210 protein-coding genes, 5 tRNA genes, 3 pseudogenes and 1 riboswitch (1 of these 219 cut by a window edge) are annotated in these 230686 nt (G+C 61.2%); of the genes and pseudogenes, 116 read left to right on the top strand and 102 right to left on the bottom strand.

Annotation, left to right across the window (positions count from 1 at the left end; all coding sequences use genetic code 11):
- Window positions 1-103 carry the 3' end of an iron-sulfur-binding ferredoxin reductase gene (locus BLP99_RS12535; protein ID WP_076406353.1) on the top strand. It extends 833 nt beyond the left edge of the window, so only the last 103 of its 936 coding nucleotides appear in the window; its start codon lies off the left edge, out of view; it ends in the stop codon at window positions 101-103.
- 80 nt (window positions 104-183) lie between these two features.
- Here BLP99_RS12535 and pyk read toward each other — a convergent pair whose 3' ends face one another.
- On the bottom strand, window positions 184-1635 hold the full coding sequence (gene pyk, locus BLP99_RS12530) for a pyruvate kinase (protein WP_072395232.1): 1452 nt from the start codon (window positions 1633-1635) through the stop codon (window positions 184-186).
- Between the two features lie 260 nt (window positions 1636-1895).
- Here pyk and BLP99_RS12525 point away from each other — a divergent pair, with 260 nt between their 5' ends.
- Both BLP99_RS12525 and BLP99_RS12520 read left to right on the top strand, forming a co-directional pair.
- Window positions 1896-2270, top strand: a complete 375-nt coding sequence (locus BLP99_RS12525) for a tetratricopeptide repeat protein (protein WP_072395230.1) — start codon at window positions 1896-1898, stop codon at window positions 2268-2270.
- A 295-nt stretch (window positions 2271-2565) separates the two neighbouring features.
- Entirely contained in the window at window positions 2566-2925 is a 360-nt protein-coding gene (locus BLP99_RS12520; RefSeq protein ID WP_092180416.1) for a PilZ domain-containing protein, read from the top strand.
- A 157-nt stretch (window positions 2926-3082) separates the two neighbouring features.
- Here BLP99_RS12520 and BLP99_RS12515 read toward each other — a convergent pair whose 3' ends face one another.
- Window positions 3083-3436 carry a DUF6124 family protein gene (locus BLP99_RS12515; protein ID WP_092180439.1) on the bottom strand — a complete coding sequence of 118 codons (354 nt, stop codon included), beginning with the start codon at window positions 3434-3436 and terminating at the stop codon, window positions 3083-3085.
- Between the two features lie 1980 nt (window positions 3437-5416).
- Here BLP99_RS12515 and BLP99_RS12510 point away from each other — a divergent pair.
- From BLP99_RS12510 to BLP99_RS12495, 4 genes are all read left to right on the top strand, one after another.
- On the top strand, window positions 5417-7156 hold the full coding sequence (locus BLP99_RS12510; RefSeq protein ID WP_143007946.1) for a hypothetical protein: 1740 nt from the start codon (window positions 5417-5419) through the stop codon (window positions 7154-7156).
- Window positions 7157-7170: 14 nt separating this feature from the next.
- On the top strand, window positions 7171-10758 hold the full coding sequence (locus BLP99_RS12505; protein ID WP_092180412.1) for a Tc toxin subunit A: 3588 nt from the start codon (window positions 7171-7173) through the stop codon (window positions 10756-10758).
- A gap of 67 nt (window positions 10759-10825) precedes the next feature.
- A complete protein-coding gene (locus BLP99_RS12500) occupies window positions 10826-14941 on the top strand; it encodes a Tc toxin subunit A-related protein (protein WP_092180410.1) in 4116 nt (1371 codons plus the stop codon).
- Entirely contained in the window at window positions 14938-18996 is a 4059-nt protein-coding gene (locus BLP99_RS12495) for a hypothetical protein (RefSeq protein ID WP_092180408.1), read from the top strand. Before BLP99_RS12500 ends, BLP99_RS12495 begins: the two co-directional genes overlap by 4 nt.
- A 2-nt stretch (window positions 18997-18998) precedes the next feature.
- On the opposite strand, the gene BLP99_RS12490 is transcribed toward BLP99_RS12495, so the two are convergent.
- From BLP99_RS12490 to BLP99_RS12465, 6 genes are all read right to left on the bottom strand, one after another.
- The gene (locus BLP99_RS12490) at window positions 18999-20330 is read right to left on the bottom strand and encodes a DUF58 domain-containing protein (protein ID WP_092180406.1); all 1332 of its coding nucleotides are present in this window, start codon (window positions 20328-20330) and stop codon (window positions 18999-19001) included.
- A 175-nt stretch (window positions 20331-20505) separates the two neighbouring features.
- Window positions 20506-21510 carry an AAA family ATPase gene (locus tag BLP99_RS12485; protein ID WP_072395217.1) on the bottom strand — a complete coding sequence of 335 codons (1005 nt, stop codon included), beginning with the start codon at window positions 21508-21510 and terminating at the stop codon, window positions 20506-20508.
- Window positions 21507-22670, bottom strand: a complete 1164-nt coding sequence (locus tag BLP99_RS12480; RefSeq protein WP_092180404.1) for a DUF4350 domain-containing protein — start codon at window positions 22668-22670, stop codon at window positions 21507-21509. Before BLP99_RS12480 ends, BLP99_RS12485 begins: the two co-directional genes overlap by 4 nt.
- On the bottom strand, window positions 22667-24205 hold the full coding sequence (locus BLP99_RS12475; RefSeq protein ID WP_092180402.1) for a DUF4129 domain-containing protein: 1539 nt from the start codon (window positions 24203-24205) through the stop codon (window positions 22667-22669). Before BLP99_RS12475 ends, BLP99_RS12480 begins: the two co-directional genes overlap by 4 nt.
- Window positions 24192-25163, bottom strand: coding sequence for a stage II sporulation protein M (locus tag BLP99_RS12470; protein ID WP_072395471.1), 972 nt, complete (start codon window positions 25161-25163; stop codon window positions 24192-24194). The genes BLP99_RS12475 and BLP99_RS12470 overlap by 14 nt, the downstream gene beginning before the upstream one ends.
- On the bottom strand, window positions 25160-25885 hold the full coding sequence (locus BLP99_RS12465) for an RDD family protein (protein ID WP_072395211.1): 726 nt from the start codon (window positions 25883-25885) through the stop codon (window positions 25160-25162). The genes BLP99_RS12470 and BLP99_RS12465 overlap by 4 nt, the downstream gene beginning before the upstream one ends.
- A gap of 198 nt (window positions 25886-26083) precedes the next feature.
- Here BLP99_RS12465 and sbcB point away from each other — a divergent pair, with 198 nt between their 5' ends.
- The gene (gene sbcB / locus BLP99_RS12460) at window positions 26084-27511 is read left to right on the top strand and encodes an exodeoxyribonuclease I (RefSeq protein ID WP_072458746.1); all 1428 of its coding nucleotides are present in this window, start codon (window positions 26084-26086) and stop codon (window positions 27509-27511) included.
- A gap of 92 nt (window positions 27512-27603) precedes the next feature.
- On the opposite strand, the gene mvaT is transcribed toward sbcB, so the two are convergent.
- Window positions 27604-27981: a histone-like nucleoid-structuring protein MvaT gene (gene mvaT, locus BLP99_RS12455; protein ID WP_072395207.1), complete on the bottom strand. Its 378-nt coding sequence runs from the start codon at window positions 27979-27981 to the stop codon at window positions 27604-27606.
- Between the two features lie 306 nt (window positions 27982-28287).
- On the opposite strand from mvaT, the gene purU reads away from it, so the two are divergent.
- Both purU and BLP99_RS26410 read left to right on the top strand, forming a co-directional pair.
- Window positions 28288-29136, top strand: a complete 849-nt coding sequence (gene purU, locus BLP99_RS12450; RefSeq protein WP_003178545.1) for a formyltetrahydrofolate deformylase — start codon at window positions 28288-28290, stop codon at window positions 29134-29136.
- 53 nt (window positions 29137-29189) lie between these two features.
- Window positions 29190-29360: a hypothetical protein gene (locus tag BLP99_RS26410; protein ID WP_176776503.1), complete on the top strand. Its 171-nt coding sequence runs from the start codon at window positions 29190-29192 to the stop codon at window positions 29358-29360.
- Window positions 29361-29409: 49 nt separating this feature from the next.
- Here the strand turns inward: BLP99_RS26410 and BLP99_RS12445 are convergent, their stop codons facing one another.
- The 5 genes and pseudogenes from BLP99_RS12445 to BLP99_RS26845 all read right to left on the bottom strand — a co-directional run.
- Window positions 29410-30405 carry a glucosaminyl phosphatidylglycerol flippase gene (locus BLP99_RS12445; RefSeq protein ID WP_072431886.1) on the bottom strand — a complete coding sequence of 332 codons (996 nt, stop codon included), beginning with the start codon at window positions 30403-30405 and terminating at the stop codon, window positions 29410-29412.
- The gene (locus tag BLP99_RS12440; RefSeq protein ID WP_076406373.1) at window positions 30402-31169 is read right to left on the bottom strand and encodes an N-acetylglucosaminyl phosphatidylglycerol deacetylase; all 768 of its coding nucleotides are present in this window, start codon (window positions 31167-31169) and stop codon (window positions 30402-30404) included. The genes BLP99_RS12445 and BLP99_RS12440 overlap by 4 nt, the downstream gene beginning before the upstream one ends.
- 15 nt (window positions 31170-31184) lie before the next feature.
- The gene (locus tag BLP99_RS12435) at window positions 31185-32306 is read right to left on the bottom strand and encodes an N-acetylglucosaminyl phosphatidylglycerol synthase (RefSeq protein WP_072395180.1); all 1122 of its coding nucleotides are present in this window, start codon (window positions 32304-32306) and stop codon (window positions 31185-31187) included.
- Between the two features lie 174 nt (window positions 32307-32480).
- On the bottom strand, window positions 32481-33245 hold the full coding sequence (locus BLP99_RS26850; RefSeq protein ID WP_371128599.1) for a methyl-accepting chemotaxis protein: 765 nt from the start codon (window positions 33243-33245) through the stop codon (window positions 32481-32483).
- A gap of 93 nt (window positions 33246-33338) precedes the next feature.
- Window positions 33339-34313 (bottom strand): annotated as a pseudogene (locus BLP99_RS26845) (cache domain-containing protein); the annotation flags it as partial.
- A gap of 244 nt (window positions 34314-34557) precedes the next feature.
- Here BLP99_RS26845 and BLP99_RS12425 point away from each other — a divergent pair.
- On the top strand, window positions 34558-36045 hold the full coding sequence (locus BLP99_RS12425) for a helicase HerA-like domain-containing protein (RefSeq protein WP_092180400.1): 1488 nt from the start codon (window positions 34558-34560) through the stop codon (window positions 36043-36045).
- Between the two features lie 127 nt (window positions 36046-36172).
- On the opposite strand, the gene BLP99_RS12420 is transcribed toward BLP99_RS12425, so the two are convergent.
- Window positions 36173-36628: a DUF721 domain-containing protein gene (locus tag BLP99_RS12420; RefSeq protein ID WP_072395174.1), complete on the bottom strand. Its 456-nt coding sequence runs from the start codon at window positions 36626-36628 to the stop codon at window positions 36173-36175.
- A 307-nt stretch (window positions 36629-36935) separates the two neighbouring features.
- Between BLP99_RS12420 and secA the strand changes: the two genes are divergently transcribed.
- The 3 genes from secA to BLP99_RS12405 all read left to right on the top strand — a co-directional run bounded on the left by secA (window position 36936) and on the right by BLP99_RS12405 (window position 42138).
- A complete protein-coding gene (gene secA, locus BLP99_RS12415) occupies window positions 36936-39677 on the top strand; it encodes a preprotein translocase subunit SecA (protein WP_092180398.1) in 2742 nt (913 codons plus the stop codon).
- A gap of 114 nt (window positions 39678-39791) precedes the next feature.
- On the top strand, window positions 39792-41009 hold the full coding sequence (gene argJ, locus BLP99_RS12410; protein ID WP_072395170.1) for a bifunctional glutamate N-acetyltransferase/amino-acid acetyltransferase ArgJ: 1218 nt from the start codon (window positions 39792-39794) through the stop codon (window positions 41007-41009).
- Window positions 41010-41193: 184 nt separating this feature from the next.
- Window positions 41194-42138, top strand: a complete 945-nt coding sequence (locus tag BLP99_RS12405; protein ID WP_072431884.1) for a Nudix family hydrolase — start codon at window positions 41194-41196, stop codon at window positions 42136-42138.
- Between the two features lie 62 nt (window positions 42139-42200).
- Here BLP99_RS12405 and BLP99_RS12400 read toward each other — a convergent pair whose 3' ends face one another.
- The 3 genes from BLP99_RS12400 to BLP99_RS12390 are packed head-to-tail and all read right to left on the bottom strand — an operon-like array spanning window position 42201 to window position 45784.
- Window positions 42201-42782, bottom strand: a complete 582-nt coding sequence (locus tag BLP99_RS12400; protein WP_072395166.1) for a cob(I)yrinic acid a,c-diamide adenosyltransferase — start codon at window positions 42780-42782, stop codon at window positions 42201-42203.
- 2 nt (window positions 42783-42784) lie between these two features.
- On the bottom strand, window positions 42785-44821 hold the full coding sequence (locus tag BLP99_RS12395) for a sensor histidine kinase (RefSeq protein WP_092180396.1): 2037 nt from the start codon (window positions 44819-44821) through the stop codon (window positions 42785-42787).
- A 45-nt stretch (window positions 44822-44866) separates the two neighbouring features.
- On the bottom strand, window positions 44867-45784 hold the full coding sequence (locus BLP99_RS12390; RefSeq protein WP_092180394.1) for a putative 2-dehydropantoate 2-reductase: 918 nt from the start codon (window positions 45782-45784) through the stop codon (window positions 44867-44869).
- A gap of 142 nt (window positions 45785-45926) precedes the next feature.
- Here BLP99_RS12390 and BLP99_RS12385 point away from each other — a divergent pair, with 142 nt between their 5' ends.
- Together BLP99_RS12385 and BLP99_RS12380 are read left to right on the top strand one after the other, a co-directional pair.
- On the top strand, window positions 45927-46412 hold the full coding sequence (locus tag BLP99_RS12385) for a YajQ family cyclic di-GMP-binding protein (protein WP_072395160.1): 486 nt from the start codon (window positions 45927-45929) through the stop codon (window positions 46410-46412).
- 71 nt (window positions 46413-46483) lie between these two features.
- The gene (locus BLP99_RS12380; protein ID WP_072395158.1) at window positions 46484-47326 is read left to right on the top strand and encodes a mechanosensitive ion channel family protein; all 843 of its coding nucleotides are present in this window, start codon (window positions 46484-46486) and stop codon (window positions 47324-47326) included.
- Window positions 47327-47466: 140 nt separating this feature from the next.
- Here the strand turns inward: BLP99_RS12380 and BLP99_RS12375 are convergent, their stop codons facing one another.
- Complete coding sequence (locus BLP99_RS12375) at window positions 47467-48795, bottom strand: OprD family porin (protein WP_072395156.1); 1329 nt, start codon at window positions 48793-48795, stop codon at window positions 47467-47469.
- 878 nt (window positions 48796-49673) lie between these two features.
- Here BLP99_RS12375 and BLP99_RS12370 point away from each other — a divergent pair.
- Both BLP99_RS12370 and BLP99_RS12365 read left to right on the top strand, forming a co-directional pair.
- Window positions 49674-50099 carry an HIT domain-containing protein gene (locus BLP99_RS12370; RefSeq protein ID WP_072395459.1) on the top strand — a complete coding sequence of 142 codons (426 nt, stop codon included), beginning with the start codon at window positions 49674-49676 and terminating at the stop codon, window positions 50097-50099.
- 3 nt (window positions 50100-50102) lie between these two features.
- Window positions 50103-50309, top strand: a complete 207-nt coding sequence (locus BLP99_RS12365) for a SlyX family protein (RefSeq protein ID WP_053146960.1) — start codon at window positions 50103-50105, stop codon at window positions 50307-50309.
- Window positions 50310-50379: 70 nt separating this feature from the next.
- Here the strand turns inward: BLP99_RS12365 and BLP99_RS26705 are convergent, their stop codons facing one another.
- On the bottom strand, window positions 50380-50988 hold the full coding sequence (locus BLP99_RS26705) for a cold-shock protein (protein WP_072431881.1): 609 nt from the start codon (window positions 50986-50988) through the stop codon (window positions 50380-50382).
- A gap of 377 nt (window positions 50989-51365) precedes the next feature.
- Here BLP99_RS26705 and BLP99_RS12355 point away from each other — a divergent pair, with 377 nt between their 5' ends.
- The 18 genes from BLP99_RS12355 (at window position 51366) to BLP99_RS12270 (ending at window position 65208) form a co-directional block, all read left to right on the top strand.
- Window positions 51366-51839, top strand: coding sequence for a Dps family protein (locus tag BLP99_RS12355; protein WP_024776472.1), 474 nt, complete (start codon window positions 51366-51368; stop codon window positions 51837-51839).
- A 276-nt stretch (window positions 51840-52115) separates the two neighbouring features.
- Complete coding sequence (locus BLP99_RS12350; protein WP_072395152.1) at window positions 52116-52487, top strand: ribbon-helix-helix domain-containing protein; 372 nt, start codon at window positions 52116-52118, stop codon at window positions 52485-52487.
- A 174-nt stretch (window positions 52488-52661) separates the two neighbouring features.
- Window positions 52662-52883: an FmdB family zinc ribbon protein gene (locus BLP99_RS12345; RefSeq protein WP_042728755.1), complete on the top strand. Its 222-nt coding sequence runs from the start codon at window positions 52662-52664 to the stop codon at window positions 52881-52883.
- 75 nt (window positions 52884-52958) lie between these two features.
- Window positions 52959-54734, top strand: coding sequence for an aspartate--tRNA ligase (gene aspS, locus BLP99_RS12340; protein ID WP_092180392.1), 1776 nt, complete (start codon window positions 52959-52961; stop codon window positions 54732-54734).
- Window positions 54735-54854: 120 nt separating this feature from the next.
- Complete coding sequence (locus BLP99_RS12335) at window positions 54855-55601, top strand: YebC/PmpR family DNA-binding transcriptional regulator (protein WP_072395148.1); 747 nt, start codon at window positions 54855-54857, stop codon at window positions 55599-55601.
- Between the two features lie 152 nt (window positions 55602-55753).
- The gene (gene ruvC / locus BLP99_RS12330) at window positions 55754-56278 is read left to right on the top strand and encodes a crossover junction endodeoxyribonuclease RuvC (RefSeq protein WP_024776477.1); all 525 of its coding nucleotides are present in this window, start codon (window positions 55754-55756) and stop codon (window positions 56276-56278) included.
- Between the two features lie 113 nt (window positions 56279-56391).
- Complete coding sequence (gene ruvA / locus BLP99_RS12325; protein ID WP_072395144.1) at window positions 56392-57000, top strand: Holliday junction branch migration protein RuvA; 609 nt, start codon at window positions 56392-56394, stop codon at window positions 56998-57000.
- Window positions 57001-58062 (top strand): Holliday junction branch migration DNA helicase RuvB, encoded by a 1062-nt coding sequence (ruvB, locus tag BLP99_RS12320; RefSeq protein WP_072395127.1) that lies wholly within the window; start codon window positions 57001-57003, stop codon window positions 58060-58062.
- A 128-nt stretch (window positions 58063-58190) separates the two neighbouring features.
- Window positions 58191-58658 carry a tol-pal system-associated acyl-CoA thioesterase gene (ybgC, locus tag BLP99_RS12315; protein WP_072395125.1) on the top strand — a complete coding sequence of 156 codons (468 nt, stop codon included), beginning with the start codon at window positions 58191-58193 and terminating at the stop codon, window positions 58656-58658.
- Window positions 58648-59343 (top strand): protein TolQ, encoded by a 696-nt coding sequence (tolQ, locus tag BLP99_RS12310; protein ID WP_072395123.1) that lies wholly within the window; start codon window positions 58648-58650, stop codon window positions 59341-59343. The genes ybgC and tolQ overlap by 11 nt, the downstream gene beginning before the upstream one ends.
- A gap of 23 nt (window positions 59344-59366) precedes the next feature.
- Entirely contained in the window at window positions 59367-59819 is a 453-nt protein-coding gene (gene tolR / locus BLP99_RS12305; RefSeq protein ID WP_161796096.1) for a protein TolR, read from the top strand.
- Window positions 59819-60880 (top strand): cell envelope integrity protein TolA, encoded by a 1062-nt coding sequence (gene tolA, locus BLP99_RS12300; RefSeq protein WP_072395121.1) that lies wholly within the window; start codon window positions 59819-59821, stop codon window positions 60878-60880. Before tolR ends, tolA begins: the two co-directional genes overlap by 1 nt.
- The gene (tolB, locus tag BLP99_RS12295; RefSeq protein ID WP_092180389.1) at window positions 60877-62178 is read left to right on the top strand and encodes a Tol-Pal system beta propeller repeat protein TolB; all 1302 of its coding nucleotides are present in this window, start codon (window positions 60877-60879) and stop codon (window positions 62176-62178) included. The genes tolA and tolB overlap by 4 nt, the downstream gene beginning before the upstream one ends.
- Before the next feature lie 52 nt (window positions 62179-62230).
- Entirely contained in the window at window positions 62231-62728 is a 498-nt protein-coding gene (pal, locus tag BLP99_RS12290; protein WP_072395117.1) for a peptidoglycan-associated lipoprotein Pal, read from the top strand.
- 6 nt (window positions 62729-62734) lie between these two features.
- Window positions 62735-63565: a tol-pal system protein YbgF gene (gene ybgF, locus BLP99_RS12285; RefSeq protein ID WP_072395116.1), complete on the top strand. Its 831-nt coding sequence runs from the start codon at window positions 62735-62737 to the stop codon at window positions 63563-63565.
- A gap of 162 nt (window positions 63566-63727) precedes the next feature.
- The gene (gene queE / locus BLP99_RS12280) at window positions 63728-64375 is read left to right on the top strand and encodes a 7-carboxy-7-deazaguanine synthase QueE (protein ID WP_072395115.1); all 648 of its coding nucleotides are present in this window, start codon (window positions 63728-63730) and stop codon (window positions 64373-64375) included.
- Window position 64376: 1 nt separating this feature from the next.
- Entirely contained in the window at window positions 64377-65069 is a 693-nt protein-coding gene (gene queC / locus BLP99_RS12275) for a 7-cyano-7-deazaguanine synthase QueC (RefSeq protein ID WP_072431879.1), read from the top strand.
- A 63-nt stretch (window positions 65070-65132) separates the two neighbouring features.
- Window positions 65133-65208: transfer RNA gene (locus BLP99_RS12270), tRNA-Lys, on the top strand.
- A 119-nt stretch (window positions 65209-65327) separates the two neighbouring features.
- Here BLP99_RS12270 and BLP99_RS12265 read toward each other — a convergent pair.
- Complete coding sequence (locus tag BLP99_RS12265) at window positions 65328-66263, bottom strand: LysR family transcriptional regulator (protein ID WP_072431878.1); 936 nt, start codon at window positions 66261-66263, stop codon at window positions 65328-65330.
- 171 nt (window positions 66264-66434) lie between these two features.
- On the opposite strand from BLP99_RS12265, the gene BLP99_RS12260 reads away from it, so the two are divergent.
- Genes BLP99_RS12260 through BLP99_RS12235 form a run of 6 tightly spaced genes read left to right on the top strand, consistent with a single transcriptional unit; the run spans window position 66435 to window position 73330 of the window.
- Window positions 66435-67052, top strand: coding sequence for a thermostable hemolysin (locus tag BLP99_RS12260; protein ID WP_072395101.1), 618 nt, complete (start codon window positions 66435-66437; stop codon window positions 67050-67052).
- Window positions 67049-68611, top strand: a complete 1563-nt coding sequence (locus BLP99_RS12255; RefSeq protein WP_072395099.1) for an AMP-binding protein — start codon at window positions 67049-67051, stop codon at window positions 68609-68611. The genes BLP99_RS12260 and BLP99_RS12255 overlap by 4 nt, the downstream gene beginning before the upstream one ends.
- On the top strand, window positions 68586-69467 hold the full coding sequence (locus tag BLP99_RS12250) for a TauD/TfdA family dioxygenase (RefSeq protein WP_072395097.1): 882 nt from the start codon (window positions 68586-68588) through the stop codon (window positions 69465-69467). The genes BLP99_RS12255 and BLP99_RS12250 overlap by 26 nt, the downstream gene beginning before the upstream one ends.
- 8 nt (window positions 69468-69475) lie before the next feature.
- The gene (locus BLP99_RS12245; RefSeq protein ID WP_072395095.1) at window positions 69476-70600 is read left to right on the top strand and encodes an aminotransferase class III-fold pyridoxal phosphate-dependent enzyme; all 1125 of its coding nucleotides are present in this window, start codon (window positions 69476-69478) and stop codon (window positions 70598-70600) included.
- The gene (locus tag BLP99_RS12240; RefSeq protein ID WP_072395093.1) at window positions 70578-71918 is read left to right on the top strand and encodes an aspartate aminotransferase family protein; all 1341 of its coding nucleotides are present in this window, start codon (window positions 70578-70580) and stop codon (window positions 71916-71918) included. Before BLP99_RS12245 ends, BLP99_RS12240 begins: the two co-directional genes overlap by 23 nt.
- Before the next feature lie 2 nt (window positions 71919-71920).
- On the top strand, window positions 71921-73330 hold the full coding sequence (locus BLP99_RS12235) for an amidase (protein WP_072395091.1): 1410 nt from the start codon (window positions 71921-71923) through the stop codon (window positions 73328-73330).
- Window positions 73331-73351: 21 nt separating this feature from the next.
- On the opposite strand, the gene BLP99_RS12230 is transcribed toward BLP99_RS12235, so the two are convergent.
- The 6 genes from BLP99_RS12230 to BLP99_RS12205 form a co-directional block, all read right to left on the bottom strand.
- Entirely contained in the window at window positions 73352-74263 is a 912-nt protein-coding gene (locus BLP99_RS12230; protein ID WP_072395089.1) for a DMT family transporter, read from the bottom strand.
- Between the two features lie 136 nt (window positions 74264-74399).
- Complete coding sequence (locus BLP99_RS12225) at window positions 74400-75587, bottom strand: cyanate transporter (protein ID WP_072431875.1); 1188 nt, start codon at window positions 75585-75587, stop codon at window positions 74400-74402.
- 299 nt (window positions 75588-75886) lie between these two features.
- Window positions 75887-76816 carry a copper homeostasis membrane protein CopD gene (copD, locus tag BLP99_RS12220; RefSeq protein ID WP_072431874.1) on the bottom strand — a complete coding sequence of 310 codons (930 nt, stop codon included), beginning with the start codon at window positions 76814-76816 and terminating at the stop codon, window positions 75887-75889.
- Window positions 76817-76818: 2 nt separating this feature from the next.
- Window positions 76819-77205 (bottom strand): copper homeostasis periplasmic binding protein CopC, encoded by a 387-nt coding sequence (gene copC, locus BLP99_RS12215; RefSeq protein ID WP_072395083.1) that lies wholly within the window; start codon window positions 77203-77205, stop codon window positions 76819-76821.
- Window positions 77206-77264: 59 nt separating this feature from the next.
- A complete protein-coding gene (locus BLP99_RS12210; protein ID WP_371128598.1) occupies window positions 77265-78116 on the bottom strand; it encodes a copper resistance protein B in 852 nt (283 codons plus the stop codon).
- Window positions 78117-78160: 44 nt separating this feature from the next.
- On the bottom strand, window positions 78161-79966 hold the full coding sequence (locus BLP99_RS12205; RefSeq protein ID WP_072395079.1) for a copper resistance system multicopper oxidase: 1806 nt from the start codon (window positions 79964-79966) through the stop codon (window positions 78161-78163).
- 339 nt (window positions 79967-80305) lie between these two features.
- Between BLP99_RS12205 and nadA the strand changes: the two genes are divergently transcribed.
- Entirely contained in the window at window positions 80306-81364 is a 1059-nt protein-coding gene (nadA, locus tag BLP99_RS12200; protein WP_072431872.1) for a quinolinate synthase NadA, read from the top strand.
- A 189-nt stretch (window positions 81365-81553) separates the two neighbouring features.
- On the opposite strand, the gene BLP99_RS12195 is transcribed toward nadA, so the two are convergent.
- From BLP99_RS12195 to BLP99_RS12160, 8 genes are all read right to left on the bottom strand, one after another.
- The gene (locus BLP99_RS12195) at window positions 81554-82042 is read right to left on the bottom strand and encodes an RDD family protein (protein WP_072395075.1); all 489 of its coding nucleotides are present in this window, start codon (window positions 82040-82042) and stop codon (window positions 81554-81556) included.
- A gap of 94 nt (window positions 82043-82136) precedes the next feature.
- On the bottom strand, window positions 82137-82349 hold the full coding sequence (locus BLP99_RS12190; protein WP_011335634.1) for a cold-shock protein: 213 nt from the start codon (window positions 82347-82349) through the stop codon (window positions 82137-82139).
- 394 nt (window positions 82350-82743) lie between these two features.
- Window positions 82744-83868 (bottom strand): glycine cleavage system aminomethyltransferase GcvT, encoded by a 1125-nt coding sequence (gene gcvT, locus BLP99_RS12185; RefSeq protein WP_072395073.1) that lies wholly within the window; start codon window positions 83866-83868, stop codon window positions 82744-82746.
- 41 nt (window positions 83869-83909) lie between these two features.
- Window positions 83910-85286: an L-serine ammonia-lyase gene (locus BLP99_RS12180; RefSeq protein WP_092180385.1), complete on the bottom strand. Its 1377-nt coding sequence runs from the start codon at window positions 85284-85286 to the stop codon at window positions 83910-83912.
- Window positions 85287-85459: 173 nt separating this feature from the next.
- The gene (gene gcvP / locus BLP99_RS12175) at window positions 85460-88309 is read right to left on the bottom strand and encodes an aminomethyl-transferring glycine dehydrogenase (protein ID WP_072395069.1); all 2850 of its coding nucleotides are present in this window, start codon (window positions 88307-88309) and stop codon (window positions 85460-85462) included.
- 11 nt (window positions 88310-88320) lie between these two features.
- Window positions 88321-88704, bottom strand: a complete 384-nt coding sequence (gene gcvH, locus BLP99_RS12170; protein WP_072395067.1) for a glycine cleavage system protein GcvH — start codon at window positions 88702-88704, stop codon at window positions 88321-88323.
- 467 nt (window positions 88705-89171) lie between these two features.
- Window positions 89172-90680: a sigma-54-dependent transcriptional regulator gene (locus BLP99_RS12165; protein WP_072395066.1), complete on the bottom strand. Its 1509-nt coding sequence runs from the start codon at window positions 90678-90680 to the stop codon at window positions 89172-89174.
- A 211-nt stretch (window positions 90681-90891) separates the two neighbouring features.
- Window positions 90892-91797, bottom strand: coding sequence for a LysR family transcriptional regulator (locus tag BLP99_RS12160; RefSeq protein ID WP_072458740.1), 906 nt, complete (start codon window positions 91795-91797; stop codon window positions 90892-90894).
- A gap of 112 nt (window positions 91798-91909) precedes the next feature.
- On the opposite strand from BLP99_RS12160, the gene BLP99_RS12155 reads away from it, so the two are divergent.
- Both BLP99_RS12155 and BLP99_RS12150 read left to right on the top strand, forming a co-directional pair.
- Window positions 91910-92788 carry an MBL fold metallo-hydrolase gene (locus tag BLP99_RS12155; protein ID WP_072458739.1) on the top strand — a complete coding sequence of 293 codons (879 nt, stop codon included), beginning with the start codon at window positions 91910-91912 and terminating at the stop codon, window positions 92786-92788.
- 95 nt (window positions 92789-92883) lie between these two features.
- Window positions 92884-93498 carry an NAD(P)-dependent oxidoreductase gene (locus BLP99_RS12150; protein ID WP_072431868.1) on the top strand — a complete coding sequence of 205 codons (615 nt, stop codon included), beginning with the start codon at window positions 92884-92886 and terminating at the stop codon, window positions 93496-93498.
- A gap of 52 nt (window positions 93499-93550) precedes the next feature.
- On the opposite strand, the gene BLP99_RS12145 is transcribed toward BLP99_RS12150, so the two are convergent.
- The 11 genes from BLP99_RS12145 to BLP99_RS12095 all read right to left on the bottom strand — a co-directional run bounded on the left by BLP99_RS12145 (window position 93551) and on the right by BLP99_RS12095 (window position 106141).
- A complete protein-coding gene (locus tag BLP99_RS12145; protein WP_165887865.1) occupies window positions 93551-93880 on the bottom strand; it encodes a GlpM family protein in 330 nt (109 codons plus the stop codon).
- 26 nt (window positions 93881-93906) lie between these two features.
- Window positions 93907-95184 carry a two-component response regulator AauR gene (locus BLP99_RS12140; protein WP_231991131.1) on the bottom strand — a complete coding sequence of 426 codons (1278 nt, stop codon included), beginning with the start codon at window positions 95182-95184 and terminating at the stop codon, window positions 93907-93909.
- 44 nt (window positions 95185-95228) lie between these two features.
- Window positions 95229-97130, bottom strand: a complete 1902-nt coding sequence (locus BLP99_RS12135; RefSeq protein WP_072395060.1) for a two-component sensor histidine kinase AauS — start codon at window positions 97128-97130, stop codon at window positions 95229-95231.
- A gap of 161 nt (window positions 97131-97291) precedes the next feature.
- Entirely contained in the window at window positions 97292-98026 is a 735-nt protein-coding gene (locus BLP99_RS12130) for an amino acid ABC transporter ATP-binding protein (protein ID WP_072395058.1), read from the bottom strand.
- A complete protein-coding gene (locus BLP99_RS12125) occupies window positions 98023-98694 on the bottom strand; it encodes an amino acid ABC transporter permease (protein WP_072395056.1) in 672 nt (223 codons plus the stop codon). The genes BLP99_RS12130 and BLP99_RS12125 overlap by 4 nt, the downstream gene beginning before the upstream one ends.
- A complete protein-coding gene (locus tag BLP99_RS12120; protein ID WP_092180383.1) occupies window positions 98694-99440 on the bottom strand; it encodes an amino acid ABC transporter permease in 747 nt (248 codons plus the stop codon). The genes BLP99_RS12125 and BLP99_RS12120 overlap by 1 nt, the downstream gene beginning before the upstream one ends.
- A 193-nt stretch (window positions 99441-99633) precedes the next feature.
- Window positions 99634-100548 (bottom strand): glutamate/aspartate ABC transporter substrate-binding protein, encoded by a 915-nt coding sequence (locus BLP99_RS12115; protein WP_072395052.1) that lies wholly within the window; start codon window positions 100546-100548, stop codon window positions 99634-99636.
- Window positions 100549-100995: 447 nt separating this feature from the next.
- Window positions 100996-102534: a glycerol-3-phosphate dehydrogenase gene (glpD, locus tag BLP99_RS12110; RefSeq protein WP_072431894.1), complete on the bottom strand. Its 1539-nt coding sequence runs from the start codon at window positions 102532-102534 to the stop codon at window positions 100996-100998.
- Window positions 102535-102874: 340 nt separating this feature from the next.
- Complete coding sequence (locus BLP99_RS12105) at window positions 102875-103630, bottom strand: DeoR/GlpR family transcriptional regulator (RefSeq protein WP_072395051.1); 756 nt, start codon at window positions 103628-103630, stop codon at window positions 102875-102877.
- Window positions 103631-103713: 83 nt separating this feature from the next.
- A complete protein-coding gene (gene glpK, locus BLP99_RS12100; protein ID WP_072395049.1) occupies window positions 103714-105219 on the bottom strand; it encodes a glycerol kinase GlpK in 1506 nt (501 codons plus the stop codon).
- A 70-nt stretch (window positions 105220-105289) separates the two neighbouring features.
- Entirely contained in the window at window positions 105290-106141 is an 852-nt protein-coding gene (locus BLP99_RS12095) for an MIP/aquaporin family protein (protein ID WP_072395047.1), read from the bottom strand.
- A gap of 319 nt (window positions 106142-106460) precedes the next feature.
- On the opposite strand from BLP99_RS12095, the gene ybaK reads away from it, so the two are divergent.
- Complete coding sequence (gene ybaK, locus BLP99_RS12090) at window positions 106461-106931, top strand: Cys-tRNA(Pro) deacylase (RefSeq protein WP_072395045.1); 471 nt, start codon at window positions 106461-106463, stop codon at window positions 106929-106931.
- 163 nt (window positions 106932-107094) lie between these two features.
- Window positions 107095-107877, top strand: a complete 783-nt coding sequence (locus BLP99_RS12085; protein WP_092180381.1) for a PhzF family phenazine biosynthesis protein — start codon at window positions 107095-107097, stop codon at window positions 107875-107877.
- Between the two features lie 64 nt (window positions 107878-107941).
- On the opposite strand, the gene BLP99_RS12080 is transcribed toward BLP99_RS12085, so the two are convergent.
- A complete protein-coding gene (locus tag BLP99_RS12080; RefSeq protein WP_072431866.1) occupies window positions 107942-109051 on the bottom strand; it encodes an ABC transporter ATP-binding protein in 1110 nt (369 codons plus the stop codon).
- A complete protein-coding gene (argF, locus tag BLP99_RS12075; RefSeq protein ID WP_072431865.1) occupies window positions 109048-109968 on the bottom strand; it encodes an ornithine carbamoyltransferase in 921 nt (306 codons plus the stop codon). The genes BLP99_RS12080 and argF overlap by 4 nt, the downstream gene beginning before the upstream one ends.
- Before the next feature lie 400 nt (window positions 109969-110368).
- Here argF and BLP99_RS12070 point away from each other — a divergent pair, with 400 nt between their 5' ends.
- The 3 genes from BLP99_RS12070 to grxD all read left to right on the top strand — a co-directional run bounded on the left by BLP99_RS12070 (window position 110369) and on the right by grxD (window position 113335).
- On the top strand, window positions 110369-110656 hold the full coding sequence (locus BLP99_RS12070; RefSeq protein ID WP_072395037.1) for a hypothetical protein: 288 nt from the start codon (window positions 110369-110371) through the stop codon (window positions 110654-110656).
- Window positions 110657-110788: 132 nt separating this feature from the next.
- Window positions 110789-112897 (top strand): molybdopterin oxidoreductase family protein, encoded by a 2109-nt coding sequence (locus BLP99_RS12065; protein WP_072395035.1) that lies wholly within the window; start codon window positions 110789-110791, stop codon window positions 112895-112897.
- A 99-nt stretch (window positions 112898-112996) separates the two neighbouring features.
- Complete coding sequence (gene grxD, locus BLP99_RS12060) at window positions 112997-113335, top strand: Grx4 family monothiol glutaredoxin (RefSeq protein WP_072395033.1); 339 nt, start codon at window positions 112997-112999, stop codon at window positions 113333-113335.
- Between the two features lie 165 nt (window positions 113336-113500).
- Here the strand turns inward: grxD and bfr are convergent, their stop codons facing one another.
- Window positions 113501-113974 (bottom strand): bacterioferritin, encoded by a 474-nt coding sequence (gene bfr / locus BLP99_RS12055; RefSeq protein ID WP_072395031.1) that lies wholly within the window; start codon window positions 113972-113974, stop codon window positions 113501-113503.
- Between the two features lie 199 nt (window positions 113975-114173).
- A complete protein-coding gene (locus BLP99_RS12050) occupies window positions 114174-114392 on the bottom strand; it encodes a bacterioferritin-associated ferredoxin (RefSeq protein ID WP_003178704.1) in 219 nt (72 codons plus the stop codon).
- Between the two features lie 296 nt (window positions 114393-114688).
- Between BLP99_RS12050 and BLP99_RS12045 the strand changes: the two genes are divergently transcribed.
- Complete coding sequence (locus BLP99_RS12045; protein WP_072395029.1) at window positions 114689-115291, top strand: peroxiredoxin; 603 nt, start codon at window positions 114689-114691, stop codon at window positions 115289-115291.
- A 103-nt stretch (window positions 115292-115394) separates the two neighbouring features.
- Here BLP99_RS12045 and rnt read toward each other — a convergent pair whose 3' ends face one another.
- Window positions 115395-116072 carry a ribonuclease T gene (gene rnt, locus BLP99_RS12040; protein ID WP_072395027.1) on the bottom strand — a complete coding sequence of 226 codons (678 nt, stop codon included), beginning with the start codon at window positions 116070-116072 and terminating at the stop codon, window positions 115395-115397.
- Window positions 116069-117115, bottom strand: a complete 1047-nt coding sequence (gene pyrC / locus BLP99_RS12035; RefSeq protein WP_076406394.1) for a dihydroorotase — start codon at window positions 117113-117115, stop codon at window positions 116069-116071. Before pyrC ends, rnt begins: the two co-directional genes overlap by 4 nt.
- Window positions 117116-117305: 190 nt before the next feature.
- On the opposite strand from pyrC, the gene BLP99_RS12030 reads away from it, so the two are divergent.
- Both BLP99_RS12030 and BLP99_RS12025 read left to right on the top strand, forming a co-directional pair.
- The gene (locus BLP99_RS12030) at window positions 117306-118301 is read left to right on the top strand and encodes a flagellar protein MotY (protein ID WP_072395022.1); all 996 of its coding nucleotides are present in this window, start codon (window positions 117306-117308) and stop codon (window positions 118299-118301) included.
- A 125-nt stretch (window positions 118302-118426) separates the two neighbouring features.
- Window positions 118427-119644, top strand: coding sequence for an argininosuccinate synthase (locus BLP99_RS12025; RefSeq protein WP_072395020.1), 1218 nt, complete (start codon window positions 118427-118429; stop codon window positions 119642-119644).
- Window positions 119645-119970: 326 nt separating this feature from the next.
- On the opposite strand, the pseudogene BLP99_RS26405 reads toward BLP99_RS12025, so the two are convergent.
- Window positions 119971-120244: pseudogene (locus tag BLP99_RS26405) on the bottom strand (hypothetical protein); the annotation flags it as partial.
- A 475-nt stretch (window positions 120245-120719) separates the two neighbouring features.
- On the opposite strand from BLP99_RS26405, the gene BLP99_RS12015 reads away from it, so the two are divergent.
- Complete coding sequence (locus tag BLP99_RS12015) at window positions 120720-121346, top strand: response regulator transcription factor (protein WP_072395016.1); 627 nt, start codon at window positions 120720-120722, stop codon at window positions 121344-121346.
- Window positions 121347-121401: 55 nt separating this feature from the next.
- Here BLP99_RS12015 and BLP99_RS12010 read toward each other — a convergent pair whose 3' ends face one another.
- From BLP99_RS12010 to metG, 8 genes are all read right to left on the bottom strand, one after another.
- Window positions 121402-121584: a PA3496 family putative envelope integrity protein gene (locus tag BLP99_RS12010; RefSeq protein ID WP_072395014.1), complete on the bottom strand. Its 183-nt coding sequence runs from the start codon at window positions 121582-121584 to the stop codon at window positions 121402-121404.
- Between the two features lie 107 nt (window positions 121585-121691).
- Window positions 121692-122330: an endonuclease III gene (gene nth / locus BLP99_RS12005; RefSeq protein ID WP_072431862.1), complete on the bottom strand. Its 639-nt coding sequence runs from the start codon at window positions 122328-122330 to the stop codon at window positions 121692-121694.
- Complete coding sequence (locus BLP99_RS12000; RefSeq protein WP_072458734.1) at window positions 122327-122860, bottom strand: Rnf-Nqr domain containing protein; 534 nt, start codon at window positions 122858-122860, stop codon at window positions 122327-122329. The genes nth and BLP99_RS12000 overlap by 4 nt, the downstream gene beginning before the upstream one ends.
- Window positions 122857-123465, bottom strand: coding sequence for an RnfABCDGE type electron transport complex subunit G (locus BLP99_RS11995; RefSeq protein WP_092180379.1), 609 nt, complete (start codon window positions 123463-123465; stop codon window positions 122857-122859). Before BLP99_RS11995 ends, BLP99_RS12000 begins: the two co-directional genes overlap by 4 nt.
- The gene (locus BLP99_RS11990; RefSeq protein ID WP_072395004.1) at window positions 123462-124448 is read right to left on the bottom strand and encodes an RnfABCDGE type electron transport complex subunit D; all 987 of its coding nucleotides are present in this window, start codon (window positions 124446-124448) and stop codon (window positions 123462-123464) included. The genes BLP99_RS11995 and BLP99_RS11990 overlap by 4 nt, the downstream gene beginning before the upstream one ends.
- Window positions 124435-125451, bottom strand: coding sequence for an electron transport complex subunit RsxB (rsxB, locus tag BLP99_RS11985; protein WP_092180377.1), 1017 nt, complete (start codon window positions 125449-125451; stop codon window positions 124435-124437). The genes BLP99_RS11990 and rsxB overlap by 14 nt, the downstream gene beginning before the upstream one ends.
- Window positions 125448-126020 (bottom strand): Rnf-Nqr domain containing protein, encoded by a 573-nt coding sequence (locus tag BLP99_RS11980; RefSeq protein ID WP_072395000.1) that lies wholly within the window; start codon window positions 126018-126020, stop codon window positions 125448-125450. The genes rsxB and BLP99_RS11980 overlap by 4 nt, the downstream gene beginning before the upstream one ends.
- Window positions 126021-126140: 120 nt before the next feature.
- Window positions 126141-128186, bottom strand: coding sequence for a methionine--tRNA ligase (metG, locus tag BLP99_RS11975; RefSeq protein ID WP_092180375.1), 2046 nt, complete (start codon window positions 128184-128186; stop codon window positions 126141-126143).
- Between the two features lie 354 nt (window positions 128187-128540).
- On the opposite strand from metG, the gene apbC reads away from it, so the two are divergent.
- Window positions 128541-129635 carry an iron-sulfur cluster carrier protein ApbC gene (gene apbC / locus BLP99_RS11970; RefSeq protein ID WP_076406404.1) on the top strand — a complete coding sequence of 365 codons (1095 nt, stop codon included), beginning with the start codon at window positions 128541-128543 and terminating at the stop codon, window positions 129633-129635.
- Window positions 129636-129694: 59 nt separating this feature from the next.
- Here the strand turns inward: apbC and BLP99_RS11965 are convergent, their stop codons facing one another.
- Window positions 129695-130453, bottom strand: coding sequence for an SDR family oxidoreductase (locus tag BLP99_RS11965; RefSeq protein WP_072394994.1), 759 nt, complete (start codon window positions 130451-130453; stop codon window positions 129695-129697).
- 158 nt (window positions 130454-130611) lie between these two features.
- On the opposite strand from BLP99_RS11965, the gene BLP99_RS11960 reads away from it, so the two are divergent.
- From BLP99_RS11960 to groL, 4 genes are all read left to right on the top strand, one after another.
- Window positions 130612-131343 (top strand): HugZ family pyridoxamine 5'-phosphate oxidase, encoded by a 732-nt coding sequence (locus BLP99_RS11960; protein ID WP_072394992.1) that lies wholly within the window; start codon window positions 130612-130614, stop codon window positions 131341-131343.
- 101 nt (window positions 131344-131444) lie between these two features.
- Entirely contained in the window at window positions 131445-131921 is a 477-nt protein-coding gene (locus BLP99_RS11955; RefSeq protein ID WP_072394990.1) for an FxsA family protein, read from the top strand.
- A 243-nt stretch (window positions 131922-132164) separates the two neighbouring features.
- Window positions 132165-132458, top strand: a complete 294-nt coding sequence (locus BLP99_RS11950) for a co-chaperone GroES (RefSeq protein ID WP_072394988.1) — start codon at window positions 132165-132167, stop codon at window positions 132456-132458.
- A 52-nt stretch (window positions 132459-132510) separates the two neighbouring features.
- On the top strand, window positions 132511-134157 hold the full coding sequence (groL, locus tag BLP99_RS11945; RefSeq protein WP_072394986.1) for a chaperonin GroEL: 1647 nt from the start codon (window positions 132511-132513) through the stop codon (window positions 134155-134157).
- 103 nt (window positions 134158-134260) lie between these two features.
- On the opposite strand, the gene BLP99_RS11940 is transcribed toward groL, so the two are convergent.
- The gene (locus tag BLP99_RS11940; RefSeq protein ID WP_072395455.1) at window positions 134261-135004 is read right to left on the bottom strand and encodes a phosphatase PAP2 family protein; all 744 of its coding nucleotides are present in this window, start codon (window positions 135002-135004) and stop codon (window positions 134261-134263) included.
- Window positions 135005-135233: 229 nt separating this feature from the next.
- Between BLP99_RS11940 and colR the strand changes: the two genes are divergently transcribed.
- The 5 genes from colR to BLP99_RS11915 all read left to right on the top strand — a co-directional run bounded on the left by colR (window position 135234) and on the right by BLP99_RS11915 (window position 138940).
- Complete coding sequence (colR, locus tag BLP99_RS11935; RefSeq protein ID WP_072394984.1) at window positions 135234-135917, top strand: two-component system response regulator ColR; 684 nt, start codon at window positions 135234-135236, stop codon at window positions 135915-135917.
- Window positions 135907-137184 carry a sensor histidine kinase gene (locus BLP99_RS11930; RefSeq protein ID WP_072394982.1) on the top strand — a complete coding sequence of 426 codons (1278 nt, stop codon included), beginning with the start codon at window positions 135907-135909 and terminating at the stop codon, window positions 137182-137184. The genes colR and BLP99_RS11930 overlap by 11 nt, the downstream gene beginning before the upstream one ends.
- A gap of 142 nt (window positions 137185-137326) precedes the next feature.
- On the top strand, window positions 137327-137995 hold the full coding sequence (locus BLP99_RS11925) for a class I SAM-dependent methyltransferase (RefSeq protein WP_072394980.1): 669 nt from the start codon (window positions 137327-137329) through the stop codon (window positions 137993-137995).
- 4 nt (window positions 137996-137999) lie between these two features.
- Complete coding sequence (locus BLP99_RS11920) at window positions 138000-138710, top strand: lipopolysaccharide kinase InaA family protein (protein WP_072432008.1); 711 nt, start codon at window positions 138000-138002, stop codon at window positions 138708-138710.
- 2 nt (window positions 138711-138712) lie between these two features.
- Window positions 138713-138940, top strand: a complete 228-nt coding sequence (locus BLP99_RS11915) for a hypothetical protein (RefSeq protein ID WP_072394976.1) — start codon at window positions 138713-138715, stop codon at window positions 138938-138940.
- Window positions 138941-138991: 51 nt separating this feature from the next.
- On the opposite strand, the gene BLP99_RS11910 is transcribed toward BLP99_RS11915, so the two are convergent.
- The 11 genes from BLP99_RS11910 to BLP99_RS11860 all read right to left on the bottom strand — a co-directional run bounded on the left by BLP99_RS11910 (window position 138992) and on the right by BLP99_RS11860 (window position 151494).
- Window positions 138992-142021 (bottom strand): multidrug efflux RND transporter permease subunit, encoded by a 3030-nt coding sequence (locus tag BLP99_RS11910; protein WP_072394974.1) that lies wholly within the window; start codon window positions 142019-142021, stop codon window positions 138992-138994.
- A gap of 13 nt (window positions 142022-142034) precedes the next feature.
- A complete protein-coding gene (locus BLP99_RS11905; RefSeq protein ID WP_072394972.1) occupies window positions 142035-143183 on the bottom strand; it encodes an efflux RND transporter periplasmic adaptor subunit in 1149 nt (382 codons plus the stop codon).
- A gap of 153 nt (window positions 143184-143336) precedes the next feature.
- Window positions 143337-144434: a DUF1513 domain-containing protein gene (locus BLP99_RS11900; protein WP_072394970.1), complete on the bottom strand. Its 1098-nt coding sequence runs from the start codon at window positions 144432-144434 to the stop codon at window positions 143337-143339.
- Between the two features lie 2 nt (window positions 144435-144436).
- Entirely contained in the window at window positions 144437-145501 is a 1065-nt protein-coding gene (locus tag BLP99_RS11895; protein ID WP_072432009.1) for an imelysin family protein, read from the bottom strand.
- A 30-nt stretch (window positions 145502-145531) separates the two neighbouring features.
- Window positions 145532-146959: a di-heme oxidoreductase family protein gene (locus BLP99_RS11890; protein WP_092180373.1), complete on the bottom strand. Its 1428-nt coding sequence runs from the start codon at window positions 146957-146959 to the stop codon at window positions 145532-145534.
- Between the two features lie 153 nt (window positions 146960-147112).
- Window positions 147113-148453: a sensor histidine kinase gene (locus BLP99_RS11885; RefSeq protein WP_072394967.1), complete on the bottom strand. Its 1341-nt coding sequence runs from the start codon at window positions 148451-148453 to the stop codon at window positions 147113-147115.
- A gap of 66 nt (window positions 148454-148519) precedes the next feature.
- A complete protein-coding gene (locus tag BLP99_RS11880) occupies window positions 148520-148963 on the bottom strand; it encodes a Spy/CpxP family protein refolding chaperone (protein WP_072458727.1) in 444 nt (147 codons plus the stop codon).
- A 326-nt stretch (window positions 148964-149289) separates the two neighbouring features.
- Entirely contained in the window at window positions 149290-149967 is a 678-nt protein-coding gene (locus BLP99_RS11875) for a response regulator transcription factor (RefSeq protein ID WP_072394964.1), read from the bottom strand.
- Between the two features lie 7 nt (window positions 149968-149974).
- Entirely contained in the window at window positions 149975-150385 is a 411-nt protein-coding gene (locus BLP99_RS11870) for an SH3 domain-containing protein (RefSeq protein WP_076406408.1), read from the bottom strand.
- 211 nt (window positions 150386-150596) lie between these two features.
- A complete protein-coding gene (locus BLP99_RS11865; RefSeq protein WP_072394959.1) occupies window positions 150597-150896 on the bottom strand; it encodes a YciI family protein in 300 nt (99 codons plus the stop codon).
- A gap of 1 nt (window position 150897) precedes the next feature.
- Window positions 150898-151494, bottom strand: coding sequence for a septation protein A (locus BLP99_RS11860; RefSeq protein ID WP_072394957.1), 597 nt, complete (start codon window positions 151492-151494; stop codon window positions 150898-150900).
- An 87-nt stretch (window positions 151495-151581) separates the two neighbouring features.
- Between BLP99_RS11860 and BLP99_RS11855 the strand changes: the two genes are divergently transcribed.
- The 6 genes from BLP99_RS11855 to rluB all read left to right on the top strand — a co-directional run bounded on the left by BLP99_RS11855 (window position 151582) and on the right by rluB (window position 156455).
- Entirely contained in the window at window positions 151582-152439 is an 858-nt protein-coding gene (locus tag BLP99_RS11855) for a PHP domain-containing protein (protein WP_072394955.1), read from the top strand.
- A gap of 13 nt (window positions 152440-152452) precedes the next feature.
- Window positions 152453-153082 (top strand): L-threonylcarbamoyladenylate synthase, encoded by a 630-nt coding sequence (locus BLP99_RS11850; RefSeq protein WP_092180437.1) that lies wholly within the window; start codon window positions 152453-152455, stop codon window positions 153080-153082.
- Between the two features lie 132 nt (window positions 153083-153214).
- The gene (locus tag BLP99_RS11845) at window positions 153215-153913 is read left to right on the top strand and encodes a segregation and condensation protein A (protein ID WP_172834660.1); all 699 of its coding nucleotides are present in this window, start codon (window positions 153215-153217) and stop codon (window positions 153911-153913) included.
- An 11-nt stretch (window positions 153914-153924) separates the two neighbouring features.
- Window positions 153925-154860 carry an SMC-Scp complex subunit ScpB gene (gene scpB / locus BLP99_RS11840; RefSeq protein WP_072432010.1) on the top strand — a complete coding sequence of 312 codons (936 nt, stop codon included), beginning with the start codon at window positions 153925-153927 and terminating at the stop codon, window positions 154858-154860.
- A 45-nt stretch (window positions 154861-154905) separates the two neighbouring features.
- Window positions 154906-155097 carry a DUF1289 domain-containing protein gene (locus BLP99_RS11835; RefSeq protein WP_072394949.1) on the top strand — a complete coding sequence of 64 codons (192 nt, stop codon included), beginning with the start codon at window positions 154906-154908 and terminating at the stop codon, window positions 155095-155097.
- Between the two features lie 143 nt (window positions 155098-155240).
- On the top strand, window positions 155241-156455 hold the full coding sequence (gene rluB, locus BLP99_RS11830; RefSeq protein ID WP_072394947.1) for a 23S rRNA pseudouridine(2605) synthase RluB: 1215 nt from the start codon (window positions 155241-155243) through the stop codon (window positions 156453-156455).
- An 82-nt stretch (window positions 156456-156537) separates the two neighbouring features.
- Here the strand turns inward: rluB and BLP99_RS11825 are convergent, their stop codons facing one another.
- A complete protein-coding gene (locus BLP99_RS11825; RefSeq protein ID WP_072394945.1) occupies window positions 156538-157503 on the bottom strand; it encodes a CgnE/CgnB domain-containing protein in 966 nt (321 codons plus the stop codon).
- Window positions 157504-157593: 90 nt separating this feature from the next.
- The gene (locus tag BLP99_RS26400; RefSeq protein ID WP_003178782.1) at window positions 157594-157731 is read right to left on the bottom strand and encodes a hypothetical protein; all 138 of its coding nucleotides are present in this window, start codon (window positions 157729-157731) and stop codon (window positions 157594-157596) included.
- 938 nt (window positions 157732-158669) lie between these two features.
- Between BLP99_RS26400 and BLP99_RS11815 the strand changes: the two genes are divergently transcribed.
- Window positions 158670-160085, top strand: a complete 1416-nt coding sequence (locus tag BLP99_RS11815) for an amino acid permease (RefSeq protein ID WP_072394941.1) — start codon at window positions 158670-158672, stop codon at window positions 160083-160085.
- 159 nt (window positions 160086-160244) lie between these two features.
- On the top strand, window positions 160245-160658 hold the full coding sequence (gene arfB, locus BLP99_RS11810; protein WP_072394939.1) for an alternative ribosome rescue aminoacyl-tRNA hydrolase ArfB: 414 nt from the start codon (window positions 160245-160247) through the stop codon (window positions 160656-160658).
- Between the two features lie 21 nt (window positions 160659-160679).
- Here the strand turns inward: arfB and BLP99_RS11805 are convergent, their stop codons facing one another.
- The 3 genes from BLP99_RS11805 to BLP99_RS26215 all read right to left on the bottom strand — a co-directional run bounded on the left by BLP99_RS11805 (window position 160680) and on the right by BLP99_RS26215 (window position 162519).
- The gene (locus BLP99_RS11805; protein WP_072432013.1) at window positions 160680-161879 is read right to left on the bottom strand and encodes an MFS transporter; all 1200 of its coding nucleotides are present in this window, start codon (window positions 161877-161879) and stop codon (window positions 160680-160682) included.
- An 83-nt stretch (window positions 161880-161962) separates the two neighbouring features.
- Window positions 161963-162211 carry a hypothetical protein gene (locus tag BLP99_RS11800; protein WP_072394935.1) on the bottom strand — a complete coding sequence of 83 codons (249 nt, stop codon included), beginning with the start codon at window positions 162209-162211 and terminating at the stop codon, window positions 161963-161965.
- Between the two features lie 47 nt (window positions 162212-162258).
- Window positions 162259-162519 carry a hypothetical protein gene (locus BLP99_RS26215; protein WP_143007945.1) on the bottom strand — a complete coding sequence of 87 codons (261 nt, stop codon included), beginning with the start codon at window positions 162517-162519 and terminating at the stop codon, window positions 162259-162261.
- Between the two features lie 98 nt (window positions 162520-162617).
- On the opposite strand from BLP99_RS26215, the pseudogene BLP99_RS26840 reads away from it, so the two are divergent.
- Window positions 162618-163421 (top strand): annotated as a pseudogene (locus BLP99_RS26840) (hypothetical protein); the annotation flags it as partial.
- A 165-nt stretch (window positions 163422-163586) separates the two neighbouring features.
- The gene (locus tag BLP99_RS26835) at window positions 163587-164354 is read left to right on the top strand and encodes a methyl-accepting chemotaxis protein (RefSeq protein ID WP_371128597.1); all 768 of its coding nucleotides are present in this window, start codon (window positions 163587-163589) and stop codon (window positions 164352-164354) included.
- Between the two features lie 105 nt (window positions 164355-164459).
- Here the strand turns inward: BLP99_RS26835 and BLP99_RS11790 are convergent, their stop codons facing one another.
- The 3 genes from BLP99_RS11790 to BLP99_RS11780 all read right to left on the bottom strand — a co-directional run bounded on the left by BLP99_RS11790 (window position 164460) and on the right by BLP99_RS11780 (window position 167280).
- On the bottom strand, window positions 164460-165482 hold the full coding sequence (locus tag BLP99_RS11790) for a transporter (RefSeq protein ID WP_072395429.1): 1023 nt from the start codon (window positions 165480-165482) through the stop codon (window positions 164460-164462).
- Window positions 165483-165692: 210 nt separating this feature from the next.
- Window positions 165693-165998, bottom strand: a complete 306-nt coding sequence (locus BLP99_RS11785; RefSeq protein ID WP_072394931.1) for a PepSY domain-containing protein — start codon at window positions 165996-165998, stop codon at window positions 165693-165695.
- A gap of 154 nt (window positions 165999-166152) precedes the next feature.
- Window positions 166153-167280, bottom strand: coding sequence for a glycerophosphodiester phosphodiesterase (locus tag BLP99_RS11780; protein ID WP_072394929.1), 1128 nt, complete (start codon window positions 167278-167280; stop codon window positions 166153-166155).
- Between the two features lie 240 nt (window positions 167281-167520).
- Between BLP99_RS11780 and BLP99_RS11775 the strand changes: the two genes are divergently transcribed.
- Window positions 167521-167847, top strand: coding sequence for a DUF2025 family protein (locus BLP99_RS11775; protein WP_072394927.1), 327 nt, complete (start codon window positions 167521-167523; stop codon window positions 167845-167847).
- A gap of 66 nt (window positions 167848-167913) precedes the next feature.
- Here the strand turns inward: BLP99_RS11775 and BLP99_RS11770 are convergent, their stop codons facing one another.
- Together BLP99_RS11770 and BLP99_RS11765 are read right to left on the bottom strand one after the other, a co-directional pair.
- Window positions 167914-168228: an antibiotic biosynthesis monooxygenase family protein gene (locus tag BLP99_RS11770; protein ID WP_092180371.1), complete on the bottom strand. Its 315-nt coding sequence runs from the start codon at window positions 168226-168228 to the stop codon at window positions 167914-167916.
- Window positions 168225-168935, bottom strand: coding sequence for a CTP synthase C-terminal region-related (seleno)protein (locus BLP99_RS11765; protein WP_076406415.1), 711 nt, complete (start codon window positions 168933-168935; stop codon window positions 168225-168227). The genes BLP99_RS11770 and BLP99_RS11765 overlap by 4 nt, the downstream gene beginning before the upstream one ends.
- A gap of 15 nt (window positions 168936-168950) precedes the next feature.
- Between BLP99_RS11765 and BLP99_RS11760 the strand changes: the two genes are divergently transcribed.
- The gene (locus tag BLP99_RS11760; RefSeq protein ID WP_072394921.1) at window positions 168951-169898 is read left to right on the top strand and encodes a LysR family transcriptional regulator; all 948 of its coding nucleotides are present in this window, start codon (window positions 168951-168953) and stop codon (window positions 169896-169898) included.
- A gap of 3 nt (window positions 169899-169901) precedes the next feature.
- Here BLP99_RS11760 and BLP99_RS11755 read toward each other — a convergent pair whose 3' ends face one another.
- Entirely contained in the window at window positions 169902-170510 is a 609-nt protein-coding gene (locus tag BLP99_RS11755) for a TetR/AcrR family transcriptional regulator (RefSeq protein WP_072394919.1), read from the bottom strand.
- Window positions 170511-170702: 192 nt separating this feature from the next.
- Here BLP99_RS11755 and BLP99_RS11750 point away from each other — a divergent pair, with 192 nt between their 5' ends.
- Entirely contained in the window at window positions 170703-171761 is a 1059-nt protein-coding gene (locus BLP99_RS11750; RefSeq protein ID WP_072432016.1) for an MBL fold metallo-hydrolase, read from the top strand.
- A gap of 21 nt (window positions 171762-171782) precedes the next feature.
- Here BLP99_RS11750 and BLP99_RS11745 read toward each other — a convergent pair whose 3' ends face one another.
- Window positions 171783-172100 carry a helix-turn-helix domain-containing protein gene (locus BLP99_RS11745; RefSeq protein ID WP_072394915.1) on the bottom strand — a complete coding sequence of 106 codons (318 nt, stop codon included), beginning with the start codon at window positions 172098-172100 and terminating at the stop codon, window positions 171783-171785.
- A gap of 71 nt (window positions 172101-172171) precedes the next feature.
- Complete coding sequence (locus tag BLP99_RS11740; protein ID WP_092180369.1) at window positions 172172-172960, bottom strand: AraC family transcriptional regulator; 789 nt, start codon at window positions 172958-172960, stop codon at window positions 172172-172174.
- Window positions 172961-173069: 109 nt separating this feature from the next.
- Between BLP99_RS11740 and BLP99_RS11735 the strand changes: the two genes are divergently transcribed.
- Window positions 173070-173882 (top strand): sulfite exporter TauE/SafE family protein, encoded by an 813-nt coding sequence (locus BLP99_RS11735; protein ID WP_072458722.1) that lies wholly within the window; start codon window positions 173070-173072, stop codon window positions 173880-173882.
- 4 nt (window positions 173883-173886) lie between these two features.
- On the opposite strand, the gene BLP99_RS11730 is transcribed toward BLP99_RS11735, so the two are convergent.
- The 4 genes from BLP99_RS11730 to BLP99_RS11715 all read right to left on the bottom strand — a co-directional run bounded on the left by BLP99_RS11730 (window position 173887) and on the right by BLP99_RS11715 (window position 177398).
- Window positions 173887-174873: a hypothetical protein gene (locus BLP99_RS11730; protein WP_072394909.1), complete on the bottom strand. Its 987-nt coding sequence runs from the start codon at window positions 174871-174873 to the stop codon at window positions 173887-173889.
- A gap of 265 nt (window positions 174874-175138) precedes the next feature.
- On the bottom strand, window positions 175139-176386 hold the full coding sequence (locus tag BLP99_RS11725) for a ribonucleotide-diphosphate reductase subunit beta (RefSeq protein WP_072394906.1): 1248 nt from the start codon (window positions 176384-176386) through the stop codon (window positions 175139-175141).
- Between the two features lie 501 nt (window positions 176387-176887).
- On the bottom strand, window positions 176888-177103 hold the full coding sequence (locus BLP99_RS11720) for a hypothetical protein (RefSeq protein WP_072394904.1): 216 nt from the start codon (window positions 177101-177103) through the stop codon (window positions 176888-176890).
- Window positions 177104-177134: 31 nt separating this feature from the next.
- On the bottom strand, window positions 177135-177398 hold the full coding sequence (locus BLP99_RS11715; RefSeq protein ID WP_072394902.1) for a DUF2790 domain-containing protein: 264 nt from the start codon (window positions 177396-177398) through the stop codon (window positions 177135-177137).
- Between the two features lie 427 nt (window positions 177399-177825).
- Between BLP99_RS11715 and acs the strand changes: the two genes are divergently transcribed.
- From acs to astE, 13 genes are all read left to right on the top strand, one after another.
- Window positions 177826-179781: an acetate--CoA ligase gene (gene acs, locus BLP99_RS11710; protein WP_072394900.1), complete on the top strand. Its 1956-nt coding sequence runs from the start codon at window positions 177826-177828 to the stop codon at window positions 179779-179781.
- Between the two features lie 642 nt (window positions 179782-180423).
- On the top strand, window positions 180424-181197 hold the full coding sequence (locus tag BLP99_RS11705) for an ABC transporter substrate-binding protein (RefSeq protein WP_072394898.1): 774 nt from the start codon (window positions 180424-180426) through the stop codon (window positions 181195-181197).
- Window positions 181198-181288: 91 nt separating this feature from the next.
- Window positions 181289-181978 (top strand): ABC transporter permease, encoded by a 690-nt coding sequence (locus BLP99_RS11700; RefSeq protein ID WP_072394896.1) that lies wholly within the window; start codon window positions 181289-181291, stop codon window positions 181976-181978.
- Complete coding sequence (locus tag BLP99_RS11695) at window positions 181975-182673, top strand: ABC transporter permease (RefSeq protein ID WP_072394894.1); 699 nt, start codon at window positions 181975-181977, stop codon at window positions 182671-182673. The genes BLP99_RS11700 and BLP99_RS11695 overlap by 4 nt, the downstream gene beginning before the upstream one ends.
- Window positions 182674-182729: 56 nt before the next feature.
- The gene (locus BLP99_RS11690; RefSeq protein WP_072394892.1) at window positions 182730-183494 is read left to right on the top strand and encodes an ABC transporter ATP-binding protein; all 765 of its coding nucleotides are present in this window, start codon (window positions 182730-182732) and stop codon (window positions 183492-183494) included.
- A gap of 113 nt (window positions 183495-183607) precedes the next feature.
- Window positions 183608-184588: a GlxA family transcriptional regulator gene (locus BLP99_RS11685; RefSeq protein ID WP_072394890.1), complete on the top strand. Its 981-nt coding sequence runs from the start codon at window positions 183608-183610 to the stop codon at window positions 184586-184588.
- A gap of 334 nt (window positions 184589-184922) precedes the next feature.
- Window positions 184923-186143: an aspartate aminotransferase family protein gene (locus BLP99_RS11680; protein ID WP_072458721.1), complete on the top strand. Its 1221-nt coding sequence runs from the start codon at window positions 184923-184925 to the stop codon at window positions 186141-186143.
- A gap of 216 nt (window positions 186144-186359) precedes the next feature.
- Window positions 186360-187379: an arginine/ornithine succinyltransferase subunit alpha gene (gene aruF / locus BLP99_RS11675; RefSeq protein WP_072394886.1), complete on the top strand. Its 1020-nt coding sequence runs from the start codon at window positions 186360-186362 to the stop codon at window positions 187377-187379.
- A 43-nt stretch (window positions 187380-187422) separates the two neighbouring features.
- Entirely contained in the window at window positions 187423-188448 is a 1026-nt protein-coding gene (astA, locus tag BLP99_RS11670) for an arginine N-succinyltransferase (protein ID WP_072394884.1), read from the top strand.
- On the top strand, window positions 188445-189914 hold the full coding sequence (gene astD / locus BLP99_RS11665) for a succinylglutamate-semialdehyde dehydrogenase (RefSeq protein ID WP_176776505.1): 1470 nt from the start codon (window positions 188445-188447) through the stop codon (window positions 189912-189914). The genes astA and astD overlap by 4 nt, the downstream gene beginning before the upstream one ends.
- A 130-nt stretch (window positions 189915-190044) precedes the next feature.
- A complete protein-coding gene (astB, locus tag BLP99_RS11660; protein WP_072394880.1) occupies window positions 190045-191391 on the top strand; it encodes an N-succinylarginine dihydrolase in 1347 nt (448 codons plus the stop codon).
- 70 nt (window positions 191392-191461) lie between these two features.
- Window positions 191462-191749 carry a hypothetical protein gene (locus tag BLP99_RS11655; RefSeq protein WP_053147236.1) on the top strand — a complete coding sequence of 96 codons (288 nt, stop codon included), beginning with the start codon at window positions 191462-191464 and terminating at the stop codon, window positions 191747-191749.
- Window positions 191750-191761: 12 nt separating this feature from the next.
- Window positions 191762-192769, top strand: a complete 1008-nt coding sequence (gene astE, locus BLP99_RS11650) for a succinylglutamate desuccinylase (RefSeq protein WP_072394878.1) — start codon at window positions 191762-191764, stop codon at window positions 192767-192769.
- A 123-nt stretch (window positions 192770-192892) separates the two neighbouring features.
- Here astE and BLP99_RS11645 read toward each other — a convergent pair whose 3' ends face one another.
- Window positions 192893-193402, bottom strand: coding sequence for a 6,7-dimethyl-8-ribityllumazine synthase (locus tag BLP99_RS11645; protein ID WP_072432020.1), 510 nt, complete (start codon window positions 193400-193402; stop codon window positions 192893-192895).
- Between the two features lie 100 nt (window positions 193403-193502).
- Window positions 193503-193673, bottom strand: a riboswitch (FMN riboswitch).
- Window positions 193674-193938: 265 nt separating this feature from the next.
- Between BLP99_RS11645 and ltaE the strand changes: the two genes are divergently transcribed.
- The 7 genes from ltaE to BLP99_RS11610 all read left to right on the top strand — a co-directional run bounded on the left by ltaE (window position 193939) and on the right by BLP99_RS11610 (window position 199899).
- Entirely contained in the window at window positions 193939-194943 is a 1005-nt protein-coding gene (gene ltaE / locus BLP99_RS11640; RefSeq protein WP_072394874.1) for a low-specificity L-threonine aldolase, read from the top strand.
- Between the two features lie 146 nt (window positions 194944-195089).
- A complete protein-coding gene (gene alaS / locus BLP99_RS11635) occupies window positions 195090-197711 on the top strand; it encodes an alanine--tRNA ligase (protein WP_072458719.1) in 2622 nt (873 codons plus the stop codon).
- Window positions 197712-197798: 87 nt separating this feature from the next.
- Complete coding sequence (locus BLP99_RS11630) at window positions 197799-199040, top strand: aspartate kinase (protein ID WP_072394869.1); 1242 nt, start codon at window positions 197799-197801, stop codon at window positions 199038-199040.
- A gap of 184 nt (window positions 199041-199224) precedes the next feature.
- Window positions 199225-199413, top strand: a complete 189-nt coding sequence (csrA, locus tag BLP99_RS11625) for a carbon storage regulator CsrA (RefSeq protein WP_003178872.1) — start codon at window positions 199225-199227, stop codon at window positions 199411-199413.
- 62 nt (window positions 199414-199475) lie between these two features.
- A tRNA-Ser gene (locus BLP99_RS11620) sits at window positions 199476-199566 on the top strand.
- 107 nt (window positions 199567-199673) lie between these two features.
- Window positions 199674-199750: transfer RNA gene (locus tag BLP99_RS11615), tRNA-Arg, on the top strand.
- A 72-nt stretch (window positions 199751-199822) separates the two neighbouring features.
- Window positions 199823-199899: transfer RNA gene (locus tag BLP99_RS11610), tRNA-Arg, on the top strand.
- Between the two features lie 40 nt (window positions 199900-199939).
- Here BLP99_RS11610 and BLP99_RS11605 read toward each other — a convergent pair.
- Window positions 199940-200422, bottom strand: a complete 483-nt coding sequence (locus BLP99_RS11605; RefSeq protein WP_092180365.1) for a cell envelope protein SmpA — start codon at window positions 200420-200422, stop codon at window positions 199940-199942.
- Between the two features lie 320 nt (window positions 200423-200742).
- On the opposite strand from BLP99_RS11605, the gene mgtE reads away from it, so the two are divergent.
- A complete protein-coding gene (gene mgtE, locus BLP99_RS11600) occupies window positions 200743-202185 on the top strand; it encodes a magnesium transporter (protein WP_053147250.1) in 1443 nt (480 codons plus the stop codon).
- Window positions 202186-202368: 183 nt separating this feature from the next.
- Here mgtE and BLP99_RS11595 read toward each other — a convergent pair whose 3' ends face one another.
- Window positions 202369-202695, bottom strand: a complete 327-nt coding sequence (locus BLP99_RS11595) for an Arc family DNA-binding protein (protein WP_003178899.1) — start codon at window positions 202693-202695, stop codon at window positions 202369-202371.
- 528 nt (window positions 202696-203223) lie between these two features.
- Here BLP99_RS11595 and BLP99_RS11590 point away from each other — a divergent pair.
- From BLP99_RS11590 to BLP99_RS11570, 5 genes are all read left to right on the top strand, one after another.
- Window positions 203224-203300, top strand: a tRNA-Arg gene (locus tag BLP99_RS11590).
- 563 nt (window positions 203301-203863) lie between these two features.
- Window positions 203864-205471 carry a tetratricopeptide repeat-containing response regulator gene (locus tag BLP99_RS11585; RefSeq protein ID WP_072394865.1) on the top strand — a complete coding sequence of 536 codons (1608 nt, stop codon included), beginning with the start codon at window positions 203864-203866 and terminating at the stop codon, window positions 205469-205471.
- Window positions 205464-206156: a sensor histidine kinase gene (locus BLP99_RS11580; protein ID WP_092180363.1), complete on the top strand. Its 693-nt coding sequence runs from the start codon at window positions 205464-205466 to the stop codon at window positions 206154-206156. The genes BLP99_RS11585 and BLP99_RS11580 overlap by 8 nt, the downstream gene beginning before the upstream one ends.
- Before the next feature lie 256 nt (window positions 206157-206412).
- On the top strand, window positions 206413-207654 hold the full coding sequence (locus BLP99_RS11575; RefSeq protein ID WP_172834661.1) for a glutamine synthetase family protein: 1242 nt from the start codon (window positions 206413-206415) through the stop codon (window positions 207652-207654).
- 69 nt (window positions 207655-207723) lie between these two features.
- On the top strand, window positions 207724-209040 hold the full coding sequence (locus tag BLP99_RS11570) for an MFS transporter (protein WP_072394859.1): 1317 nt from the start codon (window positions 207724-207726) through the stop codon (window positions 209038-209040).
- 175 nt (window positions 209041-209215) lie between these two features.
- On the opposite strand, the gene BLP99_RS11565 is transcribed toward BLP99_RS11570, so the two are convergent.
- The 4 genes from BLP99_RS11565 to flgA form a co-directional block, all read right to left on the bottom strand.
- On the bottom strand, window positions 209216-209962 hold the full coding sequence (locus tag BLP99_RS11565; RefSeq protein WP_092180361.1) for a flagellar brake protein: 747 nt from the start codon (window positions 209960-209962) through the stop codon (window positions 209216-209218).
- 91 nt (window positions 209963-210053) lie between these two features.
- On the bottom strand, window positions 210054-210521 hold the full coding sequence (locus BLP99_RS11560; RefSeq protein WP_072394854.1) for a flagella synthesis protein FlgN: 468 nt from the start codon (window positions 210519-210521) through the stop codon (window positions 210054-210056).
- Window positions 210522-210569: 48 nt separating this feature from the next.
- Window positions 210570-210875 (bottom strand): flagellar biosynthesis anti-sigma factor FlgM, encoded by a 306-nt coding sequence (gene flgM, locus BLP99_RS11555; protein ID WP_072394852.1) that lies wholly within the window; start codon window positions 210873-210875, stop codon window positions 210570-210572.
- A 173-nt stretch (window positions 210876-211048) separates the two neighbouring features.
- Window positions 211049-211813 carry a flagellar basal body P-ring formation chaperone FlgA gene (flgA, locus tag BLP99_RS11550; RefSeq protein WP_072394850.1) on the bottom strand — a complete coding sequence of 255 codons (765 nt, stop codon included), beginning with the start codon at window positions 211811-211813 and terminating at the stop codon, window positions 211049-211051.
- A 78-nt stretch (window positions 211814-211891) separates the two neighbouring features.
- Between flgA and BLP99_RS11545 the strand changes: the two genes are divergently transcribed.
- The 6 genes from BLP99_RS11545 to flgE all read left to right on the top strand — a co-directional run bounded on the left by BLP99_RS11545 (window position 211892) and on the right by flgE (window position 216912).
- A complete protein-coding gene (locus tag BLP99_RS11545) occupies window positions 211892-212818 on the top strand; it encodes a chemotaxis protein CheV (protein WP_072394848.1) in 927 nt (308 codons plus the stop codon).
- A 53-nt stretch (window positions 212819-212871) separates the two neighbouring features.
- Window positions 212872-213699 carry a protein-glutamate O-methyltransferase CheR gene (cheR, locus tag BLP99_RS11540; RefSeq protein ID WP_072394846.1) on the top strand — a complete coding sequence of 276 codons (828 nt, stop codon included), beginning with the start codon at window positions 212872-212874 and terminating at the stop codon, window positions 213697-213699.
- A gap of 287 nt (window positions 213700-213986) precedes the next feature.
- Window positions 213987-214394, top strand: coding sequence for a flagellar basal body rod protein FlgB (gene flgB, locus BLP99_RS11535; protein WP_072394844.1), 408 nt, complete (start codon window positions 213987-213989; stop codon window positions 214392-214394).
- A 3-nt stretch (window positions 214395-214397) separates the two neighbouring features.
- A complete protein-coding gene (gene flgC, locus BLP99_RS11530) occupies window positions 214398-214841 on the top strand; it encodes a flagellar basal body rod protein FlgC (protein ID WP_053124368.1) in 444 nt (147 codons plus the stop codon).
- A gap of 15 nt (window positions 214842-214856) precedes the next feature.
- A complete protein-coding gene (gene flgD, locus BLP99_RS11525; protein ID WP_072394842.1) occupies window positions 214857-215579 on the top strand; it encodes a flagellar hook assembly protein FlgD in 723 nt (240 codons plus the stop codon).
- A 28-nt stretch (window positions 215580-215607) separates the two neighbouring features.
- Window positions 215608-216912 (top strand): flagellar hook protein FlgE, encoded by a 1305-nt coding sequence (gene flgE / locus BLP99_RS11520; protein WP_072394840.1) that lies wholly within the window; start codon window positions 215608-215610, stop codon window positions 216910-216912.
- 378 nt (window positions 216913-217290) lie between these two features.
- On the opposite strand, the gene BLP99_RS11515 is transcribed toward flgE, so the two are convergent.
- Window positions 217291-220182, bottom strand: a complete 2892-nt coding sequence (locus BLP99_RS11515) for a ribonucleoside-diphosphate reductase subunit alpha (RefSeq protein WP_072394838.1) — start codon at window positions 220180-220182, stop codon at window positions 217291-217293.
- A 785-nt stretch (window positions 220183-220967) separates the two neighbouring features.
- On the opposite strand from BLP99_RS11515, the gene BLP99_RS11510 reads away from it, so the two are divergent.
- Both BLP99_RS11510 and BLP99_RS11505 read left to right on the top strand, forming a co-directional pair.
- Window positions 220968-221690 carry a response regulator gene (locus tag BLP99_RS11510; RefSeq protein ID WP_072394836.1) on the top strand — a complete coding sequence of 241 codons (723 nt, stop codon included), beginning with the start codon at window positions 220968-220970 and terminating at the stop codon, window positions 221688-221690.
- Window positions 221687-223297: an ATP-binding protein gene (locus BLP99_RS11505; RefSeq protein ID WP_072394834.1), complete on the top strand. Its 1611-nt coding sequence runs from the start codon at window positions 221687-221689 to the stop codon at window positions 223295-223297. The genes BLP99_RS11510 and BLP99_RS11505 overlap by 4 nt, the downstream gene beginning before the upstream one ends.
- A gap of 45 nt (window positions 223298-223342) precedes the next feature.
- Here the strand turns inward: BLP99_RS11505 and BLP99_RS11500 are convergent, their stop codons facing one another.
- A complete protein-coding gene (locus tag BLP99_RS11500; RefSeq protein ID WP_092180359.1) occupies window positions 223343-224068 on the bottom strand; it encodes a 4'-phosphopantetheinyl transferase family protein in 726 nt (241 codons plus the stop codon).
- A 114-nt stretch (window positions 224069-224182) separates the two neighbouring features.
- A complete protein-coding gene (locus BLP99_RS11495; protein ID WP_072394830.1) occupies window positions 224183-224974 on the bottom strand; it encodes a dienelactone hydrolase family protein in 792 nt (263 codons plus the stop codon).
- 159 nt (window positions 224975-225133) lie between these two features.
- Here BLP99_RS11495 and BLP99_RS11490 point away from each other — a divergent pair, with 159 nt between their 5' ends.
- The 3 genes from BLP99_RS11490 (at window position 225134) to BLP99_RS11480 (ending at window position 227855) form a co-directional block, all read left to right on the top strand.
- Complete coding sequence (locus BLP99_RS11490) at window positions 225134-225733, top strand: hypothetical protein (RefSeq protein WP_092180357.1); 600 nt, start codon at window positions 225134-225136, stop codon at window positions 225731-225733.
- 101 nt (window positions 225734-225834) lie between these two features.
- Window positions 225835-226512, top strand: a complete 678-nt coding sequence (locus BLP99_RS11485) for a response regulator (RefSeq protein ID WP_072394828.1) — start codon at window positions 225835-225837, stop codon at window positions 226510-226512.
- A complete protein-coding gene (locus tag BLP99_RS11480; protein ID WP_092180355.1) occupies window positions 226509-227855 on the top strand; it encodes an ATP-binding protein in 1347 nt (448 codons plus the stop codon). The genes BLP99_RS11485 and BLP99_RS11480 overlap by 4 nt, the downstream gene beginning before the upstream one ends.
- Window positions 227856-227897: 42 nt before the next feature.
- Here the strand turns inward: BLP99_RS11480 and BLP99_RS11475 are convergent, their stop codons facing one another.
- Complete coding sequence (locus BLP99_RS11475; RefSeq protein ID WP_072395410.1) at window positions 227898-228896, bottom strand: AraC family transcriptional regulator; 999 nt, start codon at window positions 228894-228896, stop codon at window positions 227898-227900.
- A gap of 333 nt (window positions 228897-229229) precedes the next feature.
- On the opposite strand from BLP99_RS11475, the gene BLP99_RS11470 reads away from it, so the two are divergent.
- Complete coding sequence (locus BLP99_RS11470; RefSeq protein ID WP_072394824.1) at window positions 229230-230582, top strand: dicarboxylate/amino acid:cation symporter; 1353 nt, start codon at window positions 229230-229232, stop codon at window positions 230580-230582.
- Window positions 230583-230686 lie beyond the last annotated feature (104 nt).

Raw genomic sequence — 230686 nt, 5'->3', positions numbered from 1 at the left:
CTGTGGTCATCCCGAGCGGGTCGAGGCCTTCGCCAAGCGCTTGTACCTGGCGGGGTTGCCGCGTAATCAACTGCTGGTGGATGTGTTCCTTCCCCGGGCTTGAGTCTGTGCTCACCCACCTCCAGGCAGAAAGCAAAAAGCCCCGCCATTCACATGGCAGGGCTTTTTTCAGCGGCCGGTCACTCAGACCATCGGGTCGCCCACATGCAGGATCTTCATGCCGTTGGTGCCACCGATGGTGTGGTAGCTGTCACCTTTGGTCAGGATGACCCAGTCACCGGTCTGCACCACGCCGCGCTTGACCAGCTCATCCACCGCCGCCTGGCTGACTTCGCCCGGTTGCAGGGCGGCCGGGTCGAACGGCACGGTGTAGACGCCGCGGAACAGCGCCGCGCGGGCCTGGGTTTCGCGGTGCGGGGAGAACGCGTAGATCGGCACCGAGGAACGAATGCGCGACATGATCAGAGGCGTGTAGCCACTCTCGGTCAGGGCGATGATCGCCTTCACACCGGGGAAATGGTTGGCGGTGTACATCGTTGCCAGGGCGATGCTCTCGTCGCAACGCTCGAAGGTCTTGCCGATGCGGTGGCTGGAGGTCTTGCTGGTCGGGTGCTTTTCAGCGCCGATGCAAATGCGCGCCATGGCCTGCACCGCTTCGAGCGGGTAGAGGCCGGCGGCGCTTTCGGCCGAGAGCATCACGGCGTCGGTGTAGTCGAGCACGGCGTTGGCTACGTCGGACACCTCGGCGCGGGTCGGCATCGGGTTCTGGATCATCGACTCCATCATCTGGGTCGCGACGATCACCGCTTTGTTATGACGGCGTGCGTGCAGGATGATCTTCTTCTGGATACCCACCAGCTCGGCATCGCCGATTTCCACGCCCAGGTCGCCACGGGCCACCATCACGGCGTCGGAGGCCTTGATGAGGCCGTCGAGGGTCTCGTCGTCCGCCACGGCTTCGGCGCGCTCGATCTTGGCCACCAGCCAGGCGGTGCCGCCAGCCTCGTCGCGCAGTTGGCGGGCGTATTCCATGTCGGCGGCGTCACGGGGGAAAGACACGGCCAGGTAATCGACTTCCATTTCCGCGGCCAGCTTGATGTCGGCCTTGTCCTTGTCGGTCAGGGCCGGTGCCGTGAGGCCGCCGCCGCGGCGGTTGATGCCTTTGTGGTCCGACAGCGGGCCGCCGATGGTCACGGTGCACACCAGTTCGGTGGCGGTGGCGGTGTCGACGCGCATCACCACGCGGCCGTCGTCCAGCAGCAGCTCGTCGCCCACGCCGCAGTCCTTGACCAGGTCCGGGTAATCGATGCCCACCACCTGCTGGTTGCCTTCGGTCAGCGGATGACTGGTGGAGAAGGTGAAGGTGTCACCGATCTTCAGTTCGATGCGCTTGTTGGCGAATTTGGCGATACGGATCTTCGGGCCTTGCAGGTCGCCCAGCAAGGCGACGAAGCGACCATGCTTGGCCGCGAGGTCGCGCACCAGCTTGGCGCGGGCCTTGTGTTCTTCTGGCGTGCCATGGGAAAAGTTCAGGCGGGCGACGTCCAGGCCAGCCAGAATCAGCTGTTCAAGAACTTCCGGCGAGTGACTGGCCGGGCCTAGGGTAGCGACGATTTTGGTGCGACGGACGGACATGCAAGACTCCTCAAGTTCAAGCGCCAGCGAAGGCTACTATGGTCTTTGGGTGTAGTCATTGTTCATGTGCACTACTTATTCGTTTCTTTTTCGAAATGAACATTCCCGAATATTTTCACACCTGTTAAGCCCGAAAGCCGAACATCGCTTTTGTGGCTAGGGGATAAATCCCCTCGCCACAAGCGCAAGCCCGGCTCCATTTTCAGGCTGAAGATTTTGCCGGCCAGGTCGATACAGGACTCAAGACAGGAGAACCTCCCATGCGATTCGTGCTTTTTGTTGCCCTGGCCCTGAGCATCACGGGCTGCACCCGTTGGTCGATGAACCATCATATGAACCTGGCCTACAAGGCCTATGACCGTGGCAACTGCGAGCAGGTGATGCTCGAACTGTCCCAGGTCGACCGCGCCAGCCGGGCCCGCCGCTACATGCAGCCGGAGGTCTCGATGCTGCGTGGCCAGTGCCTGGAGCGGCAGAAACTGTTCATCGATGCGGCACAGACCTACCAGTTCATCATCACTCAATACCCCACCAGCGAATACGCTTTCCGCGCCCGCGCCCGCCTGGAAACCCTGCAGAGCCTGGGGCATTACCCGACCCGCAGCGCCTCCGCAATCCGCCCGACGGCATTCTGACCGTTCGTCAACAGAAATGGCCATGTGAAACGCATGGCCATTCTTCGTCTATACCATTGCGCCAGATGAAACTTACGACACCTGGCTGGTCGTCGCTGAATCGTCAGCTATATTTGTACAAGTCGTGATTAGAGCCGGGTCTCTAATTTCGAGGCGTCACCTGTGACTGGCAGAATTATGGCCAAGAGGCTTGGAAGCGTCTGGCACCGGGATCGGGGAGAGCGGGCAGGCTTTGGCCCGTTCCGAAGTATTCGGTAGGCACCCTGTTGGGTGGCTGGGAAAAGCGATACAGGACATGTACAAAAAGCGTCGGATAGAGCGGCAGGACTTGCCGTACTTCCTGAAAGTGTTCAATGGTGTCAATGACAAGCTCATCGGCTACCTGGGCAATGTTTCCGCAGACGGGCTGATGCTGATCAGCCAGTTGCCGTTGATGGTCGGTGCGGATTTCGACCTGCACCTCAAGATTCCCGCCGATGAAGGGCCGCAGATGAACATCAAGCTGAAGGCCACTTGCCTGTGGTGCCACGAGGACGTGACGCCGCAGCACTTCGACGCTGGCTTCAGTCTGCAGGTGATTCCACCGGAGTACGGGCAACTGGTCAGTGCGCTGCAGCAGTACTTCAGTTTTCGCTCGATGTCGGAATCGGCTTGAGAATGCTTCCATAGGGCCAGGCCTTCTGTGGGAGTGGGCTTGCTCGCGAAGGCGTCGGCACATTCAGCATTGATGCCAGCTGATCCACCGTCATCGCGAGCAAGCTCGCTCCCACAGGGTCTTCATACATTCTTTACTTCTAGAGGTCGTTCGACCTTCAGCGCTGGACCTTCGCTTCGTTATCCAGCAACCGCTCCAGCAACAACACCCCCATCTCGCCCATCTGATGAATCGCCAGCGCCAGGTTGCGCGTGGCACCTTCCAGATCTTCGGACAAATCCAGAATCAACGTGCTCACCGAGCAGAAGGTTTCATAACTGTGCACCAGTAGCCCTTCGGGGTCGGCATCGGGCGCGACGATGAAGTAGTCCAGGTGCCTTTCGGGTTTGGCCGGCGTGTCGGGCTTGAGGTAATGGTCCAGGGCCTTTTTGGCGGCTTTGTCGAGTTTTCTTGCGTCGAGGGGGGCGGACGGCGGGTTGGTTTTCGGGGGATTGGGTGTGGGTTTGATCATCATCGTTTTTCCATGATTGGGCTGCCACCCGGTTCGCGACTAAACGAGGGGTGGCGGCTGGACGCAGGTTAGTCGACCGGTGGAAAAACGAAACCCGGCGCGCCCGAGGGCGCCCTGCGAACAGCCACCATCAAGTGCGGGGATAGGGTTACCCGGCTTGATGACACTTGTGCACATCGTTCTTCACACCGGGCGACTAAACCCGGACGCTGATTATCAGCGACGCGAATCAAGTTACGGGGCAAGGCCAAGGCGCACAAGCCGGCGGATTCTGGCGGATATGTAGTCCGTTGCGCAAGGCGGTGTAGCCAGTTGGGCATTAGGCCTACACCGCCGATCCCTGCCGCTCGTCAGCACTGTCAGAACTAACAGGTGATCAAGCAAGCTGTTTTGTCATTCACTGAGCCCAAGCGGACTTCCGGTGATACGTCGGCCGCAATGAGCCTCTATGCACGAGTGACGATTAAGGGGTAAGTCATGGAAACTGGCGATGATCCTGAGAAAAATAAGTTCGCCTCCTCACCGGGGGCGGCGAGCGAGATTGCTCATGTCACTGAGGGTGATAGTGATACGCTTGGCCAAGAGCCGGAATCTAATCCAAACTCTTTAACCGGGGAAGTTTTTTTACAAGCGGTCAACGGTTCTCTTTGGGCAAATTTCACGGCTTTATATGCATGGTCTTCGGATGGAAAGTCATTTGAGTTGAGAAGGCCGAAATACAGTGCAAAGAGTAATGGGCGAAGAAGCGGAAATGTTTACATAAGTCTTAAATCGGCCGTAGAGACTGGATATCAGGAGCTTACAGATGATGATGGGATTCAGGATGGGAACTGGCACGAAATAAATCAAACGATTGCGGTGCGAGGGAATTCTGATTTTGTCGAGGTGTACTATAAATATACGTACGATATTTACCTTGAAGATGACCCTTTTCTATATGCAAGTCAAAAATATTATTATCGACCTCTCCCGCCCACCCCAACCATTGACCCCATTCGAAACGTTAATAGCAGGACATTTACTGTCTCGGGGGCAGGAGGGGTGCCTGGCAGTGGTACGGTTATTCTGTACAACGAAGACAACGACGCTACGTTGGGGCCAGCAACAATGCAGTCGAATGGAAAGTGGGCTGCCAGTGTAGAACTGAGCCCGACATCTGGTTCGATTTCCATTTACGCCAAGCAGAAAGTTGGCGATATATATTCCTTAAAGTCTGCTAGCACATCGAGAATATACTTGGTGACCTTGGCAGCGCCTGCTTCTAATTCTTTTCTGGAAACTGGTGTGGGTTTTAGTGGAGCCGCTGCTCCTGGAACGTTGATTAGGGTGGTGAAGGCTAACGACAGTCTCTTTGCTCTGGCGCCTGAGGTAACCGCAACGGGCGGCATTTGGTCAACGACTTTCAATGCCACCCTACCGAGCGGTTCCGTACCTGTGGTGGCACAGTTCAGTCTGGCTGGTTATCCATCAGGTAAAACCGCTGCTGTCACCTACCGAGTCCTGGGAATTCTGGCTATTACTTCCCCCTCCGCTAATAGCCATCAGATGCAAACATTCACCCTTTCAGGTAACCAGGGTCTGGAAGGGGCCTCCGTGCAGGTTTATATCGAATGGTCGTCAACTATGGTCGGAACAGGTTCCGTAGGCGCCAATGGTGTCTGGAGTGCGAGCGTTACAACAGCCGCTGGGCCTGTTTCACTTGTGGCGATGCAAACATTGAGTGGGAAGGGGTCTGGGCGAAGCGTCTCCCGGGCTTTCAAAATAAAACCGCCGAAATTGATAGATTCCCAGGTGTCCTACCCCAGTCCCAATACCGTGAGGTTTTCAGGTGTTGGCTACAGCAGCGGTGCAAGGGTAGAGATTTTCAATATAGAGGGTGATCTTCAGATATATACCAATGTGAATACAGACCGCAGTTGGAGAGTGGATTGGAACGATCGGCCTCCTTCCTCACCTCATCAGATGAATGCCCGGCAAGGTGTGTCCGATGGGGCTGGCGGCTGGATTTACTCCGACTTCGAATATGGGCTCAGTATCACTGTGCCGGTCCCGGTCCCGACCCTCACGGTTAGCGTAGGCGCCGACCGCAAACCGGTGTTCTCCGGCACCGGCCATAGCTGGACGGGCCAGCCCGCCGCGCGGGTCGAGGTGCGGCGGGTCGGGGAGTCGACGCCTGCCGCGCCGATTGCCAACGTGGCGATTAACGCCTGGTCCAGCATCGCCGCCGAAGCCTGGAACCCAGGGACCTACTTCGTCGAAGCCAGGCAATTATTCAAGCCGGCCGGGGAGAGCAGTGACCTGCGGTCTGAGCCGACCCCCTCGCGGGAATTCACCATCAGGGCCCCGGTGCCCACCGTGGAGTTTCGCCACGACGGCCTGACGCCGCGTTTTTCCGGCACCTGCCTGGCCGGTGGGCAGGTGCAGCTGTGGTTCGACGGCGACCCGGATTCGCCCTATGACGCAGTGGTGAGCGGTACCACCTGGAGCTTCACCCGAGACGAACCTTTCATGCCCGGCGCGTATACCGCCAGGGTGAAACAGTCCTTCGGCGGCCAGACTTCCGACGAGGTGCCCCAGCCGTTCGATATCGTCGTGTTGAAACCGGTCATCACTTCACCCATCGATGAAGAGGTGGATCACAACCCGGTCATCCGGGGCACCGGTGGCATTCCGGGGGCGACGATGCGGGTGCATGAGTTCGTCTCGGAAGGGCTTCTCGACGAAACCCCAGTCACGGGAAACGAATGGTCGGTTCCCATTCTGGAAGACCTTTCGTTCGGCGATCACCAGGTCTACGCCGTCCAGCAGTACGATCGCTGGCCATCGGAGAAGAGCGAGCCGGTGTCCTTCACGGTGATCCTGTTCCCGCCCACCATCGAGTATCCCCAGCCGGGGGATGCCATGGCCCGCGTCTCGATCATCGACGGCTATGCCCGCAAGGCGTCCGGGGTGGACACGGCGACGGTCGAGTTGTGGCTCGACGGCGCGGATGAACCGCTGGCCACGGTGCGGGCCAGAGGTGTCGATGGCTACTGGTCCTATGAAACCCATTTGCCGGTGGGCACTTACACGCTGCGGGCCAAACAGTTTTTTCAGGGCAAACCCTCCGATTTCGGTCCTGAACATGAATTCACCGCCGTGCCGGCCATCCCGCTCATCGAGTCCCCGGCGCTGCAACAGCACCTCGGCGCGACAGCGACGATTTCCGGCCATGGCTATGTCGGCGATTGGGTGGAAGTGGCCTGGAGCGACGCGCCCGACACGCTGTTGGGCAGGGCGCAGGTGCAGGCGAACCGCACCTGGTCGATTCCCCTCGCTATCACGTGTGCGGCCGGCACTCATTCATTGATGGTGCAGCAGGAATGCGAAGGTTATCGCTCCGGCTGGAGCGCGGCGCACGAGGTACTGCTGTTATCCCCGGCCCCGACGTTCACCTCGCCCGAGGCCGGTCACTGGTTTGCCGGGCAGGTGTTTTTCGAAGGCACCGGCGCGGCCGGCCAGGGCGTCGATGTGTCGTACTGGTTCGATGCCCGGCAGTTGATCGCCCAGGATCGCCCGGTGGCCGACGGTGCCTGGACGGGCTCGCCCGAAGCACCGTTGGCCCCCGGCTCGCACTGGGCGAAGGCGCGGCAGAGTGGAACGGACTGGGGTGATAGCCCGCGTTTTGAAGTGGCTCAGGTAGAGGAAAACCCCACGGCTCGCGCCGTCCTCAATCATTAAAGCGGAGCTCTGCGATGAAAGATTCTCCGGCTCGAATCGCCAGCCGTTTTTGCGAACAACTCTTGGCTGAGCGACAGTCCGAACAACTGTCCGACCTTGAGCAGTATTTTGCTGCGGGCGGCTCGGTGTGTGCGTTGGCACGCAAAGGAGTGGCCGGGCTGGTGAACGAGTACGGGTTGGAAAGCGAGGATGCCCAGGCGCTTGCATTTCGTCTCAACGGGCTGGCGACGAGGGTGCTCAGGGGCTTCATCGAGGACCAGTTGACCCGCCACGAGTCGCTGCCCTCGCACCTGCGTCAAGGCTTGTTGGCGTTGGTCGACGGCCCCACTTACGAAGGGCTGTTCAAACCCAATTTCGGTAATAAATGCCCATCGGATGCAATCGAAGCCATTCATTCACCCGTGGCCTATGCGGTGTGGCTCAAGCACTGGTCGCAACGGCGCCTCGTGCCTTCCGAAGCCAGCGACGCTTATGCGCTGACCTTGCGACGCAAGGACTTGGACCTGCTGCGCATCGATCCGGTAACGACCCATCGCGTGGTGTCATCGGTCGAGGTGATCAGCGCCGTGCTGGAGAAGTCCATCGCGGATTCCTTGGGCGGGGGCGGCAACCTGGACGAGAAACTGAGCCGGCGACGCTACCCCAACGGGCTGCCTTACCATCATCCCTGGACCACGCTGGACGAACTGACCCGGGACCTGGGGCTTTCCGTGGGCACTGTGGTGCGCTGGTGCGATCCGGCGTTTCCTTATTTCCTGCGTGCGCTGCCCTGGGGAGACACCAGCGGTCATGCACTCACCCAAGCGGCCCGGCTGAGTCCGGCCTTACGACAGCTCATGCTGGAGGCGTCGCCTTTCCCCGACGGGGATCAAGACAGCTATTTCAAGGAAAACTTCGCGGCGCGCTCGAACATCGAATCGCAGAACCTGAACCAGACGTTCTTTTTCAACCAGCGGACCCAGCTGACTCAATCCGGACTTGAAGCCCTGCTCTCGGTTGAATTGTTTGCCCCGACGCTGTCCGAGCATGCGTTGATGCTCGATGCCCGGGTCACGCCCGGGCATTCGGGCTCGGTGTTCGTCAACAACGGGCTGGCAGAGCCGTCGATGTTCATCAGATATGGCGGCGACGAAAAGACCAACAAGATCATCGAGCTTATTTCCGAAGACGGTATCTTCACGACCGACAGGATCGACCGTCTCAATCGCAAGATCCGTCTGGACAACGCCCTTGAGTTGCCCAGCCATGAAACCGATGCGCTGCTGAGCGCGATCATCGGCGCTGAATCGAATTCCGCTGCAACGGCGAACGCCTCGTCGCAGGCGCAACCGCCCGATTACTGGATGACGAGCAGTACCGTCCGGGCATTGGGGTTGTTCCGGATGCTCCAGGAGGACTATCGGTGTTCGGCGCAAGAATTTGCGGTATTCGTGGGGGATATCTCTGTTTTCGGTCGTGGCAGCGAGCTGTCGCAATTCGACCGTGTCTTCAACCGGGACACGCTGTCGACACCCGCGTTGTTGATGGACGACGGTACGTTCGAGTTGATACCGGAAACGGAAGCCGATGCATTGACGGTCGCGCAGATTTGCGGCGGGCTGAACATCGACCTGGCTACCTATTTCAACCTGGCTCCATTGATCGCCGATGCCCTGGGCCTTACCGCGCTGCAACGCAGCCTGCCGGTACTGTCCAGTTTCTACCGCATAGCCAGGTTAGCGCAGCTACTGGGAATCGCGCCGAATGTGGCGGTGGAGATTCTCAGGCGGTTGAGTGGAGAGTCCGGGCTCGTTGCGTTGCTCGGTCGGCCGGTCATCGGCGCGGACGGCCAGGCAGCGGATGTCTTGGCGTCGATCCAGCGCCTGGAGGGGTGGGTCCGCTGGTGCGCCGACAATAACCTGGACGTGGCCTGGACCGTGGAGCGCGTCCAACCCGTGGCCGCTCCCACCGAGCCTTCGCCGGCACAGAACCGGCTCTTCGATCTGCTCCGCTCGCAGCTCGCGCCTGCGTTGTTCACCGAGGCCGCGTTGCGCATGGCTGGTGTCCCGCCGTTGTCCAACGACCGGCAATGGACTCAGCAGTTGCTCGAACTGGCCGACACGCACGGGCTGGTGATCCATCGCAGCGAGTCCGCCGACCTGCCTTACGAGGACTATGCCCGGGCGATGGTCGAGCGCATCGTGCGCCAAGTGCTCGGCCGGGACGATCCCCAGACCGTCGAGCAGATCGTCGGCGTGTTGCTGAGCAGCCGAGCCGGCCAGCGCAGCGTGGTCCAGGAGAGCCTCGGGGTGTATGGCGAACTGTCCGCGTCCCTGGCATTGCCGGTGCTGGCCTGGGCGGGAAGTACGGTATATGAGGTGCTTTCCTACGTATCGGGACGTCCGGCCGCGGGCGTGTCGTCGCGCAACCATCGGCGCGATGACGAACCTGGCGACCCTTTCCTGGGCATGCTGGTGGGGTTTACGCACCGCAGCGACGTCGTGAAAACCCTCAAGCTGAGCGAGGCGTTCCTGGCGCTTTACCTCCGCGTCGGTGACGGTGTCGAGCCCGCACCCGCCACGGCCCCCTTCACCCCACGCGCGCTGTATTACCTGACGGTCTACAACCGTGCCGTAACGCTCAGCCAGAAACCCGAATCACCACTGCTCGATTACCTGGAACTGGTCAACGGGCTGCCCAACGACCTGTCCGGAGACGGGCTGAGACTGGTGCAGGCCCATGCCGCCGAGCTGCTGGCCGAACTCTTCGACTGGAGCGCCGAGGAAGTGCGCGCCTGCGCCGACCGGGTCAATCCCGGCCAGGGCTACATCCGTAGCCTGGGGCACCTGGATCTGTTCACGCGCCTGCGTGGGTTTTCGCTCCAGAGCACGCTGGATGCATCGACCACGCTGAAACTGGGCATGTTGCCGCCCGATGCGTCCTTCAGTGCCTACCAGGCCGTGGCCGATCAGGTCACGGCCCAATTGGCGGACCCCCACAGGACTTCACCCTTGTACGGTCTTCATGCCGGCGGTGATCGGGTGGAGGTCCAAAGCACGGTAGATCGCAGCGAAATGATCGCCAACAGCAATCAAACGGCGGAACTGACCCTCACGGTTACCCTCGCAGGGGAGCCGCAGAAAAACGTCAACGTGTACTGGACGTCCAAGTCGTGCCGTATCGATCCGCCAAAGTCCGTCACCAACCAATATGGCAAGGTCACGGCCACCGTGCATGCCGGTACGACGATGGGGCGTGACCTGATCAGCTATCGGCTCGATGCCCGCGAGCCACAGCCGGCGGTGACGATCACCCTGGGGAACGATCCTTCTACGTTCGAGTTTGCCCGCGTGGAGGGCGATTTCGTTGTCACCAAGGAAAAAGCCGGCACCGACGTTACCTTGCGGGCGCACTTGCACGACCGCTACGGCAACCCGGTTGCCCATGAGCCGGTGAGTTGGGAGCTCAAACCGCTTTACAACATCCCTGTCCTGGGTACCACCAACGCCGAGGGCATGGCCGACGTGACGTTCACCAGCACGGCACCGCTTAAAGTTGACGAACCGATAATCAGGAGGGATGACCTGAGCCTGCTGTTTATGCCCGTCGAATTCATCTCATGAAGCACGCTTCTCCAGCACCACGGTACTCGTCGCCTTGACGAGTGCCCCCCACTCACAGGAGAGGGCAATGGCCACGCAAGACATCACCCGGGCGACCGCCCTGCGCCGAGACGCGTTGATCGAATGTGCCTTGGGCATCAAGCAGATCGAAGACAAGGATGACAACAAGGGATACCCGACGATCCAAACGGCGGACGACCTGCTGGAGTGGCTGCGCACCGATCCCCTGGATAACCATCAGGTCAAGACGACCTGGGTCGCCGAGGCGGTCAGTTGTTTGCAGCAGTACATCCATGCCGTCTATCAGAAGCTCGAACCGGGCTATACCCAACGGGAATTCGACAGCAAGGACCTGAAGGATTGGGACATCGCCAGCCAATACCCACTGTGGGCCGCCAGCCAATTGCTCAAATGCATGCCCGAGGACTACATCACTCCATATGCGCGCATTCGTAAGACCAGCCTGTTCAGGGCGCTGGAAAGCAATCTCAACCAGACCCGGCTGACGACCGATTCGGTGCAGTCGGGCGTCCAGCAATATCTGCGCGCCTTTGAAGAGGTGTGCAACCTGGATGTGCTCAACGGCTATGTCGACGGCGCCGATGCCCGCCGTGCCGACTATTACCTGGTGGGCCGGGAGCGAATCGCGCCCTATCGCTATTTCTGGCGCAAGGCCGACGTCCAGCTGGATGTCGACAGCCGGGCGATCAACCCGGCGGCCTGGAGCGAATGGCAACCGGTCGACATTCCCAGCGATGTGCAGGTGCTCGACAGCCGGCTGGTCTTTTGGGGAGGGCGCTTGTGCCTGGTCTGGGCCGAATGGCGCCAGGCGTTGTTCGATGGCGACGGCGGCTTGCAAAAGCCCTATGAGCTTGAGCTGAAGGTGGCGTTCATCACGCTGGACGGCAAGTGGTCGCCGCCGATACGGCTGAACCTGTCGGAGTTCGATAAGGACGTCAGCCCGAACTGCCGGCTGGTGGCGGTGATGCTGCGCGACGATGTGGACCCGTTGTATCCCAAAGGGCGACTGGCGGTGCATTTGACCAATGCGGTGACCCCACCGGTGTTCTTGGGGTCACGATCCGGTCCGGTGGACATCTATGAAACGCGCGACGCGCTGTTTCGCAAAGTGGGCGACGAAAAGCCGATCATGGATCACTTGGCCATGGTTCGCTTCTCCAATCCATCGACGCTTCAGCAGCGAGTCGGGACTGCGCAATTTTCCAGAATGACAGAAACGGTATCGGTGGGCGCGAATTCGCTGGTAGAAAAATTCACGCTCAAAACAGTGGTGACAACGAGCGCAGGCAAACAACAACTGCGTTTCCAACCGCACTGTGCCCTTCTGGTGCCCGGGAGGGAAGGCGAATCGAAGGCTTTCACGATATCGGTGCAATTTCCCTCGGGCGGTGACCCGCCGTCCGCTACCGAATCGCATTCCGACAATGGCGGCTGGTCATTCGCTTGGAATAAATATGAGCGCGATAGCTTTGCCGGTTTGACCGCCACATTCATCCTGGAGGGGCCGGGTAACTTTGGCAGCAAGACCTTCGTGCTGGAGCTCAAGGGCCTGCCTGTCGAACCTCGCCTGCCCTCCCTGCACAAGAGCAATGCGCGCGGAGCCCAATTCCTGCACCTCAACGACCCGGCCCTGACGCTCAAGTACGCGCGCCTGAATACCCTGATCGGTGCGGAACTGGTGACGCGCGCCAACGTGTCGACCGATGCCGTGCTCGATTGGGATACCCAGTTTCCCGACGAGCCCGCGCTGCCCGACGGGGCAGCCGAGCCCAACGGGCCGTTCGACGGGGCCAACGGGCTGTTTTTCTGGGAACTGTTTTTTCATCTGCCCCACTTGGTGGCAACGCGGCTCAAGGACGAAGAGCGTTTTGTCGAAGCCCAGCAATGGCTGCATTACATTTTCGATCCCCAGGCGCCCGCCGACGCCGCTCGAGCGAATCCGAAACCGCGCTATTGGCGTTGCCGACCGTTGAATGTGCCCAGCGCCGAGGGTGACGTGGGCTGCGAAGCCGACAACCCCACCGATCCCGACGCGATTGCTTACTCGACGCCGCGGCATTACCAGATGCTGATTTTCCTCGACTACGTCGCCAACCTGGTGGCGTGGGGGGACTGGCTGTATCGGCAATTGACCCGTGACAGCCTGGCGGCGGCCAAGCTGCAATACCTGCGAGCCAAGAACCTGATGGGCGCTGCCCCGGACGTGCAGACCCTCAGCCAGTGGACGCCCGCCACGCTGGCGGAGCTGGTCGAGGAGCTGGAGGACAGTGCCGAGCTCAAGGCATTCGAGCAGGCGTTGCTGCTGGATTCGGGTTCGTTGCCGGTCAGGACCCGTTTTTTCGAAGACCCCGGCGTCATCGGGGCCGGTCGTTTCCGGCTGCCGGTGAGCCAGCGAGTGATGCAGCTTTATGAATTACCGGCCCAGCGCATGTACAACCTGCGCAACAACCTGACCATCGACGGCAAACCCCTCTCCATCGAACTGTTCAGCACGATCAACCCTTCGGATCTGCTCAACAATCTGGCGGCCGGCGTTGGCGGGCCCGTACGTCCCATGGGCGGTCCCTTGCGGGTCGCGGCGTTTCGCTGGCGCCCGCTGTTCGATACCGCCATCCGGGCCGCCCAGTATCTGCAGGATTGCGGCAACCAGGTGATGCGCCTGTTGGAGCAGCAGGACCAAGGCGAGCAGGAACTGTTGCAGCAGCGCCATCTGACCGAGCTGAGTACCTTCGTCAGGACGGTGCAGGAAGAAAACCTCGCCCAGCTGCGAGAGACGCTGGCGGCCCTGCACAGCAGCCGTACCTTGACCGAGGAGCGGCAAACCCATTACGCGAGGCTGTATGTCGAGCACATTTCCAATAGCGAATACAAGGTCATGGGGGCGTTCGACACCGCTAAATGGCTGACGTCGCTGAGCACGTCGATGCAAGTGGCCGGTGCTGTCATCGACGCCTTCCCCAATGTGTTCGGCCTGGCCAACGGCGGGCACCAGCCGGGTAGCCTGCCAAGAGCCGTCGGCTATGGATTCCAGGTTGCGGCCGAGGTGGTGCGCACCGATGCCGAGAAGGATGCCACCTCCGAAAGCTATCGGCGGCGGCGTCAGGACTGGGGGCTGGCACGGGATCAGGCCACGGCGGAGCTGGCGATGATCAATGAGCAGATCAAGGCCCAGGAGCACGCGGTCTACGCCGCCGAGGCCAGTCTGGAGCAGATTCTCAAGATGAATGCACAGACCCAGGCACTCTATGATTTCCTGCTGACCCGCGCCACCCGCGTCGAGCTGTACCGCTGGTACCTGGGGCAGTGCAAGACCTTGCATTACCAGGCCTACGACCAGGTCGTCAGCCTGTGCCTGAGCGCCCAGAGCGCATTGCAGCTGGAAACCGCCGAGTTCGGTCTCTCTCACATACGCACCGATGCGTGGCTCGACAATTATTACGGCCTGACCGCCGGAGACGCGTTGCGGCTCGATCTGCTGCGCATGGAAGCCGATTACCTGCTGCGGTACGAGCGACGACTGGAGATCGTCAAGACCGTATCCCTGCGTCAGTTGTTCGATGACGGCATCGATCCAGAGCCGGACTACGCAAGCTGGGATGAAGCGCGAAACTATTTGACAAAAAACGGCGTCCTGAATTTTCGACTTTCCCAATTGCTGTTCGACCGTGACTACCACGACCACTACTGCCGGCAGATCAGCGCCGTGGATGTCACCTTGCCGACGTTGCTTGGCCCTTTTGAAAACGTCTGCGCAACATTGACGCAGGTCGGCAGTGCCACCGCGATCAAGCCCTCCCTCGAGTCGCTGGACTACCTGTACGGGGCCAGTTCCCTGCCACCGGCCGATGTGCTGCTCAATATCAGCAGCGGTGAACAGATGGCCATTTCCATCGGCCTGGACGATTTTGGCGTGGCGGCGCTGAAACCTGATGAAGGCTTGCGAAATACCTTCGAGAACACTGGCGCGGTGTCTCGTTGGACCCTGTCCTTCCCCTGGTTCGATAGCGAGCAGCACCGTCAGAAGAAGCAACTGGAGGCCCTGAACGACGTCATCGTGAAGGTGCGCTACACGGCCAAGGTGGGAGGCCCGGCGTTTTCCCGGTATGTCCAGGACAAAGTGCGAACAGCCGGCAGCACAGCGCTCAAGGGGTCGCAACGATGAACAGAGAACCTGTCAACACCCGGACCAATATCCTCCTCAACGGGCATTTCGACCTGGGCTTTGCCCACTGGGAAAGCGCCGGTGCGCCAGGATACAACTACGCCCGCAAGGAAGGCACATGGGAAGGGCTGCCCATCTTCTACATGTCTCTTTACAAAGGTACGGGGATTACCCAGACAGTGCCTGCGCCGGCACCGCAATCAGCCGGGGGGCGCTACCGTTTGAGTTTCCTCTACGACAACCGCCATGCAGATCCGGGGGTTTTCATCCTGCGCCGGCGTGGCACCGAAGACCAGCTGGAAATACCGTTGCCTGCAACGGGGAACAGGGGGGACGCCCCTGAAACCCTGGCATTGAGCCTGACACCCATCACGGCGTCGATCGAGTTCGATGTCGAGGGCGAGGATCTTTTCGAGTTCGTCATCCTCAGCCCGGCTCAAGCCTCGACGACCGTGGACCTCATCGTCGCCCGGATCGATTTGCACCTTGAGCTTGAGCCGCTGGTGCTGGCGCGCATCGTCAATGATGGCCAGGCGTTCACCCCGACCGGGGAGCCCTTGCTCTACCTGTGTCACGGTGCCACCGGCAGCAAGCGCCACCAGGTCACCTTCCAGCCGGCGCCGGACAGCCCCTGGGCCGGCACCGAAGCCTTGCTGTGGAGCCAGGACAACCCCCTGGAGGCGGTGGTGATCTCGCCCGAATGGGGGGAGAACCAAACGATCGAAACGGCCTGGCAGGTGGATTGTCCTGAACCGGTCTCGGATGACACTCAACGGTTCAACCTGTCCATCTACAGCAAGTACCACGCCGATATCTACCCGATTGCCGTTTCGCTCGGGCATCATCGGCTGGTGGTCGAGACTATCCTGGACCCGGCCTATCAACCGGTGATCGAATATGCTCAATCGGTCAAGCTGGGCGTTCGGGTGAAGTCCTATTACCTGGACCTGCCGATGCGCGGTTATGAAGTCACCTGGCTGCTGGGCAATGACATGATTTCAGTCGGCACGACCGATGACGGTGGCGAGGCGTGGCTTGATTTCACCCCTGCCCGCGACGGCGCGCTCGCCGTGAAAGCCCGGGTCGAGAGCCCCTTTTATGCACAGGGCAACACGGCACACACCTTCAACGTCCAGGCCCATGCCACGGACCCGCTGAAGACTGTGCAAGTCAAGTTCCCGAATATGGACGCCGCGCCCTGGGGGGAGAAAACCGGCTACCCCGACCGCGGTGCGTCGTATCGCTTGGAAGTCTCCTTTGCCGCCGACAGCCCGCTGCTCAACCGTCATGTCTGGTTGGCCTGGGAGGGCAAGCCCCCCGAGGACTTGGGCGTGACGGTTCAGCCGGCCTTGATGCAGCCGGTTCCGGTCACCAGCACCCCTCTGGTCTGGCGCCTTGATTGTCAGGACCTGAACGATGGCCAGTTCAACTTGCGGTTGGGCAGCGCCGACCTGTTGAGGCCGACCGTGGTAAACCCCATGTCGCTGGCCCGGCACAGCCTGAAGATTGGCGAGGTGCGCGGGCCCAACCGGGCTCCGGTGGTGGACGAGGGGGATTATGCCTGGTGTATGTTGCGGGTGGTGACCCAGGCAGGTGACCAGCCGGTTGCCGGGGTTGCGGTGGAGTGGGACGCCTCCGGGGGACTCCAGCGCACCTTCACCGGCGTCGACGGCTGGGCCAGCGTGATCGATCGGCCCGCGGTGCATAGGGCCTACACCCTGGCAGCGCGGGTCAACCCCCGAGAAGGCGCGCCGGCGCTCAAGCACGACTTCGAGATCCAGACCTTGGCCACCAGCGCCTGGAAGACGGCCAGTTTCACTCTGGATGAGACTGCGGTCGACCGGGTGGGGGCGGGGGCGGTGTGCCGCATGGGGCAGACGTATGCGTTTCGCCTCGCGGTGGAGTCCGGCAGCCCGCTGATCGGCAAGGAGATTTCCCTGCGCTGGCGCGATCCGGCTGCCGTCCGTTCAATCGTCATCGCCAATATGGAAGCTCCGGTCACCGTCACCGCCAGCGGCGTGCAATGGAGCGTCGATGCGTTGGTGGTCGACACCAGCGGCGTGTTCGACCTGCAAGTGATCTCGAACGGGATGGAGGCACGCGACCTGGCGTTTCGCTCGCTTCCCCGGGACCTGTCCACCGAGGTCGGGCTGGTCTTCGATCAAGTGCCGAAGACCTGGACGGACGACGTCGACTTGTACCCGTGCATCGGCGCCACGCACGAACTGACCGTCCAGCCGACGAATAACCTGGGCGGCCTGCATGGCCTGCTGCTAGAGACCGCCATGGCACCGGACCTGCCGCCGGGGTGGGTCATCGTCCCGTCCTTGGCGCAACCGGCTCCCATGACCGCCGGTGGCATTCGTTATCGTTGTGACCTGACAGCCACGACTGAAACAGCGGAGCGTCGATGCAGTGCCACTGTTCTGGGTATCGACGGTTTTACCCAACCAGCCGCTTTCGGATTCAAGCTGGCCCACAATAAGGTAGTGATCGGTACCCCGTACGACGTGGCGACCGACCCGGTGCTGAGCAAGGGCGAAAGCGCACGGTTGGCCGTACGGTACCTGTCGGCATTCACGGGCAGGCCGGCAAACGATGTCAGCGTCGAGTGGGGCGACGGGCAAGTGTCGTTGAGCGCCGCAGACGGTATCGCCCAGCGCAGTTACCAGCCGACCAGCGCGGGAAGCCAGGAGGTCCTGGCTTGCGTCAGCAACCCCTATGATGCGACCCAGGTCGAGCATGCGTTTTACGTTTACGCGTATCAGGAAGACCCCTGGCTCGACCTGCGCGTCAGTGTCGGGTCCGGCGCAGAACAGCGGTGGGGCGAAGGTACTTTTTTCCCTCGACGCGAAGGGCGGTTGGACTTGACGCTCACCGCCCGGCCGGACAGTCCTTTACTCAACCAGGCGCTGACGCTGGGACTCGAAGGCGCCTATGAATTGGACACGGGCTTGTCTTTCGGACCGGTAGGGCTGGGCGTGTCGCGTCCCCTGGGCACTGCCGGCCTGCCGCTCAGTATGTTGGCCGCTGACCGGACCGATGCGGCGTTTTACCTGCAACTGTCCGCCTCGAGATTGTTGGCCCGCTCACCACTGAATGCGTTTTCCCTGGGCAGCCACCTGCCTGTGGATGTCATGGCCGCAACGAACCAGGAGCCGACAGTGGTTGACTGGGGCGAGACGTTGTTTTTTGAGATCACCTTGACCAATTCATTGTCCGGACAACCTGCCCGAAATGTTCAGGTGTCCTGGAGCGGTACTGACCAGGCCATGGAGGACGTCGCGACATTCACCGATTTCTATGGCGTCGCGCGTTTCAGTTTCACGGCGACGGCGTCCGGGCCGGGCACCGTGACTGCCCGTGCCGTCGGTGGCATCGAGGTCGTTGAGTTTACCTATTTCGTACATGAAGCCTGTGTGATACAGGAGCTGACCGGTTCGGGCCTGGAGAACGCGCCGGGCGAAGAAATCAGCGCCGAGGCCACGGTGGTCAGTGCCGCCAGCGGCGAGCCGGTAGGGGGGGTACGGGTGCACTGGTTCTACAAGGGCGTTGTGCTCGAGCCGGTCGTCACCGATGCGGCTGGCAAGGCGCGGATCACATTCGAATTACCGCCGAGGATAGGGCGTTATGTCCTGAGTGCATCCGTCAGGGGCGTGCTGGGGTGGGAGGCAGCCCGGTTGGAGTCCAGGGTCACGGGGACACAGGATTCCTGGGTGCGGGAATTCACGCTTCGGCTGAACGAGCGGCCGATCGACATGGACGATCTGGTCAACTGGAAAATGATCCTCAAGGATACGCTGCCCAGTACGCTGGAATTGAAGGTCAGGAAAGACAGTAACCTGATTCACGAAACCAGTGTTTCGTTGTATGGCTTCCCTCCGGAAGCCCTCGGGCTGCGGTTTGACCCGCAGTTGCGTGTCCTGCGGCCCGTCACCACGGTGCCCTTGTCCTGGTCGATCATTCCACGGGAAGGCGCTTTCGGCGAATTCGAGCTGGAGTTTCGAAGCCCTGACCTGCCGCCTCGCTGGCTACCGTTCAAGGTGGAGCATTGATCCTATAGATTCCCGGCTTTTTTCCACCCCAGGTACAACGTCACCAGCTCGGCCCCCAGCTCCCCGGGCCGGGCTTGCAACACCACCACGCCATGGGCGTTCAGGCGCTCGTGCAGTTCGTTGCGTGCATTCAAATACTCGACGGCCCCGCAATAGGCCAGGGCCTCGGGCAAGGACTGCACCGGGGTTTCCCGCAGGCGGTCCAGCGCTTCTTCCCGCAGGCTGGCCACCAGTACCCGATGCTGTTGGCCGAGCCGCTTGACGGCGGCCAGCAGGTCCTCGTCGTCTTCATCCCGCAGGTTGGTCACCAGCACCACCAGGGCCCGGCGTTTCTGCCGGACCAGCAGTTCGTTGGCGGCGGCCTGGTAGTCGGCGGGGCGCGAGGTGCTGTCGAGGTCGTACACGGTATTGAGCAGTACATTGAGCTGGCCGGCGCCCTTGACCGGGGCGAGGTAGCGCGGCTGTTCGCTGGCGAATGCGCTCAGGCCCACGGCGTCGCCCTGGCGCAGCGCGGTGTAGCTGAGCAGCAGGCAGGCGTTGAGGGCGTGATCGAAATGCGACAGCTCGCCGTCCTGGCTGCGCATGCGCCGGCCGCAATCGAGCATGAAGATGATCTGCTGGTCGCGCTCGTCTTCGTAATCCCGGGCTATCGGCGTGCGGTGGCGGGCGGTGGCCTTCCAGTCGATCTGACGCAGGCTGTCGCCTTCGCGAAACTCACGCAACTGATGGAATTCCTGCCCCTGGCCCCGTCGCTGGCGCTGACGCACGCCAAGCTGGCTGAGCCAGTTGTCCACCGCCAGCAACTGGCCGTCGTAGAGCCTGGCGAAGTCGGGATAGACCCGGATCTCGTCGGCCGCGGCCAGCAGGCGCTTGTCGGACCACAGGCCCAAGGGGCTTGGCAGGTTGACCTCGCAGTATTGGAAGATGAAGTGGCCGCGCTTGAGCGGGCGCAGGCGATAGCCGGCCTGGCTGGGTTGGCCCGGTTGAAGCGCCACTGTCAGCGGAAGGTGTTCGAAGGCCAGGCCGTCGGGGACATGATCGAAGACCAGGATGTCCAGCGGCTGGGGGAAATCGTGGGTGATGCCCAGGTGGACTTCGCTCCAGCGACCCAGCGCCAGACTCCCGGGCATCTGCCGTTGCACCCGGGGCGAGGGCAAGCCCTTGAGGCGCACCGCATCGAGAGTCGCCAGGGCCAGCAAGGCCAGCAGCAAGCCCCAGTTGATCGACTGCGCCGACGGCGGCAACGCAATCCCCAGGGCTCGCAGCGCACCCAGCACGATACCAAGGGCCAGCAGTACCGCGAGCCAGATCAAGAGCAGGCGCGAGGGTTTCATCGATGCATTCCCCTTGGAAGAGATGCAGAGCGAGCTTTTCTGGCGAGGGGATTTATCCCCGCCGGGCCGCGCAGCGGCCCCCCGGATATGACTGAAACACCGCAAGGGGTCGCTGCGCGGCCCACGGGGATAAATCCCCTCGCCACGCAAGGTATCCTCGGCATATTGGTACTGCTCACAACCGTGGCGCCGGCACTTGGTCGAGCAGTTGTCCCAGTACCTGGTCCACCGACAGCCCCTCGATATCCAGCTCCGGCGCCAGTCGTACCCGGTGGCGCAGCACGGCCAGGGCGCAGCCCTTGATGTCGTCCGGCACCACGAACTCACCGCCGCGCAACAAGGCCCGCGCCCGGGCGCAGCGCACCAGGGCGATGGAGGCACGGGGGCCGGCCCCCAGGGTCAGGCCCGGCCAGCTGCGGGTGGTACGGGCCAGGCGTACGGCGTAGTCGAGCACCTGGTCGTCCATCGGCAGGTCGCTGGCGATGCGTTGCAGCGCTTGCACGTCCTTGGCCTGCAGCACGGTGCGCAAGGGCTGGACATCGAGCATGTCGGCCCGCGTGGAGCGGCTGACCTGACGCACCATGTTCAATTCCTGGTCGGCGTCCGGGTAGTCCATGCGCACCTTGAGCATGAAGCGGTCGAGCTCGGCTTCCGGCAGCGGGTAGGTGCCTTCCTGTTCGATGGGGTTCTGGGTGGCGAGCACCATGAATGGCTGGGCGATGGGCAAGGCGCGGCCTTCGAGGGTGACCTGGCGTTCCTGCATGGCTTCGAGCAGCGCGGCCTGGGTCTTGGCCGGGGCGCGGTTGATCTCGTCGGCCAGCAGCAGGTTGGTGAATACCGGCCCCTTGCGCAGCTTGAACTGCTCGGTCTGCAGGTCGTACACCGCATGCCCGGTGACATCGCTGGGCATCAGGTCGGGCGTGAACTGGATGCGGGCGAACTCGCCGTTGAAGCAACGGGCCATGGCGCGCACCAGCAGCGTCTTGCCCAGCCCGGGAACGCCCTCGAGCAGCACGTGGCCGCCGGCGATCAATGCCGTCAGCACGTCATCGATCACCGCGGCCTGGCCGACCACCGCCTTGTGCAGCTCGGTACGGATGGCCTGGGCCAGCTGACTGGCGCGCTGGCGCTGTTGGGCGGCGTGGGCCTGGCCGTCGACAGGTTCGTTCTGTTCAGTCATAAGGCATTCCTGAGGGTTTGCAGATGGGCGACCTGGCGGCAGAACTCAGCGCTGGACAGGCGCTGTTTCGGCCGGGGGCTGAGGGCCTGGCTGATGGCCTTGGTGGGTTGGCGGGTCAAGCGGGAAAGCACTTGCCATTGCTCGGCCACGGCCAGTTGTTCGAAGCCTGGGTGACGATGGCGGGCCCGGCGCAGTACGTCCTGCTGCAAGCCGCGCAGCAAGTGCTGCCGGCCATTATGGCGCAGATGGAACACGGCGCTGGCCTGCACATGCTCCTCCAGCTGGCGCCGTGCCTTGGGGGCCGGCGGCTGCAGCGGGCCATGACGCACGGCCGAGTGCCACAGCCAGAGGGCGATCAAGGCCGCCAGTGCGACGAGTGCCTGGGGAAAGTAGCGCAGCAGCAGGGTCAGCAGGCTGTCGTGGTCGATGTTGTACAGCAGCGTGACGTCCGAGTCGGCGCTCAGGTACCAGAGCAGCCAGGCGTTGTCGTACTGATCGATCTGGTCGTTCTTCCACAGCTCGGCGTCGGTGATCACGGTGATGGAACCCTGGCCGTGGTTCAGCTGCATCATGTGGGTGGCCTGGGCGCTGTTGGCCCAGGACTGGGCCAGGTTGTGCGGGTCTTCGAGGTGGAAGTCGGTGTCGAAGCCGACATAGGCCGGTGCTTCCTCGTCTTCCAGGTACAACTTGGTCAATTCGGGGTAGCGGTCCTTGATGAGCTCCGGCGCCGGCTCCTTGAGGTCCTCGCTCAAGAACTGGCGCAGGCGCACGCGGTCCAGCAGCAGGTCGCCGCTGCTGCCGGTGCTGTCGTCCCACAGCGCCTCGGCGACGAAGAGCAGGCGCCCGCCGGCCCGGGTCCAGTTCATCAACTGGTCGACTTCCCGCGGTGTCATGTCGCTTCGCTCTCCCAGCAACAGCAGGCTGCGTTGGCGTGGCTCCAGAGTCGGCAGCATGTTCAGGTCATTGGCGTGTTCGACCTTGATGCCGTGCTGGCGCAGGAAATGCTCGGCGGCCAGGTAAGGGTTGGCCTGGGCCTCGGGCGAAGGGCCGTGGTCGAGGATTTCCTGGTAAGGCACCGCCTTGGAGCCCAGGTAGGCGACCATTGCCCCCAGCAGGACGATCGCCAGGACGGCGAGCAGCAACCCCGCGCGCCGGCTCATCGCGCCCTTCCCGGACCGAACAGCCCGCGCCAGCCGTCGCACAGTTCCTGTTGCAGGTCGGGCGATGGCGGGCGGTGCCCATAGGCGACGTTCTGCCAGTGCAGGGTCAGGAGCCTGCTGAACGCCAGCAGGTGTTCCTGCTGCAGCTGTTCGACGCGATGCAGCACCTGGCCCTCGGTATCGGCCGCTTTCAGGGCAACGCCGAACTCGTGATGCAAGCGACTGAGCAAGGCCCGGTACAGCAGGCCCAGGGCCTCACGGGGGGCTGTGCTCCAGAGCTGCTCGGCGCTGGCCGCCACATCTTCGGGCAGGCTTTCTTCACGGATATCCAGGCCGAACATTTGAACCGGTGCCGGTCGTTCTGGTGGCGGGCGTTTCGTCGCCCGGCGACTGGGCAGGGCCTGGAAGCGATCACGGTAGTGCCAGACCAGCCAGACGATCGCCCCGGCCAGGCAAGCCCAGAGCAGGACCTGGATCAGCGCGGCGGCGGTCTCGAAGCGCTGGCCGCCGAGCCACTGGAACAACGCCTTGAGCCAACCCGAGGGTTCGCCGTCCTCGTCGGGTTCTTCGGTTTCCTCGCCAAAGCGATAACGGGTCACGGTCTCGGTGTTCTTGAATGGCGGGGCCTGGAGGATCGCTTCGATGCTGTCCCGGGATGCCTCGCTGGTGAGGGGCTGATTGAGCAGCCGGGGGCTGTCAGGCGCGGTGTTGTCTTCGGCGGCCCAGGTCTTGGGCCCCAGGGGCAACAGCACCAGGGCCAGCAGCATGAGGACGGGCGCTACGCCGCTCAGGCGTTGGCGCAGGCGCCGGAACACCAGCTCGAGGTCCCAGGCCTCCAGGATCGTGCGTCGATTCAGGTAGAGGCTGAAACCGCAGGCGACATATACCGGCTCCCAGAGGATCAGCAACAGGGGATACAGGAAGTTGATCAGGTGTTCGAACCACAACCAGTCGTTCTCGGCGACGGCGATCAAGGCCTGCCAGTCCCATTCCAGCTCAACCTGCTGCGGCACGAACAGGTAGAACAGGGCCATCAGGCCGAACCACAGGACCGTCTCCAGGTGCACGCCGATCACGGTCAGCCACTGCGCTGCGCCGCCGTTGCGTTGCAGCAGAACCCGCAAGCGCTGTTCCCGTGCTTGCCCGCAAAGGCCTTCGAGCTGCACCACCGGCATCAGGAAGCTGCGGCTCAGGCTCAGCCGGCGCCAGGTCAGGCTGGCGAGCAGTTGGGGCTTGAGCAGGGCGGGCCACTGGCGCAAGGCCTGCTTCAAGGTGGGTGTTTCGCCAAACAATGCCTTGGACAGGATATACAGCGGCAAGCGGTCGAAGGCCGGCTTCAACCACCAGAACACCACTATCACCAGGGACGGCGAATCCCATAGCAACAGCGACAACAGCGCATAGACCGGAAGCGTGATGATGGCCCAGCTGGTCATCAGCAGGCGGCGATGCCGCTGGCTCATCAGGATGCCCAGGTCCATGGCTTCCCAGGTGGTGCGCGGGCGGATGGCTACGCTGGCGTCACTCAGCCGCATGGCGTACCCGTCCGGCCAACAGCAGGTAGCTCAACACCAGCAGCCACAACAGGGCGCCGACCGTGTACTTGGTGGCGGGCGTCACGGCGCTGGAGGACCAGTAGGCTTCGATGAAGGCGGCGATGAGCAGCAACAGTATCACCCCGGCGATCATCGACACGCTTTTGCGAGCGGCGAGCCGCAAGGCTTCGCCCCGGGTGAGGCGTCCCGGCGCAATCAACGCCCAGCCCAGCTGCAAGCCGGCGGCACCGGCCAGGGTGATGGCGGTGAGTTCGAAGGCGCCGTGACCGATCACGAACGACCAGAATGTCCCGCCTGAGCCGATCTGGGTCAGGTGCCCGGCCACCGCCCCGATGGTCAGGCCGTTGAAGAACAGGAAGAACGCGCTGCCCAGGCCGAACATCATGCCGCTGGCGAAGGTCTGAAAGGCGATGCCGATGTTGTGCATGATGTAGTAGCCGAACATGACCCAGTCCTCGCTGGCCGCCCGTTCCACCGAGCGCCCCAGGTGACCGGCGGCGGGGTCGTACATGCTGCGTATCTGGCTGACTTCCTCGGCGCCCAGCACGCTGTAGACCAGCTCCGGGAACAGATAGACCAGCAGCCCGATGCCGGCCAGGCTGCCGAGGAACATCACGCAGGCAGCCAGCACGAACCGCCATTGCTCACGAACCAGTCGAGGGAAACCCACCAGGATGAATGCCGTAAGGCCCGAAGGCCTGCCGCGGTCCCGGTAGAGTTGCTGGTGACCACGCAGTGCCAGTTGTTGCAGCGTGTCGACCAGCAGGCTGCTGTAGCCTCGCGCCTGGGCCAGTGCCAGGTGTTGGCAGAGCCGGCGGTAGGCGTGGGGAAACTCGTTGCTCTGGGGCACGTTGCGGCTGCGCTCCAGTTGATCGAGCAGCCGGGACAGCTGCTCCCATTCCTGCTGGTGACGGTTTTCGAATAGGCTTTGCTTCATGTCGGCCCCAACAGGCCGCGGGCGATGCCATTGAGTTCGGCCACGGCGCGGGGAGGTTGCACGTTCAGCGGTGCGGCAAGGATGGTTGCCAGTTCGTTGACCCTGGCCTGGGAAAGTTCGGCCTGGCGTTCGGCGAAACCGAGCACGGCGCGCTGTTCGTTGAGGCTCAGGGCAAACGGAGGTCGCAAGGGGGGCGCCTGGGGCAGGGCGGGGCGCTTGACCGGCTGTTCGCGATACACCACCAGGGTGCCGGCCGCCAGGTCCCCCAGGCGCTTGAAGGCCGGATGCTGCAGGCAACAGACTGCGCCGAAGGCATAGCCAAAGGGCAGCATGTCGACGAAGCGCAACAGATTGCGGATCAGCGAGGCCGACCAGCCGACGGGCCGGCCGTCGTCCTGCACCACGCGCAACCCCATCATCTGCTTGCCGGGGGAGCGCCCCTGCCTCAGCACCTCGAACAGCACCATGTACCACCAGCTGACCACGAACAGCAGGATAGAACCCAGGCCGATCCCCAGTTCGCCGAAGAACGCCAGGATGAAGAAGAGGACACCCAGGACCAGGCCCCGTATGCCCAGGTCGATGGCGAAGGCCAGTGCGCGGGGCATCAACCCCGCCGGCCGCAGTGGCAGGTCGATGCCTTCTGGCGTTTCGACCTGATACCGCGTGTCCAGTGGCGGGGGCAGCGGCGCGTTCCTTTGCAGTGCTGGTCTCTCGAGCATGGGCAACCTGAATGATAGGCCGGTTCGAACATTCGATCTGGCCACAGATGCTAACAGTGTTCGTGCGCGCAAACGATACGAGGCGATACCAGACTTTGTGTCATTCAATAGCTCGCAACAGGATTGAATCCAGACAACACTGGCCGCAGCCGGGGTCCAGCGCCTAGACTTCGCCAGTCTTCAACTCAGGAACAGGCCGTGACTTCCATCTTCTGGTACGACTACGAAACCACCGGCATCGACCCCAGGAGCGATCGCCCCTTGCAGATGGCGGGTATCCGTACCGATTTCGAACTCAATGAAATCGACGAACCGGTGAACCTGTATTGCCGGCCCAGTGATGACATCCTGCCGCATCCCGCTGCGTGTGCGATCACCGGCATCACGCCGGCGCGCCTGGTCGAGCAAGGGCTGAGCGAAGCCGATTTCATGACCCGTGTCCACGCGCAACTTGCCGCGCCGGGTACCTGTGGCGCCGGCTATAACACGCTGCGTTTCGATGACGAGATGACTCGCTACAGCCTGTATCGGAATTTCTTCGACCCCTACGCCCGCGAGTGGCAGGGCGGTAACAGTCGCTGGGATCTCATCGACCTGGTACGCGCCGCCTATGCGTTGCGCCCGCAAGGCATCGTCTGGCCGCAGGAGGATGGTCGCGTCAGCCTCAAGCTCGAGCGCCTCACCGCCGCCAATGGCATCGACCATGGCCAGGCCCATGACGCGTTGTCGGATGTGCGTGCGACCATTGCCCTGGCTCGCCTGATCCGGCAGAAGCAGCCGCGGCTCTACGATTGGCTGTTCCAGCTGCGAGGCAAACAGAAGGTCCTGGATCAGGTCCGTCTGTTACAACCATTGGTACATGTTTCCGGGCGTTTTTCCGCTGCGCGAAACTATATCGGCGTCGTCCTGCCGCTGGCCTGGCATCCGAAAAACCGCAATGCCTTGATCGTCTGCGACCTGCACCTGGACCCCCAGGGGTTGCTGGAGCATGACGCGCAAATCCTGCGCCAGCGCTTGTATACCCGTCGCGAAGAGTTGCTTGAAGGTGAGTTACCGGTGCCTCTCAAACTTATCCATATCAACAAGTGCCCGGTGGTCGCGCCACTTTCGGTGCTGCGTGCCGAAGACCTGGAGCGACTGCAACTGGATATGGATGGCCTGCAGCAACGGGCGCTGCGGCTAAGTGACGCACAGCAGGTCTGGCAGGAGAAACTTCAGGCTATTTACGGTGGTGAGGACTTCGCCGCCAGTGAAGATCCCGAACAACAGTTGTACGCAGGTTTTCTCGGTGATCGTGATCGTCGCTTATGCGAACAAGTCCGTTTGGCGGACCCGGCGCAACTGGCACGGGAACGCTGGCTGTTCGATGATGAGCGTCTGCCGGAATTACTGTTTCGATATCGTGCACGCAACTTCCCGGATACGTTGAGTGCTGAAGAACAGGAGCGCTGGAGACTGTTCTGTCAGCAGCGCCTGTCATCCCCACAATGGGGCGCACCGAATACCCTGGAAACTTTTGATGAGGCGATGCAAGAGTGGATGGCCCTGGCTACACCCATGCAGCGAGAGGTCCTTGTGCAATGGCAGGGTTACAGCCAGCAATTGCGCCAGCGTTTAAGCCTGTGAACGTCGATAAGTGAAAAGTTGACCGCATAAAAAAACGCCAGCGATCGCTGGCGTTGTTTTTGCTCGTGAAGAGCGGCTCGAAGCGGCAGGATTCAGCCCAGCAGCTTGGCCCAGCTTTCAACCACGTCACCGCCCCACTTGGCTTTCCACTCTTTCAGGGTCTTGTGGTTGCCACCTTTGGTTTCGATGACTTCACCGTTGTGCGGGTTTTTGTATTGCTTAACTTTGCGAGCGCGTTTGGTGCCGGTAGTTTTGACGGCGCCACGGGGGGCTTTGCCCGACTTGGCTTCTGGATCCAACAGGGCAATGATGTCGCGCAGGGACTTGGAATATTCGCCCATCAGAGTGCGCAATTTGCCTTCGAATTCCAGTTCTTTTTGCAGTTTGTCGTCCTGGGACAGATTTTTCAGGCGCTCTTGCAGCTCTTTGATAGCTTCTTCAGTAGCGCGGTATTCATTGATCAAGGACATGGGGACTACCTTATGTAGGACGCTGATGACAAGGAGACAGTGTGGCAATAGTAATCAGACAGTTTCATCAAGTAAACATTTAAGCCGGCTTTTATTTAATTAATTAGTGCCGCGCCACAAAAAAGGGGATTGCAGTTAAATACTGTGAGAGGCTCTTCACATCTGTTCACATTTATAGCAAGCAGTCCCGGGCCAGCCTCAGCGCTGCCGGCATGAGGTTAGAGAGGCCCGGCGCGTCATCGATACTGCAGTTTTGCTGCGCAATGGCTAGAATAGCCGCCTTTGCGAAGTTCTGGAGTTTCCCTAATGCGCACTTTTCGGCTGGTGATCGCTTGCCCGGACCGCGTCGGTATCGTTGCTAAAGTCAGTAACTTTCTGGCGTCCCATAACGGCTGGATCACTGAAGCAAGCCATCATTCGGACAATCAGAGCGGTTGGTTCTTCATGCGTCATGAGATCCGTGCCGACTCGCTGCCCTTCGGCATCGAAGCCTTTCGCGAGGCCTTTGCACCGATTGCCGAAGAGTTCTCGATGGACTGGCGCATCACCGACACTGCGCAGAAAAAACGCGTGGTGCTGATGGCCAGCCGTGAGTCCCATTGCCTGGCTGACCTGTTGCATCGCTGGCACAGCGATGAGCTCGACTGCGACATCGCCTGTGTCATTTCCAACCATGACGATCTGCGCAGCATGGTGGAGTGGCACGGCATCCCGTACTACCACGTACCGGTCAATCCGCAGGACAAGCAACCGGCGTTCGCCGAAGTCTCGCGGCTGGTCAAGCAGCACGACGCCGAGGTGGTGGTGCTGGCTCGCTACATGCAGATCCTGCCGCCGGCCCTGTGCAGCGAATATGCCCACAAGGTCATCAATATCCATCACAGTTTCCTGCCATCGTTCGTCGGGGCCAAGCCGTACCACCAGGCCTCGATGCGCGGCGTGAAGCTGATTGGCGCCACTTGCCACTACGTGACCGAAGAGCTGGACGCCGGCCCGATCATCGAGCAGGACGTGGTGCGCGTCAGCCACAGCGACAGCATCGAAGACATGGTGCGCTTCGGCCGTGATGTGGAGAAAATGGTGCTGGCCCGAGGCTTGCGCTATCACCTCGAGGACCGGGTGCTGGTGCACGGCAACAAGACCGTGGTGTTCTGAATCCAAAGGCCTGCACGAGTAATCGCCAGGCCTTTTTTCATGAGGTTGCCCTGATGACCGATCCATTGGACAAAGCCACCTCCAGGGCGCCAGCGACCCTGGGAGAGGGCTGCCTGAGCCGCTACGATCCCGAGGAGTTGGGCCCGGAGGATGGCACGGAATTTCCCGATGCCGCCCAGCTGTGGGAGCAACTGCACCCGCAGGACACTCCCGAAGCCTCCTAGACTCGTCTCAAGACTTTTCGTACAGAGCCTGGGCCCTGGGCCGTCTGGCTCAGGCCTGCCGCAGCCTCATCAGTTTCTTGATCAGCGGCCGCCCCACCATCAGGAAGAACACCGGCCCGCCGGCGACCAGATAGAAGTAGTAAGTCACCGCTCGCCAGATCAGGATGGCCGCCGCCGCTGTGGATTTGCCCACCATGGGGGCCAGCAGCGCCGCCGAGGTCAGCTCTGCCGCCCCGGCGCCGCCCGGCAGCAGGCTGAATTGCCCCGCGCTCAAGGACAGCATCTGGATCAGGAAGCTCCATGCCCATTGCAGGTCCGCCCCCAGCCCTTTCAATGCCAGGTACAGGACGCTGTAGCGCAGCCCCCAGTGCAGGCAGGTCAGGCCGAAGACCTGAAGGAGCGTTTGTCGCGGCAACTTCAGGGTGTCGGTAAACGCCGCGAGAAAATTCAGGATCTTGCGTCCCCAACGTCGACGGGTATGCGCCTTGACCCGCAGGTGGCGCAGCAATCGGGCACCCAGCAGGATCAGCCGACGATGGTAGCGAGCCACCAGGACACAGCCGAACAGCCCGCCAAGCAGGGAGATCGCACTCAACGCCAGCATCCATTCCATGCGCTGGCTGAGGTTCTGGAACAGGGCGTACAGCAGGATGCCCACCAAGGCGCAGAGAAAGAACAGCAGGTCGCTCAACTGATCCATGGCAAACACCGCGCTGGCATGGGCCGGACGCACGCCGTTGCGTGCCAGCAAGGCCATCAATGTCAGCGGCCCGCCACTGCCGCCAGGCGTGGCGCACATGGCGAACTCGGTGGACATCACTACGCCAATGCTGTTCAGCCCGCCCAGGCGGGCACGGTGTTCACCCAGCAGCAGACGCAGGCGCAGGGCGTTCAGGCACCAGCAAAGCCCGATCATGCCGAGCATGGCCAGCAGCAGCGACAAGGGGAAACGCTGCACCCGCGACCACATCTCCCCGCCGCCCACCAGCAACGGCACCAGCAATGCCGTGACGAGCGCGGCGCCCAGCCAGATCAACTTTTTCATGCGGCGCTGCTGACCCGCAGCCCTTGGGTCGCCAGCCAGCCAGCCTTGGTCATCGGCACGCGACCCTCGTCGAGCAGGCGTTGCAAGGTCCGCAGCCAGTAATCCCGGGAGTAGCCGTGGCGCATGTCCACCGGATGCAGGCCCAGGCGGATCACCGGCGCCTGGCGCCAGCGCTGTTCCCGTTGATCGCTGACGATCTTCGACAACCCTCGGCGCCAGGCGCTGCGGGCACTCCAGACCAGTCCAGGGGCGTCGATGGCCGAAAAGTCCGGCAGGCGGTAGAGATGACGGGTATCGCTGGTGTAGCTCAGGGGCAACTGGCGCAGGGCCTGGCGGGTGCCTTCGCTCATCAGCCAGGCCGGGGCGACAAAACCTTCCAGGGGCCATTGATGGCGTTCGAAGAGCTCGATGCCGGCTCGCAGCCGGGCAAGGGCCGCCTCCTCGGACAATTGGTAGAACTCGCCTTCATGGGTATAGACCCGGCGCATGAACCAGTCCTTGGGATGAAGGGCCGGCGGTCCGTCGTCGCAATGGTAGTAACCGTGCAGCACCAGTTCGTCGCCGCGCTCGACCCGTCTGTCGAGCAGGCGCCTGAACGCTGGATGATGGTCCAGGGCATTGGTGTGATGGAAATCCGGCACCACCAGCCAGGTCATCGGCACCTGGCCGAGGGCGTCGACGGCTTCGACGAAGGGTTTGTAATCGGGCCAGGTTTGCGGCGCCACGTCGTGCAGGACCAGCAGCAGGCTGGGAGTTTGATTCATGGACACAACCTCGCCTCAGCCATTGGCCAGCAACGGCATCTGCTCGCCCAGCACGGCGTAGTAATGCCCCAGCAAGCTATCGACCACGCAATCCCAGGCGTAGTGACGCTCCACATGACGCCGCGCCAGCGCGCCGCGGCGCTGGCAGCCTTCGCTGAAAAGCTGCCGTACGGCATTGGCCATCGCTTGTGGATTGTTGGGCATGCACAGCAGGCCACAGTCTTCGTGGACGATTTCGGTGAAGGCCCCGGCCGCTACCGCCACGACCGGGATACCGCTGGCCATGGCTTCGAGGATCACCAGGCCGAAGGTCTCCTGGTCGCCGGCATGGAGCAGGGCATCGGCGCTGGCCATCAGCCGTGCCACCTGCGGCGCCGGGCAGAACTCATCGATGACGGTGACGTTCTCCGGCACGGCGGCGGGCATCGATGAGCCCACCAGCAATAGGTGGTAGCGCTCGCCCAGGCGCTTCATGCACTTGAGCAGCACCGGCAGGTTCTTTTCCTTGGAACCGCGGCCGGCGAAGATCAACAGGCGTGCGTCTTCGGCAATCCCCAGTTCGGCGCGCAGTTCCGGGTCCCTGGCGGCGGGGTTGAAGGTTTGCAGGTCGACCCCCAGGGGTTGCACGAAGACATTCCTGACACCCAGGCCGGTCAGCTTGTCGGCCATGACCTGGCTGGGCGCCAGGACCCGGTCGAAATTGCCATACAACTTGCTGACATAGGCTTCGATATTGGGGGTGAACCAGTTGCCCATGCGGTTGCTCACCAGCAGTGGCAGGTCGGAGTGATAGAAGCCGATGACGGGCACGTCCAGCTGGCGCCGCGCATCCAGGGCGGCCCAGGCGGTGAGGTAGGGGTCGCCGACCTCGATCAGGTCCGGTTGCAGATCGCGCAGCGCATTGCGCCAGGGCGCCAGGCGAAGGGGAAAGCGGTAGCCCTTGCCAAAAGGGAGAGGAGGGGCCGGTACCTTGTAGATCCCGTCCTGCTCGCTCAAGTGCGCACCGGGTATCAACAGGCTGTGGCGAATTCCGGGCCGGTTCGCCAGCCGCCGGTGCTTGGCATCCAGGTAAGTGCGCACGCCGCCGCTGGCGGGGGCGTAGAACATGGTTATGTCCGCTATATGCACGATGAACATCCCTCCGGTCTGAGTTCTCCTGTGTTGACCTTTATGAAGAATAGATGTTCGGTTGGGGTTGTGTGGTGGATGGCGTGTCTTGGCTGTTGCTTGTGTGACAGGCCCCCTTTGCGAGCCTGCTCGCAAAGGGGGCCGTACAGGCGCTAGTGGTCGTTCGGCTAACCGTACCGGCCACTAGATGCGGAAACTGCCCACCAATTGCTTGAGCCGCGACGCCTGCCGCTCCAGGTCGGAACAGGCCCGCAAGGTGGCTTGCAGGTTTTCCACGCCTTCCTGGTTCAGGGTGTTGATCTCGTTGATGTCCACGTTGATGGATTCCACCACGGCGGTCTGTTCCTCCGTGGCCGTGGCCACCGACTGGTTCATGCCGTCGATCTCGCCAATGCGTTGGGTCACGCTGTTCAGGCGCTCGCCGGCCAGGTTGGCGATTTCCACGCTTTCCTGGCTATGACGCTGGCTGTCGTTCATGGTGGTGACCGAGTCCCGGGCACCGACCTGCAGTTCCTCGATCATGGTCTGCACCTGCTGCGCCGATTCCTGGGTGCGATGGGCCAGGTTGCGCACTTCATCGGCCACCACGGCGAACCCGCGCCCGGCCTCGCCGGCCCGGGCGGCCTCGATGGCCGCGTTCAGGGCGAGCAGGTTGGTCTGCTGGGAGATACTGGTGATCACTTCCAGGATCTGCCCGATGTTCACGGTCTTGCTGTTGAGCGTTTCGACGTTGGTACTCGAAGCGCTCAACAGGTCGGACAAGCGATTCATCGCGGCAATGCTGCGCTCCACCACTTGCTGGCCGTCCTCGGCCAGGCCACGGGCGTCGCTGGCCTGGTGGGACGCCTGGGCAGCGTTGCGGGCGATTTCCTGGGCGGCGGCGCCCAATTGGTTGATGGCCGCGGCGACGCTGTTGGTGCGGCTGGATTGCTCGTCGGAATTGACCATCGACGAATTCGATGCGCTCACCACCCGCAGGGCGACTTCGTTGACATGCTCGGTGGCGGAGGACACTTCGCGGATCGAACCATGGATCCGCTCCACGAAACGGTTGAACGCGGTGCCCAGGATGCCGAATTCATCCTGGTTGTGGATCGCCAGGCGCTTGGTCAGGTCGCCTTCGCCGTCGGCGATGTCTTCCATGGCCCGGGTCATGACGTGCAATGGCTGGATCAGCAGGCGGATCAGCATGCTCAGCAGCGCGATGATGAACACCACGGCGATGACCGTCGCCACCACGGCCGAGGTACGGAAATCGCTGAGCATGGAATAGGCCATGTCCTTGTCCACCGATACCCCGACATACCAGTTCACCGACGGCAGGCCCTTGATGGGGGTGAAGGTGACGATGCGCGTGTGGCCATCCACTTCGACTTCGCTGATCCGGTCGCTGATCGCCGGGGTGTTTTTCGGGAAGGCCTCGGCCAGGGTCTTCATGACCAGGTTCTTGTCGGGGTGCACCAGGATCTTGCCATCGGCGCTGACCAGGTAGGCGTAGCCCATGCCGTCGAAGTCCACGGTCTTGAGGTTGTCCACGATGGCCTGCAGGCTGAGGTCGCCTCCTACCACGCCGACACTTTGCCCGCCGTTGCGGGAGGCGCTGGCGATGGAAATGATCAGCCCGCCGCTGGCGGCATCGATATAGGGTTCGGTCAGCGTCGAGGTGCTGCTGCTCTGGGCGCCTTTGTACCAGGGCCGCACGCGAGGGTCGAAACCTTCGGGCATCTTCGCATCGGGGCGAATGACGAAACTGCCCTGGGCATCGCCCAGGTAGGACGCCATGAAGGTGGAGGTCAGGGCTTTCTGCTCCAGCAGGCGGGCGACGCTGGCCGGGTCCGGGGTGCCGGCGATGTTCTGGGCCAGGTTCTCGATGAGCAGGATCCGGCCGCTCAGCCAGGTCTGGATATTGCTCGCGGTGACATCGCTCATCTCATGCAGGTAGCTGTCGAGGTCGTCGCGAATGGCGTTGCGTTGCAAGTAATCGTTATAGGCCGTGAACGAAGCGAAGGCAGCCATCACGATAAGGGCGGCGGCAATCAGGATCTTGTGGCTGAAACGCAGGGTTTTATTCATGGAGTAGGGTCCGCTAAGGTCTTAATGCTCTGAGCGTGCTTTGATATAAGCGAGCAAAATGGCGTCATCTTGAAAAAAAGACGATATTTCCAACTTTCCCTAGGGAATTATCCGACCTTGTTTTCAGTCTGGTCTGTCGCTTTATTTATCGGCCATACAAGGCCAAGGATTAATCACAGGTGACCAAATGCCTGACTCATCGCAACTCGTAATCGGGGCCGACCTTGCCGGCCAGCCCATCGCCCAGGCCATGCGTCTGGCCAACCGTCACGGCTTGGTCGCAGGCGCCACCGGCACTGGCAAGACGGTCACCTTGCAACGCCTGGCCGAAGCGTTCAGCGATGCCGGGGTCGCGGTGTTCGCCGCGGACATCAAGGGCGACCTGTGCGGCCTCGGTGCCGCCGGCATGCCCCAGGGCAAGATTGCCGAGCGCATTGCCGGGATGCCGTGGCTCGAGCATAAGCCCCAGGCTTATCCGGTGACCTTGTGGGACATCCATGGCCAGTCCGGTCATCCGTTGCGTACCACCCTGAGCGAAATGGGGCCGTTGTTGCTCGGCAGCCTGCTGGAGCTGACGGACAGCCAGCAATCGGCGTTGTACGCGGCGTTCAAGGTAGCCGACCGTGAAGGCCTGTTGCTGCTGGATCTCAAGGACCTCAAGGCACTGCTCAATCACCTCAAGGACAACCCCGAACTGCTGGGGGACGATGCGGCCCTGATGACCACCGGTTCCAGCCAGGCACTGTTGCGGCGCCTGTCGACGCTGGAGCAGCAGGGCGCGGATGCGTTGTTCGGCGAGCCGGCCTTGCAACTCGAGGACATCCTGCAACCGGGCAGCGATGGCCGTGGCCGCATCCATCTGCTGGACGCCAGTCGCCTGGTACACGAAGCCCCCAAGGTCTACGCCACATTCCTGCTGTGGCTGCTGGCCGAGCTGTTCGAGCAACTGCCCGAGCGCGGCGACGCGGACAAGCCGCTGCTGGCCCTGTTCTTCGATGAAGCGCACCTGCTGTTCGCCGGCACGCCCAAGGCGTTGCAGGAACGATTGGAACAGGTGGTGCGGCTGATCCGTTCCAAAGGCGTGGGGGTGTACTTCGTGACCCAGTCGCCGGGGGACTTGCCGGACGACGTACTGGCGCAGTTGGGGTTGCGTATCCAGCATGGCCTGCGGGCCTTTACCGCCAAGGAGCAGAAATCCCTGCGGGCGGTGGCGGACGGTTTCCGGCCGAACCCGCAATTCGATGCCCTGACGGTGCTCACCGAACTGGGTATCGGTGAAGCGCTGGTGGGCACCTTGCAGGAGAAAGGCACGCCGGAAATGGTGCGGCGTGTGTTGGTGGCGCCGCCGCAGTCGCGTATCGGACCGTTGACGGAAGCCGAACGCGCCAGCCTGATCGCCGCTTCACCCTTGCAGGGGCGCTACGACAAGCCCATCGACCGCGAGTCGGCCTACGAGGTGCTGATGGGACGCAAGGGGCTTGAGCCGCAGGTCCAGGAGGCCCCAGGCAAGCCGGCGGCCGAACAGCCGAGCTTCACCGAACAGGCCGGGGAATTTCTCGGCACCGCGGCCGGCCAGGCGTTGAGGTCGGCGATGCGCCAGGCGGCCAACCAGTTGGGACGGCAATTGGTGCGCGGGTTGATGGGGTCGCTGCTGGGGGGCAGTAAGCGCCGCTAGCCGGGGGACCGAGTCGTCGCCATCACGAGCAGGCTCGTTCCCACAAGAGGTTGCGTGCCTGGGATGCAACGCGATCGCTGTGGGGACGAGCCTGCTCGCGATGGCGATGCAACAGGCAACGGCAATCTCAGGGCTTGGTCCTGGCATGCGCCGCCAACCGCTCCAGCGCGGCACGCAGCTTGGGATCGCTGATGCCGTCCGCCGTGGCCTGGATCGTCGCGGCTGCATCGCTGGACAGGTCCAGCGTATGCCCCTTGGCGATGGCCTGTACCGTGGGTGGCTGGACCTTGAACAGTACCCGCGTCAGGCCGGCAAACTCCTCGAATGCCTGCAATTGGCGCAGCAGGCGCTTTTGCTGGTAGCGCAGGCGCGTGGCCCAGTGGCCGTCGGTGACGATCAGCAGCAGGCAGCCTTCGCGCCAGGACGCCACATGGCAATGTTCCCGTGCGGCCGGCTGCAACTGGCTGTCCAGCAGCCGCTGCAGGTGACCCAGGCGCCTGGCGTGGCCAAAGATGGCTTTCAGCGGCTTGGCTTCGCGCAGCAGAACGGCGGGAGCCTTGGCTGGAAGAGGGCGAAAGGCCATGGATGCAATTACCGCAAATGACAGAGGCGCCATGGTAGCAGAAAGCGTGCGCCGCGCCGCGACCCTGTCGCCCGAGGCCCCTACAGGCACAAACCCTGGTAACTTCTGCGTTTTTCGGGTTGAACTTCGCGTAAAAGCCCTTATTTTAGGAAAGCCCCGTCACAGCGCTGTGCCAGCATCGTGGAATAACGCCACTTTCCTCACCATCGTTTCCGGGTAGAATGCTCGTTCGCATGCGGCCATGAGGGCTGCACGGGCGACTCACGGGGCCGCCCTCCATCCCTTTAGTGTGGAAGATCCTGCCGATATGTTTGCGCCTTTGTTAAAGAAACTCTTTGGAAGCAAGAACGAGCGTGAAGTCAAGCGCATGCTCAAGACGGTACAGATCGTCAATGCCTTCGAAGAGCAGATGGTGGCCCTTTCGGACGATCAGTTACGCGCCAAGACTGCCGAATTCAAGGACCGCATCGCCAAGGGGGAAACCCTCGACCAGCTCCTGCCCGAAGCCTTCGCGGTCGCTCGCGAAGCCGGCAAGCGGGTCATGGGCATGCGTCACTTCGACGTCCAATTGATTGGCGGCATGACCTTGCACGAAGGCAAGATCGCCGAAATGCGCACCGGCGAGGGCAAGACCCTCGTGGCGACCCTGGCGGTCTACCTCAACGCGCTGTCCGGCAAGGGCGTGCATGTGGTGACGGTCAACGACTACCTGGCCCGCCGCGACGCCAACTGGATGCGCCCGCTTTATGAATTCCTCGGGCTGAGCGTCGGCGTGGTCACGCCGTTCCAGCCGCCGGAAGAGAAGCGCGCTTCCTACGCCGCCGATATCACCTACGGCACCAACAACGAATTCGGTTTCGACTACCTGCGCGACAACATGGCGTTCAGCCTGGATGAAAAATTCCAGCGTGAACTCAATTTCGCCGTGATCGACGAAGTCGACTCCATCCTCATCGACGAAGCCCGTACGCCCCTGATCATTTCCGGCCAGGCCGAGGACAGCTCGAAGCTGTATACCGAGATCAACAAACTGATCCCGCAGCTCAAGTTGCACGTCGAGGAAGTCGAGGGCGAAGTGACCCAGGCCGGTCACTACACGGTCGACGAGAAGACCCGCCAGGTCGAACTCAACGAAGCCGGTCACCAGTTCATCGAGGAAATGCTCACCCGTGTCGGCCTGCTGGCCGAAGGCGAGAGCCTGTACTCGGCCCATAACCTGGGCCTGCTGACCCACGTCTACGCCGGCCTGCGTGCCCACAAGCTGTTCCATCGCAACGTCGAATACATCGTCCAGGACGGCCAGGTCGTGCTGGTGGACGAGCACACCGGCCGTACCATGCCGGGCCGTCGCTTGTCCGAGGGCCTGCACCAGGCCATCGAAGCCAAGGAAGGCCTGAACATCCAGGCCGAGAGCCAGACGCTGGCCTCGACCACCTTCCAGAACTATTTCCGCTTGTACAACAAGCTGTCCGGCATGACCGGTACCGCCGACACCGAGGCCTTCGAGTTCCATCAGATCTACGGCCTGCAAGTGGTGGTGATCCCGACCAACAAGCCCCTGGCGCGTAAAGACTACAACGACCTGGTGTTCCTGACCGCCGAGGAGAAATACGCGGCGATCATCAATGACATCAAGGAAGGCATGGCCCAGGGCCGTCCGATCCTGGTGGGTACCGCCACCATCGAGACTTCCGAGCACATGTCTGCCTTGTTGACCAAGGAAGGCATCGAGCACAAGGTCCTCAACGCCAAGTTCCACGAGAAGGAAGCCGAGATCATCGCCCAGGCCGGTCGCCCGGGGGCGCTGACCATTGCCACCAACATGGCCGGCCGGGGTACCGACATCCTGCTGGGCGGCAACTGGGAAGTGGAAGTGGCTTCCCTGGAAAACCCGACCCCCGAGCAGATCGCGCAGATCAAGGCCGACTGGCAGAAGCGTCACCAGCAGGTGCTGGAGTCCGGTGGTCTGCAGGTGATCGCCTCCGAGCGTCACGAGTCGCGCCGTATCGACAACCAGCTGCGTGGCCGTGCCGGTCGCCAGGGCGACGCCGGTTCCAGCCGTTTCTACCTGTCGCTGGAAGACAGCCTGATGCGCATCTTCGCCTCCGACCGGGTGAAGAACTTCATGAAAGCCTTGGGCATGCAACCCGGCGAGGCGATCGAGCACCGCATGGTGACCAATGCCATCGAGAAAGCGCAGCGCAAGGTCGAAGGCCGCAACTTCGATATCCGCAAGCAACTGCTGGAGTTCGACGACGTCAACAACGAACAGCGTAAAGTGATCTATCACATGCGCAACAGCTTGTTGGCGGCCGACGACATCGGTGAAACCATCGCCGATTTCCGCCAGGAAGTGCTCAACGCCACCGTCAGTGCGCACATTCCACCGCAGTCGTTGCCCGAGCAGTGGGACATCGCCGGCCTCGAAGCGGCCTTGCGCAGCGACTTCGGCGTGTCGCTGCCGATCCAGCAGTGGCTCGACGAAGACGACCACCTGTACGAAGAGACCCTGCGCGAGAAACTGCTGGCCGAACTGATCGCCGCGTACAACGAGAAGGAAGACCAGGCGGGCGCCGAAGCACTGCGTTCCTTCGAGAAGCAGATCGTGCTGCGGGTGCTGGACGATCTCTGGAAAGATCACCTGTCCACCATGGATCACCTGCGTCACGGTATCCACCTGCGTGGTTATGCCCAGAAGAACCCCAAGCAGGAGTACAAGCGCGAGTCCTACACGCTGTTCTCCGAACTGCTGGATTCCATCAAGCGCGATTCGATCCGTGTGCTGTCCCACGTCCAGGTTCGCCGCGAAGACCCGGCCGAGGAAGAGGCCCGTCTGCGTCAGGAAGCCGAGGCTCTGGCCGCGCGCATGCAGTTCGAGCATGCCGAGGCACCGGGACTGGGCGCGACCCAGGCCCATGAAGAAGGTGTCGACGTGGACGTCGCGGTAGCGACCGCGCCGGTACGCAACGAGCAGAAACTGGGCCGTAACGAGCTGTGCTACTGCGGTTCGGGCAAGAAATACAAGCATTGCCACGGGCAGATCCAGTAACCCCGTCTCAACGCTGAACCACCCGCGCCGCGACTCACCATCGCGGCGTTTTGCCATTTGATCCATCGCTCCGCTGGGGGCGGTGCTGATTTACATTTTTTAAGGAGCGCATTCATGGCTGTTGGTCTTGGTCCGTTGCCAACGTTGCACCCGGTCGCCGGTTTCGAACTCGGTATCGCCTCGGCGGGCATCAAGCGTCCGGGGCGCAAGGACGTGGTGGTCATGCGTTGCGCCGAAGGCTCGACGGTGGCCGGCGTCTTCACCCTCAACGCCTTCTGTGCCGCTCCGGTCATCCTGGCCAGGCAGCGCGTGCAAGGGCCGGTGCGTTATCTGTTGACCAATACCGGTAACGCCAACGCCGGTACCGGCGCGCCGGGCCTGGCCGCCGCCGAGCGTACCTGCGCCAGGCTCGCCGAACTGACCGGCGTCGACGCTGCCCAGGTGCTGCCGTACTCCACCGGTGTGATCGGCGAGCCGCTGCCGGTAGAAAAAATCGAAGGCGCGTTGCAGGCGGCCCTCGATGACCTGTCGGAAAACAACTGGGCTGCCGCCGCCACCGGCATCATGACCACCGACACCCTGCCCAAGGGTGCGAGCCGCCAGTTCCAGCACGATGGCGTGACCGTTACCGTCACGGGCATCAGCAAGGGGGCGGGCATGATCCGCCCGAACATGGCGACCATGCTCGGCTACATCGCCACCGACGCCAAGGTGTCCCGCCAGGTACTGCAGGACCTGATGCTCGATGGCGCCAACAAGTCGTTCAACCGCATCACCATCGACGGTGATACCTCCACCAACGACTGCTGCATGCTGATCGCCACCGGCAAGGCCAACCTGCCAGAAATCACCGAAGCCAGCGGCCCACTGTTCACGGCCCTGAAGCAGGCCGTGTTCGAGGTATGCATGGAAGTGGCCCAGGCCATCGTGCGCGACGGTGAAGGCGCGACCAAGTTCGTGACCGTACAGGTCAACGGCGGTGGCAACCACCAGGAATGCCTGGACGTCGGCTACACCGTGGCGCATTCGCCGCTGATCAAGACTGCGCTGTTCGCCTCCGACCCGAACTGGGGCCGGATCCTCGCGGCTGTCGGGCGTGCCGGCGTGCCGGACCTGGACGTGAGCAAGATCGACGTGTTCCTGGGTGACGTCTGCATCGCCAGCCAGGGTGCCCGTGCCGCCACCTACACCGAGGCCCAGGGGGCGGCGGTGATGCAGCAGGAAGAAATCACCATCCGTATCGAACTGGGACGTGGCGAGTGCAGTGAAACCATCTGGACCACCGACCTGTCCCACGAATACGTGAAGATCAACGCCGAATATCGGACCTGACAAGGGCTGGGGTCGAGCCGCTCCTGCCGCGAGTGGCTCGCTCCCGCCGTCGAGGCGATCTTCGTGCTTGCGAGAGCGGCATGGCAGATAGCAAGAAGCCGCTGGTCTGTGGTCCATGTCCAGGGCATCCACCAATGGCCGGCACTGTAAAGTCGCATCCCGCCGGCCAAGAGGAAACAGTACGGTGAAACGAATCCACGTCGCCGCGGCCGTCATTCGAGACGCCGCCGGCAAAATCCTGATCGCCCGCCGGGCCGATACCCAGCACCAGGGTGGCCTGTGGGAGTTTCCCGGAGGCAAGGTCGAGGCTGATGAGTCTGTCGAAGCGGCCCTGGCCCGGGAACTTCACGAAGAGCTGGGCATTGTCGTCGGTGCCGCCCGGCCCTTGATCAAGGTGCGCCACGACTACCCGGACAAGCAGGTTCTGCTGGATGTCTGGGAGGTTTCGGCGTTTACCGGCGAGCCCCATGGCGCCGAGGGGCAGCCGTTGGCCTGGGTCACGGCCCGCGAGTTGTCGGATTACGAGTTTCCGGCGGCCAATCAGCCGATCGTCGCGGCGGCGCGTCTGCCGGGCGAATACCTGATCACGCCCGAAGGCCTCGAAACACCGGCCTTGCTGCGCGGCATGCAGAAGGCTATCGCCGGCGGGATCAGGTTGCTCCAGCTACGCGCCCCCAATGGCTATGACCCGCAATACCGCGACCTGGCGGTGGATGCGGCGGGGCTGTGCGCCGGCAAGGCCCAACTGATGCTCAAGGGGCCGTTCGAATGGCTGGGGGATTTCCCTTCCGCTGGCTGGCACATCACTGCCGCACAGTTGCGCAAGCATGCGGCGGCGGGTCGACCGTTCGGCAAGGACCGCTGGCTGGCGGCCTCCTGTCATAACGCCGAGGAGTTGTCCCTGGCGCAGCAGATGGACGTGGATTTTGTGACGCTCTCGCCTGTTCGACCGACCCAGACCCATCCCGAGGCCCAGCCGTTGGGATGGGAAGAGGCCGCGCGGTTGATCGAGGGCTTCGACCGGCCGGTTTATCTGTTGGGTGGGGTCGGCCCTGGCGAACGGCAACAAGCCTGGGCAGCCGGGGCGCAGGGTGTGGCGGGGATCCGGGCGTTCTGGCCTGGGACATGATTCTGTGGTGTGGCTGCTGACGCCATCGCGAGCAAGCTCGCGATGGCGGCCTCAAGAACGATTCAGCCCCCAGGCTTGGCCGCCGCCTCCCAAAGCACTTCGGCAACCCCCTGGCGCCGGGCGATCACCCTGGCTGCCACGAACAACAGGTCCGATAACCGATTGATGTAGGCCAGCCCTGGCCCGGTCAACGGTTCCACGGCGTTCAAATGCTGGCAGCGACGCTCGGCACTACGTGCCAGGCTGCGGCAGACATGGGCCTGGGCCACCAGGGTCGAGCCACCGGGCAGGATGAAGTTCTCCAGCGGCCCCAATTCCTCATTCCATTCGTCGATCGCGGCTTCCAGTCGCTGGATTTGCGCAATGTTCAGGGCCTGGTAGGCCGGCATGGCCAGTTCACCGCCCAGGTCGAACAAGCGGTGCTGACAAGGCGCCAGTACCTCGATCACCCCTGCCAGCTGCGGGTGTCGCGAGGTTTCAGCAGCGAGACCGGCCAGCAATAACCCCAACTGGCTGTTGAGCGTATCCACTTCGCCGATGGCCTCGATCCGTGGATGGTCCTTGGCCACGCGGCGACCGTCTCCCAGCCCGGTTTCACCCTTGTCGCCGGTGCGGGTGTAAATCTTCGACAGGCGAAAGCCCATGTTCAACGCTCCAATTGCTTGTTTTCCTGCGGCGCCATCGAAGCGCCCGCCAAAGGCAGGCGCAGGGTGAAGCAAGTGCCCTGGCCTGGCGCCGACTGCACTTCCATCTGGCCCTTGTGGTTGTTGGTGATGATGAAATACGACACGGACAGGCCCAGGCCTGTGCCCTGGCCGACTTCCTTGGTGGTGAAGAAGGGCTCGAAGGTACGTTTGCGTACGTTTTCGCTCATGCCGATCCCGTTGTCCTCGACCTGGATTTCCGCCCAGGGCGGATTGAGCCGGGTGCGCAGGATGATGCGCCCCGGTTCGCTGTTGTCCTGGCGTTGGTGGATCGCTTGGGCAGCATTCTTCAACAGGTTGAGCAGTACCTGTTCGAGTTCGTTGGCGGTGCCGGGTACCGGGCCCAGGTTGGGGTCGAACTGGCGGATGATCGCCTGGCCCTTGAAGTCGAAGCCGATTGCCAGGTCGAAGTCGTTACCGGCGATCTCCACCGCCTGGTCGATCAGCGCCGGCAGGTCGCAGGGTGCCATCTGCCGGGTGCTGCGCCGGCTGAAACTGAGCATGTGGGTGACGATCTTCGCCGCCCGGGCACCGGCCTGCTGGATGCCGTCCAGCAGCTGCGGGATATCCCGCCCTTCGAGGTAGCGGTTGACCACCTGCAGCTCGATGCCCAGTTGTTCGGCCTGTTCGAGATTCTTGGGCAGTTCCGGCGACAGGCGCCGGCGAATGTTCTGCACGTTGTGCAGGATCGCCCCCAGGGGGTTGTTGATCTCATGGGCCATGCCAGCGGCGAGGCCGCCAACGGAGAGCATTTTTTCCGATTGCACCATCATCTCTTCCAGCGACAGGCGCTGGGTGATGTCATCGATCCGGATCACCACTCCTCGCCCGGCGCCACCCATCAGCGGGTAGAAGGTCAGGGCGTAGTGCCGCGCTTCATCGTCCTTGGTCCAGGTGACGCGTTCGATCTTGGCAACCGTATGCTGTTCGACCGTCTGCTTGAGTTGCGGCAGGTAGGGCTTGAGGGGCTCGAAGGCGAGGAAGATCGGCTGGTTCAGGGCTTCGTCCAGCCGGGTCCCGGAGAGGGCGCTGGCCTCCTGGTTCCATTGGGTCACGTAAAGTTGTTCATCCAGGGCGATCAGTGCCGACGGCATGGAGTCGATGATGCTGTTGAGGTAGTTCTGGAAGCCCGTGAGCTTTTTCTCGATCTTGCTGCGAACCTGGACTTCCAGCTCCAGCTTGCGATTGGTGTGCCGGGTTTCTTCCGCCAGGCCCTGGGCCTGGTCATAGGCGGCCTGGGAGTCGTCCCGGGCGCGCTTGAGTTGCTGCTCCCGGGCCTCGATGCGTGACAGCATGGTGTTGAACGCTTCGGCCAGGCTGCCGATTTCATCGTGGTTGCCCCGGGCGGCCCGCAGGGAGTAGTTCTCCTCGCGAGTGACCTGGCGCGACAGTTCTTCGAGCTGATGAATCGGCTGGGTGATCAGGCGCTTGATCTGTTGGGCGATGACGAGCCACAGCAACACGCTGAAAATCAGGATGCCGAGGCTTGCCGTCAGAGTGCCGGTGTAGAACGCGGTGGGCAGTTCGCTGCTGGCGACCAGTAGCAGGTGTCCCGGGGACTGGCCGGGGCGGGGCAGGGTGATGACCTGGTTGCTGCGGAATTCGCCAGCCTGCCAGGCCTGCATGGTGCGGAAATGCTCTGGCAGCTTGAGCTTCTCGCCCTGCTGCAACTGCGCCAGGCGCTCCCCGTCGCCGTCATACAGGGCCGCCGCTCGCAGGGGCGCATAATTGTTGAGCTCATCGAGCAGGCGCCTGGCGTTTTGCGGCGATTTCAGGGCATCGGAGATCAGGCTCGGGTTGGCGATCAGCCGGCCGATGGTCTGCAGGGCCTGGGGGGCCATGCTCTCCTGGGAAATGTAGTAGGCGGCACTGATAAAGGTCAGGTTGGCCACCAGCAGGACGGTGGTCAATAACACCAACAGGGCGGCCAGCAGCTTCTGGCCGACCGGCAGGTTTTCAAGGCGCTGGCGCAATGGCATCAGACTCGTCGCAAAAAGGGAACACGAGGCCAGCGTAGCCGCTGCTCAGTCGCTGGGCAATCCGAGGTTGTCCAGGTAAGCGATCAGCCGCTGGCGCAGTTGCTCCAGGTGCGGGACTGCCAGCTCATGGCGTTGGGCGACCTTGCAGGCATGGCCGAGCAGGTAGCTGATTTCGGTGCGACGCCGATGGGCTACGTCCTGGTGCATGGAGGAGTAGTTGGCGGCGGTGGCCTGGATCACCCGTTCGACTTCCGAATGCAGATCCTCGGCAGCGGCCGGCTGTCCGCAGCGTTCGAGCAGATCGGTGAGTTCCGCGCACAGGGTCGCGACTTCGCAGCGATGGTCTTGCAAGCCGCCATTGCTGCATTGATGCAGCACGGTGAGCGGGTTGATCGCACAGTTGAGCGCCAGTTTGCGCCAGAGCCGGGTGAGGATGTCGGCGCTCCATTCGTGGGGAATGCCGGCGGCGCTCAGGTCATCCAGCCAGATCGGCGCCACGGGGTGGGCGGGGTCACCCAGCCACGTATAGCCGTGACCGGCGAACACCACGCGCCAATCGCCATCGCGAAAGGCGCCCTCGGTGCTGGAGGCGCTGATACAGCGGGCCTGGGGAACGCGGTTCGCCACCGCATCCTGGCTACCGAGGCCGTTCTGCAGCAGGATCAGCTCCGAGTCGGCGCCGAGGCGCCGGGCCACCGAGGCCACGGCCGCCTCTGCGTCATAGGCCTTGCAGGCCAGCAACAGGCGTTTGATCGGTTCGGGACTGTTCGCCGTTTCGCCCGCCACCTTGTAGCACTGCGAATGGCCCTGCTCCACCAGCGTCAGGCCGCCGGCAGCCTGGTATGCCTGCAACCGTTCTTCGTTGCGCAGGATCAGTCGCACCGGCAGGCCGGCCCGGGCCAGGCGCGTCGCCCATAATGTGCCGAGACTGCCGGCCCCCAGGACATGCCAGGTGGTGGACATCAGTTTTTCACTCGGTTTGGCGCAGGCATCTTGGGGGCTCGCGGTATGGGGTGGAAAGACTCGTTATAATGAGCGCGATTTTAACCACAAGCCAAGCGCGCGCCTTCGTTACTGGCGCGTCTTTTTTATTGGAGAACACTACATGCCGTCATTCGACGTGGTATCCGAACTCGACAAACATGAAGTCACCAACGCGGTTGAAAATGCCGTCAAGGAACTCGACCGTCGTTATGACCTCAAGGGCAAGGGCAGCTTCGAGTTCAAGGAAAAGGAACTGACCGTCAACCTTACCGCCGAAGCCGACTTCCAGCTCGAGGCGATGATCGAGATCCTCAAGCTTGCGCTGGTCAAGCGCAAGATCGATGTGCAGTGCCTGGAGGTCAAGGACGCCTACGCTTCGGGCAAGCTGATGAAGCAGGAGGCCGTGCTCAAGGAAGGCATCGACAAGGAGCTGGCGAAGAAGATTGTCGCCCATATCAAGGACGCCAAGCTCAAGGTGCAGGCCGCCATCCAGGGCGAGCAGGTGCGCGTGACCGGCAAGAAGCGTGACGACTTGCAGGAAGCCATCGCGGCCCTGCGCGCCAAGTCATTCGACATGCCGCTGCAATTCAACAACTTCCGCGACTGATATCAGGTTGTTCGCATGACGGTGGCGAGGGCGCTTGTCCCCTCGCCACGAACGGGAAAAAGGAGAACACGATGGACTTGAACGCAGAAGTGGACCACTTGATCAAGGCTTCCCAGGCCTGGATTCCGATGATCATGGAGTACGGCAGCCGCGTGCTGCTGGCGATCGTGACCCTGGCCATAGGCTGGTGGCTGATCAACAAGGTCACGCAGAAACTCGGTGCGCTGCTGGCCCTGCGTAATGCTGACCTGGCACTGCAGGGGTTCATCAGTACCCTGGCGAACATCATCCTGAAGATACTGCTGGCCATCAGCGTCGCTTCGATGATCGGTGTGGAAACCACCTCGTTCGTCGCCGCCATCGGTGCCGCGAGCCTGGCGATTGGCCTGGCATTGCAGGGCAGCCTGGCGAACTTCGCCGGTGGCGTGCTGATCCTGCTGTTCCGTCCGTTTCGCATTGGCGACTGGATCGAGGCCCAGGGCGTCGCCGGTACGGTCGACAGCATCCAGATCTTCCACACCGTGCTGCGTACCGGTGACAACAAGACGGTGATCGTGCCCAACGGCAACCTGTCTAACGGCATCATCACCAACACCAACCGTCAGCCGACCCGCAAGGTCGTGTTCGATGTCGGCGTGGACTACCAGGCTGATCTGCAAAAGGCTCGGGAAGTATTGCTGGAGCTGGCCAAGGATGAACGCGTGCTGAGCGATCCGGCGCCTGAAGCGGTGATTTCCACCCTGGGTGACAGTTCCATCACCGTGTCGTTGCGGATTTGGGTCAAGACCGCGGACTACTGGAACGTGATGTTCATGCTCAATGAGCAGGCCCGGGATCGTCTGAAGGATGCGGGCATCGATATTCCGTTCCCACAGCGGGTGATCCGGGTGGTTCAGGAAGGCGCGCAGGCGTAGATTTTCCTGAAGGTAGGCTGGCTTGCCAACGATGCTTCCGTTTGAGTGACTCGTTGGTAAGTGCCCTGGATATAAGCAATAAAAAAGGCCCATCCGAAGATGGGCCTCTTTTTTGATTACCGCGAACAGACTTTCGGCAATTACAGAACCGAAATCGGGTAGTCGACGATCAGGCGGAACTCTTTGATATCGCCTTCACCTTCGTCGGCGTTGGCGTGGTGCCAGGCTTGACGAACGCGGAAGGAGAGATCCTTGGCTGGGCCAGACTGAACAACGTACTTGGCTTCCAGGTTGGTTTCGTTGTGCTTGCCGTCTTCGCCATACAGACCAGCGTAGGCGCTGCCAGTTGGAGTGTTGGTGCCGTCGATGTCCCAGCCTTTCACGTAACGGGTCATGAAGCTCAGACCAGGAACGCCATACTCGGCCATCTTCAGGTCGTAACGGATCTGGGCAGATTTCTCGTTAGGACCGTTGAAGTCGGAGTACTGGATGGAGTTGGCGAGGAAGATCGAGTCGCCGCCGCGGTTGTTGGTACCCACGCCGATGTAGTCGAACGGAGTATCACCGTTGATCTTCTGGAAGGCGACCGTAACGGTGTGTGCTTTCAGGAACGAGTAAGCAGCAGCCAGGGAGAAGGCGGTGTTGCTGATGTCGCCGGCTTTGGCGCTACCTGCGTCGGTGGTGCGGTAGATGTTACCGTCCAGGTTCAGGGACTGATCGCCACCCATTGGAATGGTGTAGTTCAGGTTACCGTAGTACTGGTTCCAGATGTCTTCCAGCTTGGCGCCGTAGACCGATGCGCTCAGGTTGTCAGTGAACGCGTATTTGCCACCAGCGTAGTCGATGGTGTTGGCTTCGACGCCGGCGTAGGTCGCCCACAGGCCGCCGTCGCGAGCGTTACGGTCCTGGCTGGTGCCCGAATAGAAGTGACCGGCTTCGAGGTCAAGATTCTTGACTTCGCTGCTCTGCAGTTGGAAACCGCTGGCAGTTTGAGGCAGGACGCGGGAGCCGCCAATTGCAAACACTGGAGCAGTGCTTGGCTGCATGTCGCCGACTTTCAGCTCGGTTTTGGAAACACGGAACTTGATGGCCGCGCCGGCTTTACCTTGGCTGTCGTTGACTTCGCCATCGGCGTCGCGGCTCATGTTGCCTGTGCCGCCAGTACCGTCGCCGCCGTCCAGCTTGAGTGCCAGGTAACCGAACGCATCAACGCCGACACCTACAGTACCCTGGGTGTAACCGGAGCTGAAGTTGCCCCAGATACCTTGGGTCCAGTCTTTCTGATCGGTTGCACCATCTTTCCGATCGCGGTTGAAGTAATAGTTGCGCAGCAGTAAATCGAGCTTGGCGTCTTCAACAAAGCCCTTGGCTTCAGCCTGGTCACTTACGAACGGTGCGGCCGTAGCCATTTGTGTACTGGCTGCTGCAGCAACGGCCAGTGCGATCATGCTCCACTTCATCACGCGCATCGTGATTTGCTCCTTTGGTTTTAGAAGAGTACTGCCGTCCCACCTGTTTTTTTATCTGGGCGGCTCTTTCTTTTTTGTGTCGGCGCAAACTTATATCACGCTGACCCTATTGGCGATACTTGCCCATTCAACCTTGCAGCTTCTTTACGACCATGTCGCCAATGGCTCGATCCATGTCGCAATGAGGCTGTTCCGACGCAATCGGACTTGCAACTTGAATGCTGCTTATTTTTTTTCAGCGTCGGTGTAAAGAGTCCTTTATTACTGCGCCTGAAGCTCCCTGAGGGCAACCTTGCCACTTTATTTATAGGCCTGCAGGTTTCGCGTCCGGCGGTGCCCTGTAGGCGATGTCAGAATGAATGCAACAAGCATGCACAAATTCGAATTTTCGTTCACGTTTTTTTCACATTCTGCCTTCGGGTGCGGTGAAACCTCATGAAACCGGGCTCCAAAGGCCTTGTTTTAAATAGGGTTGACTGTCGGGGCGCTCTCGTGTTTGAAGCATGGAAATGCCGCGAGACAACCAAAAACGTTACCGGTTCACCCTGTCGAGTGAGTAAATCCCGGATGTTACGTGCTCTGAGCGTAGACGCATTGTGCGGTTTTGGTGCAAAAAACTTCGAGAAAAACACTGGGGCCCGATCTACCGCCGTTTTCCGACGCGCTCCTCCTGCCCGTTTCTGTATTCGGGTGCGCTGTGTTGGTGCGATCGGTTCCGGCTCGGGGTCGATCTGCTCTGAAAAATGACGTGGGCGTCCAACTATGGATGTCACGCCGTGAACGTTCAGTCATTCGCGAGTATGCTGCCGGTCTATGTCCGAGTCATGCCCCTGGATGGCTTGAACCGGCTGTTTTCATCACGAACGAGGAGTACCGCAGTGTTTGCCTTAGATCCACGACTGCAACAAGACACGTTGCCCATTGGCGATTTCCCACTGTGTCGGCTGCTCTTGTCCAACGATTCGAATTACCCGTGGTTCATCCTCGTGCCGCGACGGGAAAATATCAGTGAATTGTTTCAGTTGGATGACACGGATCAACATCGGTTATGGAAAGAGACCACGATGCTGGCTGAAGTCCTCAAGGATTGCTTTGATGCCGATAAACTGAATGTCGCGACCCTGGGTAATGTCGTCAGTCAATTGCATATGCATGTCATCGTGCGAAAACAGGACGATGCGGCCTGGCCGGCACCGGTCTGGGGCAAACACCCGGCCCGGCCCTATACTGCAGAACAGGTAAGGGCTATTCGTGAGCGCTTGCGGGTAGCCTTGACCGATGATTTCAAGTTTATGGAGGGCTGAACCATGAATCTTGAAGAGCGTGTGACCGATCTGGAAACGCGCCTGGCGTTTCAGGATGACACCATCCAGGCATTGAACGATGTGTTGGTGGAGCAGCAGCGGGTGGTCGAGCGGCTGCAGTTGCAAATGGCGGCCTTGCTCAAGCGACAGGAGGAAATGGCCGGGCAATTCGAGTCCGTCGAAGAAGAGGCGCCGCCTCCCCACTATTGATACGCCCGTACGGCAGGCCATAAAAAAACCGCGAGCAGCCTGGCTGCATCGCGGTTTTTTTACGCTGAAGTCAGCGGCGCGGTAGCGCTGCGATCACATCTTCGGCCTGCAGGCCCTTGTCGCGGTGCATCACGGAGAACTCCACCCGCTGGCCTTCGACCAGTACACGGTGGCCTTCGCCACGAATGGCTCGGAAGTGCACGAAGATATCATCGCCGGAGTCGCGGGAGATGAAGCCGAACCCCTTGGAGGTGTTGAACCATTTCACCGTGCCGGTATCACGGTTGGACATGTCGTAGTTCTGCGGTGCCGCGGCCGGCGAGGACTTCTTGTTGTAGAAGCTGACGGCCAGGTGCAGGGCTACGGCGAGCAGCGCAGCGGTCAGGCTGAACAGAACGGCCGGATGACCGGCGATTTCCGGCAGGGGAGCCAGCAGGCTGAGGGTTTGCAGGGCAACGGCCAGGACCAGCAGTGCGCTGACCAGGTTTTGCAGTTGATGACGTGGACCTTTGTGCCAGTAAGGGATGACAGGCGCGAGGATCAGGTTGAGCAGGCCGAAAAAGGCCAGGTACAGCGCATCGGGATGTTGCAGGTAAGGTGTGGCTTCGGAACCCAGGCTAGGGATGAAGGACAGCAGCAGGGCAGCTGCGCCCATTAGCAAGTGGACGATTTTCAACATTTTGATTGGCTCACGGTTAAGACAGATCACAAGGAAGAGCTGCTCGAGGACGGTTCGCTTCGGAACGATGAGAGGCGTTGGACACGTACTCGAATCAGCCTATGCGCCACGCCCGGAAAATAAGCGTAGCGACACACTGTCTATTTAACAGTAAAGCCCGGGCCTTCTCAAACGGGTTACGGGCGAGTGCCGCGCTGTTCGTCGGCGGGAAAACCGGGCGGGTCCTTGAAGGTCTTCACCAAAGGGCGTTGAATTTCCTGGCGCCCTGCCTTGTCAGTTCAGGGAGTGCAGGCGATTTGTCGCAGGGTGCGAGCGGTAACACCCGCTAGAGTGAAAGGACCGCCGTTGAATTCATCACCGTCAGGAGACCCACCAACATGGCAATAGATATCGGTATCAGTGAAGAAGATCGCAAGTCCATCGTCGATGGGCTGTCACGTCTGCTGTCGGACACCTATGTGTTGTACCTCAAGACCCACAATTTCCACTGGAATGTCACCGGTCCCATGTTCCGGACCCTGCACCTGATGTTCGAGGAGCAGTACAACGAGCTGGCGCTCGCGGTGGATCTGATCGCCGAGCGCATCCGTGCCCTTGGCTTTCCCGCGCCGGGTGCCTACTCGGTGTATGCGCGCCTGTCCTCCATCAAGGAGGAAGAGGGTGTGCCCAGTGCCGAGGACATGATCCGGCAACTGGTGGATGGCCAGGAGGCGGTGACACGCACGGCGCGTGGTATTTTCCCGCTGCTGGACAAGGTCAGCGACGAGCCCACCGCCGATCTGCTGACCCAGCGCATGCAGGTGCACGAAAAGACCGCCTGGATGCTGCGTTCACTGCTGGACGAACGGTAAGGCCGGGGCGGGCGGTGATGTGTTGCCCGACATCGCCGTCCGTTTGGGGTTACCGTTGCTGCTCTTTGTATCGGCCTTTTCGATCAGTCCACAGGCTTCCTCTGGGATAACCCATCGTGTGTAGGACGGCGTAATTCGTCGCCGGCTTGCTGTTGGCTTGTCCTACGTTGATGGTCATAAAGTCATCTGGATCTGGGCACCCCCGTTGAGCTTCCATGGGGTCACAGATTGGTTGTCCTGACTGAGAGGTTCGTATGGCAAAGGAGTGTCAACGGTATGATTCAAGGAAAAGAAGCCAGGGAGGGTGCGCAGGGGCGCTATCAGGTCATCCCCGTGGACCCGTTCGTCAGTGGGTTCGACATGCAGTTGGCCCGGCCCCTGTCCCGCTCCATCCGCCTGAACGGGTTCGCCACCTGCCTGCGGCTGGAACAGGTCTACTGGGACATCCTCGGCGACATGGCGCAGCTCAACAATTGTTCCATCAGCACCCTGTTGTCCCATGTGGACAGGGAGGTGCACCTGCGCCATGGCGGGGTGCGCAACTTCAGCGGGCTGGTGCGTGTGGTCTGCGTGGTGCATAGCCTGAAGGAGGCCGGCATGGAAGTTGTGGAACGCCACTGGCGTGGTACGCCGCGTGGTGGTGATTGAGCGGGACCGCAGGTGGATGCTCCCGGGGTGTTCCCGATTCGTTTGCCCTTTCCGGGAAAACGAGTCGGGAACGGTCCCTACGGCTGCACAGGCAGCATTTAATGGATATAATCCCGCTCTTTGCCGCAAAGCCCAGCTTTTGCGTGAGTAACCTGATCGCCGAGACAACCTCCCATGCCGATGTACGACTATCAATGTGCTTCCTGTGGTCATCAGATGGAAGTCATTCAAAAGATCAGCGAGGCACCGCTGGTCGACTGCCCTGCCTGCCAGGCGCCGGAACTGAAAAAGATGCTGTCCATGCCGGGATTCCGCCTTGGTGGCACAGGCTGGTATGAAACCGACTTCAAGACCGGCGCCAAGAAGAACCTGGCCGGTGGCGACAAAGCTGACTGAGTTGAATACGCGCGGGTTCCTGCACGGGCAGGGTCCCCAACCGAATGTCGAATTACGAGAAGTGAAACCACTACCATGATGCGCAGCCATTATTGCGGCCAACTGAACGAAAGCCTGGAAGGTCAGGAAGTTACTCTTTGCGGATGGGTCCATCGTCGCCGTGACCATGGCGGGGTGATTTTCCTCGATATCCGTGATCGTGAAGGCCTGGCCCAGGTAGTGTTCGACCCGGACCGCGCTGAAACCTTCGCCACGGCCGACCGCGTGCGCAGTGAGTACGTCGTCAAGCTCACCGGCAAGGTGCGCCTGCGTCCGGCTGGCGCCGGCAACGCCAACATGGCGTCTGGCATGATCGAAGTGCTGGGCTATGAGCTGGAAGTGCTCAACGAAGCGGAAACCCCGCCGTTCCCGCTCAACGAATACTCCGATGTGGGCGAAGAAACCCGTCTGCGCTATCGCTTCATCGACCTGCGTCGTCCCGAGATGGCCGAGAAGCTGCGTCTGCGTTCGCGCATGACCACCAGCATCCGTCGCTACCTGGACGAGAACGGCTTCATCGACGTCGAGACGCCGATCCTGACCCGTGCCACCCCCGAGGGCGCTCGCGACTACCTGGTGCCGAGCCGTACCCACCCCGGTAGCTTCTTCGCCTTGCCGCAATCGCCACAGCTGTTCAAGCAACTGCTGATGGTGGCCGGGTTCGACCGTTACTATCAGATCGCCAAATGCTTCCGCGACGAAGACCTGCGTGCCGATCGTCAGCCTGAGTTCACTCAGATCGACATCGAGACCAGCTTCCTCGACGAAAAAGACATCATGGGCCTGACCGAGGGCATGATCCGCAACCTGTTCAAGGAAGTGCTGGGCCTGGAATTCGGTGAGTTCCCGCACATGACCTTCGAAGAGGCCATGCGCCGCTATGGCTCCGACAAGCCGGACCTGCGTATCCCGCTGGAACTGGTGGACGTTGCCGACCAGCTCAAGGAAGTGGAGTTCAAGGTCTTCAGTGGCCCGGCCAACGATCCGAAGAGCCGCGTAGCCGCCTTGCGCGTACCGGGCGGGGCGAGCATGCCGCGCAGCAAGATCGATGACTACACCAAGTTCGTCGGCATCTACGGTGCCAAGGGCCTGGCGTATATCAAGGTCAACGAGCGCGCCAAAGGCGTCGAGGGCCTGCAGTCGCCGATCGTCAAGAACATCCCCGAAGCCAACCTGAACGTGATCCTCGATCGCGTCGGCGCGGTCGATGGCGACATCGTGTTCTTTGGTGCCGACAAGGCCAAGATCGTCAGCGAGGCCCTGGGCGCGCTGCGGATCAAGGTAGGTCACGACCTGGAACTGCTTACCTGTGAGTGGGCGCCGATGTGGGTGGTCGACTTCCCGATGTTCGAGGAGAACGATGACGGCAGCTTCACCGCGCTGCACCACCCGTTCACCGCACCCAAGTGCACGCCGCAGGAGCTGGAAGCCAGCCCGGCGACCGCGCTGTCCCGTGCCTATGACATGGTGCTCAACGGCACTGAACTGGGTGGCGGTTCCATCCGTATCCATCGCAAGGAAATGCAGCAGTCGGTCTTCCGCCTGCTGGGCATCGACGAAGCGGAACAGGAAGAGAAGTTCGGCTTCCTGCTGGACGCCCTGAAGTATGGTGCACCACCCCATGGCGGCCTGGCTTTCGGCCTGGATCGCCTGGTGATGCTGATGACCGGCGCCCAGTCGATCCGTGAAGTGATCGCGTTCCCGAAAACCCAGAGCGCGGCCGACGTCATGACCCAGGCGCCTGGGGAAGTGGATGCCAAGGCTCTGCGCGAACTGCATATCCGTCTGCGCGAACAGCCAAAGGCTGAGTAAGGCTGGCACCTGAGGGCGCATCTTCGGATGCGCCTTTTCGTTGGTGTCGATATTTCTGATTGCCGGCGGCTGCATCCGTGCAGGGCGGGCGATGTTTCAAGAGAGAAACCGGAGCGAGTTATGGCAGGTCATTCCAAGTGGGCGAACATCAAGCACCGCAAAGAACGTCAGGATGCCAAGAGAGGCAAGATCTTCACCAAGTGGATCCGTGAACTGACGGTCGCGGCCCGCCAGGGTGGCGGTGATCCAGGTTCCAACCCGCGTTTGCGCCTGGCCCTGGACAAGGCACTGGGTGCGAACATGAGCCGCGACATCATCGATCGGGCGATCGCCCGCGGCGCCGGTGCGACCGAGGCCGATAACGTCGAAGAGCTGACCTATGAAGGTTACGGTCCGGGCGGCGTGGCGGTGATGGTCGAGTGCATGACCGACAACCGCAATCGTACCGCCGCTGCCGTGCGCCACGCCTTCAGCAAGTGCGGTGGCAACCTGGGAACCGATGGTTCGGTGGCCTATCTGTTCGAGCGCAAGGGCCAGATCAGCTTTGCGCCGGGGCTCGATGAGGACGCCCTGACGGAGGCGGCGCTGGAAGCCGATGCCGACGACGTGGTCGGCCATGATGACGGCTCGTTCGACGTGTTCACGTCGTTCTCCAGCTTCTACGCGGTGCGCAACGCCTTGGAGGCTGCCGGTTTCAAGCCAGCCGACGCGGAAATCGTCATGCAACCGACCACCAGCGCCGAGCTCGACCTGGAGGGCGCCGAGAAAGTCCTCAAGCTGATCGACATGCTCGAAGACCTGGATGACGTGCAGAACGTCTACTCCAACGCCGACATTCCGGAGTCGGTGGCTGAACAGCTGGGCTGATGGCTTCCTTTTAACTGCACGAATGCCGATGTGGGAGCGAGCTTGCTCGCGATAGCGATACTTCAGTCAGCACTGTGCTTGCTGACCCGACGCCATCGCGAGCAAGCTCGCTCCCATAGGTCTGGTCAAATTCTCTTCGAACCGCAGGCGTTATGACTTTAATCCTTGGTATCGACCCTGGTTCGCGTATCACCGGCTACGGTGTGGTTCGCGACACCGGGCGTGGCTGCGTGTATGTGGCTTCCGGCTGCATCCGTACCGGGGCGGGCGAGCTGCATGAGCGTCTGCAGATCGTTTATCGCGGGGTGCGCGAGGTCATCCAGACCTACGGCCCGGTCACCATGGGGATCGAAAAGGTGTTCATGGCGCGCAATGCCGATTCTGCATTGAAGCTGGGACAGGCCCGGGGCGCGGCGATCGTTGCCGGGGCCGAGGAAAGCCTGGAGATCGCCGAATACACGGCGACCCAGGTCAAGCAGGCCGTGGTCGGAACGGGGGCGGCGAACAAGGAGCAGGTGCAGATGATGGTGATGCATTTGCTGAAGTTGGTCAGCAAGCCGCAGATCGACGCCTCCGATGCCCTGGCCATAGCCATCTGTCATGCCCATACCCGTTCCAGTCTCTTGCCTCATGGGCTGGGAACCGCACGCAGTCGTGGCGGCCGCCTGCGTCTCTGATAGCATCTGCGCAATCATTCATGAGCCTGAGCATCGAGTGCCTGTGTCGTCGGCCTCATGCCCCGGTTGTTACCTGCCAGCCAGCGGCTGGCCAACGCCCAAGGATCTGAAACGTGATTGGACGCTTGCGCGGCACCCTGGCTGAAAAACAGCCACCGCACCTGATTCTGGATGTAAATGGCCTGGGCTATGAGCTGGAAGTGCCCATGACCACGCTGTATCGCTTGCCGTCGGTCGGCGAGCCCCTGACATTGCATACCCATTTGGTCGTGCGCGAGGACGCGCAGTTACTCTATGGCTTTGTCGGCAAGCGCGAGCGGGATTTCTTCCGCGAGTTGATCCGCCTCAATGGCGTCGGTCCGAAACTGGCCCTGGCCTTGATGTCGAGCCTGGAAGTCGACGAGCTGATTCGTTGCGTGCAGTCCCAGGACACTTCCGCACTGACCAAGGTGCCAGGCGTGGGCAAGAAAACCGCCGAACGCCTGCTGGTCGAGCTCAAGGACCGGTTCAAGGCCTGGGAAACGGTGCCGGCCATGTTCGCCCTGGTGCCGAACCAGCCGGACGCGCCGATGCCGGCGGCCAGCGCCGAAAACGATGCGGTCACGGCGCTGATCTCCCTGGGCTACAAGCCGCAGGAAGCCAGCAAGGCGATTTCCGCCATCAAGGAAAAAGGCCTGAGTACCGAAGATATGATCCGCCGTGCCCTGAAGGGAATGATTTAAGTGATTGAAGCCGATCGTCTGATCGCCGCCACGGGCGCGCCCCGTGACCGCGAGGAAATCCAGGACCGTGCGATTCGCCCGGTCAGCCTGGCCGACTACATCGGCCAACCGACCGTGCGCGAGCAGATGGAGTTGTTCATCCAGGCCGCCCGCGGGCGCAGCGAGTCCCTGGACCACACCTTGATCTTCGGGCCGCCGGGGCTGGGCAAGACCACCCTGGCCAACATCATCGCCCAGGAAATGGGCGTGTCGATCAAAAGCACGTCGGGGCCGGTTCTTGAGCGGCCGGGAGACCTGGCGGCGCTGTTGACCAACCTCGAGCCTCATGACGTGCTGTTCATCGACGAGATCCATCGGCTGTCGCCCATCGTCGAGGAGGTGCTGTACCCGGCCATGGAGGATTTCCAGCTGGACATCATGATCGGCGAAGGGCCGGCGGCGCGCTCCATCAAGCTGGACCTGCCACCGTTCACCCTGGTGGGGGCCACCACCCGCGCCGGCATGCTGACCAATCCCTTGCGCGACCGGTTCGGCATTGTCCAGCGCCTGGAGTTCTACAGCAACGCGGACCTGGCGACGATCGTCAGTCGCTCGGCAGGTATCCTCGGGCTGCCGCTGGATCCGGAGGGTGCCTACGAAGTGGCCCGTCGGGCCCGGGGCACGCCGCGTATCGCCAACCGCCTGCTGCGCCGGGTCCGGGACTTCGCCGAGGTCCGGGCCAAGGGGCACATTACCAAGCCGATTGCCGACCTGGCGTTGAACCTGCTGGACATCGACGAGCGTGGCTTCGACCATCAGGACCGCCGTCTGCTGCTGACCATGATCGAGAAGTTCGATGGCGGGCCGGTGGGCGTGGACAGCCTGGCGGCGGCCATCAGCGAAGAGCGCCATACCATCGAAGATGTGCTGGAGCCTTACCTGATCCAGCAAGGCTATATCATGCGCACCCCTCGCGGGCGCGTGGTGACGCGGCATGCCTATCTGCACTTTGGCTTAAACATTCCGACACGAATGGGGGAGATGCCAGTGGTAGACGAATTCCTCGATGCCGTGGACGATTGACCGACCTCTTTGCGGCGACTTTTTTCCGGTTCGTGCTGTCCCAGACAACGCCCGGAGCGTCAATGCACTCGAGAATGAAAAAACAGTTGCCTGGCCGGATTGGCAACCTGAGGAGTAAGCACTAGAGTATGCGCGCGCAAAACGGGCTGGAGTCGTTCGCACATCGCTGTCGCGTTTATTACGAGGACACCGATGCCGGCGGCATCGTCTACTACGTCAATTACCTCAAGTTTATGGAACGGGCTCGAACCGAACGGCTGCGGGAACTGGGTTTCGCCCAATCCGCGCTGGCAGGGGAGGACCTGTTATTCGTCGTGCATTCCAGCGAAGCGCGCTACCACGCGCCGGCGCGACTGGACGACGAGCTTCTGGTAAGTGCCGATGTCATCGAATTGAACCGTGCCAGCCTGCGCTTCAAGCAGCAGGTGAGGCGGGCAACGGATAACGCGCTGCTCTGCGAAGGGCAGTTTTTGGTGGCCTGTGTGCGCACCCATAGTTTGAAACCCCGGGCCATTCCCGAAGCTCTACGCGCGGCCTTTGCCGGCGTGAGCGGCGCGGGTACACACTCAGAGCAGGAGATAAAGCGTGGAAGCTAACGTCGTCGACCATTCCTCCATGTGGAGCCTGGTCAGCAATGCCAGCGTTGTAGTGCAGTTGGTAATGCTGACCCTGGTAGCCGCATCGGTGACTTCATGGATCATGATATTTCAGCGTAGCAACATGCTGCGCGCCGGTCGCCGTGCCCTGGAGAGCTTCGAAGAGCGCTTCTGGTCCGGCATCGACCTGTCCAAGCTCTATCGCCAGGCCGGCAGCAACCCGGACCCTGACTCGGGCGTCGAGCAGATCTTCCGCGCCGGTTTCAAGGAATTCTCCCGCCTGCGCCAGCAGCCTGGCGTCGACCCTGAAGCGGTGATGGAAGGTGTGGCCCGTGCCATGCGCGTCGCCATTTCCCGTGAGGAAGAGAAGCTCGAGCAGGGCCTGCCGTTCCTGGCCACCGTCGGCTCGGTCAGCCCGTACATCGGCCTGTTCGGTACCGTGTGGGGGATCATGAACTCCTTCCGCGGCCTGGCCACCGCCCAGCAGGCGACCCTGGCCACCGTAGCCCCGGGTATCGCCGAAGCGCTGATCGCCACGGCCATTGGCCTGTTCGCGGCCATCCCCGCCGTTATCGCCTACAACCGCTTCGCTGCCCGCAGCGAAACGCTGACCAGCCGTTACTACACGTTCGCCGATGAGTTCCAGGCGATCCTGCACCGTAAAGTGCACACCAGCGAAGAATAAGCAGGTATTTCCCAATGGCTTTAATCGCTCGAGCCCGAAACAAGCGCAAGCCGGTCGCCGAGATGAACGTGGTGCCCTACATCGACGTGATGCTGGTGCTGCTGGTCATCTTCATGGTGACCGCGCCGATGCTCAACCAGGGGGTGAAGGTCGATCTGCCCAAGGTTTCCAGCGAAGCCTTGCCGCAGGACAACAACACCCAGGTGCTGACCATTTCGATCAAGGCTGACAAGACCTACTACTGGAACCTTGGCAGCGAAGTCGACACCGAGAAGCAGCAGGACCGGGCCATGACCTTGCCGCAGATGACCGATGCGGTGACCAAGATCATTCGCGTCGGCAACGATGCCGGCAAGCGTACCCAGGTCTTCATTCGCGGCGACAAGACCGTCGACTATGGTGCCGTGATGGGCGCCATGGGTGGTCTGCAGAAAGCCGGAGTCGGTAATGTTGGCTTAATCACTGAGGCGCCCTGATGCAGCAACAGCGAGAGCCATCCGCCTCGGAAAGCTACTTCTGGCCCAGCGTCTGGGCGATTGGCCTGCATGTGCTGGTGTTCGGCATGCTGTTCGTCAGTTTCTCCATGACCCCGGAGCTGCCGCCGGCCAAGCCGATCGTGCAGGCGACCCTGTACCAGCTCAAGTCCAAGAGCCAGGCCACCACGCAGACCAACCAGAAGATTGCCGGCGAGGCGAAGAAGTCTGCCGCGCGCCAGACCGAAGTCGAGCAGATGGAGCAGAAAAAGGTCGAGCAGGAAGCGATAAGGGCCGCGGAACAAAAGAAAGAGGAAGCTGCTCAAAAGGCCGAAGAAGCGAAGAAGGCCGACGAGGCCAAGAAAGCTGACGAGGCCAGGAAAGCCGACGAGGCGAAGAAAGCCGCCGAGGCCAAGAAGGCAGAAGAGAAACAATTGGCTGATATAGCCAAGAAGAAAGCCGAAGAAGAAGCCAAGAAAGCCGCGGAAGAAGAGGCCAAGAAAGCGGCCGCTGAAGAGGCGAAGAAGAAGATCGTCGAGGACGCGAAGAAGAAAGCGGCCGAAGACGCCAAGAAGAAAGCTGAAGCTGAAGAGGCGAAAAAGAAAATCGCCGAAGACGCGAAGAAGAAAGCCGCCGCCGACGCCGCCAAGAAAAAGGCCCAGGACGCAGCGCGTAAATCCGCCGAAGAGAAAAAGGCCCAGGCCCTGGCAGATTTGCTTTCCGACACGCCGGAGCGCCAGCAGGCCTTGGCCGATGAGCAGGGCGATGAAGTCGCCGGCAGTTTCGATGATCTGATTCGTGCCCGGGCGGCGGAAGGCTGGGCTCGTCCACCTTCGGCGCGTCAAGGCATGACGGTGGTATTGCAGATTGGCATGTTGCCTGATGGCACGGTGGCCTCGGTCAGCGTGGCCAAGTCCAGCGGTGACGGGCCTTTCGATGCTTCGGCGGTTGCAGCGGTCAAGAACATTGGACGATTGACGGAAATGCAAGGAATGAAGCCGAGCGATTTCGCTCCGTATCGTTCATTCAAGATGACATTCACACCTGAGGATCTAGCCTTGTGAGAAACCTTCTTCGAGGAATGCTTGTCGTTATCTGCTGCCTGGCAGGGATAGCGGTGGCAGAGGAAAAGAACATTCTGGTCACCAGCGGCAGCGATCGGGCCACCCCGATCGCCGTCGTACCGTTCGGCTGGCAGGGCGGTAGCGTCCTGCCAGACGACATGGCGGAAATCATCGGCAATGACCTGCGTAACTCGGGTTACTACGCGCCGATTCCGAAACAGAACATGATCAGCCTGCCGACCCAGGCCAGCGAAGTCATCTACCGTGACTGGAAGGCCCTGGGCGCCCAGTACATCATGGTTGGCAGCATTGTGCCGGCCGGTGGCCGACTGCAAGTGCAGTACGCCCTGTTCAACGTCGCCACCGAGCAGCAAGTGCTGACCGGCAGCGTGTCGGGCAGTGTCGATCAACTGCGCGACATGGCGCACTACATCTCCGATCAGTCGTTCGAGAAACTCACCGGCATCAAGGGTGCGTTCTCTACCCGCATGCTCTACGTGACGGCCGAGCGCTTTTCCGAGAAGAACACCCGCTACACCCTGCAGCGTTCCGACTACGATGGCGCTCGCGCCGTGACCCTGCTGCAATCGCGCGAGCCGATCCTGTCTCCGCGTTTCGCGCCCGATGGCAAGCGCATCGCCTATGTGTCGTTCGAGCAGAAGCGTCCGCGCATCTTCATCCAGCACATCGACACCGGTCGTCGTGAGCAGATCACCAATTTCGAAGGCCTGAACGGGGCGCCGGCCTGGTCGCCGGATGGCAGCCGCCTGGCGTTCGTGCTGTCCAAGGACGGCAACCCGGACATCTACGTGATGAACCTGGCTTCGCGATCGATCTCCCGCGTCACCAGTGGCCCGGGCATCAATACCGAGCCGTTCTGGGGCAAGGATGGTTCGACCATCTACTTCACCTCCGACCGCGGCGGCAAGCCACAGATCTACAAGACCAGCGCCGGTGGCGGCGGTGCAGAACGCGTGACGTTCGTGGGTAACTACAACGCCAACCCTAAACTGTCGGCGGATGAAAAGACCCTGGTGATGATCCATCGCCAGGATGGCTTCACCAATTTCAAGGTGGCGGCTCAGGATTTGCAGCGCGGTAGCGTAAAAATCCTCACTGATAGCACTCTGGACGAGTCGCCTACTGTTGCGCCCAACGGCACCATGGTAATCTACGCCACCCGCCAGCAGGGCCGGGGAGTCCTGATGCTCGTGTCCATTAACGGACGCGTGAGGCTCCCGCTTCCTACCGCTCAAGGCGAAGTCAGAGAACCGTCCTGGTCCCCTTACCTGAACTGACGCGGCGCAATACGTTTTACTTAACACACTGGGGTTCATTAGGAGTTTCACGATGGAAATGCTGAAGTTTGGTAAATTTGCTGCGCTGGCTCTGGCCATGGCTGTAGCTGTAGGTTGCTCGTCCAAAGGCGGCGACAACGCCGGTGAAGGTGCTGTTGATCCAAACGCTGGTTACGGCGCAAACACTGGTGCAGTTGACGGCTCCCTGAGCGAAGAAGCTGCTCTGCGCGCAATCACCACCTTCTACTTCGAATACGACAGCTCGGACCTGAAGCCAGAAGCCATGCGCGCTCTGGACGTTCACGCCAAGGACCTGAAAGCCAACGGCAACCGCGTTACCCTGGAAGGCAACACCGACGAACGTGGTACTCGTGAGTACAACATGGCTCTGGGCGAGCGTCGTGCGAAAGCCGTTCAGCGCTACCTGGTACTGCAAGGTGTTTCCCCAGCTCAGCTGGAACTGGTTTCCTACGGCGAAGAGCGTCCAGTTGCTACCGGCAACGACGAGCAGTCCTGGGCTCAAAACCGTCGCGTCGAACTGCGTAAGTAATTCGTCATGCGAACGTGCCGTCGTGCTGTAACTGTTCTGGCTCTCAGCCTCGCGCCGCTTGCGGCGTGGGCTGCGGTTCCTGTGGTCGATAACGATTCCGGCTATAACAATAGCGGGAGCAGTTATCCGCCTGCGGGTTACGGTACGAACGGCGCCTATGCCGGGGGAGGGGTTTCGGCCCCTGTCTCGGCACAGGGCGAGCTGTTCAACCAACTGCAGCAAATGCAGGATCAGATATCACGCCAGCAAGGCGCGATTGAAGTGCTGCAAAACGAAGTATCGCGCATGAAGCAGGAAAACCTGGAACGTTACCAGGATCTTGATCGGCGCATAGGAACCGGTGTTGCACCTGCCGCGACTCCTGAGAATTCTCCAGCCGGTGGCGACTTGAATGCCCCCGGTGCAGCTGCAGGCGCGGGGGCAACCGCTCCAGCACCTGCCGCCGGCGGTGAGCCGGCTGATCCGGCGAAGGAAAAGCTCTATTACGACGCTGCCTTCGACCTGATCAAGGCCAAGGATTTCGACAAGGCCAGCCAGGCCTTCGGCGCTTTCCTGCGCAAATACCCCAACAGCCAATACGCGGGCAACGCCCAGTACTGGCTGGGTGAAGTGAACTTGGCAAAGGGTGACCTGCAAGGCGCCGGACAGGCGTTCGCCAAGGTCTCCCAGTTGTACCCAAAGCATGCCAAGGTCCCGGATTCGCTATACAAGCTTGCTGATGTTGAACGTCGCCTCGGCCATACCGACAAGGTCAAGGGGATCCTGCAACAGGTGGTGGCCCAGTACCCGGGCACATCCGCCGCTCAGTTGGCTCAGCGTGACTTGCAGCGGATGTAGACCTGCCAGCTTTTGAAGAAACCCGCGCCTGTCGCGGGTTTTTTCGTTAGAATTCACGCCCTTTTCATGAAACACGCTTTTTGGGGCCCGCGCGTTGGCGGGGTTCCTTGAAGTGCCTGACGGAGGCGGACGGCCTGTTTAGCTGTTACGCCCGTGGCGACTATGCAAGACACATTGAGAATCACCGAAGTTTTTTACTCGTTGCAGGGTGAAACGCGAACGGCCGGGCTGCCCACTGTATTCGTGCGGCTCACCGGTTGTCCGTTGCGCTGCCAATACTGCGACAGTGCCTACGCTTTCAGCGGCGGCACTCTGCGAACCCTCGACGATATCCTTGAGCAAGTGGCCGGTTATCGTCCGCGCTATGTCTGCGTTACGGGCGGCGAGCCGCTGGCGCAACCCAATGCCATTCCCTTGATCAAACGGCTGTGTGATGCCGGTTACGAGGTCTCGCTGGAAACCAGCGGCGCTTTGGATATCTCGGCGGTCGATACGCGGGTCAGTCGCGTCCTGGACCTGAAAACCCCAGGCTCCAAGGAGGCGCATCGCAACCGTTACGAAAACATCGAGCTGCTGACACGCAACGATCAGGTCAAGTTCGTGATCTGCTCGCGTGAGGATTACGACTGGGCTGTGTCCAAGCTCATTCAGTACGGGCTCGACCAGCGAGCGGGGGAGGTATTGTTTTCCCCCAGCCATCACGACTTGAACGCTCGCGATCTGGCGGATTGGGTAGTGGCAGATAACCTGCCGGTGCGCCTGCAATTGCAGCTGCATAAATATCTTTGGAACGACGAGCCGGGGCGCTGATATGACAGAGCAATCGAACACAGTGGAAAAACGTGCGGTCATCCTGTTGTCCGGCGGCCTGGATTCGGCAACGGTCGTGGCGATGGCCCGCGCCGAAGGCTACCGTTGCTATACCATGAGCTTCGACTACGGTCAGCGCCATCGTGCTGAACTGCTAGCCGCCGAGCGGGTAGCCCGTGATCTGGGCGTGGTGGAACACAAGGTGATCGGCCTGAACCTCAACGGCATTGGCGGCTCGGCGTTGACCGACAGTTCTATCGATGTCCCTGAAGCCCCGAGCGAAGGCATACCGGTGACGTACGTACCTGCACGCAACACGGTATTCCTGTCGCTGGCGTTGGGTTGGGCTGAAGTGCTGGGGGCGCGGGACATTTTCATCGGCGTCAACGCGGTGGATTATTCCGGATACCCGGATTGCCGCCCGGAATTCGTCGAGGCTTTTGAGCGCATGGCCAACCTGGCGACCAAAGCCGGTGTGGAAGGCCAGGGCTTTCGCATCCAGGCGCCACTGCAAAATCTGAGCAAGGCGCAAATTGTCCAGGCAGGTGTGAAGCTGGGCGTGGATTATGGACTGACCGTTTCCTGCTATCAGGCGGACGATCAGGGCCGTGCCTGTGGTAAATGCGACAGCTGCCGCTTGCGCGCCGAAGGCTTCGCAGCGGCGGGCGTGAGCGATCCAACCCCTTATTTTTGATTTTTTTCAAATTAGGTGTTGAATAGTCCTTAGAAATCAGTATTATACGCGCCACCACGAAGCGGGTCGTTAGCTCAGTTGGTAGAGCAGTTGGCTTTTAACCAATTGGTCGTAGGTTCGAATCCTACACGACCCACCATATTCAGCAGTTTTAAAAGTCTGGAAGGCCCACGAAAGTGAGGATTTCCGGATTTTTTTTTGCCTGTAGAAAACTCACTGGCCCGGAGCCGCGAGACGAACCGCGGCTCCGGGCTGGAATCAGAGCAGGCCATCCTCTGCGCAGATTTTCACGATCTGCTCGCGAAACCAGACGTTGGCGCTGTCCTGGCCTGGTTTCTCGCTCCACATCATATCCAGCGTGAAATTCGGCAAGCCGGTCGGTGCCTTGCGATGGCTGAACCTGTCTTCGTCGCAGGTCAGGGCCTGGATGCGTCGGGGCAGGGTCAGTACGAATTCGGTCCCGGTGATCATGTTCAACGCCGCCACATAGCTGTTGGCCCGAGCGACGATCTGTCGGCTATAGCCCTGTCGGGCGAGCCAGCCATCGATCATGTTGGTGTCGGAGGTCCAGGGCGTCGGAAAGACGTGTTGGCAAGCGACGAACGCTTCCAGGCTGAACGCCTCCTGCGGGAAGTCAAAATTCTTATCGATCACGCAGACCAGTTCATCTTCCAGTAATACTTGCGAGCGCAGCCCCTTGGCACCGCGATGAAAGTTGGGGCCGAAACAAACGACCAGATCGAAACGACCATCCATTAGTTCCTCGGCGGGAATATCTTTATGGAATTTCGTTATATTGATAATTATGGGAAAGTGGCTGCCAATAAAACGCTTGACCAGTTTGGGTAGAATCAATAACTCGAAGTATTCCGGCGCACAAATATTGAAAGTTATTTCATTCTGCATGGGGTCGAAGGTTTGCAGGCCTGAGTGGCAGGTATTTATCGTCTGCAGAATCTTGACGATATGGCTGTACATGGCATTGGCTTTGTTTGTTGGCCGCATGCCACTACGGGTATTAATGAACAACTCATCTTCGAAGCTGGTACGCAGCTTCTTCAGGCAGTAACTCACGGTGGACTGGCTGACACACAGGGCTTCGGAGACTTCGGTAACGCTGCTCTGCTCATACACCGCGACGAACACCATCAAGTCCTGCATGTCCAGCTTTCTAAGCAAATTGCTATTGAGCATAAGGTCCTTCTCGACACAATCCATGGGCTAGCGTGCTTTGTTTTTATGACAAAGGCATTTATTTATATATTAGCGGAAGCAATTTATTTTTTAAATGGCTTGTAGGAATTTTCTTAAATATGCTCGCCTCGCTTTTTTTAGAAATCCTGCACAAGGACGGAGGAGGACGAAATGCAAATACGTGTCGCTGAAACTCAAACACCGTTATGGGTGCAAGCCACTGAAGTAGTAAAAGAGAAGTTTCGAAGTTCTTATTCGGCATCCGTTGAACCGAACCCACAATACTTTGCGGTCACTCAGGATCAGGCTGATCGCATTCTTGCATGTGCCGGTATTACGTTTGCGGACCACCGCATTCTGTTTTCCGAGCAATACCTGACACAACCGATCGATGAAATCCTGTCCGAGCGTTTCGAAAAAACGATCGAGCGTTCGAATATTGTCGAGATCGGTAACCTGATTTCCCATCACCTTACGGCAGGAATGATTCTCGTTAATATGATTCCGCTGTTGTCCTGGTGCATGGGTGGGCATTACCTGTTGTGCACGGTTACGCCCCGCGTTCGGCAAATGATGGAAAGTTGCCAGATCGATTTCGAGCCGTTGCTGACCGCAGATCCCAACCGTCTGGCCGACGACGGCGGCAAGAACTGGGGAACCTATTATTCCAAGCTGCCGGTGACCGGTTTCATCCGGGTCGATCCGAAGCGTTCCCGTTTCGCGGCCATGACCCTCAATACCTCGTTCACTCAACTGCCCAGCGACTCCCTGGCGAGGGCGCAACCATGAGTGGCGGATTCATCGATCAATTGAAGCAGGCGTTGCACAGCGATCCCCAGGCCATTTGCGCGGTCGACTGGACGTCGGCCACCGAACGGGTGGAACTGACCTATGGCGAGCTGGAGCACCGGGCGCTGAACCTGGCGGCTGAGCTGCAACTGCGCTTCGCCAGCCCGGCCCATGGCGACCACGTGGTATTGGGGATCGCGACCCGTAACAGCAGCGATTGGCTGGTAGCCGACCTGGCCTGTCTGTTCGCCGGGATCACCGCGCTGCCGCTGCCCCTGGCGTTCAGTCAATCCCAGGCCGAACACCTGGCCGAGCGCTGTGACGGCTTTCTGGTGGACGCTGCCGGGCAGCGGACATTGGCGCAACGCTGGAAGCTGAATTTTCCCGACAGCCGCCTGCGGCGCCTGAACGAGCCGGTGATCGAGCAGCCATTGCTGCATGCGCCGGAGGGTGATCGCGACTGGATCTGCAAGATCATTCATACGTCGGGCACCACCAGCCGGCCTAAAGGCGTGCGCTTGAGCACCCAGGCTGTCGGTGCGGTACTGGCGTCGCTGCGCGAGCGCATGCCGGTCGGTGCCCATCGTCGTTACCTATCGCTGGTGCCGCTGAGTCTGCTGCTTGAACAGGTCACCGCCGCCTACCTGCCGCTGCTGGCCGGTGGAACCGTGCATTTCCTGCCCCCGAGCGAAGCATTGCTCGGCGAACCCGGCGCTTCGCCACAACGTCTGGTCGACTGGATCCTGCAAGTCCAGCCAACGGCCCTGACGGTGCCGCCGGTCATGGTCAATCGTTTCCTCGAGCAACTGAACGACGGCGGCGAGCCGGGCGAGCGGCTGGGGCGTTACCTCAAGTCCGGTGCACATATCACCTGCGGTGGCGCGGCGGTGAGCATCGATGCACTGCGCGACCTGGCCGAGCAGGGTATCGAGGTGTACCAGGGCTATGGGCTGTCCGAGAACGCTTCGGTGGTCAGTGTGAACACCCGCGAACAGCAACGCCTGGGCAGCGTCGGCAAGCCGCTTCCCCATGTCCAGGTGCGCATCGGCGCCGACCAGACCATCGAGGTCAAGAGCAGCTCGCTGTTCAGCGGTTATTCGGGGACCGACCCCAGCGCATGCTCCATGTCTGGCGACGGCTGGATGGACACCGGTGACTTGGGGATGCTCGACGAAGACGGCTATCTCTATGTACACGGACGCAAGAAGAACGTGATCTGCCTGCCCAACGGCCGCAACGTCAGCCCAGAACAGGTCGAGCTGGAGTACCGCAAATACCCGGGCGTGCACGATGCCGCAGTGTTTTTCGACGAGCAGCACGGTCTGGTGGCGTTGTTGTGCGTCGAGTCGGCACCGCCCAGCGATGAGCTGGTGGCCTGGTCGAGCGGGCGTTTTTCCGATATCGAGCGGCCGAACCGGCTCTGGTTGTTGACCAAGGACGATCCGCTGATCGAGCAGCTCTACACCGTTACCGGCCGGCCGAAACGCGCCGATATCGCCACTGTTTTTTCCACTCTGCAAGGGAACGCATCCAATGAGCACACCTGCCTTTCACTTTGAAAACCCGGACGTCTCCATCGTCGACGCCCATCACTTCGCCAGCCTGGGCAAGGCTGAGCTGTACGAGCTGCTGGGGCACTACGGTGTCGTGCTGTTTCGCAACTGCATCCACAGCGCCGAGGACTTCAGCGCCTACGTCAAGCGCAACAGCTCCCGTTTGAGCCTGGATCCGGCCCGGGTCATGGTTGGCGGTGCGGCACAGTTGGTGGATGCCGGGCGCCAGGCTGTAGGGCTGCACTGCGAAAATGGCAACTCGCCGTTCTGGCCGGACATGACCTGGTTCTATTGCCAGGAAGCGCCGCGCAAGGGCTCGCAAACCACGATATGCGACGGTGAGAAGGTACTGGCGAAACTGTCCCCGGCCTGCCGCAGCTTTTTCGAAGAAAACCCGATTCGCTACAGCCGCACCGTGGCGGGGGAAAAGTGGCGCCGTCTGGTCTGCCATTACTCGCCGACCTTGTCGGACCCGGCGGCCGTGGTCATCGATGATCTGCTGCAGATCATCGGCGATGATCCGCAAACCCTGATTTCCTTCAACCCCTCCGACGATTCGATCCACTACGCCTTCAGCACCTCGGCGATCCTCACTTCCGCCTTCAGCCAGCGCCCGGCCTTTGCCAACAGCATCCTGGGACCGTCGTTCAATTACGAAGCGCCGGTGATCGACACGGTGAGCGGGCAGGCGATTCCTGCCCAGTTCCTGGCCGAGATCGCCGAAGTATCGGCCCAGTACACCGTTGCGGTGGGCTGGCGCGACCATGACGTGGTGATGATCGATAACCGTCGGGTCATGCACGGCCGTGAAACCATCGTCGACGACCGTCGGCGCATTTTCAACGCCCTGAGCTATCGCTGAGAGGTCCCATGAAAAACGATAACTATATTATTGGCGGGCAGTACGAGACCTACCTGGATGGCGAGGGCCGGCAGATCATCGACCTGACCGGCGGGTTCGGTTTCCAGGTGCCGGCGGTGATCGAGGCGGTGACTGGTCAGGCGCAGGTCATGGGCCTGTCCAATCGGGTGCTGATGTCCGAACCGCTGATTGCCTTGTGCCGCCGCCTGGCGGAGTTGCTGCCGGAGCCGTTGGTCAGTTCCTATGTGTGCAGCTCCGGTGACGAAGCCTTCGAAGGCGCTCTGAAGCTGTGCAAGGGCCTCAAGCCCAAGGGCAACACCATCGTGTTCGTCCAGGGCGGCGATTACGGCTCGCTGACTTACGGGCGTTGCCTCAATGCCACGCAGGGCGATCTGCCGGCGCAGGGTTTCCTGGGCTTCAAGCGGGTGGCCATTCGTCACCTTGCCGATCTGGACACGGTGGATTGGAGCGATTGCTTCGCGGTATGCCACAGCAACACCCGTCTCGATGCGAACGGTCGACTGCAGATGCTCGAGCCGGCGCTGGTCGAGCGCTTGCACGCCCGCGCGGCGCAGGCAACGGTACCGGTCATCGCCGTCGATACCCAGAGCTGCCTTGGCAGCCTGGGTACGCTGTTCGGTTTCCAGCGCTATCGCGCCGTGCCGGACATCGTCGTGCTAGGCGGTGCCCTGGGCGGCAGTGCGATCCCCATCGGCACCTATACCTGCAGCGAGCGCATGGCCTGGCAGGTCTACGGCCGCAGCAGCCCAGCCAAGCACGGCAGCACCACGGCCGGTAACCCAATGGCCTGCGTGGCGGCCCTGACCGCACTCGACTACGTGCAAAGCCACGACTCGCCCCGGCAATGCCAGGAGAACGGTCAGCGACTGGCACAGACCCTGGCGTCATTCGGTGCCGTGGCCGAAGGCGCCTGGGTCAGCCTGCCGCTGACCGACGACCTGCAACCGAGCGCGGTGTGCGAGGCGCTCTATGAAAAAGGCGTCTATGTCAGCGTTCCTCGCGGTCGCGAGTTGATCCTGCGTTGCCCGATCACCGCTCGTCCCGAACATATCCAACGTGCCGCAAACATCATCAAGGAGACGCTGAGCCATGTCCTTACTCAGGCCGCATGAACAACTGCTGGACGATTGCCAGCGGCACTGGAGCGCATCGGCAGCCAAGCTGTATCGCCTGGGCAAGACCACGGTCGAACAGGAAACCGATGGCATCCATGTCACCGACCACAACGGCAAGCGCTTCATCGACTGCGCATGCAGCTATGGGGTGTTCATCGTCGGGCACCGCAACCCGATGGTGCGCGAGCAGGTGCAGGCGCAGTTGAACCAACTGGCCTGGGTGCCGGAAGGCCGGCGCCATCCGCTGCAGGACAAATTGTCCGAGCGCCTGTGCCAGTTGGTGCCGGGGGAGTGGGGCGACGTGCAGTACATGGTGTCCGGCGCCGAAGCGGTGGAACAGAGCCTGCGCTATGCGATGCGGATCCAGCCGCATCGGCGCGGGATCGTGGTGATGAGTGGCTCCTACCACGGCAAGACGCTGGCGGCGATGAGCATTCTCGGCCAGCGCCAGAACCACAGCAGCTATGGCATCGACTCCCCGGAGGTCACCTGCGTGCCCTATGGCGATTTCGCCGCCCTGCAAAAAGCCGTGGGCGAGGGCGTGTGCGCCGTGTACGTCGAGCCGATCCTGGGCGGCGCACACCTGCAGGTACCTCCGGTGGGCTATATGGCCAACCTGCGGGCCTTGTGCGATGCCACCGGCACCCTGCTGGTGGCGGATGAAATCCAGACCGGTTTCGGTCGCTGCGGCAAATGGTTCGCCGTGCAGTATGACGACGTGGTGCCTGACATCATGATCCTCTCCAAGGGCCTAACCGGCGGCTACACCTCTTTCGCCTGTGCCATGTACAGCCAGCGCCTGGCCACTCAGTACCCGCTCAGCGAGATCGAGCCCGATACGCGTACCAATGGCGGGCACCCGGTGGCATGCGCTTCGGCGCTCGCGGCCATCGATTACATTGAACAGCACAACCTGGTGGAGCAGTCGCGGGTCAACGGCGGCTTGCTGCGTCATGGCCTGCAGCGCCTGGCGCTGCGTTATCCGCACATCGTCGAGGACGTGCCGGGTGTGGGCCTGATGACTGGCCTGCGTCTGCGCGGCTCGGTCTATGAAGCCCTGATGAGCATGGAACTGGGCAAGCGCGGTATTCATGCCGGGCATTCGATGAACGAGAAGGCCGAGCGCCCGGTGTTGCGCTTCTATCCGCCGCTGAACATTTCCTCCGACGCATTGCGTCATGTCCTGACGATGGTCGAAGAAGCCCTGGCCGCCATTGACCGACGCCCGGCGCTGGCGGTCAAGGCGTTCTCCCTGGTGGTGCGCAACATGTATCAGTTGCCCAACAAGTGGCTGCGCAGCAAGGAGGCGTCGTGAGCATGTTCAACCCCGATACGCTGACCTTGAGGGAAATGGCCGGCCTGCTGCGACGGGGCGTGCTGACCAGCGTCACGTTGCTGGAGTTCTACCTGCAGCGCATCGCCGAGCGTAACCGGCAGATCAATGCATTGATCCAGCTGGCTCCGGTGGAGGAACTGCGCCGCCAGGCGCGGGAGGCTGACGAAATGGCCCGCGTCGGGCAGATCAGCGGCCCGCTGCACGGCATTCCCATCACCATCAAGGATGTCCTTCATGTCCGCGGGTTCAAGATGTCCCGCGGGCTGGAGGAACTGCTGGGCGAGCCCAGCCAGCAGGACGCGACGGCCGTGGCCCGGCTTCGGCAGGCCGGCGCGATCATCCTGGGCATCAGCAACGTGCCCGAGCTGTGCATGGCCTTCGAAACCGAGAACCTGATCTATGGCCGCACCCTCAACCCCCACGACCTGCAACGCTCCGCCGGCGGCAGCAGTGGAGGGGAGGCGGCAGCCATCGCCGCCGGCTGCTCGCCGGCCGGCCTGGCATCCGATGCTTGCGGCAGTGTGCGCATTCCGGCCCATTTCAATGGCATCTGCGGCCTGAAGCTGACCCAGGGCCGGGTTCCGCTGACCGGCCAGTTCCCCAACGACCGCTCCGGGCTGTTCCACATGACTTCGGCCTTTGGCGTGATGGGGCGTTATGTGGATGACCTTGCCCTGCTCGGGCCGTTGATCAGCGGCGCCGACGGACATGATCCGGACACCGTCGATGTACCGTTCGCCGAAAGCGAGCCGCTGGCCAGCCTGCGCGTCGCGCTGTTCTCGGAGTCCAGCCGGACCCCGGTCAGCGCGGCGGTAAGCCAGGTGCTGCGACAGGTCGAGCGGTGCCTGGGCACGGTGGTGGCGCAAGTGAGCCCGGTGGCTCCGCCGATGCTCGAGGAGGCCTGCGATGTGCTGTGGCGGGTGTTCATCACCGGCGCCGACGCCGGGCGCGGCTGGCGGCAATTGTTCGACTCGATGAGCAAGCGTCGCTTCACACCGGCCATCGCCCAGTTGCTGGACATGAGCGAAACCGTGGAACTGACCGTGGATGAAGTCAAGCGCGACTGGATCGCGATCGACACGTTCCGCTATCAGCTGGCGAAGTTCTTCAAGCAGCATGACCTGTTCATCTGCCCGGTATTCCCGGACGTCGCGTTCCGGCATGGGGAGTCCCTGCAGGACCGCGATCGCTACGCCTTCGTCTTCCCGTTCAGCCTCAGCGGTTCGCCGGCGGTGGTGATCCGCGCCGGCACCGATCCCGTCACCGCAATGCCCATCGGCATCCAGATCGTCGGGCCCCACTGGCAGGAAGAGCGGTTGTTGGCGGTCGCGGCTTTCCTTGAACGGGAGCTGGAGCGCTGGAGCCCGGTTTCACCTACAGGCTCGGTATGATCGTACCGGCCTGGGACGATTTCAGGCCGTAACGGTTCTCGTGTTACGGCTTGAAATCACCAGCGCCAGCATCCCCGCACCCACCAGCGCAGCGCCGATGATCTCCAGGGCCATCGGTTGCTGCCTGAACCAGAACCAGTTGAGCAGCGTCACGAACAGCGTGTTGAGGTACACGTAGGAAATCACCGTTGACGGTGCGATCACCCCGATGGCCCGGTGCAACAGCCAGAACGTGGCGAGAGTGCCGAACAGCGCCAGGTAGACCAGCCAGCCAATATCCAGCGTCGACAGTTGCAAGCCGCTGCGCCAGCCGCCACTGAACAGGCAGAACACCAAGAGAAACAGCGAGCCGAACAGCATGTTCCAGAACGTCATCGCCACCGGATCCCGCCCTTGCAGTGCATTGGCCTTGAACCGCTGGCTGAGGGGCGAGTACAACGCCATCGCCAGGCAACCGGCACCAAAGACCAGCACCGGGTAGAGCGCGGGCATCTGCCCCGGCGCGGACCCCTTGAGTGTCAGCAACACCGCCCCGGCCGCCGCGATCAGCATGGGTAGCAAACGGCTCTTGAGGCTCGGGCTGGGCAACAGGAAAACTTCGAAGAACAACGTCATCAACGGCACCAGCGTGTACAACGTCGCCGTGTTGACCGCTGAGGTATAGCGCAATGCCTCGAAGAGCGAACCGAAGTAGGTCGCCAGTAGCAGGCCGAGCACGGCATGGGCCAGCAATCCCCTGGCGGTGATGGGCGAGGTGTTTTTCAACAGCAGCGGCGGCAGGAACATCAGGGCGGAAAACAGCAGCCGCAGGCCGGTAAGCAGAATCGGATCGATGGTCTGGCTGACCTGGGCCGCCGCGAAGAAGGACGAGGCGATCAGCATCGCCCAAATGAGCATGCCCCAGTGAGCGGCCGCAAAACCGACGTTTTTCATCAAGGTCTTATTCCTGTGTGTGCGTACTGGAATGTCATGATGGGCAAGTCCGTCGGCCGGTCATGGGTAAGGTTCGACAAAGACAGGGCCGCATTCATTGCGGCCCTTGTTCGTTGAGACGAGAGGAATCGGCCGCCTAGCTGATATGCCGCGCGTACTGCTTGGGATTGAAGCGCAACACCATCAGGATCATCAGTGCCATCACCGCGGTGAGCGACCACCAGGCCCATTCGAAGCTGCCCAGCTGATCCCGGATCATCCCGGCGATCAGCGGTGAAAGCCCGGCGATCAGATAGCCGATGCCTTGCACGAAGGCCGTCAGGCCGCCGGCCCGGCGCGGATTGTCCAGATGGTCGAGGGAGACGATCAGGCTCATCGGGAACAGGCCGCCGATACCCAGCCCCAACAGGCAAGGCCACAGCAGGCTGAAGCGTTCCGGGCTGAGGATCAGGCCACAGAAACCCGCCATGATCAGGGCCAGCAGGACGGCCAGCACCAGGCGCTTATCCTGGCTGCGGTTGGCGATGGCCGGGGTGACGAGGCCCGACAGGACTTCCATCGCCGTGAGGAACCCCAGTAACAGGCCGGCATGCTGCTCGCTCCAGCCTTTTTCCACGTAGTAAGGCGCCAGCCAGGCCAGCACACAGGTGTAGGAGGCGGTGCCCAAACCGAAGAAAATCGCCAGCAACCAGGCCCGGCCGTTGCTGAAAAACGACTCCTGGTTGCGGCTCGGTGCTTCGGGCAATGGAGTCACGGACGAGCGCTGGGCATACCAGCAGCCCAGGGCCACCAGCGCCAGGATCGCCCAGATGGCCAGGCCGATGCGCCAGCTACCGGTCTGCGACAGGACGAAGGGTGAAAATGACGCTGCAAGTGCCGCCCCGCCCATGATCGAGGTGACGTACAGCCCCATGAACAGCGAGACATTGTCGCTGTAGCGTGACTTGATCAGGGCCGGCATCACCGCCTGGATCAGGGCGATCCCCAACCCGGCCACCACGGCGCTGACGATCAGTTCGACGGCGCTGTCCAGGTACAGGCGCGACGCGGTGGCCAGGCCGATGATCAACAACGACAGTACGATCGTGCGGTGTTCGCCGATGCGCAGGGCAATGCGCATGCCCAGGAACATCGCCAGGCCCATGGCCATGACCGGCAACATGGTCAGCAGCGAGGCGGCGCTGAAACTCAACGGTACCTCGCCGCGAATGGCTGACAACAATGGCCCGACCGCGGCCATCGAGGGTCGCAGGTTCAGGGCTACCAATACCACGCTGACCATCAGCCAGACGGCGTGAGTACTTGAAGTTCGAACGTTTTCCATAACAGAGCCTTGACTGAGCAAAGCATCATTAGGGCTGGGGAGCGGCGGCGGGGGCAAACTGAAAACTGGCGGGCGGTATCGAAAAATTAGATGCGTCCGAAGGTGGGGCTGAGTACGGGGGCCAGCGCTGCTGACGCATCGCCGGCCTCTGATCGGCCTGGGCTCTGTACGAAAAGCCTTGATATTCGTTCAGGCTGCGTTGAAAACAGCCTCGGCATGCTCATGCGCGCCAGTACACTGCGCTTGCTCGGCTGATTTCGCCTTGCCCGACCTTCGAATCAAGACTTTTCATACAGAGCCTAGGCGTCTATTCCCGGGCTCAGCGTGCCCAGCCAGGCGACCAGCCCCAGGATGATCACTGCCACCGATAACTCCAGGGCCATGCTGCGCCTCAGGGCATTCACCGCCACACGATGCTCGCCGGTTTGCCTGGCCTGCTCCAGCAGTGGGCTCAGATGAAAGCGGTTCAGCGCGGCGAATGTCAGCATGGCCATGAACAGGCCGAGCTTGAGCGCCATCAACTGGCCATAGAGGCTGTCCGGAAGGATATCCAGCGTCGGGCCTACGATGAACAGGTAATTCACCGCACCGGTCATGCTGATGACCAGCACGATCACGGCCCCGGCGGTTTCGAAGCCGGTGAGCGTTCGAGCCAGCACCGACAGCCGATGTTCGGCCTGGCGCAGCAGCAGGACGAACGCGGCCAAGGCGCCGACCCAGGCCCCGGCGGCCCAGAGATGCAGGAAGTCGGTGATCAGATGCCAGGTCCGTCGTTCACCTTCATCCATGGCCCCATGACCGGCCCAGGCCAGTGTCGCAACGGCAGCACCCGCGGCCAGTGTGACCAGCCACAGGCTGGCGGTCGGCCAGCGCTTGCTTTGCGTCGCGGCGACAGTGGCCAGTATCAGCGCCAGGACCCGCAGGCTCCAGCTCGTGCCCACGTCAGTCTCCAGCACCATCATTTCGACATGCGGGCGCAGCTCCGCCCAGTCCGAAACGCCGCTCATGCTCCAGGCCATGCATAACATGCCGGCCATGGAAAGCAACACGCCCACCAGTGCCGTCGTCGCCAGGAGCCCCGCGAAAGGCAACACCTCGCCAGACCTGCGCTCCCGGCCCCGCAGGCCATAAAGGCCGAATGCCGCGAGCCCGAATAACAGCATCAGGTCCAGATACAGGGCCAGGCGCAGAGCGATGTTGATCAGTTCGAGATTGATCGAGTCGCTCAAGATCACTTCACCTTGAATGTGACGTTGCCGGTGATCGGGTGAGTGTCGGACGACACGGCGCGCCATTGGACCTGGTAGGTGCCCGCCGTGAGCGGGGTGTTCGGGGTGATGACCATCGTCTTGGGATCATCGCTGCCAGATACCTTGGCCGGCATCGCCATCGGCGAATGGGCCGACATGCCGGGCATCTCGGTCATCAACAGCTTGGCGCCGGAGAACTTCGTCATCAGGTTTTCGGAAAAATGCAGTTCGATTTTCGCTGGCGCCGGCCCCTGCGCGCCATCGGCGGGGTTGGAGGACAGCAGCTTGGGATGGGCCTGGGCCAGGCCGCTGCCCAACAGGCCAGCGGACAATGCGACGGTGATGACAGCGGTTTTGATCAATGACATGCAAGGACTCCTACAACGGTTTTTTCTGGTTTTTTGGGGGATCGAATGAGGTCAACCGATCAGAACCACAGGCGCACACCCAGGACCAGGCGCGCTTCGCTGCGGTCGTCGCCTTCTTCCCGGGCGTAGTCCGCGGTGTTGCCGTAGGCGCGGTTCCAGGTGACGCCGATGTAGGGGGCGAATTCGCGGCGGATCTCATAGCGCAGCCGCAGCCCCAGTTCGGTGTTCGACAAGCCTGAGCCTACCGCGCGGGCCGGATCGTCCTTGCCATGGAAGTTGGCTTCGGCGGTAGGCTGCAGGATCAGGCGGTTGGTCAACAGAATGTCGTAGTCGCCTTCCAGGCGTAGCCCGCTCTGGCCGTTTTCGCCGAGGTATGCCGTGGCCTGGGTTTCGAAGTTGTACAGTGCCATGCCCTGTAGGCCCAGGGCGGCCCAGGTCTGCGGCTCGCCCGGCTTGAAGTCCTGGCGCACGCCCGCCACCACGTCCCACCAGGGGCTGATGGCATGGCCCCAGAGGGCCTGGAGCTCGGCTTCCTCGGTCTTGCCATTGGTGCGTTCGCCTTCGGAGCGCAGCCACAACCGGTCGATATCGCCGCCGATCCAGCCGGAGGCGTCCCAGCTCACGGCGCTGCCCTCGTCGGCGTCCTGCCATTCCAGCTGGTTGACCAGGAAGAACGAGTTGAGTGCACTGTCATGCACCGCATGACCGCCGTGATCTTCATAGACCGCCGCACGGTCGGCCGCGCTCGGTTCGGGGATCGGCGTACGGCTGGTGGTGGGCGAATCCATCGACTGCATGCCCTGCATCGAATCCATGCCCTGCATCTGGCTGTGATCCATGCCTTGCATGTCGTGGCTCGCCGCCCAGGCGGGCGTGGCGATGCCCTGTGCCAGGCTGGCCATGAACATCATCGACACAAGGGGGTAATGAATGTGGGTGGTCATGATTCGGCTCCTCATTCCTGTACCCGGATTTCACGGAACATGCCCATTTCCATGTGAAAGAGCAGGTGGCAGTGATACGCCCAGCGTCCGAGGGCATCGGCGGTGACCCGATAACTGCGCCTGGAGCCCGGTGGCACGTCGAGGGTGTGTTTACGCACCATGAACTGGCCGTCTTCATCCTCCAGGTCGCTCCACATGCCATGCAGGTGGATGGGGTGAGTCATCATGGTGTCGTTGACCAGTACGATGCGCAGTCGCTCGCCGTACTTGAACAGCAACGGCGCAGCGTCCGAGAACTTCACGCCGTTGAATGACCAGACGAATTTCTCCATGTGGCCGGTCAGGTGCAATTCAATGGTGCGGCCCGGTTCGCGACCGTCCGGATCGGGGAAGGTACTGCGAAGGTCCGCATAGGTCAGTACCCTGCGGCCGTTGTTGCGCAGGCCCATGCCGGGGTCGTCGAGCTTGGGCTTGACGCTCATGGCCTGCATGTCCACCAGCGGGTTGTCTTTTTCCGACGCAGGATGGGTGGGCATATCGCCCATGCCTGGCATGGCGCCGTGATCCATCATGGGCATTTCACTGTGATCCATGCCTTGCATGGAGCCGTGGTCCATTGCTGGCATCTGGCTGTGATCCATGCCTTGCATCGATCCATGGTCCATGGCGCCCATGTCGCCCATGCTGCCATGATCCATGCCGCCCATGCCCATGTCGTCCATGGTGACCAGCGGCCGAGGGTCCAGCGGCGGCACCGGGGCCGCGAGTCCGGGTCGGGCCGCCAGGGTGCCACGGGCATACCCGGTGCGGTCCATCGATTGGGCGAATAGCGTATAGGCCTGTTCGGTCGGCTCGATGATGACGTCATAGGTCTCGGCCACGGCAATCCGGAATTCGTCGACTTGCACCGGGTTGACGTACTGGCCGTCGGAAGCGACCACCGTCATTTTCAGGCCAGGGATGCGTACGTCGAAGTAGGTCATGGACGAACCATTGATCAAGCGCAGGCGAATCCGCTCGCCGGGCTTGAACAGACCGGTCCAGTTCATGTCCGGCGCCTGGCCGTTCATCAGGTAGGTGTAGGTGGCGCCACTGACGTCCGCCAGGTCGGTGGGGTTCATTTTCATTTCAGCCCACATCTTGCGATCGGCCACGGTGGCGCCCCAGCCTTTGCTGGCGACATCGTCGATAAAGTCGCCCACGGTGCGTTTGTTGTAGTTGTAATAGTCCGACTGCTTCTTGAGCTTGCGAATGACGTCGGCGGGGTCTTCATCGGTCCAGTCGCTGAGCATTACCACGTAGTCGCGCTCGTACTGGAAGGGCTCGGGTTCCCGGGCATCGATGACCAGCGGGCCATAGACCCCGGACTGTTCCTGGAAGCCGGAATGACTGTGGTACCAGTAGGTGCCGTTCTGACGGACCTTGAATTGGTAGACGTACTGGCCGTCGGGTTCGATGCCCTTGAAGCTCAACCCTGGAACACCGTCCATGTTGGCCGGCAGGATGATGCCGTGCCAGTGAATGGATGTGGTGTCCTTCAAGCGGTTGCGTACCCGCAGGGTCACGGTGTCGCCTTCGCGCCAGCGCAGCAGCGGGCCGGGGATGCCGCCGTTGATGGTCTGGGCGGTACGAGGGTGGCCGGTGAAATTGACCGGGCTTTCGCCAATGAACAGGTCGAATTCGGTGCCGCTCAGTACATTGGGTTGGTCAGGGCCGGTCAGTGCCCAGACAGGCGCGCGCCACAGGCCCAGGCCACCGAGGATGCCGCCAGCGGTCAAGCCCTTTACGAAGGTTCGTCGGGAGGTGTTCGTTTGCATCGATAAATGTCCGTCCGTCGATTCGCAACGTGCCCGAGGAGCATTTCCCCGTGCAGATCTGAAGGCAACGATGACACAGGCGAGCGGGGCGAGTGATTACATTTCAGTCAGGTTGACGCGGCCCTCGTTCGCCTGCGGCAGGGCGTCGAGGACGCGCCGGAGCGTACCGGCCGGACGTCGATCAGAATGATCTTTTGCATCGACCGGATATTCTGTAGCCTTGCCGGCTTCACGCTGTCCCGTGCCTGATTGATACCCACTTTCCCGGCGGTACCCGAGTGGTCCGGAGCCGGGTGTATACTCGACTTTCGCGCGAACGCGCTTGCAGGTCTTGCGAACATGACGCAAATTTCCGAACGCCTTCTAGTCCAGGCCCATCTCGATGCCAAACAGCCCAAGCCGCTGAGCGCCGAGCAAGAGGCCTGGTACCGCGCCGCCATCGCCGCCGAGCTCAAGGCTCAGGACGCGGTGCTGGTTGCCCACTTCTACTGCGACCCGATCATCCAGGCCCTGGCCGAGGAGACCGGGGGCTGCGTATCCGACTCCCTGGAAATGGCCCGCTTCGGCAACGCCCACCCGGCCAAGACTGTGGTGGTGGCCGGGGTCAAGTTCATGGGGGAAACCGCCAAGATCCTCAACCCCGAAAAACGCGTATTGATGCCGACGCTGGAGGCCACCTGTTCCCTGGACCTGGGCTGCCCGGTGGAGGAATTCTCGGCGTTCTGCGACCAGCACCCGGAGCGTACCGTGGTGGTGTATGCCAACACCTCGGCGGCGGTCAAGGCGCGTGCCGACTGGGTCGTGACTTCCAGCTGTGCCCTGGAAATCGTCGAGAGCCTGATGGACAACGGCGAGACGATCATCTGGGGGCCGGACAAGCACCTGGGGACCTATATCCAGCGCAAGACCGGCGCCGATATGCTGCTCTGGGACGGGGCCTGCATCGTCCACGAGGAATTCAAGTCCAAGCAACTGGAGGACATGAAGGCCCTTTATCCGGACGCCGCGATCCTGGTGCATCCGGAGTCGCCGACTTCGGTCATCGAGTTGGCGGACGCCGTGGGCTCCACCAGCCAGTTGATCGCGGCGGCCCAGAGCCTGCCGAACAAGACACTGATCGTCGCGACCGACCGGGGTATCTTCTACAAGATGCAGCAGTTGTGCCCGGACAAGGTCTTCATCGAGGCCCCTACCGCCGGGAACGGCGCGGCCTGCCGCAGTTGTGCGCATTGCCCATGGATGGCGATGAACACCCTGGAGCGTACCCTCAAGAGCCTGCAGGAAGGCACCAACGAGATCTTCGTCGACCCGGCGTTGATCCCCCAGGCCATTCGCCCGCTCAAGCGCATGCTGGATTTCACCCAGGCAGCGCGGATGAAACTGGCGGGGAATGCTTGAGGCACTGAAGAGTATTTTGAGACTTGCGAGGTTTTTTGTGGCGAGGGGAGTTACCCCTGTAGGGCTGCGAAGCAGCCCTACAGCCTGACACCACGGCGTATCAGGATGAACAAATTGGGCCGCTTCGCGACCCAGCGGGGATAAATCCCCTTGCCGCAATGTATTTCAATCCGCTGACACGGTGTTTTTTTACTTCGTCTTCTTGGGAATCCGCACCAATTGCGTATCCGAGTAGATGTCATGCCAGCTGCGCTTGTGCTTGTCGAACAACGACCAGATGAAGCCCAGCCCCACCAGCAACAACGAAGCAATCGACACCACGAACCGCAGCAATGCCTGCCACAGGCTGATGGCTGTGCCATCGGCGTTCTGTACTCGGATGCCCCAGACCTGCATGCCCAGGGTCTGGCCGTTATGGGTCCAGAATTTGGCGAAGAAGCCGAACAGCGCGAACAGCAGCACGGTGGACAGCAGCGGGTCGCCGTCCAGCGCGCCGGCCTCGGTAAGGGCGCGCATTTTTTCTTCGCCGATGATGCTCATCTGGATCATCTTGTAGATGCCGCTGGTGACGATCAGCAGGGCCGTGCACAACAGGAAGTCATAGAACATCGCGGCCAGGCGACGACCCAGGCCGACGGGAGGGAAGTCACCCTGAGGGGTGAGCAGGTGTTTCGACATGACGGCCTCGAACCGAAAAAGAAGCCATTCTACGGATTTACGTCCATAAAAAAGCCCCTGATATCAATCAGGGGCTTTTTGGTTTGCGAAAGCCTCAGGCCTCGGCAATAACCTCGTCAGCTTGCATGCCTTTCTGGCCTTGCACGGCAACGAAGGTGACCTTCTGGCCTTCTTTCAGGCTCTTGAAGCCGTTGCCCTGGATGGCGCGGAAATGTACGAACAGATCCGGACCGCTCTCAGGAGTGATAAAACCAAAACCCTTTTCGTCGTTGAACCACTTGACGGTACCGCTCTGACGCTGAGACATTTTCTTATTTCCTTTGACGCTAAATTAATGACAGCCTCTTTCACATGAAAGAGTACTGGGGCTGGGTTGCAGGAAAGTAAGAGACGTCGAACGGGATGTAGCGAACTTCATAGGCTACTGCCCAGGTCACGATTCCAAGCGACCCATGCAAACACAGTGACCAAACTCTACGCCAACTACCGACAAAAAAACAACCCCCTCTCAAAGGCACGGATTTCCTGAGTCTTGCGCTATTTGCGCGCTTCGCCAGCCTGGGCTTAGTCGATAGTCTGGTTCAATTGTTTGTCGCTGTTATAACGCTTGCCCAGTAAGTAATAAATGCACCTTTTTATGGCGGTTGCGTTACACATTAGTGCACGGATAACGCAACCGCGTTACTTATAGAAACAGTCAATCAGCCACGGTAGTAGCGTTGTGGAACGAATGGCATTTTGCTTACAAGCAAAGGCACCTTTTTACCGCGCACGATGGCCCAGACCGGCGTGTCCAGTGCGACATAGGCGCTGTCCAGATAACCCATTGCCAACGGACCACCCAGGGTAGGGCCGAAACCGCCGCTGCAGACGGTACCGATGATCTCGCCGGCCTCGTTGACGATCTCCGCGCCTTCGCGCACCGGTGTGCGTTCCTGGGGCAACAGGCCGACACGTTTGCGGCTTACGCCATTGCGTTGCTGGGCGAACACGGTGTCAGCGCCCGGGAAGCCTCCCGCGCGAGCGCCATCGGCACGCCGGACCTTGGAAATGGCCCAGAGCAGGCTGGCCTCTACCGGTGTGGTCTGGGTGTCCATGTCATGGCCATAGAGGCACAGACCAGCTTCCAGGCGCAGGGAGTCGCGGGCACCGAGGCCGATGGCGGCCACTTCCGGTTCGGCCAGCAGGGCGCGGGCCAGTTTTTCCGATTCGGCGGCGGGTACGGAGATCTCAAACCCGTCCTCGCCGGTGTAGCCCGAACGGCTGACAAAGCACTCCACGCCCAGCAGCGTGACACGCTGGAACTGCATGAAGGTCATCTTTGCCACTTCCGGCGCCAGGCGGGCGAGCACGGTTACGGCGGCTGGGCCTTGCAGGGCGAGCAGGGCACGGGCTTCGAACAGCGGTTCGATGCTGCACTGGTCGCCGATGTGGGCACGCAGGTGGGCCAGGTCCTGGTCCTTGCAGGCGGCATTGACCACCAGGAACAGTTCGTCGTTGCCCAGGTTGGCGACCATCAGGTCGTCGAGGATGCCGCCGTTCTCGTTGGTGAACATGGCATAGCGCTGCATGCCCACCGGCAGGTCGACGATGTCCACCGGCACCAGGGTTTCCAGGGCCTGGGCGGCACCCGCGCCGGTCAGGCGGATCTGGCCCATGTGGGACACGTCGAACAACCCGGCCTGGTCTCGGGTGTGCTGGTGTTCCTTCATCACGCCCAGTGGGTACTGCACCGGCATGTCGTAGCCGGCGAACGGCACCATGCGGGCGCCGAGTTCGAGGTGCAGGGCATGCAGCGGGGTTTTCAACAGTGGTTCGGTGGACATATCGGCTCCTGGAAAAAATGAAGAGGGGCGCGCAACACGCATCAGCATTCGATGATGTTGACCGCCAGACCGCCGCGGGCGGTCTCCTTGTATTTGCTTTTCATGTCGGCGCCGGTCTGGCGCATGGTGCGGATGACTTTATCGAGAGAGACGAAGTGATGGCCGTCGCCGCGCATCGCCATGCGTACGGCGTTGATGGCTTTCACCGAGCCCATGGCGTTGCGCTCGATGCAGGGCACCTGCACCAGGCCTCCGATGGGGTCGCAAGTCAGCCCGAGGTTGTGTTCCATGCCGATTTCGGCGGCATTCTCCACTTGCTGTACGGTACCGCCCAGCACTTCGCACAGGGCGCCGGCCGCCATGGAGCAGGCCACGCCGACTTCACCCTGGCAGCCGACCTCGGCACCGGAGATGGACGCGTTCTCCTTGTAGAGGATGCCGATGGCGGCTGCAGTCAACAGGAACCGCACCACGCCATCCTCGTTGGCCCCGGGAATGAAGCGCATGTAGTAATGCAGCACGGCCGGGATGATCCCTGCCGCCCCGTTGGTCGGGGCGGTGACGACGCGTCCGCCATAGGCGTTCTCCTCGTTGACCGCCAGGGCATAGAGGTTGACCCAGTCCAGCACCGACAGCGGGTCGCGCAGGGCGGCTTCGGGGTTCTTGCACAACTGGCGGTGCAACGCCGCGGCCCGGCGCTTGACCTTCAGCCCCCCCGGCAGGATCCCTTCGTTGCGGCACCCGGCCGCCACGCAATCCTGCATCACCTGCCAGATCTTCAGCAGACCGGCGCGGGTCTCGGCTTCGGGGCGCCAGGCGCTTTCGTTGGTCAGCATCACCTGGCTGATGGACAGGCCATAGGTGATGCAATGGCCCAGCAGGTCCTTCGCGCTCTTGAACGCAAACGTCAGTGGCGTGGCATCTTCGACGATACGGTCGGCGCCGGCGGCGTCCTCGTCCACGACGAAACCACCCCCCACCGAGTAATATTCGCGGCTGCGCACTTGCAGGCCCGCGGCATCGAAGGCGCGGAAGATCATGCCGTTGGGGTGGTACGCCAAGGGCTTGCGAATCATCGCCAGGTGCAGTTTTTCATTGAAATCGATGGGGTGCTGGCCCAGCAGGTTCAAGCGCCCGTTGCTGCGGATCTCCTGCAGACGGGCAGTCACGGTTTCGGTATCCACCGTATCCGGATGTTCACCCTCCAGGCCCAGCAGCACGGCCTTGTCGCTGCCGTGGCCCTTGCCGGTGGCACCGAGGGATCCGTACAGCTCCACCTTGACGCTGGTGATGGTCTCGAGCAGGTCATCACGGCGCAACCCCTCGACGAAACGGGCAGCGGCACGCATCGGGCCGACCGTATGGGAACTGGAAGGGCCGATACCGATCTTGAACAGGTCGAACACGCTTAACGACATGGTGTTTCTCCGGTTTCTTTTTATGAGGATCGACGGTTATGAATGGGGGCACAGGCTCCTTTGTGAAAGCGAGCAAGCTCGCTCCCACAAAGCAGATGTGGTTTCCTTGAGAAAGTGACCTTCCACAAGGTTCGCGGTGTTCTCGAGAGGGGCGAGCAAACCCGCCCCCCAGGTCAAGCGTAGCTTTCGATCGACGGGCAGGCGCAAACCAGGTTGCGGTCGCCGAAGACGTTGTCGACCCGGCCTACCGGCGGCCAGTATTTGCCTTCGATCAACGAGGCCACCGGGTAGACCGCCTGTTCGCGGCTGTAGGGGTGGGTCCATTCGCCGACCAGCTCCGCCGCGGTGTGCGGGGCGTTCTTCAGCGGGTTGTCGTCCTTGTCCAGGCTGCCGTTTTCCACCGCGCGGATTTCTTCGCGGATGCAGATCATGGCGTCGCAGAAGCGGTCCAGTTCTTCCTTGGATTCGCTTTCGGTCGGCTCGATCATCAAGGTGCCGGCCACCGGGAAGGACATGGTCGGGGCGTGGAAACCGAAGTCGATCAGGCGCTTGGCCACGTCATCGACACTGATGCCGCTGCTGTCCTTGAGCGGACGCAGGTCAAGGATGCATTCGTGGGCCACCAGGCCGTTGCTGCCGGAGTAGAGCACCGGGTAATGCTCTTCCAGGCGACGAGCGATGTAGTTGGCGTTGAGGATCGCCAGTTGCGACGCGCGCTTGAGGCCGGCGCCACCCATCATGCGGATGTACATCCAGGTGATCGGCAGGATGCTCGCGCTGCCGAACGGCGCCGCGCACACCGCGCCTTCCTTGCGCTCCATGTTGGCATGGCCCGGCAGGAACGGTGCCAGGTGCGACTTGACGCCGATCGGGCCGACGCCCGGGCCGCCACCGCCGTGAGGGATGCAGAAGGTCTTGTGCAGGTTCAGGTGCGACACGTCGCCGCCGAACTTGCCCGGGGCGCAGAGGCCGACCATGGCGTTCATGTTGGCTCCATCGATGTATACCTGGCCGCCGTTGTCATGGATGATCCCGCAGATTTCGCGGATGCCTTCTTCGAACACACCGTGGGTGGACGGGTAGGTGATCATCAGCGCGGCGAGGTGTTCGCGGTGCTCGATGGCCTTGGCCCGCAGGTCTTCAATGTCGACGTTGCCGCGGGCATCGCAGGCGGTGACCACGACGCGCATGCCGGCCATGTTGGCGGTGGCCGGGTTGGTGCCGTGGGCCGAGGATGGGATCAGGCAGATGTCGCGACGTTCTTCGCCGCGGCTCTGGTGATAGGCACGGATCGCCAGCAGGCCGGCGTATTCACCCTGGGAACCGGCGTTGGGTTGCAGCGACACGGCGTCGTAGCCGGTGGCGGCGCAGAGCATGGCTTCCAGTTCGGACGTCAGCTGCTGGTAGCCGGCGCTCTGCTCGGCCGGGGCGAACGGATGCAGGGCGCCGAACTCGGCCCAGGTCACCGGGATCATCTCGCTGGCGGCGTTGAGCTTCATGGTGCAGGAACCCAACGGGATCATGGTGCGATCCAGGGCCAGGTCCTTGTCGGCGAGCTTGCGCAGGTAACGCATCAGCTCGGTTTCGGAATGGTAGCGGTTGAACACCGGGTGGCTGAGGATTGCCGATTGGCGCACCAGCTCGGCCGGGATACGGCTTTGCACGGTGGCGGCCAGGGCCGCGAAGTCCGGCAGGGCCTTGCCGTCGGCCAGCAGGCTCCACAGCGCTTCGACATCAGCCTGGCTGGTGGTCTCGTCCAGGGACAGACCCAGGCGCTGCGCGTCCACCACGCGCAGGTTGATGCGTTGGGCGCGGGCCTTGTCGTGCAGGGCGGCGGTCTGTGCGCCGGTGTGCAGGGTCAGGGTGTCGAAGAAGCTCTCTTGCTCCACGCTCAAGCCCAGCGCGCCCAGGCCCTTGGCGAGGATCGCGGTGAGGTGATGGATGCGGTTGGCGATTTGCGTCAGGCCCTTGGGGCCGTGGTAAACGGCGTACATGCTGGCGATGTTGGCCAGCAGGACCTGGGCGGTGCAGATGTTGCTGGTGGCTTTTTCGCGGCGGATATGTTGCTCGCGGGTCTGCATGGCCAGGCGCAGGGCCGGCTTGCCGAAACGGTCCACGGAAACGCCTACCAGGCGGCCCGGCATGTCGCGCTTGAAGGCATCCTTGGTGGAGAAGTAGGCCGCGTGCGGGCCGCCGAAGCCCAGCGGCACGCCGAAGCGCTGGGCGCTGCCGATGGCCACGTCGGCGCCGAACTCGCCCGGGGCGGCCAGCAGGGTCAGGGCCAGCAGGTCGGCCGCAACCGCCACCAGGGCATTGGCGGCGTGGAAGCGTTCGGTCAGTTCGCGGTAGTCGAACAGGTCACCGTTGCTGGCCGGGTATTGCAGCAGCGCACCGAAGAACGGGCTGACGTCGGTCAGTTCGTGCTCATCGCCTACCACCACGTCGATGCCCAGGGGCTCGGCACGGGTACGCAGCACGTCGAGGGTCTGCGGGTGGCAATGGCGCGAGGCGAAGAAAGCGTTGCTGCCCTTGTTCTTGCTCAGGCGCTTGCAGAAAGTCATGGCCTCGGCGGCGGCGGTGGCTTCGTCCAGCAGGGAGGCGTTGGCGATAGGCAGGCCGGTGAGGTCGCTGATCAGGGTCTGGAAGTTCAGCAGCGCTTCGAGACGGCCTTGGGAAATTTCCGGCTGGTATGGGGTGTAGGCGGTGTACCAGGCGGGGTTTTCCAGCAGGTTGCGCAGGATCGGCGCCGGCGTGTGGCAGTTGTAGTAGCCCTGGCCGATGTAGGTCTTGAACAACTGATTCTTGCCGGCAATGGCCTTGATCGAAGCCAGTGCCTCGGCTTCGCTCTGGCCGTCGCCCATGTCCAGCACGCTGGTGCCCTTGATGCTTTCAGGGATGACACTGGCGCTCAGGGCTTCCAGGGAGTCGTAGCCCAGGCGCTCGAGCATGGCTTTTTCGTCGCTGGCTCGCGGGCCGATGTGGCGAGCGATGAATTCGTTGGCGGTGCCCAGATGGATGGTCATGTCGTGGTTCCTCAGGCTTGGGCGTTGGCTTTGATCAGGCGGTCGTACGCATCCTGATCCAACAGCTTAGCCATTGCGTCGGCGTCGGTCGGTTTAAAGCGGAAGAACCAGCCTTCGCCCATCGGGTCTTCGTTGACCAGTTCCGGGCTGGCGTCGAGTTTGTCGTTCACTTCCAGCACTTCACCGTCCAGAGGCATGTACACACCACTGGCGGCCTTGACCGATTCTACCGTGGAGGCCTCGGCGCCCTTTTCATAGGACTGCAATTCAGGCAGTTGCACAAAAACCACGTCCCCCAATGCGTTCTGCGCGAAAGCGGTAATGCCGACGGTAACGCTGCCATCGGCTTCGGCACGCAGCCATTCGTGATCTTCAGTGAAACGCAACTCGCTCATGGAAACTCCTGGGGCCAGATTCGTCTGGTGGACGCGAAGGAAGGCGCGGGGCTTGGCCCGGCCGAATGGCTATACCCTTAGCAAGAATGCGGCCAATATGGATAAGTGCTTGTAAATCAATGGTTTGATCGGATCTTTCAGAACGGGAATCCCCTCGTCTGTAGCGAAATCGCTACAGCTATGAGGTGCAATAAAAACGTTGTGGGATCAAAGCCTTGCGCAGCGCAGATTAGCGAAGGGTGTAGCGATATCGTTCCGCTGTAGCGCTTTCAGTACAGATGGAGGTCGTTTTTGGCTTGATTCTGAACGCAACGCTGGCCCATGGAACACCCAAAAAGTCAGGTGGTTGTCCACCTTCTCGGGGGGCCGTCACCTTGTGGAAGCGAGCTTGCTCGCGATAGCGGCGGATCGGTTTGCACAGCAGTGACTGGCAGTCCCCATCGCGAGCAAGCTCGCTCCCCCAGGGTCTACGGCTTGTTGGAAATCCCGTACTTGCGCAACCGATGGGCAATCGCGGTATGGGAGGTTTGCAAGCGGCTGGCGAGTTGGCGGGTGGAGGGGTAGTTGACGTAGAGGCTTTCGAGCAACTGTTTTTCGAAGGTTTCCACGGCCTGTTCCAGACTTTCGACTTCCACGTCGCCCTGACGCGCGACGGAGGTGCCGGCGATGTCCAGGTCGCCGATGTCCACCAGGCTGCTTTCGCAGATAGCCGCGGCGCGGAAAATCACGTTCTGCAGTTGCCGGACGTTGCCCGGCCAGCGGTTGCCCAGCAGCGCCGGGTACGTCCCCGGAGCCAGGCGACAGACCGGACGCTGGATCTGCGCACAGGCCTGCTGCATGAAATAGCGCGCCAGCAGCAGGATGTCCTGGCCACGTTCGCGCAGGGGCGGGACTTCGACGTTGAGCACGTTCAGGCGATAGAACAGGTCTTCGCGGAACGAGCCTTCGCTGACCATCTTCTCCAGGTTGCGATGGGTGGCGCTGAGGATGCGTACGTTGACCTTGATTTCCCGGTCGCCTCCGACCCGGCGGAAGCTGCCGTCGTTCAGGAATCGCAGCAACTTGGCTTGCAGGTACGGTGACATTTCGCCGATTTCATCCAGGAATACCGTGCCCTGGTTCGCCAATTCCATCAGCCCGGGCTTGCCGCCCCGTTGCGCACCGGTGAAGGCGCCGGGGGCATAGCCGAACAGTTCGCTTTCAGCCAGGTTTTCCGGCAGGGCGGCGCAGTTCAAGGCCAGGAACGGCGCGCTGTGGCGGGCACTGATGGCGTGGCAGGCCCGGGCCACCAGCTCTTTGCCGGTACCGGTTTCGCCCTGGATCAGCAGCGGTGCATCCAGGGCCGCCACCCGCTGGGCCCGGGCCTTGAGGGTCCGGATCGCCGGGGATTCGCCCAGCAGCGCATCGAAGCCTTCGGCATGGTCGTGGTGCAGCGCCGACAGGCGTTCACCGATGCGATTGGGCTGATACAGCGTCAGCAGCGCCCCCGCGTCGGTGATGGGCGTGGCGTCCAGCAGCAGCGTCTGGCCGTTGAGGGTGACTTCCCGCAGTGGCAGGCGGAACCCGTTTTCCAACAGGGCGCCCAGCAGCGCTTCATCGCCGAACAGCCCGGCCACGCTCTTGCCGGTGGGGTCACGTCCGTACAGGGCGATCAATGCCGGGTTGGCCAGCAATACATTGCCGGCGCTGTCCAGTGCCAGCACCGGGTCGGTCATGGCGGCCAGCAGGGCGTCGAGCTGCAGGTGCCGGCGCTGGCCGGGCAGGATATCCACCACGGTGACCGACTGCACGCCCCGCACGGCAAACAGCGCCTCGCGCAATTCATCCAGCACTTGCGGGCTGAGGGTCGGCGCATCGATGTAGACGTTGGGCGGCACCATCTCCACCGCATCCAGATTGAGATTGCGCCCACCGAGCAACGCCAGGACTTCCTGGGTGATGCCGACGCGGTCGATGAAGCTGACGTGGATGCGCATGGGGCGGTTTCGGGTTCTGGACGACGAAGGGTGGCAAGTATGCCTTGGGGCGGGCTATTGGTGAAATCCTGGTGCGAGGCTTGAAGCTGTACAGCGATTCCCTCTGGGAGCGAGCTTGCTCGCGATGGCTGTCAGCCAGTTAACAAAGGGGTGGCTGACACGCCGCCATCGCGAGCAAGCTCGCTCCCACAAAGGCTCCCGCGGATGATGGTTACAACCCTACATCCCACTCTGGATCCTCGGGAAACTTCAGTACCAGGAAATCCACCAGGCTGCGCAGCGCCGACGGCATGTGCTTGCGTGAGGCATACACCGCATACATGGCCATCTGACGAGGTTCGGCGTGAGGCAGCAGGCGGATCAGCTCGCCGCTGCGGATATGAGTGCCGGCCTGGTAGCTGGGCAGCATGGCCACGCCGGCGCCTGCCATGGTGACCCGCAGCAGCGTGCTGGCTTCGTTGGTGCAGATGTTGCCTTGCACCGGTACCGAAACCTGCTCGCCGTCCTGCTCGAAATGCCAGAGGCTCTTGCCCACATAGGAGTGGGTCAGGCAGTTGTGCCCGCTCAAGTCTTCGACCCGCTGCGGTGCCGGGTGGTCGCGCAGGTAGGCGGGCGAGGCGCAGATCACCGAGCGACAGACCGTGAGGCGCCGGGCGATCAGGTTCCGGTCCAGGTCGTTGCTCATGCGGATGGCCAGGTCGATACGCTCGTCCACCAGGTTCACGGTGCGATCGAGCAATTGCAGGTCGACTTTCACGCCAGGGTATCGCTTGACGTATTCGACCAGGGCCCCGGCCAGTTGGGCCTGGCCGAACGAGGGGCTGGCGCTGATGCGCAGCATGCCCCGGGGCACGTCGTCGGGTGTGCTGACCGCCGCTTGCATGTCGCCAGAGAGTTCCAGCATCTGCCGACAGCGCGGCAGGATCTCCGTCCCCGCGGCCGTCAGGCTGAGCTTGCGGGTGGTGCGGTGCATCAAGCGGGCACCCACCCAGTCCTCCAGTTCCGCCAGGTAGCGCGACACCACCGGGCGCGACAGCTCCAGGTGATCCGCCGCTGCCGACTGGCTGCCCAGGTCCACCACCGTGACGAACACCCGCATTGCTTGTAGACGATCCATGATTTGCCCGATTTCAGAAACAAACTATGTTCGATCATCGCATTTTTTGAAATCAATCACGTCACTAAGCTCCGTCTCATTCCCTTCCGGGCTTTTGGACACTGGAGCATCCATGATCGCATTCACCCCACTCAAACGCCTGTTCCTGGTAGGCGCATCGATGGCATTCGCCGCCCACGCCTGGGCGGCCGACCTGACGCTCGATGTCTACAACCCCGGCACGGCGGCGATCTTTCCCGTGACCTCGGTGCTGGTCAGCGGCGAGAAGGAGGCCATCTTGGTGGATGCCCAGTTCGGCCAGTCCCAGGCGGCCCAGGTGGTGGAAAAAATCCGCGCCAGCGGCAAGCGACTGACCACCATCTACATCAGCCACGGCGATCCGGACTACTATTTTGGTCTGCAAACCCTGACCGCCGCGTTCCCTGAGGCCAAGGTGCTGGCCTCCGCGCCGACCGTCGAGCACATCCGGCAGACCGTCGAGGGCAAGCTGAAGTATTGGGGGCCGATCCTGAAGGCCGACGCACCGGCCAAGGCCATCGTGCCCCAGGTACTCAAGGGCCACAGCCTGAGCCTGGAAGGCAAGCGTCTGCAGATCGTTGGCCTGGAGGGCCCGCAGCCGGACCGCAGCTTCGTGTGGATCCCCTCGATCAAGGCCGTGGTCGGCGGTGTGGTGGTGGCCGAGAACATTCACGTCTGGATGGCGGACACCCAGACGCCGCAGTCCCACCAGGACTGGCTGGCGACGCTCGCAGGCATTGAAAAACTGCAGCCGAACACCGTGATCCCGGGCCATTACCTGGGCGAAAGCGTCCGTTCCCTGGCGCCGGTGGCATTCACCGCCGGTTACATCAAGGCCTTCGACGAGGAAACCGTCCGGGCCAAGGACTCCACCGCGCTGGTCGCCGCCATGAAGCAGCGTTATCCGGAGCTGGGCGAAGCCAGCTCCCTGGATCTCAGTGCCAAGGTCGCCAAGGGAGAAATGAAGTGGTGAATCCCGATCGGTGATCGGAGCACCGTCGTGTCGAGAGCATAACCCCCCTCGCCGCAAGAGCAGGTATTCAACATCGCGAATCACTGGAGAACATCATGAGCAAGATCGCAATCATCGGCGCCACCGGGCGTGCGGGCAGCCAGCTGTTGGAAGAAGCGCTGCGTCGTGGTCACAGCGTCACGGCCATTGCCCGCAATACGACAAAGATCGGCCAGCGGGCCGGAGTGACCAGCAAACAACTGGACGTGCTCGATAGCGAGGCGTTGACCGCCGCGGTGACAGGGCATGATGTGGTGATCAGCGCCGCCCACTTCGCCACCGTGCCGGCCGACAAGGTCATTGCGCCGGTGAAGGCGGCTGGAGTCAAGCGCTTGCTGGTGGTGGGCGGGGCCGGTTCGTTGCTGCTGCCGGATAACAGCCGGGTGATCGACAGCGATGGCTTCCCGGAGCAATACCTTGCCGAAGCCACGGCCGGCGCGTTATTTCTCGACGTGCTGCGCAATGAACAAGACCTGGACTGGACCTTCCTTTCGCCTTCTGCGGAGTTCGTCGAAACCGAGCGTACCGGCCGGTTCCGTATCGGCGAGGATCACTTGCTGTTCGATGAGTCCGGGCGCAGCTGGATCAGCTTCGCCGATTACGCCATCGCCATGATCGATGAAGTGGAAAGCCCGCAGTTCCCGCGCGCCCGCTTTACCGTCGGCTACTGATCCGGCGCCTCGTGCCCCCGGTGGGAGCGAGACCGCTCCCACACCTGGCTGTTCAGGCGTGAACCCTCACCCAGACGCTAACCAGTAGCGTCGCGGCCATCAGCCAGGCCACTGTCGCCACGGCCAGCGAAGCTTCCAGGCGCATGCGATCGACCATCACATACAGCGTGCCCAGGTATACCAGGTACGGAATGACCGACCACATGCCGAACACGATGGTGGTCTTCAGGTCGTCCACCGAGCGACCCTTGCCGACGATGTAATGGGCGATGAGGGCAAAGGTGGGGAACAACGGCACCAGCCCGGCGATGTAATAGTTCCTGGTCTTGGCGAGCATCGCCAGGATGACCACCACCGCCGCACCCAGCGCCGCCTTGAAAATCAGGTCCACCGTTTCATCACCCCAGGTTAATGGCTCAGGCCGTATTTCTTGACTTTATCGAACAGCGTGGTCTTGGCCATGCCCAGCTCCTGGCTGGCCTGGGTCAGGTTGCCACCGCTGCGTTGCAGGGCGTCCGCCAGCAGGTTGCGCTCGAAGGCTTCCACCGCTTCGGCGAAGGCCAGCCCCTGGCCGCCACTGGCTCCGGGTTTCTTGAAGGCCGGCAGGCCCAGGGCGAAGCGCTCGGCGACGTTACGCAGTTCTCGCACATTGCCCGGCCAGTCGTGGCTCATCAGGTTCGACAGGGTCTGGTTATCCAGCTCCGGCGGCGTACGGTCGAAGCGCAGGGACGACTGCTGGAGGAAATGTTCGAACAACTGGAGGATGTCTTCACGTCGTTCCCGCAGGGGGGGCAGTTCAAGGGTCACCACGTTGAGACGGTAATACAGGTCGCTGCGAAACTGCCCGGCGCGCCCCATTTCATCCAGGTCGGACTTGGTGGCGGCGATCACCCGGCAATCCACGGCCACGCTCTGGTTCGATCCCAGGCGTTCCAGGGTGCGCTCCTGCAATACCCGCAGCAGCTTGATCTGCAAGGGCAGGGGCATGCTCTCCACTTCATCGAGAAACAGTGTGCCGCCGTCGGCGTGCTCGATCTTGCCGATCCGACGCTTGCCGGCCCCGGTGAACGCGTTGGCCTCGTGGCCGAAAATCTCGCTTTCGAACAGGTTTTCCGGCAGGCCCCCGCAATTCAGCGCAACGAACTGTTTGTCGTGGCGGCGGCTGAAATCATGCAGGCAACGGGCGACCAGTTCCTTGCCGGTGCCGGTTTCGCCTTCGATCAGGACGTTGGCCGAGGTGTCGGCAACGTTGGCGATCAGCTCCCGCAAGTGCTGCATGGCCGGGGAGCGGCCGATGATCCGACCTTCCAGGGAGTCGCGTTCGGCCAATTGCCGGCGCAGGGAGGAGACCTCCCGGGCCAGGCTGCGCTGCTCCAGGGCACGGCGGGCGACATCCACCAGGCGTTCGGGGGAGAAGGGTTTCTCCATGAAGTCGTAGGCGCCTTTCTGCATGGCGCCCACCGCCATGGAGATGTCGCCATGGCCGGTAATCAGTACCACCGGCAGGCTGCGGTCCCGCGCCTTGAGACGGGTCAGCAGTTCCAGTCCATCGATGCCCGGCAGGCGGATGTCACTGATGACGATGCCGGCAAAATCATCGCCGACCCGCTCCAGGGCCTCTTCGGCGCTGCCCACGCCGATGCAGGGAATGTCTTCCAGGGCCAGGGCCTGCTGGCAGCCCAGCAGGACATGGGGATCGTCCTCGACGATCAGTACGCTCAGGTCGTTGTTCATAGCGGCTCGGCAGGTGAAAGGCTTACCAACGGTAAACTGAGGACGAAGGTGGTGCCACCGTCATCGGGGTGCTCGACTTCCAGGTGACCGCCCGCAGCGGCGGCCAGGCTCGCCGAGAGGGTCAGGCCCAGGCCAAGGCCCTGCTCGCCGGGTTTGGTGGTGAAGAAAGGTTCGAACAGATGCTTGCGTGCCTGCGGATCGATGCCGTGGCCATTGTCCCGCACCCGCAGGCGATACTTGCCCTCCAGGGCTTCGCCTTCAAGCCACAGTCGAGGCTCGGCCTGCGCCTGCATGGCATCCAGGGCATTGCCCACCAGGTTCCCGAGGATCTGCTCCAGGCGTGTCTGGTCGATCTGTACCTGCACGTTATCGAAATCGGCCTGCACCTTCACGTTCAGGTTCTCAAGGCGGGCGCCCAGCAGTTGCAAGGCGGCCTCGACGGCCTTGCCGAGGCTGGCCCGGCCCTGGTCGTCCCCACGTCGGGCGAAGGAGCGCAGGCTGGCGGTGATCCGGCCCATGCGGTCGATCAGTTCATTGATGGTCTTGAGATTGGCATTGGCGATATCCAGCTGGCCACGCTCCAGGAAGCGCACGGTATTGCCGGACAGGGTGCGCAGGGCTGCCAGTGGCTGGTTGAGTTCGTGGGCGATGCTGGTGGACATCTGGCCGATAGCCGCCAGTTTTCCCGCCTGGACCAGTTCATCCTGGGCGCGACGCAGGGTCTCTTCGGCCTGGCGGCGTTCGCGGATCTGGTTCTTGAGGCGTTCATTGCTGGCCCGCAGGTCGCTGGTGCGTTCGGTAATCCGCCGTTCGAGCTGGTTGTTGGCTTCCTGCAGGGCCTCGCGGGCGGCGAGGCGGGTGGCGATGACCTTGCGTCGCTCGTTCCAGGCGATCAGCAGGAACGCCACCAGGGCGAACGCCACCGCTACCAGGATGCCTTGGTTGACGGCCTGTCGGCGCAGGTCCTCAAGCGGCGTCAACAAGGTGAAATTCCACGGTGTATCGCTCAGGGGGCGGGTCTGGGAGAGGTAGCTGATGGCTTGTTTGTCGGGCGCCACCTGGGTGTTGGCGGGGAAGGTCAGTTTTTCCATGCCTTCGGTTAGCCGCTCCCGGTCCAGGGGCACCAGTTCATTCAGCGGGAACCAGTAGTACTGAAGGCTGCGGGCCAGGCGTTCCTTGGTTTCGTCGCTCAGCGGTCGTACCGACTTGAGCCGTCGTGCCGGATCGCTGGAGAGAATGATGACGCCATTCTCGTCACTGACGAACGCCTCCAGGCGGGCCCGTTGCCAGCGTTCTTCGAGGGCTTCGAGGCGCACCTTGACCACGGCGACGCCGATGATCTTGCCTTGTTGCTCCAGGCCATGGGCCAGGTAATAGCCGGGCTCGCCGTTCGTACTGCCGATGCCATAGAAGCGGCCCGGTTGACCACGCACGGCGTTCTGGAAATAGGCCCGGAAAGACAGGTCTTCGCCCAGGTAACTGTCGACATCGCGCCAGTTGCTGGTGGCCATGACCCGACCGGTGGTGTCCATGACGTAGATGGCCCGGCTGCGGCTGCGTCGGTTCAGGCCTTCGAGGTATTCGTTGACGGTCTTGCGATGCTCGGGTGTCGGGTCGTCGAGCAGTTGCGAGACGCTGGATTCAAGCTCCAGCAGGCTGGGCAGGTAGGTGTACTTGCTGATCTCGCTCTCTACTGCGCGGGCATGCAGCTCCAGCTGGCGCTCGCCGTTCTCGGCCAGGCCACGGATGCCGTAGTGCTCGCTGATCCAGAAACCGAGATAACCCAGGCCGATCGTCAGGGCGATGATCAGCGGTGGCAGCAACAGGTGGCGGATCAGGCGAGGTTTCACGGCGAGTGATGGCGGCGCGGCGCGATAAAGGGTGGGGTCGCATTTCATCACAGAAGCCTTGGGTCAACCACAACACAAATCTACAAGCCAACACTGGATCCTTGTGGGAGCGAGCTTGCTCGCGATGACTGTTTACCGGCCGACAATAATGTTGACTGACAGTCTGCTATCGCGAGCAAGCTCGCTCCCACAGGGGAGAGTGGTGTTGTTTAGTGCTGCAGGATCTTCTCGAGGAAATGCTGCGCACGTTCAGAGCGGGCGCTGATGTCGCCGAAGAATTCTTCCTTCGCGCAATCCTCGATGATCTGGCCCTGGTCCATGAAGATCACCCGGTTCGCCACTTTGCGGGCGAAGCCCATTTCGTGGGTCACGCACATCATGGTCATGCCTTCGTGGGCCAGTTGCACCATCACATCGAGCACTTCGTTGACCATTTCCGGGTCGAGGGCCGAGGTCGGTTCGTCGAACAGCATCACCACCGGGTCCATCGCCAGCGCCCGGGCAATGGCCACGCGCTGTTGCTGGCCGCCGGAAAGCTGGCCCGGATGCTTGTGGGCATGGGCGGAGAGGCCGACCCGTTCAAGCAACTGCAGGCCTTTCTTGGTGGCTTCTTCCTTGCTGCGACCCAGCACCTTGATCTGCGCGATGGTCAGGTTTTCGGTGATGGTCAGGTGCGGGAACAGCTCGAAGTGCTGGAACACCATGCCCACCCGCGAACGCAGTTTCGGCAGGTTGGTCTTCGGATCGGCGATGGACGTGCCGTCGACCACGATGTCGCCTTTCTGGAACGGCTCCAGGGCATTCACGCACTTGATCAGCGTGGATTTGCCCGAGCCCGACGGACCGCACACCACCACGACCTCACCCTTGCTGACCTCGGTGCTGCAATTGGTCAGTACCTGGAAGTCCCCATACCACTTGTTGATGTTCTTGATAGAGATCATACGGCGAACCTTTTTTGCAGACGCTTGACCAGCAGCGAGGCGGCAAAGCTGATTGTGAAGTACACGAGACCTGCGATGATCAGGAACTCATTGGAGCGGCCGATGATGTCGCCACTGGCCCGCGAAGCATTGAGGAAGTCCACCAGGCCGACCGTGTAGACCAGCGAGGTGTCCTGAAACAGGATGATGCTCTGCTGCAGCAGCAGCGGGGTCATCTTGCGAAACGCCTGGGGCAGGATGATCAGGCGCATGGTCTGGCCATAATTCATGCCCAGTGCCTGTGCCGCGCCCATCTGGCCCTTGGGGATCGACTGCACGCCGGCCCGCACGATTTCGCAGAAATACGCCGCCTCGAACATCATGAACGCCACGACGCAGGAGCCGAACGCACCGATCGGGGTGTCCTCGCCGGTGATCCAGCGCAGCACGAATGGCACCGCCAGGTAGAACCAGGTGATCACCAGCAGCAGCGGGATCGAGCGGAAATAGTTGACGTAGGTGCCGGCGATGTTGGAGACCAGCTTGTTGTGGGACAGGCGCATGAGGGCCAGGATCGTTCCCAGAACGATCCCGCCGACCACGCCCAGGGCCATCAGCTTGAGCGTCATCACCATGCCGTTCCACAAGCCGGGAATGGCCGGGACGATGCCCGTGAAATCGAATTCCATCATTTACCCCCTACGGAGATCAGGCCGGGCACTGCCACTTTCTTCTCGACCATGCTCATGAGCAGCATCAGGCTCATGTTCAGGGTGAAGTAGATCAGCGTCGCCAGGGTGAACGCTTCGAACAGGTTGGCGGAGAACTCGGCGGTCTGCTTGGTCTGCGCCAGCAACTCCATGAGGCCGATCAGCGAGGCCACGGAGGAGTTCTTGAAGACGTTGAGGAATTCCGAGGTAAGCGGCGGAATGATGATCCGGTAGGCCTGGGGCAGCAGCACGTTCCAGTAGATCTGCGGCAGCTTGAAGCCCATGGCCCGGGCGGCGGATTCCTGGCCCCGCGGCAGTGCCTGGATACCGGTGCGCACCTGTTCGCAAACCCGGGCGGCGGTGAACAGGCCCAGGCACACGACGACGCTCAAGTAGGCCGAGGTGGTCGGGTTCAGGTCCTGCTTGTACCATTCCTGCAGGTTCTCGGGCAGCAGGTCGGGTATCAGGAAATACCAGATAAACAGCTGAACCAGCAGTGGTACGTTTCGGAAGAGCTCCACGTAGCAAGTGGCGATACCCGACACCAGCCGGTTCGGCACGGTGCGCATCACGCCGAGGATCGAGCCCAGCAGCAGGGCAATGATCCAGGCCGCGACGGCGATGGCAATGGTCCAGCCCAGGCCGGCCACGTACCAGTCGAGATAGATCTCGCTGCCCACGCCGGTGGACTTGAAGAACACGCCCCAGTCCCAGTTGTAATTCATCAGGGTCTCCCCTCAGATCGTTCGATGTACAAATGCCCGCCTGGGGAAGCTCCGTTCCCGTCCAGCCTTGACGGCCGGGCACACGCGTTCGGCTCGATAGCACCGGTTCGAGTGTTTCCTGAAAATTGCCAGCAGGGAGTGACCATCCCCTGAAAGGGCCGGGCCCCTTCAGGAGATAAGGTTAGTCAGAAAATCAGGACTTCTTGTCGTCAGCCGCCTTGTCGGTCGGATTGGCGATCAATGCCTTGAGCTCGTCGCTCATCGGGAAGTTCAGGTTCAGGTTCTTTGGCGGGATGGGCTGGGTGAACCATTTGTCGTAGATCTTGTTGATTTCGCCCGACTTGTAGGTGGCCACGATGGCGTCATCCACGGCCTTTTTGAACGGCGCGTCGCCCTTGCGCATCATGCAGCCATAGATTTCATACGACTGTGGGGTACCGGTCACTTCCCAGTCGCTGGCCTTCTTGGCCTTGGCGGCTTCGCCGGCCAGCAGGGCGTCGTCCATCATGAACGCAACGGCACGGCCCGATTCCAGCATCTGGAAGGACTCGCCGTGGTCCTTGGCGGAGATGACGTTCATGCCCATCTGCTTGTCGGCGTTCATCGCCTTGAGCAGGCGCTCGGAGGTGGTGCCGGCGGTGGTCACGACGTTCTTGCCTTTGAGATCGTCGAAATCCTTGTACTTGGAATCTTTCTTGGAGAGCAGGCGAGTGCCGATCTCGAAGATGCCGACGGAGAAATCAACCTGCTGCTGGCGTTCCACGTTGTTGGTGGTGGAGCCGCACTCCAGGTCCACGGTGCCGTTCTGCACCAGCGGGATACGGGTCTGGGAGGTGACCAGGTTGTACTTGACCTGCAGGTTCGGCATGTCCAGGTCTTTTTTCAGCGCCTCGACGACTTTCAACTGGATGTCGTGGGAGTAGCCGACCGGTTTACCGGAAGCGTCCGCGATGTAGGAAAACGGAATGGAAGCGTCGCGATGCCCGAGCGTGATGACGCCGGACTCTTTGATCTTTTTCAGCGTGCCGGTCAGTTCGGCCGCGAAGACTGGAGTGCTGATCAGAGCGGCAGCAATGGCTGCGCCCAGGAGATGGGGAACGATACGCATCGATGTTTCCTCGACATTGTTTTTTTTATTTCGGCCGGTACGTCGGCCCTGAGTACCTCTGATGTCCGGTAGCTCCTGTTGTGCTGGCACCCGGACAATCGTCTCCACGAGTGTAGAGCATGACTCGTGCCAGGCCAGTGATGTATAGCTAACTTGTTGTTTTGAAATGAAATTAATGTTTTGTTTCGGATTTTGTATAGCTTGTTTATCCGGTTAGCCGAATTGACTGTCGGGTCGCGTTCGGAAAACCGAATGCGTTGAACCTGCCCTGAGCTATTGTGGGAGCGAACTTGCTCGCGACAGCGGTGTGTCAATCTCCACAGGGTGTTGAATGTGCAGCTCTCATCGCGAGCAAGCTCGCTCCCACTGGGGGCATCGGTGGACGCCGGATAGCAAAAAGCCCCTGAATCGCTGGATTCAGGGGCTTTAGGTTGTGCGCAATATTCGTCAGGCCGCTTCTATCTTGCGGCGGTTGTGTTCGACCTCGTCCAGGTACTGTTGAAGCTTTTGCTGTTCGGCCGCGCTGGTAAACAAGCCCAGTTTGCTGCGGCGCCACAGGATGTCCTGGGCGCTGACGGCCCATTCATCGCTGCACAGGTAGTCGACTTCCCGGGTGTAGAGGCCGCCACCGATGTGTTCGCCCAGGTCTGCCAGGCTGTGCACGCCTTCGAGCATGCGCCAGGTACGGCTGCCATACGTGGTGGCCCAACGGCGGGCGAGCTCGGTCGGTACCCAGTCGAACTTGTCGCGGATCGAAGAGCACAATGCTTGTGGCGTGGTCATGTTTTCGCCACCGGGCAGCGGGTCGACGGCCGTCCAGCTCGGGCGCATCTGGGTGAAATACGGCGCCAGCTGCGCCATGGCCGATTCGGCCAGTTTGCGGTAGGTGGTCAGCTTGCCACCGAATACCGACAGCAGCGGGGCGTCTTCGCCGCCGCCGGACAGCGCCAGGGTGTAGTCCCGGGTGACTGCCGAGGGGTTGTCCGACTCGTCGTTGCATAACGGGCGTACGCCGGAATAGCTGTGCAGGATATCGCTGCGGCTGATCTGCTTCTTGAAGTGGGCGTTGACCACATTCAACAGGTAATCGGTTTCGCCGTCGGTAATCGCTACCTTGGCCGGGTCGCCGGTGTATTCGCGGTCGGTGGTGCCGATCAGGGTGAATTGGTTCAGATAGGGAATGGTGAACACGATTCGTTGGTCTTCGTTCTGAAGAATGTGCGCATGTTCGCCTTCGTAGAGTTTTGGCACGATGACATGGCTACCCTGGATCAGCCGGATGCCATAGGGCGATTCCATTTTCAGGTCGTCGCGGATGAACTTGGCGACCCACGGGCCGGCGGCATTCACCAGTGCCTTGGAACGGATCGAGAACAGGCTGCCGTCGGCACGTTCCAGGTTCAAGTGCCACAGCCCCTTGCTGCGACGAGCGTTCACGCAACGGGTGCGTGTATGGATGTGGGCGCCTTTTTCCCGGGCGGCCATGGCATTGAGCACCACCAGCCGCGCGTCATCGACCCAGCAATCGGAATATTCGAAGCCCTTGGTGATTTCGCTTTTCAACGCGCTGTCGGCGCCGAACTTCAGGCTCCTGGAGCCGGCGAGCTGCTCGCGCTTGCCCAGGTGGTCATAGAGGAACAGGCCGGCGCGGATCATCCACGCCGGACGCAGGTGCGGGCGATGGGGCAACACGAAGCGCATCTGCTTGACGATGTGCGGAGCCTTGGTCAGCAACACTTCGCGCTCGGCCAGCGCTTCACGCACCAGGCGGAACTCGTAATGTTCGAGATAGCGCAGGCCGCCATGGATCAGTTTGCTGCTGGCCGACGAAGTGTGGCTGGCCAGGTCGTCCTTTTCGCAAAGGAACACCGAAAGACCGCGACCGGCAGCATCCGCGGCGATCCCCACGCCATTGATGCCGCCACCGATGACGGCGATGTCATAAACTTCGGCGAGAGGGGGCGTAGGCAAGGTAGAAGTGGGCATCGGCTGGCCTCGGGGTCTTTTTGAATATTTGAAATCGAACATTAATGTTCATTTGCGAAAAATACTAGCCCATAAAGACAGCAACAGCCAGCCAACTTCGATTGAAAATACTGATCAAAGGAAGCTGAAAGGAAAATTTTCGAACACGAAGATTGCTTGACGCAGGCAGGAGGTATTTGTGGCGAGGGGATTCATCCCCGTTGGGTTGCGCAGCAACCCTGGATTTGCGCGACTCGGTATACCAGGCAAATTGAGTGACTGTATTGGGATTGCTGCGCAACCCGGCGGGGATGAATCCCCTCGCCACAGAATCCTGTCGCCACAGGGTACCGAGAGGGCGTCAGACCACTTCCAGCCGAATCTTGTGCTGGCTCAGCAATTGCGCCAGGGCCGGCACGGGTTGCTGGTCGGTCACCAGGCAATCGATCAAGCTGATGGGGCCCAGGCGAACCATGGCGTTGCGCCCGAACTTGCTGGAGTCCGCCGCCAGCAGCACCTGCCGGGCGTTGGCGATGATCGCCTGGGAGACGCGCACTTCCTGGTAGTCGAAATCCAGCAGGCTGCCGTCTTCGTCGATACCGCTGATGCCCACCAGGGCGAAGTCCACCTTGAACTGGTTGATGAAGTCGACGCTGGCCTGGCCCACCACGCCACCGTCACGGCGTACGTTGCCGCCGGCGATCAGGACTTCGAAGTCGTCCTTGGCGCTGAGGATCGAGGCCACGTGAAGGTTGTTGGTGATGACCTTGAGATGGTTGTGATTGAGCAGCGCCCGGGCGATGGATTCAGTGGTGGTGCCGATGTTGATGAACAGCGAGGCGTGATCGGGGATCTGGGCGGCGATGGCTTCGGCGATACGTTGCTTCTCGTCGCGCATCTGATCGGCGCGCATGGCGTAGGCGGTGTTTTCCACGCTTGAGTCGTAGGCCGCGCCGCCGTGGTAGCGGCGCAGCAGATTCATTTCCGCCAGTTGATTGATGTCGCGGCGGATGGTCTGCGGAGTCACGACGAATAACTGCGCCATTTCCTCGATACTGACATAGCCGCGCTCGCGGACCAGTTCGAGGATTTGCTGCTGACGGGGAGGCAGATTCATGGGGCTTCCTTTGGGCTGCCATACAAAATTTGCCCATGATGCCGCAGGAATCCACTCCCGGCCAGTTTCAGACCCTCAGGGGCTTATTCGGCGTCTTCGTGGGGCTCCCAATCGCGGGTGCGGCTGACCGCTTTTTTCCAGCCTGCGTAGAGTTTTTCCTTGGCTTGTTCGTCCAGTTGCGGTTCGAATTCGCGCTCGATCATCGCTTTGCCGCGCAGTTCTTCCAGGCTGCCCCAGAAACCGCAGGCCAGGCCGGCCAGGTAGGCAGCGCCCAGGGCGGTGGTTTCGCGCATTTTCGGACGTTCTACCCGGGTTCCCAGGATGTCCGCCTGAAATTGCATCAGGAAGTTGTTCGCCACCGCGCCGCCATCCACGCGCAGCGCTTTGAGACGTTCGCCGGCGTCCTGTTGCATGGCGTCGAGCACATCGCGGGTCTGGTAGGCGATCGACTCCAGTGTTGCGCGAATGATGTGGTCGACCCGCACGCCACGGGTCAGGCCGAACAGTGCACCACGGGCGTAGGGGTCCCAATAGGGAGCGCCCAGGCCGGTGAAGGCCGGCACGAGGTACACGCCGTTGCTGTCCTTGACCTTGTTGGCGAAGTATTCGGTATCGAGGGCGTCATTGATGATCTTCAGCTCATCGCGCAGCCACTGCACGGTGGAGCCGCCGTTGAACACCGCGCCTTCCAGGGCATAGGCCACTTCGCCGCGGGGACCGCAGGCGATGGTGGTGAGCATGCCGTGGCTGGACTTGACGGCCTTGTCGCCGGTGTTCATCAGCAGGAAGCAGCCGGTACCGTAGGTGTTCTTGGCCTGGCCCGGTTCCACGCACATCTGGCCGAAAAGGGCGGCCTGCTGGTCACCGGCGATGCCGCCGATGGCGATGCCGCTCTTGGTGCGGCCATAGATCTGCGATGAGGGCTTTACTTCCGGCAGCATTTCCCGGGGGATGTCCAGGATGTCGAGCATCTTCGCGTCCCACTCCAGCGAGTGGATGTTGAACAGCAGGGTGCGCGAGGCGTTGGTGTAGTCGGTGACATGCACCTTGCCGCCGGTAAATTTCCAGATCAGCCAGCTGTCTACGGTGCCGAACAGCAGTTCACCGTTGCGCGCGCGCTCGCGGCTGCCTTCGACATTGTCCAGGATCCACTTGAGCTTGGTGCCGGAGAAATACGGGTCGGTGACCAAGCCGGTGGTGTCGCTGATGTATTGCTCATGGCCGTCGCGCTTGAGCTGCTGGCAGATTTCGGTGCTGCGCCGGCACTGCCAGACGATGGCGTTGTAGATCGGGCGGCCGGTGGTCTTGTCCCAGACCACCGTGGTTTCACGCTGGTTGGTGATGCCGATGGCGGCCACCTGGTCATGGTGCAGGCCGGCCTGGGCCAGGGCTTCGACCATGACGGCGCTCTGGGTGGCGAAGATCTCCATCGGGTCGTGTTCGACCCAGCCGGGCTGCGGGTAGTGCTGGACGAATTCGCGCTGGGCGGTGCCGACCACATTGGCGTCGCGGTCGAAGATGATCGCTCGGGAGCTGGTCGTACCCTGATCGAGGGCAATGATGTAGTTCTTGTTCTGGATATCGGTCATGTCGATTGCCTTGGGACGTAAATGAGGGATAAAGCCCACGGTGCACAGCATGCGATGCGCACCCACTGTTTCAAGAGGTTCTGGCCTTGCCGTCAATGGCCGGTGTGGCGTCCTTTGTAGCATGGGTGGCGCTGGGCAGATGTCGGGCAATCAGCCCTCGATAAGCCGCGGCGCCCAGGCATGCACCGACAATGGGTGCAAAAATCGGAATCAGGAAGTACGGGATATCACGTCCACCGGTAAGGGAAATTTCACCCCAGCCGGCGAAGAAAGTCATCAGCTTGGGGCCGAAGTCCCGTGCCGGGTTCATCGCGAAGCCGGTCAACGGGCCCATCGAGCTGCCGATCACTGCGATCAGCAGGCCGATCAGCAGTGGTGCCAACGGGCCGCGAGGCAGACCGTTGTTGTCGTCCGTCAGGGACATGATCACCCCCATCAGGATGGCGGTGATGATCGTTTCCACCAGGAAGGCCTGGCCGGTGGACAGCGCCGGGTGCGGGTAGGTGGAAAACACCGAGGCCAGTTCGAGGCTGGTCTGGGTGCCGCGAATCATGTGGCGGGATTGTTCGAAATCGAAGAACAGGTTGCTGTACAGCAGGTAGACCAGGAGCGCGCCGCAAAAGGCGCCGGCGACCTGGCAAACAATATAGAAGGGCAATCTGCGTTTTTCGAAGTCGGTGAAGATGCACAGGGCGATGCTGACGGCGGGGTTCAGGTGCGCGCCGGAAACACCCGCGCTGAGGTAGATCGCCATGCTGACACCGACGCCCCAGATGATGCTGATTTCCCACAGGCCGAAACTGGCACCCGCGACCTTGAGCGCTGCAACACAACCGGTTCCAAAAAAGATCAGCAGGGCGGTTCCGAGGAATTCGGCCAGGCACTGGCTGGAAAGGGACGGCTGTTGTAGATCGACTGTCATGCAAACCTCGGTTTTGTTGTTGTCCGCGCATTCGGTAAGGCTTCGATCGCGCGTTTTTCACCGAGGCAGGATCCCCATCCTGGGCTCGGGTGTTGCTTGTAGACACACGATATGTCTTTCAGTTTCGAAAAAATATAGACAAGAAACGCTACTGTCAAAGGTCGAAAATGAACCAGCAGTCACTTTTCAACTATCAATGATGTGAATGACCATGGTGCCGATATCTCTCCTATAGCGTGGTGCCGTGCCCCGAAGCCTTTTGGATGCCGATCACTTAGAATCCCGTTCACTCTTTTTTGATTTCTCGTCAGGAGCGGTCATGACCCCCGCATTGGATCTGCTGAAAAAGGTGCGCGCCGATCATCGTATCCACAGTTACGAACATGATCCCAAGGCCGCCTCGTACGGTCTGGAAGCTGCAGAAAAACTGGAACTCGATCCGGCGCAAGTGTTCAAGACGTTATTGGCGGCGAGCGAAAAAGGTGAGCTGTTGGTGGCCGTGGTGCCTGTAGCCGGCAGCCTGGACCTGAAGGCGCTGGCTCATGCCGCGGGTGTGAAGAAAGTCGAGATGGCCGATCCGGCGGCCGCGCAACGCTCCACTGGTTACCTGCTCGGAGGTATCAGCCCCTTGGGGCAGAAAAAACGCCTGCGGACGTTCATCGACAGTTCCGCCCAGCCCTTCGCCAGCATCTTTGTCAGCGCGGGACGGCGTGGCCTGGAAGTGGAACTGGCGCCTTCGGTATTGGCCGAACACACCGGGGCGAAGTTCGCGCAGATCGGGCGGGCTTGAAAGAGCCGTTTTCTGCCTTCTCGCGAAGTGGGGCAGCGCGTCCGGCACGATGGGACCTGGATCGTCGGTCCTGTTCTGTCGGGTGAAAAATCCGCCGATCTGTCACTGGATAACCGGTGTCCTCAGCCTTCATGCTGGTGCATCAATAACAAGGAGAAGTGCCATGCAGCTCGCGTTTCATCAAGTCGATGCGTTCAGTGACCGGCCGTTTGGCGGTAACCCGGCGATGGTCTACCGACTTGACGCCTGGCTTGCCGATGACTTGATGCAGAAGATCGCCTCGGAACACAACCTGGCCGAGACGGCTTTTCTGGTACGCGAAGGCCAGCGTTGGCATATCCGTTGGTTTACCCCCACCACTGAAGTGCCCTTATGTGGGCACGCCACCTTGGCCAGTGCCTACGTGTTGTTCGAGATCTATCACGAAACGGTGGAGAGGCTGGACTTTATCTGCAAATCCGGGCCTTTGAGCGTCACTCGCGAAGGGGATCGGCTGTGGCTGGATTTCCCTGCCACCATGCCTGGGGAAGTAGGAGCATCCCTGGCGGTCCAGAGCGCCCTGGGCGTCGAGGCGGTGGATGTGCTGGGCTTCAATGAGCTGTTCGTGGTGCTGGAGTCGGAACAGGCGGTACTCGACTGCAAGCCGGACATGGCGGCCCTGGCGAAATTGCCGTGGCCCGGCGCCATCGTGACCGCACCCGGCAGCCGGCATGACTTCGTCTCACGTTACTTCGCGCCTGCCATTGGCATCAACGAAGACCCGGTGACCGGCTCGACCCATTGCAGCCTGATTCCATACTGGTCCAAGCGTCTGGGCAAGCTAGGGCTGACGGCTTACCAGTGCTCGGCACGGGGCGGGGCGCTGTTCTGCAGGCTGGAGGGCGAGCGCGTGAAGATCGGTGGCAATGCGACGCTGGTAGCCAGCGGGATCCTGATGCTGGGCTGACCACTTTCCATGCGCTTGAGGCGAGGGGGCATTTTCCCTCGCCTCAAAGGCGAACACTTGAACATCAGTTGGCGCTGCTGTATCGGCGCACGCCGCTTTCCACTGGCGGGATATGCGCCGCCGTGCTGCCGGAAGCCTGGAACAGCACCAGGTGTTCAGCCGACACCCGGATGCCGACACTGGCGCCGACCTGATGGTCGGCGTGGCTCGGGAAGATCGATTCCAGCTGTGCTCCCGTCGGCAGTTGGAGGCGATACAGGGTTGAAGCCCCCTGGAATGTCTTGCCGACGATCGTGGCGGTGAGCGGGCTATCGGGGGAGTAGACGATATCGTCCGGCCGCAGCAGTACGTCCACTGCGCAGCCGATGGGCCAGGTGTAGGCTCGATTGCCGCGCAGCACCCCCAGTTCGGTCTGGACCGATTCCGGGCTGTCGAGTTGGCCACGAATGAAATAACCCTGGCCGATGAAACTGGCAACGAACGGCGTCAGCGGTTCGTGATAGAGGTTGTAGGGCGTATCCCACTGCTCGAGTCGACCTTCCTTGAATACACCGACATGGTCGCTCACGGCAAAGGCTTCTTCCTGGTCGTGTGTGACCAGGATCGCGCTGGTACCGCGGGCCTTGAGGATGTCGCGCACCTCATGACTGAGCTTGCGTCGCAGCTCGCCGTCGAGATTGGAGAAAGGTTCGTCGAGCAACAACAGTTGTGGCTCCGGGGCCAACGCACGGGCCAGCGCCACGCGTTGTTGCTGGCCGCCGGAGAGCTCATGGGGCAAGCGCTTGCCCAGGTTCTTCAGGTTGACCAGTTCCAGGAGTTCTTCGACCACGCGTTCCTTGTCCGGATGCTTGCGAATGCCGAAGGCAATGTTCTCGGCCACGCTCAGGTGAGGGAACAGTGCGTAATCCTGGAACACCATGCCGATGCGGCGTTTTTCCGGGGCGAGGGTGAAGCCGGCGCGGGAAATAATTTGCCCGTCCAGTTGGATCTCCCCTGCATGCACCGGTTCGAAACCGGCTATGGCCCGCAGCGTCGTGGTCTTGCCGCACCCGGAGGAGCCGAGCAGGCAACCGATATCGCCGGCATTGAGGTGCAGGTTGAGGTTTTGCACGACCCGCTGGTTCTGGTAACCACAGGCCAGGTCATGCAGGTTCAGGAGCAGGGGATGGCTCATGCGTGGTGGTACGCCGGCTCGACGAGAAACTCCAGCAGGGCCTTCTGCGCATGGAGACGGTTCTCTGCCTGGTCCCACGCTACCGCCCGTGGGTCTTGCAGGACATCGAAGCTGATCTCCTCGCCGCGGTGAGCGGGCAGGCAATGCATGAACAGCACTTCAGGTGTCGCCAGGTCGAGCAGCGCCCGGGTGACCTGGAACGGCGCGAAATCCTTGAGTCGCTTGGCGGTTTCTTCTTCCTGGCCCATGGAGGTCCAGACGTCGGTGCTCACCAGGTGCGCGCCGGGCACTGCCAGTTTCGGATCGCGGACGATGGTGACACGGTCCCCGGCCCTGGCCACCAGTTCAGGGTTGGGGTCGTAGCCTTCGGGACAGGCAATGCGCAGCTGGAAGTCGAGTTGCATCGACGCTTCTATATAGCTGTTGCACATGTTGTTGCCATCACCGACCCAGGCGACGGTCTTGCCCTGGATCGAGCCACGGTGTTCGAGGAACGTCTGCATGTCGGCCAGCAACTGGCAGGGGTGCAGGTCGTCGGACAGGCCGTTGATCACCGGTACGCGGGAGTGGGCCGCAAACTCGGTCAGGGTGCTGTGGGCAAAGGTTCGGATCATCACGACATCGAGCATGCTGGACATGACGATGGCGCAATCGCTGATCGGCTCGCCGCGGCCCAGCTGGGTGTCGCGGGGCGACAGGAAGATCGCCTGGCCGCCGAGCTGGATCATGCCGGCTTCGAACGAAATGCGGGTGCGGGTCGACGACTTCTCGAAGATCATCCCCAGCACGCGGTTTTTCAAGGGCTCGAACAGTACACCGCGGTTACGCAGGTCCTTGAGCTCCACGCCTCGACGGATCACGCCGAGCAACTCATCGGTCGTGAAGTCCATCAGGGAGAGAAAGTGCCTTGCGCTCATCATTGACTACCTTTTTGTAACTGACCGCAGATGCTCAAAGCCTTGTTTAACGAAAAAACGGGCGAGACCTGCGGCAAAAGCCGCACGGGGCGACGAAAATAGGGGAAGGCGCGATATTGACATTAAATGTCGCGTATTACCAATAGTGCCCTGGTTTTTAGGGGAATTCAGCGAGGCCGGCGTACGAATACGGAGGCGATTCGAGGCCGGTTTCCTGACAGCGGCGATCCCTTTGTACACTGGCGGTATACGGCTTGGCAATCAAGCAGGGCGGGGGCGAGGCCGTTGGTGGATGGTTTGCGCTCGCGTTTGAGGATCTGCCTGTCAGTTGTCGGATGTGAGCATTTCCTAAAGCAGGGGGCTGGGTTATAAAAGACCTCTTAGAGGCAGGAGCGTCGAAATGGATTCGAAAGAGCAACAACTGATGGAATTGCTGGGGCTGACGGCACGCTCCCTGACGCACCTTACCGCCTCGATGACGTCCATGTCGTTCGAGTTGTTGCGCAGCGACGATGAAGTCATCAAGGCCGCCGGACGGCGCATGATCGATCGCATGGCCACTATCAGCGGAGGGCTCGACGAGCATTGGCGTCTGATCGGCGAGCTGACCGGCGTGCCGATGGCCCAGGAACAGGTGGAGACTGTCGAGGAGATCCAGCTGCTGGCGCCTCCTGTGGAGCAGCCCTGACGCCAACTTCATCGGCAAGCCTGATGCCCGGCAATTCACAGGACGAACGTCGCTGGCGCGGTGACGGTCCAGGCGCCATAGTTTTGTTCCCGCGGCCAAAAGTGCCCGCCACGAATAAAACAGAGACTGGCCATGACCAAGACTCTTCATCACCGTGCGTGCCATCTGTGTGAAGCCATCTGTGGCTTGACCCTGGAAACCACCGAAACCGAAGGCCAGGGCCTGGCGATCACCTCGATCAAGGGCGATTCGCTGGACAGCTTCAGCCGGGGGCATATCTGCCCCAAGGCAGTGGCCTTGCAGGATATCCAGAACGATCCGGACCGACTGCGCCAACCCATGCAGCGGGTGGGCAGTCAATGGCAGCCCATTGCCTGGGAAGACGCCTTCGCGCTGGTAGCCGAACGCCTGGCGGACATCCAGGCGCGTCACGGCCAGAATGCGGTGGCGGTCTATCAGGGCAACCCCAGCGTGCACAACTACGGGCTGATGACCCACAGCAATTATTTCCTGGGTCTGCTCAAGACCCGCAGCCGTTTCTCTGCGACCTCCGTGGACCAGTTGCCCCATCACCTGACCAGCCACCTGATGTACGGTCATGGCCTGCTGCTGCCGATCCCGGACATCGATCACACCGACTTCATGCTGATCCTGGGCGGCAATCCTCTGGCATCCAATGGCAGCATCATGACCGTGCCAGACGTGGAAAAACGCCTCAAGGCGATCCAGGCCCGCGGCGGCAAAGTGGTGGTGGTCGATCCGCGTCGTAGCGAAACGGCCGCCATCGCGAGCCAGCACCTCTTCGTGCGCCCAGGCGGTGATGCCGCGCTGTTGTTCGGCATGCTCAATACCCTGTTCAGCGAAGGCCTGACCCGTGATAGTCATTTGCCGGTGGATGGGCTGCAAGAGGTGCGCCAGGCTGTGGCCGCCTTCACGGCCGAGGCCATGAGCCCGCTGTGTGCGGTGCCCGCAACGCAGATCCGTCAGTTGGCCCGAGACTTCGCCGCGGCCCCGTCGGCTGTCTGCTACGGGCGGATGGGCGTTTCGACCCAGGCATTCGGTACGCTGTGCCACTGGCTGATCCAGGTGATCAACCTGGTGACCGGTAACCTGGACCGAGTGGGGGGCGCCTTGTGCACCGAACCGGCGGTGGACCTGGTCGCCACCACTTCGGGTGGACATTTCAACCGCTGGCAAAGCCGTGTGTCCGGGCGTCCCGAGTATGCCGGGGAGTTGCCGGTATCGACCCTGGCCGAGGAAATGCTCACCGAGGGTGAAGGACAGATTCGCGCCCTGGTGACGGTGGCCGGCAACCCGGTGCTGTCGACGCCCAACGGGCGACAGCTGGAACAGGCGCTGGACGGTCTGGAGTTCATGGTCAGCGTGGACCTGTACATCAACGAAACCACCCGCTACGCCGACCTGATCCTGCCTTCGACGTCGGCGCTGGAAAATGACCACTATGACACCACGTTCAACCTTTTCGCGGTGCGCAATGTGACCCGTTTCAACCGGGCCATCCTGCCCAAGCCGGAAGGGGCGCTGCACGATTGGGAGATCTTTGTCGGCCTGGCCAAGGCCTTCGCCGCCAGGACCGGCAAGGAGCTCAAGCCCACCATGCCGCCCGCGCAGATGATCGATTTCGGTTTGCGGGCAGGGCCTTATGGAGATGCCTCGTCACACAAACTGTCCCTGGCGACCCTGTTCGACCATCCGCACGGCCTTGACCTCGGTGCGCTCAAGCCCAACCTGGCGTCGCGATTGAAAACCGAAAACCAGCGGATACAGGCTGCTCCCGCCGTGATCCTCGCCGATATCGGGCGGTTCGCCGCGATGCAGGCCCCTCAGCCAGACGAATTGCTGATGATCGGTCGTCGACACGTTCGCAGCAACAATTCCTGGATGCATAATTTCCATCGGCTGGTGAAAGGCAAGTCGCGTCATCACTTGCTGATGCATCCTGACGACCTGGCCAGTCGTGGGCTGGATGATGGGCAGCGAGTGAAGGTCAGCTCGCGGGTGGGCGTGATTGAAGTTGAAGTGCAGGGTTGCTCCGACATGATGAAAGGCGTTGTCAGCCTGCCCCATGGCTGGGGACACGCCCGGCCGGGGGTGCAGATGAGTATCGCCAGTGGGCAACCCGGCTCCAGTGCCAATGACCTGACCGATGAGTGCCAGCTCGATGAATTGTCCGGCAACGCGGCCCTCAACGGTGTGCCTGTGAAGGTGGCGGCTGCGTGAATTTGTCTCTGGCGTAGACCGAGCACCTTGCTCGGGTTTCCGTTACAATGCGCCACCGTGTCGACGACTTGAGTCGCGAAGTTTAAGCCGAGGTGCTCCATGGATATCATCGAAACCATCAAAGAACAGATTGCCAACAACACCGTGCTGCTCTACATGAAAGGCTCGCCGAATGCGCCACAGTGCGGTTTCTCGGCCAAGGCTGCTCAGGCCGTGATGGGATGTGGCGAGAAGTTTGCCTATGTCGACATCCTGCAGAACCCGGAAATCCGCGCCAACCTGCCCAAGTACGCCAACTGGCCAACCTTTCCACAACTGTGGGTTGCCGGTGAGCTGATCGGTGGCAGTGACATCATGGTTGAAATGGCTGCTGACGGTTCCCTGCAGAGCACCATCAAGGAAGCAGTCGCCAACGCGACCAAGAAGACCGAGGCCTGATCCAAGGGCGTCGGTTCACCGCACCGGTTGTGGTAAGCGCCAAACCTTGTGGGGCGAGCCTGCTCCCTCCAGGGTGGATGTCGGTACTGCCTGAAATCCCGGCAACAAAAAGCCCCGCCTCTCACAAGAGGGCGGGGCTTTTTGTTGGTTCGCGTTTGCCGGAGGTTATTCGTCGCCCATCTGCGATTGCAGGTAATTCTCCAGGCCCACTTTGTCGATCAGGCCCAGCTGGGTTTCCAGCCAGTCGATATGCTCTTCCTCGGACTCGAGAATGTCTTCAAGCAGTTCGCGGCTGCCGAAGTCGCCAACGCTTTCGCAGTGGGCGATGGCGGCCTTCAGGTCGGCATGCCCGGTGCGTTCGATACGCAGGTCGCATTCGAGCATTTCGCGGGTGTGTTCGCCGATGTGCAGCTTGCCCAGGTCCTGGACGTTGGGCAGGCCTTCAAGGAACAGGATGCGCTTGATCAGCTTGTCCGCGTGTTTCATCTCGTCGATGGACTCGTGGTACTCGTGCTTGCCCAGCTTGTTCAGGCCCCAATCTTCATACATGCGTGCGTGCAGGAAGTATTGATTGATTGCGACCAGCTCATTGGCAAGGATCTTGTTGAGATGCTGGATGACTGTAATGTCGCCTTTCATGGTGAGGCCTGCCTGTAAAATAGCTGTGTATGAGGCAGAGTTTGAGCCGCGCATTTCCGGGTGTCAAACCTAAGTTATTGAATAATAAATGAAAATTAATCGGAATAAGAATGTTTGTGTTCCGCGTCTGGAAGCTAAGCGTTTGATTTACAGGCATAAAAAAACCGGACATTGAGTCCGGTTCCTTGGAAAGCGGTGTTTACGCGGCGGTAAATTCTACAGGGTAGGGGATCGATGCCTGGGCCGTTTGTACTTTGGCGAGGGTTTCACGAACCACTTCCTTGGCCAGGCATGCGCATTTGCCGCATTGGCTGGCTACGCCGGTGGCCTGGCGGACTTCACGATAGCTGCAGCAACCTTCATAGATCGCTTCGCGGATTTGTCCGTCGGTGACGCCAGTGCAGAGGCAAACATACATAAGTAAGAACCGTCGCGGGTTGTGGCTTAAGTGAGACGGATCTTAATGTTAACGAGAATGATTGTCAAAGTGGTTTCTCGACGCTTCCAGGCCAGAGAGATGCCGGGCTGACGAACGGCTTTCCAAGACGGGCTGTCGATTTTTCGATATCACCAAAAACCGTTGAGAAGAGCTCAAATGGGCGGTGTATGATGGTCGGTCCTTGCGAAGCGGGTTCGTGTCACAGGGCTGTCGTCTGAGGGTGGCAGGCTGGCGCGGACCTGAGTTTTTCACGTTACTACACCAGGAGATATTCAATGAGCGTACTCGTAGGCAAGCAAGCCCCTGACTTCACTGTTCCTGCCGTTCTCGGCAATGGCGAGATCGTCGACAGCTTCACCCTGTCGTCGGCCATCAAAGGCAAATACGGCCTGGTGTTCTTCTACCCGCTGGACTTCACCTTCGTCTGCCCATCCGAGCTGATCGCCCTGGACCACCGCATGGACGACTTCAAGGCTCGCAACGTGGAAGTGATCGCTGTTTCCATCGACTCGCACTTCACTCACAACGCATGGCGTAACACGCCAATCAACGGCGGCGGCATCGGCCCGGTGAAATACACCATGGCTGCCGACATGAAGCACGAAATCGCCAAGGCCTATGATGTCGAGTCCGAAGGCGGCGTGGCTTTCCGTGGCGCGTTCCTGATCGACGACAAAGGCGTGGTCCGTTCGCAGATCGTCAACGACCTGCCGCTGGGTCGTAACATGGAAGAGCTGATCCGTCTGGTCGACGCTCTGCAATTCCACGAAGAGCACGGCGAAGTCTGCCCGGCCAACTGGAAAAAAGGCGACAAAGGCATGACCGCTTCCCCGGAAGGTGTTGCTGCCTACCTGGGCGAGCACGGCGACAAGCTGTAAGCGAATCAGGCATAAAAAAAACCGGCCCTTGGTGGCCGGTTTTTTTATGGGTATTTCAAGCCGGATCATCGGCTGAAACACAGAGCTGGGTTGACTCTACTCTCTAGTCGTCGAAATCCTGCCAGCCGCCCAGCTCTTTCCACCGGTTGACGATGCCGCAGAACAGCTCGGCGGTCTTCTCGGTGTCGTAGCGGGCCGAGTGCGCCTCACGACCATCGAAATCGATGTCGGCCGCCTGACAGGCCTTGGCCAGGACGGTCTGGCCGTATGCCAGGCCCGCCAGGGTTGCAGTGTCGAAGCTGGAAAACGGGTGGAACGGATTGCGCTTCATGTCCAGGCGGGCAACGGCTGCGTTGAGGAAACCCAGGTCGAAGCTGCTGTTATGACCCACCAGGATCGCGCGCTTGCAACCATTGGCCTTGAGCGCCTTGCGGACGCCACGGAAGATGTCGGTCAGGGCTGTCTCTTCGCTTACCGCCATGCGCAACGGATGGTCGAGCTTGATCCCGGTGAACTCCAGGGCCGCCGCTTCGATGTTGGCGCCTTCGAACGGTTCGACGCGGAAGAAATAGGTGTGGTCAGGGAAAACGAACCCTTTTTCGTCCATGCCGATGGTGGTCGCGGCGATTTCCAGCAGCGCATCGGTGGCGGAGTTGAAACCGCCGGTCTCTACGTCAACGACGACAGGCAGATAGCCCCGGAACCGTGCAGCCATGGGGTGACGGATGCCGCCCGAACCACCGTTGCCGTCCAGTTCGTCGTCGAAATGCTCTTCACTCACGGTGTTTCCTCCAGCAGGCGCCAGCGCAGTTTTTCACCGGCGCGCAGCGGGATGACAGTCTGCTCGCCGAAGGGCAGGCTGGCAGGGGCGGTCCACTCGTCGCGGACCAGCGTAATACGATCGGTGTTCACCGGCAGGCCATAGAACCGAGGGCCGTGGAGGCTGGCGAAGCTTTCGAGCCTGTCCAGCGCATTACGCTGTTCGAACGCCTCGGCATACATTTCGATGGCGGCGTAGGCGGTGTAGCAGCCGGCGCAACCGCAAGCGGCTTCCTTGGCGTGACGGGCGTGGGGCGCCGAATCCGTGCCGAGGAAAAACTTGGCGCTGCCACTGGTGGCGGCGTCGAGCAAGGCCTCCTGGTGGGTGTTGCGCTTGAGGATCGGCAGGCAATAGAAATGCGGCCGGATCCCGCCTACCAGCATGTGGTTGCGGTTGTACAACAGGTGATGCGCCGTGATGGTGGCGCCGACGTTGGCCGGCGCTTCCTTGACGAATTGCACGGCATCGGCGGTGGTAATGTGCTCGAACACCACCTTGAGAGTCGGGAAGCGCTCCACGACGCGGCGCATATGCTCGTCGATGAAGATTTTCTCGCGATCGAACACGTCGACATCACCGCGGGTGACTTCTCCGTGGATCAGCAACGGCATCCCGACTTCGGCCATGGCCTCCAGCACCGGGAAGATCCTGTCGATGCTGGTGACGCCGGAATCCGAGTTCGTCGTGGCGCCAGCCGGGTACAACTTGGCGGCATGGACGAAGCCGCTGGCCTTGGCGTCGCGGATTTCCTCGGGCTGGGTACGGTCGGTGAGGTAAAGCACCATCAGCGGTTCGAAGCGGCTGCCGGCCGGCCGCGCGGCCAGGATGCGCTGGCGATAACCATCGGCCTCGGCGGCGTTGCGTACAGGCGGAACCAGGTTGGGCATGATGATTGCGCGCCCGAAGGTACGCGCCACATCGGCGACGGTATGGGTCAACACAGCACCATCGCGAAGATGAATATGCCAGTCGTCGGGACGCAGCAGGGTCAGGCGGTCGGACATTGAGGGGCTTCCAGGCGGGTCAAACTCTGGGGAATGCTACCGGAAAAGACTGTTGCAGGCATCCGCTATCAAGTTTTGCCGCAAGTTACCGATAGCCCCTTCAGGTATGTCCGTGATCCGGGACAATGCCCCGGACCGGCGTCACGCCTCGGCGTGTATCGATTTTTGTATAAAGCCAGTGGAGCCTCCCGTGCGCCAGCGTTATCTAGCCTTGCTCAGTGTGTTTGCCAGCCTTCCCGCCATGGCGCTCACTTTCCAGACCCGTCTGGAGAGCATTGAGTGGACGGTCGAAGGCGACAAGTTCGAGTGTCGGCTGAGCCAGCCGATCACCGATTTCGGCAGTGGCGAGTTCGTGCGACGCGCGGGTGAGCAGGCGACGTTCCGGCTCAAGGCCTATAACCCGATGCTCGGCGGTGGCTCCGCGACCTTGCTGGCCGCCGCGGCGCCGTGGCAGCCGGGACGAGGCGATATCAACCTGGGTTCGGTCAGGCTCGGCAGTGGCGATGTGCTGTTCAACAGCTCCCAGGTCCAGGCGGGCCGTTTGATCAGCGGGTTGATGGAGGGGCGCAGCCCGGTGGTGCGACGCAATACCGAGGATGGCCGGGTCTCGGAGGTGCGACTGCTGCCCGTGCGCTTCAGCAAGGCCTTCAACGACTATCAAGGCTGCGTGGCGAAGCTGCTGCCCAAGAACTTCGAGCAGATCAAGCAGACCCAGATTGCCTTCCCTGGGGAAGGGATCGAACTCGACGCCCGGGCCAAGGCCCAGTTGCAAGTGATGCTCGACTTCATCAAGGCTGACCCGAGCGTCAATCACGTCGAGCTGGATGGCCATTCCGATAACAGCGGCAACCGTTTGACCAACCGTGAACTGTCCCGTCGCCGGGCATTGGCGGTCATGGACTTCTTCAAGGCCAATGGTTTCCAGGAGTCGCAGATCACCTTGCGTTTCCATGGCGAGCGTTATCCCCTGGTGGCGAACACCAACGCGGCCAACCGGGCCAGGAACCGTCGGGTGGTGGTGCAGTTGTCGCGTGTCGAGCCCACCGAAGCACCGGCACCGGCACCGCAACCGGCAACCCCGCCGTCACCACCCGCCGCGGCTCCGGCCAGGGCGCCTGCGCCCGCTCCGGCACCTGCCTCGGCTCCAGGCAAGCCTGTGGCGACCACGGCGGCGCGGACATCCTGAAGGGCTGATCGTCGCGCGCTCGACATAATCTGTCGCTTCGTCGTCATAAGCTGTCGCGCCTCTGTAAATTATCCGCGCCGGACGTTAGACTTCACGGCTTTCCGTACAACCCGTGGAGTGATGGCATGGCGGACGTAAACAAGGTCGTTCTGGCGTATTCCGGCGGCCTGGACACTTCGGTGATCCTCAAGTGGCTGCAGGACACTTATAACTGCGAAGTGGTGACCTTCACCGCTGACCTGGGGCAGGGCGAAGAAGTCGAACCTGCACGCGCCAAGGCTCAGGCCATGGGCGTCAAAGAGATCTACATCGATGACCTGCGCGAAGAGTTTGTCCGCGACTTCGTGTTCCCGATGTTCCGCGCCAATACCGTCTACGAAGGCGAGTACCTGCTGGGTACCTCCATTGCTCGTCCGCTGATTGCCAAGCGCCTGATCGAAATCGCCAACGAAACCGGTGCCGACGCCATTTCCCACGGCGCCACCGGCAAAGGCAACGACCAGGTACGTTTCGAACTGGGTGCCTATGCCCTCAAGCCTGGCGTGAAAGTCATCGCCCCATGGCGCGAGTGGGACTTGCTGTCCCGTGAAAAACTGATGGACTACGCCGAGAAGCACGGGATTCCGATCGAGCGCCACGGCAAGAAGAAATCCCCGTATTCGATGGATGCCAACCTGCTGCACATCTCCTATGAGGGCGGCGTGCTGGAAGACACCTGGACCGAACACGAAGAAGACATGTGGCGCTGGACCGTTTCCCCGGAAAAGGCACCCGATACCCCGCAGTATCTGGAACTGACCTATCGCAACGGTGACATCGTCGCGCTGGACGGCGTGGAAATGAGCCCGGCCACTGTGCTGGCGACCTTGAACCGTATCGGTGGCGCACACGGTATCGGTCGTCTCGATATCGTCGAGAACCGCTACGTGGGCATGAAGTCCCGTGGTTGCTACGAAACCCCGGGCGGCACCATCATGCTGCGTGCTCACCGGGCGATCGAATCGATTACCCTGGACCGCGAAGTGGCTCATCTTAAGGACGAGCTGATGGCCAAGTATGCCAGCCTGATCTACACCGGCTACTGGTGGAGCCCGGAGCGTCTGATGCTGCAGCAGATGATCGACGCTTCCCAGGTCAACGTGAACGGTGTCGTACGCTTGAAGCTGTACAAGGGCAATGTGATCGTCACCGGGCGCAAGTCTGACGACTCGCTGTTCGATGCCAATATCGCGACGTTCGAAGAAGACGGTGGTGCCTACAACCAGGCCGACGCGGCCGGCTTCATCAAGCTCAACGCCCTGCGCATGCGCATTGCGGCGAACAAGGGTCGCAAGCTGTTCTGATCCCGATCAAAAAAAGAGGCCTGCCATGTGCAGGCCTTTTTTTTTGCCCATATCTTGCTGGTTGCTCGCGTTCTCGTCGCGGTACGGTCCTCGTGTCGCTTACCCATCCGGCCCATCCAGGGGGACCTGCGCCTCATCGCGGCTGTAAATGATATACACAGTGATTTCACCGGGCCTTGCGGCCCGCTTGGGACCTTTGGATCGAGTGACCTCGCACAGAGGCTCCGGGAGTCCGGACACGAAAAGGACCCCTCGTCGTGGAGCGGGCCCTTCCCGATGCAGATGTATCAGCCAACCCCTGACCTTGCGAGGGCGATGCAATACGCGTTTATGTCTACGGGTTGCGTCATCCATGGTCTTGACGAAGTGCTTGTTCTTGCGAAAGTCCGAGGGAGAGTACAACGAGCGATAGTTGAAGTTGAGCGTCACGAAGAAGAGCAATAGTAGATAGAAGGGGAAGCTGATCAGGAACCACAGGTAATACTCTCGATCCTGGTCATCCAGGAACGGCAATGAAATGGCCGCGGAGGTTTCGGATAAAGTCGCAAATATGGCAATCAGGGTCATCGGGTTGGTTATTGTCTTCAGAGGTTTGGTCATGGTGGATGCTCATATGTTGTTCGGGCTCGATAATTAATGTTGAGTGAAGTTTTATTGGGTTTGAAGTTCATGTGGGAGTGACTGGAAGACCTGTGTCTGATGTATTTTCTGGATTAACTTTGGCTGGTCTTCTTATATAAATCCAGGCGTCTTGATGCGCAATGCGCGCTGTTTTATTGGCAAATAATTCAGTTACTTTTTATGAGCGGAAGGCTTCAATCCCTGTGTGGCGACGTGTTTTTAACAAGTAAAAGCCGTGCTGTTCATGGGGTTGCTACGCTGTCAGAAAAGCGTTCTGCTCTTGCTGGACAAATTCATGGCACATTATTTCCAGGCTAATTTGTAGGAATTTTCTGTATTGCTTGTAGGTTGCGTCTTTCGGTGTGAGCGGTCAGGGGGGGCAGCATGCCAAGGTAGAAATGACTAGGCTATTGTGCGTGCTCTAAAAATTCGAACAGCGAAGTTGGATTTGCCCATGAATAAAGTGCTGATCGTGGATGATCATCCCGTCATTCGTCTTGCTGTACGTTTGCTGATGGAGCGTCATGGATATGAAGTTGTTGCCGAAACGGATAATGGCGTCGATGCGTTACAACTTGCCCGGGAACTGTCACCGGATATCGTTATCCTGGATATCGGTATTCCGAAACTGGATGGGTTGGAGGTTATCGCGCGACTGACCTCCAACCCATCGCCATTGAAAGTGCTGGTATTGACCTCCCAATCGCCGGGGCATTTTTCCATGCGTTGCATGCAGACGGGCGCCGCCGGTTACGTGTGCAAGCAACAGGACCTTACCGAATTATTGAGTGCGATAAAGGCGGTATTGTCCGGCTACAGTTATTTTCCCAACCAGGCATTGCATACGGTTCGCTCGAGTCTGGGCAATGCCAGCGAGTCGGACATGGTGGACCGCCTGTCAGGACGGGAAATGATGGTGCTGCAGCAACTGGCGCGTGGAAAAACCAATAAGGAAATTGCAGATGGAATGTTCTTGAGCAACAAGACCGTCAGTACCTACAAGACCCGGTTGTTGCTCAAGCTCAATGCCCGTTCGCTGGTCGATCTGATCGAGCTGGCGCAACGTAACGGGTTGGTGTGAGGCAGGCGGTGACGCGTACTCAGTAAAAAGCCTCCATCAGGGAGGCTTTTACGTGTCAGAGGTCAAAGTCGTAATCGGCCAATTGCTTCTGCAAGCGACGCTCTTCCAGCAGGTTATCGATGGTGCGCCGTTTGCTCAGGTTGGTCTTGGGCACTTCCACCACCACCGGTTCGACGTCTTCGGCTTCAGCGGTGATGAAATCGTCTTCTACATCCAGTTGTTCTTTACCAGTACTCATGGGTTCGACTCCAGGCTAAGACTGCCTTTGGCGCTCCTTATATCGATAAACCACGAGCGGGTAAAAAAGATTTTTTCAATCGAAGGATCAATAAAAGCAATAGCGCTTCAATCGTCAGAGGTCTTGTGCTTGTACTCGCACAGGTCCTCGATCCTGCAGCTGCCACAGCGCGGCTTTCGGGCCAGGCAGACGTAGCGTCCATGAAGAATCAGCCAGTGATGGGAGTCGAGAAGGTACTCCTTGGGCACGAACTTCATCAGTTTCTTCTCGACCTCCACCACGTTTTTACCGGGGGCCAATCCGGTCCGGTTACTGACCCGGAAAATGTGGGTATCGACCGCCATGGTCAACTGGCGAAACGCCGTATTGAGCACCACGTTGGCAGTCTTGCGGCCGACGCCTGGCAGGGCTTCCAGCGCTTCTCGGGTCTGGGGCACGACACTGCCGTGACGCTCGATCAGCAGGCGGCAGGTTTCGATCACGTTCTTTGCCTTGCTGTTGTACAGCCCGATGGTCTTGATGTATTCGGACAACCCCTCGACGCCAAGGGCATAGATCGCTTCCGGAGTATTGGCCACCGGGAACAGCCGGGCAGTGGCCTTGTTCACGCCGACATCGGTGGATTGGGCCGACAGGATTACCGCGATCAACAGTTCGAACGGCGATGAATAGGCCAGTTCAGTCTTGGGTTCCGGGTTGTCTTCATGAAAGCGACGGAATATTTCCAGGCGTTTTGCGGCGTTCATGGGCGCGGCATTTCCTTGGGAGGTGATGGGGTTTTCGCAGGTTTCCAGGCCTGGCGGGCCGCTAGCAGCAAGCCGAGCAAAAGGAACCCGCCCGGGGTCAGTTGGGCCAGAGGCGTGCCGTGGCCGATCAGTTCGCGCAGGACTCCCAGGCCGACCATCGACAGGCCGAACAGTCCTGCCAGCTGGGCGTGACCAGGCCAGCGTGATTCGACGAAGACGCGATCGTGTTCCAGTACCACGCAGCTCAGGGCGATCCAGCCCATGTACAGGCTTGACGGTCGATATGATTCTGGCGCCCAGGCCTGTGCGACCAGGCTGGCACAAGCGGTGAGGGCCGCAGCCAGTATGAGGGAGGCCAGGTGTCGTTGATGGATCGTCAGGCGAGGCCGCAAAAGCCCCATGGCCAAGCCGTGGCCAATGCTGATCAGCGTCCATGCCAGCCATAGGCCCAAGGCGTTGTTCAATGAATGGCTCGCACCGATCAGTGGGACGAGCAGCAGGCCACGGGTCAATAACGATGAGTGGGTCATGGGCGCCCCCCTGTGGTCAAGGAAACCTTGTGCTCGTCGAAGTAGCGCAAGGTGTCGTGCACGGCCTGGAGGACTGCCCGGGACGTCACCGTTGCGCCCGCCAATTGATCGAACTGCCCTTGTTCTTTTTTCAGCATCCAGTCCCTGTCGGTGCTGGTCTGGAGCGATTTGCCACTGAAAGCCTGCAGCCAGGCATTGGGCCAATCGGCAATCGTCGCGCCCAGGCCGGGTGTTTCGGACTGTCGCAGGGTTTTCACGCCCAGCAGCCGACCCAGCGGGTCGATGGCGATCAACAACTCGATGGTGCCTTCATAACCCAGGGCCTGAGTCCGTAGCAGGATGGCCGATGGCTGGCCGGAACGTGTCGTGAGATAGCCGCCCAGCAGGGTGCTGTGGGCCAGAGGCACGGGCTCCGTCACGATCGGCTGCGCCAATGGCTGGTTGTCGTACAGGTCGGCCGGCAGTACATCGAGCAGGGTTCTGTTGGCGTCGGCCTGTTGCCGGGCCTCGATGTGCTCGGCGGTGCCGATCTGCGTGAGATAGGCAGCCCCAACGCCCAGGCCGGTCAGCAGTATCAGGGTCGCAACACCGCCAGGATTGCTCATGTCGCCTGCCGCCCTTGTCGTGCCTCGGCGAAACGGTCCAGCGCCGGCACGCCGAGATTCATCAGCAGTACCGCAAACGCCACGCCGTCGGGGTAACCGCCCCAGGTGCGGATCAGATAGACCAGCAGCCCGACGCCTGCGCCGAACAGCAGGCGCGCAAGCGGAGCCTTGGCGCCCGAGACGGGTTCGGTCACGATAAAAAACGCACCCAGCAGAGTTGCGCCGGTGAGCAGGTGGAACAGCGGCGAGCCATGGGAATCCGAGCCCGAACCGTTCCAGCACAACAGGCTGACGATGAACAGGCTGGCCAGCATGCCTACCGGTGCATGCCAGCTGAACACACGTTGTTGCAGCAGAAACAGGCCGCCCGCCAGGAAGGCCAGGTTGACCCATTCGATACCTTTGCCACCGAAGCGTCCGAAGGCCGGATGGCTGGCGAACAGTTCGTCGATGGTCAGGGTGGTGTTGATACGCAGGCTGTCCAACGCTGTCGCACCGGCCCAGGCATCGGCTGGTGGATGAAGGCCGAAGACCTGTTGCAGGCCTTCGAGCAAATCAACGCTGTGGGGAGCCGGCCATTGGCTCATGTGGGAAGGAAACGCCACCAGCACCAGGGCGTATCCAAGCATGGCCGGATTGAAAGGATTGTTGCCGACGCCCCCCCACAGGTGCTTGCCGAACAACAGGGCGCAGGCGGCTGCGGAAACGGTCAGCCACCAGGGGCAATACGCCGGCAGGGCCAACGCCAGCAGCGTGGCGCTGACCAGCGCGCTGCCATCGTCCAGTTCGGGTCTGAGGGGCCGATGTCGCAAGCGCAGGACCAGGGCCTCGACCGCCAGAGCGGTGAGCCCGGACAGCAGCAGGTTGAATGCGATACCCCAGCCATACACCCACATCAAGGCCAACACACCGGGCAGGGTCGCCAGCAGCACGCGTCTCATCGCCTGCCGCAGTGCACCCTGCGAGGCGTCAGGACCGGGCATGAGCGTCCACCTGGTATTCGGCGTCCTTCACCGCTTGCTCCAGCGCCCGCAGCTCCTGGTCCGGGACGGCGGCGGCCCGGCCCTTGCCGAGTTCGGCCCGACGCATCGCCAATTGAATCTTCGCCCGTTTCAGCTCGGCATCCTGCGCTGGTGCTGGTGCTGGTGCTGGTGCTGGCGTGGCGCGTGGTGCAGCGCTTTCCAACTGCGCCAGGGCCTGTTGCGCCGCTTCGAACTGGCGTTGCAGCTGGATCAGTTGCGACTGCTGTTCGAAAGTCGGTGGATGGCCGAACGCTTTCAAGGACTTATTCAGTTGCGCCCGGCTCATGGCCAGGTCGACCTTGGCCTTTTTCAGCGCTGCGTCGGCATTGGCGGCCTTTTGCGCGCGCACCCGCTCCAAGGCGGCCTGTACGGGATCAAGGGGCTGGCTCTGGGCTGGCTGGGTGCGCTGGGTGCGGGCCAGGCGCTCGGCCTGGCGCTGCTCTTCGTCGCGCCGCAGACGCGCATTGCGCTGTTCGAAGCGCCGCCGTGCGTGATCGCGCTTGGCGGTTCGTGCCAGTCGTTCTTCTGCGCTGGAGGCCAGGTCACCGACCACGGGCACTGTCGAAGCCGGCAAGGGTTTCATTTCGATGCAGTCGACGGGGCAGGGCGCGACACAAAGGTCACAGCCGGTGCACAGCTCGACGATGACCGTATGCATCAGCTTGGGCGCACCGACAATCGCATCGACCGGGCAGGCCTGGATGCATTTGGTGCAGCCGATGCACTCGTTTTCGATGATGAAGGCGACCTGGGGCGGCGCCGAGCCCCGGCTGGTGTCCAGTTCCAGTACTGGCACCTTCATCAGGTCGGCCAGGGCCGCGATGGTTTCGCTTCCGCCGGGCGGGCATTTGTTGATCGGCTCGCCCGCGGCGATGCCTTCGGCGTAGGGCTTGCAACCCGGATGGCCGCACTTGCCACATTGGGTCTGTGGCAGCAGGGCGTCGATACGTTGAATCAGGTTCATGTCTTGACCAGCCCGCGCAATCCAAGAAATGCCACCGCCATCAGCCCGGCTCCAATCAGCTGGATCGGCAGGCCACGAAAGGGCTGGGGAATGTCATTGTCGACCGTGCGCCGGCGCAAATCATCGAACAGGCTCGACACCAGCCAGAAACCCAGCCCGGCGCCCAGGCTCAGGGCGATGGCGTGGACCAGTCCCTGGTCGGCCTGGCTGTTGAGCAGCGTGACCCCCAGTATGCCGGCATTGCCGAGCAGCAGCGGCCACAACCCCTCGAAAGACCATGCCGGCAGCCAAGTCGCCAGCAGACGCAGCAGTGGTCCGATCAGCAGCACGCTCAAGGGCAGCCAGGCAAACAGGCGCAACGATGTCAGGCTTGCCGGGACCAGCAGCCAGCGATCGACCAGGTAGCCCAGGGTGCCGACCACCAGCATCAGGCAGGCCGACGCCAGGCCCAGGGCATGCACCTGCCTCCTCCCGTCCACCGCCAGCATCGGATCGACGCCCAGCGGCCAATGCAGCACCAGGTTGCTGATCAGGGCGGTGCCCAGCAGTGTGAGGAAGACGTCTGACATGGCGTGTGGACAGCAAGGAACCTGTTACAAGATTAGGCATTATCTGGCGCGCGGCCAGATACGAAAATCCCACAGCCGCCAGCAGGGCGGCTGTGGGATCAGTGCAGCACGCAGTCGCGTTTACTTGATCCGCTGACCCGGCTTGGCGCCGCTGTCGGGGCTCAACAGGTAGATCTCCTCACCCCCCGGGCCTGCCGCCATCACCATGCCTTCAGAGATGCCGAAGCGCATTTTGCGCGGCTTGAGGTTGGCGATCATCATCGTCAGCCGGCCTTCGAGCTTGGCCGGGTCCGGATAGGCGCTCTTGATGCCGGAGAATACGTTGCGTTGCTCGTCGCCGATGTCCAGGGTCAGGCGCAGCAGTTTATCCGCACCCTCCACGGCCTCTGCCTTGAGGATCAACGCGACGCGCAGGTCGACGGCGGCAAAGGTATCGAAATCGATTTCCGGCGACAGCGGGTCCTTGGCCAGTTCGCCGTTGCCGGCAGGAGCGCCGGTGTCGGTCTGGCTGGCGACCAGGTCTTCCTTGGAGGCGTCGGTCATGGCTTGCACCTTGGCGGCTTCGATACGGGTCATCAGCGGCTTGAATTCGTTCAGTTGATGGTTGCTCAGCAAGGTCTGGTGGTCGTCCCAGGTCAGCGGTGCCACGTTGAGGAACGCTTCGGCATCGGCGGCCAGCAGCGGCAGCACCGGCTTGAGGAAGATCACCAGCTGGCGGAACAGGTTGACGCCCAGGGCACAGATGGCCTGGACTTCATCCTGCTTGCCTTCATGCTTGTTCAGCGACCAGGGCGCCTTGTCGGCGATCCAGGCATTGGCACGGTCGGCCAGGGCCATGATTTCACGCATCGCCCGGGCAAAGTCGCGGGTCTCGTAGGCCTCGGCGATGCTCGGTGCGGCGGCCAGGAAGGCGTCGGTCAGTTCCGGCGCGGCATTGCCGGCCACCAGGACCCCGGCGTTACCCTTGTGGATGAACCCGGCGCAACGGCTGGCAATGTTGACGACCTTGCCCACCAGGTCGGAGTTGACCTTCTGCACGAAGTCCTCGAGGTTCAGGTCCAGGTCGTCGACGCCGCGGCCCAGCTTGGCCGCGTAGTAGTAGCGCAGGTATTCCGGGGACAGGTGGTCCAGGTAGGTCCGTGCCTTGATGAAGGTACCGCGGGACTTGGACATCTTCTGGCCGTTGACGGTCAGGTAGCCGTGGACGTTGATGCCGGTCGGCTTGCGGAAACCGGCGCCTTCGAGCATCGCGGGCCAGAACAGTGCATGGAAATTGACGATGTCCTTGCCGATGAAATGGTACAGCTCGGCAGTGGAGTCCTTGCCCCAGAACGCGTCGAAGTCCAGCTCCGGCGTGCGGTCGCAAAGGTTCTTGAAGCTGGCCATGTAGCCGATGGGCGCATCCAGCCACACGTAGAAGTACTTGCCGGGTTCGCCAGGGATCTCGAAACCGAAATACGGGGCGTCGCGGGAGATGTCCCACTGCTGCAGGCCGGCGTCGAGCCACTCGGAGAGCTTGTTGGCGACGGCATCCTGCAGGGTGCCGCTGCGGGTCCAGGCCTGCAGCATCTGCTGGAAGTCCGGCAGCTTGAAGAAGAAATGCTCGGAGTCCTTGAGCACTGGCGTGGCACCGGAAATCGCCGACTTGGGGTCCTTCAGGTCGGTCGGTGCGTAGGTCGCGCCGCATTTCTCGCAGTTGTCGCCGTACTGGTCTTCGGTGCCGCATTTCGGGCAGGTGCCCTTGATGAAGCGGTCGGCCAGGAACATTTTCTTTTCCGGGTCGAAATACTGGGTGATCGAGCGCGTGGCGATGTGCCCGGCGTCACGCAGCTTCAGGTAGATCAGGCTCGACAGCTCACGGTTTTCTTCGGCGTGAGTGGAGTGGAAGTTATCGAAGTCCACCAGGAAGTCGGCAAAGTCGGCGCTGTGTTCAGCCTGGACATTGGCGATCAGTTGTTCCGGGGTGATGCCTTCCTTTTCCGCGCGCAACATGATGGCCGAACCGTGGGCGTCGTCGGCGCAGACATAGATGCATTGGTTGCCGCGATGCTTCTGGAAGCGCACCCACATATCGGTCTGGATGTACTCCAGCATATGGCCGAGGTGAATCGAACCATTGGCATAGGGCAGGGCACTGGTGACGAGGATCTTGCGTGGCTCGGACATGGGGCTCGGCTACTTGATGAAACGGAGGTCGGCCACTATAAAGCGCTGGGAAATATATTTCACCCCACCGGCCTGTTTCCGCATGCATCGATTGGGCGCGGTGAAGGGCGCCGGGCCACGATCTGTGGTGAATGGATCGAGCGAAACATCGCACCGCCCCGCTGGACTGCGCAGCAGTCGCAAAAACAGTCGAACCAGACCAACCCGGGCGCGAGGTTCTGGGGCGCTTCGCAACCCTGCGGGGATGAATCCCTCGCCACAAAAGGTGTTCGCCCTGTTGTAATCGGGTCGCCACGCGCAAGCGTGGGGCGTAGGATAGCGGCCTGTTTTCAAGTCCTGCTATCGGAGTTGCCCATGAGCGCCGTCAATCGCGCAACGGTGGAAGCCGTCCTTCGCCAATACACCGACCCCTACCTGAACCAGGATCCGGTCAGCGCCGGATGTGTGCGCGATATCGACGTGCAAGGCGATCGCGTCAACGTTCGATTGGAGATCGGCTATGCCGCCGACCTGTTCAAGGGCGGTTGGGCGCAGATGCTGCAGATGGCGATCGAGGCCCTGGACGGGGTGACGAGCGCCAAGGTCGAGATCACCAGTGTGATCGCCCCCCACAAGGCCCAGGCGCAGGTTCCTGGTCTGGCGAACGTCAAGAATGTCATTGCCGTGGCCTCGGGCAAGGGCGGTGTGGGCAAATCCACCACCGCCGCCAACCTGGCCCTGGCCCTCGCCCGGGAAGGGGCGAAGGTCGGCATGCTGGATGCGGACATCTATGGACCGAGCCAGGGCATCATGTTCGGCATTGCCGAGGGCACCCGGCCGCAGGTCAAGGACCAGAAATGGTTCGTACCGATCCAGTCCCACGGCGTGGAAGTCATGTCCATGGCGTTCCTCACCGACGACAACACGCCGATGGTCTGGCGCGGACCGATGGTGTCCGGTGCCTTGCTGCAACTGGTGACGCAGACCGCCTGGGGCGACCTGGACTACCTGGTGATCGACATGCCGCCCGGCACTGGCGATATCCAGCTGACCCTTGCACAGAAAGTCCCGGTGGCCGGTGCGGTGATCGTCACCACCCCACAGGACCTGGCACTGCTGGACGCCCGCAAGGGGGTGGAGATGTTCCGCAAGGTGAACATCCCGGTGTTGGGCGTGGTGGAGAACATGGCCGTGCACATCTGTTCGAACTGCGGGCATGCAGAACATCTGTTCGGCGAAGGTGGCGGCGAGAAACTGGCGAACCAGTACGGCGTCGAGCTGTTGGCTTCGTTGCCGCTGTCCATGCTGATCCGCGAACAATCCGATGGTGGCAAGCCGACTGTCATTGCCGAGCCGGAAAGCCAGATCGCCATGGTCTACCAGGAACTGGCCCGTCACGTGGGCGCGCGGATCGTCCTGCAGGAAGCGGCGATGCCGTCGATGCCGAACATTACCGTCAGCGACGACTGATCTCACGCCGACCCTCGTGGAAGCGGGCAAGCCCGCTCCCGCAAGGGGACGTGGCGGTTCTACATCCGCAACCCGCCATCCATCTCCAGAATGCGGCCGGTGTAGTAGTCGTTCTCGAAGATATAGGCCGCCGAATGGGCGATCTCTTCAGGCCTGCCCATGCGTCTCAGGGGAATGGCGCTGGTCATTCTCTCCAGCGCCTCGGGTTTCATGCCCAGGGTCATCTCTGTCTCGATAAAGCCCGGTGCGATGCCGGCCACACGGATACCGTAGCGCGCCAGTTCCTTGGCCCAGGTCACGGTAGCGGCTGCCACGCCGGCCTTGGCGGCCGAATAGTTGGTCTGGCCGATATTGCCCGCCCGGGAAATCGAGGAAATATTGATGATGGCACCGCTGTTCTTCAGTTCGACCATCTTCGCGGCCACCTCGCGGGTGCACAGAAACACCCCCGTAAGGTTCACATCGATCACTGCCTGCCACTGGGCCAGGCTCATCTTGGTCATTTCGCCGTCCTTGACCTTGAGCAACAAGCCGTCACGCAGGATCCCGGCGTTGTTGATCAGCCCGTGGATCGCTCCGAAATCTTCGGCCACCCGGGCGACCATGTCGCTGACCTGTTCTTCATTGGCGACGTTGCACAGGTAGGCGCGGGCCTCGACGCCCCTGGCCTTGCAGGCGGCAACCGCCTGGTCGAGTTTTTCCTGATTGAGGTCCACCAGGGCGAGCTTTGCGCCTTTGTCGGCGAAATACTCGGCCATGGAGCGGCCCAGACCCTGGCAACCGCCGGTGATAATGATTACTTTGTCGGTGAGTTGCATTCTCATGTCCCGGTGGCGCAGCGGTGAAGGGGAGCCCTGTGACGGCCTCTCGATCGGCGACGGTCGTTCAGCTGCGCAGAGAACTGCCCGTTGAGGGGCTGAAACATAGCCCGAACGCCTGACCGTTTTTAGACGGCTTTCACTAAAGGAGTCATAAATTGAGCGTTGACGTTGCCAAGCATGCACGAGAATTGCTGCTCAAGGAATACCGTGGAATGCTCTCCACCCATTCCAAGTCCATGCCCGGCTTTCCGTTCGGTTCCGTGGTGCCTTACTGCCTGGACGAGCAGGGCCGGCCGCTGATCCTGATCAGCCGCATCGCCCAGCACACCCATAACCTGCAAAAAGACCCCAAATGCTCGATGCTGGTGGGCGAACGGGGAGCCGAGGACGTGCAGGCCGTGGGGCGCCTGACCTATCTGGCCGAGGCGCAAAAGCTCGAAGACAGCGCAGCCATCGAGGCCGCCGCCGAGCGCTATTACCGCTACTTCCCCGAGTCGCGGAACTACCACCAGGCCCACGATTTCGATTTCTGGGTGCTCAGCCCGGTGCGCCACCGCTATATCGGTGGCTTCGGCGCCATTCACTGGATCGACCGGATTACGCTTGCGAACCCCTTCGCTGGCAAGGCGGAGGCGAGCATGATCGAGCACATGAATGCCGATCATGCCAAGGCCATTGCTCATTATGTGGAATTGGCCAATCTTCCCAGGACCGAGCCGGCGCAACTGGTAGGCATCGACAGTGAAGGCATGCACCTGCGCATCGGCCAAGGACTGCATTGGCTGGCGTTCCAGGCACCGTGCAACACGCCGACACAAGTACGCGAAGCCTTGGTTTATCTGGCTCACGCCGAACAATGGCCAAAAAATGCAGAGGCCGACGCTTGAATTCACGAAAGGGTGACGTCATTTAGGGTTTCATAGCTGGTGGCCTGTGTGGCTGATTCGAGTACAGGCCACCAAGCATTCTTGCGTTGAGGAACCCTTTGATGCGCCCTTTTTTGTTGCTCTTCCTGCTATTCCCGGTGCTGGAGCTGTTTGTATTCGTCAAGGTCAGCGGTGCGATCGGGTTTTTCCCGGCCCTCTTGCTGGTGATTCTCGGCTCTATGCTCGGCGTATTCGTATTGCGTATCGCCGGTCTCGCCACGGCACTGCGTGCTCGTGAAAGCCTGAACCGTGGCGAACTGCCCGCCCAGACCATGCTCGAAGGCCTGATGCTGGCCTTGGGCGGTGGCCTGTTGATCCTGCCAGGCTTCATCAGCGATGTGCTGGGCCTGATCATGCTGTTGCCTTTCACCCGTCGGATGCTGGCCAACAAGATGCGCCAGCGTGCCGAAGAGCAGGCCATGCGCCAGCGTGCCTTTTCCGACGATCTACAGCCTCGTGGCGGCCCGGCACCGCGGGAGCCCCTGGGCCGAGAGCCGAACGTGATCGAAGGCGAGTTCGAACACCGCGACTCCAAGTAGACCCACCGCACGGCACCTTCGGGTGCCGTGTTCGTTTTCGGGGCGCCGGAAGAAAATTTTTTCGTCCCGGCCCTTGTAATCGTCTTGTACGCCCTTATGTATCGGTCACCGCAAGGTTCCCGGTGGCAACACTGGACAGACTTCCGCGGTTCGGCTGACGAACCGCATCCGGCTTTGCCGGCTTTTGTTAAACCCGCCGGGAATACACCGGCCGATGAAAACCAAAATTAGGAGAGATCGACAATGAAGCTTCGTCCTCTGCATGACCGCGTCGTCATCCGTCGCAGCGAAGAAGAGAAGAAAACCGCTGGCGGTATCGTCCTGCCAGGTTCGGCTGCTGAAAAAGCCAACCACGGTGAAGTTCTCGCTGTAGGCCCAGGCAAGGCACTGGAAAACGGTGAAGTACGTGCGCCGGCCGTGAAAGTGGGTGACAAGGTTGTGTTCGGCCCTTACTCCGGCAGCAACACTGTGAAAGTCGACGGCGAAGACCTGCTGGTAATGAGCGAGAACGAAATCCTCGCTGTTATCGAAGGCTGATTTCTCCCGCCCATTTTTCCCGTTACTACAAAGTATTTAAGGAATATCGATCATGGCTGCTAAAGAAGTTAAATTCGGCGACTCCGCCCGCAAGAAAATGCTCACCGGTGTCAATGTCCTGGCTGACGCAGTAAAAGCGACCCTGGGCCCGAAAGGCCGTAACGTGATCATCGAGAAAAGCTTCGGCGCTCCGACCATCACCAAGGACGGCGTTTCCGTAGCCAAGGAAATCGAACTCGAAGATCGTTTCGAAAACATGGGCGCGCAGCTGGTCAAGGACGTTGCCTCCCGTGCCAACGATGACGCGGGCGACGGCACCACCACCGCCACCGTTCTGGCTCAGTCGATCGTCAACGAAGGCCTGAAGGCTGTCGCTGCCGGCATGAACCCGATGGACCTCAAGCGCGGTATCGACAAGGCCACCATCGCCATCGTCAAGGAGCTCAAGGGCCTGTCCAAGCCTTGCGCTGACTCCAAGGCGATTGCCCAGGTCGGCACCATCTCTGCCAACTCCGACAACTCCATCGGTGACATCATCGCTGAAGCCATGGAAAAAGTCGGTAAAGAAGGCGTGATCACCGTCGAAGAAGGTTCGGGCCTGGAAAACGAACTGTCGGTTGTCGAAGGCATGCAGTTCGACCGCGGCTACCTGTCCCCGTACTTCGTCAACAAGCCAGACACCATGGTTGCCGAGCTGGAAAGCCCGCTGATCCTGCTGGTGGACAAAAAGATCTCCAACATCCGCGAAATGCTGCCGGTGCTGGAAGCCGTTGCCAAAGCCGGCCGTCCACTGCTGATCGTGGCCGAAGACGTCGAAGGCGAAGCCCTGGCGACCCTGGTCGTGAACAACATGCGTGGCATCGTCAAGGTCGCGGCCGTCAAGGCTCCAGGCTTCGGCGACCGTCGCAAGGCCATGCTGCAGGACATTGCCGTCCTGACTGGCGGTACCGTAATCTCCGAAGAGATCGGCCTGAGCCTGGAAAGCACGACCCTGGAGCACCTGGGTAATGCCAAGCGCGTGACCCTGTCCAAGGAAAACACCATCATCGTCGACGGTGCTGGCGTACAAGGCGACATCGAAGCGCGTATCGCACAGATCCGTGCCCAGGTTGCCGAAACTTCCTCGGACTACGACCGTGAAAAACTGCAAGAGCGTCTGGCCAAGCTGTCCGGCGGCGTTGCGGTGATCAAGGTTGGCGCCGGTTCCGAAGTCGAAATGAAAGAGAAGAAAGCCCGCGTTGAAGACGCCCTGCACGCTACCCGTGCAGCCGTTGAAGAAGGCGTGGTACCTGGCGGTGGCGTAGCCCTGATCCGTGCTCTGGAAGCATTGACCCAACTGAAAGGCGACAATGCCGATCAGGACGTTGGTATCGCTGTGCTGCGTCGCGCTGTTGAAGCGCCGCTGCGTCAGATCGTTGCCAACTCCGGCGACGAGCCAAGCGTTGTGGTCGACAAGGTCAAGAACGGCGAGGGCAGCTTCGGTTACAACGCTGCCACTGGCGAGTACGGCGACATGATCGAAATGGGCATCCTGGACCCAACCAAGGTGACCCGTTCGGCCCTGCAGGCCGCTGCTTCCATCGGCGGTCTGATCCTGACCACCGAAGCTGCGGTTGCTGATGCACCGAAGAAAGAAGGTGCAGCTGGCGGCGGCATGCCAGACATGGGCGGCATGGGTGGCATGGGCGGCATGATGTAAGCCAGCCTTACCCCTGTACTGAAAAACCCCGTCTGCGTCAGCAGGCGGGGTTTTTTATTCGCTTCAAAAATGTTAGCTCGAAATGGCGGTGTGGCTATCCCGTTCAGGCATTGGCGGGACGCGCCTCGGCTACCGATTCATTTGTGGAAGCTGGCCGGTACAGGATGTAGTAATAACATCCCAGGCAAATCAGCCAGCAGAACACCGCCGTCCACACATTGTGGGAAAAGAAGTGTGCTCCCTGCATCATCCGACCGACAGAAAACACCGTGCCCAGGGCGAAGGCCAATACCAGCGTCTGGCGGGCGAGGCGCGGGCGACGGTCGCGCAGGGCGAAGAACAGCGCAAACAAGGTGAAGCCGGTCGCCGCATGGCCGCCGGGCCAGCATCGGCCAGGCTTGTCGGTGGCAGGGCGAGGACTCAGCAGTTCACTGTAGGCTTCGCTGCCGCCAAATTCCTTCAGGCTCCAGGGACATTGCACCGCCGTCACGGCTTTCATCGGGGTAACGAAAGAAGTCGCCAGGGCCAGGGATAAGACCAGGCAGCCCATCTCGCGTTTGAAGGGTTTGAGTCGGGCGACGAAAAACGTGCCGATGAAACCGAGGATCGCCAGCACGGAAAAACCGATGACCATCTGTTTGGCCCGGTCATGCAGGATGTCTTCCAGAAAAAAACTGTGCCGGCCGATGAAACCACCACCGGCCGGGTCGTAGAACAGCCTGGCCAGGTCCATGTCCACGGTCGTCGCCTCCAGTAGCACCAGAATCAGGGCAACCACGGCGGGCACGCCCAGGGCGATCCGGAAATTCAAGGGTCTGGAAGCGGGACGGATGGCTGTGTGGACCATGGCGGTACCTTCGATGGCAGTGTTCATGAACGGCAATGCGCGCAGTCTGCCCGGCGCTGCGTTGGGGAGGTGTGAATGCCCGGTGAAAAACTCGTCAAGATCCTTTTTCCGGAAAGGTCCCCTCAAGGTTCACCGGCGAGGACCAAAGATGCGCCTCTAGCCGGAAGCGACGCTTGGCCTTAAGCTGCGCGGGCCACGAAGACCGTCTAGCGTGAGCGGAGGAGATCCCATGCGAATTCTGTTGGTTGAAGACAACCGTGACATCCTGGCCAACCTGGCCGATTACCTGGGGCTCAAAGGTTATACCGTCGATTGCGCACAGGACGGTTTGTCGGGGTTGCATCTGGCCGCGACCGAGCACTACGACCTGATCGTGCTCGATATCATGCTGCCGGGGATCGACGGCTACACCTTGTGCAAGCGCCTGCGGGAAGATGCCCGGCGCGACACGCCCGTGATCATGCTCACGGCTCGCGACCAACTGGATGATCGCTTGCAAGGTTTCAAATCCGGGGCCGACGATTACCTGATCAAACCCTTTGCCCTGTCGGAACTGGCGGCACGGATCGAAGCCGTGATGCGTCGGACCCAGGGCGGCGGTCGGCGCGCCTTGCAGGTCGGCGACCTGAGCTACGACCTCGACACCCTGGAAGTGACACGCGAAGGCAAGCTGCTCAAGCTCAACCCGGTCGGCCTGAAGCTGCTGGCGGTACTGATGCAGAAGAGCCCCCACGTGTTGCGCCGGGAAATCCTCGAGGAAGCCTTGTGGGGCGACGACTGCCCGGACAGCGACAGCCTGCGCAGCCACGTTCACCAATTGCGCCAGGTGATCGACAAGCCTTTCGACAAACCCCTGCTGCATACCGTGCACGGCGTGGGTTATCGCCTGGCCGAGGGCCGAGATGGAGTTTAAGCAGAGCCTTGCCCAACGGATCATCATCGCTTTTGCACTGATGAGCGCGTTGGTGGCCGGAGCGTTCGCCATGGGCATCGTGGCGACGGTCCATCTGGTGGAAGAAAAGTTGATTTCCGCCGGGCTGGGAGGCGACCTGCAGCGCCTGTTGCTGATGGACAGCGTGTCGGACTGGAGCCATCGCCCGGAACCCGACCAGCTGTTCTACTTCAGTGGTGGCCCGGGCGACTTCGAGTTGCCCAAGGATCTGCGTCATCTGGAACGCGGTTTCCATGAAGTGTTCCGGGAGCAGTTGTCCTATCACGCCATGGTGGAGATCGTGGACGGTCGGCACTACGTGCTGCTGCAAGACCAGAGCGATTTCGAGGAGCGTGAACGGGTACTGTTCGCCGTGGTGCTGGTGGGGTTCGTGCTCAGCCTGGCGCTTGCAGTGTTCCTGGGTTGGGTCCTGGCTCGTCGGGTGATGGCGCCGGTGGTGCGCCTGGCCCAGCAAGTGCGCCATCGAGACCAGCTCCTCGGGCTCGCCCCGCCGTTGGCCCCCGATTATGCCGCCGATGAGGTGGGCGAACTTGCCGTGGCATTCGACGCCACGCTGGGGCGTTTGCGCCAGGCGTTGACGCGGGAACGGTTGTTCACCAGTGATGTGAGTCACGAGTTGCGCACTCCGTTGATGGTGCTGGCGACGTCCTGCGAGCTGTTGCTGGAGAACCCGGCCTTGGATCAACGCGGTCGCACCCAGGTCGAGCGTATCAACCGCGCCAGTGAAGAGATGCGTGAGCTGGTGCAGACCTTCCTGATGCTCGCCAGGACCCAGCGTGAAGACAGTGGCATGTCCCCTCGAATGACGCTGGGCCAAGTCGCCGATAACCTCATCGGGTTGTGGCGAACCCCGATCGAGTCCAAGGGCCTGGAACTGATCTTCGAGCCCGGGCATCCCCCCGATACCCTGTACAACGCGACATTCCTGACAGCCGTCATGGGCAACCTGTTGCGCAACGCCTTGCACTACACAGACCAGGGGTTCATTCGCCTCACGCTGAATTCCAGCGGGTTCGTGGTCGAGGACAGCGGGGTCGGTATTCCCGAGGAGAAGCGCGAGGCGATGTTCGAACCGTTCGTACGCGGCAACGAAAAACGCGGAGAAGGGCTTGGGTTGGGGCTGTCGCTGGTGCAGCGAATCTGTGAGAACCAGGGCTGGACGGTGAGCCTCAGCACCATGGAGCCTAACGGTTGCCATTTCGAAGTGGACTTGAATCCGCAGCCTTGAACGTTCCCGTCACCTCCTTGCATGTCGAAAAGTCTTGAAAACATTCGGCCGTTTACACGACGAAGTTTTCACAAAGACATGACCTGACGCCAACATGCCCAACCCTAAGGTGGAAGCCATTCAGTAATGGAGGCTTCTCACCATGTCAAATGCCATCAAGCTCGATTTCTCTGAAAAGTACGACGAGCAGCATGCCCAGCAATACCTGCATAAACACCGTGACGGCTTGAGTCGGCGCCTTTCCCATCAGCGTGACGAGCAACTGGCCCGGCGGGCATTGGCGCTTGCGGGGGATCCTGGCCTGGTGCTGGATTTGCCATGTGGTGCCGGGCGTTTCTGGCCCTTGCTGGCGGAAAAACCTAATCGGGTCATCATCGGTGCGGACAATTCCGAGGCGATGCTCATGACGGCATTGAAGGCCCAGCCGACCGATGTCGTAAAACGGGTACGACCTTTGCACACATCTGCGTTCGACATTGCCTTGCCTGATAACGCCGTCGACAGCATTTTTTGCATGCGTTTGTTGCACCACATCGGTGAAGCCGCGCACCGACTGGCGATCCTGCGGGAATTCCAGCGTGTCAGTCGAGACAGCGTGATCGTTTCATTGTGGGTCGATGGCAATTTCAAGGCCTGGAAGCGCAAGCGCCTGGAACGTTCACGTGGGCAGAAAGACTACCAGAACAGATTTGTGTTACCGGCCGCTACAGTCGAGGAAGAATTCCGACAGACTGGGTTCCGTATTCAAGAACGATTGGATTTCCTACCGCTCTATGCCATGTGGCGAGTTTATGTATTACGCAAGAGGTAACAGCATGGTTGCGCAGGCGCAAGAGGTACCGACGGTTCACCTTGGCAATTTCGATCACTTCTGGAACCAGCAGGGGGAGTGGGTCGAAGCACCCAATGTGCGCCGTGGCGGTGAAAGCGGTGTGCAGCGGATCCACAATGATGATGGCAATCTACTGTACGCCAAGCGTCAGATCGGTCATGTGTACCGCAGCTTTTTCCATCCGTTTGGTCGGCCGACCGTACTGCGCGAGCAGGACGCGCTGCTGGCTCTGACTCGGCTGGACGTTGGCGTCCCCCAGATCATCTTTTGCGGCGCCCAGCGCGATCCGGTCCATAAATGGCGTGCACTGTTGGTGACCCATGCGTTGGATGGCTTCGTGGAGTTGGAACAGTGGTATGCCGCAGGCGAACGCGAGCGTCATGGCGAAGCGCTGCATGAGCGTATCCTCCAGGCATTGGCTGAGAACCTGGCTCGCATGCACAAAGGTCGCTGGCAACACGGCTGCCTCTATATGAAGCATGTGTTTGTGCGGGTCAGCGGCGAGGGCGAGTTTGCCAAGGCCGAGGTGGCCCTGTTGGACCTGGAGAAGTGCCGCCAGCGACTGACTGCCCGAAGTGCCGCCTCCCATGACTTGAAGCAGCTGCGTCGCCATTCGTCGTTCAGCGAGTCTGACTGGAGAAAACTCGTCTACTTTTATGAGGCGGCGTTTGGCAGCGCTATCAAAGGCTTATGACGATGAAATTGGAAATTGCTAGAGGTGTGTTCCTGGTGGGAGCCCTGGCAGTGACATCGATGGCGGTGGCTGTCTGGGAACAGCCTCGTTCGCAGATCCTCAATGCCTCCCACACCGATGCACATTGCCCATTGCCGCGGGTGGCCAAGGCCAGTGAGGCGGTCAGGCCGGATCAGGACCTGTTGCTGTTCATGTTCGGTCTTTCCCAAGGCATGAGGCCACAGAGTTGAATTTCACGAAACCAGAATGAAAAGGCCTCGCTTGTACGAGGCCTTTTCATTTCATGCAGTCTTGTCCGGCTTGGCCAGCAGCGTGTAGATGCAGGGCAGTACGAACAGGGTGAACAGGGTGCCGATGGACATGCCGGTGGCAATCACCATGCCGATGTCGAAGCGGCTGACCGCCCCGGCACCCGTGGCCAGGATCAGCGGTACCATGCCAAACACCATCGCCGCGGTGGTCATCAGTACTGGCCGCAAGCGAATCGAGGCGGCCTGCTCCACGGCTTCCCTTGGTGCCAGCCCCTGTTCCTTGCGCAACTGGTTGGCAAACTCGACGATCAGGATCCCGTGCTTGCTGATCAGGCCGATCAGCGTCACCAACCCTACCTGGGTATAGATGTTCATGCTCGACCAGCCGAGGAACAGCGGAATCAGTGCTCCGCAAATGGACAGCGGCACTGTCACCAGGATGACCAGTGGATCCCGGAAACTCTCGAACTGGGCGGCCAGTACCAGGAAGATGATTGCCAGGGCCAGGGCAAAGGTGACCCACAGTGCGCTGCCTTCCTGGACGAACTGACGCGATGCGCCTGCATAGTCGAAGGCGAACCCCGTTGGCGCTTCTTCCTGGGCGATCTGGCGAACCGTCTCGATCGCCTCGCCCATGCTGACGATGGGAAAACCTGAAATCGTGACTGCGTTGAGCTGCTGGAACTGGTTCAACTGCCGCGGTCGAGCCCGATCACTGACCTTGATCAGCGTGGACAGGGGGAGCGATTCGCCCTGGGCATTCTTGACGTAATAGTTGTTCAGCCAGTCCGGGTTGTCCCGGTAGGGGCGTTCTACCTGGGCGATGACCTTGTAGCTGCGCCCTTCGATGGTAAAGCGGTTGATTTCCGATTCCCCCAGCAGCGTGGCGAGGGTGCCGCCAAGGTCCTGCATCGATACGCCCATCTGGGCGGCCTTGGCGCGATCGATGTCCACGACGACCTCGGGTTTGTCGAAGGCCAGGTCGATGTCCATGAAGGCGAACTTGCCGGACTCCAGCGCGCGTTTCTTGACCCGCTCGGCAATCTCCAGCAGCGTCGCGTAGTCTTTCGGCGCGTTGATGACGAATGCAAAGGGCAGCCCCTCGCCAGTGCCCGGCAGGGAAGGCAGGTTGAAGCCGAAGATCTGCAGGCCCGGTATCGTCTCCAGTCGTTCCTGGACTTCAGGCAGGATTTCCATCTGGGTGCGGTCGCGTTCGTTCCAGGGCTTGAGGAGGAAACCACCGATACCGGATTGGACGCCGTTGTAGCCATTGATCTGGAACGAGGAGTAGTACTCCGGGAATTCCTTGAAGATCGTGAGGAAGTGGTCGGTGTAGGCGTTCAGGTAATCGAGGTTGGTGTGCTGTGGCGCGCTGGCCATCATGAAGATGATGCCCTGGTCTTCATCGGGGGCCAGCTCGGATTTGGTGAACATGACCAGCACCGGAATCAGCAGCAATACGATCACCGCGAATACCAGCACCGCCGGCCGGGTATTGAGGGTGCCGTGGAGCATGCGCTGGTAGCGGCTTTTCAGGCGTTCGAACATGCCATCCAGGCGATGAGCCAGGCCCGAAGGGTTTTCGTCGCGCCGCAGCAGCATGGCGCACATCATCGGCGACAAGGTCAGGGCAACGATGCCGGATATCACCACGGCACCGGCCAGGGTCAGGGCGAACTCCTTGAACAAGGCGCCTGTCAGGCCTTCCAGCAGGCCGATCGGCGCATACACCGCTGCCAGGGTGATGGTCATCGAGACCACCGGCATGGCAATTTCCCGGGCGCCTTCCAGCGCAGCGTCGAACGGGCTCTTGCCTTCCTCGATATGCCGGTGGATGTTCTCCACCACGACGATGGCATCGTCCACCACCAGGCCGATGGCCAGCACCATGGCGAGCAGCGTCAGCAGGTTCATCGAGTAGCCCATCAACTGCATGAAGAACATCACGCCGATCATCGACAGCGGGATGGTCACTACCGGGATGACGACCGAACGCAGCGCACCGAGGAAGAGAAAGACCACGACGATGACGATCAGCACGGCTTCGAAGAGGGTCTTCACCACTTCATCGATGGAAGCCTGGATGAACAGCGTCGCGTCATAGGCGATCTCGGCCTTCAGGTTCGACGGCAGCTGGGCTTCCAGTTCCGGCATGACCCGGCGTACTTCCTTGATCACGTCCAGCGGGTTGGCGCCGGGGGTGGCCTTGATGCCGATGTAAACGGAGGGGGTGCCCCCGAAGGAGCTGATGGTGTCGTAGTTTTCCGCGCCCATCTCCACCCGCGCCACGTCCCGTAGCAGCACGCGGCTGTCACCCTCGGTCTTGAGCGGAATCGCGGCGAAGGCTTCCGCGGTCTTGAGCTCGGTATTGGCGTTGATGCTGGTGACGACGTATTCGCCTTTCACTTCGCCGGCGGCCGAGAGGAAGTTGTACTGGCGCACGGCAGCTGTCACGTCGGCGGCGGTCAGGCCGAAGCCGGCGAGCTTGACCGGGTCCAGCCACAGGCGCATGGCGAAGACCTGGTTGCCGAGGATTTCCGCTTCAGCCATGCCAGGGAGGGTGGCCAGCTTGGGCTGGACCACCCGCGACAGGTAGTCGGTGATCTGCGGGTTGCTCAGTTCCTGGCTGTAGAAACTGATGTACATCAGCGCCGAGGCATCGGCCGCCTCACGGCTGAGCACCGGGTCTTCCGCGTCCTGGGGCAGCTCGTTCTTGACTTCGTTGGCCTTGGCCAGCAGCTCGGTGAACAGCCGGTCGTTGTTGGTGCCGATGCGGGCATAGACCGAGATCACCGAGAAGTTCTGGCGGCTGACCGAGGTCATGTAGTCGATGCCCTCGGCGCTGGCCAGGCTCTGTTGCATCGGCTGGGTGATATAGCCCTGGATGGTCTCGGCGTTTGCCCCCGGATAGGCGGTGGTCACCGTGATCAGGGCGTTTTCCATTTGCGGGTATTGCCGCAGGGGCAACTTGCTCCAGGCCTGGAAGCCCAGCAGAACGATCAACAGGCTGACCACGGTGGCGAGCACCGGGCGGCGGATGAACGGATCGGTAAAAGCCATGGGGATTCCTTGATCAGTCCGCGCGTGGCGGGCTGTTCTGTTCGGTCAGGGTCTTGTCATCGCTGATGGCGACGGGGGTGCCGTTATCGAGCTTGATCTGGCCGGCGATCACGACCTGTTCACCGCTTTGCACGCCCTTGGAGACCAGCACCTGACCGTCACGGCGCTCACCGGTCTCGACGAAACGCCGTTCGGCGATCAGCACTGGCTGGCCCTTGTCATCCTTTTCAGTGCTGCCGTCGGCGGCTTTCTTCTGCGTCACCACGTACATGGAGTTGCCATAGAGGGTGTAGGTCACGGCACTTTCCGGTACGACGATGCCGGCAGCCATCTCCGGCAGGATCACCTGGAGGCTGGCGAACATGCCGGGCAGCAGCTTGCCGTCGGGGTTGGCCAGGGTGGCGCGCACCAGTACGTTGCGAGTGCTGTCCTCGACCTTGGGGTTGATGGCGCTGATGGTGCCGACGAAGGTCTGGCCCGGATAGGCCGACACGTTCACGTTGACCGGTTGGGCAATGGCAAGCCTGGGCACCGTCTGTTCGGGCACATAGAAATCCACGTAGAGGCTGCTGAGGTCTTGCAGGGTGGCGATTACCGTACCGCTGGCCAGGTAGTCGCCGACATCCACCTGGCGAATGCCGATGGTGCCGCTGAACGGCGCGACGATCTGTTTCTTGGCCAGCGAAGCCTTCAGTTGGTTGACCGTGGCCTGGTTCTTCTTGAGTTGCGCCCCGAGCCGGTCGAATTCGCCCTTGGAGATCGCCTGGCTGCCTACCAGCTGCCGGCCGCGGCCGAAGTCCAGCTGCGACAGGCCAAGGTCCGCCTGGGCGGTTTCCAGCAGGGCGGTTTCGACATCACTGTCCAGTTGCAGCAGGGGCTGGCCGGCCTTGACCTTTTGTCCCGACTGGAAGAGCACCTTCTGCACGGTCCCGGCGATCTCCAGGCTCAGGTCCACGCCTTGCAGTGCCTTGAGGCTGCCAACGGTGGGCAGTCGCGCCTGCCAGGGTTGTTCGGCGGCGGTGGCCACTGCCACGCTGATGGGCGGTTTCGGTGCAGAAAACATCTGGATCTGCTGGTAAACGGAGAAGGCCTTGTAGCCAGCCAGCAACAGCACCACCAGCAGGACAACACCCAACATGATCAGCATGCGGCGTCGCAGCATGTTCCACTTCCTTGGAAAAGCCTAAAAGAAATACAGTCAGGCGGGCACCTTACTCCGAGTGTGCGGGGGATTCCAGATGTTGTCGGGGGGCTGTCGCGTAGGATTATTCCTGAAATTTCAAGGGGCTCGGTCCAGGCGGCTTCGCCCCTTCGATCACACCAGGTGCAAATGGTTGTCCCAGAGCCCCGCTGGCAGGTCCAGCGGTTTTGCAACCAGTTGTGGCTGGCGGCAATCGTAATAGCGGCATCGGCCTTGACCCGAGGTCACGACGAAACCGTCGGCCACCGCACCCACGCCGGCGCAGTCTGGAAGAGGCGCGTCCAGGCGCACTTCGCCGCTGTCCAGGTCCCAGATGAAAAAGCGATTGCCCCGCGGCGCCGTCAGGGCCACCAGGCGCAGCTCGCTGTGCACGGCGACACTGGCGGTGTAGTGCCCCATCGCCTGCAACTGGTGGTCGGCCACCGGGAACGCCTTGAATGGCTGGCCCGGGCGCTTGATTGCCAGCAGCTCTGAGGATTCGTGAGGATCGCCCATGAACTGCTGGCCGGACACGATGGTGCCATCGCTGGCTATGCCCAGGTGGCGCACGCTGTTCATCGGTTGGGCGAGGGTTTCCTTGCTCAGCAGCGTGCCATCGCGCCGCATCAGGACCAGGCTCGGCTCCATGGCGTCGAGGTTCATCTCTACCCGGCTCTCGGCCTCGGTGCGGATGCCGCCATTGGCCACCACCAGGGTCTCGCCGTCGGGCAGCCACGACACCTGGTGCGGGCCGATGCCATGGGTGGAAATCTCGCCGCTGTGCACCAGGCGCTCGCCGTCGAAACGGTACATGCCCAGCAGGCCGCGTCCCGGATCGCTGGTGTCGTTCTCGGTGGCGTACAGCCATTCGCCGCTGCCATGGATCACCGCGTGACCATAGAAATGTCGGTTCGGCAACGAAGCGATCGTCTGCAGCAAGGCTCCGTCGCGCAGGTCGATCAGATAGCTTTCGGTGCCCGGACGCCGGGCGACGAACAGGGCGATGGGCCGTGTCGGATGGTTGACGATGTCATGGCAGCGTTGCCCGACCCGGGTGGCGAATACTTGCGTGCCATCCAGTCGGTAGCCGACGGCATAGTGCTTGCCGTCACCATCGTCTCGTGCCGACAGCAGTAGCGGACTCTTGTCCTTTTGCTTGAACAGCGTCCAGCCGCCCAGGGTAACGGCACCGAGCAGCAAGCTGCCCAGCGCCAGAGCCTGACGTCGAAACATGATCAGTCACCGTCGTTGGCGTTGAAGCCCAGTTGGATGCCCAGCGCCTTGGCCAGTTCACCTTCGTGCAGGCGATGGACGACATTGAGGCTGTCGTACAGATCGTTGAGTTGCTGGCGACCGGCGTCGTCGCCGAGCATTTCGGTCAGCGAACGCTGGCTGCTGGCGAACAGTTTCAGCGAAGCGTCATAGGCGGCGTCGATCTTGTCGGCCAGCGGTTTCTGGTCGCTTGGCAGCAAGCCGCGCAGGCCTTTGTTATCCACGCCTTCCCAGACGGTCCGGGCAGCACTCAGGCTGGCCTCCAGGCCTTGCAACGAGGATTGGCTGCGCCAGGCATCGGCCTGGAAAGGTTGTGGGACGCCCTTGCTCTGACGGCCCATCGGGGTGCCGAGTTTTTTCTTCAGGGTGTCCAGGGCGGTGACCTGGACACGCAGCAGGTCGGCAATGGCCTCATGGGAGTCGGCGTAGCGCTGGTTGGGGAACTTGCTCATCTGGGCGAGCATGCCGTCGTTGGTGTTCCAGCGCGACAGGATCTCTTCGGCGAGTTGTTTCTGGCGTTCGCCAATGGCCATCAGCAGCGGGCAATACTTGGCTTTCTGCGCGCTGTCGGCCATGTCGATCCGGGCGTCGAACAGCAGGTATTCGTAGGCCGACAGGCCCTGGACCACGACGCTGGACTTGGCCAGGCCGGCAGCGTCGATCTGCGGCTGGCTGTTGACCAGTTGCTCGACCTGACGGCCTACCAGGTTCTTCTTGTCCGGCCAGAACTGCACCTGCCAGGCGCGGTTGCCCTCGGCCAACGGGCCGATCAGCAGCGGCTGGAGTTCGGCCCAGGCCTTTTGTGCCTTGAGGAAATCGGCGCGAGCGGTCTCCAGGTTTTCCTTGCCCTGGCAGAACGCCAGGGCGCTGGCTGCCAGTTGTCGGTCGGCATCGACCCAGCGGCTGTAGGTCGGCAGGATCACTTGCTTGGCGATAGCCGCCGAGGTGACCGCCTGTGGATCCTGTGGCGAGCAGGCACCGAGGGCGAGGGCGGCGAGGCTGGTGAACAACAGCTTGGGACGGAACATTGTCGGGCTCCCGTTTTTCGGAAAATGCGTTTAAAGAGAATTCAGGAACGCCAGCAACGCGGCGCGCTGCTCGGCATTGAACGCCAGGACCTGGCGCTGCGCCGCTTGTGCTTCGCCGCCATGCCAAAGCACGGCTTCGAGCAGGTTGCGGGCGCGACCGTCGTGCAAGAACTGGGTGTGGCCGTTGACAGTTTCGGTCAGGCCGATGCCCCACAGCGGCGCAGTGCGCCAGTCACGGCCACTGGCCTTGAATTCGCTGCGGTTGTCGGCCAGCCCTTCGCCCATGTCGTGCAGCAGCAGGTCGGTGTAGGGCCGGATGACCTGGTTTGCCAGCTCCGGTTCGGCGGCGTTGGCCGAGGTGGTGTACTGCGGTGTGTGACACGATTGGCAGCCGGCCTGGAAAAACAGGTTCTTGCCGGCCAGCACCTGGGGCGAGTCGACATCGCGACGGGCTGGCACGGCGAGGTTGCGGCTATAGAACAGCACCAGCCGCAGGATGTTGTCGCTGACTTCCGGCTCGCCGTCCGGGCCATTGCCACTGGGAGCGCGTTTGCAATCGACCTGGGCCTGGGTGCAATCGTCGAACGGGCGCAGGCTTGTCGTCAGGCCCATATCGCCGGAAAAGGCATGAACGTTCTGTTGGTTCAGGTTGGGCTGGCCGGCCTTCCAGCCGAAGCGCCCCATGACGGTTTTGTGCTGGGCATCGTCCCAGACCTGGTTCGGTCGCCCGGCGATGCCGTTGCTTTCCCGCGCCTGGGCCTCGGCATTCGCCAGGATCGCAGCGTCGGGAATGGCCTCCAGCAGCCCCAGGCCGATCATCGGTGGAGCGACGCGGGCGGAAAAGCGCGTGTCGGGATGCATCGGTCCATAACCGAGCTGGGTGATCCGCAACTCAGGCTTGCGCAACTCCACGACGGTGCCATCTTCGAAGCGCACAGGAACGGCGGAGTAATCGACCCGTACCTTGCCTTCCGGGACGACACCTGGCACGGACATGTCCTGCAGTTGCCCGCCGTAGACGGGCTCGGGCACCACACCCAGTTGTTCGATGACCTTGGCGTAGGGCGGTGCGTCGGGTATCGACAGGCGAACCAGCATCGATACCGCACTGGTCGCGCCGGGTTCCGGCGGATGGCCGCGACCATCCTTGATGTGGCAGTTCTGGCAGGCGTTGGTGTTGAACAATGGCCCAAGACCATCCCGGGCAGTGGTGGTGGACGGCGCGATCACCCAGGGGCTGCGGAAGAAACTGTTGCCGACACTGAAATCCACGCGCCGCGAGGGTGGCAGGTTGGCCGAAGGCAGCGAGAAGGCATTCTGATCGGCCTTGCGTACCGTCGCCGTGCCACCGGATCGGGCTTCACCCGGTTCGGCCTGGGTAAAGCGCGGGGCGTCGTCGCAGGCACTCAGGCCCAAGGCCATGAACAGTGCACATAAACGAAGAGGCAACGACAGCATCGGGCGACCTGGGAGATAGGTGAAAAGAGGGCGCAAAGTCTAACAGGGCGGGGCGGTTTGAATAAGAGGAATTATCGTTTGCTCTGATGGCGAACAGCCTCGCCCGACGAGAGCACACTGCGCGGCCACGGATTCGCTGGAATCCTTGCCAGGTCACGGTTGGACAACCGCGCCCGGCACCAACGGCAATTCAAGGCTGGCGATGAACCCGCCCTCGGGGTGATTGGCCAGCACCAGCGCACCACCATGGCGTTCGGCGGCGCGGCGGGCGATGGCAAGGCCCAGGCCATGGCCGGCGGCGGTCTGGCCCGGCGCGCGGTAGAACGGCTCGCCCAATTGCCCCAGGTGTTCGGCTTCCACCCCTGGGCCATGGTCACGCACGCTGATCAGGATCCGCTCCCCTTGGCGCACCGCGCGCATCTCGATCGGTTGCCCGGGCGGGTTGAAGCGCTGGGCGTTGCGCAGCAGGTTGTCCACGGCCCGTTCGATCATGGTCGGCCAGCCCTTGAGGGTCAGGTTCGGCTCAATGTCCAGTTGGACCGTTTGTTCCGGTGAGGCCAGTTGCGCGTCCTTTTGCAGGGCAACCAGCAGGCCGTCGAGGTCTACCTCTTCGGCGCTGGCGTTATCGGCATCGACCCGGGCCAATACCAGGATTTCGCTGATCAGCGCTTCCAGGCGGTCGCATTCGCGTGTCAGGCGCGGCCACAGGTTTTCCCGCTCCTGGGGAGCCGCCCGCTCGGCCAGAGCCAGCGCAATGCGCAGCCGGGCCAGGGGCGAGCGCAGCTCGTGAGAGACATCCCGCAGCAATTGGCGCTGACTGCCGATCAGGCTTTGCAAGCGTGCGCCCATGCGGTTGAAGTCTGTCGCCAGTACCCCGAATTCGTCCCGGCGATTGGCCAGTTTGGCGAGACTGTTCTGCTGATAGGTCGTCTGCCCCAGGTCATGCACGGCACCGCGCAGGCGACTCAACGGGCGAGTGATGGAAAGGGTCACCAGCAGGCTGAACAAGGTCAGCACCACCAGCGCGATTCCCAGGGCGCTCAGCGGCCACAGCAGGCTGCCGCGATGCCAGGCATCCAGCTCGGGGTGGGGGATGCGATAGATGAACAGATACGTGTCGCCGGTCTTGCTGCTGGTGAACTCATCGGTCAGTCGCCGCCAGGGCAGGCGGCGGTCATCGTTGTTCTGACGTGCCTCGAAGGCCGCGGCGCGATGTGGAAAGGTGCCCCGCACCACGGGGTCGCCGCTTTCGTTGAGTACCTGAACGTCGATATGGTACTGACGCTTGCGTTGTTGCAGGATGCCTTGGGCGGCGTCTTCGCCCTGGCTTTCGTAGGTTTGCGTCCATTCTTCGGCCAGGGTGTTGAGGCCCGGATGACGGCTCAGTATCCAGGCGTCCTGGTTCAGCATGTGGCCCATGAGAATCGAAAGCCCTGCCACCAGGGTAATCGCCAGCCAGAAACTGGCCAGGATGCGCCAGAACAATGAACGCACGGTAAATCCTCGAAAACAAAGAAAGCCCAACGGTCATCAACCGTTGGGCCGGGATGCATCAGCGCATTATTGCGCTTTTTGTGGCTGTTGCGCTTTCCAGGCCTTGAACTCAGCCCATTCGGCGCGACGCTCGGCCTGTTTCTTCTGGATCGCGTCGAACTCTTTCTGCTGTTCAGGTTTGAGCAGGCCGCGGATCTGGGCATCGACTTTCTCGTGGCGAGCCTTCACTTCATCCTGCATGGCCTTCTGGTCGGCCGGCGATAGCTTCGCCAGGTACTTCTCGACCAGCTCCCGGCGTTCGTGGCGCTGTTCGCCCATGATCCGACGGATCTGCTGGCGCTGTTCGGGGGTCAGGTCCAGTTGGCTGTACGGACCTTTGTCGTGCATCTGGCCGTGACGCGGGCCGTCCATCGGGCCCATCGGCCCCATCGGACCGGCGCCTTCCGGCATGGCCATGGCGACGGTAGGCAGGGCGGTTGCGAACATCAGAGCGATGAGAGTCTTGCGCATGGTGTATCTCCTTGTCTCGTTCCCGGTCAGTTCCGGATGAGTGCAGATTACGCAGATCAAGGTCAGCGGCGGTCAGCGCAGGGTAAAGCTTGGGTAAAGAGGTCCTGGTGACGGGCTTACAAAACGGTCGAAGCGCAAGCTGTGACAAGCAGATGATTGCGGCGAGGGGATTTATCCCCGTCGGGCCGCGTAGCGGCCCCCCTGTGTTTATCCGATACATCGCAAGGCAGGCACGCCTTGGGAGCGCTTCGCCCCCCACCAGGGATAAAACGCCCTCCCCACAAAGGCATCATGGCCTCGGTCCAGGCAAGGAATCGGTGCAGTGTTCAGAGGCTGTAGTAATAGCCCCGACTGCGCAGGGCAACGATGCGCGGCCGGCCGTCAGGGTGGGGACCGATCTTCTTGCGCAGGTTGCTCACGTGCATGTCGAGGCTGCGGTCGTACAGGGTCAGCTTGCGGCCCAGGGCAATCTGCGCCAGTTCCTGTTTGTCCAGCGGCTCGCCCGGCTGCTTGAGCAGCGCTTCGAGCAGGCGGCTTTCGGATACGGTAAGCGTCTGTTCCTGTTCATCGATGCTGACCACGCCCCGTACCGGACTGAACGTCAGGTCACCCAGTTCGATCTGGCTGGATACGGCGGTGGGGTGGCTGCGGCGCAGCACTGCGCGCAGGCGGGCGGTCAGTTCCCGCGGATCGCAGGGTTTGGCCAGGTAATCGTCAGCGCCCAGCTCCAGGCCGAGGATACGGTCCAGGGGTTCGCCACGGGCCGAAAGCATCAGCACCGGCAGCTCGGGATGATCACTGCGCAATTGCTTGAGCAGTTCCAGTCCGCTGCCGTCGGGCAGCATCACATCCAGTACCACCGCCGCCGGTGCGGTTTCGGCCAGGGCCTTGCGGGCACTCTGACCGTCATGGCAGGCCCGTACCAGGAAACCCTCCTGGCCCAGCCAACTGCCCAGAAGCTCGCACAGCTCCTGGTCATCATCAATCAGTAACAGCTCGCTCATGAATCACTCAATTTAGCCATTGCCGACGTTGTCTACGTCCACCGCTGGCAAAGATACCGCAGAGTACGGCCAATAGCGCTACCCCGGCGCCGATGACGAACCACTGCTGCTGGTCGGTCAGCAGGCGTGGCAGCGGGCTGGCCTGGGCTTCCTTGAGTTGCAGCTTCAGGCGCTGGTTCTCCTGGCGCAAGCGGCTCACCAGGGCGCTTTCACGTTCGTTGTTGGCGTTCTGCAATTGTTGGGTAAGCTCTTCGCGTACTCGCTCGCTGTCCTTCAAGCGTTGCTGCAGTTCGGTGAGCTGGCCGCCTGCGCTCAGGGACAGGGGCGTCGAGTGACTGCCCTCGGTGTGTTCTTCCCCGTGGGCGGGTGTCCCGATCGCCAACGTGATCCATAACAGGCACAACGGACCTTTGCGCATTGCCACTCCTGAATTCCAGTCGAGATTAGACAGAATAGGCTTTGTACGAAAAGTCGCCGAGCGCGTGATCAGGCAAGCCCGTTATCAACGCAGCCAGATCGTCGCGAAGGCACTTTTTGTACAAAGCCCAAGCCTGGGCAGGTTGTCGGCAGGCAAACGAGAATAATGAGCAATTGAGCGCAATGAGCCACCAGGCTCACTGCGCGAAGGGTCACGGCATGACTTGCTTGAACGGCTTGACCACGACATTGGCGTAGACGCCGGCGGTCACGAACGGATCGGCTTCGGCCCAGGCCTGGGCATCGGCCAGGGAAGGGAACTCGGCCACGATCAGGCTACCGGTGAAGCCGGCGGCGCCCGGGTCGTTGCTGTCCACCGCCGGGTGCGGGCCGGCCAGCACGACACGACCTTCGGCCTTGAGCTGTTGCAGGCGTTCCAGGTGCTCAGGGCGGGCGGCCAGGCGTTTTTCCAGGGAATTGGCGACGTCGGTGGCAATGATTGCGTAGAGCATGTCAGTCCTCGGTTTTTGGCGTGGTGGGGTCGGCATCGTGCAGATGGCGGGACAGGTAGATACCTTGGCCGACCAGGAACAACAGCGTCATGCCCAGGCTGCCGAATACCTTGAAGTCGACCCAGTATTGCTGGAACGTGAACGCAACGAACAGGTTGGCCGCGCCGCAGAACAGGAAAAAGGCGATCCAGGCGATGTTGAGCCGGGTCCAGATCAGGTCCGGCAGGTTCACGGCGTGGCCCATGATGCGCTTGACCAGCAGGCGATCACCGATGAAATGGCTGCCGATGAAGGCCAGGGCGAACAGCCAGTTGACCACCGGTGCTTTCCACTTGAGGAAGGTTTCGCTGTGGAAGGCCAGGGTCAGGCTGCCGAAAACCAGGCAGGCGATCAGGGTCAGCCACTGGCTTTTTTCCAGTTTGCGCTGGGACACGAACAGCGCTCCATAGACCACCACGGAGCTGATGATCAGTACCGCGGTGGCGCTGTAGATGCCGCCTACGGTCAATGACTGACCGGCAATGTCGATGGCCCGGGGATCAAGTTTGTAGACGATGAAGAACAGCAGGAGCGGGATGAAGTCGATGAATTGTTTCACAATGGCAGCCAGAAGCAGGATGTGGCGGCATAATAACAAACATCCTTGGCCGCGATAGGGCCAGCTGATTCGAGGTAACACACCCCCGTGAATGTTGATTTGCACTGCCATAGCACGGCCTCCGATGGCGCCCTGGCGCCTGCGGTTCTGGTGGCGCGGGCGTTCGAGCACGGCGTGCGAGTCCTGGCCCTGACCGATCACGACACCCTCGAGGGCCTCGAAGAGGCCCGTGGCGCGGCGACGGCCCTGGGCATGCAACTGATCAACGGCGTCGAATTGTCCTGCACATGGGGTGGGGCGACCATTCACGTGCTGGGCTATGGTTTCGATGTCGACGCACCGTCGCTGGTCCGTGCCATCGCGCAATTGCGCGACGGCCGCTGGCTGCGTGCCGAAGAGATCGGCCGCAAGCTGGCCCTCAAGGGCATGCCTGGCGCCCTGGAGGGCGCGCGGCAGATCCAGCAGGAGCTGGGGGACAGCGGCAACGCACCGGCCCGGCCGCACTTCGCCGACTGGATGGTGCGCGAGGGGTTCGTCAAGGACCGCGCCGACGCCTTCCGCAAATGGCTGGGGGCCGGCAAGCTGGGGGACGTCAAGCAACATTGGCCGACGCTGGAGGAAACCGTCGAAACCCTGCGGGCCGCCGGTGCCTGGGTCAGCCTGGCGCATCCCTGGCATTATGATTTCACCCGTAGCAAACGCCGCCGCCTGATAGCCGACTATATTCAAGCAGGGGGCCATGCCATCGAGGTGGTCAATGGCCACCAGCCGGCCGAACAGGTCGGCAGCCTGGCGATCCTGGCCCGGGAGTTCGGGCTGTTGGTGACCGCCGGCAGTGATTTCCATGGCCCGGGGGGCTGGTCCGAGATAGGCGAGTACCGCCCGCTACCCGAAGATCTGCCACCGCTTTGGTGTAGATTCAAACATGATCCCGTCGCCGTCTGAACAGGTAGAACACGTGAGTCAATTTTTCCAGATTCATCCGGAAAACCCGCAAGCGCGCCTGATCAAGCAGGCGGTGGAAATCATTCGTAGCGGTGGCGTGGTGGTCTATCCCACCGACTCTTCCTACGCCATCGGCTGCCAGATTGGCGACAAGAACGCCGTGGAGCGGGTCAGACGCCTGCGCCAATTGGACGACAAGCACAATTTCGCGTTGATCTGCAGCGATCTGTCGCAGCTGGGCCTGTTCGCCAAGATCGATACCGGTACCTTCCGCCTGCTCAAGGCCCATTTGCCGGGGCCTTACACCTTTATCCTCAACGCCACCCGTGAAGTACCGCGGCTGTTGTTGCACCCGAAGAAACGCACCATCGGCCTACGCGTGCCGAGCCATCCCATTGCCCTGGCCTTGCTGGCGGAACTGGGCGAGCCGCTGATGAGCGTGACGCTGATCATGCCCGGCGAGACCGAGCCGATGACCGATCCCTATGAAATTCGCCAGGTGCTCGAACATCAGGTGGACCTGATCATCGACGGCGGTTTCGGCGGCATGAAGGCCTCTACCGTGATCAACCTGGCCGACGGCGAGCCGCAAGTGGTGCGCGTGGGCTGCGGCGACCCGACGCCGTTCATGGTCGGGGCCTGAATGTCGGCTGTGGAGACCGTGGTGGACACGACCGACAGCCAGGCAGGCGCCCAGCAGGAGCTGCCGTTCGCCATGGTCTATGGCCAGGCGGTCATGGAAATGCCCCTGGACTTGTACATTCCGCCGGATGCGCTGGAAGTATTCCTCGAAGCTTTCGAGGGGCCCCTCGACCTGCTGCTCTACCTGATCCGCAAACAGAACATCAATATCCTCGACATTCCGGTGGCGGAGATCACGCGCCAGTACATGGGCTACGTCGAGCTGATGCAGTCGGTACGCCTGGAACTGGCGGCCGAATACCTGGTCATGGCGGCCATGCTCGCGGAGATCAAGTCGCGCATGCTGCTGCCACGCTCGGCCGAGGTCGAGGAAGAAGAGGACGATCCCCGCGCCGAGTTGATCCGCCGCTTGCAGGAGTACGAACGTTTCAAGGTCGCGGCCGAAGGTCTCGATGGCTTGAACCGGGTCGGCCGGGATGTGGTGGTACCCAAGCTCGATGCGCCAGAAGCGCGGGCGCGCAAATTGTTGCCGGACGTGAGTCTGGAAGAACTGCTGATGTCCATGGCTGAAGTCCTGCGCCGCGGCGATATGTTTGAAAGCCACCAGGTCAGCCGCGAAGCGTTGTCCACCCGCGAGCGCATGAGCGATGTGCTGGAGCGGCTCAAGGGCGGCGGCTTCGTGCCGTTCGTGGAGCTGTTCACCGTCGAGGAAGGGCGCTTGGGAGTCGTGGTGACCTTCATGGCGATCCTGGAACTGGTCAAGGAATCCTTGGTCGAGCTGGTGCAGAATGAGCCGTTCGCCGCGATCCATGTGCGGGCACGAGCCGAATAACGAGCGAATCGATGAATCTGACTGAACCCCGTGAACTGGCGCCCTTGCTTGAAGCTTTCCTGTTGGCTTCGGGAAAGCCGCAATCGATGGAGCGCCTGTTCGAACTCTTCGAGGAAGGCGAGCGGCCGGAGCCGGCCGTGTTCAAGAAAGCCTTGGCGCTGTTGGGCAAGTCCTGCGAGGGACGGGCCTTCGAACTCAAGGAAGTGGCTTCCGGCTACCGCCTGCAGATCCGCGAGAAATTCGCGCCCTGGGTCGGACGCCTGTGGGAAGAGCGACCGCAGCGCTACTCCCGGGCCATGCTCGAAACCATGGCGTTGATTGCCTATCGCCAGCCGATCACTCGGGGCGAAATCGAGGATGTCCGCGGCGTGGCGGTGAACAGCCATATCGTCAAGACGTTGCTGGAGCGTGAGTGGATCCGCGTGGTGGGTTATCGCGATGTACCCGGCAAGCCGGCGATGTTCGCCACTACCAAGGCATTCCTCGACCACTTCAACCTGAAGAACCTGGACGAGCTGCCACCGTTGGCCGAACTGCGTGAGCTGGAGCCCGAACCAGTGCTGGAGTTCGACGACGCCCCCGTGCCTCCAGGTCTGCAGGAACTGGCCGATGCCAGCGCCGAACCGGAGGAGCCCAGGGAAGAAACCAGTTTCCATTCGCTGTTGCTGGAACTGGACACAATGGAAGAAGGCCTCAAGACCGATTTCGATGACCTGCTGCGTGACGGTCCACCGGTAACGGAAGAGGAGGCGCCTGGCATTGAAAGCGAACCCCAGGCCGAACCCGAGCAGGATATCCTTGGCGTGGCCGAAGCCCGGGAGAAGCTGCTGGCTGCCGTGGCCGCCCTTGAACCGCGCGAGCCCGAACCCGAGCTGAGTGAAGAAGAGGCCGAAGCCCGCGCGCTGGCCGAAGCGATCGAAAACGAGCGGCGCCAGCTCGACGACTGATCAGGCTGCATCCCGTCGGAGCGGCAGTGCCAGCAGGAAATGACCATGAGTTCCACTAAAGACCCCTGCATCAGCCTCTGCAAGTTCGACGATGACATCTGCATCGGCTGTGGCCGCAGCAAGCGCGAGATCAAGGCCTGGAAGAAACTCGACAAGGACGACAAGCGCACCGTGCTCGCCGAGGCGGCGTTGCGGCTGATCAGGTTGGGCAGCACCGGTCGGCGGAAAAAGCGTTGACGGTGTATCGATCAGCTAGTCTGTGATGCGCAAACGCCTGAACGGGCGTATGATTCGCGACCCTTTGGCGAACCCTTCGCCGAACGACCCGTTTTCAAAGCGTCAGGCCTGACCTGACCGGAACACACCGGGAGGTGCCCAGCATGAAAGACCAAGACCAGAACGACACCCAGGAAATCGGCCCCGCAGGCGAGAAACTGCAAAAAGTCCTCGCCCGTATCGGCGTCGGCTCGCGCCGCGACGTGGAAGCCTGGATCACCCAGGGCCGGATCAAGGTCAACGGCAAGGAGGCCACCCTGGGCCTGCGCGTCGACTTGCATGACGCCATCACCATCGATGGCAAGGTGATCAAGCGCGAAGAGGCCGCCGAAACGGTGCGCCGCGTGATCATGTACAACAAGCCCGACGGCGAGATCTGCACCCGTGACGACCCGGAAGGCCGTCCGACCGTGTTCGACAAGATGCCGCGCCCAAAGGAAGGCCGCTGGATCAACATCGGTCGCCTGGACATCAACACCACAGGCTTGCTGATGTTCACCACCGATGGTGAACTGGCCAACCGCCTGATGCACCCGTCCTACGAGATGGACCGCGAGTACGCCGTGCGGGTCCGTGGTGAAGTCGACGATGAGATGATCGAGCGCCTGAAGGCCGGCGTGGTGCTGGAAGACGGCCCGGCGCGTTTCACCGACATCAAGCAGGCACCGGGCGGTGAAGGTTTCAACCACTGGTATCACTGCGTGGTCATGGAAGGCCGTAACCGTGAAGTCCGGCGTCTGTGGGAGTCCCAGGGGCTGGTGGTGAGCCGGCTGAAGCGTGTGCGTTTCGGTCCGGTGTTCCTCAACTCCGACCTGCCGATGGGCCGCTGGCGCGAAATGAGCCAGCAGGAAGTCGACATCCTGGCGGCCGAGGTGGGCCTCAAGCCTGTGGCCATGCCGCAGATGACCGCCAAGAGCAAGGACAAGCTGGAGCGGATGCAGCGCAAGTCCTCGCGTCCGATGGGCAAGACCGAACGTGTGCGCACCCTGCGCCCTGCGGCCGATGGCGCAACGGCTCCGCGCGCGCCCCGCGAGCCGCAGCTCGAAGGCGAACGCCCGGCCCGCAAGCCTGGGCCTCGCCAGGACGGCGAACGCGGCCCGCGTACGCCACGTCCGGCCATTGGCCGTACCGAGCGTGGCGAAGGTCGGGGCACGCCAGTGGCTGAGCGTCCGGCTGACGTCAAGCGTCCGGCCAAGCCAACCTCGAAGAAACGCCCGGGTATCACCCTGGTTGATCGCGATACGCCGTCTGGCAAGCGCCGTGGCGCCCCGGCCGGCAGCGGCCAGCGTCCTGGATTTGGACGTCGCAAACCGGAGTGAGGCCGTTCCAAGCCACACGCGGCATGAAAAAACGCCAACCGTTGGGTTGGCGTTTTTTTTTGCCCCATGTGCAACGTTTCTCTTAAAACACGAAGCGCCCGTCGAACATGGGTTCGTTGTCCAGCGCCAGCACACCGCTCTCGAAAATCAGATCCAGGTGATGACTGCCCTTGGCGCCGCCGCCGAGCCCCAGGTGCAGGCCGCAATGACGCTCCTCGAAACCGGCGTTGCGGGCGTAGAGGCTCTTGACCCCTTCGTTGGTGCCGATGCCCAGTTCCTCGATGCGACGGTTGGACGGATTGGCGTCCAGGTACCGGTTGAAATCGTGTTCCAGACCCGGTACGTCGGTGGCGATCTTCCGGATGGTGGAGTCTTCGATCCACAGCTCCAGCGGTGATTGCAGCACACCATACTTGCGCGCGAACGGAATAGTGCTGAGGAAGGTGCCGAGAAATTTTACCTGCCCATTGATGGTGTCGCTGTGGGTGGCGATTTCACCCGGCGCCAGGTCGAAGTTGCCGACGCCGTTGATGTCGGTCCATTTTTTCACGCTGCTCAGGGCAGTGTCGAAATACGAGCCGTGGTCATCCTGGAAACTCAGCGTGGTCGCTTGGGACATGCGCCGGATCAGGTGGCTGTTGAGTCCCGCGATGCGTTGTGGGATGACGCTGAAGGTGTCATAGAAATAATCGCCATAGTCCTTGAACAGCAGCGATTTTCTCCAGTTATCCGCCATCACGCCTTGCAGCGCACGGACAAAGTCCGGGCCGTCGGGGCGCGGGTTGGGCAGGGTGGAGGAGTCATAGAAGAAAATGTAGAGGTCGCTTTCGGCAATTGCCTTGGACACACGCTCCGTGGTCTCGAGGTCCAGGCGCATGGCGCTGAACCGCAAAGGCGAGCTGCTTGCTGCCTGTTCGGCGATGGCACCGGTCAGTGCTTCATAGTCAGCGGTGTGGCCGAGTAGCACCTTGGCGGGCTGGATGCCGGCCAGGGCGGGGTGGTGTTCGAGGTAGTAAAGGAAATGTGAGATGGCTCGTTGCGTGTCCATGCTTATTCTTCCCTGACAGATTGATTGACTTCCTGACGACCCGAAAAAGTGGCGGAGCCGACCGGCCGGATCACCTCCGCCGGGTCGTGCTTACAGAGGCCACATCGCCGTGCCGAACGGAACGACGGCATCGGCTTGCATCATTTCAACGGCGGCTTCATGGGTTGGCGCTTCAAACCATTCGTCCAGTTGCAGTTCGGTTTCCAAGTCCTTGTCCAGTGCTTGCATAGTGAATCTCCTAGATGACTTTTACGGAAATTTGCGCAGCGTTCCGGTGAGTGAGAACTGACTGGAAGTGGCCTCGCAAAGGCTTGCCGGCAGATGCCTTGGCAAGTCGCTAAAACCTAGTCGAGGGTTTTTTGGAATGCAAAAAAAATTTTTCTATTTTTCGTGAATAAACTTTTTATTCCATTTTCAGTGATTTTTTTACCCTGAAAAAACAGTCACCTGGAAATGTTTTTTAATTAGGAAGCTTCCTACCGTCAATTTGCAGACGTCTTACAAGAAATTCCCATGTGGAAATTTTGCGTTACGCTCTGTAAAGAAATAATGACGAAAAGACGCCGTTCATCCGCCTCCTGACACGGCCTTCAAGGCATGTAAGAAAAAGATTCCAGGGCAGCCGCACGGCGCTCGATCGAAAGGGGTTCCAGTGCTTGTTTCCTCACGGCAGGAAAGGTGAGATGCGCTCCATGCCTGTCGTGCAGGTGCATAACAAGAAGGAGGCGCAATGAACGCCGTAGCTCAACTCCATCCCTTGCGTCGTGGTGTTTCCACGTCGCTCACTTCGAGGGCTCGCAAGGGCCTGGACCTTGATTCGCAGCCGCCCGGGATCTTCGAGGCGGCCTCATGCGATCCCGGCAAATGACACGCTGATCCGGTGGTGTCTGGCAGCAGGGGGGCGGCGGTGTACAATGCGCCGCGTTTTACTGTGACCCTTCGCGTACCCACGCACCTTCAAGGTTATCCGCCTTGTTCACTCCGCCACGCCACAAGCGTGTCGGGTTCGATTTCGTCACAGATAAAAACAAACAGGTGACGCATGACCGTTGTAAGAACGCTGAATTCCTGGTGCCTGCGCTGGGGTTTGATCGGCGCCGCTTGAAATCCGATTCGAGTGGCAACGTCCTGACGAACATCATCAAACCTTGCGTGAGACCTTTTTCATGAGTGGACAAAACTCGCATTCAGGCGAGCTGAAACGCGGCCTGAAAAATCGACACATTCAACTGATCGCCCTCGGTGGCGCAATCGGCACCGGCCTGTTCCTCGGATCGGCGGGGGTGCTGAAGTCGGCCGGCCCGTCGATGATCCTGGGCTATGCCATCTGCGGCTTCATCGCATTCATGATCATGCGCCAGTTGGGCGAAATGATCGTCGAGGAGCCGGTAGCCGGTTCCTTCAGTCACTTCGCCCATAAGTACTGGGGCGGTTTCGCGGGCTTCCTGTCGGGCTGGAACTGCTGGATTCTGTATATCCTGGTGGGCATGTCCGAGCTGACAGCGGTGGGCAAGTACATCCACTACTGGGCGCCGGACATCCCGACCTGGGCCTCGGCGGCAGCATTTTTCATCCTGATCAACGCCATCAACCTGGCTAACGTCAAAGTCTTCGGCGAGGCCGAATTCTGGTTCGCCATCATCAAGGTCGTGGCGATTGTCGGCATGATTGCCCTGGGCAGCTACCTGCTGGTGAGCGGTCATGGCGGGCCGCAAGCCTCGCTGACCAACCTGTGGAGCCATGGCGGATTCTTCCCCAACGGCGTGAGCGGCCTGGTGATGGCGATGGCGATCATCATGTTCTCCTTCGGTGGCCTGGAAATGCTCGGCTTTACCGCCGCCGAAGCCGACAAACCGAAGACCGTGATTCCCAAGGCCATCAACCAGGTGATCTACCGGATCCTGATTTTCTATATCGGTGCCCTGGTGGTGCTGTTGTCCCTGACCCCCTGGGACAGCCTGTTGACCACCCTCAACGCCTCCGGCGATGCCTACAGCGGCAGTCCGTTCGTACAGGTGTTCTCGATGCTGGGCAGCAACACCGCGGCGCACATCCTCAACTTCGTGGTGCTGACCGCCGCGTTGTCGGTGTACAACAGTGGCACCTATTGCAACAGCCGCATGCTGCTGGGCATGGCCGAGCAGGGAGACGCGCCTGCCATGCTGGCCAAGATCGACAAGCGTGGCGTGCCGGTGCGCTCGATCCTTGCCTCGGCGGCGGTGACCCTGGTGGCGGTGTTGCTCAACTACCTGATTCCGCAACACGCGCTGGAGTTGCTGATGTCCCTGGTGGTCGCGACCCTGGTGATCAACTGGGCGATGATCAGCTACTCGCATTTCAAGTTCCGCCAGCACATGAACCAGGCCCGCCAGACACCGCTGTTCAAGGCGCTGTGGTATCCCTACGGCAACTACATCTGCCTGGCGTTCGTGGTGTTCATCCTGGGCGTGATGTTGCTGATCCCCGGTATCCAGATCTCGGTCTATGCGATTCCGGTGTGGGTGGCGTTCATGTGGGTCTGCTACCTGGTCAAGAACAAGCGCAGTGCCAGGCAGGAATTGGTCGTGGCGCCTGCCAAGTAAGCACGAAACCCTGTGGGAGCGAACTCGCTCGCGATGGTGGGTCAGCAATATCAAGGGTGACTGACACACTGCAATCGCGAGCAAGCTCGCTCCCACAGGGTTAGGCGTTGTCTGGGGTATTCGGGGTATCCTGAGCGTCCTGATACCGGACCCTTTCCCATGCTGGTGATTTCCAACACAGTGCACATTCCGGACGCCGAGATCGAATTGACGGCCATCCGTGCCCAGGGCGCCGGCGGGCAGAACGTCAACAAGGTGTCCAGCGCCGTGCACTTGCGCTTCGACATTCCGGCCTCGTCCTTGCCCGAGTTCTACAAGGAACGGTTGCTGGCCCTGCGCGACAGCCGCATTACCGGCGACGGTGTGCTGGTCATCAAGGCCCAGCAGTACCGCACGCAGGAACAGAACCGGGCTGACGCCCTGGCGCGCCTGACCGAACTGATTCTCGGTGCCATCAAGGTGGAGAAGAAGCGTCGCCCGACCAAACCGACCCTGGGCTCCAAGACCCGTCGCCTGGAATCCAAGACCCGTCGCGGCTCGATCAAGGCCGGGCGCGGTAAGGTGGACTTCTAATGGGATACTAGAGGTAGCCCACTAGATTCGCTCCCGTTCCTCGCGATACCTCGGCGCCTGTCGGTACAGATAGATGCTCAATGCCAGCCCGCCCAGGGCCGCCAACGCAGCGAACAGAAAGATCGAGGCAAAGCCAAAACCCGCGGCAATGGCCCCAGCCAACGGTCCGGTGATCCCCAGCGATAAATCGATGAACAGCGAATAGGCACCCACCGCCGCGCCGCGGCTGGAAGCCGGTACCAGGTTGACCGCTTCCACCCCCAGGGCCGGAAATACCAGGGAAAAGCCGAACCCGCTCAACGCCGCGCCCGCCAATGCCCAATGGGCATCGGGTGCCAGCCACAACAGCAGCAGGCCCAGGGTCTCCACCGACAGGCAGGCAATCGCCACGCGGAAACCGCCCAGACGGTTGATCAGGTTGCCGAACAGCAAGCGTGCCCCGATGAAGCAGGCGCCGAACAGGCTCAGGCACAACACTGCGTTATCCCAATGTTGCGTCGCGTAATACAGCGTGATGAACGTTGCGATGGTGCCAAAGCCGATGGAGCCCAAGGCCAGGCCGCTACCATGCGGCAGGACGCGTCCCAGCACATGCATGAAGGGCAGCCGTTCGCCAGCGACGATGGGCGCGGCGGTTTTCGGCCAGGCCAATGCCACCCCCAGCACCGCCAGCAGGATGATGCTGACGCCCATGCTCCAGAGGCCCAGGGACTTGACCAACCACACCCCCAGCGGGGCACCAATCGCCAGCGCGCCGTAGCTGGCGATGCCGTTCCAGGAAATCACCTTGGCGGTATTCGCCGCGCCGACCCGGCCGATGCCCCAGCCAATCGAGCCCGAACCTACCAGGCTTTCCGCGCTCCCCAGCACCAGGCGCCCGATGAGCAGGCTGATCAGGCTCAGGGTCGGCAGCTCATGGGTCCAGGCGGATACCAGCATGAATACACCGCTCAGCCCGCACCCGGCAAGGCCGAACATGACGGCGCGCTTGCTGCCGAGGTTGTCGATGATTCGACCGGCGTAAGGACGGCTGAGGAGTGTCGCCAGGTACTGGACGCTGATCACCAGCCCGGCGATGACCGCGCCGAACCCCAGCTCGCCGTGGACGAAACCGGGCAGCACGGCCAGGGGAATGCCGATGTTCAGGTAGCCAATGAAGGTGAACAGGACGATGGAAACGACTTGCAGCGTGACCGCCAGGGGGCGCTGGGAATCTGACATGGGGAAAGGGTCCACGGAACAGCGAAATAGATAGGCTGCTTATGATAACGGCGGACGTGGTATCCAGGCGTGAAAAAGTAGAACTATTTGCCCCTCGCCGATCCGTCGTCGTCTTTCCCGGCTACCAGTTGCGTGGTCACCAGGGCGGCGATGGCATTTTCCTCGCTACCGAAACGCGCCAGCAGCGCGGCCTGTTTCTCGGGGGAAAGGCGTGTCCAGACATCGACCATTTTCTCGGCGGTGCCGATCAGTACGCTGGCCTGGGCTTCGCTGAAAGTAGATGTGTCGTCGGTCATGGCGGGACTCGGGTTCAGGCAGTGTGGAAAACGCATCTTAGCGTTTTCCACACGGTCTGGTGTTGCGGCTGGATCAGTGTGAATCAGTTTTCGCTGTCGGCCTGGCGGCGTTCGGCGGCTTCTTTGGGCTCGGGTTGGCGGGCGTCAGGTTGCCCCCCAGCTTGTCGCGTGGTCGTCTGCTCAGTTTCGTGCAGGCTTGGGAAGGGGAGATTGGGAATCTCGTGCATATCGCGCTCCTCGCAAAGTCTGTTGACAGATCGGGTAGATCCGCGCTTTTTCAAAGCCTGGGCAGGATACAGCAGGAGAAATGACAAAAAGACTTTTAAATCCCGTTCGGCCGACAAAAGGGCTTGTCCAGACAGGCCTATGCAAGCCCGCCGTCAGGCGCCAACAATCGGATGAACGGTGATCGCAAGCGCTCAAGAACGCGGATGACAGGTCGATGTTCAAGACATATCCCCGCATTCATGCCGTGACATGGCTTGCGCGAGACAAGGAAGTCCGGACGCACTGTTCGGGGTCTGGCCTTATCACTTCCTGGAGAGCTGCCTCCATGTTTCTGCAAAAATCCCTGAGAGCCCAGATTCTTGCTCTGCTGAGCGGGAGCCTGCTGGCGATGTTGCTGATCGCCCTGGCGTCCTTTCATTTCCTTTCCGATGGCATCCAGAACTATCGAAGCCTGATCGATGGGCCGCTGCGCGCCTCGCAGTTGATCGATGAGGCCAACCTGCAATTCAAGGTGCAGGTCCAGGAGTGGAAAAACGTGCTGTTGCGTGGCAAGCAACCGGCGGACCTGGATAAGTACTGGAAGCAGTTCGAGGATCGCCAGCGCGATGTCCAGGGGATCCTGGGAGAATTGATCGGGCGCGAAGGTGTACCGGCAACCATCAAGACCCGCCTTGAACAATTGCGCAGCGAACATCGTCAGTTGGGCGCGGCCTATCAGAAGGGCCGTGATGCTTTCGTCGCTGCGGGCGGCGATGCGGCGGCAGGCGACGCCGCAGTCAAGGGTGTCGACCGCGCAACCAGCGAGCAGATGAGCGAACTGGTCATCGAGCTTCGCAAGCTGAGCAAGGAGCAGTCGGTGCTGATCAGTGCCGGTGCCGATCGAACGATCCTGTCGGGCACCGCAATCATGCTGGTGTCGGGCCTGCTGATCGGTGTGTTCAGCCTGTGGCTGGTCAATCGCAACCTGGTACAGCCCATCCGGAGCCTGATTGCATACGTGACTCAACTGAGCCGCGGCCGTTTCGCCGAGCGAGTGGTCAGCCACCGCCAGGATGAACTGGGCGACCTGGCCCTGGCGGCCAATACCTTGCGTGATTTTCTCGCCGAAACTTTCTCGCGCTTGCAGCGCAGTGCTTCGGAGCTGGACAGCGCCAGCGGCGAACTCAATGCCATCGCCGGCCTGATGAGCCAGGGCACCAACGAGCAATTCGAACGTACCGACCAGGTCGCCACGGCGATGAACGAGATGTCCGCCACTGCCCAGGAGGTGGCGCGCCACGCCGCCGACGCCGCGCGGGCGGCCGACGATGCCGATCATTCGGCGCAGCAGGGCGAGAAGGTCATGCAGGGAACCATCCATACCATCACACGCATGCGCGGCGAAATCGCCAATACCGCCACGGTGATCCGCCAGCTGGAAACCGACAGCGGGCGCATCGGCAAAGTGCTCGAAGTGATTCGCGGCATCGCCGAACAAACCAATCTGCTGGCCCTCAACGCGGCCATCGAAGCGGCCCGTGCCGGTGAGGCCGGGCGCGGCTTCGCGGTAGTGGCCGATGAAGTGCGCAGCCTGGCGCAGCGTACGGCCTCTTCCATCATCGAGATCAACCAGATCATCCAGACCGTGCAAACCGGCGCGGTGGACGCGGCCCAGGCCATCGAAAGCGGCCAGACCCGCAGCGAGGAAAGCGTGCAACAGGTGACCCAGGCTGGAGCCATGCTCGAACGTATCACCCAGGCTGTGGAGGCGATCCGCGACATGAACCGCCAGATCGCCACGGCTGCGGAAGAACAGACGTCGGTGGCCGAGGATATTTCGCGCAACCTGACCGAAATCACCTGTATCGCCAGCACCAACCTGGACAACGTACAGCGCACTGAAACCGCCAGTAGAGGCCTGCATGGCTTGTCGGGGCAGTTGAACGAAGTGACGGCGCGGTTGAGTGCCTGACCTGCTTTATCCGGGCAGGCTGTCGCAGTCGTGGCGAGGGGGGGATCGCTCTCGCCACGACTGATTCCGGCGCACCGTCGCCTCAGGACGTTGGCAAGGCCTGGCTCAATAGTCGCGTCGCTTACGGAACGCCCATCGACCGGCGATCAGTGTGAAGGTCGCCACCAGCACTACCAGGACCCAGAAACCTTCGGGATCGTCTGCAAGGGGCACGCCGCCGACGTTCATGCCAAAGAAACCGGCGATGATGTTGATGGGCAAGGCCAGTACCGTGACCACCGTCAGGGTGAACAGGGAACGGTTGGTCTGTTCGTTGAGATTGGCGGCGATTTCTTCCTGCAGCAGCTTGATCCGCTCGCTCAACGCGGTGAGGTCGTTGATGATCAGGGCAAACTCCTCAGTGGATTTGCGCAGTTCCTTGACGTCTTCTTTCTGCAACCACTGCGGCGGGCGGTTGAGCAGGCGCAGCAGCGAACCCGGTTCCAGGGCCAGCAGCCGTTGCAGACGCACCAGTACCCGGCGGTTGGCGCCCAGTTCTGCGCGGTTGGTTGAAAGTCGCGACGACAGCAGCTCATCCTCGATCTGGTCGACGCTGAGGCTGGTCTTGCGCACGATCTGAGTCAGCACTTCGCCCTGATCGCGTAGCAAGTGCACGAGCAATTCCAGTGGCGAGCGAAAGCATTCGCCGGCCTTGACCGAAGAGCGCAGCTTGTCCACCGAGTGCAGGGGTTGCAGGCGTGCGCTGACAATCAATCGGCTGTGCACGCAAACCCACAGGGTGGAGACGTCCGAGGAAACCATGCTGCTGAGGTTGAACACCACGTCGTTGACCACTGCCAGCAGCGCCGAATCGACATGCTCGATGCGGGTCGAACGCGAGCCTTCATGCAAGGCTTCGAAAAATTCCTGTGGCAGGCGCAGATGGCTTTTCATCCAGCGTTCGCACGCCGCGTGGGCCAGGTTCAGGTGCAGCCAGAGGAATGCATTGTCGTCTTGCGATTGCTGCAGATATTGCAGGGCCTGCGCCGAGTCGATCTCCCGCCCGCGTTCGCCGGGTTTGAAACGAAATCCATAGAGCAGGCCGAACAGGTCCGGGTCGCGATGGCTTTGGTCGAGGCTGTGGTTCATGAGGTCTCGCTGGCGGGAAGTGCCTGTGGCATCCACAGGTTCACTTGAGGCCATCATCGCAAGCTTTCTTGATGGTTGTGTGACAGTTGGACGGCAAGGGTATGGCCTGAAAGAGCCGGGTTGCGCAATGGAGTTACAAGTTCTTTCACCTGGAAAAAACAAAGCCGCACAACTCGAAAGTTGTGCGGCTTTTATTGTCTTGCCTGCGAATTATCTGTCTTGCTTGTTGCTGAGGACTTTGCCGGTTGTCGCATCGAAGTCGACATCGAACTCTTTGCCGTCGGCGGTTTTCAGTTCCACTTCATATTCGTAACCATTGAAGTGGTTATCCAGGTCAGTGTCGGTGATGGTGGCGCCCGGGTGCAGTTTCAGGGCTTCCTCATTCATCGACTCCAGGGATTTGATCTTGCCTTCCTTGACCAGTTGTGGAACCTGGTCGATGCGTACGTCCGCTTGGGCCAGGCCAGCGGTGAGGGTCAGGGCGGCGGCGGTGAACAGGGCAGTCAAAGTTTTCATAAGTTCTTTCCTTGGTGTCATCGAAAGGGTGTGTTGTTTAAGTGGGCTCAGGCTAACTCTGGCAACTTAATTCACCCTTAATTTCAAAAGAATCAAGAAAAGCGCAGAACAAGGCCTATGGGCCCAATGTGTTCAACCCATAGGCTGACGTAGTTTAGTAACCGTTCTTCTCCAGCAACTGCACGACGCTGCCAGTCTCAGGACGCTTGAAGTACTTGAGCAGTTCACTGGCGCGGTTGGTAAAGATGCCATCCACGCCGGCATCCATCACCTTCTTGAAATCCACGGCTTCGTCCACGGTGTAGACGTGCACCAGCAAGCCCTGGTCATGGGTGTACTGGTTCATCCAGGGTTGTACCAGGTCCGCATAGCTCTGGCTGCCCCCATGGGTCAACGCCGCGGAAGGGCCTGTGCCGATGGCGCCCTGGTCCTTGGCGTAACGTACCCATTTCTCGAATTCGGCTCGGTCCTTGGGCTCCTGCCTGGCGTAATAGACCGCCTTGTCCGTTTCGCCGGACTCGGCGAACGTCACCTTGGATTTTGGCTCGATATTGCCTTCGCCTACCCACAGCAACAGGACCTTGGGCACTTTCGGCATTTCTTTGTGCAGCAGTTCCAGGCTGCTCTTCTCGAAGGTCTGCAAGACCACCTTGCCCTTGCCCTGGCCCACGCCGGTCGCGCTCTTGGCCAGCTTGGACCCGGCCGGGCTCAGCCAGCCACGGTCCTGCAGCTTGTCCTTCAGGTCGCGTTCGATACCCGGGAACAGTTTCGGCTCCTTGGTTTCGATGTACAGCCCGGGCTTCTGGGCCGGATTGCCTTCGGCGATGTTGATGACTTCATCGAGGGTCAGGATTTTCAGCCCTGCGAACGCAGGGCGCGCCCGATCCGGGTAGGCGGCATTGAACCAACTGCCAGCGTCGAGGGTTTTGAGTTCCGCCATGGTGAACGCATTGGCGGGGCTGTCCTTGCGTTCGGGAAACCTGGTCGCGACGTCCGTGGTGCGCAGCAGGCTGTCATCATGCAGGACGAAGAGCACACCGTCCTTGCTGCGTTGCAGATCCAGCTCCAGGTAATCGGCGCCCAGGTCGCGGGCCAGCTTGTAGGCCGCGGCGGTGGATTCCGGCGCGTCGAATGAAGCGCCACGGTGGGCGATCACTGCCGGATGGGGGATGCCCTGGAGGGTCGCCAATGCCTTGGGAGTCGAGGCCTCGGCTGCGTGTGTCTGACCGAAGCCGAGCAACAGGCTCAACATCAAGGCGCTGCGGGTGAAGGTAACAGGCATGCTCGAGTTCCTTTCGTAGGTTCGCAAAAACCTATCTTTTAACAACTCGATGCGCCGAACGCTATCGCCAGACCGACACAAAGCTGCGTAAAGCAGATTTTTCCCACGGCTTTTCAGGCGGCTTTGCAGTACTCTTGGCGGCAACAGTTTCCCCGGCAGAGGGAGACCTGAACACAATCGCTTGCCCTGCGTGTAAACCATCGATCAGACGTCCCACGGGACGCATCCATGAGGTTTACCATGCGCACCACTTCGACCTTCATCTGCCAGGCCGCCGATCAGCTCCAGGGTTTTGTCGGCCTGAACCGCAAGACCGGCCAGTACATCGTGCGTTTCAGCGAAGACGCCTTCGGCATGGACGTGGCCGACGACGGCATTATCCCCACCAGCGAATTCGTCTGGGCCCCTGCCGCCCAAGGCACCATGATCCTGAAGCGCGAGCGGATCCAGTTGCTGCTGGACCAGAACATCGACGATCGGATCAACCTTACCGAACCCCTGCGGGTGTACATGGCACGTAGTGACCTGCCGGAGATCATGGCGGTGCGTCAGTTGGTGAACGGCTGAACCGGGCGGATATCGGCAATCGCGTGGTGTTGGGCAGGTCCCTCACCACGGGGGCAAGAAGCGCGCTCAGGCCTGGCGCTGGAACGCATATTCCCGTTCGACCTTGCACACCCGCGTGTGGAAATGGGTGTACCAGGTGACGCGACCGCGCTCCTGGATTGCACGATGTTCAGGATGCCGCTTCCAGCTCTGGATCGCCGCTTCGCTGCTCCAGTAGGAAACCGTGATGCCCAGGCCGTCCTCGCCACGGGCCGATTCGACGCCGAGAAAACCCGGCTGTTCCCTGGCCAGCGCCAGCATGCGCTCGGCGGCTTCGGCGTAGTCTTGGTCTGCATCGGTGCGCAGGGAAGTGAAGATAACGGCGTAATAATGTTCACTCACGGGGCTACGCTCCGGCAGGCTTCGACAAATGCATTGACCAGCGGCGGGATGCGGTTTTCCAAGGCCGCGCGCTCAGGCTGGAACAGCGTGGCGACAAAGAACGGATGCCCCCGCAGTTCCACGGCGCGCAGCTCGCCGGCCGGATCCCTGGCGACGGCGTACAGCGGTCCGTCCAATAGCTCCTTCTCGAACCGCGGATTGACGCCGAAGCGGCACCGATACCCTTCGAACACCGTCTGGCGACCATAAGCCTTGGCCGTCAATGAGTCCGCTACGAGCCCAAGGCTGTCGATGGTTTCGATCAGAGCACAGCTCAGCGGTGTCAGCAGGATGCGTTCGGCTTGCGGGGCGGTTTCGCCATGGACGGCATCGGCCCAGCCCATGACGTTGCGGGCATATTCCAGCATCGCGTGTTGGAACCCGCCGCAGGTGCCCAGGAAAGGGCGACCCTGTTCGCGGGCAAAACGAATGGCGTCCAATGCCCCGGTTTCGTTTCGGTAAGGACTGCCGGGCACGCACCAGATGCCGTCGAAGCCTTCCAGAACGCTCCCATGACTGATGGATTCCGTTGCCAGCCATTGGAAACTCACGAGCTGGCCGGTTTGCTGGCCAATCATCTCCAGGGCCAGGGGAATGGCCCGGTGGGCGATAATCTGCGGGTCATGATCGCCGACAAGGGCGATGTGCGAAGGACGCTGTTTTTCCATGGGGAGGCCTGCCGCTTGTTGATTCCTGGTCGCCACTATAGATTGGCGTTCACGCAATCAATATTGGCGTTTACCCAAGTGCTCAATGCATCGACGCAATATCGCCTGGACTATCCCGACCTGTCCCTGATTCTGGCGCTGGTGCGTGGCGGCTCCCTGGCTCGGGCCGCACGGCTGTTGCAGGTGGACGTATCGACGGTGTTTCGTTCGGTGCGTCGGCTTGAGGCGTCGCTGGGACAGCCACTGTTCGAGAAGAGCCGTGCCGGGTATTTGCCCACGAGCCTGGCACAGGCATTGTCCGAACAGGCCGAGCGTGCCGAGCAAGCCCTGGAAGCTGCGCGTATCGGCGTGGAGCAGGGCGGGGAGGTGGTCAGCGGCACGGTGCGGTTGACCTGTACCGACTCGGTCCTGCAAGCGCTGTTACTGCCTGCTCTGGCGAGGTTCATGCCCGCCTATCCGGCGTTGCACCTGGAACTGAGTACGTCCAACGACTTCGCCAACCTGAGTCGCCGCGACGCTGATATCGCATTGCGATTGACCCGCACGCCACCGGAGCACCTGGTCGGCCGACATCTGGGTGATGTGACCTTCCGGGTATGTGCGAGCCCGTCTTACCTGTGCGCTGTGACTTCGGATGACCTGGCAGCAATGACCTGGATCGCGCCCGACGACTTCCTGCCCGACCACCCCACCGTGACCTGGCGCCGCCAGCATTTTCCCGGCGTGATACCGGCTTATTGCTGCAACAGCATGCTCTCGGTCACCGAGCTGGTGCGCGCCGGCCTGGGCATCGCGGCGCTGCCGGACTTCCTGGTCGACGACGCCCAGGGCCTCACGTCCTTGGGTGAACCGTTGGCTGGCTACGACACGGCGCTTTGGCTCCTGACCCGGCCAGACTGCCGGGCCTTGCGCTCGGTGGTGACGTTGTTCGATGAACTGGGGCGTAGCGTGCGGCTGCGTTGAGTATCAACGCTGGTAATGGGCCAGGAACATGTCGAGGGCCGATTCAACCACCTGGGTCTGTTGCTCAGCGGTCAGGCCAGGTTGGCCCATGGAAATCTGCGGCCAGAAGGCGAACGTCTTGATCAGCCCGTGCATCTGCTGGGCGGCAAAGGCCGGCTCCACAGCTTTCAACCGGCCATCGGCCTGGGCCTGGCGAATCCAGGCCGTCAGGCCTTCTTCACGCTGTCCCATGCGCGCAACCATGTTCTGTGCCCGCTCGGGAGAATGGATCGTTGCGGCGATGGCGATGCGCGCCAGGTCGAGGAAGTTATCGTCCGCCAGCATGTGCAGTTTGGCTTGCAGCAATCGACGAAGCTGCTCGCGCAGAGGCCTGTCGGGGTCGTAGGCGGTTTCCTGCTCTGCCGTCACGCTGTTCCATAACCGGTTCAGGATCTCAGCGAAAAGTTCTTCCTTGCTCGGAAAGTGGTTATACACCGTGCGCTTCGACACACCGGCCGTTGCCGCGATCTTGTCCATGCTGGTGATATCGAAACCACTGCTGCGAAATTCGGCAATGGCGGCCTCCAGGATGGCTTCGCGTTTTCGGTCGGTGAGGCGCTGCGGTACGGTCATGGGTAAAAATAGTCCAGAAAAGATAAGTTACACTCGGTGGTTTACTTGTTGTCGGCAGTGATGCAGTCTGCAACCTACACCGGTCGGTGTAGTTTTACCATCAAGCGAACGGCTGAGCGTGCATGCAACGGCCATTTAGCGTTCAACAACGGCGAAGCGCAATGCCAGTGACGCCCTTGGAGTTATCGCATCATGACCCATCCCTCTATTTCGTCCGACAGCTCATCTATTCATCCCGCGTCTCGACGGGAGCAAGGAAAGTATCGCAACCACGCCTCGACGCCTCGGGAAGGGGTCGGCAAGGCCTTGCGCATTCTGTGGAACATGGTCTTCCACAAGCCCCGCGACACCCGCCCTAAGGGCGCCGTCCCGGTCCGGCCGTTGACCCGTGCCGAGCTGCTGGCGGCGCCCAATGGCAGTGTCTTTCGCCTGGGCCATTCCACCGTACTGCTCAAGCTTCGGGACAAATTCTGGCTGACCGACCCGGTTTTTTCCGAGCGTGCCTCCCCGGTGCAGTGGGCCGGCCCTAAACGCTTTCACCAACCGCCCATCAGCCTGGAAGAGCTGCCGCCCATCGAGGCGGTGATTCTTTCCCACGATCATTACGACCATCTCGATCACCAGGCCATCATCCAGCTTGCCGACAGGACCGAGCATTTCCTGACGCCACTTGGAGTGGGCGATACCCTGGTCAAATGGGGCGTCGACGCCAGCAAGGTGCGTCAGCTGGACTGGTGGCAGGGCACCGAGGTGGACGGTATCGAGTTCATCGCCACCCCCTCCCAGCATTTTTCCGGTCGGGGCCTGTTCGACGGCAACAGCACGTTGTGGGCCTCGTGGGTGATGATCGACGGTGACACCCGGATTTTCTTCAGCGGCGATACCGGTTATTTCGATGGCTTCAAACGCATCGGCAATCGCTACGGCCCCTTTGACCTGACCCTGATGGAAACCGGTGCCTACAACGTCGAATGGCCCCTGATCCACATGCAGCCCGAACAGACCCTCCAGGCGCATATCGATCTCAGGGGCCGTTGGCTGCTGCCGATCCATAACGGGACGTTCGACCTGTCGATGCATGCCTGGTACGAACCCTTCGACCGAATCCTGGCCCTGGCCTGGGAGCGTAACGTTCTCATCACCACGCCGCGGATGGGCGAAGCCTTCAGCCTTACGCAACCGCAACGTGGCCGGGCCTGGTGGCTGGATGTGGAGGCGTCGGCCTACCAGAACCAGACCGGTATGGCCTGATACCGTGTCACACCCGCAGGGTCATTCGATCATCGCGTAATCGGCCCGCTCCATGGGATCCGGCGTGGCGCCCTTGATGTTCATGCCGCGCCCCGGTGCGAAGCCAGGGAAGAACACCAGGCCCTCGGCTTCCAGTCGAAAGGCCAGGGCCAGGCGCGTCACGTCGCGCAACTCCCCGCCGGCTTCGAAGCGCCGTATGGCCGGGACTGAAACACCGGACTGGCGGGACAATTCCTCGACACTCCAGCCCAGCATGGCTCGGGCCTGGGCACTGTGGGCGGGGGTGAACTGGTAGACAGCGATGCGTTCCAGGGTGGTTTTGATTGCGAGAGAGGCCATGGGGGTTCTCCAAAGCGGTGGGTTCAAAAAATACTGTGTTTTTGTACAGTTGTTTTGAGCCCGGATCAATCTCATTTTTTTGATGGATGACCGGTGGTTTTCTCCAGCCAGGCGCTCGGGGCCTGGCCCAGGATCCTTCGAAACATCGTGGAGAACGCCGCGGGACTGTCATAGCCCAGATCAAGGGCAATCCTGGTCACTGAATCTCCTACAGCCAATCGAGACAATGCCGACAGGACGCAGGCCTGTTGTCGCCATTGGCTGAAACTCAGCGAGGTATGCTGCCTGAACAGGCGATTGAACGATCGCAGGCTGACGTGCAACTGCGCGGCCCATTGCACAGGCGACGCATGGGCGTCGGGTTTTGCCAGGAAGATCTGGCACAGGCCCAGCAAGCGGGGCTCCTTGGGCAATGGAAGGTGCAATGGCAAAGGGGCGCTGCGCGGCAGCTCATGCAAGAGCAGTTGGACCAGCGCACCATCGCGTCCGGCTTCGTCGTAGTTCGGTACAAGCTCCACGGCCTCTATCAGAAGCTGGCGCATCAGGGGCGACACGCCGATGACCTGGCAACGGCTGTCCATGCCTGTGATGACAGCTGGTTCAAGGTACAGGCTGCGCGTGCTGACGCCCAGCATCAACACTTCATGGGCGACCCCTGGCGGAATCCATACCGCCTGTTGCGGCGGCACCACCCAGTTACCGTCCTGTGTGCTGACCTTCATCACCCCAGTTGCACCGTAGAGCAACTGCGCACGGCGATGGCGGTGTATCGGCAACAGGTATCCATGGGGATAGTCGGTGCCGATGGCGACCACAGCCCGGGGCGTCGCATCCAATACATCGATCGAACCATTGCGCATCGAAAGCCTCGTTTTGGCGTAAACGCAAAGATTATTGGCCAGTTTGCTACAGCGGGCCATGTCTCGTTTACCTATCGTCGACACCTTTCTCCGGCAGTGGATTTCTCTGATGTCCTACCTATTGCTCGCCTGTTTCGGCTGCCTGAGCGGCGTGACCGCCGTGCTGTTCGGGTTTGGCGGCGGCTTTGTCGTCGTACCGCTGATCTACCGCTTGCTGATGGCACGTCACGCTAATGACGCCATCGGTGAGTCGGCGATGCACATCGCCGTGGCGACCTCCACCTGCGCCATGATCGTCAACGCTCTGGTCGCGACCCGAAAACACCAACGCGCCGGTCAGTTGCTTGCTCATTACCTGTGGCCGTTCGGTGCCTTCATCGCCCTGGGCGCGGCCCTCGGTGCGATGACTGCCACCTGGATGAGCGGCGAAATCATTCGCTACGTCTTCAGCGCCTACCTGGCCCTGACCATTCTGGATTGCTTGCTACGGCGAGGTTTTCTTACACGCCAGAGCGACGTCGTCCCTCGCTCCCTGTCGACACTGGAGACGACGTTGGGAGGTACTGCTGTCGGAATCATCGCCACGTTCCTGGGTGTCGGTGGCAGTGTCATGACTGTGCCGCTGCTTCGCCGGTGTGGCTTGAGCATGTCCCAGGCTACATCGATGGCAAATCCACTGAGCTTGCCTGTCGCTTTGGCTGGTACCGTTACCTACATGGCTTTGGCCGGCCTCACCGGAGCTGACCTCGGGCCGTGGTTCGTCGGATATGTGGACCTGCTGGCGTTCGCTGTACTCACGCTCGGTGCGGTACTGGGCATCCGCCTGGCAATGCCATGGGTCGGGCGGATACCGGATCGACTGCATGCGCGGGTATATGTCGGGCTGCTGATGATGGTGATGGGCGCAATGTTGTCGGGGTAGGGGGTTATTGGTCGGCCAGCCCCGGTGCTTCCCGGATGATGAAGTGATCCAGGTTCTCGATATTGGCGCTGAATACTCCGAACGTCTGGTCGGGGTTTTTCTTGCTCGGCACCTGTTTCAACTCCGGCGTCACCCCATAAAAGAAGCAGTACAACGGCGCGTCGCTGTCCACGGCGTGCTTGATTTCTTCCAGGAACGCTTTGCGCTTGCGGTAGTTGTCGATCAGTTTCTTGCTCAGGTAGACATTGACCGAGTAAGGCTTCTTCTTTGTCTCATCCGGTTGCTTGAACCAGACCTTCTGTTCGAAGTCGATGCGAAAACTCTGCGTGTAGTCCTTGATCTCCTTGATCCTGCCCCAGTAGATCAATCCCCTGTTGTCCAGCAGGTACTCGATCTTCTTGAAGAACGAGGCGTAGGGTGCCGTATGCTCGCCGATCTTCAGGGGCATGCGCTTGAGCAACGCCTTGTCCGCGAAGTTCGATACGAAACACTCCACCGGATGAGCGAAGACATGGGTCCTGTCCGGTGCCGAACCGCGGCCCGGGTGCTCGCCATGACTGGCGAGGGAAGGCGCGCGTTCTTCGCGTATTCCATCGGTCGTCACCGTCGGGCTGGACGGCTTGCGCACATACTCGCGCCGAGCCAGCAATAGCTCCGAAGGAAAATGCTCTTCCCGAGCGTCATCCGATTCCTCACCATCCGCCTCCAGGCCAGACGCCGGGGTCTTTAGACTGGCATAGGGGCAACCCTCGATATGTCGCGTACTGGGGATGTTCTTGAAGTGCGGCGTGCGTACATAGTTCACGTTCTTGGCATTGAATGTCCCCAATACATTCGTCGCGTCGAACGCTATTCGACAAACATCGTTGGGGCACTGGAAATGCTCCTTGGCGGAGTCGAAGTCCATGGTCTCGTCGAAATTCAAATCGCGCACGTCATAGATCGATAACTTGTCGTCGAGGCTGAGGCAGTAGGCGAGGTCGAATTTCATGACGGGCTCGGGTCCTTGAGAACAAAAGGATATTAATAGCGAGTGGTGGGGTGAGATGCACTGATTGTTTTGCAAACACGGCAGTAAGCCGGTGTCCCCCGACTCGCCTGGCAACCTGTGGCGAGAGACTGTGCTTTCGCTGGCTTGCGGAGCAATCCCGATGCCAGGTGCAAGAAGTCCTTCACGCGCCTACATCCAACGGTGCTTTCTGACCCAATGAAAAAGGGCTGCCTAATGGCAGCCCTTTGTTTTGTCGTGAGAGAACTCAGTCCCAGCTAAGCGCGCCGCCGGTTTGGTATTCAATCACCCGAGTCTCAAAGAAGTTCTTCTCTTTCTTCAAGTCCATGATCTCGCTCATCCAAGGGAACGGGTTAGTCGTGCCTGGATACTCTTCTTTCAGACCAATCTGCGACAGGCGACGGTTGGCGATGAACTTCAGATAGTCTTCCATCATCGCCGCGTTCATGCCCAACACGCCGCGAGGCATGGTGTCGCGGGCGTATTCGATCTCCAGCTGCGTACCCTGCAGGATCATCTGGGTCGCTTCTTCCTTCATCTCGGCATCCCACAGGTGCGGGTTTTCGATCTTGATCTGGTTGATCACGTCGATGCCGAAGTTTAGGTGCATGGATTCGTCGCGCAGGATGTATTGGAACTGCTCGGCGACGCCGGTCATTTTGTTGCGCCGGCCCATGGAGAGGATCTGGGTGAAGCCGCAGTAGAAGAAGATGCCTTCCAGGACGCAGTAGTAGGCGATCAGGTTGCGCAGCAGCTCCTTGTCGGTTTCCGGGGTGCCGGTCTGGAACGTCGGGTCGGAGATGGAGCGGGTGTATTTCAGGCCCCAGGCGGCTTTTTTCGCCACCGATGGGATCTCGTGGTACATGTTGAAGATCTCGCCTTCATCCATGGCCAGCGATTCGATGCAGTACTGGTAGGCGTGGGTGTGGATCGCCTCTTCGAACGCCTGGCGCAGGATGTACTGGCGGCATTCCGGGTTGGTGATCAGGCGATACACGGCCAGGACCAGGTTGTTGGCCACCAGGGAGTCGGCGGTGGAGAAGAAGCCCAGGTTGCGCATCACGATGCGGCGTTCGTCGTCGGTCAGGCCTTCCGGGTTTTTCCAGAGGGCGATGTCGGCGGTCATGTTGACTTCTTGCGGCATCCAGTGGTTTGCGCAACCGTCCAGGTACTTCTGCCAGGCCCAGTCGTACTTGAAAGGCACGAGCTGGTTGAGGTCGGCGCGGCAGTTGATCATGCGCTTTTCATCGACGGCGACGCGGGCGGAGGCGCCTTCGAGTTCGGCGAGGCCTTCGGCGATGTCGAGCTTGTCGAGGGCGGCCTTGGCGCGAATGATCGCCGCCGAGTCGCTGGCCGTCACGGCGCGCGCTTCCAGTGCGGCGGCACCGCCGGCACTGTCGAGGCGGTCCATGTTGGCTTCAGAAGCGTGGCCGGCGTTGGTGCTTTTTACAGCAACTTCGCCGTCTTCTTTGTCGAATTCGTCCCAGCTCAGCATGACGTGTCGTCTCCTGCGTGAGGGCCAGATGCCCGGTGAAGGCCTACTGGCCGCGTTGGATCTTGGAAAATCGTTTGTTGCAGCAGCTGACGCAGGCAATAAACAGAAAAATGTACGGGTCATGCCGAAGCGGCTGTGAACGCGAAGAGGCAATGTGCCTTTGCGTAGGCTTCAGGCTGGCTTGATCCCCTGTAAGGGAATATTGCAGGCCCGTTTAAGGCGGCATTATAAGGACTTTTTTGCCTACGTGGTGCGGCGAAATCGCCCACGGAGGAGGTGGCGGGGTGGCATATCCGCGTCGGAGCGAGAGTTTACAAGGCTTGCGTCAGGAAAGGACCACTGAAGATTTTTTTTGCATGGGTCGAATGGCGAGAGGTTTTGATCAAAAAACGATCTATTTTTGCGGTTTTGCACTACATGTTGTGTTTGTCGAGGGTTTTCGGCGGTCCCAGACACAACCCGGCCCGACCGGAGTCGGGCCTTGGAAACTGCCAATAATGATCAATCGATGCGCGCCGAATCGGTGCGGTCGCTGCCATCGGCAGCGACGCTCGTCGAAGCGGTGTGGTCGTTGGCATTGGTGGCGACCGTGGCGCTGTTCGAGAGGTTGTAGCGATCGATAGCGACGGCGGAACCGGTGTGATCGAAGCCGTCGGCGGCGAAGCCATGGCTGGCCAGTACGGACAGGGTCAAGGCGCAGAACAGTTTGCTTTTCATGGTGGTTGCTCCTGGTTCGTTCACACGTCGGTCAGCCGTTGGAGCAACCGTTGCCCATGATGCTGTAGCGAAGGATGTGGAGCTGGCCCTTCGAATCTTCGTATTCCATCTTCGCCGGGACCACTTCGCAGACGTTCGGAATCTCGCTCATGTAAATGACTTTGGCGATGTCCAGGTGGGTGGAGTAGGTGTACTCCTCGATGGCCGGTTGTTGCTGTGCGACATCGGTCGGGACCTCGTCTGCCATTGCGCTGGCGCAAAGACTGCCGAGGACCAGGACCCATAGAGCTTTCATCTGATTCACCTTTCTTGAGGTCGAGTGGGTTCACGCAACCTTTTTGGGGTTGCGTGTGGAGCTGGGTTTGGAAGTTGGATTAACGGCCTTCGTGGGGGCTGTGTTGCGTTAATCGTGTTTGCCGGTTGGCGAGATGGATTCTAGGGAGCCGGGCCGGACGCAAACAGACCGGGTTTTGATAAACACTTTTGGTTGATTTGGTAATAATCGCCGGGAACGGGGCGCTGTCTGCGGCCAATGGTCTGGATCACCGACGCTGTGGCGAGCACGCCCGTTGTCATAGGGAAGTGCTCTGAAAACGGGCCTCGGGAGGGATTACCGACACTTTGTAGGGACTTGTTACTACCATCGTCGAATGGTTCCATAGGCCCGCGCCGAGCTACAACGGACCCATACAAAAACAACTATTGTCACCGAGGTAAGAAAGATGAGTGCGGCTTCCCTGTATCCCGTTCGTCCCGAGGTAGCGGCCAGTACGCTGACTGACGAGGCGACCTACAAGGCCATGTACCAGCAGTCGGTGGTCAACCCGGATGGTTTCTGGCGCGAGCAGGCCAAGCGCCTCGACTGGATCAAGCCGTTCACCACGGTGAAGCAGACATCCTTCGACGATCACCACGTCGACATCAAGTGGTTCGCCGATGGCACCCTGAACGTGTCCTACAACTGCCTCGACCGCCATCTGGCCGAGCGCGGTGACCAGGTGGCGATCATCTGGGAGGGCGACGACCCTGCCGAGAGCCGCAAGATCACTTATCGCGAGCTGCATGAAGAAGTGTGCAAGTTCGCCAACGCCCTGCGTGGCCAGGACGTGCACCGCGGCGACGTAGTGACGATCTACATGCCGATGATTCCCGAGGCCGTGGTCGCCATGCTGGCCTGTGCCCGGATCGGCGCGATCCACTCGGTGGTATTCGGTGGCTTCTCCCCCGAGGCGCTGGCCGGCCGGATCATCGACTGCAGGTCCAAAGTGGTGATCACCGCCGACGAAGGCATTCGTGCCGGCAAGAAGATCCCCCTCAAGGCCAACGTCGACGATGCGCTGACCAACCCGGAAACCAGCAGCATCCAGAAAGTCATCGTGTGCAAGCGCACCGCTGGCAACATCAAGTGGAACCAGCACCGCGACATCTGGTACGAAGACCTGATGAAGGTGGCGGGTACCGTTTGCGCGCCGAAGGAGATGGGTGCCGAAGAGGCGCTGTTCATCCTCTATACCTCCGGTTCCACCGGCAAGCCCAAGGGGGTGCAGCACACCACCGCCGGCTACTTGCTGTATGCGGCCCTGACCCACGAGCGCGTGTTCGACTACAAGCCGGGCGAGATCTACTGGTGCACCGCCGACGTCGGCTGGGTCACCGGCCACAGCTACATCGTCTATGGACCGCTGGCCAATGGCGCGACCACCTTGCTGTTCGAAGGCGTGCCGAACTATCCGGACATCACCCGCGTCGCGCAGGTCATCGACAAGCACAAGGTCAATATCCTCTACACCGCGCCGACCGCCATCCGCGCGATGATGGCTTCGGGTACCGCCGCTGTCGACGGTGCCGATGGCAGCAGCCTGCGCCTGTTGGGGTCGGTGGGCGAGCCGATCAACCCGGAAGCCTGGGACTGGTACTACAAGAACGTGGGCAAGGAGCGTTGCCCGATCGTCGACACCTGGTGGCAGACCGAAACCGGTGGCGTGCTGATCAGCCCGTTGCCAGGTGCCACAGCCTTGAAGCCGGGTTCGGCCACGCGGCCATTCTTCGGCGTGGTACCGGCGTTGGTGGACAACCTCGGCAACCTGATCGAAGGCGCCGCCGAAGGCAACCTGGTGATCCTCGATTCGTGGCCAGGCCAGGCGCGGACGCTGTACGGCGACCATGACCGTTTCGTCGATACCTACTTCAAGACCTTCAGCGGCATGTACTTCACCGGTGACGGTGCGCGTCGTGATGAGGATGGGTACTACTGGATCACCGGTCGGGTGGACGACGTGCTCAACGTATCCGGCCACCGCATGGGCACCGCCGAGATCGAAAGCGCCATGGTCGCCCACCCGAAAGTCGCCGAAGCGGCGGTGGTCGGTGTGCCGCACGACATCAAGGGGCAGGGCATCTATGTCTACGTCACCCTGAATGCCGGCGAGGAAACCAGCGAGGCCCTGCGCCTGGAACTGAAGAACTGGGTGCGCAAGGAGATCGGCCCGATTGCGTCGCCGGATGTGATCCAGTGGGCGCCGGGGCTGCCGAAAACCCGTTCGGGCAAGATCATGCGCCGTATCCTGCGCAAGATCGCTACGGCCGAATACGACAGCCTGGGTGATATCTCCACCCTGGCCGATCCGAGCGTAGTGGCGCACCTGATCGAGACCCACAAGACCATGAACGTCGCCTGACGGTAATCCGTAGCACCGAAAAGCCCCGCCCGGTTTTGCCGAGCGGGGCTTTTTCGTGGGGCTGGCGCGCGCCCTCGCCACAGGTCAGGTGTTCGAGTGACTGCGGTGCCTGGCTTTGGGGCTGCTTCGCAGCCCGCAGGAGCAAGCTCCCTCGCCACAGGTTCGGCGAATGAATAAATATCGGCGTTTGAAGCAGGAGGTGTCTGAGCGTTACCGGTGTTTTGAAATGTGTAACCAAAGGCGCCACAACGGGGCGATGTGAAACGTGAAGCCCCGTCATAGGGCGGCTTCGGGCGTCTTGTAAAATAAGGCGACACGCTGTGCTTGCCGGATTAGAAGGGTTTGCCAATAATGGGCCCGCAATTTGCAGCATGGATCGGTTCCCCTTCTTTTGCTCTTGCATGAATTTGCGGAGCTGTCAATGTGCTCAAACAGCTTTCTCGGTGCTTCTGTAATTTGTTGTCGCATTGAAGAAATATCGGCTTCCGACCTGTCGTTAGAATGCCGATCACTCGCTCGTCGTGGCCTGCGTTGAATAAAACGTGGGCTTCCTAGGACGCAGCACCTGAGTTCGTTTTACCCATTCGCATATTGGGCTGTTGCTCACTCTGCCGTTTTGCCCTTTACCGATGGAGTCCCAAGATGAAGAAACTTGTGCTGCTTGGCGCCCTGGCACTGTCCGTGCTGTCCCTGTCGTCGTTCGCCGATGAGAAACCGCTGAAGATCGGTATCGAGGCGGCTTATCCTCCGTTCGCCTCGAAAGCCCCGGACGGCAGCATCGTCGGTTTCGACTACGACATCGGCAATGCGCTGTGCGAAGAGATGAAGGTCAAGTGTGTGTGGGTCGAGCAGGAGTTCGATGGCCTGATTCCCGCCTTGAAGGTGCGCAAGATCGACGCGATCCTGTCCTCCATGTCCATCACTGAAGATCGCAAGAAGTCCGTCGACTTCACCAACAAGTACTACAACACTCCGGCTCGCCTGGTGATGAAGTCCGGTACCCAGGTCAGCGAAAGCCTGGCCGAGCTCAAGGGCAAGAACATTGGCGTGCAGCGCGGCTCGATCCACGAGCGTTTCGCTCGCGAAGTCCTGGCCCCGCTGGGTGCCGAGATCAAGCCGTACGGCTCGCAGAACGAGATCTACCTGGATGTTTCCGCAGGTCGTCTCGACGGTACCGTGGCCGATGCCACCCTGCTGGATGACGGTTTCCTCAAGACCGACGCCGGCAAGGGGTTCGCCTTCGTGGGCCCGGCCTTCACCGACGAGAAATACTTCGGCGACGGTATCGGCATCGCGGTTCGCAAGGGTGATGCGCTGAAAGACAAGATCAATGGCGCGATCGCTGCCATTCGCGAAAATGGCAAGTACAAGCAAATCCAGGACAAGTACTTCGCCTTCGACATCTACGGCAAGTAATACCGTCCCGCTACTCGGGCGAAATGGCGCAAGCAACAGGCTCCCTGCGGTTTGCGCCATTTTTTTCATCCCACTTTCGAGGACCTGAATCATGTTGAAAGGCTACGGGGCTGTCATCCTCGATGGCGCATGGTTGACGCTTCAGCTCGCCTTGTCGTCCATGGCCCTGGCCATCGTCCTGGGGCTGATCGGCGTCGCGTTGCGGCTCTCGCCGGTGCGCTGGCTGGCTTGGCTGGGCGACCTGTATTCCACGGTCATCCGGGGTATCCCCGACCTGGTGCTGATCCTGCTGATCTTCTACGGTGGCCAGGATCTGCTCAACCGTGTCGCGCCGCTGCTCGGGTATGACGACTACATCGACCTGAACCCGCTGGCGGCCGGCATCGGCACCCTGGGCTTCATCTTCGGTGCGTACCTGTCGGAAACCTTTCGTGGTGCGTTCATGGCGATTCCCAAGGGCCAGGCCGAGGCGGGCATGGCGTATGGCATGAGCGGCGTCCAGGTGTTTTTCCGGGTGCTGGTGCCGCAGATGATTCGCCTGGCGATTCCGGGCTTCACCAACAATTGGCTGGTGTTGACCAAGGCTACCGCACTGATCTCGGTGGTGGGCCTGCAAGACATGATGTTCAAGGCCAAGCAGGCGGCGGATGCCACTCGCGAGCCTTTTACCTTCTTCCTGGCAGTGGCGGCGATGTATCTGGTGATCACCAGTGTCTCGTTGCTGGCATTGCGTCACCTCGAGAAGCGCTACTCGGTAGGCGTAAGGGCGGCTGATCTATGATCTTCGACTACAACGTCATCTTCGATGCCTTGCCGCTGTACTTCAGTGGCCTGCTGACCACGCTCAAGCTGCTGGCCCTGTCGTTGTTCTTCGGCCTGCTGGCGGCGTTGCCCCTGGGGCTGATGCGGGTGTCCAAGCAGCCCATCGTCAATATGACGGCCTGGCTCTACACCTATGTGATTCGCGGCACCCCGATGCTGGTGCAGCTGTTCCTGATCTACTACGGGCTGGCGCAGTTCGAGATCGTACGCGAAAGCTTCCTCTGGCCGTGGCTGTCCAGTGCGACCTTCTGTGCATGCCTGGCATTCGCCATCAATACCAGTGCCTACACCGCCGAGATCATCGCCGGCAGCCTGCGGGCCACGCCCAACGGCGAGATCGAAGCGGCCAAGGCCATGGGCATGTCGCGCTACAAACTGTATCGCCGGATCCTGCTGCCGTCGGCCCTGCGTCGGGCGCTGCCGCAATACAGCAACGAGGTGATCATGATGCTGCAGACCACCAGCCTGGCGTCCATCGTGACCCTGATCGACATCACCGGCGCCGCGCGCACGGTGAACGCCCAGTATTACCTGCCCTTCGAGGCTTACATCACGGCCGGTGCCTTCTACCTGTGCCTGACCTTCATCCTGGTGCGCCTGTTCAAGCTGGCCGAGCGTCGCTGGCTGAGTTACCTGGCCCCGCGCAAGCACTGATAACGCATCGACCCGCTCGACTGCTCAACGACTGACGTTTTGTGAGAACCGACCGCATGTACAAGCTTGAAGTCCAAGACCTGCATAAACGCTATGGCAGTCACGAAGTGCTCAAGGGCGTGTCCCTGAAGGCCGCCGCCGGGGATGTCATCAGCATCATCGGCTCCAGTGGCTCCGGCAAGAGTACATTCCTGCGTTGCATCAACCTGCTCGAGCAGCCTCACGCCGGCAAGATCCTGCTCAACAACGAAGAGCTGAAGCTGGTAGCTGGCAAGGATGGCGCCTTGAAGGCCGCTGACCCCAAGCAGCTGCAACGCATGCGTTCGCGGTTGTCGATGGTGTTCCAGCATTTCAACCTGTGGTCCCATATGACTGCGCTGGAAAACATCATCGAGGCACCCGTGCATGTGCTGGGGGTGCCCAAGGCCGAGGCCCGGGAGAAAGCCGAGCATTACCTGAACAAGGTCGGCGTGGCCCATCGCAAGGACGCCTATCCGGGCCACATGTCCGGCGGCGAGCAGCAGCGCGTGGCGATCGCCCGCGCGTTGGCGATGGAGCCGGAAGTCATGCTGTTCGACGAGCCGACCTCGGCCCTCGACCCGGAACTGGTGGGCGACGTGCTCAAGGTGATGCAGGCCCTGGCCCTGGAGGGTCGGACCATGGTGGTGGTGACCCATGAGATGGGTTTCGCCCGTGAGGTGTCGAACCAGCTGGTGTTCCTGCACAAGGGGATCGTCGAAGAAAGCGGCAACCCACGGGAAGTGCTGGTCAACCCGCAATCGGAGCGCCTGCAACAATTTCTTTCGGGCAGCCTCAAGTAATCGCTCCCGTTACGCCGCTGATTTGGGTCATGCTGAGCACCAAGTGCCAGATGGTCTAATTTGGTTGCAGCCGCTTTTGGCTTTAACACTGTTTTCGCTTCGGATTGCCCGACATGACTGCCCATCGAATTGGTTTCCTGATTTGGCCCAGCACTAAAGCCCTGACGCTGGCGCTGGCGGAGGAGGCCTTGCGTGTTGCTCAGCGGGTGCATCCGGAGGTGGCCTACGAACTCTCGTTCCTGCAGGCCGAGCCGCCGGTGGAGGGCACGTGGCAATTGCCGGGTGAACCCTGGGCGGGCAAGCTTGAAGGCCTGCAGAAGCTTTTCCTGCTGGCCGATGAGCCGCCGACCGCACTGGCCTCGAACCTGAGCAGCGCCCTCAAGCAATTGGTGCGTGCCGGCTGCGTGATCGGCGGGTTGTCCGCTGGCGTTTATCCCCTGGCCCAGTTGGGTCTGCTCGACGGTTATCGTGCAGCGGTGCATTGGCGCTGGCAGGACGATTTTTCCGAGCGTTTCCCCAAGGTCATCGCCACCAGTCACCTGTTCGACTGGGATCGCGACCGACTGACCGCGTGTGGCGGCATGTCGGTGCTCGACCTGTTGCTGGCGGTGCTGGCCCGGGATCACGGTGCCGAGCTCTCTGGCGCGGTGTCGGAAGAACTGGTGGTCGAGCGTATTCGCGAAGGTGGCGAGCGTCAGCGCATCCCGTTGCAGAACCGCCTCGGCTCCAGCCATCCGAAGCTCACCCAGGCCGTGCTGCTGATGGAAGCCAATATCGAAGAGCCGTTGACCACCGACGAAATCGCCCAGCATGTCTGCGTATCCCGCCGGCAACTGGAGCGGATCTTCAAGCAATACCTCAATCGCGTGCCGAGTCAGTATTACCTGGAGCTGCGCCTGAACAAGGCCCGGCAGATGCTGATGCAGACCAGCAAATCCATCATCCAGATCGGCTTGTCCTGCGGTTTTTCCTCGGGGCCGCATTTCTCCAGCGCCTATCGCAACTTCTTCGGTGCCACGCCGCGGGAAGATCGTAACCAGCGGCGCAGCAGCAATCCATTCGAGCTGTCTTCGGTGCCCTCCGAGCGCGGCTAGGGCTGGCACACCAGCTGCTACAGCATCTGTGGTTGGGGGCTGGCACACCATCCTGTGGCCAGGGCTGGTACAGCATCTGTGGCTGACACGACACCCTGTGGCGAGGGCATTCCAGCAAGCAAGGGAAATGTGAGTGTCTCTGCCTCAAAGCCTGCGCCAACGTTTAAACTGCGCCTTTGCGACGCTATTTGTCGCATTGCCGTAAACCCGCGCAAAACGTGGGTTGGCGCTATAAGAAGTTGTCGCTTGGCGACAAGGTCAGGCCGAAAACTGTCCTTACAATCCCCCCATCACTCGCCAGTTCCAGGCGAGTGTTCCTCTTCAGGAGACTCCGATGTCCGTTGAGCAAGCCGCGGTACAACGCGCCGATTTCGACCAAGTGATGGTCCCCAACTATGCACCTGCTGCCTTCATACCTGTGCGTGGCGCCGGTTCCCGCGTGTGGGACCAGTCCGGTCGCGAGTTGATCGATTTCGCCGGCGGCATCGCGGTCAATGTGCTGGGGCATGCCCATCCCGCGCTGGTCGGCGCATTGACCGAGCAGGCCAACAAGCTGTGGCACGTGTCCAACGTTTTTACCAACGAGCCGGCGCTGCGCCTGGCCCATAAGCTGGTCAACGCGACCTTTGCCGAGCGGGCATTCTTCTGCAACTCCGGTGCCGAAGCCAACGAGGCCGCCTTCAAGCTGGCCCGTCGAGTCGGGTTCGATCGTTTCGGTAGCGAGAAATACGAAATCATCGCCGCGCTCAACAGCTTCCACGGTCGCACCCTGTTCACCGTCAACGTTGGCGGACAGTCGAAGTACTCCGATGGTTTCGGTCCCAAGATCGCCGGCATCACCCACGTGCCCTACAACGACCTGGCAGCGCTGAAGGCAGCCATTTCGGACAAGACCTGTGCCGTGGTGCTGGAGCCGATCCAGGGCGAGGGCGGCGTATTGCCGGCTGAAGTGGCTTATCTGCAAGGCGCTCGCGACCTGTGCGACGCCCATGACGCGCTGCTGGTATTCGACGAAGTGCAGACCGGCATGGGTCGCAGCGGCGAGCTGTTCGCCTACATGCATTACGGCGTGGTCCCGGACATCCTCACCAGTGCCAAGAGCCTGGGCGGTGGTTTCCCGATCGCGGCGATGCTCACCACCGAGGCGCTGGCCAAGCACCTGGTGGTCGGCACCCATGGCACCACCTACGGCGGCAACCCACTGGCATGTGCGGTGGCCGAGGCGGTGATCGATGTGGTCAACACCCCTGAGGTGCTGGGCGGCGTCAAGGCCAAGCACCACAAGTTCAAGGCTCGCCTGGAGCAGATCGGCGAGAAGTACGGCCTCTTCACCCAGGTGCGTGGCCTCGGCTTGCTGCTCGGCTGTGTGTTGAACGATGCCTGGAAAGGCAAGGCCAAGGACATCTTCAACGCTGCCGAACAGGAAGGCCTGATGATTCTGCAGGCTGGCCCGGACGTGGTCCGTTTCGCCCCGAGCCTGGTGGTGGAAGATGCCGACATCGACGCGGGCCTGGACCGTTTCGAACGGGCCGTGGCGAAGTTGACCCAGGCCTGATTCATTTCAATTGAACCGGGGCTACTGTGGGAGCGAGCCTGCTCGCGAAAGCGGTGATTCGGCTTGCGTCAAGGTTGGATGTGCCACCGCCATCGCGAGCAAGCTCGCGCCCACAGGGTGTGGTGGTGGCCTCCAGGCAGGCAGTGAGCCCGGTATTTTTTCTCCGAATCTCGACCTCCCGGTCGAACCGTTTATTTCAAGTTAAGGAGTGACACCATGCTGGTGATGCGCCCCGCGCAAATGGCTGACCTGGGCGAGGTACAGCGTCTGGCTGCGGACAGTCCGATCGGTGTCACTTCCCTGCCCGATGACGTGGAACGCCTGAGCGACAAGATTGCCGCGAGCGAAGCCTCGTTTGCCGCCGAAGTCAGCTTCAACGGCGAGGAAAGCTATTTCTTCGTCCTGGAAGACACTGCCACCGGCAAGCTGGCGGGCTGTTCGGCCATCGTGGCGTCGGCCGGTTATTCCGAACCGTTCTACAGCTTTCGCAACGAGACCTTCGTCCACGCCTCCCGTGAGTTGAAGATCCATAACAAGATCCATGTCCTTTCCCAGTGCCACGACCTGACGGGCAACAGCCTGTTGACCAGTTTCTACGTGATTCCGGAGCTGGTGGGGTCGCCCTGGGCCGAGCTCAATTCCCGTGGACGCCTGCTGTTCGTCGCCAGCCATCCGGAGCGCTTCGCCGATTCGGTGGTGACCGAGATCGTCGGCTACAGCGATGAAAATGGCGACTCGCCGTTCTGGGACGCCATCGGTCGCAACTTCTTCGACCTCAATTACGCCGCCGCCGAGCGCTTGTGCGGGCTGAAAAGTCGCACTTTCCTTGCCGAGCTGATGCCCCATTACCCGATCTACGTGCCGTTGCTGCCGGACGCGGCGCAGGAGGCCATGGGCCAGGTCCACCCGCGTGCGCAGATCACCTTCGACATCCTGATGCGCGAAGGCTTCGAGACCGATCATTACATCGACATCTTCGACGGCGGCCCGACGCTGCACGCCCGGGTTTCGGGGATTCGCTCGATTGCCCAGAGCCGCGTGGTGCCGGTGAGGATCGGCGAAGCCGTCAAGGGAGCCGGTCGCCAATACCTGGTGGCCAACGCCCAGTTGCAGGATTACCGCGCCGTGTTGCTCGAGCTCGACTATGCGCCGGGCAAGCCGGTGACCCTGGACATGGAAGCAGCCGAGGCCCTGGGCGTCGGCGAAGGCGCCAGCGTGCGCCTGGTGGCGGTTTAATGAGTTTCGCGGGGTGCGTGAGCAGCCCGTTTGAGGAGATAGCATGATCGTTCGTCCCGTACGCAGCAGCGATTTACCCGCCCTGATCGCCCTGGCCCGCAGCACCGGCACCGGCCTGACCACCCTGCCGGCCAATGAAGAGCGCCTGGCCCATCGGGTCGGCTGGGCGGAGAAGACCTTTCGCGGCGAAGCCGGGCGTGGCGATGCGGATTACCTGTTCGTGCTCGAAGACGACGATGGCCGGGTGGTGGGCATTTCCGCCATCGCCGGTGCCGTGGGGCTGCGGGAGCCCTGGTACAACTTCCGCGTCGGCCTGACGGTCAGCGCATCCCAGGAGTTGAACATCTACCGGGAAATCCCGACGCTGTTCCTGGCCAACGACCTGACCGGCAACTCCGAGCTGTGCTCGCTGTTCCTGCACGCCGATTACCGCAATGGCCTCAACGGACGCATGCTGGCCAAGGCCCGGTTGTTGTTCATCGCCGAGTTCCCGAAGCTGTTCGGCAACAAGATCATCGCCGAAATGCGGGGCATGTCCGATGAAACCGGGCGTTCGCCATTCTGGGAAAGCCTGGGCCGGCATTTCTTCAAGATGGAATTCAGCCAGGCCGATTACCTGACCGGCGTGGGCAACAAGGCGTTCATCGCCGAACTGATGCCCAAGTTCCCGCTGTACACCTGCTTCCTGTCCGAAGATGCCCGGGCCGTCATCGGCCAGGTCCATCCGGACACCGAGCCTGCGTTGTCGATGCTCAAGAGTGAAGGGTTCAGCTACCAGGGCTACGTCGATATCTTCGACGCCGGCCCGGCCGTGGAGTGCGAAACCGGCAAGATCCGCGCAATCCGCGAAAGCCAGGCGCTGGTCCTGGCGATCGGCACGCCGGGAGACGACGCCACGCCGTTCCTCATCCATAACCGCAAATGCCTGGATTGCCGTATCACGGCCGCCCCGGCGCGTTTCGCCTCGGGGACCCTGGTGGTCGATCCGCTGACCGCCAAACGTCTTCAACTCAACGCTGGCGATCAGGTTCGCGCCGTCGCGTTGTCTGCTGCTCGGGAGTCGAAATAATGAATTCGCTGTACATTGCGGGAAGCTGGCTGGAAGGCCAGGGCGACGCGTTCGAGTCGTTGAACCCGGTGACCCAGCAAGTGCTGTGGTCGGGCAAGGGCGCCACGGCGGCTCAAGTGGAGTCGGCGGCGCAGGCGGCGCGCCAGGCGTTCCCGGACTGGGCCAGGCGCCCGCTGGAGGAGCGGATCCAGGTGCTGGAAGCCTTTGCCGCCGCCCTGAAGCGTCGCGCAGACGAGCTGGCCCGCTGCATCGGTGAGGAAACCGGTAAGCCATTGTGGGAAGCGGCCACCGAAGTCACCAGCATGATCAACAAGGTCGCCATCTCGGTTCAGAGCTACCGGGAGCGGACCGGCGAAAAGAGCGGCCCCCTGGGCGACGCCACCGCCGTGCTGCGCCACAAGCCCCACGGCGTGGTGGCGGTGTTCGGTCCGTATAACTTCCCGGGCCACTTGCCGAACGGTCATATCGTGCCGGCGCTGCTGGCCGGCAACTGCGTACTGTTCAAGCCGAGCGAGCTGACGCCGAAAGTCGCCGAGCTGACGGTCCAGTGCTGGGTCGAGGCCGGTCTGCCGGCGGGTGTGCTCAATCTGCTGCAAGGCGCCCGGGAAACCGGCATCGCCCTGGCGGCGAACCCGGGCATCGACGGCCTGTTCTTCACCGGCTCCAGTCGGACCGGCAACCTGTTGCATCAACAGTTCTCTGGTCGCCCGGACAAGATCCTGGCCCTGGAAATGGGCGGGAACAACCCGCTGGTGGTAGACGAAGTGATCGACGTGGATGCGGCCGTCTACACCATCATCCAGTCGGCATTCATTTCCGCCGGCCAGCGCTGCACTTGCGCCCGCCGTCTGTTGGTGCCGGAAGGCGCCTGGGGCGATGCCTTGCTGGCGCGCCTGGTGGCGGTCAGCGCGACCCTGGAAGTGGGGGCATTCGACCAGCAGCCAGCGCCGTTCATGGGTTCGGTGATTTCCCTGGGCGCGGCGAAAGCATTGATGGATGCCCAGAACCATCTGTTGGGTCTTGGGGCCGTGCCGTTGCTGGCCATGACCCAGCCATTGCCCCAGGCTGCACTGCTGACGCCGGGGATCCTCGACGTGACCGCGGTGGCCGAGCGTCCCGACGAAGAACTGTTCGGGCCTTTGCTGCAAGTGATTCGCTACGTGGATTTCCCTGCGGCCATCGCCGAGGCCAACAATACTCAATATGGTCTGGCCGCTGGCCTGCTGTCGGATTCCCAGGAGCGCTACCAGCAGTTCTGGCTGCAAAGCCGCGCGGGCATCGTCAACTGGAACAAGCAACTGACCGGTGCGGCCAGCAGCGCGCCGTTCGGCGGTGTCGGCGCCTCGGGCAACCATCGCGCCAGCGCTTATTACGCGGCCGATTATTGCGCGTATCCAGTGGCGTCCCTGGAGACGCCAAGCCTTGTCATGCCGGCTGCCCTGACCCCTGGCGTGCGAATGGCGTGAACCTCGATCGCGAGCAAGCTCGCTCCCACAAGGACAGTGCAAGACCCTGTGGGAGCGAGCTTGCTCGCGATAGCCGCGCCGCAGTTGTTATTTGATGCCTATAAAAACAGATTCTCGTGGAGCCTCGCTGATGAAATCCTTTGAAGTCAACTTTGACGGTCTAGTGGGGCCGACCCATAACTACGGCGGGCTCTCGTACGGCAATGTCGCGTCCCAGAGCAACAGCCAGCAATCCTCGAACCCCAAGGAAGCGGCGTTGCAAGGCCTGGCGAAAATGAAAGCGCTGATGGACATGGGCTTCCAGCAGGGCGTGCTGGCGCCGCAGGAGCGCCCCGACGTGGCGGCCCTGCGCCGGTTGGGCTTTGCCGGCAGCGATGCCCAGGTCATCCAGCAGGCGGCGAAGGAAGCGATGCCGTTGCTGGTTGCCAGTTGCTCGGCCTCCAGCATGTGGGTGGCCAACGCCGCCACCGTCAGCCCGAGCGCCGACACCGCTGACGGTCGTGTGCACTTCACCGCGGCCAACCTCAACTGCAAATACCACCGCAGCATCGAGCATCCCACCACCAGTCGGGTACTGGGGGCGATGTTTGCCGATCAGCAGCACTTCGCTCATCACGCCGCGTTGCCGGCGGTGGCGCAGTTCGGCGACGAGGGTGCGGCCAACCACACCCGTTTCTGCCGGACCTACGGCGAGACCGGTGTCGAGTTCTTCGTGTTCGGTCGTAGCGCCTTCGACGCGCGTTATCCGGCGCCACAGAAGTATCCGGCGCGCCAGACCCTCGAGGCGTCCCGCGCCGTTGCCCGCCTGCATGGCCTGCGGGAGGAAGGCGTGGTGTATGCCCAGCAGAATCCGTCCGTGATTGACCAGGGCGTGTTCCATAACGATGTGATCGCAGTGGGTAACGGCGAAGTGCTGTTCTATCACGAGGACGCCTTCCTCGAGACCGAAAGCATGCTGGCGGAGTTGAGTGGCAAGCTCGCCAGGGTCGGTGGGAAATTTCAATCGGTGTGCGTACCGCGTTCTGCGGTCACCGTGGATGATGCGGTTCGTTCCTACCTGTTCAATAGCCAGCTGCTGTCGCGTCCCGATGGCTCGATGCTCTTGATCGTGCCGGAGGAGTGCCGCAGCAACGCCCGCGTCTGGCAATACCTGCAAGGCCTGACGAGCTCTGGCGGGATCATCCGCGAAGTGAAGGTCTTCGACCTCAAGCAGAGCATGCAGAACGGTGGTGGCCCAGCTTGCCTGAGGTTGCGCGTGGCGCTCAACGAAACCGAACTGGCGGCGGTCAACCCAGGGGTTATCATGACCGCGTCGTTGTACGATTCGCTGACCCAGTGGGTCGAGCGGCATTACCGCGACCGCATGACCGAAAACGATCTGGCCGATCCGCAATTGCTGCTCGAATGCCGGTCGGCACTGGATGAATTGACGCAAATCCTTAAACTGGGCTCGGTCTATCCATTCCAGATCAATTGAAAGCGCGCGCGACCTGACTACAGTCAACACAGGGCGCGTGGCCTTACCCCCGGACGAGAACGTAAAAGACATGAGCGATTCCCTGCAACTGATTCTTGAAGACACCGATGGCACCCAACTGCAGACCTCCTGCACCCGCGTCGCGGTGATGTGGCAGGGCAAGGAGTTGTGGATCCAGCAGGATGGCCGCGGTCAGTTGCTGATCGGCGTGGACGTGGAGGAGGGGGATGAGGAGTACGCCAACCTGCTGCTGCGCCCATTGGCAACCAACCTGGTCAGCCTGCAACTGGAAATGGAACCGGCCGACCTCGGCGACGATGACCATGTCCATGGCCCGGATTGCGGCCACGACCATTAAGGAACCCGCGCTATGCTCGCCCTCGGCAAACTGCTTGAACTGACCCTCGCTGGCCGTGAACCGGCGGAGAAGACTCAACTGACTGTCGAAGGCGTGCGGATGCGCTGGTTGAGCGAGGGCGCGCTGGAGGTCAAGCCGCCCGAAGCCCGGGACAACGGCCTGGACTTGCTGTTATCGGCCGGTATCCATGGCAACGAAACCGCCCCGATCGAATTGCTCGACCGCCTGCTGCACGATATCGCCCGCGGCGATATAAAGCCGCGGGCCCGCATTCTGTTTCTGTTCGGCAATCCCGAGGCCATCCGGCGCGGCGAGCGTTTCGTCGAACAGGACGTCAATCGGCTGTTCAATGGTCGTCATGAGTTGAGCGGCGGTCCCGAAGCCTTGCGAGCCTGCGAGCTGGAGCGGCTGGCCGCCAGTTTCTTCAGTCGGCCGGAGCGCGCTCGCTTGCATTACGATCTGCACACGGCCATCCGTGGCTCGAAGATCGAGCAATTCGCCCTGTATCCATGGAAAGAAGGCCGTCAGCACTCCCGGCGTGAACTGGCGCGCCTGCGTGCTGCCGGCATGGAGGCGGTGCTGCTGCAGAACAAGCCATCCATCGTGTTCAGCGCCTACACCTACGATCAGCTTGGTGCGGAGTCCTTTACCCTGGAGCTGGGCAAGGCCCGTCCGTTCGGACAGAACGAAGGCGTCGATGTCAGCCTCCTGGAAATCCGCCTGAAGCAGATCATCGAAGGCAACGAGCCTGAACTGGATGAAGGGCTGGACGGCCTCCAGCTGTTCAGCGTGGCGCGGGAGGTCATCAAGCACAGCGACAGCTTCCGCCTGAACCTGCCAGCGGATATCGAGAACTTTTCTGAACTGGAAAAGGGCTATGTGCTGGCCGAGGACATTGCCCAGACCCGCTGGGTGATCGAAGAGGAGGGGGCCCGGATCATTTTCCCGAACCCAAAGGTCAAGAATGGCTTGCGGGCCGGTATCCTGATCGTGCCGGCGACTGACGAAAACCTGATCTGAAACCCACGCCAAACCATTGTGGGAGCGAGCTTGCTCGCGATAACGGTGTGCCAGTCAATGTTGAAGGTGACTGATACTCCGTCATCGCGAGCAAACTCGCTCCCACAGGTTGTTGAGTGGCTGTTAGCTCGCTACCGCCCGTTGCTCACTGCGGCGCAGCACCCGGGTCTTGTGCAGGGTGTCGGCGCAGGTCTTCGCCGCTTCCTGGCCCTTGTGCACGAAATGCTCGAAAAAGAACTTCTGGTGCTCTTCCCCGGCATGGAAGTGATGTGGCGTGAGCACCACCGAGAACACCGGTACTTCGGTATCCAGTTGGACCTGCATCAGGCCGCTGATGACCGATTGCGCGACGAACTCGTGGCGGTAGATGCCGCCATCCACTACCAGACCTGCGGCGACGATCCCGGCGTAGCGGCCTGTCCTGGCCAGCAGCTTGGCATGCAACGGGATTTCGAAGGCGCCACCGACTTCGAAAAAGTCGATGTCGCTCTCCTGATAACCCTGATTGATCATCTCGGCAAGGAACCCCTTGCGGCTCTGGTCGACGATTTCCTTGTGCCAGCAGGCCTGGATGAACGCGACGCGCTCGCCCGGATTGAGTTTGGTCTTGCTATCGATTGCAGTGGGTTGCATGTTCTGGTTCCTGTTTGTGTGAAAAACAGGGCGTCATGAATCGAAGGGGATTCGAGGGTGCGCCGCGCACAGACAGGCGCAGGCGGCCCTTGGGTAACAATCCCGTTCTCTCTTCATCCGGACTATGACCGTCGGCCCCGGAATCACACCGGGTCTGCTGACCTTGCCGCTGCACCGCGTGAAAAACCGTGCATCGCCAAGCGCTCGCGGGCTATGCACCTTGCGTGCAATTACCGCCGGTGGGGAATTGCACCCCGCCCTGAGAACGTTTTTGCCGCCATGGTTTGGGGCAGCGGCGGATTTTTAACACATAACCTACTGTGGGGGCGAGCTTGCTCGCGATAGTGGTGGTTCGGCTTGCGTTGATGCTGGATGCACTGTCGCCATCGCGAGCTAGCTCGCTCCCACAGGTGTTTTGATTAATCTTCATTTACAGGAGGGTGTTTTCCTGCGGCCAGCCTTGATTATTCCCCGCCATGCCCGCAGTAATTGCCCTTCGACAGGGAATTCCCCCATCTGAACTCGAGGCCAGATTCATGAGCGTTATTGATCTTCGCAGCGACACGGTCACTCAACCTTCCGCCGCCATGCTGGATGCCATGGCCACTGCGCCCACCGGCGACGATGTGTATGGCGAAGACCCGACCGTCAACCGTCTTGAAGCCGAACTGGCCGCACGCCTGGGGTTCGCCGCGGCGCTGTTCGTACCCAGTGGCACCATGAGCAACCTGCTGGGCCTGATGGCCCATTGCGAACGTGGCGACGAATACATCGTCGGCCAGCAAGCCCATACCTATAAATACGAAGGTGGTGGTGCGGCGGTGCTCGGTTCGATCCAGCCACAGCCGCTCGAAGTGCAGGCGGATGGTTCCCTGGACCTGGCGCAGGTCGCCGCGGCGATCAAGCCCGATGATTTTCATTTTGCCCGTACTCGCCTGCTGGCTCTGGAAAACACCATGCAAGGCAAGGTGCTGCCGCTGGAGTACCTGGCCCGCGCCCGCCGCTTCACCCAGGACCATGGCCTGGCCCTGCACCTGGATGGCGCGCGACTGTACAACGCTGCGGTGAAGCTGGAGGTCGATGCCCGGGAAATCACCCAATATTTCGACTCCGTCTCGGTGTGCCTGTCCAAAGGTCTCGGCGCGCCTGTCGGCTCGGTGCTGTGTGGCAGCATCGAACTGATCGACAAGGCTCGACGCCTGCGCAAGATGGTCGGTGGTGGCATGCGTCAGGCCGGCATTCTCGCGGCGGCGGGGCTGTATGCGTTGGACCACCACGTCCAGCGCCTGGCCGAGGACCACGCCAATGCCCAGCGGCTGGCCGACGGGTTGCGGGCGGCGGGTTACGAGGTCGAGCCTGTGCAGACCAACATGGTGTACGTGCAAATGGGCGAGCGGGCCGAGGCCATCAAGGCGTTTGCCGCGGAGCGTGGCATCCGGCTCAGTGCCGCGCCACGCTTGCGGATGGTGACGCATCTGGACGTCGACGCCGGGCAAATCGATCAGGTGATCGCCACTTTCGTCGATTTTTCCCGCCGCTGAGCAGCCAGGCGACGTAATTGAAGGTTTCTATCGCATAAACACGCTGTACCCCACGCGAAGGGCCGATATAATGCGGCCCTTTGCCGTTGCTTCGTCTGTTGACGTTTTGCACAGGCCTTTGGCCGCAGCCTCCGTGGAAGAACCTAATGAAAAGCGCAGAAATCCGTGAAGCCTTCCTTCGCTTCTTCGAAGAGCAAGGCCACACCCGAGTAGCCTCCAGCTCTTTGATCCCGGGCAATGACCCGACCCTGCTGTTCACCAACGCGGGGATGAACCAGTTCAAGGATTGCTTCCTGGGCCAGGAAAAACGTGCCTACACCCGTGCGGTAAGCAGCCAGAAATGCGTGCGTGCCGGTGGCAAGCACAACGACCTGGAAAACGTCGGCTATACCGCTCGTCACCACACCTTCTTCGAAATGCTGGGTAACTTCAGCTTCGGCGACTATTTCAAGCGCGACGCCATCACCTTCGCCTGGACCTTCCTGACCTCCGAGAAGTGGCTGAACCTGCCCAAGGAGAAGCTCTGGGTAACGGTCTATGCCACCGATGACGAAGCCTATGACATCTGGACCAAAGAGGTCGGTGTCCCGCCGGAGCGCATGGTACGCATCGGCGACAACAAGGGAGCGCCTTACGCTTCCGACAACTTCTGGACCATGGGCGACACCGGCCCTTGTGGCCCTTGCACCGAGATCTTCTACGATCACGGCGCCGATATCTGGGGCGGCCCGCCTGGCTCGCCGGAAGAAGACGGCGACCGCTACATCGAGATCTGGAACAACGTGTTCATGCAGTTCAACCGCACCGCCGATGGCGTACTGCATCCGCTGCCGGCGCCGTCGGTCGATACCGGCATGGGCCTGGAGCGGATCAGTGCGGTGTTGCAGCACGTTCACTCCAACTACGAAATCGACCTGTTCCAGAGCCTGCTGAATGCATCGGCCAAGGCCATTGGCTGCACCAACGACAACCAGGCTTCGCTGAAAGTGGTGGCAGACCACATCCGCTCGTGCGGTTTCCTGATCGCCGACGGCGTATTGCCGTCCAACGAAGGTCGTGGCTATGTACTGCGCCGGATCATCCGTCGCGCCTGCCGTCACGGTAACAAGCTGGGTGCCAAGGGCAGCTTCTTCTACCAGATCGTCGCGGCGCTGGTGGCGGAAATGGGCGAGGCTTTCCCAGAGCTGAAATCCCAGCAGGCTCATATCGAGCGCGTGCTCAAAGGTGAAGAAGAGCAGTTCGCCAAGACCCTGGAGCAGGGGTTGAAGATCCTCGAGCAGGACCTGGCCGAGCTCAAGGGCAACGTGGTACCGGGCGACGTGGTGTTCAAGCTGTACGACACCTACGGTTTTCCGATGGACCTGACCGGCGACATCGCCCGCGAGCGCAACCTGACCCTCGATGAGGAAGGTTTCGAGCGCGAGATGGAGGCACAGCGTGTGCGTGCCCGTTCGGCCAGCGCCTTCGGCATGGACTACAACAGCCTGGTCAAGGTCGATGTGGCTACCGAATTCACCGGCTATGGCGGCACCACCGGTTCGGCCAAGATTGTAGCCATCTATAAGGACGGGCAATCGGTCGACATCCTGAGCGAAGGCCAGGAAGGGGTGATCGTGCTGGACACGACGCCGTTCTATGCCGAATCCGGCGGTCAGATCGGTGACAGCGGCTACCTGCAGGCCGGCAACTCGCGTTTCGACGTGCGGGACACCACCAAGACCGGCGGTGCATTCCTGCACCACGGCGTGCTTACCTCGGGCAGCCTGATGATCGCCGCCCCGGTGGCCGCCCATGTCGACGCCGAGGTTCGCCACGCCACTTCGCTCAATCACTCCGCCACGCACCTGTTGCACGCAGCATTGCGCCAGGTACTGGGCGAGCACGTCCAGCAGAAGGGCTCGTTGGTGGATAGCCAGCGCCTGCGCTTTGACTTCAGCCACTTCGAGGCCGTCAAGCCGGAGCAGCTCAAGGCCCTGGAAGACATCGTCAACGCCGAAATCCGCAAGAACTCCCCGGTGGAGACCGAAGAAACCGATATCGACACCGCGAAGAAAAAAGGCGCGATGGCTCTGTTCGGCGAAAAATACGGCGACAGCGTGCGCGTCCTGAGCATGGGCGACTTCTCCGTAGAATTGTGCGGCGGTATCCACGCCAACCGGACCGGCGACATCGGCCTGCTCAAGATCGTCAGCGAAAGCGGCGTGGCCTCCGGCGTGCGCCGGATCGAGGCGGTCACCGGTGCTGCGGCACTGGCGTACCTCAACGCTGCCGAAGAACAACTCAAGGAAGCGGCGAGCCTGATCAAGGGCAACCGTGACAACCTGATCGACAAGCTGTCAGCCGTGCTGGAGCGCAATCGCCTGCTGGAAAAGCAGGTTGAACAGCTGCAGGCCAAGGCCGCCAGCGCTGCGGGCGACGATCTGTCGGCACAGGCCGTGGACGTCAAGGGCGTCAAAGTGCTGGCCGTACGCCTGGACGGCCAGGACGGCAAGGCCCTGCTGGGGCTGGTCGATCAGCTGAAAAACAAACTCGGCCGCGCAGTGATCCTGCTCGGCGGTGTCCATGAGGAAAAGGTCGTTCTCGTCGCAGGCGTGACCAAAGACCTGACCGGCCAACTCAAAGCCGGTGATTTGATGAAGCAGGCCGCTGCGGCAGTGGGCGGCAAGGGCGGTGGTCGTCCGGACATGGCGCAAGGCGGCGGTACCGACGCCGGCGCGCTGGACGCGGCACTGGCCCTGACCGTTGCATTTGTAGAGCAGGGTATTTAAGGCAGCGCCCCGGGTTCGTGGTCTAGTCGCGAGCCCGGCCGCTGTTGTGATTATTGGGCGCCCTTCGTGGGCAGAGGCGGCTTTGAAATGGCTTTGATCGTACAGAAATTTGGAGGCACCTCGGTCGGCACTGTCGAGAGAATCGAACAAGTCGCCGACAAGGTTAAGAAATTCCGTGAAGCGGGCGATGACCTGGTGGTTGTGCTGTCGGCAATGAGCGGCGAAACCAACCGTCTGATCGATCTGGCCAAGCAAATCAGTGGCGATCAGCAGCCGGTTCCCCGTGAACTGGACGTGATCGTCTCCACCGGTGAGCAAGTGACCATTGCCTTGCTGGCCATGGCGCTGATCAAGCGTGGCGTGCCGGCGGTGTCCTACACCGGTAACCAGGTGCGCATCCTGACGGACAGCGCGCACAACAAGGCGCGTATCCTGCAGATCGACGACCAGAAGATCCGGGGCGACCTGAAGGCGGGCCGGGTCGTGGTCGTCGCCGGTTTCCAGGGCGTGGACGAGCACGGCAACATCACCACCCTGGGTCGTGGCGGTTCCGATACCACCGGCGTTGCGCTGGCGGCGGCCCTGAAGGCTGACGAATGCCAGATCTACACCGATGTGGATGGCGTCTACACCACCGACCCGCGGGTGGTTCCCGTGGCTCAGCGCCTGGACAAGATCACGTTCGAAGAGATGCTGGAAATGGCCAGCCTCGGTTCGAAGGTATTGCAGATCCGGGCAGTCGAATTCGCCGGCAAGTACAACGTTCCGCTGCGCGTCCTGCACAGCTTCAAAGAGGGTCCGGGTACCCTCATTACTATCGATGAAGAGGAATCCATGGAACAGCCGATCATTTCCGGCATCGCCTTCAACCGCGATGAAGCCAAGCTGACCATCCGTGGCGTGCCAGACACCCCCGGCGTGGCATTCAAGATTCTCGGCCCGATCAGTGCCGCGAACATCGAAGTCGACATGATCGTGCAGAACGTTTCGCACGATAACACCACCGACTTCACCTTCACTGTGCATCGCAACGACTACCAGGCTGCCGAGGCCGTCCTGAAGAAGACTGCGTCCGAGATCGGTGCCCGGGAAGTGGTGGGTGACACCAAGATTGCCAAGGTCTCGATCGTCGGCGTCGGCATGCGTTCCCATGCTGGCGTGGCCAGCCGCATGTTCGAATCACTGGCCAAGGAAAGCATCAACATCCAGATGATCTCGACGTCGGAAATCAAGGTTTCCGTGGTGATCGAAGAGAAGTACCTGGAACTGGCCGTGCGCGCCCTGCACACGGCTTTCGAACTCGACGCGGCTGCCCGACAGGGCGAATAAGGCGTTGTCCCGAGGGCGCGGCTTGGCCGCGCCCTTTGTTTTCTGAATGGCGCGTTTCAAAACTGTTCTTTTGCCCGCGCTGGTCAATACTTAGGCCTGTAGGCTGCGACCGTTTCGGTTGTAAGCCTAACGCCCTTTTTTTGCAGACTGTGGTCCCTGAACTGAATTGCGTGAGGAGAAAGGTATGCTGATTCTGACTCGTCGGTGCGCGGAAAGCCTGATTATTGGCGATGGCGAAATCACCGTGACCGTGCTCGGCGTCAAAGGAAACCAGGTGCGTATCGGTGTCAACGCCCCGAAAGAGGTCGCGGTACACCGGGAAGAAATTTACCTGCGTATCAAGAAAGAGAAGGACGACGAACCAAGCCATTAATTTTTATCGATTTTTATGTTTGCAAACGGGGAGGAAGGTGGTTAATATACGCCCCGTGTTGCGGAGAGCTGGCCGAGTGGCCGAAGGCGCTCCCCTGCTAAGGGAGTACACCTCAAAAGGGTGTCGGGGGTTCGAATCCCCCGTTCTCCGCCATTATTCATGTAGTGCGTTGTAATCTGGCTTGATCGGTAAGTGCTTGAAATTACTGGAAAAAGCGCTTTACAAAAAGATTCGACGACCTATAATGCGCGGCAACAAATGCACTCGTAGCTCAGCTGGATAGAGTACTCGGCTACGAACCGAGCGGTCACAGGTTCGAATCCTGTCGAGTGCACCATTTAAGAGTCGTTTGCAGCAATGCAAATAACTTAGCTGTAACCAGTTGTGATCTGGTATAAAACCACAACTTGCACTCGTAGCTCAGCTGGATAGAGTACTCGGCTACGAACCGAGCGGTCACAGGTTCGAATCCTGTCGAGTGCACCATACATCAAGAAGCCCGCGTTTAACGCGGGCTTTTTGTTGCCTACGATTTACCCTTCACACAGCCTTTCTCGTCGAACACGATCTCTGCACCACGGCCGTTCTTCACTTTGTAGGTGTAGCGGGTGGTGGAATTACGAATCTTGATCGAATCCGGTTTGCCTAGAGCGCTTTCTACGTCCTGCTGGCTCATTCCGGCGACGATTCGCTTGTTCATGATCGCTTCCCGGCGTTGCCTGGCGCTGATCACATTGGCGCAACTGTCTTCGAACTGACCGACAATTGTCGGTTCCTGGCGCCTGGTCTTGGGGAGGGGGAGGGAGCGGTGTTCGGTTTCGGGCAGCAGTGGTTCGCTCGTATCCGGGGTGAATGAGTGGATCTGCTGCAGAGACAGGCTCTCTTGCGGTTTGCAGCTCAAGGTGGTGAAGGTGATGTGGCCGGCGGCGTCTTCGCAGCGATGCACAGTCTGTCCGCTGGCGCACAAGGGCAGGCAGAAAAGTAAAAAAAGATAACGACAAATGGGCATCCGGACGTCTTCCTTGACGGTGAAAAGGCAAGGGTAGTCGCTCCATTTTTGCCCGGGCGCGTGTTTTCTTTTCAGGATGCGTCGTCATATGCCTACAGGTTCAGCCTGCGTTCAGGTTTGTCTCGCAAGCGCTTGTTCTTGCCATGATTTTTTAACGCTTCAAAACGCCAAGCGGTGTATGATTGCGCCCGTCAGCCCCGCCGGGGCTTTGGAATATATCCATGGACTTACCCAGTAGTTACTCAATATCGCGTTTTACCAATCATGAATTGACCGATTGATCCTTCCGGCGTGCCCACTGCTGGGAGTGGAGTTCGCCTATGACCGAAGTAGAAGTAAAGAAAACACAGGAAAGCCTCCAGGACCGTCTTGCTCAAGTCGTTGAGCTGCTGCATCGCCAGCGGGTCGTGGAAGACCTGACGCACCGCCAGGAAGGTCCTCATCACGACCGGGTCGAGAACCTGGTCCACCGGCAGAACCTCGTCGAGTTGCAGCGCAAGCTCGATGACCTGCACTCCGCCGACGTCGCCTATATCCTCGAAGCCTTGCCGCTGGAAGAGCGTCTGACGGTCTGGCAACTGGTCCAGGCTGATCGCGATGGCGACATCCTGCTGGAAGTGTCCGACTCGGTTCGTGAAACCCTGATCGCCGACATGGATGATCATGAGTTGCTGGCGGCGGCCAAGGAGATGGACGCCGACGAACTCGCCGACCTTGCACCCGAACTGCCGCGGGACGTTGTCCACGAGCTGATGGAGTCTCTTGACGCCCAGCAACGTGAGCGCGTGCGTTCGGCGTTGTCCTACGATGAGGAGCAGGTCGGTGCACTGATGGACTTCGAGATGGTGACGATCCGCGAGGACGTCAGCCTTGAAGTGGTGTTGCGTTACCTGCGTCGTCTCAAGGAGTTGCCGGGGCATACCGACAAGCTGTTTGTCGTCGATTATGACGGTGTGCTCAAGGGCGTGCTGCCAATCAAGCGGTTGCTGGTCAATGATCCGGAAAAACAGGTGGCCGAGGTCATGGCCAGCGATCCGGTGAGTTTCCAGCCGGACGAAGACGCTTACGATGCAGCCCAGGCGTTCGAGCGTTATGACTTGATTTCCGCGCCGGTGGTCGACAAGAACGGCAAACTGATCGGCCGTCTGACCATCGATGAAATGGTCGACCTGATTCGTGAAGAGAGCGAAAACGAAGTCCTCAGCATGGCCGGTCTGCGGGAAGAGGAAGACATCTTCGCCTCGGTCTGGAAATCCCTGCGCAACCGTTGGGCCTGGCTGGCAATCAACCTGATCACGGCTTTTGTCGCGTCTCGGGTCATCGGTTTGTTCGAGGGTTCCATCGAGAAGCTGGTGGCACTTGCGGCCTTGATGCCTATTGTCGCCGGTATCGGCGGCAACTCCGGCAACCAGACCATTACCATGATCGTCCGTGCCATGGCCCTGGACCAGGTCAGCACGGGTAATACGTCGCGCCTGATGCGCAAGGAACTGGCTGTGGCCCTCATCAACGGCGTGCTTTGGGGCGGAGTGATCGGCGTGGTGGCGTATCTGCTTTATGGCAGCTGGTCGCTGGGCGTCGTGATGACGGCCGCGATGACGCTCAACCTGCTGCTGGCAGCCTTGATGGGGGTATTGATCCCCATGACCCTGGCCCGGCTGGGGCGCGACCCGGCGATGGGGGCCAGTGTCATGATCACCGCCATGACCGACAGTGGTGGGTTCTTCATATTCCTGGGGTTGGCGACGATCTTCCTGCTCTGACCCGTTTCATGGCGAGGGAGCGTGCTCCCGTCACGGCGCAGCCGCCCTCGCTTCCCGCCTTTGAATACATTGCAGTCATACGATCGTCTCGCAGGCTTCCCTGCTGAGCGAGCCGATTGCTCCTTGCCATAAAAAAAGCAAAAAAAAGCCAGCGCAAGGCTGGCTTGGGTGCTGCTGCTGCGATCAGGACGCGTCTGCGGCCATTTCTGCATCATGGGCAATCAGCGAAACGAGAGCGTTCTGCTGGCGATGAGAGAGTTGTCGGAAGCGCTGAAGCAGCTCGCGTTCATGCAAGGAAAGCTCCGGGCTGTCCAGGCGCATGCTCAGTTCTTCACCCAACGCGCCTTCCTGGATAAGGCTTTGCTCAAGGCGCGCGATGATTTCAGAGTTCATGCTGCGATGATGATTGCGAGCCACCTCGGCAATGCGTTCACGCATTCCGTCGGGCAAGCGTACGACGAACTTGTCAGCCGTACGGCTGGAATAAATTGCCTGTTTCAATGGGCGCATATATTTAACCGGTTAGTTCAGGGGAGCGGTTCTCGGGATTGGCCGCAGGATGTCGATAGGACAAGCGCTGTTGCCAAATGTTCAACCTGAATTGTTAAGAGGCCCGCATCATGCCTCAAAATGGCCAGATCATTGGCGCCAATTCTGTGACAAATTCTGATCCGGGTAAAGGCGTTATGCCAGCACCCTTGATCAAAAAATGCGGACTGGTTTGAAAATCCAACAGGTCCGCATGGTGTGACCACCGCATCGTGTCGATGTGCCATACCGTCCGGCGGATAACCGAAACGGGGGCACAAGCCGATGCTGTCCTTGTAGGGTATAGGATAGTGGCAATTGGCCGATTTACTAGCGGAGGGGCGCATGCGATGGATGAGCGGTGTCCCGTTACCCCGTGACACCCCGCGACAGGCGGGGGAGCGGCAGTATTTGCCTACACTTAAAAAACTACTCACGACATGACAAACGCAAGGCTGCCCGTTAACATGCACGCCGTCCATCGCACCGCATTTCTAGTGGTCGACCTGTGTCTCAGTAGCTCAATTGGATAGAGCATCCCCCTCCTAAGGGGAAGGTTGGCAGTTCGAACCTGCCCTGGGACACCATTTATATCAGTGGGTCGGGTATCGACGATCTCCCCCACCAGCGTACTGCTCCCTCCTTGTATCTCCCGGATCGATTGGCCTGAGCCGCCGCCTTGCGGCCCAGGCTGTGGATCCATGCCCAACATGCCTATTTTTCGACCCTCTATAAAACGCACTCAGCTGTCGCGAAACCTCCTTGTGGCAATCTGAATGCTACGGCGGTTTGGCGAGCGAAGCGGGTTTCTGGGCGAATTTATTGGGCTGTCGTGGCTGAACGTGCTTCGTGTCGGTTGCCGAAGGGAGAAAGCCTGCCATCATCCTTTTTGTGTAGCCGATCCCCCGTGCTCGGTTTCTCCCACACGTTGCCCTTAACGGAACGCCATCTGCTGCCGATAACCCGATGAGCCCGGTTGCCCCCAACGTTTCGGCTCGCAATGTGCGTCACGACACAGCCAGGCCAAGCGGTTGCTGAAATCTCTTGTACGTTGCTGGCTGGTGGCTATCATCTGCGCGCCTCGGGGCTGTGACACGGCGTTTCGTTGTTATGCCATTGGGTTATTTTCTTACTTGCCTGGACATCCTCGATGCTGGCGTACCACCAAAAAAGTTTTCTGATCGTCGATGATTTCTCGGATTTCCGCAGTTCCATCCGGTCGATGTTGCGTGAGCTGGGTGTCAAGGACGTGGACACCGCAGACACCGGTGAGGTCGCGCTGCGCATGTGCTCGCAGAAGCGCTATGACTTCATTCTGCAGGACTACCACCTCGGTGACGGCCGCAAGAACGGCCAGCAGGTGCTTGAAGACCTGATGGTCGAGAAGCTGATCAGCCATGAAAGTGTGTTCCTCATGGTGACCGCCGAGACCAGTCAGGCCATGGTGCTCAGTGCCCTGGAGCACGAGCCTGATGCGTACCTGACCAAGCCGTTCAACCGCTCAGGCCTGGCCCAGCGGCTGGAGCGGCTGGAACAGCGCAAGACCTTGCTCAAGCCGATCCTCCAGGCCCTGGATCGTGGCAAGCCAATGGAAGTGCTCAATGCCTGTATCGCCCTGTGCAAGCAGGATCCGCGCTACGGGCCGTTGTGCCTGCGCTATCGGGCCGATGCGCTGCGTGACCTGAACCAGAACGAAGCCCTGGAACGGCTGTACAACACCATCCTGGCGGATCGTCCGTTGCCGTGGGCCTATGCGGGCCTGGGCAAGTTGCTGTTCAAGCGCGGCCAGGTGGGGCAGGCCAAGGCGGTCTATGAAAAGGCCTTGAAAACCTTCCCGATGATGCCGGCCTTGTACGATGGCATGGCCGATGTGCTGATGGCCGAAGGCGACACGAAGCAGGCGCAGAGCGTATTGGAAGAGGCGGTTCGCCTGTCCCCGTTGGCGGTGCGTCGGCAGTCGCTGCTGGGCAAGCTGGCGATGACCAACGAAGACTACGAGACCGCGTCCCGGGCTTACCGCCAGGCGGTCGGGCAGGGCGCGCAGTCACGCTTCAAGGACCCGGAAAGCAACCTCGGCCTGGCCCATGCACTGATCAGCAAGGGCAGCGAGAAAGGCCTGGACACCCGCACCCGCCTGGAAATCAATACCACGCTGAGCGCAGTGGCCAAGGAAAACCTCAACGACCCAGGGCTGCAGGTGCGGGCGCGGCTGATGAAGGCCACCAGCCTGCTGCTCAACGACGCCGAAACCGCGGAAAAACTCACCGAACAGGCCTTGCAGCGCCTCGACGGCATGGAGCAGTTCATGAGTGCCGAAGCCGCGCTGCTGGTGGCCAAGCAGTTGCAGATGCTCGGCCAGACCAGTGCCGGCGAATCGATGCTCAAGAACTGCGCGGAAATCTATGGCGATGACCCGGCGGTGATGCAAGGGATCGCCAAGCTCACCGATGATCCGAACATCCTCAATCAGGGCAATGCCGCCGCCGAGCTGAACCGCGAAGGCGTGCGCGTCTACAAGACTGGCGCGCTGCCCGAGGCCCGGGAGTTGTTCCGTCGGGCCCTGAAGATGCAACCGAAAAACATCAGTATTGCCCTGAACATGGCGCAGTCCCTGCTGCATGGCACCGACACCAGTGTGGAGTCGGAGCTGTTGGAGGAATGCCGCGCCTGCCTGAAACTGGTGGGCATGATGCCCGACACCGATGCGCGTTATGCGCGCTATCAGAAACTGCGAAGCAAGGCATTTGGCGATGAATGACAGCGAACAGGCACTCGATTTTTCCACGGTGATCGCATCGACCGTGCACGACATGAAGAACTCCCTGACCCTGCTCATGCAGGCTCATACGCAATGGCTCGAGCGTCTGCCCGAGCCTGCCCGGCAAGCCTCGGAACAGGGGGTGATGGAGTTCGAGTTCGCCCGCCTCAACGGCCTGCTGGTGCAATTGCTGGGGCTGTACAAGCTGGGCGTCAACCAGCTGCCACTGCACCCGGCCTACCATGAGCTGGACGATTTCATCGAGGCGCAGCTGGCCGGTCATCAGGACGTATTCCGCAGTCGCGGGATCATGGCCACCTACGAAGTCGACCCGCTGAGCCCCCTGGGCTTTTTCGACCGCGAGCTGGTGGCCTCTGTGCTCGACAACTGCATCAACAATGCCATTCGTCACGCACGCCAGGCCTTGTTGATCAGCGTGAGCGACGAGGCCGGGCAACTGGTCCTGACCATCAACGACGATGGCGAGGGCTATCCGCCGGAGATGATCGAGCGCCAGGCCGACTACGTGCAGGGCATCAACCACAGCAGTGGCAGTACCGGGCTGGGCCTGTATTTCGCCGCGCGGATCGCCGAGCTGCATCAGCGCGGCGGGGTCTGCGGACGTACCGAGATCGACAATGGCGGCGTGCTGGGTGGCGGGGTGTTCCGGCTCTACCTGCCCTGAACAGGCCCCCTCCATAAATCCTCACAAATCCCCTGCGGGAGCGAGCTGTATCGCATGAGATTTTAATTGCCTCCGGCTGCTTGATATTCCGAACAGCCGAAGCCTATTTTGTACGGGTTGCCGTTCGCGGCTCGCACATAACAAGGATTGCGTCATGACGACCGATGGCCAGCGTTCACTCGCGCAGCGATTAACGGGCATTGATGAGATTGAGTGTGTCACACCGGATTTGAATGGCGTGCCGCGGGGCAAGGTGATGACGGCCGCGGGGTTCCTCGAGGGACGGCGGTTGCAGATGGCCCGCGGGGTGCTGCTGCAGTGCATCATGGGCGGTTATCCGCCGGCGCGTTTCTATGGCAGCGACGATGGCGACCTGGCGCTGGTGGCCGATCCGCAACAGATTCATCGCCTGCCCTGGAGCCAGCCTCCTCGCGCCCTGGCGATCTGCGATGCCGATGAACTGACCGGCGAAAGCTCCCGACTCTCGACTCGCGGCCAGCTCAAGGCCGTGATCGCCCGGTATGCCGCCCATGGCCTGGCGCCGGTGGTGGCGACCGAGCTGGAGTTTTTCGTCTTCGCACCCAACCCGGACCCGGCCCGGCCGTTCCAGCCCCCGGTGGGCCTGGATGGGCGCCGCGAAGACGGCCATTCCGCCTTCAGCGTCAGTTCCAATAATGGCCTGCGACCCTTCTTCAATGAGGTGTACCAATGCATGGCGGCGTTAGGACTGCCTCGAGACACCTTCATGCATGAAATGGGCGTGAGTCAGTTCGAGATCAATCTGCTCCATGGCGACGCGCTGCTGTTGGCCGACCAGACCTTCCTGTTCAAGCACCTGCTCAAGGAAGTAGCCCTCAAGCATGGCTTGACCGTGGTCTGCATGGCCAAGCCCCTGGCCCATACGCCGGGCAGTTCGATGCATATCCACCAGAGCGTCGTCGAGCTGGACAGTGGTCGCAACGTCTTCAGCGACGCGGCGGGCGAACCGACGGCCGCGTTCCGGCATTTCATTGGCGGACAACAGGCGGGCATGGCGGATTTCACGGCGCTGTTCGCACCGAACGTCAATTCCTACCAGCGCCTGTGCCATCCGTTCGCCTCGCCGAACAATGCCTGCTGGTCCTATGACAACCGTTCGGCCGGACTGCGGATACCCGCCAGTTCCCCTGTGGCCCGGCGGGTCGAGAACCGCTTGCCCGGGGCCGATGCCAACCCTTACCTGGCGATTGCCGCCAGCCTGGCGGCGGGATTGCATGGTATCGAAAACCGCCTGGAACCAAGTGCCGCGATCCAGGGCGAATTCCAGGTGCCGGACAATCTCTCCCTGCCATGTACCTTGCATGCTGCCCTGGAGCGTCTGAAGCGTAGCCCCCTGGCGAAGGAACTGTTCGGAGTTGAGTTCATCGAAGGCTACATCGCTTCGAAAAACCTGGAACTGACCAGTTTCCTTGACGAAATCACGCCTTGGGAACGGCGGGTCCTTGCGGCCCAGGCATAACCAAACCCCCGCTTCGGGCTATCTTCAGCGATAGCCCTTACTCACCTCAAGGAGCCGCTCGGAACGCCGATGCGCCAAATCTGGAAACCCTTTCGAGCGCTTTATTTCGCCTCGCTGATGATGCTCATCGGCTCGGGCCTCTTGAGTACTTACCTGGCCTTGCGCCTGGCTGCCGATAACGTGGACAGCCTGTGGGTCGGTGCCCTGATGGCCGCCAACTATTTCGGCCTGGTGCTGGGCGGCAAGATCGGTCACCGGCTGATCGCCCGCGTCGGGCATATCCGTGCCTATTCGGCCTGTGCCGGGCTGGTGGGCGCAGCGGTGCTGGGCCATGGCCTGGTGGACTGGCTGCCGGCCTGGATCGTGCTGCGGATGATCGTCGGCCTGGGGATGATGTGCCAGTACATGGTCATCGAGAGCTGGCTCAACGAGCAGGCCGAAGCCTCGCAGCGCGGGGTAGTGTTCAGTGGCTACATGATCGCTTCGTACCTGGGCCTGGTGCTCGGCCAGTTGATCCTGGTCATGCATCCGGCCCTGGGGCCGGAGCTGCTGATGCTGGTGGCCTTGTGCTTCGCCCTCTGCCTGGTGCCGGTGGCGCTGACCCGGCGGATTCACCCGGCACCGATGCGTCCGGCTCCCATGGAACCGCGTTTCTTCATCAAGCGCGTGCCACAGTCATTGAGCACGGTGCTGGGTTCCGGGCTGATCGCCGGCTCGTTCTATGGCCTGGCGCCGTTGTACGCCTCTCAGCAGGGGCTTTCCACCGAGCAGGTCGGTCTGTTCATGGGTAGCTGCATTTTTGCCGGGTTGCTGGTGCAGTGGCCGCTGGGCTGGTTGTCCGACCGTTATGACCGGGCGCTGCTGATCCGTTGCTTTGCGCTGGTCCTGGCGATCTGCGCGTTGCCGCTGGCAATTCTGCCCAAGGTGCCCCTTGAGATGCTGTTCGTCGCCGGCTTTCTCTGTTCGCTGGTTCAGTTCTGCCTGTATCCACTGGCGGTGGCATTTTCCAACGACCATGTCGAAGGCGATCGCCGGGTCTCGCTGACGGCGATGCTGCTGGTGACCTATGGTGTCGGCGCCAGTATCGGGCCGTTGGTGGCCGGCGTGCTGATGAAGACGTTCGGCAGCCATATGCTGTATGGCTTCTTTGCGTTCTTCGCGTTGATTCTGGTATGGCGCATCCGGCCCAAAGCGGTGACCAACCTGCATCAGGTCGACGACGCGCCGCTGCATCACGTGGCGATGCCGGACAGCATGTCCAGTTCGCCGTTGGTGGCATGTCTCGATCCGCGAGTCGATGAGCAGGTGGTACAGGAACAGATGCAGACGCCGGCGACGGAGCAGGAACCGGCCGCTGAAGCGTCGGTGGAGGAGCCGGTCAAGTAGACCGTGGTGTTCTCATCGCGAGCAGGCTCGCTCCCATCGGGATTGGTGGTGGACACGCTGGGAGGCGAGCCGTGCTCGCGATGAGGTCGGCCCAGACGCAGTAGCATTCGGATCTAAACGGCATAAAAAAACGGGCAGTCCCTGTGGATGCTGCCCGTTTTTTATGCCCGGATGATCAGAGATCGTCTTTATCGAAACGACGGGCTTCGCGCTGTAGCTGATAGACGAAGCGCTCGACCTGGCGCTGCACCAGGCCACTGATATTGTGGAAGCGCACGCCGGCGAAGGTGGTGTTGATCCTTTCTTCGAAATGCAGGTAGCGCAGTTCGACCGGTGCGGTCATGTTGCCGAACGGCAGGGCGGCGATGAAGCGTTCGTAGACCTGGCCCAATTGCAGGCGTTCGGTAATGTCGCCCTCGAAGCGCAGCTTGCAGCCGGTAGCGGAAATATCCAGCAGCTTGCCGTCCACCGGTGACTTGAGCTTCTCGCCACCCAGTTCGACGCTCACCAGTTGCGCCAGTTTCAAGGCGGCACGGAAGGCATTGCGACGCTGGTGGTAGACCACTTCCTCGGGCAGGGCGCCGCGATAGCAGCGACCGTCGCTGGAGTCTTCGATGGTCAACGGCCCGTTGCCTTCCCATGCGATGCGCACGCCATCATGGAAACCCTCGACCCGGAACGGCTCGCCTGCCAGCAGGAAGCGTTCTCCGTCGCGGGGGATCATTTCGTCCAGGGCGAGGGCGTTCTTCTCGCGGTCGACATCGACCAGGTAACTCTGGAAGCGCTGGCTGCGTTCATGGAAGGTGATGATCAGCGGATCATGGCTTTCTTGCAGCATCCTCAGGTTGCCGGAGATTTCCAGAGGCGTGGTGAGAACCTTGGGGGGCTGCGGAGCATCATCCGCGTTTGAGGCATTGAACACGGGGGTCAATCTCCAGGCTAAATACGACTACGAATAGCCAGCATTTTGCCAGCATGTATCGCACGTTGATAGAGCGCAGGCATCGTTCGTTTCATGCCTGGCTGAGCGGGCGATGCTTGACCATTTTTGCGGTCGAGCCGCGAGCATCGTAAAGCGTCGGGATTTCACCGCCATTGAGGATGCGCAACTGGTTGGCGGTAGCGGCCTGCTGGACCTGGATCGACTGGCCGTTCTTGGCGTTGGCGGCCTGGCATTGGGCGAGCAGGTCGTTGAGCGCCGCGCTTTGGGACAACAATTGATCGCCGATGGGCGACTGGCTCGCCAGTTGCTCCAGTCCACCCTGGTTGGTGGGCAGGTTGAGGCTGGCGAGAATCTCGCTGCGCTTGCGGCCATGCTGATCGAGCAAAATGATCAATGCCTGTTTCTGCGCCAGAATATTTTCCAGCAGCGGCATGTCGCGACCGTGCAGCGCCAGGGATTCGGTCTGCAAAAGTTCCAGTAACTGCTGGACTGGAACGAAGTCGTCGATGATCAGTTGCAATAAAGTAGTGTCGTGCATGGCTGGCCTTGGGTCTTAAGCGTCCAAAAGCCTGGCGCAGGCGGCTGCCTAGCGCTGGGCTTCGAAGTTGAGCAGTTTGCTGGCTACACGGTTGCTGTCGACTTTGTAGCTGCCATCGGCGATTGCTGCCTTCAACTCGGCCACGCGGCCTTTGTCGACAACAGGTAGATCGCGCAGCTTGTCAGTGACCTTCTGCAACTGTTGAGCCTCATCGCTGAGGTGTACCGACTCCCCATTGCTGACAGTGGTGGCTTGCTCGACCGGCGAGGATTTTTCGGTTTCCTTGCTGGCGTTGGTGCGCGTGGTGCCTGTCAGGGGTGAAGAGCTGTTTAAACGATTGAAATCGATGACCATGGTAAAAAACCTCTGGGTATTTGGACGCTTGCCATGTTCTCGGCCATTCCCAAAAAAACTTTAGGCTCATTTATTCAATGAACGTGCGCACGTCTGCGCTTGCCTTGGCATAAGGCACAGTCTAGGGAACGGCGGGGGCAAGCGCCAGCTTTCTACCCGTCTCTACCGGATCGCTACATAGCCACTTCCACTTGGCCTGGGGCCATCACTTGCGCCTTGATGACGCGTTGGGAGTTGAGGTTTTTCACTCGGATCTGCTCACGCATGCCGCCGTTGGACAGCGCCTCGCCCGGCATTCTTACGGCCAGGGTGCCGCTACGGGCGGTGATGACGACCTGATCGCCCTTGCGAACCACTTCGGCCTGTTCCAGGTGCACGAGGGTTACCACCTGATCGGCTACCATTGGTCGGACAAGTTTCTGACCGATGGCTTCGTCGACGGAGGTCAGGAAGCCTTGGGTGATCTGGCTGACGTCGCGTTCACGCAGCGTCACGTCCTGTGGCTCGACGATGCCGGCCCGCTTGAGTGGGCGGGTCGTGGTGACGATCTCGCGGTACAGGCGCACCTGGGCTGGCACGAACACCGTCCACGGCGCGGCGCTGTCGCAACGAACCTTTACCGTGACCCGCCCCAGGGGCCTGGCCGGGCTCTCCAGCGAGGCAGTCAATTCCTTGTCGCACATTGGCATGCGCAGGCGGGGATCGAGCTGGTTGACTTCGATTTCATAACGACCTTCGGTTTGACTGGAGGCCAGGTAGTCTTCTACGGTGAATTCAAGAAAGCCCTGAGTGACGCCGATAAGGAGATCAGGCAAGGTAACCGGAGCATCGGCGAGGGCACGGCCGCCCGAGGCGAACAGGCAGACAGCCAGCAGCGCACCTAGCCAGTGGCGGCAATGAGTGGTCAAGCGTCGAGAAAATGTCGTTTGTGCGTTCATGCCGGTTGAATAGCAAGCCCCGTGCCGTTTAGTGATGAATGCGCGTCGGACACATTAGCGTTAGGTAGGAGTCAGGGCATGGCGGGAGTGATGGATTCGGTAAACCAGCGCACGCAGCTGGTCGGTCAGAATCGCCTGGAGCTGTTGTTGTTCCGTCTCGATGGCCAACAGTTGTATGGGATTAACGTGTTCAAGGTCCGTGAGGTGCTGCAATGCCCCAAGCTGACGTTGATGCCAAAATCCAGTCCCGTCGTGTGCGGTGTGGCGAATATCCGGGGAGCGACCATCCCGATTCTCGATCTGGCGATGGCCACTGGTGCCGGTGCGCTGCTGGATCAGAGCAATCCGTTTGTGATCATCACCGAGTACAACACCAAGACCCAGGGTTTCCTGGTGCGCTCGGTGGAACGCATCGTCAACATGAACTGGGAGGAGATCCATCCGCCGCCCAAGGGCACGGGCCGTGATCACTACCTGACGGCGGTGACCCGGGTCGACAACCAGTTGGTGGAAATCATCGACGTGGAGAAAATCCTCGCCGAAGTGGCCCCGACGCCGGAGACCATCTCCGTGGGCGTGGTGGATGCCGAAACCCAGCACAAGGCCATCTCGATGCGCGTGCTGACCGTCGACGACTCATCGGTGGCGCGCAAGCAGGTGACCCGTTGCCTGCAGACCGTCGGTGTCGAGGTCGTGGCATTGAACGACGGCCGGCAAGCGCTGGACTACCTGCGCAGCCTGGTCGACGATGGCAAGAAGCCGGAAGAAGAGTTCCTGATGATGATTTCCGACATCGAAATGCCAGAGATGGACGGCTACACGCTGACGTCGGAAATCCGCAGCGATCCGCGCATGCAGAAACTGCACATCATCCTGCATACGTCGTTGTCCGGGGTGTTCAACCAGGCGATGGTCAAGAAAGTCGGCGCCGACGATTTTCTCGCCAAGTTCCGGCCCGATGACCTGGCTTCCAGGGTGGTCGACCGGATCAAGGCCGCGGAATAAAGGTCGGGCGCGTCTTGCGCCCGGCAAATCAACACAATGAAAGAGGCGGTATCTTGTCTACGGGTAATTTGGATTTCGAACAGTTCCGGGTCTTCCTGGAAAAAGCCTGTGGCATCTTGCTTGGTGAAAACAAGCAATACCTGGTGTCGAGCCGTCTCAACAAATTGATGGAGCAACAGGGCCTCAAGTCGTTGGGTGAGCTGGTGCAACGTATCCAGACCCAACCGCGCAGCGGTTTGCGCGAGATGGTGGTGGACGCCATGACCACCAACGAAACCCTGTGGTTTCGCGATACCTATCCCTTCGAGGTGTTGAAGAGCAAGGTCTTGCCGGCGGCCATCAAGGCCAGCCCGGGCCAACGCCTGCGGATCTGGTCGGCGGCCTGTTCGTCGGGCCAGGAGCCGTATTCGATCTCGATGTCCATCGACGAATTCGAGCGGACCAACATCGGCCAGTTGAAGGGCGGCGTGCAAATCGTCGCCACCGATCTGTCCGGGACCATGCTCAACAACTGCAAGACCGGCGAATACGACAGCCTGGCCATCGGCCGCGGCCTGTCGCCGGATCGCCTGCAACGCTATTTCGACACGAAGGGGCCGGGCCGCTGGGTGGTCAAGGCGCCGATCAAGAATCGGGTGGAGTTCCGCTCGTTCAACCTGCTGGACAGCTATGCCAGCCTCGGCAAGTTCGACGTGGTCTTCTGCCGCAACGTGCTGATCTATTTCTCCGCCGAGGTGAAGAAAGACATCCTGCTGCGTATCCACGGTACCCTCAAGCCCGGCGGCTACCTGTTCCTCGGCGCTTCCGAAGCGTTGAATGGCTTGCCGGATCATTACCAGATGGTCCAGTGCAGCCCGGGTATCATCTACCAGGCGAAATGATTGGCTTGGGTTGTCAAAAAAACGGGAGTCCCTAGGGGCTCCCGTTTTTTTTTGCCGGCCAGCCGGCGCCATCCCCCTATGGGAGCGAGCTCGCCCCCACATCTTGACTCGCGTCGCCTGATGAAAGCGGCAGAAAAGCGGCAGAAAAGCGGAAGCCGATTGCCGCTTTTCTGGCATTGCCGCTTTGCCGCTGCCCGCAAAGCCCCGGTTTATGGGCTTTTGGAAAGTGGCACGACGCTTGCTATATCCATTCGTACGTACATTCTGGTCACCCAAAGGTTTCCGACATGAGCATCAGCTTCGATAAAGCGCTCGGTATCCATGAAAAGGCCCTGAGCTTCCGCGCCCAGCGTGCCGAAGTCCTGGCCAACAACATTGCCAACGCCGACACCCCGAACTACAAGGCGCGTGACCTGGACTTCTCCAAGGTGCTCGCCGAGCAGAACGAAAAGGCCAAGAACGGCCACTTCGCCTTGAACATGACCAACAGCCGTCATATCGAAGCCGAAGGCTTGAGCAGCGGCGACGAGTCGCTGATGTATCGCACGCCGATGCAGCCTTCGATCGACCAGAACACCGTGGATGCTCAACTGGAACAGTCCAACTACGCGGAGAACTCCGTGAATTTCCAGGCCAGCTTCACCTTGCTCAACAGTAAGTTCAAAGGGCTGGTATCGGCCCTGCGCGGAGAGTAATCCATGTCGATCGCCAGCGTATTCAACATTGCCGGCAGTGCCATGAGTGCCCAGACCACTCGCCTGAACACCGTCGCCAGTAACATCGCCAACGCCGAGACCGTCTCGTCGAGCATCGACCAGACCTACCGTGCCCGTCACCCGGTGTTCGCCACCATGTTCCAGGGCGGCCAGTCCGGCGGCAGCGACTCGCTGTTCCAGGACCAGGACGCAGCGGGCCAGGGCGTACAGGTACTTGGCGTAGTCGAAGACCAGAGCAACCTCGAAGCACGTTATGAGCCAAACCATCCGGCCGCGGACGCCAAGGGTTATGTCTACTACCCGAACGTCAACGTCGTCGAAGAAATGGCCGACATGATTTCCGCCAGTCGTTCGTTCCAGACCAACGCCGAAATGATGAACACCGCCAAAACCATGATGCAGAAGGTCCTGACCCTCGGTCAGTGATAAGGGGCGAGTCACATGAGCGTCACCAACACTACCAGCGGTTTGAGCCTCAACGAGATTCTGGCCAACTCCTCGGTCAAGACCAACAACACCTCCGATGGTCTCGGCGGCGCGACCCAGGCAGCGACCGGCAACAAGGAGCTGGGCAAGGATGCGTTCCTGCAGTTGCTCGTTACCCAGCTGAAGAACCAGAACCCGCTGGAGCCCCAGGACAACGGTGAGTTCGTTGCCCAATTGGCGCAGTTCAGCAGCCTGGAAGGTATCACCACGCTCAACGAAACCGTGAGCGGTATCGCCGGCAACTACAACTCGTCCCAGGCGCTGCAGGCTTCGTCCCTGGTGGGGCGTTCGGTGATCGCGCCCGGTGACAAGGCTGTGGTCGACACCTCCAAGAGCCTCAACGGCACGGTGGTGGTACCGGCGGCAGTGTCCTCCCTCACCGTCAAGATCATGGACAAGGACGGCAAGACTGTCCGCACCATCGACCTGGGCAGCCAGAAGGCCGGCAACTCGGCGTTCATCTGGGATGGCAAGAACGACGCAGGCACGACGGTCGAGTCGGGCACGTACACCTTTGCGGCCTCGACCACCATCGACGGCAAGGCCACGTCGCTGATCACCAACCTGCCGGCCACGGTCAGCAGCGTGACCATCAGCCAGACGGGCGGTGAGCTGATGCTCAACCTGGCCGGGCTGGGCAGCATTGCCCTGTCCAAAGTACAAACTATTGGTATGTAGAGCCGACTAACCGGCAAAAGGAGTCAACATGTCTTTCAACATCGGCCTTAGCGGTCTCTATGCAGCCAACAAACAGCTGGACGTGACCGGCAACAACATCGCCAACGTCGCGACCACCGGTTTCAAATCGTCCCGCGCGGAATTCGAAGACGTCTACTCGGCCACCAAGCTGGGTTCGGGCACCAAGACCGTCGGCAACGGCGTGCGTCTGGCCAACGTCTCCCAGCAGTTCGGCCAGGGTGATGTGAACAACACCGGCAACGTGCTGGACATGGGTATCCAGGGCCAGGGCTTCTTTGTCCTGAGCAACGACGGTTCCCTGAGCTACACCCGTGCCGGTACCTTCAAGACCGACAAGGAAGGCTACATCACCAACAGCGATGGCACTGCACGCCTGCAAGGCTATGGCGTGGACGCCAACGGCAAGATCCTCAACGGTATTCTGACCGACCTGCGCATCGACACCTCGAACCTGCCGCCGCAGGCCACCAGCCTGGTTTCGTCGACGATCAACCTGAATTCGACGGCCACGCCGATTGACCAGACCAACCCGGCCTTGGAGTTCGATCCGACCGATACGGCCACGTTTACGAAACAGTTCACTACACCGGTCTACGACACTCAGGGTAACCAGCACTCCATGGATCAGTACATGGTCAAAACGGGTGCCAATACCTGGGACGTCTATACCCTGATCGATGGTCGTAACCTGAATGGCAGTGCGCCGGTCGCTCCCAACGCTCCGGTTCCTTCGACGATGACCTTCGATTCGAGTGGCAAGCTGGTCCAGGTCAGCACTCCGCCCGCGACCATCAACAGCGATCTGGTACTCACAGGCTGGGTGCCCGGTACCGTAACCAACGGTGTGTGGACCGCGAACGGCGCCGGTTCGTCGACTATTACGGTCTCCATGGCCAACACCACCCAGTTCAACGCCGACACCGCACGGTCGATCCCGACCCAGAACGGCTATGCCACCGGCCAGATCACCAACCTGACCATCGACGGCAGCGGTGTATTGCTGGCCAACTTCAGCAACAACCAGACCAAGCCCATCGGCCAGATCTCCCTTGCCAGCTTCACCAACGAGCAAGGCCTGCAGCCAGTAGGCGGTACCAGCTGGAAGGAAACCTTCGCTTCGGGCATCCCAGGCTACGATGCTCCGCAAACCGGCACCCTGGGTTCGATCGTCTCCAACTCCCTGGAAGAGTCCAACGTCAACCTGACCAACGAACTGGTCGAGCTGATCAAGGCGCAAAGCAACTACCAGGCGAACGCCAAGACCATCTCCACCCAGAGCACCATCATGCAGACCATCATTCAGATGACTTGATGACGCTGGTGGCTTGAAGGCTGCACAAGAAGCCCCTCGCAAGAGGGGCTTTTTCATACCGCCAGAGCTTGTCCTCATGCCAGGTTCCCTTTGTGGCGAGGGGATTTATCCCCGCTGGGCTGCGCAGCAGCCCCCTCCACGAGCAGTCAATTCAATCTGCCTGACCCACCGGGTCGCCGGTATTCAGGGCCGCTCCGCGCCCCAGCGGGGATAAATCCCCTCGCCACAATGAGTGTCACCCTGAACCTGGATGCAGGTTGGCCCGCAGCTGTCGCGAACGAGTACTGTCGTTTTCCAGGCAAAAGAAAACCCCCGATAAACCGGCGGTCTATCGGGGGCTTCTTTCAGCTGGCGCTTTTACGCGCCCGCTGGCTCAGCTTATTGGCAAGCTTCGCAATCCGGCTCGTCGATGGCGCAGGCCTTTGGCACTGGCGCAGGTCCTGCCGGAGCAGCCAGGACCGAATCGTCACCGTGGTTGCCGCCAGCGGAAACCGCGTTCAGCTTACCGGTGTTGATGGTGGACTTCTCGGTGCTGGTGGCGGCCAGGGCACGGAGGTAGTAGGTGGTCTTCAGACCACGGTACCAGGCCATGCGGTAGGTCACGTCCAGCTTCTTGCCCGAAGCGCCGGCGATGTACAGGTTCAGCGATTGAGCCTGGTCGATCCACTTCTGGCGACGGCTGGCGGCGTCGACGATCCAACGGGCCTCCACTTCGAACGCGGTGGCATAGAGCTCCTTGAGCTCCTGCGGGATGCGCTCGATCTGTTGTACCGAACCGTCGTAGTACTTCAGGTCGTTGATCATCACCGAATCCCACAGGCCGCGGGCCTTGAGGTCGCGGACCAGGTACGGGTTGATCACGGTGAACTCGCCCGACAGGTTCGATTTCACATAGAGGTTCTGGTAGGTCGGTTCGATCGACTGCGACACGCCGGTAATGTTGGCGATGGTGGCGGTCGGTGCGATGGCCATGATGTTGGAGTTGCGGATGCCTTTCTGTACGCGGGCACGAACCGGGGCCCAGTCCAGGCTTTCGGTCAGGTCGACGTCAATGTATTTCTCGCCACGGGACTCGATCAGGATCTGTTGCGAATCCAGCGGCAGGATGCCCTTGGACCACAGCGAGCCCTGGAACGTCTCGTAGGCACCGCGCTCGTCGGCCAGGTCGCAGGAAGCCTGGATCGCGTAGTAGCTGACCGCTTCCATGGACTTGTCGGCGAACTCGACGGCAGCGTCCGAACCATACGGGATGTGCTGCAGGTACAGCGCGTCCTGGAAGCCCATGATTCCCAGGCCCACTGGACGGTGTTTGAAGTTGGAGTTCTTCGCCTGTGGCACCGAGTAGTAGTTGATGTCGATCACGTTGTCGAGCATGCGCACGGCGGTGTTCACGGTGCGCTGCAGCTTGGCGGTGTCCAGCTTGCCGTCGACGATGTGGTTCGGCAGGTTGATCGAGCCCAGGTTGCAGACCGCGATCTCGTCCTTGTTGGTGTTCAGGGTGATCTCGGTGCACAGGTTCGAACTGTGGACCACGCCCACGTGCTGCTGCGGGCTGCGCAGGTTGCACGGGTCCTTGAAGGTCAGCCATGGGTGGCCGGTCTCGAACAGCATCGACAGCATCTTGCGCCACAGGTCCTTGGCCTGGACGACCTTGAACAACTTGATCTTGTTGTACTCGGTCAGGGCTTCGTAGTACTCGTAGCGCTCTTCGAAGGCCTTGCCGGTCAGGTCGTGCAGGTCCGGCACTTCGGATGGCGAGAACAGGGTCCACTTGCCGTCGTCGAAGACACGCTTCATGAACAGGTCGGGGATCCAGTTGGCGGTGTTCATGTCGTGGGTACGACGACGGTCGTCACCGGTGTTCTTGCGCAGCTCGATGAACTCTTCGATGTCCATGTGCCAGGTTTCCAGGTAGGCACAGACCGCGCCCTTGCGCTTGCCGCCCTGGTTGACCGCCACGGCGGTGTCGTTGACCACCTTGAGGAACGGCACGACGCCCTGGGACTTGCCGTTGGTGCCCTTGATGTACGAGCCCAATGCGCGAACCGGGGTCCAGTCGTTGCCCAGGCCGCCGGCGAATTTGGACAGCATGGCGTTGTCGTGGATCGCACCGTAGATGCCCGACAGGTCGTCCGGCACGGTGGTCAGGTAGCAGCTCGACAGCTGTGGCCGCAGGGTACCGGCGTTGAACAGGGTCGGGGTCGAGGCCATGTAGTCGAAGGACGACAGCAGGTTGTAGAACTCGATGGCACGGTCTTCGCGCTGCTTCTCTTCGATCGCCAGGCCCATGGCCACGCGCATGAAGAAGATCTGCGGCAGTTCGAAACGCACGCCGTCCTTGTGGATGAAGTAACGGTCGTACAGGGTCTGCAGGCCCAGGTAGGTGAACTGCTGGTCGCGCTCGTGATCGATCGCCTTGCCGAGTTTTTCCAGGTCGAAGGAAGCCAGGACCGGGTTCAGCAGTTCGTATTCGATACCCTTGGCGATGTAGGCCGGCAACGCCTTGGCGTACAGGTCGACCATTTCATGGTGGGTCGCGCTCTCGGCGACTTCCAGGAAGCTCAGGCCTTCGGCGCGCAGGGTGTCCATCAGCAGGCGGGCGGTGACGAAGGAGTAGTTCGGCTCGCGCTCCACCAGGGTCCGCGCGGTCATCACCAGGGCGGTGTTGACGTCCTTGAGGGCGACGCCGTCATAGAGGTTCTTCAGGGTTTCGCGCTGGATCAGTTCGCCGTCGACTTCTTCCAGGCCTTCGCAGGCTTCGGTGACGATGGTGTTCAGGCGACCCATGTCCAGAGGCGCCAGGGTGCCGTCGGCGCGGGCGATGCGGATCGATGGGTGGGCCTGGACCGGTGCGTCGGCTGGCGCGCGGGTGGCACGCTCCTTGGCACGGGAGTCACGGTAGATCACGTAGTCGCGGGCCACTTTCTGCTCGCCGGCACGCATCAGGGCCAGTTCGACCTGGTCCTGGATCTCTTCGATGTGGATGGTGCCGCCCGAGGGCATGCGACGCTTGAAGGTCGCGGTGACCTGTTCGGTCAGGCGGGCCACGGTGTCGTGGATTCGCGACGAGGCGGCAGCGGTACCGCCCTCAACTGCGAGAAACGCTTTGGTGATGGCGACGGTGATCTTGTCATCGGTGTAAGGAACGACAGTGCCGTTACGCTTGATCACACGCAGTTGGCCGGGCGCGGTGGCAGACAGATCCGGGCTCGAATCGGCGGCCAGCGGCGCGGTGCCCTGCGGGTTCTCGCGAGTTGTGTCGGTGTGCATGGGTGTCTCCACGTTCTCTATGTTTGTTTGGGCTCCCTCGCGGGGCCCACCGTTCCGTCCTGAAGCACTACAACCGACTGGCGTCGGGCATAACCACTTCGGGACAGTAGGAGGCTGGGCCGGGAGGCCGCCTCCATCCGAAGTTCCGGGTTGCGAGCCTGGGCTCGTGACCGAACTGAAGGGGCGCAGCTAAGTACTGCAACACCCGTACCGTTCCGGTCGTTTTCTCAACCTTTGAAGCCATTGCCCTTCGCGCGGCGCGGATGGGTCTTGGGGATGCGATGTTTCAGCTGGACAGAGGCACGAAAAGCGCTTGAATTCTCTGTCCGACTTGTGTTTGGTTTTTGGCCTGAACCCCTACATGTAGGGTTTTTTTCGTGGCGGGCTACAAGATAATGCGTTTTGGGGGATGAATCAACGTACTACCTGTGGATAAGCCTGTGCGTAATTTGTGTGCGAAACGTGGAGCTGCTCTGTAGGCCGCGAGCTTGCTGGAGCGAGCGCTTTTTCAACAATTTCGAGCACTGAAAAACTGTTCGAAAATTTTGCGGGCGCGGACCATACCACAGCCATTCCATCCGGCCGAACGCATTTGTCCGCTTGTTTTCTAGCGGGACGCCGTTTATACAATCGGGCCATGTATCGGTGCGATTGTCCTCGTCCAGGATGACAATAAAGAGAGGACGGCCCCGACGATCCATAAGTGGACATACATGCCCTGTGGCAAGCGTTGTCGCCACGCAAGCGTGCACATCCCTTCCTATTCGCTGCAAGACGAGGCCCCAGTGGAACAAGAAGCCTGGCAGGTATTGATTGTCGAGGACGACCAGCGTCTCGCCGAGCTGACCCGTGACTACCTGGAGAGCAATGGGCTGCGGGTCGCCATCGAGGGCGACGGCGCGGTGGCGGCTCGGCGGATCATCGCCGAGCAACCGGACCTTGTGATCCTCGACCTGATGCTGCCGGGCGAAGATGGCTTGAGCATCTGTCGCAAGGTGCGCGAGCAGTACGACGGGCCGATCCTGATGCTCACCGCCCGTACCGACGACACCGATCAGATCCAGGGGCTGGACCTGGGGGCGGACGACTATGTCTGCAAGCCGGTGCGCCCGCGGGTGTTGCTGGCACGCATCCAGGCGCTGTTGCGGCGCAGCGAGCCCGTGGAGCCGAACCCGCAGAAATCGCGGCGCCTGCAGTTCGGTCCGCTGGTGGTGGACAGTGCCTTGCGCGAGGCCTGGTTGCAGGGCAGCGGTATCGAACTGACCAGCGCCGAATTCGATCTGCTGTGGCTGCTGGTGTCCAATGCCGGGCGCATCCTGTCCCGGGAAGAAATCTTCACCGCCTTGCGCGGTATCGGCTATGACGGCCAGGACCGCTCCATTGATGTGCGAATCTCGCGGATCCGCCCCAAGATCGGTGACGATCCGGAGCATCCCCGGCTGATCAAGACCATCCGCAGCAAAGGCTACCTGTTCGTTCCCGAAGCCTGCGTAGACCCGGCGCCGTGAACTCGATTTTCCTGCGCATCTATGGCGGCATGTGCGCGGCGCTGGTGCTGGTGGCGGTGCTCGGGGTGCTGGCCCTGCACCTGCTCAACCAGACCCGCGCCGAACAATATCGCGAGCGCCTGGCCCACGGCACGTTTTCCCTGATGGCCGACAATCTGCGGCCGATGAACGATACCGAACGCCATCGCGCCCTGATGCTGTGGGGGCGCCTGCTGGGCATTCCCCTGGCACTGCGGACCTTCGCCGAGACCGACCTCGACCTTGGCCAGCGCACCCGTGTGTTGCGTGGACAGGTGCTGGTGGAACAGACCGGGCCCCATGCGGCTAAGGTCTATCGGCTGGTCAGTGATGGTGAGCAACTGATGCTGATGGGCGAGGTCCGCCAGATCAGCGAGCAACTGGCCCGGGCCACCATTTATCTGCTGGCCGACGAACTGGTGCGCTACCCCGTGGCCGAGCAGCCCGAACGGCTTGCCCAGCTCAAGCAGGACAAGGGGTTCGGTTTCGATCTTCGACTGATGAGCGTCGACCAGGTGGACATGGACGAAGACCAGCGTCGTCGTGTCACCGAAGGCGATACGGTGATGGCCCTGGGCAAGGACGGCGATTCGATCCGGGTATTCGCCGGCATGGTCGGCACGCCCTGGGTGCTGGAGATCGGTCCGCTGTACCAGATGAACCCATATCCACCGCAATGGCTGGTCTTGATCGCGGCGTTGGGGTTGAGCCTGATCGGGTTGATTGTCTATCTGCTGGTGCGCCAATTGGAGCGACGCCTGCGGGGCCTGGAGTCGGCCGCCACCCAGATCGCCCAAGGCAGCCTGGAAACCCGAGTGCCGGCCCGGGGCGCCGACTCGGTGGGGCGACTGGCCGCGGCGTTCAACGGCATGGCCGAGCACCTGCAACAGTTGTTGGCAATCCAGCGCGAGCTGGTGCGAGCGGTGTCCCATGAACTGCGTACCCCGGTGGCGCGCCTGCGCTTCGGCCTGGAAATGCTCGGCAGTGCCACCACCGCCCAGGCCCGGGAAAAATACCTGGCGGGCATGGACCACGACATCGAGGACCTGGACCGGTTGGTGGACGAGATGTTGACCTATGCGCGACTGGAGCAGGGTTCGCCGGCACTGAATTTCCAGCGCGTGGACCTCGATGCCCTGGTCAATCAGGTGATCGAGGAACTGGGCCCGCTCAGGCCGGGTGTCACGGTGGAGCGGGGACTCTGCCTCTCTGCCGCCGATTGCGATGGCGCCTGGGTCGAGGCCGAGCCGCGGTTCCTGCACCGCGCCTTGCAGAACCTGGTGAGCAATGCCATGCGCCATGCCCGGTCACGGGTGACGGTGAGTTACCAGGTGGGGCAGTTGCGCTGTCGGGTGGATGTCGAGGACGACGGTCCCGGCGTGCCTGAGGCGGCATGGGAGCGAGTGTTCAAGCCGTTCCTGCGTTTGGACGACAGTCGTGCCCGTGCTTCGGGTGGCCATGGGCTGGGGCTGTCGATCGTGCGGCGGATCATCCATTGGCATGACGGCCGGGCGCTGATCGGCAAGAGCAAGAGCCTGGGTGGCGCCTGTTTCAGCCTGAGCTGGCCGAGGCATCAGGACCGGTCTTGAAGGGTGTAGCTGAGGTGGGCCGCTGTCGTGGACACTGCGCAAGGCTCAGGCCCTGATGCCCACCAGGCTCAACAACTGCGAATCCTTCACCCCAAACTGTGCCTGCAGCTCGCTGCCATGACGCCACTGCTCCGACAGGTCGGTCAGTAACCGTAGTCGCACCTGCCCATCCTGTGTCCACTCCAGCACCTCGGCATGCTCGAAATAAAAGCGCTTCCCGACGATCGGATACAGCGCCTTGAACAGGCTTTCCTTGACCGAAAAGGTCAGGGTCACCAGCAATGCGCGGTCATCCTGCGAGGTGGTGGCCAGGCGCAGCAGCTCGGGCGGCGTGAGGATTTCGCCGGCCAGGCGTTCGGCGCGCTCGGGGTCGAGGAGGTTTTCCAGGTCCATGCCCAGGCCCTGCCAGTGTTCCTTGCGAGCGACGATGGCCGCCGCCCGGCCGGTGCTGTGGGTGATCGAGCCGCTGACATGGGCCGGCCACACAGGGGCGCGGTCTTCGCCGATGGCCGGCACGCAAGGCTGGCCATCCAGGCGGTGCAGGGCTGCCCGGGCGCAGATTCGCCCGGCAAGGAATTCGGCCTGGCGCTTGGGCACGGAGCGCTGGATGCTCGCGGGTGGCTCGATGGCGCTGCTGCGGAAATCGTCACTAGCCAGCAGCAACGGGTCGAAGCAGGTGCTCAGCAAGAAGGTGTCGGGCAGGATGTCGGGCAGCAGCCACCGGTCATCCAGAGGCGAGCAGCAGGCGGGCAGGGCGGGGAGTCGGTTCATGCCGGGCATTTTGCCGGGTTGGCCGCACGCTGGGTAGTAGGAACAGGGCAGTGTCCTGAGCGGGCAGGGCTTTTGTGGCGAGGGGGAAATCCCCCTCGCCACAAAGTGTGTATGTCAGCCAAAGATTTTCTTGAAGAACGACTGCATGTCCGCCCAGGACTTTTCATCGGCCTCCTTGTTGTAGCCGATATCCGGACCGCCGTGCTCGCCGTGGCTCAGACGGTCGGCGTCCGGGTTGCTGAAGCCATGCTTGGCGCCTTTGAGGCTGACGAATTGGTAGTCGGCACCGGCCTTGTCCATTTCGGTCTTGAACGCGGCGACGTTGTCTTCGGTGACCATGCTGTCCAGGGCGCCGTGCTCCACCAGGACCTTGGCCTTGACGCTGCCGGGCGTGGCCGGGGTGTTGGTCACCAGCGCGCCGTGGAAACTCACCACACCGGCCAGTGGCACGCCTTGGCGCGCCGCATCCAGTACCACCTTGCCGCCAAAGCAGTAGCCGATGGCGGCGAGTTTATCCGGATCGGTCTGGGGTTGTTTCTTCAACAGGTCCAGACCGGCCTGGAAGCGCGCACTGGCCGCCTTGCCGTCCTTGAGCGCCGCCTGCATGAAGGCCATGGCATCCTTGGGATGCTCGGTATTCTTGCCGTCGCCATACATGTCGATGGCCAGGGCGCTGTAGCCCAGGCCCGCCAGGTCACGGGCACGGCGCTTGGCGTAATCGTTCAGCCCCCACCATTCGTGCACCACCACCACTCCCGGGCGCGGCCCCTTGATGGCGTCGTCGTAGGCGTAATAGCCGATCAGCTTCGTGCCGTCGGCACTGGTGTAGGGAATCTCCTGGGTCTGGATGGCGGCGTGGCTCGCCCCGCTGAAAGCCAGAAGTAAGACAGCAAGTAACCTGCGCATGACGGATCTCCATGAAAGGTGGGTTTGCACGACAGTGAGACTGGACACTCTAGCCGATTCGTTCAGCACTGGTTCAGAGAACGTTCAAGGGGTGTTCAGGGACCGTTGGTTAACGTGGCTTCGACTTCACCACACACCACGTTCCAGAGGAACCTGAACATGATCCGGATGAAAAAACTGCTGCTGGCTTTTACCGTCCTGGGCGCCAGCGCCATGGTCCATGCCGACGATAACTTCGCCAGCCTGACCCTCGGCCAGACCAGCGACAAGGTCAAGAAGTCCAGTGCCCTGGACCAGGCCCTGAACAATCCGAACGCCGACGGCGTGATCGGCAAGGACACCACCTATGGCCTGCGCCTGGGCAAGCAGAACGACCAGGGTCGCTACTACGCCACCTATGACAATGTCTCGGGCACCCACAACGGCATCAAATTGCGCCAGGAAAACCTGCTGGGCAGCTACGATGTGTTCTATCCGGTCACCGGCAGTACCAAACTGTTCGGTGGCGGCACGGCGGGCCTGACCAAGCTGACCCAGGATTCTCCCGGTTTCAGCCGCGACAGCGACATCGGCTACGCAGTAGGCTTGCAGGCGGGCGTCTTGCAGCAGGTTTCGAAGAACGCTTCGGTGGAACTGGGTTACCGTTACCTGCGCAGCAACGCCAGCACCGAGATGAGCCCGCACGGTGGCGACAAGGTGGGGTCGCTGGACCTGACCAGCAGCGCCCAGACCTACCTGTCGGCCAACTACACGTTCTAAGCGGGCGAGGATCGTGCGCCGCCGGATCGAGCGAAGACGATCCGGCGCCTCGTCGAGGTGTGTCGCGCTGGATTGTTTGATTCTGCCTGGGGAAAGGCTCCATGAAATTACTGGTCGTCGAAGACGAAGCGTTATTGCGTCACCACCTGCATACCCGCCTGACCGACAGCGGCCATGTGGTGCAGGCCGTGGTCAATGCCGAAGAGGCGCTGTACCAGGTCCGTGAATTCAATCATGACCTGGCGGTGATCGACCTGGGTCTGCCGGGCATCAGCGGCCTGGAGCTGATCCGCCGGTTGCGCGCCCAGGACAAGACATTCCCTGTCCTGATCCTCACGGCTCGCGGTAACTGGCAGGACAAGGTCGAGGGCCTGGCCGCCGGGGCGGATGACTACGTGGTCAAGCCGTTCCAGTTCGAGGAGCTGGAGGCTCGCTTGAACGCCCTGTTGCGTCGTTCCAGCGGCTTTACCCAGTCGACCATCACCGCCGGTCCGCTGTTGCTCGACCTCAATCGCAAGCAGGCGTCCCTGGGGGATGAGCCGCTGGCATTGACCGCCTATGAGTACCGCATCCTGGAATACCTGATGCGCCATCACCAGCAGGTGGTGGCCAAGGATCGCCTGATGGAGCAGCTTTATCCCGATGATGGCGAACGCGATCCCAATGTCATCGAGGTGCTGGTGGGGCGGCTGCGCCGCAAGCTGGAGGCGCCCGCCGGCTTCAAGCCAATCGACACGGTGCGTGGCCTGGGCTACCTGTTCAACGAGCGCTGCCAGTGATTCGTTCGCTTCGACTGCGCTTGATGCTGGCCGCCATGACCCTGGCGGTGCTGTTCATGCTGGCGCTGCTGCCGGCCATGCAAGGCGCGTTCAGCCTGGCCTTGCAGGAGTCCATCGAGCAACGCCTGGCCTCGGACGTGACCACGCTGATTTCCGCCGCCCGAGTGGAAAACAATCGATTGAAGATGCCGGAACAACTGCCGGACGAACGCTTCAACCTCGCCGACGCCCGCCTGCTGGGCTACATCTACGACCGCGACGGGCGGCTGGTCTGGCGGTCGAAGGCCACCCGCGAGGAAAACATCAACTACGCGCCACGCTACGACGGCCAGGGCAACCAGTTCGCGCGTATCCGCGAAAACGACGGCCAGGAGTTCTTCGTCTATGACGTCGAGATCAAGCTGCTCGGTGGCCAGAACGCGGCGTTCAGCATCGTTACCCTGCAACCGGTTCGTGATTACGAGGTGACCCTGCAGGGGCTGCGGGACAACCTCTACCTGGGCTTCGGTGCCGCGCTGCTGGTGCTGCTGGCACTGTTGTGGATCGGCCTGACCTGGGGCCTGCGGGCGCTGCGACGCCTGAGCCAGGAACTGGATGAAATCGAAAGCGGGGCGCGGGAAAGCCTCAGTACCGAACACCCTCGGGAACTGCTGCGCCTGACGGGCTCCCTCAATCGCCTGTTGCACAGCGAACGGGAGCAGCGCAGCCGTTACCGTGACTCCCTCGACGACCTGGCCCACAGCCTCAAGACCCCCCTGGCGGTGTTGCAGGGCGTCAGCGAAGACATGGCCCGGCGCCCGGAAGACCGTGGCCAGGCCTGGGTGCTGCAGACCCAGATCGAGCGCATGAGCCAGCAGATCGGTTACCAGTTGCAGCGCGCCAGCTTGCGCAAGAGCGGGCTGGTACGCCACCAGGTGCGCCTGCGCCCGGTGTTGCAAAGCCTGTGCGACACCCTGGACAAGGTCTACCGCGACAAGCGGGTCAATGTCGCGTTCGACCTGCCGGAACAGTGCCACGTGCCGATCGAGCAGGGAGCCTTGCTGGAGATGCTTGGCAACCTTCTGGAGAACGCTTATCGGCTATGCCTGGAGCAAGTGCGTGTCAGCGTGCACCCGGTCCTCGGCGGCATGGAGCTGTGTGTCGAGGACGACGGACCGGGTGTGCCGCCGGATCAACGTGCACGGATTCTCCAGCGTGGCGAGCGACTGGACCGCCAGCATCCGGGGCAGGGGATCGGTCTGGCGGTGGTCAAGGACATCATCGAAAGCTACAACGCGCGCCTGACCCTGGGGGATTCGGAACTGGGCGGGGCGGCGTTCCGGATTCATTTCCCGTTGGTTTGACTGGGGCTGGGCGTGGTTGCTGCCGCCGCCCATCTGTCCTGCTCAATTGTCCTGTTCCCGATAGGCCCCCGGCGTCACCCCCGTCCACTTCTTGAAAGCCCGGTGAAACGCCGACGGTTCGGAAAAACCCAACTGCTCGGCGATCTGCTGCAACGACAGGTCCGCGCGGCCCAGATGGTAGATGGCGATATCCCGCCGCAGGTGGTCCTTGAGCTCCTGGAAGCTGGTGCCTTCCTCGCGCAAGTGCCGACGCAGTGTCTGGGGGCTGATGTGCAGATGAGCGGCTACGGTGTCCAGGTCCGGCCAGCGAGCGGTGTCGCGGCTGAGCAGGCGACGCAGTTGGCTGCTCAGGCTGTGTCCGTCGTCGGGGCGCGACAGCAGGTCGGCAGGGGAACGTTCGAGAAAGCGCTTGAGAGTCCGTTCATCCTGGAGCAGCGGCATGTCCAGGTAGCGGCTGTGGAACGACAGGCTGCTGTGAGGTGCGTCGAACACCACAGGACAAGGGAACAGCAAATCGTACTCGGCCCCATGGGCAGGTCTGGGGTAGCCGAAGGTGGCCTGTTCCAGGCCGATCCGCTGGCCGATCAGCCAACTGCCAAGGCGGTGCCAGACCACCAGCAGGCTCTCGGTGAGGAAGTGGTCCGGGTCCCAAAGGGTCGAGTCGTCCAGCACCAGGCGCACCCGTTCACCTTCCGCCAGCAAGGTCAGGCCCGGCGCATCCGGGAACAGGCTGTAGAACAGCAGGCCGCGCTGCAGGGCGCTGCCCAGGTTGCGGCAGTGGATCAACGCATGACACATCATGGCGAAGGTCCCGGGCTTGCTGCGAGCCTTGCCGAAACCCAGGTATTCATCGCCCATCGCCAGCCACAGCGCCTGCAGCAGGCGAGCGAACTGCTCTGGCGCGAGGCGCGCCCGCGGCTCGTCCAGAAGCTCGGGACTGATACCCAGTTGTTGCAGCAGGGGGAAATAGTCGAACCCTTGTCGGCGCGCGCCCCCCAGGGCGGCGCGGGCGAAATGGCTGGCGATCGTGCGTTGGCGCATGGCATCCATCCGTTTGTCAGGCGCTCGATGGTAGCAGGGCGATCCGGCTCGACAAGGCGGATATCCGCCAAATCCCGGAACGTCAGCTGGCCCGTGGGCGGAAATCCGCCACCTTAAACGGCGTCGTTTGGTTTTCGAATATTCATGAAACCCGTCTGCCATGCTGGCTGTAGGGCATTTCGCAAAAATGGCACGCGCCTTGCGATGCATTGGGTAGGTCTGCAGCGTGCAGCCGACAAAACAAATCCCTCCAGTGCAGGAGGGTTCGCAAAGTTGAGGTTTCGTGGGCGACAGGTGGATGTTGTCACGCGGGACGCTTGAGGAAAGTTTGCCATGACGACTCGTCAGCCCTTGTACAAATCCCTGTATTTCCAGGTGATCGTAGCCATTGCCATCGGTATTTTGCTCGGCCACTTCTACCCGCAGACCGGTGTAGCCCTCAAGCCGTTCGGTGACGGGTTCATCAAACTGATCAAAATGGTCATCGCCCCGATCATCTTCTGTACCGTTGTCAGCGGCATCGGCGGCATGCAGAACATGAAGTCGGTCGGCAAGACCGGCGGTTATGCGCTGCTGTACTTTGAAATCGTCTCCACCATCGCCTTGCTGATCGGCCTGGTCGTGGTCAACGTCGTGCAACCGGGCAACGGCATGCACATCGACGTGTCGACCCTGGACACCAGCAAGATCGCCGGTTTCATCAGCGCTGGTAAAGACCAGAGCATCGTTGCCTTCATCCTCAACGTGATCCCGAACACCATCGTCGGTGCGTTCGCCAACGGCGACATCCTGCAAGTGCTGATGTTCTCGGTGCTCTTCGGTTTCGCCCTGCATCGCCTGGGTGCCTATGGCAAGCCGGTGCTGGACTTCATCGATCGTTTCGCCCACGTGATGTTCATCATCATCAACATGATCATGAAACTGGCTCCCATCGGTGCCTTCGGTGCCATGGCGTTCACCATCGGTGCCTACGGTGTCGGCTCGCTGGTGCAACTGGGCCAGCTGATGATCTGCTTCTACATCACTTGCGTCGTGTTCGTCCTGGTGGTGCTGGGCGCCATCTGCCGCGCCCACGGTTTCAGTGTCATCAAGCTGATTCGCTACATCCGTGAAGAGCTGTTGATCGTACTGGGTACTTCCTCCTCGGAATCGGCCCTGCCACGCATGCTGATCAAGATGGAGCGCCTGGGCGCCAAGAAATCTGTCGTAGGCCTGGTGATCCCGACTGGCTACTCCTTCAACCTCGACGGTACCTCGATCTACCTGACCATGGCGGCAGTGTTCATCGCCCAGGCCACCGACACCCCGATGGACCTGACCCACCAGATCACCCTGCTGCTGGTGTTGCTGTTGTCGTCCAAGGGGGCGGCTGGCGTGACCGGTAGCGGCTTCATCGTACTGGCGGCCACCCTGTCGGCCGTGGGTCACCTGCCGGTGGCCGGCCTGGCGCTGATCCTGGGTATCGACCGCTTCATGTCCGAAGCCCGCGCCCTGACCAACCTGGTGGGCAATGCCGTTGCCACCGTCGTGGTTGCCAAGTGGGTGAAGGAACTGGACGAAGACCAGCTGCAGACCGAACTGGCTTCCGGTGGTCGTGGCATCTCCGAAGTACGTGAAGATGACGAGCAGATCGCGGCGGCGCAGATTGCAGCGGCCGAGTCCTCTGCTCCAGGCGCTGTGAAGTAAGCTTCAACTGCAATAAAATGTATGGTCAGCCCTTCTCCTGCAACCTCATGGGCTGTTTTCGGTAAAGCTGGCTTGCGCTAATGTATCCGGGCTCGTTGTGAGCG

Source organism: Pseudomonas sp. NFACC32-1 (assembly GCF_900101215.1).
Classification (GTDB): Bacteria; Pseudomonadota; Gammaproteobacteria; order Pseudomonadales; family Pseudomonadaceae; genus Aquipseudomonas.
This window is presented reverse-complemented; position numbering and strand designations above follow the sequence as displayed.

Coding starts and splice junctions, on each gene's coding strand:
- BLP99_RS26850 (WP_371128599.1), bottom strand. CDS start 33,245: ATGGTCAATTCCGACGAGCAATCCAGCCGCACCAACAGCGTCGCCGCG.
- BLP99_RS11700 (WP_072394896.1), top strand. CDS start 181,289: ATGTTGAAAGGCTACGGGGCTGTCATCCTCGATGGCGCATGGTTGACG.
- BLP99_RS11605 (WP_092180365.1), bottom strand. CDS start 200,422: ATGCCCATTTGTCGTTATCTTTTTTTACTTTTCTGCCTGCCCTTGTGC.
- flgC (WP_053124368.1), top strand. CDS start 214,398: ATGTCGATCGCCAGCGTATTCAACATTGCCGGCAGTGCCATGAGTGCC.
- BLP99_RS12125 (WP_072395056.1), bottom strand. CDS start 98,694: ATGGAATTCGATTTCACGGGCATCGTCCCGGCCATTCCCGGCTTGTGG.
- pal (WP_072395117.1), top strand. CDS start 62,231: ATGGAAATGCTGAAGTTTGGTAAATTTGCTGCGCTGGCTCTGGCCATG.
- purU (WP_003178545.1), top strand. CDS start 28,288: ATGCGCACTTTTCGGCTGGTGATCGCTTGCCCGGACCGCGTCGGTATC.
- BLP99_RS12470 (WP_072395471.1), bottom strand. CDS start 25,163: ATGAAGCAAAGCCTATTCGAAAACCGTCACCAGCAGGAATGGGAGCAG.
- BLP99_RS11680 (WP_072458721.1), top strand. CDS start 184,923: ATGTCCGTTGAGCAAGCCGCGGTACAACGCGCCGATTTCGACCAAGTG.
- BLP99_RS11575 (WP_172834661.1), top strand. CDS start 206,413: ATGACGGCCGCGGGGTTCCTCGAGGGACGGCGGTTGCAGATGGCCCGC.
- glpK (WP_072395049.1), bottom strand. CDS start 105,219: ATGACCGATATCCAGAACAAGAACTACATCATTGCCCTCGATCAGGGT.
- BLP99_RS11475 (WP_072395410.1), bottom strand. CDS start 228,896: ATGCGCCAACGCACGATCGCCAGCCATTTCGCCCGCGCCGCCCTGGGG.
- BLP99_RS12440 (WP_076406373.1), bottom strand. CDS start 31,169: ATGAATCAAACTCCCAGCCTGCTGCTGGTCCTGCACGACGTGGCGCCG.
- BLP99_RS12080 (WP_072431866.1), bottom strand. CDS start 109,051: ATGAGCCATCCCCTGCTCCTGAACCTGCATGACCTGGCCTGTGGTTAC.
- BLP99_RS11750 (WP_072432016.1), top strand. CDS start 170,703: ATGACCCATCCCTCTATTTCGTCCGACAGCTCATCTATTCATCCCGCG.
- argJ (WP_072395170.1), top strand. CDS start 39,792: ATGGCTGTTGGTCTTGGTCCGTTGCCAACGTTGCACCCGGTCGCCGGT.
- BLP99_RS11955 (WP_072394990.1), top strand. CDS start 131,445: ATGCGCCCTTTTTTGTTGCTCTTCCTGCTATTCCCGGTGCTGGAGCTG.
- BLP99_RS11905 (WP_072394972.1), bottom strand. CDS start 143,183: ATGCTGCGACGCCGCATGCTGATCATGTTGGGTGTTGTCCTGCTGGTG.
- BLP99_RS11690 (WP_072394892.1), top strand. CDS start 182,730: ATGTACAAGCTTGAAGTCCAAGACCTGCATAAACGCTATGGCAGTCAC.
- BLP99_RS11725 (WP_072394906.1), bottom strand. CDS start 176,386: ATGCTGAGCTGGGACGAATTCGACAAAGAAGACGGCGAAGTTGCTGTA.
- aspS (WP_092180392.1), top strand. CDS start 52,959: ATGATGCGCAGCCATTATTGCGGCCAACTGAACGAAAGCCTGGAAGGT.
- BLP99_RS11560 (WP_072394854.1), bottom strand. CDS start 210,521: ATGCACGACACTACTTTATTGCAACTGATCATCGACGACTTCGTTCCA.
- BLP99_RS11655 (WP_053147236.1), top strand. CDS start 191,462: ATGAGCGATTCCCTGCAACTGATTCTTGAAGACACCGATGGCACCCAA.
- BLP99_RS12045 (WP_072395029.1), top strand. CDS start 114,689: ATGAGCGTACTCGTAGGCAAGCAAGCCCCTGACTTCACTGTTCCTGCC.
- csrA (WP_003178872.1), top strand. CDS start 199,225: ATGCTGATTCTGACTCGTCGGTGCGCGGAAAGCCTGATTATTGGCGAT.
- BLP99_RS12355 (WP_024776472.1), top strand. CDS start 51,366: ATGGCAATAGATATCGGTATCAGTGAAGAAGATCGCAAGTCCATCGTC.
- BLP99_RS11735 (WP_072458722.1), top strand. CDS start 173,070: ATGTCCTACCTATTGCTCGCCTGTTTCGGCTGCCTGAGCGGCGTGACC.
- BLP99_RS11865 (WP_072394959.1), bottom strand. CDS start 150,896: ATGCTCTACGCAATCATTGCCACCGACGTCGCCAATTCCCTGGAAAAA.
- BLP99_RS12385 (WP_072395160.1), top strand. CDS start 45,927: ATGCCGTCATTCGACGTGGTATCCGAACTCGACAAACATGAAGTCACC.
- BLP99_RS12195 (WP_072395075.1), bottom strand. CDS start 82,042: ATGTCGAAACACCTGCTCACCCCTCAGGGTGACTTCCCTCCCGTCGGC.
- BLP99_RS12015 (WP_072395016.1), top strand. CDS start 120,720: ATGAATAAAGTGCTGATCGTGGATGATCATCCCGTCATTCGTCTTGCT.
- BLP99_RS11645 (WP_072432020.1), bottom strand. CDS start 193,402: ATGCAACCCACTGCAATCGATAGCAAGACCAAACTCAATCCGGGCGAG.
- BLP99_RS12210 (WP_371128598.1), bottom strand. CDS start 78,116: ATGATGTTCATGGCCAGCCTGGCACAGGGCATCGCCACGCCCGCCTGG.
- flgE (WP_072394840.1), top strand. CDS start 215,608: ATGTCTTTCAACATCGGCCTTAGCGGTCTCTATGCAGCCAACAAACAG.
- BLP99_RS11470 (WP_072394824.1), top strand. CDS start 229,230: ATGACGACTCGTCAGCCCTTGTACAAATCCCTGTATTTCCAGGTGATC.
- queC (WP_072431879.1), top strand. CDS start 64,377: ATGACAGAGCAATCGAACACAGTGGAAAAACGTGCGGTCATCCTGTTG.
- BLP99_RS12230 (WP_072395089.1), bottom strand. CDS start 74,263: ATGAAAAACGTCGGTTTTGCGGCCGCTCACTGGGGCATGCTCATTTGG.
- BLP99_RS11755 (WP_072394919.1), bottom strand. CDS start 170,510: ATGACCGTACCGCAGCGCCTCACCGACCGAAAACGCGAAGCCATCCTG.
- BLP99_RS12000 (WP_072458734.1), bottom strand. CDS start 122,860: ATGACCCACTCATCGTTATTGACCCGTGGCCTGCTGCTCGTCCCACTG.
- ybgF (WP_072395116.1), top strand. CDS start 62,735: ATGCGAACGTGCCGTCGTGCTGTAACTGTTCTGGCTCTCAGCCTCGCG.
- gcvH (WP_072395067.1), bottom strand. CDS start 88,704: ATGAGCGAGTTGCGTTTCACTGAAGATCACGAATGGCTGCGTGCCGAA.
- acs (WP_072394900.1), top strand. CDS start 177,826: ATGAGTGCGGCTTCCCTGTATCCCGTTCGTCCCGAGGTAGCGGCCAGT.
- gcvT (WP_072395073.1), bottom strand. CDS start 83,868: ATGTCCACCGAACCACTGTTGAAAACCCCGCTGCATGCCCTGCACCTC.
- BLP99_RS12155 (WP_072458739.1), top strand. CDS start 91,910: ATGATCGCATTCACCCCACTCAAACGCCTGTTCCTGGTAGGCGCATCG.
- BLP99_RS12190 (WP_011335634.1), bottom strand. CDS start 82,349: ATGTCTCAGCGTCAGAGCGGTACCGTCAAGTGGTTCAACGACGAAAAG.
- BLP99_RS12505 (WP_092180412.1), top strand. CDS start 7,171: ATGAAAGATTCTCCGGCTCGAATCGCCAGCCGTTTTTGCGAACAACTC.
- BLP99_RS12465 (WP_072395211.1), bottom strand. CDS start 25,885: ATGCTCGAGAGACCAGCACTGCAAAGGAACGCGCCGCTGCCCCCGCCA.
- flgB (WP_072394844.1), top strand. CDS start 213,987: ATGAGCATCAGCTTCGATAAAGCGCTCGGTATCCATGAAAAGGCCCTG.
- BLP99_RS12380 (WP_072395158.1), top strand. CDS start 46,484: ATGGACTTGAACGCAGAAGTGGACCACTTGATCAAGGCTTCCCAGGCC.
- BLP99_RS11880 (WP_072458727.1), bottom strand. CDS start 148,963: ATGCGCAAGACTCTCATCGCTCTGATGTTCGCAACCGCCCTGCCTACC.
- BLP99_RS12115 (WP_072395052.1), bottom strand. CDS start 100,548: ATGCGTATCGTTCCCCATCTCCTGGGCGCAGCCATTGCTGCCGCTCTG.
- BLP99_RS11895 (WP_072432009.1), bottom strand. CDS start 145,501: ATGTTCCGTCCCAAGCTGTTGTTCACCAGCCTCGCCGCCCTCGCCCTC.
- BLP99_RS11930 (WP_072394982.1), top strand. CDS start 135,907: ATGGAGTTTAAGCAGAGCCTTGCCCAACGGATCATCATCGCTTTTGCA.
- rsxB (WP_092180377.1), bottom strand. CDS start 125,451: ATGAACCTGATTCAACGTATCGACGCCCTGCTGCCACAGACCCAATGT.
- BLP99_RS11990 (WP_072395004.1), bottom strand. CDS start 124,448: ATGCCCGGTCCTGACGCCTCGCAGGGTGCACTGCGGCAGGCGATGAGA.
- metG (WP_092180375.1), bottom strand. CDS start 128,186: ATGTCCGAGCCACGCAAGATCCTCGTCACCAGTGCCCTGCCCTATGCC.
- BLP99_RS11515 (WP_072394838.1), bottom strand. CDS start 220,182: ATGCACACCGACACAACTCGCGAGAACCCGCAGGGCACCGCGCCGCTG.
- mgtE (WP_053147250.1), top strand. CDS start 200,743: ATGACCGAAGTAGAAGTAAAGAAAACACAGGAAAGCCTCCAGGACCGT.
- BLP99_RS12065 (WP_072395035.1), top strand. CDS start 110,789: ATGACCAAGACTCTTCATCACCGTGCGTGCCATCTGTGTGAAGCCATC.
- BLP99_RS12085 (WP_092180381.1), top strand. CDS start 107,095: ATGCAGCTCGCGTTTCATCAAGTCGATGCGTTCAGTGACCGGCCGTTT.
- grxD (WP_072395033.1), top strand. CDS start 112,997: ATGGATATCATCGAAACCATCAAAGAACAGATTGCCAACAACACCGTG.
- BLP99_RS11790 (WP_072395429.1), bottom strand. CDS start 165,482: ATGAACCACAGCCTCGACCAAAGCCATCGCGACCCGGACCTGTTCGGC.
- mvaT (WP_072395207.1), bottom strand. CDS start 27,981: ATGTCCTTGATCAATGAATACCGCGCTACTGAAGAAGCTATCAAAGAG.
- astB (WP_072394880.1), top strand. CDS start 190,045: ATGAAATCCTTTGAAGTCAACTTTGACGGTCTAGTGGGGCCGACCCAT.
- BLP99_RS12150 (WP_072431868.1), top strand. CDS start 92,884: ATGAGCAAGATCGCAATCATCGGCGCCACCGGGCGTGCGGGCAGCCAG.
- bfr (WP_072395031.1), bottom strand. CDS start 113,974: ATGAAAGGCGACATTACAGTCATCCAGCATCTCAACAAGATCCTTGCC.
- BLP99_RS11720 (WP_072394904.1), bottom strand. CDS start 177,103: ATGAAAAGCAAACTGTTCTGCGCCTTGACCCTGTCCGTACTGGCCAGC.
- BLP99_RS12120 (WP_092180383.1), bottom strand. CDS start 99,440: ATGAATTACAACTGGGACTGGGGCGTGTTCTTCAAGTCCACCGGCGTG.
- BLP99_RS12420 (WP_072395174.1), bottom strand. CDS start 36,628: ATGGCCTTTCGCCCTCTTCCAGCCAAGGCTCCCGCCGTTCTGCTGCGC.
- BLP99_RS11835 (WP_072394949.1), top strand. CDS start 154,906: ATGAGTTCCACTAAAGACCCCTGCATCAGCCTCTGCAAGTTCGACGAT.
- glpD (WP_072431894.1), bottom strand. CDS start 102,534: ATGCCCACTTCTACCTTGCCTACGCCCCCTCTCGCCGAAGTTTATGAC.
- BLP99_RS12425 (WP_092180400.1), top strand. CDS start 34,558: ATGCCTGACTCATCGCAACTCGTAATCGGGGCCGACCTTGCCGGCCAG.
- BLP99_RS12105 (WP_072395051.1), bottom strand. CDS start 103,630: ATGAATCTGCCTCCCCGTCAGCAGCAAATCCTCGAACTGGTCCGCGAG.
- BLP99_RS12350 (WP_072395152.1), top strand. CDS start 52,116: ATGATTCAAGGAAAAGAAGCCAGGGAGGGTGCGCAGGGGCGCTATCAG.
- BLP99_RS12490 (WP_092180406.1), bottom strand. CDS start 20,330: ATGAAACCCTCGCGCCTGCTCTTGATCTGGCTCGCGGTACTGCTGGCC.
- BLP99_RS12050 (WP_003178704.1), bottom strand. CDS start 114,392: ATGTATGTTTGCCTCTGCACTGGCGTCACCGACGGACAAATCCGCGAA.
- BLP99_RS11815 (WP_072394941.1), top strand. CDS start 158,670: ATGAGTGGACAAAACTCGCATTCAGGCGAGCTGAAACGCGGCCTGAAA.
- BLP99_RS12515 (WP_092180439.1), bottom strand. CDS start 3,436: ATGATCAAACCCACACCCAATCCCCCGAAAACCAACCCGCCGTCCGCC.
- BLP99_RS12485 (WP_072395217.1), bottom strand. CDS start 21,510: ATGACTGAACAGAACGAACCTGTCGACGGCCAGGCCCACGCCGCCCAA.
- BLP99_RS11890 (WP_092180373.1), bottom strand. CDS start 146,959: ATGCTGTCGTTGCCTCTTCGTTTATGTGCACTGTTCATGGCCTTGGGC.
- BLP99_RS11545 (WP_072394848.1), top strand. CDS start 211,892: ATGGCGGGAGTGATGGATTCGGTAAACCAGCGCACGCAGCTGGTCGGT.
- BLP99_RS11730 (WP_072394909.1), bottom strand. CDS start 174,873: ATGAAATTCGACCTCGCCTACTGCCTCAGCCTCGACGACAAGTTATCG.
- BLP99_RS12235 (WP_072395091.1), top strand. CDS start 71,921: ATGTTCAACCCCGATACGCTGACCTTGAGGGAAATGGCCGGCCTGCTG.
- BLP99_RS11695 (WP_072394894.1), top strand. CDS start 181,975: ATGATCTTCGACTACAACGTCATCTTCGATGCCTTGCCGCTGTACTTC.
- BLP99_RS12365 (WP_053146960.1), top strand. CDS start 50,103: ATGAATCTTGAAGAGCGTGTGACCGATCTGGAAACGCGCCTGGCGTTT.
- secA (WP_092180398.1), top strand. CDS start 36,936: ATGTTTGCGCCTTTGTTAAAGAAACTCTTTGGAAGCAAGAACGAGCGT.
- BLP99_RS12395 (WP_092180396.1), bottom strand. CDS start 44,821: ATGCCATTGCGCCAGCGCCTTGAAAACCTGCCGGTCGGCCAGAAGCTG.
- alaS (WP_072458719.1), top strand. CDS start 195,090: ATGAAAAGCGCAGAAATCCGTGAAGCCTTCCTTCGCTTCTTCGAAGAG.
- BLP99_RS11925 (WP_072394980.1), top strand. CDS start 137,327: ATGTCAAATGCCATCAAGCTCGATTTCTCTGAAAAGTACGACGAGCAG.
- BLP99_RS11825 (WP_072394945.1), bottom strand. CDS start 157,503: ATGGACACGCAACGAGCCATCTCACATTTCCTTTACTACCTCGAACAC.
- ybaK (WP_072395045.1), top strand. CDS start 106,461: ATGACCCCCGCATTGGATCTGCTGAAAAAGGTGCGCGCCGATCATCGT.
- aruF (WP_072394886.1), top strand. CDS start 186,360: ATGCTGGTGATGCGCCCCGCGCAAATGGCTGACCTGGGCGAGGTACAG.
- BLP99_RS12240 (WP_072395093.1), top strand. CDS start 70,578: ATGTCCTTACTCAGGCCGCATGAACAACTGCTGGACGATTGCCAGCGG.
- BLP99_RS11595 (WP_003178899.1), bottom strand. CDS start 202,695: ATGCGCCCATTGAAACAGGCAATTTATTCCAGCCGTACGGCTGACAAG.
- BLP99_RS11715 (WP_072394902.1), bottom strand. CDS start 177,398: ATGAAAGCTCTATGGGTCCTGGTCCTCGGCAGTCTTTGCGCCAGCGCA.
- tolA (WP_072395121.1), top strand. CDS start 59,819: ATGCAGCAACAGCGAGAGCCATCCGCCTCGGAAAGCTACTTCTGGCCC.
- BLP99_RS12500 (WP_092180410.1), top strand. CDS start 10,826: ATGGCCACGCAAGACATCACCCGGGCGACCGCCCTGCGCCGAGACGCG.
- BLP99_RS12160 (WP_072458740.1), bottom strand. CDS start 91,797: ATGGATCGTCTACAAGCAATGCGGGTGTTCGTCACGGTGGTGGACCTG.
- BLP99_RS11765 (WP_076406415.1), bottom strand. CDS start 168,935: ATGGAAAAACAGCGTCCTTCGCACATCGCCCTTGTCGGCGATCATGAC.
- flgA (WP_072394850.1), bottom strand. CDS start 211,813: ATGAACGCACAAACGACATTTTCTCGACGCTTGACCACTCATTGCCGC.
- flgM (WP_072394852.1), bottom strand. CDS start 210,875: ATGGTCATCGATTTCAATCGTTTAAACAGCTCTTCACCCCTGACAGGC.
- BLP99_RS26835 (WP_371128597.1), top strand. CDS start 163,587: ATGAGCCAGGGCACCAACGAGCAATTCGAACGTACCGACCAGGTCGCC.
- gcvP (WP_072395069.1), bottom strand. CDS start 88,309: ATGACCATCCATCTGGGCACCGCCAACGAATTCATCGCTCGCCACATC.
- BLP99_RS12495 (WP_092180408.1), top strand. CDS start 14,938: ATGAACAGAGAACCTGTCAACACCCGGACCAATATCCTCCTCAACGGG.
- BLP99_RS12070 (WP_072395037.1), top strand. CDS start 110,369: ATGGATTCGAAAGAGCAACAACTGATGGAATTGCTGGGGCTGACGGCA.
- BLP99_RS11980 (WP_072395000.1), bottom strand. CDS start 126,020: ATGTCAGACGTCTTCCTCACACTGCTGGGCACCGCCCTGATCAGCAAC.
- BLP99_RS11500 (WP_092180359.1), bottom strand. CDS start 224,068: ATGAACCGACTCCCCGCCCTGCCCGCCTGCTGCTCGCCTCTGGATGAC.
- BLP99_RS12445 (WP_072431886.1), bottom strand. CDS start 30,405: ATGAAAAAGTTGATCTGGCTGGGCGCCGCGCTCGTCACGGCATTGCTG.
- BLP99_RS12250 (WP_072395097.1), top strand. CDS start 68,586: ATGAGCACACCTGCCTTTCACTTTGAAAACCCGGACGTCTCCATCGTC.
- BLP99_RS12265 (WP_072431878.1), bottom strand. CDS start 66,263: ATGCTCAATAGCAATTTGCTTAGAAAGCTGGACATGCAGGACTTGATG.
- arfB (WP_072394939.1), top strand. CDS start 160,245: ATGCTGGTGATTTCCAACACAGTGCACATTCCGGACGCCGAGATCGAA.
- BLP99_RS11740 (WP_092180369.1), bottom strand. CDS start 172,960: ATGCGCAATGGTTCGATCGATGTATTGGATGCGACGCCCCGGGCTGTG.
- BLP99_RS12375 (WP_072395156.1), bottom strand. CDS start 48,795: ATGCGCGTGATGAAGTGGAGCATGATCGCACTGGCCGTTGCTGCAGCA.
- BLP99_RS11630 (WP_072394869.1), top strand. CDS start 197,799: ATGGCTTTGATCGTACAGAAATTTGGAGGCACCTCGGTCGGCACTGTC.
- BLP99_RS11920 (WP_072432008.1), top strand. CDS start 138,000: ATGGTTGCGCAGGCGCAAGAGGTACCGACGGTTCACCTTGGCAATTTC.
- BLP99_RS11580 (WP_092180363.1), top strand. CDS start 205,464: ATGAATGACAGCGAACAGGCACTCGATTTTTCCACGGTGATCGCATCG.
- BLP99_RS11780 (WP_072394929.1), bottom strand. CDS start 167,280: ATGCCTGTTACCTTCACCCGCAGCGCCTTGATGTTGAGCCTGTTGCTC.
- BLP99_RS11995 (WP_092180379.1), bottom strand. CDS start 123,465: ATGAGCAATCCTGGCGGTGTTGCGACCCTGATACTGCTGACCGGCCTG.
- BLP99_RS11490 (WP_092180357.1), top strand. CDS start 225,134: ATGATCCGGATGAAAAAACTGCTGCTGGCTTTTACCGTCCTGGGCGCC.
- BLP99_RS11495 (WP_072394830.1), bottom strand. CDS start 224,974: ATGCGCAGGTTACTTGCTGTCTTACTTCTGGCTTTCAGCGGGGCGAGC.
- BLP99_RS12130 (WP_072395058.1), bottom strand. CDS start 98,026: ATGATCTCTATCAAGAACATCAACAAGTGGTATGGGGACTTCCAGGTA.
- BLP99_RS26400 (WP_003178782.1), bottom strand. CDS start 157,731: ATGCAAGCACTGGACAAGGACTTGGAAACCGAACTGCAACTGGACGAA.
- BLP99_RS12475 (WP_092180402.1), bottom strand. CDS start 24,205: ATGCGGCTGAGTGACGCCAGCGTAGCCATCCGCCCGCGCACCACCTGG.
- BLP99_RS12255 (WP_072395099.1), top strand. CDS start 67,049: ATGAGTGGCGGATTCATCGATCAATTGAAGCAGGCGTTGCACAGCGAT.
- BLP99_RS12520 (WP_092180416.1), top strand. CDS start 2,566: ATGTACAAAAAGCGTCGGATAGAGCGGCAGGACTTGCCGTACTTCCTG.
- pyrC (WP_076406394.1), bottom strand. CDS start 117,115: ATGTCCGACCGCCTGACCCTGCTGCGTCCCGACGACTGGCATATTCAT.
- BLP99_RS26705 (WP_072431881.1), bottom strand. CDS start 50,988: ATGTTGAAAATCGTCCACTTGCTAATGGGCGCAGCTGCCCTGCTGCTG.
- nadA (WP_072431872.1), top strand. CDS start 80,306: ATGACGCAAATTTCCGAACGCCTTCTAGTCCAGGCCCATCTCGATGCC.
- BLP99_RS11805 (WP_072432013.1), bottom strand. CDS start 161,879: ATGTCAGATTCCCAGCGCCCCCTGGCGGTCACGCTGCAAGTCGTTTCC.
- BLP99_RS12480 (WP_092180404.1), bottom strand. CDS start 22,670: ATGAGCCGGCGCGCGGGGTTGCTGCTCGCCGTCCTGGCGATCGTCCTG.
- flgD (WP_072394842.1), top strand. CDS start 214,857: ATGAGCGTCACCAACACTACCAGCGGTTTGAGCCTCAACGAGATTCTG.
- BLP99_RS12180 (WP_092180385.1), bottom strand. CDS start 85,286: ATGTCGTTAAGCGTGTTCGACCTGTTCAAGATCGGTATCGGCCCTTCC.
- astA (WP_072394884.1), top strand. CDS start 187,423: ATGATCGTTCGTCCCGTACGCAGCAGCGATTTACCCGCCCTGATCGCC.
- BLP99_RS12205 (WP_072395079.1), bottom strand. CDS start 79,966: ATGCAAACGAACACCTCCCGACGAACCTTCGTAAAGGGCTTGACCGCT.
- BLP99_RS11940 (WP_072395455.1), bottom strand. CDS start 135,004: ATGGTCCACACAGCCATCCGTCCCGCTTCCAGACCCTTGAATTTCCGG.
- BLP99_RS11800 (WP_072394935.1), bottom strand. CDS start 162,211: ATGCGTTTTCCACACTGCCTGAACCCGAGTCCCGCCATGACCGACGAC.
- BLP99_RS11900 (WP_072394970.1), bottom strand. CDS start 144,434: ATGTTTCGACGTCAGGCTCTGGCGCTGGGCAGCTTGCTGCTCGGTGCC.
- BLP99_RS11785 (WP_072394931.1), bottom strand. CDS start 165,998: ATGAAAACTTTGACTGCCCTGTTCACCGCCGCCGCCCTGACCCTCACC.
- BLP99_RS12225 (WP_072431875.1), bottom strand. CDS start 75,587: ATGGAAAACGTTCGAACTTCAAGTACTCACGCCGTCTGGCTGATGGTC.
- BLP99_RS12025 (WP_072395020.1), top strand. CDS start 118,427: ATGGCGGACGTAAACAAGGTCGTTCTGGCGTATTCCGGCGGCCTGGAC.
- BLP99_RS11585 (WP_072394865.1), top strand. CDS start 203,864: ATGCTGGCGTACCACCAAAAAAGTTTTCTGATCGTCGATGATTTCTCG.
- BLP99_RS12010 (WP_072395014.1), bottom strand. CDS start 121,584: ATGAGTACTGGTAAAGAACAACTGGATGTAGAAGACGATTTCATCACC.
- BLP99_RS12400 (WP_072395166.1), bottom strand. CDS start 42,782: ATGGGCTTTCGCCTGTCGAAGATTTACACCCGCACCGGCGACAAGGGT.
- BLP99_RS12165 (WP_072395066.1), bottom strand. CDS start 90,680: ATGCGCATCCACGTCAGCTTCATCGACCGCGTCGGCATCACCCAGGAA.
- copC (WP_072395083.1), bottom strand. CDS start 77,205: ATGTCATTGATCAAAACCGCTGTCATCACCGTCGCATTGTCCGCTGGC.
- BLP99_RS12345 (WP_042728755.1), top strand. CDS start 52,662: ATGCCGATGTACGACTATCAATGTGCTTCCTGTGGTCATCAGATGGAA.
- BLP99_RS12260 (WP_072395101.1), top strand. CDS start 66,435: ATGCAAATACGTGTCGCTGAAACTCAAACACCGTTATGGGTGCAAGCC.
- BLP99_RS11745 (WP_072394915.1), bottom strand. CDS start 172,100: ATGGCCTCTCTCGCAATCAAAACCACCCTGGAACGCATCGCTGTCTAC.
- BLP99_RS11685 (WP_072394890.1), top strand. CDS start 183,608: ATGACTGCCCATCGAATTGGTTTCCTGATTTGGCCCAGCACTAAAGCC.
- nth (WP_072431862.1), bottom strand. CDS start 122,330: ATGAACGCCGCAAAACGCCTGGAAATATTCCGTCGCTTTCATGAAGAC.
- rluB (WP_072394947.1), top strand. CDS start 155,241: ATGAAAGACCAAGACCAGAACGACACCCAGGAAATCGGCCCCGCAGGC.
- BLP99_RS12135 (WP_072395060.1), bottom strand. CDS start 97,130: ATGAAATGCGACCCCACCCTTTATCGCGCCGCGCCGCCATCACTCGCC.
- BLP99_RS12390 (WP_092180394.1), bottom strand. CDS start 45,784: ATGTCCACCACCTGGCATGTCCTGGGGGCCGGCAGTCTCGGCACATTA.
- ruvC (WP_024776477.1), top strand. CDS start 55,754: ATGACTTTAATCCTTGGTATCGACCCTGGTTCGCGTATCACCGGCTAC.
- BLP99_RS12435 (WP_072395180.1), bottom strand. CDS start 32,306: ATGTTCATCGTGCATATAGCGGACATAACCATGTTCTACGCCCCCGCC.
- BLP99_RS11485 (WP_072394828.1), top strand. CDS start 225,835: ATGAAATTACTGGTCGTCGAAGACGAAGCGTTATTGCGTCACCACCTG.
- colR (WP_072394984.1), top strand. CDS start 135,234: ATGCGAATTCTGTTGGTTGAAGACAACCGTGACATCCTGGCCAACCTG.
- BLP99_RS11875 (WP_072394964.1), bottom strand. CDS start 149,967: ATGAGCGAGCTGTTACTGATTGATGATGACCAGGAGCTGTGCGAGCTT.
- BLP99_RS11910 (WP_072394974.1), bottom strand. CDS start 142,021: ATGGCTTTTACCGATCCGTTCATCCGCCGCCCGGTGCTCGCCACCGTG.
- BLP99_RS12245 (WP_072395095.1), top strand. CDS start 69,476: ATGAAAAACGATAACTATATTATTGGCGGGCAGTACGAGACCTACCTG.
- BLP99_RS12525 (WP_072395230.1), top strand. CDS start 1,896: ATGCGATTCGTGCTTTTTGTTGCCCTGGCCCTGAGCATCACGGGCTGC.
- BLP99_RS11915 (WP_072394976.1), top strand. CDS start 138,713: ATGAAATTGGAAATTGCTAGAGGTGTGTTCCTGGTGGGAGCCCTGGCA.
- groL (WP_072394986.1), top strand. CDS start 132,511: ATGGCTGCTAAAGAAGTTAAATTCGGCGACTCCGCCCGCAAGAAAATG.
- queE (WP_072395115.1), top strand. CDS start 63,728: ATGCAAGACACATTGAGAATCACCGAAGTTTTTTACTCGTTGCAGGGT.
- BLP99_RS12095 (WP_072395047.1), bottom strand. CDS start 106,141: ATGACAGTCGATCTACAACAGCCGTCCCTTTCCAGCCAGTGCCTGGCC.
- BLP99_RS11870 (WP_076406408.1), bottom strand. CDS start 150,385: ATGCGCAAAGGTCCGTTGTGCCTGTTATGGATCACGTTGGCGATCGGG.
- argF (WP_072431865.1), bottom strand. CDS start 109,968: ATGAGCGCAAGGCACTTTCTCTCCCTGATGGACTTCACGACCGATGAG.
- ybgC (WP_072395125.1), top strand. CDS start 58,191: ATGCGCGCGCAAAACGGGCTGGAGTCGTTCGCACATCGCTGTCGCGTT.
- BLP99_RS12335 (WP_072395148.1), top strand. CDS start 54,855: ATGGCAGGTCATTCCAAGTGGGCGAACATCAAGCACCGCAAAGAACGT.
- scpB (WP_072432010.1), top strand. CDS start 153,925: ATGAATCTGACTGAACCCCGTGAACTGGCGCCCTTGCTTGAAGCTTTC.
- pyk (WP_072395232.1), bottom strand. CDS start 1,635: ATGTCCGTCCGTCGCACCAAAATCGTCGCTACCCTAGGCCCGGCCAGT.
- BLP99_RS11570 (WP_072394859.1), top strand. CDS start 207,724: ATGCGCCAAATCTGGAAACCCTTTCGAGCGCTTTATTTCGCCTCGCTG.
- BLP99_RS11775 (WP_072394927.1), top strand. CDS start 167,521: ATGCGCACCACTTCGACCTTCATCTGCCAGGCCGCCGATCAGCTCCAG.
- BLP99_RS11950 (WP_072394988.1), top strand. CDS start 132,165: ATGAAGCTTCGTCCTCTGCATGACCGCGTCGTCATCCGTCGCAGCGAA.
- astE (WP_072394878.1), top strand. CDS start 191,762: ATGCTCGCCCTCGGCAAACTGCTTGAACTGACCCTCGCTGGCCGTGAA.
- BLP99_RS11705 (WP_072394898.1), top strand. CDS start 180,424: ATGAAGAAACTTGTGCTGCTTGGCGCCCTGGCACTGTCCGTGCTGTCC.
- BLP99_RS26410 (WP_176776503.1), top strand. CDS start 29,190: ATGACCGATCCATTGGACAAAGCCACCTCCAGGGCGCCAGCGACCCTG.
- ltaE (WP_072394874.1), top strand. CDS start 193,939: ATGAGCGTTATTGATCTTCGCAGCGACACGGTCACTCAACCTTCCGCC.
- apbC (WP_076406404.1), top strand. CDS start 128,541: ATGAGCGCCGTCAATCGCGCAACGGTGGAAGCCGTCCTTCGCCAATAC.
- BLP99_RS11965 (WP_072394994.1), bottom strand. CDS start 130,453: ATGCAACTCACCGACAAAGTAATCATTATCACCGGCGGTTGCCAGGGT.